The sequence below is a fragment of the Nocardiopsis sp. CNR-923 genome, assembly GCF_001942255.1.
GTDB lineage: Bacteria > Actinomycetota > Actinomycetes > Streptosporangiales > Streptosporangiaceae > Nocardiopsis.
The window spans coordinates 1-174,804 of record NZ_MKKC01000120.1 but is presented as its reverse complement, the minus strand read 5'-3'; the positions used below and the strand labels follow the sequence as shown (position 1 = coordinate 174,804).

Here is a 174,804-nt window from a genome sequence, read left to right as displayed (position 1 = left end):
CCGACCGCGGCTTCTCCTCCGAGGCCAACCGCCGCTACCTGCGCAGTGGCAACCACGCTTACATCATCGGCGAGAAGCTCCGCTCCGGCAGCCCCGAGGTGAAGGCCGCCCTGTCCCGGCAGGGCCGCTACACCGACGTCGGGCAGAACCTGCGGGTCAAGGAGGTGCGGATCAGCGACACCGACCGGTTCGTGATCTGCCACAACCCCGAAGCGGCCGAGCGCGACAAACACATGCGTGAACAGCTCGTCGCCCACCTGGAAGAGCTGATCGCCGGCACTGACTCCCTCAGCGACTTCACGCGGGGCGAGCTGCGCGGGAAGATCGCCGACAAGCCCGGCCTGAACCGCTACCTGCGCACCACCCCGGCGGGCAAGCTCCGCATCGATGCGGCCAAGGTCAAGACGGAGGCCAACCTGGACGGCAAGTACCTGCTGCGCTGCTCCGACCCCAAACTCAGCGCCGAGGACATCGCCCTGGGCTACAAGCAGCTGTTGGAGGTCGAGCGGGGCTGGCGCGACATGAAGCAGATCATCGACCTGCGGCCCGTCTACCACCGGCTCGAAGAACGCATCCGCTCCCACGTCGTGTTGTGCTGGCTCGCGCTGCTGCTCGTCCGCGTCATCCAGACCCAGGCGGATGTGACCTGGGCTCGGGCCCGCCGCGAACTCCAGCGCCTGCACGTGGGGACCTTCACCGGCCCCACGGGAACGTTCTTGCAGTTCACCGACCTGACCAAGCCCCAGATCGACCTGCTGGCCAGGCTCGGTATCCCCCGCCCCAAGCAGGTCCTCGACCTTCAGCCCGCGTCTCGCTGACCAGCGGAAACGCCACCGCCTAGAGAAACGCCCTCCAGGCGGTCACACCCATGTCTTCCCAGGCCAGAGCCCAGATTCCGCGCTCCAGGCCGCTGAATTACGCGGAACGCAGGTCAGGGGCGTCCGGCTCGCGAAGCGCCGTACGGCGCCCTTACTTTCCTCGGGTGGCCTGGGTGTCACTTCACGAACAAGAACAGCGAGGTCGCCTCGGTTGTTCAGTGCCAGAGGTCGGGCGACAGCAGTCTGGTCGTCTCGATCGGCGGCAGTCCGTCATCCAGTTCGCGCAACCGCCGGTAGAGCTGGCGCATGTCCGCCTTACCCGCGACGAACTGCTTCTGTGCCGCGCGTTCCAAGATGGTCAGCGTGCTGGCCAGGGTGATCGACCCCACCGGACGCCCGCTACGGCGGAGCCGTTCGAGGCGGTTGATCTCCGAGGTGGCGGTCCGTGCTCCTTGCCCGTCGTCGATGAGCACGGTCACCGTCCGCCCCGCTTCGGCGGCGACGACCGCGTGCGCGATGACCATGGTCTCACCCAAGTCTTTGGGGCGCTTGAGCCGTTCGGCCATGGGTTGATGGGTGATGCGCTGGACGACGGCCGCGAGTTCGGGGGCCTGGTCGTCGGACAGGATCTGCATCCAGTTCGGTGTCAACTTGCGCCAGATACGCGCGGCGGCACGGAAGCGCTCATCCTGTCGGGATTTGTTGAACACCTCGCTCTGTACGGTCTCAGGAGCACTGAGCTTTCCCAGGACACGGATGAGGAGACGTTCCTGATTGATGGAGAGAAAGTTCAGGCCGGGACCGGCGTCGATGATCGGCCTGTGGCTCATCCGTTCCCTCGCGTTGTCACGTCAGGAGAGTCCGTGTCGTGATCGGGCTCGTCGAGGGCCTCGTCCAAAGCCGCGAGGTCCACGTCCGGCTCCGGCAGCTCGGTCGAATCGGTCCACGCCACCGGTCGTTCGGCCGGCACCACACCCGCTTCCCGCAGTTCCGCTTCGGCCTCCTGGCGAGTGATGCCGCGCAGGGTGGCGATGGCCTGCACGGACAGCACGCCTTCGGCGTAGGCGCTGATGGCTCGGGCGAGGAGCCGTTGCGGTGCCCTGCGCTGATCGGATTCGTCCTGCAAGGCGCGGTACTGGTCGCTCCACCCGAACCGGGTGGCCAACCGCGGCGCGGTGAGTGCCATCCACTCCTGTTTGGTGGCGTCGATGTACCCCGCCTGGCCCAGCGCGATCGTGGCGATCGCCGGTGAGACCAGGAAGCGCTGCACGACGTCGGAGAGCACGGACTGGGTCAGCAGCCCTCGCTGCTCCCCGAGGAATGCACGCAGACCCTCGGCCGGGATGAGCAGGTGCCGGGCGAAGGCGTCAGCTCGGATCTCCTCAGGGGATCGGTCGCTCCAGGTGCCCGCCGCACCGCCTGTCACGTCACCGAACAGGACGTGGCCGAGTTCATGGGCGAGCGTGCTGCGCTGCCGCATCGGGTGGCGGGTGCGCGCGACGCCGATGAACACGGCGTCGCGTTGCGGGTCCCGCATCGTCAGACCGTGTTCGTCCCGGTCGGCGTCGAGCACGGCCACGTCGATCCCCGTGGCCTGCTCGATGATGGCCACGAGGTCACCCAGCGGCTGCACGCCCAGGTGCTGTTCCTCTCGGAACCGTTCGGCGGCGGCGCGGCCTTCGGCTTCAGCGCTCACAGTTCTCCAGCACCGTTTCAGATTGTGGCGGGGATGGCCTGGTCATCCAGGTAGGCGTCCAGTTCCAGGAAGTCCAGCAGCGTCTGGCGCATGCCGCCCATGTCCGCGCGGTTGGTGGCCCGGGCCGCGCACTGCACGCGCTCGGACACCGCACCGGTTCCGGTGAGTTGGACGAGTGTGTGCCCGGTCTCCCACGCGATCGCCACGAGCTCCGGCATCTTCGCCACCCGGTCTCCGGAGATGATCCGCGACAGGGTGGACTGCGAGATACCCGTGGCGTTAGCGAGGGAGCGCTGACTCAGACCCGCTGCCACGCGGGCGCGCTCGATCCGTGCGCCGACATCCGCCATTGCCATCGTCACCACCCCACCAGACTGAATCAGTGTCCGTCAATATGATTCAAGTGTAGCTGTACGCCCCGCACGACACCAGAGCCCGAAAGCCAGAACCTCCACGGCCCACCATCCCACGAACTCACATACACTGAGCACTCACTGAGCACTCACAAGCGAGGCATCGTGTCGGAGTCGGAGGACATCAGGGCAGCACGGGAAGCGCTGAACCTGAGCCAGGCCGCGGCGGCCCGCCGAGCCGGCATCTCCCTGCGACCTGGCGGCGAGGCGAGGCGGACATCTCCGCGGTGGGTGCAGCGACCAGGGAGAAGATCCGCAAGGTGATCGCTGCGGCCATGCAGCCGGTCCACTCGTGGGTACCGCTCTTCAACAAGAGATTCCGCGGTGACCCCTGACCCCTTCGGAAGCGCACCTGCTGGCCACGGAGCTCACGATGAACGGGGAGCGCTTCCACCTCGATGGGGGCAGCGTCTGGGACGACGACGTCTTGGGTGAACTTCCCGACGCGGTTCTGATGCAGGTGGCAGAACGCCCTCAGTGGCTCGGGCGGAAGATGTCAAGTCAAATGAGACGGTGGCCTGGTCAAACAGTCTGTGATGGGCTGTCCCGGCGACGGGCCGGGTCGTTGATCCACACCGTCTGCGGGATCTCGGGTGGGCGGGGCATGCGCGAGAACCGCTCCGGGCGGGCGGAATAGGCCTTGGCCAGCGTGACGGCCCGCTGCTCGCGCACCTGCGCGGCGGTGCCGAAGTGCACCGAGGCCGGGGTGTGATAGCCAATCCCTGAATGCCGGTGCTCGTGGTTGTAGTAGGCCATGAAACCGTCCAGCCACTCGCGCGCGTGGGCCAGCGAGACGAACTCCTCCGGGTAGTCCGACACGTACTTGACCGTCTTGACCTGGGCCTCGGAGTAAGGGTTGTCGTTGGAGTTCTTGGGCCGCGAGTGCGACCGCTCGATGCCCAGGTCCAACAGTAGCTGGGACACCTCCTTGGAGGTCATCGCCGCGCCCCGGTCGGCGTGCACCACACCGGGCGGCACGCCGTGGGCGACGGCCAGGTGCGCGATCAGCTCCGCCGCCCGCTGGCCCGACTCGGCCCGCTCCACGGTGAACGCGGCCACGTAGCGCGAGTAGATGTCGATGACGACGTAGGCGTGGAAGTACTCACCCCGTCTGGGCCCCTTGAGTCGGGTGATGTCCCAGGTGAACACCTGTCCGGGTCCGTCGGCCCGCAGCTCGGGCACCGTCTTGGGCGGGTGGGTGGCCGTGCGGCGGCGCTCCCCCACCTGGTCGCGGGAGCGCAGGATCCGGTACATCGTGGCCACCGAGCAGTGGTAGCGGCCCTGGTCCAGCTCCCGGGCAGATCTGGGCGGGTGGGAGTTCGGCGTAGTCGGGGCTGTTCATCAGCGCCAGGACGGCGGCGCGCTCGGTGTGGGACAGTGCCTGGCGGTGGCCTGCGCGGGGCCGGTTCCTTGGGCTCGGGCGGGTTGAGACGGCGATGGTGGGTGGCGCGGGAGCGTGCGGTCAGCCGGCAGGCTTGGACCACTCCCAGGTGGGGGCGTAGGTCCTGGACCGTCTGGTGCAGGACGGGCTCGACCTGCTTGTTCAGTCCGCGCTCTTGGAGAGTGCCTGCAAGAGCGCGGAGGCTTTTCCCATCACCTCCAGGGCGTGGTCGCGTTCGGCCAGCTCCTTCTCCAGTCGCTCGATCCTGGCGCGCAGCCGCTCGGCTTCCGCTTGGGCGGGATGCTTCTTGGTACGCGCGGCCGAGGTGCGGCGGTCGGTCAGCGCTTTGAGTGCTCCGGAGTCGCGGGCGGTGCGCCACTCGGCGATGTGGGAGTGGTAGAGGCGTTCGCGGCGCAGGAGGGCTCCGCGCTCGGTGCCGGTGGTGCAGGCGTCGTACTCGGCGACGGTGCGCAGCTTGTAGTCGGCGGGGAAGGTTCGGCGTTTGGGTCTGGCCGCCGGGTCGGTGCTTTTGCTGGTCATGTGGGTGATGCTCCTGGTGGTCTCTGCGTGTCTGACCAGACATGAGGGGATGTTTCATCCCAACCTGACAGAGAGGGAACTGGCCGCATTGCTCGGGGGTCCACACCATGACGGTGGCCGGTTTCCTTCCAGTCTCGCGCCAGTGGGTGACCCTGGGCTCGGTCCACACGAGTGCCGGCTCCTCGACCACCTTCGGCAGGCCGGCGTTCCAGGCCGGGTTGTGGGCTATCAGCCCGGTCTTGCATGCGTGTGTGAGTCCGGAGCTGATGATGGAATGCACTTTCCTGATGCGCTTCGCGCTCAGCGGGTACTTCCATGTCCCTTTGCGCTTTGGCGCATCGGGGCCCGTCTTCGACGGAGCCAGGCGCTCCGCCATGAGGGCGACCGAGGAGTTGGACTCGATGCCGTCCGCACCGAGTGCCGCGTACAGGCAGCGCAGGTGGTGGGTCGTCAGCCTGACGAGCTTCACCTGGCCCAACGTCGGTTGGACGATGTTGCGGATGACACGCTCGTAGTCAGCGAACGTCGACACGGCGAGCCGCGGACGCTGCCGGGCGAGCCAGTCGTTGAAGTGCTACTCCACCGTGATCTTGTGCGCGGAGGGGACGCCGCCGTAGCTGATGCGGGAGATTTCGTGGCGGAGGGTCTCCTGGGCTTCCGCGCGTGTGCGGAACGGTTCGATCCTCACCTGTCGTCGCTTTCCGTCTGCGGTGGGAACATCGAAGCGCGCGTACCATTTCGCATGCCCTGGCTTCTTGAGCTTGGGGCATGCCTTTTGGGGTACGGTCGCTTCGTCTCGGGGTTGCGGCACCAACACAACTGACTGATGTGGCCGTTGATGTCAACCTCCTGGGTGGGGATTGGGGGGGGACGTTTGCAGATGTTCCCCAAGATTCTCGTTCGGAATCCCCGGCTTCTAATTTATGTAACTATGTGATGAATTGGCGTTCTTGTCCGTATGGTCTGTGTTGTCGGTATTGGGTCGCCTCTTCTGCTCCGGCCTCAGGGGAATGCCTTTCCGGATGGGAGGCTGAAAGGAAGCGGTTTTGCTTTTCTGGTCATGGTGTCCTCGGGTTCGCTGTCTTTCGGGGATGTAAATCACATGGGATCTCTGCGGGGTGGCGGGGTCCTGGGCTGGGGTCGGTCCGCGTCGCACGCGCATGCTGGCCTGGGCCGAAGGCCACCTGTCGGTCGGCGCGAGCCCCGTGCGCAGGTGGTGCTGGCGGGGTCCACGCGTGGTTGAACCGGTTGCCTGTCTGGGGCTTCTGGAAGGATGGGTGGACCGATCAGAGCTGCTTCGGCGGAGTTCCTTCCGCCGCTTCCACGGGCGGCTCCCAAGTTGACGTCGAGGTGATGGCGGAGTGGCGAAATTCAAGCAACATCGTGTTCCGCTCGGTGATTGGCGCCATGGCGCTCCGAGTGTGGTGGTCAGGAGGGTGGATTTCTCTTTTGGTAAAATCCCCCTCCATGATCCGCGTGTGTCACCGTATCTCGATGTCGACCTGCCGTCCAAGGTGGATGGCGGTCGGGCGGATGTGATCCTGCACTGCGTGGATCACGATGTTTTCGCCGACGGTGTGACGTGGAATGGTAGCGCCTCGACCGCTGGGCGTCCTGAATCATGGTGCTCGGAATGTGAGCGTATGAAGGCCGAGCACGCTCCAGTAGAAGCGGAAAGGGTGGCGTCCGCCCAGGCGGAGAAAGACGCGCACGAGGCCCGGTATCCGGTCGCCAAACGCTGGGGCGAGAGCGAAGACGCGTACGCGGAGCGGCTCGCCCATGTGAAGTCGATGATCAGGAGGAACTACTCGCAGGACATCGAGGTGGCGGTTCGCGCCCTTGTTGAGCAGCCAGAGGCGACGGGTAGGGATGTCCTGGCCGCGATGATCGATGCTCGGTACGGCACGCAGGAACGCGAGACGATCGACGCGATCGTGGCTCGCCGTGAGCGCCTGGAGCGGAGAGGGCGGTCCGAATCGGGGTAACTCGACGCGGCGATAACTGACTACTCAGAGTCATCGACTCGGGTCTCGTCTGGCGGCTTGGTCACACCCGTCGGGGTGCGTAGGGGCTCTCGGAAGAGGGTGTCCTTCGCGGCGCCGAGGCTGAGGGGCCGGGTTCGGACCTGTGTCGACGGCGGCCGGGGTGCTGCCTGCACTCTGGCGGCGTAGCGCCTGCGACGGCGGCTCGGCAGGCACGGATTTGGTGCCTGCTGGCCCCGAGGCGACCCCTGAACATGAGAAGGCCTGGGGCTTCTCTCGCTTCCGCGATGCGAGAAGCCCCAGGCCGGAGCGCGGAGGATCGGGGATTTGAACCCCGGAAGGCGTTGCCACCTAACCGCATTAGCAGTGCGGCGCCATAGACCTGACTAGGCGAATCCTCCTGTGCTGTGACAAGGGTACAGACCCCATGGGGAGTTGCGCAAAACGAACCGGCTCCGGGCCGTCAGCCGATCGTGCGCTCGATGATCAGGTCGGCGTCGCGCCTCAGCTTCTCCACGGCCCGGGACAGTGTGCTCTTGACCGTGCCCAACGTCACGCCCATCCGCTCGGCGATCTGCGCCTCGGTGAGATCGTCGTAGTACCGGAGCACCACCGTCGTGCGTTGCCGGTCGGGCAGCTTCTCGATCGCCCGCTCCACGACGTCGGCGAGGTCACTGCGCCAGGTCGGGTCGTCGACGCGCTGCTCGGGGATGTCGTCGGTGGGGTAGACGTCCAGGTGGCTGCGGCGCCACTCGGAGATCTGCGTGTTGACCATCGCCCTGCGCACGTATCCGTCGCGGGCCCTCGGGTTGGCGATGCGGTCCCAGGCGAGGAAGGTCTTGACCAGTGCCGCCTGCAACAGGTCCTCGGCGTCGGCGTGGCTGTTGGTCAGTGACCGCGCCATTCGCAGCAGCGCCGGACCGCGCTCCTCCACGTAGCGGCTGAACTCGTTGTACCGGGGCGTCTGGGTCGTTCCCTCCACACCGACCACCGACTTTCAGGCGCGCTCGACGAGCTCAGTCACTTTTCTTCCTCTCACTCTCACACAGCGAATGCCAACATTCAGGAACTTACGTCCCACGCGCCTACAAACCGCGCGTATGGGGCGACTGGCGTTCCGGGCCGTCGCCGGGGCAATGTCCCGGACATGGCAGCGGCACGACCCGGTGCCCTCCGGCGTGTGAACGCCCGGACGGGACGGTGAGCAGGACAATGGGCACTGAGTGACGAGTCGGGTGACAAGGGGGCGCGGACGACATGTCAGTGATGACTGGAAGGGGGCGTGACCGCAGACGTTTCACCGCGGCGGTCCTGGGCCCCGACACCGTGCCCGAGCCGCTTGCGCTCGGCGACCGCGTGGCGCGGGGCGTGGTCGTCGACGCGACCTCGTACATGCTCTGCCTGGCCACGACCCGCGGCGAGGAGCGTTTCCTCTTCGAGCGCGTGACCACGTTCTGGAGGGGGGACGAGGCCGGGCCCGCTGACCTGAGCCCCGGCGACGACGCGGTCGTCGTGTGCTCCCACGACGGTCGCCTGGTCGCCGAACGGGTCTGGGCCCAGGCCGCCCGCGCGACCGGCGTCATCGTGGCGTGCGACGGCGACGAACTGGAGATCGATCCGGGCCACGGGCGCCCGCGCGTGCCGGTCGTCATCCCCTACCGCGCCTCCGGGCGGATCGGCGTCCGCCATCCCCGCACGGAGCCCGGCCACGTCTTCGACGCCGTCGGCGTGTGGCGCGACGGCGCGATCCGGGTGACGCGACCCGTCACGACGCAGCCGCCGTACCCGCTCCAGGCGACACCGCACCGTCCGCCCACGCGCGGGTACACCGACACCGTCGGCGGGATCGCCACCTGGTACGACCCTGTCCTCGGCCGTTCCACCCACCTGGACCCCCGCGCCCTGGCCAACGCCGCCGCCTATCCGGCGATCGACCCGGTGGGGCACCACGACGGGTGCGACCGGCGGACGCCCTGCACCCCCCTGCCGCTCCTGTCGACCGGCGCCACACTGCGGTTGCGCAACGACTGTACGCGCGACACCACGGTGGTGCCCGTGGTCGACTGCGCCGCCGCCGACAGCTGGTTCTGCGACATGTGCCCGACCTGCGGGGGGCAGAGCGCGGGCCGGATCGCGTCCCTCACCATGACCGCGTTCGTCGCCCTCGGCGGGCGACTTGAGGACGGCTGCTTCAACGCGACCATGACCGTCGCCCAGGGGGAGAGATGACCATGCTGCCCGAGATCGTCCAGGCGGTCCGCGAGGTCCAGTTGCCGTTGTTGGCGGTGCTGCTGGTGCTTGGGGCCGTCGCCAAGCTCACCAGCGGGGCCTCCGCGTCCGGTCTGGCCGTCCTGCTGTCCGACGCCTGCGCCGCCCCGTCACCCTGGCCTCGGGGCTGCTGGAGGCCGTGCTCGCAGTCGGACTCGTCGGGTTCGCGGGGGCACTGGGCACGGCCGCCCGCGCGGGGACGGCCGCGCTGTTCGCGGCATCGGTCGTCGTCCTCCTCCTGGCGCGTCGGCGCGACCCGGAGGCGGGCTGCGGATGTTTCGGCGGACTGAGCCGGGCTCCGATCGGTGGTCGCACTCTGACCCGAGCCGGGCTGCTCGCGGTCGCCGCTCTGGCCACACTCGGCCTCGCCCCGACGGGGTGGTCGGTCCTCACCGGGTTCACCGTCACGCACGTGGTCGTCCTGGGCGTGGAGTCAGCCCTGCTGGTGGTGCTCAGTCCGGAGTCGCGGGAGCTGGCCGCGCGCCTGACGAGCAAGGAGCCGTGCGAGTTGCGCCCGGCCTCGCAGCGCCGAACCATGGCGCGGCTGCGCTCCAGCGACGTGTGGCGGACCAACCAGACCGTCATGCTGGGGACCGATCCCCAGGACGTGTGGCGGCACGGCTGCTGGAGGTTCCTGCGTTACGACGGCATGCGGCACGGACGCCGGGTGGACGTGGTCTTCGCGGTCCGGATCGGTGGACGCGGTCGGACCGCCGTGCGCGCGGTACTGGTGGACCGGGAGAGCGGGATCGTCTCCGCGTCCTTCGGCGCCGTGACCAGGCGCGAACTGCTGGGGCCGCCCCGCAAGCTGCCCGGCCCCCGGGTGGCGGCCAAACGGGACGACGCGGTTCGGGACCCCGAGCGCGAGGCCAGGGCGTTGCGGGCGGCCCGGGCCGCGGGTGAGCCCGTCACTCCAGCATCTGCCCCTGGCGATCGATGGCGGCCTCGGTGAACCCCGCCAGCATGTCCTCGTACTCCGCCACGTCTGCGCCGCCGAGGACGGAGGTGGCGCCCAGGAGGTCGCCGTTGCGGTACAGGAGGCTGAGCATGCGGCTCGCCTCGTCCCCGGTGCGCACCTCGACGAGGAACGCGCGCGACTCGTCGCCCACCACGGGCATGTCGAGTTCGCGGACGCCGTACTCGGAGGACGTGCCGTCGGCGTAGGTGGCGCTGTACGCGGTGCAGGAGGGCGGCGGTTCGATCTCGATCGCCTCGGCCGCCTCCTCCTCGTCGAGTTCGACGAGCACGCTCGACACCGAGCTCCGGGCCACTCGTAGGCGGCCACCGACGCGGGTGCCGCCCGGACGCTGTCGAGGTCGCCCCACCGGTTGGCGGCGTCGACGCACTCGGGCTTGTCGATTTCGGTGCTCTCGCGGACCTGCTCGCTGTACTGGACCGTGGCGAGCTCGGCATAGGTGCCGCTCTCGCTGCCCTCGGGCAACAGCGTGGCGTCGCGGAAGGACGTCGGCTGGGCCTCGTGCAGCCGGGCGGCCGCCTCGGCGTTGGGGTCGGCCGCTGCCTGCTCCTGCTCCTGCCCGCCGGAACCGCACGCCGTGAACGTCAGGACCGTGGACAGGGCCATGGGAACGACCAGTGACCGGATGAATTCTTGGCCCTTGTGCATGTCAGGTCCCTGACCTGCCATGATTCGACCGGAGTCGGCGGGGCGATGACGCGAAAGCATGGTGCTATCTCCTCGTTTGTGCGATATTTCCGCTGGGAGCGGTGATCGATCCGGGGCGCGGTGTCGCTGATCGTGTCGCGGGGGTAACACAAAGTATTGAGGAAGGACAATGGTGTCGGAGCCGAAATCGCCATATCTGCGGTCGGTGCTGGAGAGCATCCCCGCCTACAAGCCCGGCAGGAAGGTCGTCGGGCCGGACGGGCGGTCCATCAAGCTGTCCTCCAACGAGAGCCCGCTCGGGCCGCTTCCGTCGGTGCGTGAGGCCGTCGCCCAGGCGTCCGCTGAGCTGAACCGCTACCCCGATCCCGGCGCGACGAGCTCGTGGGCGCCCTCGCCCGGTTCCTGGAGGTCCCCGAAGACCACGTGGCGCTGGGCGCCGGTTCGGTCGGCGTGCTCCAACAGCTGCTGGAGGCAGTCGGCGAACCGGGCGCGGAGGTCGTCTATGCCTGGCGCTCCTTCGAGGCCTACCCGCTCCTGGCCGAACTGGCGGGTGTGACCTCGGTGCGCGTCCCCCTGCGCGACGAGACCCACGACCTCGACGCGATCGCCGACGCCGTCACCGAGAACACGCGCATGGTGCTGGTGTGCAATCCGAACAACCCCACCGGCACGACCGTGCCGGAGGACGAGCTGACGGCCTTCCTCGACCGCGTCCCCGAGCACGTCCTGGTCATCCTCGACGAGGCCTACCACGAGTACGTGCGCGACCCGCGGGTGCCGGACGGCGTCCGCCTGTACCGCGACCGCCCCAACGTGGCCGTGCTGCGGACGTTCTCCAAGGCCTACGGCCTGGCGGCGGTGCGCCTCGGCTACCTCGTCGGCCACCCGCACGTGGTCGCCGCCGTGCGCAAGACGCTCGTGCCGTTCGCCGTCAACCACCTCGCCCAGGCGGCCGGGATCGCCTCCCTCGCCGCGCGCGACGAACTGATGGAGCGCGTGGCCGCCGCGGTCGAGGAGCGCGTCCGGGTGCGGGAGTCACTGACCGCCGCCGGATGGACGGTCCCGCCGACCGAGGCCAACTTCGTCTGGCTGCGCTTGGGGGAGGACACACTCGACTTCGCCGCCGAGTGCGCGAGGGCCGGGGTCTCGGTCCGGCCGTTCGACGGCGAGGGGGCCCGCGTCAGCCTCGGCACCCCCGGGGAGAACGACGTGTTCCTGTCCGTCGCCACCGCCTACGCCAAGCGCCGCTGACGCCGAGCGCGCCGTCCGGGACGCCCCTCGCCGGGGCGTCCTCCAGTAGACGGTCGCGGCTCGGGCGAGCGCTGCCCGGAGTCCGCCGCGCCGGACACTGACGGACTGGAGCTTCTGAACGAGGCGGATGGGCGCGACCGGCCGTAGAGCGGGTCGACGACCGGTTTCCGTTGGGCGGAGCGCGTTCCGAACGCGCGCGGGGGCGCCCTGGAGGACGCTCCCGCGAACGGGACGACGCGCGACGACGCGGCTACTTGCCCGCGGCGTCCTTGTCCAGTTTCTCCACGATCAGTCGGTACAGCTGGCGCGGGCGGCCGGGCTGGAGGGTGCGGTTGGGCGGCAGCGGCCACGCCAGCCCCTCCTCCACGAGCGTGCGCAGCAGCCGCCGGGCGGTCCGTGAGGTCACGCCCAGCATCCGCCCGGCGTTCTCCGCGTCGACGACCAGAGGCCCGTCCTCCTCGGCGATCTTCTCCGACAGCCGAATCAGCGTCTCCCTGCCCTTGGTGCGCAGCGGTTCGGAGGACTGCCGTGCGGGCGCGCGCTGGGCCGGGACCAGGGAACGACCCTCGCGGTCCACCGCGAAGCTCTGACGCGACGCCTGGGCGCGGTTCAGAGCCGCCCGGGCGTGCGCCTCGGCGTCCTGGGTGGTGCGCCCCATGCCGATGCCGACCTCGATCGCGATCCCCAACTCCGCCTTGATCCGCTCCACGAACGGCGGCTGCCGGAAACCCTCCGTCGCGGTGACCAGTGACCCGCGGGTCGCGGTCACCATGAACGAATGGTCGTCCAACCGGTGCGCCGTGGCGTTGATCCGGTGCGCCTCCTGGAGCAGGAGCCGGTGCAGCGACAGCCGCAGCTCCTCCCGCCAGTAGCGGGGGGTGGACCGGCGCGAGGAGTCCCGCAACGTGGGCACGTCCACCACGACGACACCCAGCTGCGCCTCCTCCAGCCGGTGGTGCGCTCCCAGCAGCCCCGCGGTCTGGAGGGCGCTGCGCACGCCCGCGTTGGTGGGCCGGAGCCGGACGACGGGGACGCCGATCGCCTCCAGGCGCTCGGCCACGCCGCGCACGCACGTGATCGCCATTCTGGTCGCCTTGCGCCGCCACAGCCCCTCGTGGAAGGAGGTCAGCTGCGCGGTGTTCGTCAGCTCCTCGTGCACGTGGATCCCGTCCACGGGCAGGTCGACCTCGGAGTAGGCCTCCACGACGTCGGCACGGCTGAGCACGTCCAGGCTGGCTCTGGTCGGGTCGAAGCGGTCGTCGAGGGTCGCTCGGAGCAGGGCCTCGTGCAGGCTCGCCCCGCCGAGCGGCACGAAGGTGGCGGGCATCGTCAGGACCCCGGCCTTGCGCGCGAACTCGTAGGGGACAGGGCTGGCGAACAGGTAGGCGTCGATCGCCGAACCCAACCTGACGACCTTGTCCGTCGCCTCTTGCTCATCTCGGTACGCGGCGGCGATGAGTCTGGCGTTGAGGGGCCCCGTGGACCCCGGTCCCATGAGCATGACCCGTTCGACCACCTCATGGGGCCCTATGACGCCGATCGTCAAATCGCCAGTACGCTGGGCACTCACCTCGGGCTGCTCCCCGCTACCATTCCACGCTCTTCACTATGTGCGCCCACTGGTTTCCCGACCCGATCTCTGTCACGGCATGATTGCCGAGATCGTACCCATTGTGCGGGGCCAAAGAAGATCGTTTTTCCATATCAACGCCGAAAGCCCGGGTGGGGGGCGACCCCCCACCCCGCTTGAACTGCGCCTTCGACTCCTACGAGGCGGTGACGCGCTCCACGTCGCCGCCGAGCGCGGCGAGCCGCGCCGCGAACTGGGAGTGACCGCGGTCCACCAGATAACCAGGCGCCACGATTGTCTCACCTTCGGCGACCAGTCCGGCGAGGACCAGTGCCGCGCCGGTACGGAGGTCGTGGGCGATGACCTCGGCCCCGCGCAGGTTGGTGGGCCCGTGCACGATGGCGCGGGTGCCTCCACCTCGATCTTCGAGCCCATCTTGTTGAGCTCTTCGGCCAGCGCGAAGCGGCCGTCGTAGATGGCCTCGTGGATGTAGCTCTCGCCCTCGGCCAGCGTCGCCAGGGCCATCAGCGGCGACTGGAGGTCGGTCGCGAAGCCGGGGAACGGCGAGGTGACCGCGTTGATCGGGCGGAGCGGAACGGAGGGGTCCCGCTGGACGTGCAGGACGGCGCCTTCCTGGGAGAAGCCGACACCCATCTGTTCGAGTTTCCAACGGGCCACGCCCAGGTGGTCCAGCTGGGCGCCGACGAGGCTGACCTCGCCACCGGTGGCGGCGACCGCCATGGCGAACACGCCGGCGTCGATGCGGTCGGACATGATCGTGTGCTCGACGGCGGAGAGCTCCTCGACGCCCTCGACGGTGATCAAACCGGTTCCGCCTCCGCTGATCCTCGCGCCCATGGCGGTCAGGAACGCGATGACGTCCAGGACCTCGGGCTCCAGCGCGGCGTGTTCGATCACCGTGGTCCCGGGGGCCAGCACTGCGGCCATGATGAGGTTCTCGGTGCCCGTGTGCGAGGGGGTGTCGAGATAGAGGCGGCCACCGCGGAGGTTGCTGGCCTCGACGTTGATGTGGTTGCGTTCGAGGTCCTCGCTGACCTCGGCGCCCAGGCGTGCGAAGCCCCGGTAGTGGAAGTCCAGGTTGCGGCTGCCGAGGTTGCACCCGCCGACGCCCTCGATGCGGGCGCGGCCGGTGCGGTGCATCAGCGCCGGGACGAAGAGCACCGAGCCGCGGAAACGGGCCGCGATCTCAGCGGGCAGGACGGCGCGCTCCGGGTCGTTCAGGGCGGAGGCGTCGATGACGACGGTCCGCTCGGCTTCATGGAACTCGACCTTGGCGCCCACGTGTTCGGCGAGCTCAAGTGCGCGGTAGACGTCCTCGATGACCGGGACATTGCGCAGCACCGTACGGCCCTTCGCCGCGAGGAGGGCAGCGCCGATCATCGGCAGGACGGCGTTCTTCGCGCCTTGGATGAACGCCGTTCCGCTGAGGGGGCGTCCGCCGCGGACGCGGTAACGAACCTCCTGGCCCATGCTCTTGTGCTCCTTTGTGAGGCAGATGTGAAAAAGGGTCACCCTCGACGGGCATCGCCTGTATGCGGTTTGGACGCGGGTCACCCCTGGAACGTTGCAACCATCTCGCGCGTGACCTGCGTGGCCAGTGAACCGGCGGTCGCGACGACTCTATAGCACCCACTCGCGTGTACCGGCCCAGAACGTGGTATACCCGCAGATCACGGATGGAGTCCCGGCAAACGTCCAAAGTGGCACAAGTCTGCCGAGAAAAGACCGGGATGGGGGTCGCGCGTCGGGCCACGCTCAGGAGCCCGACTCGACCCCACCACCATACGTGCTCCCGTGGCCGAAACGGGGGCTCGTGCGCCAATCACGCACGCGCCGCACGTCACAGCTCGGGCTTCGTACCGGTCAATCGCTCGAAGATCTCGACGTAGCGGCCCAGGGTCCGCTCCACGATCTCGGCGGGCAGTTCCGGTGGAGGGACGTCCGCCGCCCGGTCCCACCCGGAGGCGGGCGAGGTCAACCAGTCGCGCAGCACCTGCTTGTCGAAGGAGGGCTGCGGCCCGCCCGGTTCCCACGCGTCGGCCGGCCAGTACCGGGAGGAGTCCGGGGTGAACACCTCGTCGCCCAGGACCAGCCGACCGTCGTCGTCGCGGCCGAACTCGAACTTGGTGTCGGCGAGCAGGACGCCCCGCCCGCGCGCGATCTCCCGCCCCCTGCCGTACACGGCCAGGGTGAGGTCGCGCAGCTCGGCGGCGAGTCCCGCCCCGTGCCGCTCGGCGACGGTCTCGAAGGAGACGTTCTCGTCGTGGTCGCCGACCTCGGCCTTGGTGGCCGGGGTGAAGATCGGTTCCGGGAGTTCGGAGCCGTCGGTCAGCCCCTCCGGCAGGGCGACACCGCAGACAGTGCCGTCCGCGCGGTACTCGACCAGGCCGAGCCCGCCAGGTAGCCGCGCGCCACGCATTCGACCGGCACCATGTCCAGGCGCCGGCACACGAGCGTGCGCCCGGTCCAGGAGGAGGGAGCGTTCTCCGGGGGCAGGTCGGAGACGACGTGGTTCGGAACCAGGTCCGCGAGCTGGTCGAACCACCACAGGGACAGCTGGGTGAGCAGTCGTCCCTTGCCCGGGACGTCGGTGGGCAGGACCCAGTCGTAGGCCGAGACCCGGTCGCTGGCGACCATCACGAGTCGGCCGTCGGCGGTCGCGTACAGGTCGCGGACCTTGCCGGTGTGCAGGTGGGTCAGCCCCTCCACCTCGGTGTGCGGGGGCTGGACGACGAAGCCGCTCATCGCCAGCCCCTACAGCTGCGCCGCGGCGCGCTCGGCGATGTCGGTCCGGTGGAACGAACCGCGCAGCTCGATCCGGCTCACCGCCTCGTACGCCCGCTCACGGGCCTGTCGCAGGTCGGCGCCCGTCCCGACCACGTTGAGGACGCGCCCGCCGTTGGACTTGACGTCGCGCGCCCCGTCCCAGTCGGTGCCCGCGTGCAGGACGTAGGCGCCGTCGAGCGCGTCCGCGGCGTCCAGACCGCCGATGAGGTCGCCCTTGGCCGGATCGCCAGGATAGTTCTCGGCGGCCACGACCACGGTGACCGCGGCGCCCGCCTTCCACTGGAGGGAGCCGATGGAGCCCAGGCCCCCGGTGTCGGTCGCCTGGAGGACCGCGCCAATCGGCGTCGCCAGCCGGTCCAGGACCACCTGGGTCTCCGGGTCGCCGAAGCGCGCGTTGAACTCCACCACGCGCGGACCGCGCGAGGTGAGCGCGAGTCCCACGTACAGCAGGCCCTGGTAGCGCATGCCGCGCCGGTTCATCTCCATGAGGGTCGGCCGCACGACCGACTCCAGGACCTCGTCCACCAGACTGGTCGGGGCCCAGGGGAGCGGGGCGTAGGCGCCCATGCCGCCGGTGTTGGGGCCCTCGTCGCCGTCGTAGGCGCGTTTGAAGTCCTGGGCGGGCAGCAACGGGAGCGCGTGCGCGCCGTCGCTCAGCACGAACAGGGACACCTCGGGGCCGTCGAGGAACTCCTCGATGACCACGCGGCCGCACTCGCGCGCGTGTCTCTCGGCGGCGGCGCGGTCCTCGGTGACGACGACGCCCTTGCCCGCCGCCAGACCGTCGTTCTTCACGACGTAGGGGGCGCCGAACTCGTCGAGGGCCTCCGACACCTGGCTCGCGTTGCGGCACACGCGCGCCCGGGCCGTCGGCACGCCCGCCGCCTCCATGACCTCCTTGGCGAAGGCCTTGGAGCCCTCCAGGCGGGCCGCCGCCTGGTCTGGCCCGAAGACGGGGATGCCGCGGTCGCGCAGGGCGTCCGCCACCCCGGCGACCAGGGGCGCCTCCGGGCCGATGACGACCAGCTCCGCGCGGATCCGCGCCGCCAACTCCGTCACGGCCAGGCCGTCGGTCACGTTGATGACGTGGTTCTCCGCCAGGTCCGAGATACCGGGGTTGCCCGGCGCGCAGTGGATACTGGTGACACCCGGATCAAGGGACAGAGCGCGGACGAGTGCGTGCTCGCGGCCTCCGCCGCCGAGAACGAGGGCTTTCACTACAGGGGCCTCTTCGGGTTGAAGGCGGACTGACTGTGCGGCGCCGGATCAGACGAGGGAGCGCAGCTCCAACGTCTCGTCGCGGCCCGGGCCGACACCGATGGCGGAGACGGGCGCTCCGGCCATCTCCTCAAGGGTACGCACGTACCGCTGGGCGTTCTTGGGCAGATCCTCGAATCGCCGGGCGCGGTGATGTCCTCGTCCCAGCCGTCGAGGTACTCGTACACCGGGACGGCGTGGTGGAAGTCGGTCTGCGTCATCGGGATCTCGTCGTGGCGGACGCCCTCGACGTCGTAGGCGACGCAGACCGGGACGCGGTCGAGGCCGGTGAGCACGTCGAGCTTGGTGAGGAAGAAGTCGGTGATGCCGTTGACCCGAGTGGCGTAGCGCGCGATCGGGGCGTCGAACCAGCCGCACCGGCGGTCGCGGCCGGTGGTGACGCCGTACTCGCCGCCCTGGGTGCGCAGCCACTGGCCCTGCTCGTCGTGGAGCTCGGTGGGGAAGGGGCCGGAGCCGACGCGGGTGGTGTAGGCCTTGAGGATGCCGACCACCTTGGTGATGCGGGTGGGGCCGATGCCCGCGCCCGCCGCCGCGCCGCCCGCCGTGGGGGAGGACGAGGTCACGAACGGATAGGTGCCGTGGTCGATGTCGAGCAGGGTGCCCTGGGAGCCCTCCAGGTAGACGGTCCTGCCCTCGTCAAGCGCACGGTTGAGGATGAGCGAGGTGTCGGCGACGAAGGGGCGCAGGCGCTCGGCGTATCCCAGGTACTCCTCGACGATCGGCTCGGCCTCCAGGCCGCGCCGGTTGAACACCTTCGTGAGGAGCTGGTTCTTGTCGTTGAGGGACAGCTCGATCTTCTTGCGCAGGATCTTGGGGTCGAACATGTCCTGCACGCGGACGCCCTGCCGGGAGACCTTGTCGGCGTAGGTGGGGCCGATGCCGCGGCCCGTGGTGCCGATGCGGGCCTTGCCGAGGAAGCGCTCGCTGACCTTGTCGAGGGCCCGGTGGTACGGCATGATCAGGTGCGCGTTGGCGGAGATGAGCAGGCGGGACGTGTCCACGCCACGCTCGTTGAGACCCTCCAGCTCCTCCAGGAGGACGCCCGGGTCGATGACGACGCCGTTGGCGATGACCGGCACCACGTTCGGGGAGAGGATGCCGGACGGCAGCAGGTGGAGGGCGTACTTCTGGTCGCCGATGACCACCGTGTGCCCGGCGTTGTTGCCGCCCTGGTAGCGGACCACGTAGTCCACGCGGTCACCGACAAGGTCGGTCGCCTTGCCCTTGCCCTCGTCGCCCCACTGGGCCCCCACGAGCGTGATCGCCGGCATTGTCTCAACCTCTTCGCTCGACGCCTGACCGAGGCTTTCCCACCCCGGACATGGATGAACCCCTGGCGCAAGGCAGCGACAGGGGCCGTTGCGTATTGAGGGTACACGACCGGTGATTCGGCGCTCGGGGCGGCGATGTCCACAGGGTGTGGACAGGGTGGTGGGGCTGCGCCCACACCCTGGGGACACGCGGTTCAGGCGCTGAGCGCGTCGGCGGCCTCGGCGCTGGACTCGCGCAGGAAGGTCGAGCACCGCTCGGCCTCCTCGGCCTCACCGATCTCACCGGCGGCGACGCCCAGCGCGTGCAGAGCGCGCAGGAAGCCCCGGTTCGGCTCGTGGTCCCACGGGATCGGCCCGTGGCCCTTCCAGCCGGCCCGGCGCAGCTGGTCCAGTCCGCGGTGGTAGCCCGTGCGGGCGTAGGCGTAGGCGGCCACCGGCTGGCCCTGGGCGAGGGCGTTCTCAGCGAGGCGCGCCCAGGCGGAGGAGTAGGCGGGGAACCGGCCCGCGACCGGGGTGGGGTCCTCGGACGCGGCCAGCGCCTCACGGGCCTCGGGGTCGTCGGGCAGTCGGGTGGCGGGCGGTTCGCCCAACAGGTTCTGGTGCAGACTCATGGGCCCATCCTGCCACCGCGTCCGGCTCGCCCCGGGGCCTGGGAACCCGTGTCCCACCGGGCTGGGGGCTCCCCGGTCCCCTCGCCGGACGAGCGGAGGCGAGGAGCGAGGAACTCACTTGCCATAGTGGTACTTGCAGGCGGCGATGCAGATCTCGCCTTCGACCTGCGTGTACACGAGCTTGTGCTCCTCGGTGATCCGGCGCGACCAGTAGCCCTGGAAGCCGTGACGGAGCGGTTCCGGCTTCCCGAAGCCCTCGTTGCCGTTGCGGGCGATGTCCTTGATCAGGGTGTTGATGCGGTTGAGGATCTTCCGGTCCTGGTTCTGCCACCAGACGTAGTCCTCCCAGGCGCTCTCCGCCCAGACCAGCCTCACTCGGCCAATCCCCTCTCGATCCCGCGGCCGGACTCCAGCTCCTCGATCGCGGTCACGAGTCGACGGGCGTTCTCCGGGCTGCGGAGAAGGTGGGCGGTCTCCTTGAGTGTCTCGTACTCGGAGAGTGCGACCAGGACCACGGGCTCTCGCCCGGCTCTGGTGATGACGACCTCCTCACGGTCGTCGATCACGGAGTCGAGCGTGGCGGCGTAGTTGGCCCGAGACTCGGAGTAGGTCATGGTCTTCATGTCTTCAGCCCTTCACAGCTCACCCGAACCGAGCATAGTTGTACAAGAAATTGTACGTAGGACGTCTGATGATGGGGACAGGTCCCGCACTGGCTGAACCAGCGTGCTCACCCCGGTCGGGGGGCGGTCCTCATCCCTCGGCCTCCGTTCTCAGGTGCACGCGAGTGGTGGCGCCTCGGGTCGCCGCGTGGACGCCCACCGCAGCCAGTGCGGAAGCGACGGCCAGGGCGGGGACCGCGCCGGGCGGCAGCAGATCCGGAACGGCCCACCCGTGGCCGCCCGCGTACGCGTACGGGATCGCCCGGTGGAGCCCCGGAACGGCGTTGCAGGCCACGGCGCCCGCGAACACGCCGCCCAGGACGGTCGTCCCGGAGACGACCGGGCCGAGGACGGGAGCGAGCAGGTACACGCCGGAGGCCGAGAGGAGCACGTTGGTGACCATCAGCCACCGGTCCTGTGCGTGGTCGACGGCGGGGAGGACGGCCAGGACCGCCAGGACGGGCAGGGACACGCCCAGGGCCGCCACCGCCGCGGCCCGCAGCCGGGTGCGGACGCCGCCGAGCCGCTCCCAGATCCACAGCCTTGGCCGGTTCGACCACGCACCGGCCGAGGCTGCGCACACGAACAGCAGTTCCGCGACGGGGACGCGCCGCTCCTCATGAGGCCAGCCGACGAGGGAGACCGGCACCACGACACCCGCCGCTGCCAGACCGAGCAGCGCTGCGACCGCCGCGGCGACCAGGGCCCCCGTCATCGGCAGCAGGGAGGGCCGCGCGGTCACGTTCGCCATGGCAGGTCCTCCGGAGCCACCTCACACGCCGCGAGACGGTCCGCGTCGCGCCGGATCCAGGCCCGAACCTGGTCGGCGGAGACCCCGGTGAAGGGCCCGGCGTCCGACGGGCCGCCTCGGGCACGGGAGACCAGCCAGGTCCGGAGGCCCTCCAGGACCGCGGCCCGACGCGCCGACGGCTCCGCGTCCGGATCCAGGCTGGCCACACCTCCGGAGCCGCACCGGAACACGTCGGGCACGAGCCAGTCCGCCGCGGCCGCCGGCACCTCCTGGTGCGGGTCCCACCCCGGGTACACGCGCAGCCAGAGCACGCCGCGCTCGGCCCCGTTGAGCACTTCGTCGTCGTCCTTCGCCAGGCTGAGATCGCGCACCTGGGCGGGCGCGGCGCTCGGCAGGCCGTAGGCGTCGAACACCGGAGCGGCCAGACCGACGATCGTGGCCAGTTCGTCCCGGTGCCCCTCGTGGACGCACGCGCGGACGCCGTCCCGCTCGGCGCAGACCTCGGCGCCGGCCCCGGCGTAGGCCAGCAGCGGGAACGGGCGCAGATGGGGCAGGGCGACCGCGACCGCGACCGCAGCCACGGCGAACCCGTGCGCGGCCGAGACCCGTCGCGGCGTTCGCAGCAGCCACGGGACCGTCCAGGAGAGCGCGACGGTCAGGAGCATGAAGTACCCCAGCCGGTAGAGGCCGAGGGCCGTGCTCTCCTGCCTCCCCAGGGAGGGGGAGACGGGGAGCTGGAGGGCCAGCGCACTCCATGCGTCGGCCGCCAGGGGGAGGCTGGTCAGGAGGAACACCAGGCCGGTCGCCACGGGGACGGCGAGCGCACCGCGCAGCGCGACGCCGCACACGTACCCGAACACGGTCAGGGCCGCGAACCCCGCCAGGGCGCCCGCGACCGCGGACACGTCCGGGACCCCGGCGCCCCGCCCGGCGACGGCGAGGGTGAGCGGGACCAGCCCGGCGAGGTAGGCGGCCAGGCACCAGCCCGCGACCACCGCGCAGTGCCGCCACGGGACGTCCCGCTGCACGCGCGGCTGCCAGCGCTGGGCGAACACGAGGGTGGGACGGGTGAACCGGGCGGCCACCAGTGCGGCGGCGCCCGCCGCCACCACGACCGGGACGCGTGCCTGGGCTCCGACCTCGGAGGACAGGTGGACCCAGTCGAGGGCGCGCCAGGACAGGTGGCCCCACGTCGAAGTGAGTGTGAGGAGGAGGATGATCCCGGCCGGAACCAGGACGAACATCGGGGGGACCGGCCAGAACACCGGCGATGCGCGGGTCGCGGCGGGCTTCACGCGCGCTCCCCGATCCGTGCGATCAGCCGGTCGTAGGCCCGCTCGAACCCGGAGCCGTGGGGGCTCCCGCCGGAGCCGCCCGCGATCAACCGCTTCAGCTGGGCGAACGTGCCGTGGAACTCGATCCGTCCGCCCGCCAGGACGCCGACCCGGGAGCACACGTGGGCGACGTCCTCGATGAGGTGGGTGGCGACCAGCACCGTCCGGTCCCGCCCGAGCCGGGCCACCACCTCGCGCACGCGGAGCCGCTGCCCTGGGTCGAGACCCGCCGTGGGCTCGTCCAAAACCAGGAACCGGGGGTCGTGGGCGAGTGCGGCGGCGATGCCGACTCGCTGACGCTGGCCACCGGACAGCGTGCGGGTGCGGTGTCCGGAGAGGGAGGTGAGGTCGACCAGGTCCAGAGCCCGCCGCGCCGCCGTCCCGCACTCGCGCCGGCCCACCCCGTGCGCCCACGCCGCGTAGGCGACCGTGTCCGCCACGGTGAGCTCTCCGGCGAGGGAGAAGCGCTGGGGGACGAACCCCAGTGCCCTCCGTGCACCGGACCGCCCCCGATGCGTGGAGAGGTCGTGGTCGCCGACGAGCAGCCGTCCGTCTCCGACCGGCAGCAGCGTCACCAGCAGCGAGAGCAGGGTGGTCTTCCCTGATCCGTTGGGCCCGATCAGTCCGGTGACACCGGGCTCGACGGTCCAGGAGAGGCCGTCGAGGACCCTTCTCCCGCGCCGGTACCCGAATTCCAGGTCCTGTGCGGTGACGCGCATGGGCTCGTCCGTTTCCACTCGTTGAAGTCGCGTGGTGGTCATCGGGGGATTTCGGTCGGTTCCCTCAGCATCGAGTGACGCGCCCGGAGGCGAGTTTGTTGCCGGTCGAGCTGCGGGTCTCGGTGAAGTACGTGCCATTTCCCTCGCAGTCGCCGCGCGCCGTGAGATTTCCGGACGTGAAATCGGTCCTGGTGGTCTCGGCCACGGCCAGATCGGGCCACGCTGGCCGGTGCTTGCGGACCTGGACGGTGAGCGTCACCTTCCCGCCGCACTCGGTGCGTGATCCGGTTCCAGCCAGTGGCCGGTGGGAACGCGTCGGCGGGGACGCCCGCCCGATACCGCGCGGTATCGGGCCGAGTGACCGGAACCGGCCACGGGGGAGCGCCGCGGGTTCCTGTCCCGAGACGGCCGCCACGCCGCGTGCGCCCGGATCTGGGGGTGCTCCACCGCTCGACGGGGCGGCCGTCGTCCTCACCCAAGACCCGTTCCGTACTCTTGTGTGGTCGAGGGGGTCGGCGCGCGGCGTGCGCTGGCGGGGGTCAGGGGACCCCCCACCTGGACAGACCGCGCCGCACTCTGGCCCAGAACCCGGAGCTCTCGGGCCCCGGCAACGCGATCACCGCGGAGGAGGCCAGGCCCGCGGGAGCGTCCGCCAGGACCGCGAAGACGAACCCCTCGGACTGCCACACGCTCTGGTACTGACCGACGTCACCGCCGAAGATCCCGCCATGCCGTGTCGTGGCGCCACCTCCCCCCGCCCCGGTTCCGGTGTGTCCGTCACGATGTGTCGAGGGATGTTCCGTTCCCAGCTTCCCACGTTGGGCGAAGACGGACACCTGGGACAGACCATCCGAGTAGATGGCGTGCACGACACGGTGCTCCCCCAGGTAGGTGGACCGGGCGTCCACCAGCCGCAGGTTCCACGTGAGGTCCTCGGGCAGGCACCAGTCGCCGTCGCGGAGGGCGTCGCGTTCGTCCGGGGTCAGCACGTCGCCCCAGGGCTCACCGCCGTGGGCCTCCACGGGCCAGTCGCCCTCCCCCACGCGCACGTCGGTCAGGCGGGAACTCAGCGCGACCTCGCCCGACTCCTCGTAGACGGTGCGGCCGACGAGCAACCCCGTGTCGGCGTCCACCCAGAACCGGCCCGCGACCGAGCCGTCCGACCGGTCGGCCTCCACCAGGCGGACGGCGCGCCCGTCCAGCTCCGCGGGACCGGCGTCGGTGACGCGGTAGGTGTCCTCCAGCATCCGCAGCAGGCGCCCGTCGAGCGCGTCCAACTCCGAGGAGTCCCGCACGACGAAGGCGCCGTCGAACTCCCCACCGGCGTCCCCGCCGTCGACGCCCTCACCGAGACGGGCCAGGGCGATCCCCTGCCCCGGCCGGCTCACCACGCGCAGCCTGATCTCCCGGTCCGTGCGCCCGGCCGTTCCGGTTCCGCCCGCCGGTCCGGACACCGTGCGCACCGCCGTGTAGGACAGTTCGTCCTCGGTGAGGGAGGCCCTCCGCAGGACCTGCATCCCGTCGTCACGGCCCTCGGCGGGCACGTCGGAGGAGTCGGGATGGGACCCGGCCGTCAGGCACAGCAGGCACAGCGCGGCCAGGGCCACCAGGGCGAGGGACGGGCGGGAGGAGGAATCCTCCGCGCTCACCGGGTCGTTTCGGTCGGGTTCGGGGCTCCCACGGTCTGGGGCCGCCCTCCCTGGTCCCCGACGGACGCGGAGCCGCCCGACTCGGCGGCCGGGGTCTGCGAAGCGACGACCGGAACGTGCCGCGTGGTCATCGCGTGTTCGACGGCGTAGTCGGCGAGCCGGGGTTCGACGACCGGCGTCCCCTCGTCGTGCCCGCCCGCGACGAACGCCGAGCCGAGCAGTGCCGTGGCCACCGCCACGCCCGCGACCGCGTACCGCCCGCCCGGGAGCGGTGGGAACAGGTGGGCGAGGCGCTGGGCGCCACGGCGGCGCACCGGGCGGACGTCGGGGATGGACCGTGCGGCGACCACGGGCTCCGTCGCGGTGGCCACCGGGCCGGCGCCGGCCGCCTCGGCGACGAGCGGACCCGGCGGGCCGCCCAGCCCCCCGAGGGGACGCCCTCCGAGGGGGCGGGAGGAGCCCAGGGGAGGACGCATCCCGAACCCGGCGCCTCCGGGCGGCGGCCCCGGGCGGTCGCGGTCGTCCGACGTGGATCCGGGGTCGCGGGACAGGCTGGCCAGGCGCCCCAGGAAGTCGTTGTCCGGCTCGGGCTCGCCGAGACCGTTCAACCGCCGCTTGAGCCTGCGCGTCATGTCGGCCTCGAACCGGCACGACTCGCACTTGGCCAGGTGGATCAGGGCGCGTTCGTGCTCGGCCGGGCCGAGCTCGCCGTCGACGAGCGCGGAGAGCCGCTCTCCGAGGTGGTCCATGCTCATTCCGCCTCCCCGTTGGTCGCGTGAGCGCCGCCCGCGTCCTTCCCGACGGCCAGGGCCCGCCGGTGTTCCAGGGCGCGGCGCAGCTGGGCGCGGCCCCGGTGGATACGGCTGCGGACGGTTCCGAGCTTGACGTCGAGCGTCGCGGCGATCTCCTCGTAGGAGAGGCCCTCGATGTCGCACAGGACGACGGGGGCGCGGAACTCGGCGGGCAGGGCGTCGAGGGCGCTCTGCACGTCGGCGTCGAAGTGGCGGTCGTCGTAGCGCTGGGCGGGCGAGGGCTCCCGCCCCTCCAGGCGTTCGTCGGCGTTCTCGGCCAGCCCCTCGAAGCGGATGCGCGCCTTACGGCGGGCCATGTCGAGGAAGAGGTTGGTGGTGATGCGGTGCAGCCACCCCTCGAAGGTGCCGGGTGTGTAGTTGGCCAGGGAGCGGAACACACGGATGAAGACCTCCTGGGTGAGGTCCTCGGCGTCGTGCTTGTTGCCGGTGAGCCGGTAGGCGAGCCGGTACACCCGGGGTGAGTGGACCCGGACGACCTCTTCCCAGCTCGGGGGTTCCCAGGCCTCGAATTCCACGGCTGGGCCGGTCTCTGGCACCGTTGCTCCCTTCATCCCGTCGACGAGACGCACGCGGGTTGCTCGGGGGGAGGTACTTCATGGCGGTCGACGTGCGTTCCTCCCGATTTAACGCTGGGGAACGCCCGTTAAGTTCCCGCCGCCACGCTCGGAGTTCGCGCCCGTTCAGGCTAATCTTGCGCCAGGGACGTGACCCGATCGCGAACATCACACCACGATGTGTGACGTGTCGCTGGTCAGGAGGTCCGCCCACACCGTGACCACCGTAGCGGGAGGCCGTCATCACCAGCACGGATCAGAGCGCGGCCCGGATCACCTGGGTCCGGACCGAGCAGGACCGCTTCGCCCAGGACGCCGTGGGGGACGGCCCCCTGGTCGACGCCTACGACACGGCGCGCAAGTCGTCGGCACCGCCCGTGGACCCGGTGACGGGCGCGGCTCTGCGGTTCCTGGTCGCGGCGATCGGGGCCCGGTCGGTCGTGGAGGTCGGCACGGGGTGCGGTGTGTCCGGAGTGTGGCTGCTGCGGGGCATGGCCACCGACGCGATCCTCACCTCCGTGGACACCGACGCCGAGTACCAGGCCTACGCCCGCACGGTGTTCACCGGTGAGGGGTTCGGCGCGGGCCGGGCGAGACTGATTCGCGGGCGGGCGCTGGAGGTGCTCCCACGGCTCACCGACGGCGGATACGACCTGGTCTTCGTCGACGCCGACCGCGAGTCCTACTCCGAATACCTGGCCGAGGCGCAGCGGCTGCTGCGTCCGGGCGGCGTGGCGGTGTTCCACGGCGCGTTGGCCGCCTCCTCCGAACCGGACGGGCCGCTGCGCGCCCCCGATCCGGCGGAGACCGCCGTGCGCGAGGTGGTGCAGCGGGTGCGGGAGGACGGCGCGTTCGTGCCTTTGCTGATGCCCGTGGGGGAGGGACTACTGGCCGCCATCCGCCCCTGACGGCGGTTCCCCGACCGATCCGCCGTCGACCCCGCCCCTTCCGCCACACGGGAACCCCGCCCGTGTGCGGTCCGACCGCGGTGGCGTCGGCGGACCCACCGAGGCGGGGGTTCGTTCCGGACCCGCCGCGTGGGGTGCCCGGTGTGGACGGCACGCCGGTGGACGATCCGGTCACCGGCGTGCCGCGACCGTGGCCCCGGCCGCTGACGGCCTAGCGCGCGGCGAGCCAGCGCAGCAGCGTGCGCGTGGCGAAGGCGGTGCCGCCCTTGCTGAGGATTCCGTTCTCCTTCATCGACCGGCCGGGACCGGCGATGTCGAGGTGAGCCCAGGGCACACCGCCGGTGAACGCTCGGAGGAACAGCGCGGCCTCGGTCGCGCCCGCCGGACCGAAGTCCTTGCCGCGGGTGCCGATGTTGGCGAGGTCGGCGATCCGGGACTCGGTGGTCGGGGCGTACGCGTCGGTGAGCGGCATGCGCCAGAGCGGTTCGCCGGAGTCGCGGCCCGCGCGCTCCAGTTCGGCGGCGATCGTGTCGTCGTCGCTGAAGAGGGCGCCGGTTCCGGTGCCGAGCGCGATCTTGGCCGCGCCGGTCAGGGTCGCCACATCCACCAGGACGTCCGGGGAGAGCTCGGAGACCGCGTAACCGATGGCGTCGGCCAGCACCAGCCGCCCCTCGGCATCGGTGTTGAGCACCTCGACTGTGGTGCCCGAGTAGGTCGTGAGCACGTCGCCGACCCGGATGGCGCTTCCGGAGAAGGCGTTCTCCGCCAACGGAAGCAGACCGGTGACCCGGACGGACGCTCCGACCTCTGCCAGCGCGGAGAGCACCGCCAGGACGATCGCCGACCCGCTCATGTCGGTCTTCATCAGCATCATGTTGTCGTTCGGCTTGAGCGACAGCCCGCCGGTGTCGAACGTGATGCCCTTGCCGACGAGCACGACGTGCTCGGTCGGGTTCTCGGGCGTGTAGGAGAGCTGGACCATGCGCGGGGGCCGGGAGGAGCCCTGACCGACGCCCAGGATGGCGCCGAAGCCGCCGTCCACGAGGTCCTTCTCGTCCCAGACCCGAACCTGGAGCCCCTTGCCGGCCGCGACCTCGCGCGCTCGCGAGACCATCCACTCCGGGTCCTTCTCCAGGGAGGGCGTGTTGATGAGGTCGCGAGCCAGAGCGGTGGCCGCGGCCAGGTCCGCGCCTCGACGCAGGGCGTCCACGAGGTCCTCGGGCGCCTCGCCCAGCACGTCGATGGTCTCGGCGGGGCGTCTGTCCTCGGGGATCTGGCCCGATTTCATGCTGAACGTGTACGAGGCGAGCAGCGCGCCCTCGGCGAAGGCCGTCGCCGCCTCGGAGTGCGCACCGGGCCAGGCCAGGGCGGCGCTGCGCCGCCCCCTGGCCGCCCGGGACAGGGCCGCTCCGGCTTTCCGGAGGTCCTCGGGCGACGCCGAGCCCACTCCCAGAAGCGCCAGCCGCGCCAGGCCCTCGTCCCGGGACACCGGGAACTGGACGAACTCGCCGGACGTGCCGGTGAGCGAGTAGTGCGTGAACAGATCGGTGAGCGGGGCGGGAAGGGTCCCGGTCAGCCCGCTCTCAGCGACCCCTTCGACCGCCGTCGGTCCGCCGTCCCCCGCACGCACGGGCAGGACCAGCAGGTCCGCGGTGGAATCGACGAGGTTTCCCGGTCGGGACTGGATCTGCGTGGCGAAGGGCACTGGCCGCTCACAATCGTTCACTGAATCGGGAGGTGTACGACCGACGTGGTCGTCAGGGGACGCCGGCCCGGTGTGGGGACGGGCACGGGTCGTCGTCGCTAGCCGACGACCTTGTGCAGCTCGTCCCGGAGATCACCCGCCTCATCCGGCGTCAGTTCGACGACCAGGCGTCCGCCGCCCTCCAAGGGGACTCGCATGATGATGCCGCGACCCTCCTTGGTGACCTCCAACGGCCCGTCGCTGGTCCTCGGCTTCATCGCCGCCATGCCATTCCCCTTTCTCGATGTTCCTCGCGTGTGGCCGGGGCCGAACCACGGCGCCGGCACCGGTCCACCGCGTGCGGCCCGGCCCCGGCACTGTCGACCGGATCCGTGTGACTCGCGCCCGCGTGAGGTAAGGGACGTGAACCACTCTTCGCCCATTATCTCGGAGGTTGGCCCCGGATGTGCGCCGGGCGACCGCAGCGCGACCGCGCGAGCGTCCACCGGCGAGGAATCGTTGGTCAGTAAAGGTTATATCGGTCCTGACCGAATCCCGATGAGGGTGCGAGGAGCCGACCGGACTACTGCCCCGGCGCCGCCGGTCGAAACAGAGGGATTCGACCACCTCGACGTCCGGGGACCGCGACCTGGGGTTCGACGCGGTCAGCCGAGTTCCCCGGTGGAGATCATCCGCGTCCCCGCGTCGGTGACGGACGACCATTCCGACATGAGCGCCCGATCGTCGGCACCCGGCCACAGGGTCAGCTCCGCTTCGTCGACGCACCGGTTCTCGGGATCGGCGGTCTCGGTGTAGGAGTACACGACGCGTTCCTCGTCGCGCGCCGACAGCTCCAACGTCCCCGAGCAGGTGAACGTGGTCCACGCGGTGCTGCCGCGCTCGGCGCCCGCTTCGATGCGGACCTCGGCGTGCCAGTCGGCGACCGGATCGCCCTCGGTGTCGACCTGGTGCATGTCACCCGACCAGGAACCGACGAACCGCTGCATGTGCTCGGCGCTCTCCGCGACGTCGGCGCCCCCGTCGCCGACCAGGGTCCACGCGGCGGCGATACCGCCCGCGAGCACCAGGGCCCCGAGGCCCATGCCGGTCAGCACGGTCACCCGACGGCGGCGCCGTTGGGTGTACCGGGTCGAGCGGGGCGGTTGCCACAGGGACATCTGGCGAACGGGGGCGGCGTTGTCGCCGCGCGCGCTCTCGGGTCCCGGATCGAGATCGGCTGCTGAGTCCATCCTCGCCATCCTGAGCGATGCTCCGCCCGCTCCGGTGGAACGGGGGGTACGTGTGTACAGCGAACGAGAATAGGGCACCCGAACCCGACGTGGCCGCCGAAAGCGGGAGGTCAACTGTGACTCACGACATATCGACAAGGTCGGTCAGGGCGGGGTGAACCGACCCAGACCCGCAGAAGGCCGGCGTCAGCCCTGGCCAGGCGCGGTGTGGGCGCTCCGCGCGGACTCCTCGGGTCCGGACTCGCCGGAGACCGGGGGTTCCTCGCCGTCGTCCGGGGCATAGGCGTCGCCGGGCAGCCCCTGGGAGCCGTCGGGGCCGTGGCCCTCGGGGACGTAGGAGGCGTCGAGACGGGACAGCCGCCACTCCAGGTCCTCGATCCGTTCCTCGCGTTCGCGCAGCGTGGTGACCAGACGCGCGAGGAGTTCGTCCACGGCGCGCACGTGATAGCCCCACATCGACAGGGGCAGCAGGAGCCGACCGAGGTCGGCCGACCCGACCGCGCCGTCCGCGGGCAGGTCCAACGGGGGGTAGTCGGCCTCGAATCGGGCGAGCTGTCCGCCCTTGCCGAGCACGACGTAGACGACGCCCACGAGCACAGCCAAGGCTGCGGCACCGACCAGAATCATGATGAAGACAGGCACGGAACGATCGTGCCACGCCCGCCCGCCGATGGCCACCGCGCGCCGCCGCCCGTGGACGGCCGCCCGGCGCCGGGTCACCGGTCGTCAACCGACGCCCGGCGGCACCTCGCCGTTGCGCTGCGCGATGTCCAGGTGCGACTTGCGGATGATGTCGACCACCTCGTCGGGATCGTCGGTCAACTGGAGCAGCTCCGTGTCCGCCGAGCTGATCAGCCCGTTCTCCAGCAGCCGCGACTCGATCCACTCGTGCAGTCCGCCCCAGAACTCCCTGCCGACCAGCACCACGGGGAAGCGGGTCACCTTGTTGGTCTGAACGAGCGTGACCGCCTCGAACAGCTCGTCCAGCGTCCCGAAACCGCCGGGCAGCACCACGAAGGCCTGCGCGTACTTCACGAACATCGTCTTGCGGACGAAGAAGTACCGGAAGGTCATCCCGACGTCGATGTAGGGGTTGAGCGTCTGCTCGAACGGCAGCTCGATGCCCAACCCGACGGACATCCCGCCCGCCTCCTGGGCTCCCTTGTTCGCGGCCTCCATCATCCCCGGGCCACCGCCGGTGATCGTGGCGTACCCCGCCCGCGCCAGTCTCGCACCGACCGTGACACCCAGCGCGTAGTGTCGCTGTCCGGTTCGACCCGGGCCGACCCGAACACGCTCACCGCAGACGGCAACTCGGACAGCAGACCGAAGCCCTCGACGAACTCCGACTGGATGCGCAGCACCCGCCAGGGGTCGGTGTGGACCCAGTCCGTCGGCCCCCGCTGATCCAGCAGGCGCTGGTCGGTGGTGGTCTGCGGGATGGCCCGGCCCCGGTACGTCAGCGGGCCGGCGTGCCGAATGTGTTCCTCTTGCGTCATGCCGTGAGGCTATCCGAGCAGGAGCGGGCGCCGCCTGAACCGCGCGTGGACCCGCGGTGGCCGACAGCGGCCGGTTCGCCGACGAACGCCCTGGTCGGAACGGTTCCGAGCGACGGCCGGCCGAGCACCGGCCTCAGCGCGGGCCGGACAGCCAGGCGACCATCCGCTCCTCGGCCTCGCGGATCCTCGCGATCTCGGCGTACTCGTTCCGCGTGTGGGCCAAGGTCGGGTCGCCCGGACCGTAGTTGACAGCGGGCACACCCAGTTCGGAGAAGCGCGAGACGTCGGTCCACCCGAGCTTGGCCCGCGCCCGCCCCTCGCCCACGGCGGCCACGAAGGCCGCGGCGGACGGGTCGTCGAGCCCGGGGCGGGCCGGGGCGGCGGCGTCGGTGACCGACACCTCGAAGCCGTCGAACACCTCGCGCAGGTGGGCCTCGGCATCCTCCACCGACCGGTCGGGGGCGAAACGGTAGTTGACCGTCACGGCGCACTCGTCCGGGATGACGTTGCCGGCGACGCCGCCCTCGACGAACACCGCGTTCAGGCCCTCGTGGAAGCGCAGCCCCTCCACCTCGGGCTCCCGGGGGGTGTAGGCGCGCAGAACGTCGAGGATCGCCCCGGCGTCGTGGATGGCGTTCCTGCCCATCCAGGAGCGGGCGCTGTGCGCGCGCTCGCCCCGGGCGACGACGCGCACGCGCATCGTGCCCTGACAGCCGCCCTCGATGACGCCGTCCGTCGGCTCCATGAGAACGGCGAAGTCGCCCGCCAGCCACTCGGGATGGTTGCGGGCCAGGCGGCGCAGGCCGTTCCGTGCGGCGTCGACCTCCTCGTTGTCGTAGAAGACGTAGGTGACGTCGTGGACCGGCTCGGCGACCAGGGCGGCCAGCTTGAGCTGGACCGCGACCCCGGCCTTCATGTCGGAGGTCCCGCATCCGTACAGCCGTCCACCGTCCACGTGCGAGGGGACGTTGTCGACGATGGGAACGGTGTCGATGTGTCCGGCGACGACGACCCTGCGCGGGCGCCCCAGATCAGTCCGGGCGACGATCGCGTCCCCGTCCCGGGCGACCTTCAGGTGCGGCAGGTCAGACAGGGCCCGCCCGACGGCGTCGGCGAGGGTCCGCTCGTCGCCGCTCTCGGAGCGGATGTCCACGATGGCGGCGGTCAGGTCCGCCGCGTCCGAGGTCAGGTCCAGCATCGTCTCGCCCCGTTCGGGTCGTCGTCGGTCGTCGCGGACGCCGCGCCGTGTGCGGCGGAGGCGCCCGCCGTCCACCCTAGATCGTGTGCCGCGGACGCATACCCCGCTGCGCGACGGGCGGCGTCCACGGCACCCGCCCCGGACGAGCGCGGGGCGCCCCTCGCACCGAGCGGGGGACGCCCCGGGAGTTCCGGTCGCGTCAGGCGTTGACGCCGTGCTCGCGGAGCAGTTCGTTCAGGGCGAGCTTGTCGTGCTCCTGCCCCTCTTCCAGGCGCTTGAGCACCAGCAGGACCGGCATGCCGAAGTCCCCGCCGGGGAAGCTCCTGACGCGGTTGGCGGTCACGCACACCGACCAGGCCGGGGCCTCGCCGCGCGGCAGTTCCGCTCCGGTCTCGGCGTCGAAGACGCGCGTGGAGGAGGTGAGGACGGTCCCGGCGCCGAGCTTGGCTCCGGTGCGCACGCGGGCGCCCTCGACGACCATGCTGCGGGAGCCGAGGAAGGCGTCGTCCTCGATGACGACCGGGGAGCCTGCGGCGGCTCCAGGACGCCGCCGACGCCGACGCCGCCGGACAGGTGGACGTTCTCCCCGACCTGCGCGCAGGATCCCACGGTCGCCCAGGTGTCCACCATGGTGCCGGAGCCGACGTGGGCGCCGATGTTGGTGAAGGACGGCATGAGCACGACGCCCGGGGCGAGGTAGGAGCCCCAGCGGGCGATCGCGCCCGCGACGACGCGGACCCCGTCGAAGCGGGTCTTCAGCGGCATGCGGTCGTGGTGGTAGAAGTCGCCGACGTGCGACTCCCTCATGTCCAGGACCTTGAAGCCGAGCAGGATGGAGCGCTTGGCGCGCTCGTCCACCACGACCTCGTCGGTGCTGGGGTCGACGAAGGCGACCCGCGCCTTGCCCTCGTCGATCTGGTCGATCGCGCCGATAATGGTCTCGCGCGCGTCGGTGTGGCCGGGGGTGAGTTCGGAGCGCCGCTCCCAGAGTTCGTCGATCCGGTCTGGCAGCGGACTTGTGTACGAGCTGGTCATGTACACCCACGTTAGCGGTAGTGCGGCGGTGCGCCGTGAACGCCCCGGGACGCGGACCCGGGCCCGCGTCCCGTCACACCTGCGTCCGGGAACGCGCGGCCGACTACAATGCGCCCCAGGCGCGCCTCACCGCGCCCCAGCGCGACGCACGCAGGGCCGCTTCCGCCCCCGGCGACGCGCTCCACCCGTCATCGATCCGTTGGTTCGCCCGTGCCCAGTAAGCGTCGGAAAATCTCCGCCTTCGTCAAGATCCTCATGGCCCTGTTCCTCGTGTGCGGCGCGCTCGTCGCCGGGGGATACTACGTGCTGACCACGGTCGAGCCGCTGGAACGGGACTCCGAGGAGCCACCCGAGCCCGCCTGCCGCCTCGACCTGGCGCAGGGGTCCTACACCCTGGAGCCGCTCCAGGCGGTGAACGCCGCCACCGTCGGAGGCGTGGCGTTCAGCCGCGACCTCCCCGAGGAGGCGGTCACGGTGGCGTTCGCGACCGTGTGGCAGGAGTCGACGTTCTTCAACCTGGAGTACGGCGACCGGGACTCGCTGGGCCTGTTCCAGCAACGGCCGTCGCAGGAGTGGGGCGCGCCGGAGGAGATCCTCGACCCGGTCTACGCCAGCGCCGCGTTCTACGACGCGCTGGCGAAGGTCGACGGGTGGCAGGAGCTGCCGGTGTTCGAGGCGGCCCAGGCCGTGCAGCACAGTGCCGACGGTTACGCCTACGACCAGCACGAGACGCTGTCCGCGGACATGGCCGAGGCGATCACCGGCGCCTGGGGCCAGCGATGACCTGCTGGTACGACGCGGAGACCGTCGAGTCCCTGACCGCGGGGCAGCCCGACGTGGAGGGCGCCCAGGAGGAGATGGCCCGGGTGTTCGGGGTCGACCCGGCCGCGCTGACCGCGGCGGAGGGCACGAGCACGGGTGACCTGGGGTGGGCGATGGCGCTCTGGGCGGTCGCCCACGCGCAGGAGTACGGGTTGACCTCGGTGACCTACGGGAACCAGCAGTGGCGGATCTCCGACGGCGTGGACGGCGCGGCGGAGTGGGTCTCCCTCGGCGAGGTGACCGACACCGAGGGCCGCGTCGTCCTCGGCTGACCGCGGCGCGGCCGGACCCGGCGCCGTCGTGTCCGTGAGCGGGGCCGTACGCGGCCGTGGTCGGACGGCGGGCGCGCCTCGGTGCGACGCGCGGCCCGGGTCGACACCCGACCCGTCGGGGACTACGTCCGCAGGCGCTCGACCGCGGCGCCGACCCGCTCGTCGGTGGCGGTGAACGCGACCCGGACGTGCCGCGCGCCCGCCGGGCCGTAGAAGTCTCCGGGCGCCACCAGGATCCCACGGTCGGCGAGGGCGGCCACGGCTCCCCACGCGTCGTACTCGGGGTGGCCCGCCCACAGGTACAGTCCCGCGTCGGAGTGCTCGATCCGCCACCCCGCGCCCTCGAAGGCCGCGCGCAGGCGGCTCCGGCGCGCGCGGTAGCGCTCCTTCTGCTCGGCGGCGTGGTCGTCGTCGTCCAGCGCGGCGCGCATGGCGGCCTGCACCGGGGCGGGGACGATCATCCCCGCGTGCTTGCGGACCGCGAGCAGCTCCTCGACCAGGGCCGGGTCGCCGGCGACGAACGCGGCGCGGTAGCCCGCCAGGTTGGAGCGCTTGGACAGCGAGTGCACGGCCAGCAGGTTGTCGTGCGAGCCGTCGCACACGTCCGGGTGCAGGATCGACACCGGCTCCCGGTCCTCCCAACCCAGGTCGAGGTAGCACTCGTCGGAGGCGACGATCACGCCCCGTTCGCGCGCCCACGAGACCACCTTGCGCAGGTGCGGAACGTCCAGCACGCGACCGGTCGGGTTGCTCGGCGAGTTCACCCACACCAGGCCGACCGGGGCCGGACCGAGGGCGGTCAGCCCGTCGGAGGCCACCGGCGTGGCTCCGGCCATGCGGGCGCGACGTCGTAGGTCGGGTAGGCCAGTTCGGGGAGGACGACCCTGTCGCCCTCCCCCAGGCCGAGCAGGGTGGGCAACCAGGCCACGAGTTCCTTGGAGCCCACGGTGGGAAGGACGGCTCCGTCTGCGACCCGAACGCCGTGGCGGCGCGCCAGCCACCCCGCGATCGACGCGCGCAGTTCCGGGTTCCCCCAGGTCAGGGGGTAGCCGGGCGAGTCGGCGGCGTCGGTCAGGGCCTGGCGGAGGGTGACGGGAACCGGGTCGACGGGCGTGCCGACGGACAGGTCCACGATGCCGTCCGGGACCGCCGCGGCCGTACGCTTGTACGGCGCCAGCCGGTCCCAGGGGAAGGTCGGGAGGCGGTCCGTGACGCGTCGCCGTGCGGCCATCGGTGCGTTCTCCATCCGGATCGGGGTCGGGAGTGTCGGGTCGCGGATCGGGCCGCGAACAAGCATCGCGCCGACCCCCGTCCGGGGATCGGCGCGACACCCACGTTCGGCTGCCCGCCACTGGGCAGCACCCTCTGCGCCACAGGGTGCCCGCGACCGGCCCGCGTGGCGCGGTCGGTCGCTCGGGACCGCTCAGTCCGCCTGCTTGGGGAGCTTGGCGACGAGCGGGTGGTCGCGGTCGATCTTGCCCACCCTCGACGCGCCGCCCGGCGAGCCGATGTCGTCGAAGAAGTCGACGTTGGCCTTGTAGAAGTCCTGCCACTGGTCGGGCAGGTCGTCCTCGTAGTAGATGGCCTCGACCGGGCAGACCGGCTCGCACGCACCGCAGTCGACGCACTCGTCCGGGTGGATGTAGAGCATGCGCTCGCCCTCGTAGATGCAGTCCACAGGGCACTCGTCAATGCACGCCTTGTCCAGCACGTCGACACAGGGCTGCGCGATGACGTAGGTCACGTCGAACTCCTTGATCTCACCCCCGCGCTCCCGCGGGGAGGGCGGGGACTTCGGAGCCCCGGAGAGGGGCCGACGTGCGGTCGCCGACTCCCCCGGCACCCGGGCTCCGCAAGCTGCTGGCACAGATGTCGTACTCCTAGTATGGCGTCGGAGAATACTCAGCGCACAATCGGGGGTGGAGTTCGATGCACGTGGGGGGCCGTCTGGTGCACCGGATCGGCCACGCGGACGTGGGAAAGCGCGTTTCCGTGCGAATCCGCCTCCCTGACGGCGGGTTCACCGATATCGTCGGTGTGGTGGAGTCCTGGGCGAACGGCGTGTTGGCCGTGCGCCGTCGGGACGACTCGGTGGTCGAGGTCGCCGAATCGGGCATCGCCGCCAGCCGAGTCGTTCCCCCCGCGCCCCCGCGCCGACGCGGTGGGCGCCCCTCCCAGGCGCCCTGACGCGGGCCCCGGCTCAACGACGACCACTCGGAGCACGACCACCGCCCGCCGGACTTCGCCGGTCGGGCGTCAGAACACGCCTGGACACAGGCATTCTTCGCCCCGTCCGGGGTAGGAGACGGCAGAGTCCCGCCGCGAGCCGAGCCAGCTCGGCGCGGGACGCAGGACAGCGGCGCGCCCCGACGACTCCCCGCGTCGAGCGGGCGCGATGCACGGCGGGAGGTGGTGAGCGCCCATCATGCGCGAAGTAGTCGCGTCCGCCCTCGCGGAACTGGCCGGACGGGACGAGCGGGCGGCCGTGGCGGCGCGCGAGGCACTGGACACGCTGGCCCCCGACCACGACATCGAACGGCTCACTCAGTACTCCGTCCAACGGTACTGCTGGTTCGAGCTCCCCGTACGGTTCCAGGGGTCTTCGGACGACCGCGCGTTCGCCGCCCGCTCCCTCGGCAGCCTCCTCACCCTCCTGCACCTGCACCGCTACGCGCTGGTGTGCTCCGCACCGGAGACGGTCGCGCTGTCGTCGGCCTACGACGAGGACCACGACGCCGGTCTGGCGATGTACGAACGGCTCATGTGGGAGTCGGGAGTGGAGCCCCCGGACCTGCCCGAACTGACGTGGGGCGGCGCGGTCGGCGACGCCGAGATCCGTGCCCGCCTGGAGACCGCGGCGGCGCTGGAGCTGGCGGTCGCTGTCGGTGACGTACGCCCGGGCGAGCACGGGTGGCGGACGGCGCAGGCGCGGTTCACCCGCTCCTTCCTCACCCAGCCCGACCGCCGGGGTTTGAGCCACCTGGACCGGGTCCGCGAGGAGAGGGTGCGCGCCTGGATCGGATCGCCCGTGCATCCGCACAGGCAGGGGCTCTGGCCGCTGGTGGGGCGGATCATCGCCGGGGTGGACGTGCCGCGCGCGGCGGACACGGCCATGGCGCCGCTGCGGACGCTGTTGGACCTGGCGGCGGAGGGGATCGCGCTGACGCAGATCGGGTACATCGCGCCGGGCGTGGTCCGACTGCTGTGCGCCGACTTCGGGTGGCGGACCTCGCCCGACCCGCCGCGCAGCGAGACCGACGCGACCCAGCTCATCGCGCTGCACCAGATGCTGCGCGGGATGCGCGCGGTACGGCGGTCGGGGCGGCGGCTGGTGCTCACCCGGCGCGGGCGCCAGCTGAGGCAGGACCCCGAGGCGCTGTGGCTGGCCGCCGCGGAGACGCTGTGCCGTACCGGTGGGATCGAACAGGCGGCGGCCGAGACGTTGCTGGGTGTGCTGCTGACGCGGTCGCCGCAGGGCACGGGGGCACACACCCGGCGCGGGGTGCCGGACGTGGTGGCGGCGGAGCACGCGCTCACCGAGTCGGGGTGGGTGCCCGCGGAGGTCCCGATGTCGGCGGGGCGGCACGCCGCGGCGCACCGCAGGACCGCGGAGACCGCGTCGGACCAGGTGCGCGCGCTGGTGATGGCGGTCGGGTGGCTGCTGGAGGCGCTGGGCCTGCTCACCGGGGACGACGGCGGGGGCCGCAGGGAACTGACCGGGCCGGGGCGGGCGTTCGCCATCACGTGTCTGCACACGTCGGCGGTGGCGCCGCGCGCGGTGGTGTGAGGGCGGTGGCCCGCACCCCGCGAAGCGCCCCCGGGCGGTGGTGGGCGGCGGGTGGGAATACGCTGGACCGCGAACCAACCGCGAACAGCAGGAGCACCATGCCCACGCCCGAGACGCCGCCGAGCGCGGACACGACGCAGGACGCGCCCGGCGCCGACCCGTGGGAGAAGATGCCGCAGGACGCGCTCAACGTCCCCGGACTCGACGTGGACGGCCAGCGTGACGCGCCCGCCGCGGACGCCGAGCGCGCTGAGGACGCCGAGGCCGGGTCGGAGGGCCGGCCCTCCGCGTCCGGCGGATGGACGGACTTCCTGCCCAGCCCCGTGTTCGTGCTGCTGCTCGGCCTGGCCGGGTTCACCGGCTGGCTGTCATGGGAAGCGGTCGAACTGGACTGGGCCGCCGAGGACGCGGCGGTCACACCGCTGATCCCGCCCCTGCTCATCGTCCTCGGGTGGATCGTCTCCGCCACCGTCCACGAGTTCGGGCACGCACTCGCCGCCTACCTCGCCGGTGACCGGTCGCTGCGCGGAAGCGGGTACCTGCGGCTCAACCCGTTCGCGTTCCGCGAGTTCTTCGGCGGCGCGGTCCTGCCGCTCGCCTATCTGTGCCTCGGCGGACTGGGCCTGACCGGGCCCCCCGCCTACGTGAAGTGGGACCGGATCTCCGTCCCCGGACGCGTCCTGGTGGCGCTCGCCGGGCCGCTGGCCAGCCTCCTGCTGTCGGTGGCGCTGACCGTGACCGTGTCGATCCTGGTCCCGCCGGGCAACGACACCACCAACTGGGCGATCGCCGCCATGGCGTTCCTGTCGCTCGCCAACCTGACCGCGGCCGTGGTCAACCTGCTCCCGATCCCGGGTCTGGACGCGTTCGCGCCGCTCGCACCGGCCCTGCCGGCGAAGACGGCCTCGGCCCTGCGGACCAACGCGCTGTACTGCTCGATCGCGGTCTTCGCGCTGCTGTGGCTCCCGGTCGTCAACGAGCCCTTCCTCGGCGCCTTCTACTGGTTCTACGACGCGGTCCTGCCGAACCCGGTCTATCCGGGCATGGTGTTCCACGGGCAGCTGCTGCTGCAGTTCTGGGCCGGTTAGGGCACGTCTGGGCGAAGCAGTGCGGGAGAGGGCGCACGCCCTAGCCCCGACCGCCGCGCGCGGCGAACCGTCCGCCGCGTGCGTTCCGGAGCGAGCTGACCACCACGGCGGACGCCAGCGCCAGCATCGATCCGAGCTGGAACGCGTTGTGGACCATGTGGCCGGTGAGCACGACGTCGCCGCCGGGGTTGTAGCCGATCACCACGAAGAGGGCGACGACGAAACCGGTGGTGAAGGCCATCGCGGCGTCAGGCGTCCCGCTCCCCCACACCAGGAGTCGGCAGCCGGTGTACAGCAGGACGACGTAGACCAGGAGCGCGACCACCGCGATCGTCTGCGCGGGCTGGCCCGCCTCCCAGTACCGGGTCAGCCACCCCGCGCAGACGGACGAGACGAACCCGACCACCGCGCCCAACGGCGCCACGGCGGCGAGCGTCGCCAGGCGCACCGAAATCGAGGTGCCGGGCGCGCGTTCGTCCTCCGATTCGGGACGCGAGGTGCTCATGAGAGTGGAGAATACGCGGCCGGCACCGCCGGCACCGCCGGGACCGCTCACAGGCCCGCGAAGAGATCGGTCTCGAACTCACCGCCGGCGGTGCGCGGAGTCGGGCCCATGAGCAGCGTGTAGTGCTCCACTGCGTCGATCTCCTGGGCGATGCCGTTCGACAGCGCGAACCGGTCGCCCTCCACGGTGATCTGCGTGGCGTGCGCCCGCATCGCGAGCGTCTTGGCCGCCCAGTGGTCGGTGGCGTCGACCCGCGTGGTCACCGTCGAGTCCGGGGTGCCCAACGCGATGTCGGACACGCGCGAGGGCGGGGTGAAGGAACCGGAGTCCTCGGCGAGCCGGAGGATGGACGCCTCGATCCGGGACACGGGCTGGGCGATCGCGTAGAGCTTGCGGACCCGCCAGGGGGAGCCGGGCATGGTCCGCTCGCCCGCCTTGACGCAGGCGCGGCGGGTGACCCGGTGGGCCTGGACGTGGTCGGGGTGGCCGTAACCGCCGTTCTCGTCGTAGCTGACGACGACGTCCGGACGCGTCTCGCGGATCAGCTCGGCCAGGAGGGTCGCCGCCTCCTCGACGTCGGCGCCGCAGAAGGCGCGCGGGTGGTCGTTGGCGGCGGTGCCGAGCATCCCCGAGTCACGGTAACGGCCAGGGCCGCCGAGGAACCGGTGGTCGCGCACTCCCAGGGCGACGCAGGCCTTGTCGAGCTCGCCCGTCCGGTGCTCCCCGAGCGTGTCCCCGCGGTCTGCGGCCAGGTGCGCGAGGTCGTCGGGGATGACCTCGCCCTCCTCGCCCAGGGTGCAGGTCACCAGCGTGACCTGAGCTCCCTCGGCCGCGTACTTCGCCAGGGTCGCCCCCGTGACGATGCTCTCGTCGTCGGGATGCGCGTGCACCATCATCAGTCGCCTGTCCATCACCTAGCGAACGATACCGGGCGGGGCGCCGTTTTCCCGACGTACGCCCTCGGTCGGCCACGGCGCGTGGTCCGCGCACCGGGTTCGACGGTCGTGAACCGATGCGCGGAGGGGGCACGCCGCCATCGGCGCGACGGCCGGGCGCGGTGATGGGACACAATCGCCCTATGAGCTTTCCTCGCCAACTTGCCCGAACCCAGCGCTTCAGCATCGGCGTCCCGTACGCGTTCGAGATCTCCCCGGACGGACGGCGTGTCGCCTTCCTGAGGGGGCGGGACGGAGTGGACACCGCCACCTGCCTGTGGGTGCACGAGACCGAGCAGGGTACGGCGTGGGTGGCCGCCGACCCCCGGGCGCTCGGCGCCGACGACGAGAACCTCCCGCCGGAGGAGCGCGCCCGCCGCGAACGGCTGCGGGAGAGCGGCGGCGGCATCGTCTCCTACTCGGTCGACGACGCGTTCACCCGGGCCGTCTTCACCCTCTCGGGGCGGCTCTTCTACGTGGACCTGGTCGGAGACGACAACGAGCCCCGCGAACTGCCCGCCACCCGACCGGTCGTGGATCCCCGGATCAGCCCGCGCGGCGACCGCGTCGCCTACGTCAGCGGCGGCGCGTTGCGCGTCATCGACGTGAACGCGGCTGGGGAGGACCATGGGGACCGCGTCCTGGCCGAGCCCGACGGCGACCACGTGACCTGGGGCCTGGCCGACTTCGTCGCCGCCGAGGAGATGAGCCGGCACCGGGGCTTTTGGTGGGCACCCGACGGCGGATCGATCCTGGCCACGCGGGTCGACGAGGCCGACGTGACCCGGTGGCACGTGGACGACCCCGGGAACCCCGAGCAGCAGCCGACCGTCCTGCGCTACCCCGCGGCCGGGACGACCAACGCGGACGTGCGGATGGCCGTGCTGTCCGTCGGGACGGCGGGTCAGCACCGGGCGGGCGGCACGGGCGCGCCCGCCTGGATCGAGTGGGACCGCGGGGCCCTGCCGTACCTCGCGCGGGCGGGGTGGACCGCCGGCCCGGACGGCACCCCGACGGTGGTGTTCACCGCGCAGAGCCGCGACCAGCGCACGATGACATTGTTCAGCGCCGACCCGGTGACCGGTCTGGTCGCTGAGGTGCGCACCGACACCGACGACGTGTGGCTGGAGATCGTTTCGGGCGTGCCCGACCACACCGCCTCCGGCGACCTGGTGTGGGTGGCGCGCGACCCGGACCGCGGGGAGCGGCGGGTCTACGTGGGCGGCGACCCGGTCAGCCCGCCCGACGTGTACGTGCGGTCGGTGGTCGACGTGGACGGGGACCGGATCCTGTACTCGGGCTCCCCGGCCGGTCGTCCCTGGGACGTGTCCCTGTGGCTGGTGGACCTGCCGACGGGGCTGGCCGCGCCGGTGGAGGTGCCCGGACACGGGTGCAGCACCGCCTCGGACGCCGAGGCGCACAGCGGAGTGCGGTCGGGGCGGCTGCGCGGGGACACGCTCGTGGTGCAGCACCGGTCGATGGAGTTTCCCGGGGTGCACACACTGGTCTTCCGCAACGCCAGTTCGGAGACGCAGCGGGAGCGGTCCGACATCGAGAGCGTCGCGGAGAGCCCCGACCTGCCGGAGCAGTTGCGGGTGACGACCTGGCGGGCGGGTGAGCGGGAGATCCCGACGGCGCTCGTGCTGCCCTCGTGGTACCGGGAGGACCTGCGCCCGCTGCCGGTGCTCATGGCGCCGTACGGGGGTCCGCACGCGCAGCGGGTGCTCAACGCGCGAGGGGCCTACCTGACCGCGCAGTGGTACGCGGAGCAGGGGTTCGCGGTCCTGATCGCGGACGGGCGCGGCACGCCGGGGATCGGTGTCGAGTGGGAGCAGGAGATCCACCTGGACCTGGCCACGCCCGCTCTGGAGGACCAGGTCGCGGCGTTGCGGGACGCGGCCGAGCGGTACCCGTTCCTGGACACCTCGCGCGTGGGGATCCAGGGATGGTCGTTCGGCGGGTACCTGTCGGCTCTGGCGGTGCTGCGCAGGCCGGACGTGTTCCACGCGGCGATCGCGGGCGCCCCGGTGATCGACTGGAGGCTGTACGACACGCACTACACCGAGCGGTACCTGGGCACGCCGCAGGAGCGGCCGGAGGCGTACGAGGGCAGTTCGCTGTTGGCGGACGCCGCGAAGCTGGAGCGCCCGCTGATGATGATCCACGGGCTGGCGGACGACAACGTGGTGTTCGCGCACACGCAGCGGATGTCCTCGGCGCTGCTGGCGGCGGGGCGCAAGCACACGGTGCTGCCGCTGTCGGGGGTGACGCACATGCCGTCGGACCCGGTGGTGGCGGAGAACCTGATGCTGCTCCAGGTGGAGTTCCTGCGGGACAGCCTCACCCGGGAGTAGGCGGTGCGGCGGCGTCGGGGCGGTCCCGCCCCGACGCCGGGCCTTCGGGAGCCGCCGACCCTGCGTGCCCCCACCCGCCGGGCAGCCCACCGCCGGCGGCCGTAGCCTGGGGGTATGCGTTCCTTCACCGTGCCGCTCGCTCTGGCGGCCGACGTGGTCTGCGTGCTCGCCTTCGTCGTGATCGGCAAGGCCGACCACGAGACGGGGCTCGCCCCCGCCGCCGTGCTCTGGACCGCGTGGCCGTTCCTGGCGGCCCTCGCCCTCGGGTGGGTGGTCACCCTGGCGTGGCGCGCTCCTGTCCGGATCTGGCCGACCGGGGTGTTCGTGTGGGCGGTGACCGTCGCCGGGGGCATGGTGTCGCGCCTGGCCACGGGCGAGGGGGCCCCGATCGGATTCGTCGCGGTGACGTCCGCGTTCCTCGCCGTGACCCTCCTCGGCTGGCGCGCGGTGGCCCTGGTCACCGCCAACCGGCGACAGCGCTCGGTCTGACGGGGAAGACTGGGGAGTGACCGCACCCCTTCCGGAGGAGAGCCCCATGCCCGATCCCGCCACCCTCGCCCTCGCCGCGGCCGTCGCCACCGGCGCCGTGTCCAAGATCGCCGAGGTCGTCAGCCAGGCGACGATCGACGACTTCAAGTCCTTCCGCAAGACCCTCTTCCGGCACTTCCGCGGTGTCCCCGAGGCCCAGGAGGCGCTCGACGAGGCCCGTGTCGAGCCCGACGACGAGGACGCGATCGCCTCGGTGGCCGACCACATCGAACGCGCGGCCGCGGCCGATCCGGACATCCGGCGCCTCGTCGACGCACTGACCGCCCAGGCCTCCCAGGAGGGCGGCGGCGCGGTTCACAACTCGATCCGGGGCGACGTCAGCGGCGGCGCCAAGGTGATCCAGACCAGGGACATCCACGGGTCCGTCAACCTGTGACGGCTCCGTAAGCTGGAACGGATGAACGAACACGCCGCACCCGTGACCGCCCCGACGCCCCCTCCCGTTCCCGGCGAGGACGAGGCACGTGAGGTGGGCGTGGGCCCCTGGGTCGGCCCCTGGCCCGAGGACGAGCGGTACGACCCCGAACTCCTGGCGGGGGGCGACCGCCGCAACGTCGTGGACCGCTACCGCTACTGGCGGCGCGAGGCGATCGTCGCCGACCTCGACGCCGTGCGGCACCCGTTCCACGTCGCCGTGGAGAACTGGTCGCACGACTTCAACATCGGGTCGGTGGTGCGCACCGCCAACGCGTTCGGGTGCGCCGCCGTGCACATCGTGGGCCGCCGCAGATGGAATCGCCGGGGCGCCATGGTGACCGACCGCTATCAGCACGTCCACCACCACTCCGACACCGCGTCGCTCCTGGCGTGGGCGCGGGAACGGGGACTCCCGCTGGTCGGGATCGACAACCTGCCGGGCGCGGTCCCCCTGGAGACCCACCCGCTGCCGCGCGAGGTCGTGCTGGTGTTCGGCCAGGAGGGGCCGGGGCTGTCCGAGGAGGCGCGGAAGGTGTGCGAGGCGGTGCTGTCCATCGCCCAGTTCGGCTCGACGCGGTCGATCAACGCCGGTGCCGCCGCGGCCGTGGCCATGCACGCCTGGGTGCGGGCGCACGTGTTCGACCAGGCGGTGTGAGCCTGCCCACCACCGCCTCACCCCGGGCCGTCGTGACAGTCCCGCGATCTAGCATGTCGGGAACGCCCCTCCCCTAGCAGAGAGTCCCTGGGATGAGTCCGATCGTCACCGCCTCCGCCCGCCCCGCCACGATCGACGACGTGCCCGGTGTCGCACGTGTCCTGAGCAGGGCGCTGCACGACGACCCGCTCTTGCGGTGGCTGTTCCCCGACGACGATCAGCGCATGGCGCGCACCCGCAGGTTCTTCGCCATGACGGCGGGCTTCGGCTACGTCCCTTCCGGGGACACCCGCGTCGCCACCGTCGCCGAGGGGCCGGGGGAGGCGTCCGTCGTCCGGGCGGTCGCGCTGTGGGCGCCGCCGTCGACCAACCCCGAGGGCCCGTTGGTGTCGCTGCGCTCATGGCCGCACTGGGGGGCGCTGATCGGTCGGTCCAGGCTGAGCGCGTTCGTGCGCGTCTTCGCGGAGTGGAGGATGGCCGCGCCCCAGGAGCCCCACCTGTACCTGGCGGGGCTGGGCGTCGACCCCGCGGTCGCGGGCGCCGGTCTGGCGAGGGAGCTTCTGACCTCGGGGCTCGCCCAGGCCGACGCCGCCTACACGCCCGTCTTCACGCAGACGCTCGACCCCGAGAGCGTGGCGTTCTACGAACGGTTCGGCTTCACGGTGGTCCGCGAGGTCGAGCACCCCGGCATCGGGACCAGCCGTTTCCTCCTGCGCACCCCGTCCTGACGCGAACTCCGGCGGGGTTCGTGGAATACCTCACCCGTGATGTTTCCGTGATCTAGCATGAACGGTGACCGAGGCTCCGCCACACGGGAAGAGGGAGTGCGCATGACCACCACGGCCCCGTCGGACACCGGTGTCCGCGCCGCGACGATGGACGACGTTCCAGCCGTGGTGCGCGTTCTCAGCCGCGCGTTCCACACCGATCCGCTCTTTCGATGGTTCTTCCCGAACGAGGACGAGCGCCTGGCCGGCACCGCCCGCGCGTGCGCCCTGATCACCGGGTTCGGGCATGTTCCGGACGGGACCGCCAGCGTGCACGGGGCGCGCGAGACCGGCGACACGCCGCCGGTGATCCGCGGCGCGGCCCTGTGGACGCCCCCGGTCAAGCACGTGGAGCGGCGGTTGGCGGTGGTGCGGGCGCTGCCGCACTGGGCGCGGCTTCTGGGGCCCTCGCGGCTGCGCAGGGTCGCCCGGTTCATGGGAGAGTTGCGCGGCGCGTTCCGGAGGAGCCGCACTGGCGCCTGTCGATGCTGGGCACCGACCCGGTGGCGCGCGGGACCGGCGTCGGTGCGCGGCTGCTGTGCGAGGGGCTGGCCCGCGCGGACGCCGACGCCGTGCCGGTCTACCTGGAGACCACGAACCCGGCCAACATCGGCTACTACGAGCACCACGACTTCCGGGTGGTGCGCGCGGTCAACCAGCCGTCGGCGCCGCCGGCCTACTGCATGCTGCGCCCCGCGGCGGCCTGAGTTCCGGGCAGCCGCGCGCCGCCCGCTGGGCACGGACCCAGCCCGTCAGCCGGTCTGCTCACCGAGCGCGCCCGCCACCAGGTCCCGGACGGCACGGCCGTAGTCCGCGGCGGACAGGTCCGGATCCCAGGCGCGCTGGAGGATGTACCCCTGAAGGACTCCGATCAGCACCCGAGACATGGCGGCCGGGTCCACCCGCGCGGTGATCTCGCCCTCGGCCTGACCGAGTTCCACCCGCGCTCGGACCTGGTCGAGCACGTCGTGCATCGCTTCGCGCAGCGCGTCGCCCAGTGCCGGGGCACGCAGGGCCTCGGCCCACGCCTGCACGGCCAGGCGTGTGCGCGAGTCGGCCCGGTCCATCTCCTCGATGGCCGCGGGCAGGTCCTGGGCGAGCAGGGCGAGCGGTTTGCGGTCGGAGACGGACGCGCGGACGACGTCGCCCACGGCTCCGATCGTGTCGCGTGCGATCGCGACGATGATGTCGTCCTTGCCCCGGAAGTAGCGGTAGACCGCGCCCGGGGAGAGGCCGGCCTCCTCGATGACGTCCCGCATGGAGGCTCGGTGGAAGCCCTCGCGGGCGAAGCACACGGCGGCCGCGGACAGGATGTGCGCCCGCCGCTGGGCCAGGTAGGCGTCGGAGACTCGTGGCATGCCCACATCTTAGAACGAACGTTCGCTCTTGACAGCAACACGACCCCGGAGGATTCTCAAAAAGAACGATCATTCGTTTTTGGAGATGTCATGAGCGATGTCCTCATCGTGGGGGCCGGTCCGACCGGACTCGCCCTCGCCCTTCGCCTCCACGACCTGGGAGTCGGCGTCCGGATCATCGACAAGCACGAGAGCGTCCTGGGACTGACCAAGTCAGCCGCCCTGCACGCCCGCACCATGGAACACCTGCGCGACCTCGGTCTGGCCGACGCGGTCCTCGACGAGGGCCAGCGCGTCGAACACCTCACGCTGCGGACCGGTCACCGCGACCGGATCTCCGTGGACTTTCGCACCCTGCACGACACCGCCTACCCCTTCCTCCTCGACCACCCCCAGGACCGGACCGAGCACCTGCTCATCGAGGAGCTCGCCCGGCGCGGGGTGGCGGTCGAACGCGCCGCCGCCTGCGTCGGAATCGAACAGCACGGGGACGGAGTCCGCGCCACGGTCGCCGTCGGCGGGCGCACCCGCACCCTGGAGGCCCGCTGGCTGGTCGGCTGCGACGGCGTCCGGAGCACCGTGCGACGGCTCCTCGGCATCGAGCGGACCGGAGCCCCCTACCCCGACGACTGGGTCCTGTTCGACGCGGACATCGACTGGCCCCTGCCCAGGAACGAGCTGACCTTCTCCGCCGACGGGGAGGGGCTCTTCGGCGTCTTCCCCCTGCCCGGGGAGCGGCGCTACCGCGTTGCCTACACCCCGACGCCCGGTGTCGAACCGAGCATGGAGGACGCACAACGCAGCATGGCCCGCTCGGGCGTGGAGGGCACCATCCTGGCCGTCGACAACCTCCGCCCGTTCACCCTGGCCCACATGCAGGCCGTCCGCTACCGTCGCGGCCGGGTCTTCCTGGCGGGGGACGCGGCGCACGTCCACACGCCCTTCGCCGGGCAGGGCCTCAACCTCGGCATCGGCGACGCGATGAACCTGGCCTGGCGACTGGCCGCCGTCGCCCACGGCGCCGACGCACGTCTCCTCGACGCCTACCAGGCGGAGAGGCACCCCGTCGCCGCGAGCGTCATCGCCATGACCCACCGCACCGCCCAGGCGATGCTGCTGCGGGACGACCCCCGCCGCCACCTGCGCGACGCCGTCATGACCGTGCTCCAGGCCTCCGAACGCGCCCGGCGCGCGCTCGCCCGACGCCTCTCCCAACTCGACCACCACTACCGAGGCGCGCCGGGGGTCGCGGGCCGCGCCCACGGTCTGGCCGGGGGCGACCGGCTTCCCGACCTGGAGTTCTTCGACGGTCTCAGCCAACGGGCCGGCCGCCTGCACGAATTCCTGCCGTACGACCGGCACACGATGCTGCTCACCGACCCCGCGCAGACCGTCGGGCTCACCGTGCCGGACTCGTGCGCCGTCCGCCTGATCACCCCGGACTGGGCCCGGGCTCGCACCGCGCAGAACGTCCCGACCGCCCTCGACCGGGGAAGGTCCGCCGCCCGGTTGTACGGGTCGGCGTACCTGGTCCGGCCCGACCGGCACGTCGCTGGCATCGGCTCGCCCTCGGATCTGGCGGCGGCCGCCGCGCTCGACTCACACGAGGAGGTCGGGTGAGCGCGTCCGTCATCCCCCTCCCGCCGAGTTCGTCGGCCGCCCGCTCCGTCCGGGGAAGGCGCACCGTGCGACACCGGCCGCATCGGCCGCGGGGATCGCGTGCTCCGCCGTCTGGCCGCCGCGTCTGGTCAGTCGCCCTGGACACGCGACGGGGCCGCGCCCCCGGTCCGCACCGGAAGGGACGCGACCCCGTCGTACTCGGCCATGGCCCAAGGCGTGATACCGCCTTCCGATACCATTCCAGACATGAACATGCACCTGCGCCTGCCCGACGACGTCCACGCGAGGTTGAAGGCCGCGGCGGACGAGGACGGCAACAGCGTCAACTCGGAAGCGGTGACCGCGATCTCGGACTACCTGGCCCGAAGGCAGACCGCGAAGGTACGCGAGCTGGCCGCACGCATCGCCGAACGGGACGCGGAGCTCCTGGCGAGGCTCGCCGAGTGACGACCTACCTCACCAAGGAGGATCTGCTCGGGATCGTCGAACGCGTCCTACCCCCGAGCACACGGCTGCGGGACGCCGGACAGGTCCACGCTGCCGTGTTGCGGCCACAGGCCACGGCGTTCGGCGAGGACGCCTACCCGGAGGTGTGGGAGAAGGCGGCCGCTCTCATGCAGTCCGTGCTCATCGGCCACCCTCTCTCCGACGGCAACAAGAGGCTCGCCTGGCTCAGTGCCACTGTCTTCCTCGAACTCAACGGAGTGAGAACGCGCAAGGTCGAGACGGACACCGCGTACGCGTTCGTCATCGCCGTCACGACCGGCGACGTCGTCGATGTCCCGGAGATCGCGAAGCGTCTCCGGGGACTCGGACTGACGGCCGCGTAGATCGCCCTGGACACGCGACGGGGTCGCGCCCCCGAGGGCGCGACCCCGTGCCACGACGGACCGGGCGTCAGCCCACGCCCTTGCTGAGCGAGCCCAGCAGGTCCCGGTTGAGCTGGGAGATGGTGTCCAGCGGGATGCCCTTCGGACAGACCGCGGCGCACTCACCGATGTTGGTGCAGCCGCCGAAGTCCTCCTCGTCGTGCTGGTTGACCATCTTCACCACGCGCGTCGCACGCTCGGGCTGCCCCTGCGGGAGCATGCCCAGGTGGGTGACCTTCGCGGCGGTGAAGAGCATGCCGGAGGCGTTCGGGCAGGCCGCCACGCACGCGCCGCAGCCGATGCAGGTCGCGGCGTCGAACGCGCGGTCGGCGTCGGCCTTGGGCACCGGGGTGGCGTGGGCGTCCGGTGCGGTACCGGTCGGGGCGCTGATGTAGCCGCCCGCCTGGATGATCCGGTCGAACGCGCCCCGATCCACGACCAGGTCCTTGACCACAGGGAACGCCTTGGCGCGCCACGGCTCCACGGTGATGGTGTCGCCGTCCTCGAAGCTGCGCATGTGCAGCTGGCAGGTGGTGGTGACCTCCGGGCCGTGCGCCTCGCCGTCGATCACGACGCCGCAGGCGCCGCAGATGCCCTCACGGCAGTCGTGGTCGAAGGCGATCGGGTCCTCGTCCTGGAGCGTGAGCTTCTCGTTGAGGACGTCGAGCATCTCCAGGAAGGACATGTCCGGAGAGACGTCCGAGAGCTCGTAGTTGACCATCCGGCCCTCGTCGCCCGGGCCCTTCTGGCGCCATACGCGCAGGGTGATGTTCACTTGTAGCTCCGCTGCTTCATCTCGACGTACTCGTACTCCAGGGCTTCCTTGTGGAGTACGGGCTTCTCGTTCTCGCCACCGAACTCCCAGGCCGCGACGTAGGCGAACTCGTCGTCGTGACGCAGCGCCTCGCCGTCCTCGGTCTGGCTCTCGGAGCGGAAGTGGCCGCCGCAGGACTCGCGGCGGTGCAGGGCGTCGACGCACATGAGCTCGCCGAGCTCCAGGAAGTCGGCCACGCGGCCGGCCTTCTCCAGGGCCTGGTTGAGCTCGTCGTTGGTACCGAGCACCTTGACGTCGCGCCAGAACTCGGCGCGCAGCTCACGGATGCGCTCGATGGCCTTGGTCAGGCCCTCCTCGTTGCGCTCCATGCCGCAGTAGTCCCACATGATGTGGCCGAGCTCCTTGTGGAAGGAGTCGACGGTGCGGGAGCCGTTGACGGAGAGCAGCTTCTCGATCCGTGAGGTGACCTGCTCCTTGGCGGCGACCGCGTCGGGGTGGCTCTCGTCGATGCTCTCGAACGGACCGGCCGCCAGGTAGTCGTTGATGGTGTTCGGCAGGACGAAGTAGCCGTCCGCCAGACCCTGCATCAGCGCGCTGGCGCCCAGGCGGTTGGCGCCGTGGTCGGAGAAGTTGGCCTCACCGGTCACGAACAGGCCCGGAATGGTGCTCTGGAGGTCGTAGTCGACCCACAGGCCGCCCATGGTGTAGTGCACGGCCGGGTAGATGCGCATCGGAACCTCGTACGGGTTCTCGCCGGTGATGCGCTGGTACATGTCGAACAGGTTGCCGTACTTGGCCTCGACGGCGGCCCGTCCCATACGCGTGATCGCGTCCGCGAAGTCCAGGTAGACGCCCAGACCGCCGGGGCCGACGCCGCGTCCCTCGTCGCAGACGTTCTTGGCGGCGCGGGAGGCGATGTCGCGCGGCACCAGGTTGCCGAAGGACGGGTAGATGCGCTCCAGGTAGTAGTCGCGCTCCTCCTCGGGGATCTGGCGCGGGTCGCGGTCGTCGCCCGTCTTCTTGGGCACCCAGATGCGGCCGTCGTTGCGCAGCGACTCGCTCATCAGGGTCAGCTTGGACTGGTACTCGCCGCTGACCGGGATGCAGGTCGGGTGGATCTGCGTGTAGCACGGGTTGGCGAAGAGCGCGCCCTTGCGGTGCGCGCGCCATGCGGCCGTGACGTTGCAGCCCATGGCGTTGGTGGACAGGAAGAACACGTTGCCGTAACCGCCGGTGGCCAGGACCACGGCGTCGGCGAAGTGCGTCTCGATCTCGCCGGTGACCATGTCGCGGGCGATGATGCCGCGCGCCTTGCCGTCCACGACGATGACCTCAAGCATCTCGTGGCGCGTGTTCATCGTGACGGAGCCCGCCGCGACCTGGCGCTCCAGCGCCTGGTAGGCGCCGATCAGCAGCTGCTGACCCGTCTGGCCGCGCGCGTAGAAGGTGCGGGAGACCTGCACGCCGCCGAAGGAGCGGTTGTCGAGCAGACCGCCGTACTCGCGGGCGAAGGGCACGCCCTGGGCGACGCACTGGTCGATGATCTCGACCGACGTCTGCGCCAGACGGTAGACGTTCGACTCGCGGGAGCGGAAGTCGCCGCCCTTGACGGTGTCGTAGAACAGCCGGTGGATGCTGTCGCCGTCGTTGCGGTAGTTCTTGGCCGCGTTGATGCCGCCCTGGGCCGCGATGCTGTGCGCGCGGCGCGGACTGTCCTGGTAGCAGAAGGACGTGACGTTGTAGCCCGCCTCCCCCAGGGTCGCGGCGGCCGAGGCCCCGGCCAGACCGGTGCCGACGACGATGACCGAGAGCTTGCGCCGGTTGGCGGGGTTGACCAGCTTGGCCGAGAAGCGGCGCTTGTCCCAGCGCTCGTTGATCGGGCCCTCGGGCGCCTTCTCGTCCCGGATGGGGGCGCCCTCGATGTACAGGTCGTTGTCAGACATTGCTCACCAGTCCAAAGGTGACCGCCAGCGGCGGGAGAAGGAAGCCGACGGTCACGACCAGCGCGACGGCCAGGGCGACGGCGTTGATCTTGCCCTGCCGGTCGGCCCTGTTGAAGCCGAGCGTCGCCGCGCCACTCCAGATGCCGTGCCGCAGGTGGAAGCCGACCGCGATGACCGCCGCCACGTAGAACAGGGTCACGTACCAGTACTCGGGCTGGAAGCCGTTGACGAGCCGCACGTAGGGGCTGTCGGAGGCGCCGCCCGGCGCGATGACGTTCACCGTCAGGTGCAGGATGTGGAAGATCACGAAGAGCGCGATCAGGAGCCCGCCCCAGCGCATGGTGTAGGACGCGTACGTGCGCTGCACGCGCTTGGTCACCTGGTACCGGCTGGCGCCGCCGCGCGCGCGGTTGTCGCGCCGGGTGAGGACCACGGCGCAGTAGATGTGGATGAGGACGGCCGAGAGGAGGACGACCCGCGCGATCCACAGGAAGCCCTCGTGCGGCAGGAGCGGGTAGCCGAGGTCGCGGAGCTCCTCGGCGTAGCCGTCGAAGGCCTCCTGGCCCAGGAAGACTTTGAGGTTGCCGTACATGTGCGCGATCAAATACAGCACGAGGATCACGCCGGTGACCGCCATCGCTGCTTTGAGCGCCACCGTGGACCCGTAGGCCGTAGACCGCTTCTTGGTCAAGGTACTGTTCGCCACAGCCTGTCACTTTAAAATCGAGATAAGTCCGACGTCCAAGTCATCATGACCCTGGTGTCCATAGCTCTAGGCTATGGAGCATGCAGTTCCAACAGCTCGCGTACTTCGTCGCGGTAGCCCGTACACGCCATTTCACCCGCGCAGCCGAGCTTTCGCGCGTCGCGCAACCCAGCTTGAGCAAACAGATCCGCAGCCTTGAGCGGGAGTTGGGCGCACCGTTATTCAGTCGTGCCAGGGGAAACATCACACTCACACCGGCGGGTGAGGCGCTGCTGCCGCTGGCCCAGCGGATACTGACCGACCTGGAGACGGCCCGCCGCGAGGTGGCGGAACTGGCCGGGGTCCGCCGGGGGCGGGTGCGGCTGGGCGCGACCCCGTCGCTGTGCGCGGGGCTGCTGGCCGACGTGCTCGCCGACTTCCATACCCGCTTCCCCGGCATCGAACTCCAGGTGGAGGAGAGCGGTTCGCGCGACCTCGTCCGCGACCTCGGCCGCGGCGAACTGGACCTGGCGCTGATCATCCTCCCTCTCCAGAGCAGCGACCCGGACTTCGCCACCACTCCGATCCTCCGCGAGAACCTGGTGGTGGCCAGCCCGATGAGCCAGCCCTCGCCCAACGGCCGCGCCTCGATCCGCATCACCGAACTGCGGGGCCGCCCCCTCGTCATGTTCCGGCGCGGATACGACGTGCGCGAGGCGACGCTGCGGGCGTGCCGGGCCGCCGGGTTCGATCCCGAACTGGCCGTGGAGGGCGGGGAGATGGACGCCGTCCTCCGGTTCGTGGAGGCCGGGCTCGGCCTGGCGGTGGTGCCGAGCATGGTGCTGCGCAGCCGCCCCGGCCTGCGCGGCACCCCCCTCGCCCGTCCCCGACTGCTGCGGACAGTGGCGCTGGCGCACCGCAAGGACGTGGAGCCCTCGCACTCGGCGGACGCTTCCGCCGCCACCTGAACCGGTACCTGCTGGCCCTGGCCCCGGAGGAGCTGGGCCCGGACCTGGAGGTGCTCATCTCAGCCGCGGACGCGGGCGCGCCCGACGCGACGGCGGCCAGTGCGCGGGGCACCGGCGACCGGGGCGCGCAAGGAACGTAGGCGGGCCGTACCGGCCGCGCGGAGCGGCCGGAGCCGGCTGCGCGCCGAGGGGGTCCTGAACTGGACCTGTCAGAACAATTTTCCAGAAGGTAGCAGCTTCCCCACGATTCACTCGCTTTATCACAAAGGGTGAACTGCACGGAAAAGACATTCGGCTCAAATAACCACGAACTCTGACAAAACAAATCCCTAGAGTGGCGTATTTCACATGCGTTCACTCCAGGTTTCTCAGTCACTGGAACGTGACCGTGATCACAGCGCCCTAACGTTGCGTTGCAGCACGGCTTCGCCACTGCTTCTCCCCAGCCGTCCAGCACGCACGGAGAGCGGCCGCGGCCTCGGGGAGCGCGTCGTCCCACCCCCGAGCCGAGGGCCCCTCTCCCAGAGAGGTGGAGACCACGGTGACCTCGACACAAAGAGCACGTCCGGACAGCGGCCGGGTGCGCATCGCACAGCGCACACTGCGCACCGACCGATGGTGGCTCGGCCCGGCCCTCACGACCCTGGACTGGCCACCTTCGTCGTCTACGCCACGGTCCGCGTGTTCCAGCAGAACCACTACTGGGTCCAGGAACACCACTACCTGACCCCGTTCTACTCGCCGTGCCTGGCGCAGCAGTGCGCGCCGGACGCGGCCCTGTTCGGGCGGCTCCCCGTGGAGTTCCCGCCCCTCGTCCCCTACGCCCTGCTCAGCCTGCCGATCCTGCTGCTGTTCCGGGTGACCTGCTACTACTACCGCAAGGCCTACTACCGGTCGGTCTGGCAGGCGCCACCGCCTGCGCCGTGCGCGAGCCGCACCGCTCCTACACCGGCGAGACCCGGCCGCTCATGCTCACGCAGAACGGGCACCGCTACTTCTTCTACGCCGCCTTCGCCATCACGGCCGTCAACACGTGGGACATGGGGATCGCCTTCCTCCACGGCACCGACGGCGGGTTCGGGATCGGCGTAGGCAACCTGGTCATGCTCGTCAACGTGCTCATGCTCTGGGGGTACACGCTGAGCTGCCACTCCTGCCGCCACGTCTTCGGCGGGCGCCTGCGCAGCTCGGCACCCACCCCGTCCGGTACTGGATGTGGACGCGGCTGTCCGCGCTCAACAACCGGCACATGTACTTCGGCTGGTTCAGCATCGCCACCCTCATGATCACGGACGCCTACATCGCCCTGGTGGCGAGCGGCGCCATCACCGACCTGCGGATCCTCAACTGAGCCCCGGGGAAGGAAGAGCTTCGCACATGCCCTCCACAGCAGAATCCGGCATCACCCGGTACGCCTACGACGTCGTGGTGATCGGTGCGGGCGGAGCCGGACTCCGCGCGGCGATCGAAGCCCGCGAACAGGGAAAGCGCACGGCCGTCATCTCCAAGTCGCTGTTCGGCAAGGCGCACACGGTGATGGCCGAGGGCGGCGCCGCGGCCGCGCTCGGCAACGTCAATTCCGACGACGGATGGCGGGTGCACTTCCGCGACACCCTCCGCGGCGGCAAATTCCTCAACGACCCGCGCATGGCCGAACTCCACGCCCGCGAGGCGCCCGAGCGCATCCTCGAACTGGAGTACTGGGGCGCGCTGTTCGACCGCACCGAGGACGGGCGGATCAGCCAGCGCAACTTCGGCGGACACGAGTACCCCCGCCTCGCGCACGTGGGCGACCGCACCGGCCTGGAGCTGATCCGCACCCTCCAGCAGCGGGTGGTGGCGCTCCAACAGGCCGACGCCGCCGAGTTCGGCGACCCGCAGGCACGCCTGCGGGTGTTCGCCGAGACCGCCGTCACCCGGCTGCTCACCGAGGAGACCTCCGACTCCCGGCCCGGCCGGATCCTGGGCGCGTTCGGGTACCGGCGCGTGGACGGGGGATTCGTGCTCTTCGAGGCGCCCACGGTCATCCTGGCCACCGGCGGCATCGGCAAGGCGTTCCGGACCACGTCCAACTCCTGGGAGTACACCGGCGACGGCCACGCGCTCGCCCTGCGCGCGGGGGCCCGCCTCATCAACATGGAGTTCGTCCAGTTCCACCCCACCGGCATGGTCTGGCCGCCGTCGGTCAAGGGCATCCTCGTCACCGAGTCGGTGCGCGGCGACGGCGGGGTCCTGCGCAACTCCGAGGGCACGCGGTTCATGTTCAGCTACGTGCCCGACGTCTTCCGGTCCCAGTACGCCGAGACCGAGGAGGAGGCAGACGGCTGGTACTCCGACCCCTCCGGGCACCGCCGACCGCCCGAACTGCTGCCCCGCGACGAGGTGGCGCGCGCGATCAACAACGAGGTCAAGGAGGGGCGGGGGTCCCCGCACGGCGGGGTGTTCCTGGATGTGTCCACCCGTTTGTCCGCCGACGAGATCCGCACGCGGCTGCCGTCCATGCACCACCAGTTCAAGGAACTGGCGGACGTTGACATCACCGCCGAACCGATGGAGGTCGGCCCCACCTGCCACTACGTCATGGGCGGGGTGCGCGTGGACGCCGACACCGCCGCCTCCGACGTACCCGGGCTGTTCGCGGCGGGCGAGGTCGCGGGCGGGATGCACGGGTCCAACCGGCTGGGCGGCAACTCCCTGTCCGACCTGCTCGTCTTCGGGCGGCGGGCCGGGCTCGGGGCCAGCGCCTATGTGGACTCGCTCGACGGCTCCGAGCCGCCGCGGGCCGTCGTGGAGCGAGCAACCGAACAGGCGGTCGCCGAGGCGCTCTACCCGCTCAAGCAGGGCGACGGCGTCAACCCGTACGACGTGCACGGCGAACTCCAGGACACGATGAACGACCTGGTCGGCATCATCCGGCGCGGTCCCGAGATGGAGCGGGCCCTGGAGCGCCTGGACGGACTGGAGGAGCGCTCGCGTCTGCTCAGCGCGCCCGGCGACCGGGTGTACAACCCGGGCTGGCATCTTGCCCTCGCCCTGCCGAACATGATCCTGGTGTCACGGGCGATCACCGCCGCCGCGCTGGAGAGGACCGAGTCCCGCGGCGGGCACACGCGCGACGACCATCCGGAGATGTCGCCCGAGTGGCGGCGGGTCAACCTGGAGGTCAGAGCGGGTCGCGACGACGGCGTGGCACTGTCGCGGCGGCCGATCGCCGACGTCCCGCCCGCGTTGCTGGACCTGTTCGACCGCGACGAGCTGGCCAAGTACCTGACCAAGGAAGAGCTGCCCGAGGACCCCGAACCGGGCGGGGCGGCGCAGGACACGACGGTCGAGGAGGGCCGGTCATGAGCGAGCGCAGGTTCCGGGTGTGGCGCGGTTCCGGTGACGGGGGACGGCTGACCGAGTACACGGTGGAGGTCCACGAGGGCGAGGTCGTACTGGACGTACTGCACCGCCTGCAGGCCACGCAGGCGCCCGACCTCGCGGTGCGATGGAACTGCAAGGCGGGCAAGTGCGGGTCGTGTTCGGTGGAGATCAACGGCAGACCCCGGCTCTCGTGCATGACCCGGATGAGCGTGTTCGAGCCCGACGAGGTCGTCACCGTGACGCCGATGAGCACCTTCCCCGTGGTCCGGGACCTGGTGTGCGACGTGGGGTTCAACTACCGCAAGGCGATGGAGATCCCGTCCTTCACCCCCGATCCCGCCACCCGCCCCGGTGACTTCCGCATGGCTCAGGTGGACGTGGAGCGGTCGCAGGAGTTCCGCAAGTGCATCGAGTGCTTCCTGTGCAACAACGTGTGCCACGTGATCCGTGACCACGAGGAGAACAAGGAGCACTTCTCGGGACCGCGGTTCCTCATGCGCGTCGCCGAACTGGAGATGCACCCGGAGGACACCGCCGACCGGCGCAGGATCGCGCAGGACGACTTCGGGATGGGGTACTGCAACATCACCAAGTGCTGCACGGAGGTGTGCCCGGAGGGCATCCACATCACCGACAACGCGCTGATCCCGCTCAAGGAGCGCGTGGTGGACCGCAAGTACGACCCGCTCGTCTGGCTCGGATCGAAGATCGGCGTGCGCCCCAAGGACACCCCGATCGTGCCGAACACCCGGCGCCCCGCCGACGGGGACTGAGGCCCGGCGCCGTGCGGGGCGGGGGTCCGCCGCCCCGCACGGGTGGTCAGTCCGTGAAGACGAAGAGGCGCAGTCCGCGTTGCCCCTCGGCCCAGCCCCAGTCCGCCTCGCTCCGTTCAGTGGGGATGCGCGGGGTTCCACCTCCACCGCCCGAGTCGCTCAACGAGAGCCGCAACGTGCGCTCGTCCGGCATGGACAGGCCCCGGATGACCTCGCCGTACAGCCGGTCCGGGTCGGTGTACTTGGCGCAGTTGGCGTGCGGCTCGCTGGCACACAGTTGGAGGGCGTCGACCAGATCGGGGGCGAACCCGGTCAGGTCGCGGGCGAGGTCGTTGCGGACCCGGGCGAGTTCGGAGAGTTCGCCGGTGTAGACGCGGGACTCCCAGAACACGATCGGCCGTGGCTCCCTGACGAGTGGCGTGGTCATGCGACCACCTCGCCGCGCTGGGCGTGCCAGGTGCGCACGAGGGAGGCGAGTTCGTCGAACTCACCGGGCGCGCGCGGCGCCGGGGCCGCGAGCAGGTCGCTGTCCGGGGCCGGTCGCGGGACGGGGACCCGCGGGGCCGCGTGCCTGAGTGTGTAGGCGTTCGCGCGTTTGGTGGCGGGCGCGACGGCGACGGTCGGCCGGGTGGTGCGGGCGCGCAGGCGGCGGGCGGGGTGGGCCCGCGTGTAGGCGAGTTCGCGCTCGAAGGCGACGTAGTAGGGGCGCACGAGCGCGACCCTGTCGGCGCGCACGTGAACGCTGGGCGGGGCGGGGCGGGATCCGGGAACGGGCGGTTCCGGAAGCTCGGGCGGAGCGGTGGCCTGCTCGGGAGCCGGAAGCGGGGCGTAGCGGCGGACGCGGGTGGAGCGGCGACGGCGGGCCGAGTGGCGGCCGGACGCGGGGGCGAGGAGGGTCTTGAGGGTCTCCAGGGCAGACCTGAGGCCCGCACGGCTAGACTGAGCCATGTCGGCAATCCTGTTCTTGAAGGTACGTGCTTGCTGACCACGACCCCGGACGGTTTGCTACCGCCGCGGGGTCTTTCGACGTATGGAGTTGTGGGTTTGGAGAGAAGACTAGGGCACGCGGCGAGCGGAGGCTCACCTTTCTGCGAACTGGCCCCGAAGAACTTCACTCTTCCCCGCATCAGCCCAGTTCAGAGCACATACCAGAAATGGATGCGCTCATTTCTCCACCCCGCCGGAACTATCCCCTTCGCCCGAATTGAAAGGATTAATAACCCCGCAGAGACGACCACGGACCGGAAAACCACTGGAAGCCGGGCCCGTGCCCGTGCCGACCATCGCCTGGCTCTCCTGGCACATCGGCTGGTGGTGGGGTGTCACCCAGGACCACCTGGCCGGGCGCACCCCCAGGGAGCGGGACGAGGTCCGCTGGCCCGGCCCGGACAAGTCCGTGGCCTGGCTCCGCGACCTGCGCGAAGGGTGGTCGGAGGCGACGTCCCGATCCCTCGATCTCGACGCGGCCGCGCCCTTTCCCTGGCCGGAAGGCAGTGGAATGACCGTCGCGGACACCGACTCCGGCGATTCCTTCGCCTCGTACTCGGCCACCGCGCCGCCGAGGGAGACGCCCTCCCCGGCGCGGGCGAGGCGGAGGCGACGGTGGTCGTCGGCGCGATGCCTCACCCCTCCGACGTCACCGGGGTCCCTTCGCCTTCGGTGCGCCCTCCAGGCGCCGGAATCCCGACGCCTACACTTCGCACATGGCGAAAACCCTCTACCTGGTCGTCTCGGGCGCTCCCACCACCGACGCCGAAACCGTCCCGGATCTGGTTCGGCTGCTCATCGCCAATGACTGGGACGTCACCGTCGTGTCAACCCCGACCGGAGCCCGCTTCCACGACATCCAGGCGATCGAAGCGCTGACAGGGGAACCGGTTCGAGTCGATTTCCGACTTCCCGGAACCGGCGCGTCGCTGCCGCCCCCCGACGCGATGCTGGCGTGCCCGTGGTCGTTCAACAGCACCAATCGGACCGCGCTGGGGCTCGCCGACACCTTCGCGGTCGCATTGCTCTGCGAAATGATCGGCCGAGATGTACCCACCGTGATCGTGCCCAAGACCGGACAACCCCTCGCCCGGCACCCGGCGTTCGGTCGTAGCCTCCACGAACTGGAGGAAATCCCGTGCGTCAACATCCTGTACGACCCGGCGCGTCGGCTTGCCCAGTGGCACGAAGTCCTGGACGAGCTGGCGAAAACCACGCATAACCGGCACTCCGCCAAGTCCCCCGAACGACCGTACTCCTGACACGAGAAAGGCTCCGCCCTAACCTGGAATCAGCGACACGACAGGAAAGGGTGGGGCGCAATATGTCCCAGGACACTGAGACCACCGGACAACGAGTAGCGCGCCTCCGCAAACTGCGAGGACTCACCCAACACGGACTCGCCGGACGCGCTCACATGTCCCGAGGTCTCATCGCCAAAGTCGAAACAGGAGACCGTGTGGCCACCCCGGCATTCGTCGCCGCCGTCTCCACCGCCCTCAATGTCGACCCCACCGAGATCAGCGGGCAACCGTACCGGGGCGACTCCACCGCCACCGACCGGGTGCACGCCACCATCCCCGAAGTACGTCGCGCCCTTGACACCATCGACGTCCCCCCCGACCTCGGAATGGCGCCCCGACCCATCGCCGAACTCGCCCGGGAGATCGCACGGCTCCGGCTGGCCTCGAAAGATGCTCGACATCTCCAGGTCGGCGCGTCACTCCCGGCCGTCCTCACCGAACTCGCCTTCCACGCCCACACCACTGACGACCCCCGCGTCTGGCGTCATGTCAACGCCGCACAAGCCCTCGCCGTCACCCTCTCGCGCCGGTTGGGGTACACCGACCTCGCCAACTCCGCGATCAAGGACGCCTCCGCGTCAGCGGCACGCGGCGACGACCCCAACCTGCCCGCACTCGCCCAACTCAGCCGAGCGCTCATGATGATGCTCTACGGGTCCTGGGTCGCCGGGCTCAACCTGGTGCGCGCCGCCGCGACCCGAGTCGACCGGGACACTCCCCAGGCGTTGGCCGTCCACGGCGCTCTCCAGCTCCGTTCGGCTGTGCTGTCCGCACGGGGCACCCAAACCGGCGATACCACCGAGACCGAAGCGTGGGACCACCACGAGCGAGCCGTCGACGCCGCCCGTCAACTGCCCGAACGTTGCCAGGACTGGTACGCGCTCCAGTTCAACCCCGCCAACGTGATGATCCACGGGGCAGCCGTCGCCGTGGAGATGGGCGACTACGACGAAGCGCTCCGCCGCGACTCCCAGATCCCCGGGCAGACACTCGCCTCGCTCCCAGCCGAACGGCGCGCCCATCACAGCATCGACATGGCGCGCGCCCACGTGGAGCTGGAGCGAATGGAGAAAGCCCTGGAGAACCTGCTCAAGGCGGAGAAGGCCGCCCCGCAGATGACCCGCTACCACCCGTCAGCGCGAAGTGTCACCGCTCACCTCGTCGACCACCATCGGACAATCCCTGAGCCACTGCGCGGGTTGGCACTTCGAATGCAGATCAGCTGATCCACGTCAAGGAGGCTGGTGTCCCAAGTTGGGACACCAGCCTCCTGTGCGCTCCGTAGCGTAACCCTCACCCCGACATCGCGAGGTGAGGCCGATGACCTGTCCACGCGTGGACCCGCGCGACACGCCACGGATGGCTGACGAGCACGACCCCCGCATCGCCGCATTCCACCGGGACTTCCCGGGGTGGACGGCGTGGGAGGCCAACGGCTCCTGGCGAGCCCTGCGCGTCGACGGCCGCGACGGACTGGTCGGCCTGACCGCCACCTCTCTCACCGAACTCCGGATGAGGCTCGCCGAAGCGCTGCGGGTGGCGTCATGAGCGCGAAGACCGACCTCGCCTGCCTCCGGGCCGAGTACGGGAACCGGTACTGGATCCGGTGCACGGAGCACTCCTGGATCACCACCGACCGGGACCCGCACACGACCACCGAGCTGACGCTGATGGCGGACACCCTGGGCCAGCTCGCCACGAGGTCCACCGGCTCGCCCCGACCATCGACGCCGACAAGGAAACTGCCGACATCGCCCGCCTCGTCGACACCCTCCGCGTCACAACGTGACTCCGACCATCTCCGTGAATCAGAGGAAGGCACGCTCACCCTCAACAGAAAGGAAGCTGATGGACGACCGCACCGAAGGTGAAGAGATCATGCTCGGCGACGTCGCCGACCTGACCCTCGGCGAGGGCTCGGACGACAACGAGGACAAGCGCCAGTCTACTGCTAGCCGTCTGCTCACCGGGGCGTCCGCAGTGGCACGGCCGCCCCGGCCAGCAGTGCGACCGTGGTCGTCACCGCCGTGCGCCCGGAGATCCGCGGCGGCTGGTCGCTGTTGTCGTCGACGGTGCGCGGGGGCTCACCCATGGTCATTCCTTAGCTCGCGGCGGTCGGACGTCGGGCGCGGTTCGAGGCGCCCCGGAGGTCGACACGGACACGCCCCCGCCGGTGCGACCGTGACGGCCGCGCCGACGGGGGCGGTGTTCCTGGCGGGTTACGAGCCGACCGTGGTTCCGAGCGGCTCGGTGCTGTCCTCGTCCCGTCCGGAGGCCGGGGTGTGCACCCGCTCCAGGCGGGCCCCCTCCACGTCGACGTCCGGAAGGATCCGGTCCAGCCACCGCGGCAGCCACCAGGCCTTGTCGCCGGCCAGGTGCAGCAGCGCGGGGATCAGCGTCAACCGCACCGCGAACGCGTCCACCAGCACGCCGAACGCCAGGGCGAAGCCACGGGCCTGATCATGGCGCTGTGGGCGAAGATGAACCCCGCGAACACCGAGATCATGATGACCGCGGCCGCGGTGACCACCGCGCGCCCGGCGACCAACCCCTTGCGGACGGCCACGCGTGCCGAAGCCCCGTGGACGTACGCCTCGCGCATGCCTGAACCCAGGAACAGCATGTAGTCCATCGCCAGTCCGAACAGGATGCCGACCATGATCGTCGGCAGGAAGCTCAACACCGGGCCGGGGGACCCGACGCCGAACACGGCGCTGAGCCAGCCCCACTGGTAGATGGCCACCACACCGCCGAGCGCGGCGGCGAAGGACAGCACGAACCCGAGCGTGGCCACGACCGGCACCAGGAGCGAGCGGAACACCACGAGCAGGATGACCAGCGAGAACCCCACGACCACCGCCAGGTAGCCGGGCAGGGCGTCGCTGAGCTTGTCGGAGACGTCGATGTTGCCGCTGGCCGTTCCGGCCACGCCCAGCTCTGCGCCGTCGTCGAACGGGTCCAGCCCGCGCAGCTCGTGGACGAGCGCCTCGGTCGACTCACTGGACGGCCCCTCCTCCGGCACGACCTGGAACACGGCCACGCTGCGGTCGTCCGACAGGGCGATGGGCGCGACCGACTCCACCGCGTCCCGCTCGGCGATCGCCTCGGCGACCTCCAGCTGCTGCCCGGCGGCCTCCTCCTCCGAGTCCGACCCCGGCAGGTCCGCCACGACGACGAGCGGCCCGTTGGCCCCCGCCCCGAACGCCTCCTCCACGGCGGAGTAGGCGCGGTACTGGGTGGAGTCCTCCGCCTCGGACGACCCGTCCGGCAGCCCGATGCGCAGGTCGAGGGCGGGCACCGCGACGACCACCAGCACGGCGGTCACCAGCACGACCCGGGCGACGGCTCCCAGGGTCCCCATGGTGCGCACGGGGGCGTCGTCTTCCGCCTGGGCGGTGTCCGATCCCCGCCCGGCCCGCTCCCGGCGGGACAGGACGCGCTCACCCACCAGGGACAGCAGCGCGGGAGTGAGGGTCACCGCCACGAGCACCGCGACGGTGACGGCGACGGCGGCGACGTTCCCCATCATCCCCAGGAAGGCGATCCCGGTCAGGTTGAGTCCGAGCAGGGCCACGAGCACCGTGCGCCGGCGAACACCACGGCGTTGCCCGCCGTTCCGTTGGCCAGGGCGATCGACTCCCGCACGTCCAGGCCCCGCCGCAGCTGGCGTCGGTGCCGGTGGATGATGAACAGCGCGTAGTCGATCCCCACGGCCAGGCCCAGCATCATGCCCAGGATCGGCGTGACCGTCGACATGGCGACCAGGTCCGACAGCGACAGCGCGCCGAGCACCGCCACGAGCACTCCGACGAGGGCCTGCACGAGCGGCAGCCCGGCGCCGATCAGGGTGCCCAGCATGATGACGAGGACGACCGCCGCCATGGCGAGGCCGATGGCCTCACTCACACCGAAGGGCTCGGGCGGGGTCATGGCGATGTCAACGCCGAACTCGCTGTCGACACCGGGGATCTCCCCGAAGGCCGAGATGACCTCGTCCTTGCTCTCCTGGGCGATCTCGTTCTGGTCCTCGGTGAAGGCCACCGTGACCAGGGCGGTGGCTCCGTCCTCGGAGACGACGCGGATGCCCTCGGACAGCTCCAGGAGGCGGGCGCTCTCATCCAGGCTCTGCTCGCTCGCGTCCAGTTCGGCGAGGCGACCCTCCAGCTCCTCGATCTGCGGGTCGACCTCGGGGGCGACGAGTTCGAGCGTCCCCGCCTCCTCCGCCTGGTCGCGGGCGGTCTCCAGTTCGTCCAGTCCGGCCTCGACCTCCTCGCGGCCGCCCGCGACCTCGGCGCGGCCCTCCTCGATCTCCGCCTGTTGCGCCTCGCGTCCCGCCTCGGCCTCGAAGGGGTTCGCGGCGGACTCGACGCCGTCGACCGCCTCGGCGTCCTCGATGCGCTCGGCGATGTCGGCGCGTTGGCCGTCGGTGAAGGGTTCTCCGTCCTGGGTGGCCAGGACGATGGTGCCGCTGCCGCCGCCCATCGCGGAGAACTCGTCGGCGAGCCGGTCGCTGACCTGCGAGGTCGGGGTTCCGGGGAGGGAGAAGTTCTCCTCCAGTTCCCCGGCGAAGAGGGCGTAGGCTCCCGCGGCGGCCAGAAGGGCGGCCAGCCACAGGGCGATCACGGTGCGCGCGCGTCTGGCGGCGGCGCGGCCTAGTCGGTAGAGCAGTTCTGCCATGGTCAACTTCCGGTGTCGTGGTGGAGGGTGAGGATCAGGCGGATGCGGCGGGAATGCGGCCGAACCCGTCGCGCAGGGTGGCGAACAGGCGTTCCTGGAGGTCGTTCCAGACTTGCCGGGACTCGGAGGTGTCGACCGCACCCGTGGCCCTGTCCCAGTGGTGGAGCACGGCCATGAGACCGCCGATGTACGAGGCGACCAGAACGTGCACGTCGAAGGGGTCGACGTCGGCGTGGTGGCTGACCAGGGTCTCCACGAGGGAGACGCCGAACTCGTTCATCAGCCGGTCCACGAGGACCAGGTCCCGGCCCGAGCACTCCCGGTCGCGCGCGCCGAGGATGCCGGTCAGGTAGGTGACGGTGGAGATGAGGTCCGCCTCGCGCAGGGCCTCGGCGAAGTGGTCCGCCAGCGGCCCCGTGCCGCCCTCCGCCGTGGACTTCAGACAACGGCGGAAGGTGTCGGTGAGGTCGCCGACGGCCTCGCCGCACACCTCCATGACGACGTCGTCCAGGGAGGCGAAGTGGTTGAACACCGTCCGCCTGGCCACGTCCGCCCGTTCCGCCAGCTCGTCGACGCTGAAGGTCGGACCGTCGCGCTCGTAGATGAGTTCGGCGGCGGCGTTGATGATCGCGCGACGGTGCCGTGACTTGAGCGCTTCGCGACGGTCAGTGGGTCGGGTGATGGCCATGAGGTCACATTATGAGCTGATTGCACTCAAGTGCACCGATGCACCGAGTGCAGTGAGTCACGTCGGCCTCCACCGCGACGCCCGGTGCGCGCGGCGAGCCGCTCTCCCGCCGGACCGACCTGCCCGCCCCTCGGGCCCCGCACGGGATCGGACCAGACCCCCGCCCGACGCTCCGGGTCCGACGCGACCGAGCGGCGCCGGGGCGCCGTGACTTCTCGTGTTGACATTTATTGAACAACTGTTTAGCGTTATGAACATGCGTTCAAAAAGCGCCCACAGTAGCGATGGGCGGTCAACCGAGATCCGCATTCGCGATGCCGCGATCACCCTCTTCGCCGAGCACGGCGTCGCCGCGACGAGCGTCCGCGCCATCGCGGTGGCCGCGGGTGTCGCCCCGTCCCTGGTCATCCATCAGTACGGTTCCAAGGAAGCCCTGCGCACCGCCTGCGACACCTACGTCGCCGAAGTCCTGCGCGAGCGCAAGAGCGAGGGCATGCGTTCCGGTCCGGACCTGGACCCGGTCCCGACGCCGCCGGAGGCCCACGGCGGCCCGCCCGTCCGCCGCTACCTGGCAAGGACGCTCATCGACGGCTCACCGCAGGTGTCCGCGATGATCGACGAACTGGTCGACGACGCCGCCCGGTACATGGCCCAGGGGGTCGAGTCGGGCCTGCTCAAACCCAGCGACCACCCCTACGAGCGGGCCGCCGTCCTCGCGATCTGGTCCCTCGGCGCACTGGTCCTCCACCAACACCTCGAACGACTGACCGGGGCCGACCTCCTCGCGGACCGGGACGACCCCTCGGCGATCGCGGCCTACACCGAGCCCGCCACGGAGATGCTGACCCGGGGAATCGTCAACGAGCGCGCCGCCCACCAGGCGCGCACACCCGAAGAACAGAAAGGGAAACAAGCATGTTCGCCTCAGAAATGACGGCCCTCTTCCTCGGCAGGATCCTCTTCGCCTACCTCCTGGTGGCCGGGATCGGGGTCATCTTCTCGGTCCGGTTCTACGCGGACCTCGCCGGGAAGGCCGACAGGTCGGACCCGATGGCGGTGAACATCTCCGGGATGCTGCACTTCCTCATCGGCGCCGCGATCGTGTCGGCCCACTTCGCCTGGGACAGCCCGCTGGCGGTGATCGTCACCCTCTTCGGCATCCTCTTCATGCTCCGGGGCGCGGCCTACCTCGTCGTCCCCCACCTGGTGCTCAGGGCCTCCACGACATCCACGACGACGCTTCGCCTCTCCGGCGCCTTCTTCGTCGTCACCGCCGCCGTCCTCGGCTACCTGAGCTTCCTGGCCGTCTGAGCCCGCGCGTGCGGCCGGGCACGGTCGCGGCGGGCGGCCTGGCGTAGACGGCACGGTTCAAAAGCCCCGGGCGGCCCATTCCTCCACGTGCGCCGCGGCCTCGGCGACGGTGGTGGACTCTCCGTGCCCGGGGTGGACGACGGTCTCCGGCGGCAGGTCGACCAGGTGGTCGCGGATGCTGGCGATGATCGTCGGAAAGTCCGAGAACGGCTGCCCCGTGGCGCCCGGCCCGCCGGGGAAAAGCGTGTCCCCGCTGAACAGCGTGCCGATCTCCGGCGCGTACAGGCAGACCCCGCCGGGGGTGTGCCCCGGGGTGTGCAGGACCTTCAGCTCCACGCCCCCGGCGACCAGGGTCTCCCCATGCAGGAGTGGGGCGTCCGGCTCACGGTTCGGGTGGACGTGGTGCCAGAGCTGGGCGTCGTCGGGATGCAGCAGGATCGGAGTGTGGGTGAGGTCGGCCAGGGCGACGGCCGCGTTCACGTGGTCGCTGTGCGCGTGGGTGCACACGATCGCCATGAGTTCGCGGTCGCCCAGGCCCCGGGCGATGCGCTCGTGGTCGTGGGCGGCGTCGATGACCACGGCGGAGTCGGCGTCCCCGACGATCCACACGTTGTTCTCGACGTCGAACTCGCTGCCTTCGAGGCTGAAGACGCCCGAGGTGCGGAGTCTCTCCACGGGAGGAGGGGCACTCGACAAGGCTCACCACCTGTACGTGTCGCGGGCGGGTCCGGCGGTTCGAGCCTATCTCCCGCTTTCCCCGGCACACACGGCTTCGCGCCGCACGCGGGTCAGTGTCCGCCGGGTTCGAAGTCCCGCCGCAGGGTGTAGGGCTGGATGAGACCGAGGCCGTGGGCGTGGCGGGCCCGCACCTTCACCACCTGGAGCCCGTCCTCGCCCGCCAGGCTCTCGGCGAGGCCGTCGTCGATCAGGACGGTGCCGGGACGGGCGAAGGAGGTCAGGCGGCTGGAGCGGTTGACGGTCGTGCCGAACACGTCCCCGTGCAGGGTGAGGACGGGCCCGTAGGCGACGCCGACCCGCACGTCGGGGACCTCCACGTGGGTCTTGACGCCGGAGGCCAGGCGCAGCGCGATGTCGGCGGCCTCGCGCGGGGAGTCGGCGACGTAGAGCACCTCGTCTCCGAGGGTCTTGACCACCCGGCCGCCGCCGGAGGCGACGATGTCGGCCGCGGTGGCCTCGAAGCCCTCGACGACCTCGGCCAGCTCGACCTCGTCGAGCTCACGGCTGAGCGTGGTGAAGGAGACCAGGTCCGCGAAGCCCACGATGAGCGGGTAGTAGTTGGGGACGATGTCGCCGTTGTTGGACATCACAGCCAGGGTTCGTGCGGTGGACGCGGCCAGCTGGCGCCGCCAGATGTGCAGCAGGAGCCGCTCCACGTCGGGCAGGAGTTCCTTGACCCGGTTCATCAGCGGGCTGGCCGAGGCCTCGTCGCCGTCCTTGAAGACGAGCGTGCTGAGAATGCTCGTCTGCCAGTCGGCGAGGCGGGCCATGGTCTGCCCCATGGCGCGGGCGAAGCGGACGACGCCCTCCTCGTCCAGGACGCCCTCCTCCCTCAGGGAGTGGGCGATGCGCAGGGCCTCGACGTCGCTCTCGGCGAAGACCGGGTCGTCGTCACCCTGTGTGGGGAAGCCCAGGGCACGCCAGACACGGCCCGCGAGTTCGGCGTCGGCTCCGGAGAGCTCGACCGCCTGCTTCCTGCTGTAGACCGGTTCACCGCCGAGCAGGACGGACTCGATCGCTTTCGGGTCGGGACGCGACGGCATACGTTCTCTCTCAGACCATCCCCGCCTGGGCGGGGAACCAGCACTTCGTCACTGGGCCGACGGTGCGGTGCCGCGCGACGCGCGGCACCCGGGCTCATTCCGGCGGTTCCCCTCCAGCTTACGCCCGGGGTTCCATGCGGCCAGAGCCAAACCCTGACCTGCGGTGATGAACCAACACCGAGGGTGACCCCACGGTGAGGACCCTCGTCACCCCCTGGACCGCGCCCGGACGCGCGAAGGTGCGGCCCCCTCCGTTCGGACGCGGACGCAACCGACAACGATCCGCGGACCCGTCCCGTTCCCGAGACGGCCTCGCGCGCGGTCAGACGCCGGGGCGCACGTGCACGACGTCGCCCGCGCTGAGCGCCCGGGGCCCGCCCGGCGTCTCCACCACGAGCCGGGCGTGGTGGTCGACGGCGGTCGCGGTGCCCTCCAGCAGCGCGTCGCCGGGCAGGTTGACGCGTACCCGGCGCCCCACGGTCACGCAGACGCCCCGGTAGGCGTCGGCCAGCCCGCTGACCTCGGCGTCCCCGTCGGCCGCCGACCACGCGACGTACAGCTCCCCGAAACCGGCCAGGACGGCGCGAAGGAGCGCGGAGCGGTCCAGGTCGGTGGCGCCCTCCCCGCGCAGGGAGACCGCGGTGTCCACGGGAAGTTCCGCGCGTGTCTGGGAGACGTTCACGCCCATGCCGACCACGACCGCCGGAGCGCCGGGGTCGGAGAAGTCGGCCTCGGAGAGGATGCCCGCCAGCTTGCCGTCGCCGGTCGCGCCCCCGGCACGTGCCCCGGCGGGAACGATGACGTCGTTGGGCCACTTCAGCGCCGCCCCGACCCCGGTCACCCGGCGGATGGCGCCGACCGCGGCCACACCCATGAGCATCGACAGCCAGCCGAGCGTGTCCGCGGGAACGGTGACGCGCAGCAGGACGGAGAAGGTGAGCGCGGCGCGGTCGGGGGTGGTGAAGTCGCGCCCGAGACGGCCGCGCCCGGCGGTCTGGTGCTCGGTGGCCAGCACGCCGCCGTGCGGCGCCCCGGCCTTGGCGCGCGCGAGGAGTTCGCTGTTGGTGGAGCCCACGGCGGGGAGCACGTCGACGCCGCGCCACATTCCTCCGGGGCGCGCCAGAGCGGCGTTGAGCGCCACCGGGTCGAGCGGCGGTCGGAGGACGTCGTCGTCGGTCATACGCCCATTACAGCAGCGCCGGGATGCCCCGGGAAAACCATCTCGCGGGCGGAGGTCACCAGTCACCCCGAAACCAGCACATCGGTGATCACACGTTGCTACGTTCAGCCACCGGAGGCGGCTCGGCAGATGAGCGTCGCGGAGGCGGGGACGCTCGTGGACACTCCGTCCGCGTGGGGATTGACCTCGCGCGCCTGGGAAGAGTGGGACCTGCCCGATGGTGGGCGGGCCGAGATCATCGAAGCCCGTCTCCTTCTCGTGGCGCCCCCACGCGCGAGCATTCGCGCATCGTCGCCCCGCTGCGGAAACAGCCCTATCGCGAGATCTTCCGTGACGGCGGCGACCCCGCGGAGGCCGACGTGCACCAGACGCTCGACGTGCGGATCCCGTTCCGGTCGAGTCTGTTCATCCCCGACCTGGTCGTACTCCCTGACTCGGTTCTGGAGCACGTCCCGGCAGCATGGTGTCGGCTGCGTTGTCGACATGTCGAGGTGACGTCGAAGAGCACCGCGGACAAGGATCGCAACGCCAAGCTCTGGGGATACGCGCACGCCGGGGTCCCCCTCCACCTTCTGGTGGACCGCTGGGCCCCGGAGACGGGCAAGGGCGAGGTCACGCTCTTCATCCCAGCCAGGGGAAGGCCGTTGCACCAGTGCCGTCAAGGTCCCCTTCGGCAAGGCGATCCACCTTCCCGAACCGTTCGGCGTCACGCTGGACACCTCGGACTTCCCGGTCTGAGCGCCCGTCCCCACGCACGACCGCGCCCGCACCCTGACCCGGGCACGGGGGCGCGACGCGTCCGCCCGGGTCAGCCGGTGTTCTGGAGTCCGGCCGCCACGCCGTTGACCGACAGCAGCAGCAGGCGCTCCAGGTGCTGCTGGTCCTGCTCGGACAGGGAGTCGGCCTCCTCGCCCCGCAGCGCCTCCAGCGCCCGCAGTTGGAGGTGCGACAGCGCGTCCACGTACGGGTTGCGCAGGTCCACCGCGCGCGAGAGCACCGCGCGGTTCTCCAGCAGGCGGCCGTGCCCCGTCACCGTGAGCACCAACTCGCGTGTGCGGTCGTACTCGGCGAGCACCCGCTCGCTCAGCTCAGGCCGACCGCCCAGCGCCAGATAGCGCTCGGCGATCGTGCGGTCGGTCTTGGCCAGGCTCATCTCCGCGTTGTCCAGCAGCGACGCGAACATCGGCCACTCGCGGTAGGCGCGCTGGAGCACCGAGACGTCCTCGACGGCCGCCAGACCGGTGCCCAGGCCGTACCAGCCCGGCAGGTTCACGCGGGTCTGCGTCCACGCGAACACCCATGGGATCGCCCGCAGGTCACCCAGTCCCCTGGCCGCGCCGCGCCGCGCCGGGCGCGAGCCCAGGCGCAGCTCTCCCAGCTCCTCCAGTGGGCTGACCTGGGAGAACCATGCCGCGAAGCCCTCGGTGCCGATCAGCTCCAGGTACGTCTCCTGCGCCGCCGCCGCGATGGTGTCGGCGAACGGGCGGAACCGCTCGGCGGCCGAGCGCTCGCGCTCCTGCACGGCGTCGGTCGAGGCCATCAGGATCGCGTGGCCCACCTGCTCGACGTGGCGGCGGGCGATCGCGGGCTGACCGTAGCGGGCGAAGATGACCTCGCCCTGCTCGGTCACCTTGAACCGGCCGCCCACCGAGCCCGGCGCCTGCGCGAGCAGCGCGCGGCTGGCCGGGCCCCCGCCGCGGCCCAGGGACCCGCCCCGGCCGTGGAAGAGGGTCAGCCGCACGTCGTGCTCGCGCGCCCACGCGGCCAGTCGGGCCTGGGCGTCGTACAGCCGCAGCGTGGCGCTGACCGGTCCGACGTCCTTGGCCGAGTCGCTGTAGCCGAGCATGACCTCGATCCGGCGGCCGGACTGCTCCAGGCGGCGCTGGACCCCCGGCAGCTCCAGCATGCCGTCGAGGACCCCGGGAGAGGCGTCCAGGTCGGCGCCGGTCTCGAACAGCGGGATGACGTCCAGGACGGGCACCCGGTCGGCGGGCAGCGCGTGGCCCGCCAGCTCGTACACGGCCGCGATGTCCTCGGCCGAGCGCGTGAAGCTGACGATGTAGCGGCGGCAGGCCTCCACCCCGAAGCGCTCCTGGATCCAGGAGATCACCCGCAGGGTCGCCAGCACCTCCTCCGTGCGCTCGGACGGCCGCTCACCGGCGCGCAACTCGGCCAGGGCGGCCGCGTGCACTTCGCTGTGCTGGCGGATCTCCAGCTCGGCCAGGTGGAATCCGAAGGTCTGCGCCTGCCAGATCAGGTGCTGGAGCTCGCCGTAGGCCTGCCGGACCGCACCGGCCGCGACCAGCGAGTCCTGGACGACGCGCAGGTCGGCGAGGAAGTCGTCGGCGGTGGCGTAGGCCAGGTCCGCGTCGCGTTCGCGGGTCGCGCGCAGCCGAGTGGCGCACAGCAGTAGGAACTGGCGGTGCGGCTCGTTGGGCGAGCGCCCGGTGATCTCGGCCAGAAGGCCGGGCTGCCCCGCCTTGGCGGCCGAGACGGCGTCCAGGAGTGCGGGACTGGCCGGGGTGAGGCTGGAGTAGGCGGTGAGGGTGCGGGCGACCTGGTCGCACGCGTTCTCCAAACCGCGCAGCACGTGCTCGGACTGGATGCGCATGGCCTCGCGCGTCACTTCGTGCGTGACGAAGGGGTTGCCGTCGCGGTCTCCGCCGATCCAGCTGCCGTACCGGACGAACGGCGTCGCGCGGGGGGCGCGCACCCCCGTTCCCCCGGGGTCGACCGCCGCGTCCAGTGCCCGGTACACCTGCGGGATGACCTGGAAGATGGTCTTGTCGAACGCGGCGAGCGCGGTGCGCACCTCGTCGAGCGGGTCGAGCTTGGTGTAGCGCAGCTGGGAGGTGCGCCAGAGCAGGTCGATCTCCTCCAGCAGGCGCCGGTGCGCCTCGGCCGCGGCGCTGCTGCCCTCGTGGGCGGCGTGCCAGGCGTCCAGCTGGGCACTGATCCGCAGGATGGACGTCGACACGGCGCGCCGTCGGGCCTCGGTCGGGTGCGCGGTGAGCACGGGATGGAACTCCATGCCCGCGACGAGTTCGGTGAGGCGTTCCTCGCCCCCGTCGGTCTCCCGGATGGCGCGCACGGCGGCGGCCAGGGACTCGCGGGGCGGGTGGGCGGCGTCGTCGCGCTCGCGGAGGGCCCGCATCCGCTGGTGCTCCTCGGCCAGGTTGGCCAGGTGAAAGTAGACGGTGAAGGCGCGGGCCACCTGCTTGGCCCGCTCCAGCGGCCACTCGGACACGATCGCCGTGATCTCGTCCGTGGAGACCGACCCGTCGCGTGCGCCGATCACGGCGTGCCGGAGCTTCTCCACGTCGGCGAGAAGGTCCTCGCCGCCGCTCTCGGCCAATACCGTCCCGAGCATCTCGCCGAGCAGTTTCACGTCGTTTCGGAGCTGCTCGGGAACTTCCTGCCTGGCGCTGTCTCGTTCTGCGTTCACCGCTGTCATGGGGCCGAGACTACAGATGTCGGGACTGCGCGGACGCGTTCGGGGGTGGATTTCACCGGCTTTGCGAGCACGTTAACAATTGTGCGCGGCGGAGATGAATGCACATTCGGTCACGCGTGAATTCCGGGCTCCCACCTCTTTTCGGCGGCGCGCCGGACCCCGCTTCCCCGGTGCGCCCCGTCGCCCCTACTCGCGAGTAACCAGGGCCACCTCAGATTGTTGAACAACCCAGCGACTAGACTCGGTTGGCATGGCCACCCAAGCCCCAGAACCACCGTCCGCGGCTGAGATCGACATCCACACCACCGCTGGAAAGCTCGCCGACCTGCAACGACGCCGCTACGAAGCGGTGCACGCCGGTTCCGAGCGTGCCGTGGAGAAGCAGCACGCCAAGGGCAAGATGACCGCGCGCGAGCGGATCGACGCCCTCCTCGACCCGGGCTCGTTCGTGGAGTTCGACGCCCTGGCACGACACCGCTCGACCAGCTTCGGCCTGGAGCGCAACCGCCCCTACGGCGACGGCGTCGTCACCGGCCACGGGACGGTCGACGGGCGTCCCGTCGCCGTCTTCAGCCAGGACGTCACCGTCTTCGGCGGCTCGCTCGGCGAGGTCTACGGCGAGAAGATCACCAAGGTCCTCGACCACGCCCTCACCAACGGGTGCCCCGTCGTGGGCATCAACGAGGGCGGCGGCGCGCGCATCCAGGAGGGTGTGGTCTCGCTGGGCCTGTACGCGGAGATCTTCAAGCGCAACACCCACGCCTCCGGTGTCATCCCGCAGATCTCGCTCGTCATGGGCGCCGCGGCGGGCGGCCACGTGTACTCTCCCGCCCTGACGGACTTCGTCGTCATGGTCGACGAGACGTCCCAGATGTTCATCACCGGCCCCGACGTCATCAAGACGGTCACCGGCGAGGACGTGTCCATGGAGGAACTGGGCGGAGCCCGCACCCACAACACCAAGTCGGGCGTGGCCCACTACATGGGCGCCGACGAGCACGACGCGATCGACTACGTGCGCACCCTGCTCGGCTACCTGCCCGACAACAACCTCACGGAGGCGCCGGTCCTGCCGCCCGAGGACGACCCGGGCGACGAGCTCACCGACACCGACCTGGCGCTGGACACGTTCATCCCGGACTCGGCCAACCAGCCCTACGAGATGAAGCGGGTCGTCGAGGCGATCCTCGACGACGGCGACTTCCTGGAGGTGCACTCCCAGTTCGCCACCAACATCGTGGTGGGCTACGGGCGCGTCGACGGCCGCTCCGTCGGCGTGGTCGCCAACCAGCCCATGAGTTTCGCGGGCTGTCTGGACATCGACGCCTCCGAGAAGGCCGCGCGCTTCGTGCGCACCTGCGACGCCTTCAACATCCCCGTCCTGACCCTCGTCGACGTGCCCGGCTTCCTGCCCGGCACCGACCAGGAGTGGGACGGCATCATCCGGCGCGGAGCCAAACTGCTCTACGCCTACGCCGAGGCCACCGTCCCGCTGATCACCGTGATCACCCGCAAGGCGTTCGGCGGCGCCTACGACGTCATGGGCTCCAAGCATCTGGGCGCCGACGTCAACCTGGCCTGGCCCACCGCGCAGATCGCCGTCATGGGCGCCCAGGGCGCGGTCAACATCCTGCACCGCCGCACCCTGGCCGAGTCCGAGGACGTCGAGGCCGAGCGCGCGCGGCTGGTCGCGGAGTACGAGGACACCCTCCTCAACCCCTACTCGGCGGCCGAACGCGGCTACGTGGACGGGGTCATCATGCCGTCCGAGACGCGCGACCAGGTCACCAAGGCCCTCGCGGCCCTGCGGAACAAGCGCAAGCAGCTTCCGCCCAAGAAGCATGGAAACATCCCGCTTTGACTGCTCTCCTCCCCGAGGGGAAGGGGATCCTCATCACCCTTCCCGCCACGGGACCCGCGGGGATTCCTGGCTCAGGCCGCCGTGCGCCGACCCGCCCTCGCGCAGCCACCCCAAGGCCGCACGCCACCCGGTCAACAGTTCGTCCAACCTGGCCGGACCGCGCTCCTGTCCCGCCTGGTGCGCGGCGCGGGATTCGGCGACGCACCGGTTCCAGACCCACCGACACCGGTCCCACTCACCCGACAAGCCCAGGAGGGCGGTGGACGGCACACGCAACCGGAAGGCGAACCGGGCGTACCCGGCCTCCTGGCCTGTGTGTGGTGGCGGCGTCTCGATCGGCACGCCAGCCAGAACCCACGACGAAGAAGGGAGAACCCCCTACGTGTGTGAGCCAGATCACCACCACTGCGGGTGGATGACAACGGGGGCTCTGATTCCTCGCCGGCCTGAGGGCCGAGGCAACCTCGGAGAAAACTGGTGAACGAACCGACGACACCGCCGCACGTGGTCGTGGTCCGCGGCGCCCCCTCAGACGAGGAGCTCGCGGCCCTCGCCGCCGTGCTCAGCGCGCGCGCGGCCCGACGCGCCACCGACGCCGACACCGACGCGGCGACGGAACCGGCCTCCGGTTGGCGGGACCGCGCACGGAACCTGCGTGCGCACGTGCCGCCCCGGCCCGGCCCCGACGCCTGGCGCCTCAGCCTGAGGTGACCCCGTCGCCACGATTCGTAGAATTTCCGTTGAGCGGACGGCGCTCTCCAGCTCCGTGCCACAGCAGGAGGATTTCCCACCGTGCGTAAAGTTCTGATCGCCAACCGCGGCGAGATCGCCGTGCGCGTCGCCCGCGCGTGCCGCGACGCCGGTCTGGCCAGCGTCGCCGTGTACGCCGAGCCCGACCTGGACGCGCTGCACGTCAAGATCGCCGACGAAGCCCATTCCCTGGGCGGGTCGACCCCCGCCGACTCCTACCTGGACATCGCCAAACTCCTGGCCGTGGCCGCAGAGTCCGGCGCCGACGCCGTCCACCCCGGGTACGGGTTCCTCGCCGAGAACGCAGAGTTCGCCCAGGCGGTCATCGACGCGGGGCTGACCTGGATCGGCCCGCCGCCCTCGGCGATCACCGCCCTGGGCGACAAGGTCCAGGCCCGCCACATCGCGCAGAAGGTCGGCGCCCCGCTCGTGGCCGGCACCCCGGAACCGGTCTCCGGCGCCGAGGAGGTCGTGGCCTTCGCCGAGGAGCACGGCCTGCCCATCGCGATCAAGGCCGCTTTCGGCGGCGGCGGGCGCGGGCTGAAGGTCGCCCACACCCTGGACGCGGTGGCCGACGCCTACGAGTCCGCCGTGCGCGAGGCGGTCACCGCGTTCGGGCGCGGCGAGTGCTTCGTCGAGCGCTACCTGGACAAACCCCGCCACGTGGAGACCCAGTGCCTGGCCGACTCGCACGGCAACGTCGTGGTGGTCTCCACCCGTGACTGCTCGCTCCAGCGCCGCCACCAGAAGCTGGTGGAGGAGGCTCCGGCGCCGTTCCTGTCCCAGGACCAGATGGAGCGGCTGTACGGGGCGTCCAAGGCCATCCTCAAGGAGGCCGGGTACGTGGGCGCCGGGACGTGCGAGTTCCTGGTCGGCGTCGACGGGACCATCTCGTTCCTGGAGGTCAACACCCGGCTTCAGGTGGAGCACCCGGTGAGCGAGGAGGTCACCGGCATCGACCTGGTACGGGAGATGTTCCGGGTGGCCGACGGCGAGGAGCTGGGGTACGGCGACCCGGAGGTCCGCGGCCACTCGTTCGAGTTCCGGATCAACGCCGAGGACGCGGGTCGGGGCTTCATGCCCGCCCCGGGGACGATCACCGATCTGTCCCTGCCGGGCGGTCCCGGCGTGCGCGTGGACACCGGGTGCGAGGCCGGGTTCACGGTGCCGCAGGCGTTCGACTCGATGGTCGCCAAGCTGATCGTGACGGGGCGGACCCGGCAGGAGGCGCTGGCCCGCTCCAGGCGGGCGCTGGCGGAGTTCACGGTCGGCGGGATGCCGACGGTGATCCCGTTCCACCAGGCGGTGGTGGCCGACCCGGCGTTCGCTCCTGCCGACGCGGAACAGCCGTTCGGGGTGTACACGCGGTGGATCGAGACGGAGTTCGACAACCGGATCGAGCCGTGGGCGGGCGCGCCGGGCACGGCTGCGGCCGTCGAGCGCGAGACGGTGACCGTGGAGGTCGGCGGCAAGCGGATCGACGTGGTGCTGCCCGCCGGTCTGGGCGCGGCCCCGGCGGCGGGGCGGGGCACGGTCCCCGCGAGGAAGAAGCGGTCGGCGCGCGCCGGCGGCGGTTCGGCCGCGGTCGGCGGGGACGCGCTGGTGTCGCCGATGCAGGGCACGGTGGTCAAGCTGGTGGCCGAGGAGGGCCAGGCCGTCGCGGAGGGCGACCCGGTGGTGGTCATCGAGGCGATGAAGATGGAGCAGCCGCTGAACGCGCACAAGGCCGGGACGGTGACCGGGTTGACGCTCGCCGCGGGTGAGACCGTGGCCAACGGCGCGGTGGTCTGCGAGATCAAGGACGCGTAGGGCGCGCCGCCCGCACGGCAGGGGGAGGCACCGGATCGGTGCCTCCCCGTCTGTGTCGTGTCCCTACTTGTCGAAAGACAGTACGGTGCTTTCCTGGTTTGTCTCATCCGACCCTGACGCCCGGCGTGATCCTCGCCGCACTCCCCCGCTCTCCCCGCGACGGAGCCCCCTGGACTCGGGCGATCCAGACAGGACCACGCGGGATTCATCCCATGACATGTATGGAATAAGTAAGGCGTAGGGGATATTGTCCTTGACCGTGACGAACATCTGGGGACTGACGCGACGGTGGCACATCGACCTGTGCCGCCGCGGCTGTCAGGCGTGTAGCTAGTTCACGCGCGCCCGCCGAGGCGCGCGCCGCGCACCCCACCGTGTGTCACCCCCCTGCCGGTGACACCCCCTTGCCCCGTAGCCGAACTCGGCGGCGCCCACCGTGCCGCCGCACGTCCTCGGCTGTCATCGCCACCCTTCTGGAGTCACCTCCGTGTCCTCGCAGAGTGCCACCGCACGTTCGCGAAATCCGTTCGTACGCATCCCCTTCTCCGTCCAGGTCCTGGCCGGTCTGGTCCTCGGCCTCGCCCTCGGCGTCGTCGCCCTCCAGCTCGGCGCCACCGGCGACGGCGACCCGAACTGGCTCGCCACCACCCTGGACACCGTCGGCTCGATCTTCGTGACGCTGCTGCGCACGATCGTGCCGCCGCTGATCGTCCTGGCCGTCATCTCCTCGATCGCCAACCTGCGCAACGTCACCAACGCGGCCCGCCTCGCCGGGCAGACGCTGCTGTGGTTCGCGATCACCGCGCTGATCGCCGTCGCGATCGGCATCACGCTCGGACTGGTCTTCCGGCCGGGCCTGAACAGCGGCGTGGACGCGTCGACCGCCGCCGAGCCCACCACCCACGGCTCCTGGATCGCGTTCATCGAGAGCATCGTCCCGGCCAACTTCCTCGGTCTGGCCGCGAGCACCTCCCAGGCCGACGACGGCTCGCTGAGCACGTCGCTGTCGTTCAACGCCCTCCAGCTCATCGTGATCGCCGTGGTCCTCGGCATCGCGGCGGTGAAGGTCGGCAAGTCCGCCGAGCCGTTCATCAACTTCACCGCCTCCGCCCTGGACGTGGTGCTCAAGGCCCTGTGGTGGGTCATCCGACTCGCCCCGATCGGCACCGTCGGCCTCCTGGGCAACGCGGTCTACAGCTACGGCTGGACCACCATCGGCGCGCTCGGCAAGTTCACGGCGGCGATCTACGTCGGCCTGGCGCTGGTGGTGTTCGTCGTCTACCCGGTGCTGGCCCGCCTGCACGGCCTGTCGCCGGTCAAGTACTTCACGGGCGTGTGGCCCGCCGTGCAGCTCGGCTTCGTCTCCCGCTCGTCGATGGGCACCCTGCCCGTCACCCAGCGGGTCGCCGAGCAGAACCTCGGCGTTCCGCGCCACTACTCCGCGTTCGCCGTGCCGTTCGGCGCCACCACCAAGATGGACGGCTGCGCCGCGATCTACCCGGCGATCTCGGCGATCTTCGTCGCCCAGTTCTTCGGGATCGACCTGGGCGTCACCGACTACCTGCTCATCGTGTTCGTCTCGGTGATCGGCTCGGCCGCGACCGCGGGCACCACCGGCGCGACCGTGATGCTCACCCTGACCCTGTCCACGGTGGGTCTGCCCCTGGAGGGAGTCGGCCTGCTCCTCGCGGTCGACCCGATCCTGGACATGGGCCGCACCGCCACCAACGTGGCCGGTCAGGCGTTCGTCCCGGCGATCGTCGCCAAGCGCGAGGGCATCCTGGACGTGACGCGCTACCGCGCTCCGCGCGGCTCCAGCGGATTCGTTCCGCTGGACGAGGAGCCCGCCCAGCCCCTCGGGGCGCGGGGCGAGGACGGGGCCTCGGAGACGGCCGAACGGGACGCCGAGCCCGCCGCCAGGTCCTGACCCCCGCCCTAACCGACCGCGGCCCGCCGGAGACGATCCGGCGGGCCGCGCCGCGTTGTGGGGAGGGGGACACGGTGAGACCGTGGACGCGGCGGGAACTGAGCGGGCACCCCGTTCGTCCCAGCTAGTGACGGAGGCGAGAGGAACGACATGCTGCGCCGCTTGGCAACACCCACAGTCCTGACCGCCGGACTCGCGGCGGCGGTCGTGACCGCCTCGGCGATGCCCGCCGCGGCCGACACCGCACCCGAACTCCCCGACACCCAGGCCGTCGTCGACGAGTTGGAGGGCGACGGCGTCTACATCGACCCGAGCATCGACCAGATCCCGGCCGCCGACGAGGCCGCCCTGGAAACGGCCGCGGCCGGGTCCGACGTGCCCGTCTACTACGTGGTCCTCCCGACGGGGGCGGCCGGGTCCAACGCCGGCGTCGACGCCGTCATGGAGCCCGTGATGGCCGAGGTCGGCGACGGAGCCTACGGCGTCCTGGCCGGATCCGACGCCTTCCTGGTGACGTCCCCGAACATCGAGGACACCGAGGCGATCCGGGAGATCGCGCTCGCCGAGGGCGCGGGAAACCAGATCGACACGCTCACGGCCGTGCCCGACGCCGCCGAGAGCGTGGAGTCCGGCGCCGCGTCCGGCGGCGGAGGGGGTTCGGCCCTGGTCCTGCTCGCCCTCCTGGTGCTCGTCGTCGCCGCGGGCGGCTGGTTCGTCTACAACAGCCGCAGGAAGCGCGCGGCCAAGAAGGCCAAGCAGCTCGCCGAGATCCGGCAGATGGCCACAGAGGACGTCGTCCGGCTCGGTGAGGACGTGGCGGGCCTGGAGATCGACCTGACCGCGGTCGACGACGCCACCCGCGCCGACTACACGCGCGCGATCGACTCCTACGACCAGGCCAAGTCCCTGCTCGACACCATCTCCGAGCCCGACCAGGTGCGCATGGTCACCAGCGCCCTGGAGGACGGCCGCTACTACATGAGCGCGACCCGGGCGCGGATGAGCGGGGCGCCGGTGCCCGAGCGCCGCGGCCCCTGCTTCTTCAACCCGCAGCACGGCCCGTCCTCCGAGGACGTCATGTGGGCCCCGCCCGGCGGCTCGCCCCGGTCGGTCACCGCCTGCCCCGCGTGCGCGCAGGCCGTGCGGACCGGTGGGCAGCCGGACGTGCGCCTGGTCGAGGTCGACGGCGAACGCCGCCCGTACTACGACGCGGGCCCGGCCTACTCGCCCTACGCCGGCGGCTACTTCGGCATGGACATGATGATGGGCATGTTCACCGGCATGATGATGGGCTCCATGATGGGGTCGATGCTGGGCGGCGGCATGATGGGCGCCGGTGACGTCGGCGACGCCGGGGACCCGGTGGCGGGGACTTCGGCGGCGGCGACTTCGGAGGGGACTTCGGCGGCGGAGGCGACTTCGGCGGTTTCGACTTCTGAGGTTTCCACCGCGAACGCGGACGGTCCCGGGCACGCTGGCCCGGGACGTCCGCGTTCGCGGGGCGTGCGACCGGCGATGGGACGGCGTCAGGCCGCGGAGCGCGCGTGCAGCTCCTGGACCCACCGGCACACCGTGTCGGCTGTCTGTGCCGGTTCGGCCCCGGTGGTGTCGACGAGGGTCAGCGGCGGGTCGAGGCGGGGCCCCTCCCACGCCACCCACGCGGCGAAGTCGAGAGTCTCCTCGATCCGCTCCTCGTCCCACTCCCGCCAGGCGGGGCGGGCGCGCAACCGGTCGGCGAGCACGTCGGCGTCGCAGGTCAGCGCCAGGTAATGGATGGCGGAGAACAGCGCGCGCTCCGGGAGGGGCTCGAACTCCGGGGGCACCACGGTCCCGCAGAGCACGACCGGACGCCCGTTCTGCTGCACCATGGCCGCGGTGCGCAGCCAGGTAGAGCGGAACAGGCGATGGTGCTCGGTGGGGTCGCGTAGACCGCCCACCCACAGCAGGTCCTGTTCGAGCACGACGAAGCGGTCACTGAGCCGTTCGAGCAGCATCCCGGCGATGGTGGACTTCCCGGTGCCGCTCGGACCCGACACGCAGTACAGCGGCAGGCGCGCGAACGGCCGGGTCTGGCCGCAGGAGGCACAGCGCAGCACGGACGGTCCCGCGCCGGTGTCCGGGTTCTCGTCCAGTTCCCCGCACCGCGTGCAGATCAGCGGATGCACGTGCGGCTCAGTCGAACAGCTCTTCCAGGAAGCTCTTCCTACGGCCGCGGTAGGGCTTGGGAGAGTCCCGGTAGCCGCCGTACCCGCGCGGCGAGTCGCGGTAGCCGCCGTACCCGCGCGGGGAGTCGGCGTAGCCGCCCTGGTGGTACCCCGGGGGCGGAGCCTGCGGGTAGGAGCGCGGCGGGGCCTGCTGGTAACCGGGCTGGGGGGCGCTCGGATCCGGCGGAGGGGGCGCCGAGTAGTGGCGCTGCTCGGCCGCGATGATGCTCTCCAGCTCACCCCGGTCCAGGAAGATGCCCTGGCAGACGTCACACCGGTCGATGTGGACGCCCTGTCGGTCGTAGGTACGCATGGGGCTCTGGCACTTGGGACAGATCACCCCCCAGACACTACCCCCTCCACCGTGAGATCGGAGTAAACGGGGCGATCTCCCGGCCCGCGGCTCCCGGGGACCCGCCGTCGGCGTTCTCGGCCCGACGCCCGGCGCGCCCCTCCCGGCCCGGGACCCGCGGGTTCCTACTCCGGGGAGGCGAGCATCAGTGACCGCGCCGCCTCGGTGACGCTGCCCGACAGCGACGGGTACACCGCGAAGGTGTGCGCGAGGTCGTCGACGGTCAGGCGCTGCTGGACGGCGACCGACACCGCCAGGATGATTTCGCTGGCGCGCGGGCCGACGATGACGCCGCCGAGCACGATGCCCGTGTGCTGGCGGCAGATCAGCTTGACGAAGCCCTCCTTGACCTCGTTCATCTTGGCGCGCGGGTTGGTGTTGAGCGGGAGCGTCACCGCCCGGCCGTCGATGCGCCCGCTGCGCACGTCGTCCTCGCTGGCGCCGACCGCCGCCAACTCCGGGTGGGTGAAGACGGTGGAGGCGACCGTGGACAGCTTCAGCGGGGCGACGGCCTCGCCGAGCGCGTGCCACATGGCGATCCGCCCCTGCATGGCGGCGACGGAGGCCAGCATGTTGACGCCGGTGCAGTCGCCGGCGGCGTACACGCCCGGCACGGTGGTGCGGGAGACCCGGTCGACGTCGACGAACCCGCCCTGCCCCAGCCGGACGCCGGCCTCCTCCAGGCCGAGCCCCTCGGTGTTGGGGATCATGCCGACCGTCATCAGGCAGTGGCTGCCGTCGACCGTCCGGCCGTCGGTGAGGGTGACCCGGACGCCGTCCGCGGTGCGCACCACCGACTCGGCGCGGGTCTGGCTGAGGACGGTCATGCCGCGTCGCATGAACACGTCCTCCAGGACCTCGGCGGCATCGGCGTCCTGGGTGGGCATGACGTGCTCGCGGGAGGAGACGAGGGTGACGTCCGAACCGAGGGACTGGTAGGCGCTGGCGAACTCGGCGCCGGTGACGCCGGAGCGACGACGATGAGCTTCTCGGGGAGTTCGTCCAGGTCGTAAAGGTGCCGCCAGGTGAGGATGCGCTCGCCGTCGGGTTCGGCGCTGGGCAGCTCCCGGGGGTGCGCGCCGGTGGCGATGAGGATGACGTCCGCGCGGATCCGCTGGTCGCCGACGGCCACGATGTGCGGGTCGACCAGACGCGCCTCACCGAGCACGACCTGCACGCCCTCCTTGACCAGGCGAGCGCGGGTGTCGTCGGACTGGGCACGGGCGAGGGCCTTGATCCGGGGGTTGATGCGGGCGGGGTCGACCTCCACCTCCGCCTTGCCGTCGTGGATCTCGGGGACGTTGATGCCGAGGGCGTCCGCCTCGCGTACGTAGGTGGTCCGCGTGGAGGTGGCGATGAGGCTCTTGGAGGGCACGCAGTCGGTGAGGACGCAGGCGCCGCCGATGCCGTCGCGCTCCACCACCGTCACGTCCGCGCCGAGCTGTGCCGCGACCAGCGCCGCCTCATAGCCCCCGGGTCCGCCACCGATGATCACGACCTTCGTCACGCTGCTTCACTCCCTCTTCGGTTGGACCGCGGCGCCCGTTCCCGGTCCGGGCCGGAATTCGGGCATGGCGGGGCACCACCAGGTTCTTCGCTGGTTCCCATTGTCGTCCATGCCGGCCGGAGGAATCCGCAGACTCCGCCGGCCCCCGGATCCCGGCGGGCCCCGGGGGCCCGCCTCACAGCCCGTGCGCCGTCGCACAGGCCCGGGGAATGGGACGAACACCACTTCGCGCGTGCGAAACGGTCACCGCGAGAGGTGGCTCGGGGCGCTCCCGGCGTCACCGTCCGCCCCTGATTCCCCTTCTCCCCGAGGGCGTCCGCCCGCCCATTCCACACGGCGGACACACTGCGTTGCGTTCCGGAACAATCCGACTACACAGCGGTAGCATCCGACTTGTGAGTGAAACAGAGCAGGCGTCCCAGACAACGGACGGAGCCAAGGACCTCGCGGCCGAGGCGGCACGGGAGTTGTTGTCCCGCGCCGGCGCCGACAGCTTCGACGCCCTGGTGGTGCTCGGTTCCGGCTGGGCGGGTGCGGTCGACACGCTCGGCGCGTCCGACATCGAGTTCGACGTCACCGAACTGCCCGGTTTCGTCTCCCCCACGGCCAAGGGACACTCCAGCAAGGTCCGGAGCATGTGGGTCGGCGACAAGCGCGTGATCGTGTTCATGGGACGCGTCCACGAGTACGAGACGCACGACCCCATGCGCGCCACGCACGCCGTGCGCACCGGCCTGTCCGCGGGAGCGGGGCTCGCCGTCCTCACCGGGTCCGCCGGTTCACTGCGCGCCGACTTCGCACCGGGCCTGCCCGTGGTGGTGCGCGACCACATCAACCTCACCGCGCGCTCACCGCTGGCCGGTGCGCGGTTCGTCGACCTGTCGAACGCCTACAGCCAGCGGCTGCGGGAGATCATCCACGACGTCGACCCGTCGCTGGCGGAGGGTGTGTACGTCTCCACCGTCGGCCCCCAGCTCCAGACCCCCGCCGAACTGGCGCTGCTCCGCCAGGCGGGGGCGGACGTGGTGGGGCGGTCGATCGCCCTGGAGACCATCGCCGCCGTGGAGATGGGGGCGGAGGTGCTGGGCCTGGCGATCATCACCAACGACGCGGTGGGCTCGGTGCTGGAGCGCTTCGAGTCCGACCAGGCGCTGGAGATTGTCAGGCACCGGGCGCGGCGCTGGGGGAACTGCTGCACCGGGTCCTCGACCGGGCCTGACTCCGGGCGGTCCCGGACACGCGATCAGCCCTGCGCCCGTACGAGAGCGAGCCGAAGGCGTCCGCCAGAGGGAGACGCCGCGCCCCAAGGCCCGTCCCTTGAGGGGCGGTGGAGGGAGACGGGAGGGTGGATGGCCCCGGCGAGGCCACCAGACCGGCGGGGCGAGCCCGCGAGGTCGTGTGGCTGGGGCGCTCCGGCCGCACCGGGCGAGGCCGGTACCGGCGTGGCGAGCGTACACCCCGAGGCCCGGGGTGGACGGTACCGACCATGGCGCGGCCGGAGGCGGTGCTTCCCCGGCGCCCGTCCGCGCGGGATCCCCGCAGACCCCGTTGGACTCGCGAACCGGGCACCTTCCCATTATTCAGTTGGACCGCGCGCGACGCCCAGGGCGAGGAACCGAGCGGATGACCATCCGCGCGAAGCCCGTCCGCTCGGCGCACTCTCCCTTAGGCATGCCTTACCTAACCAGATGCGTGGGGCGGCGTCAACCCCCTGCGGCGAGAAAGGGACCCGGCCCCCGCACGACGCGGGGACCGGGTCCCACCAGGCGTTGCCCCGGGCGGCGACGCTCGGGGCCGAGGGCGCTCAGGCCAGCACCAGCACCCCCACGAAGTACACCGCCGTCACCGCGAGGACGACGATCACCTCGACCGGCACCATCGTCTGCGGCGCGTCCTCGGCGCCCAGCGCGGCCGGGCCCGCCTCGCCGACGTCCCGGATCGGCCCGCTCAGGGGGCGCGCCTTGTACCGTTCGGCGTCCCGGCGCAGTTGCCGCGCGACCACGTCGACCGGGCGCTGCCCGGCGGGGTCCTCGTCGGCGTCGGCGTCCGCCAGCCCGGATTCGCGGCGCAGGTTCTCACGGACACGGGCGCGCTTCGTCTCGCGCAACGGCCACGACCGCACGATCCCGCCCGGCGTGTGCACGCGCAGGACGTCGGTCACGTCCACCCAGACCACCGCGGGCCACGGCACGAAGGTCTCCCGCAGCGGGTTGATCATCCGCAGTCCGCGCTCGGTGGAGACCACGCGCGGACGCAGCCACACCAGGTGGACACCGGCCACACTCGCCACCAGCACCGCCGAGGCCACCCACGCCGAGCGGCCCTCGCCGCGCAGCAGCACGTCGAGCAGCAGCAGGACGGCGATGACGACCCACACCAGCGCCAGCACCCGCGAGGAGGTCGACGCGTGGGTGGTGGACCGGGGCCGGTCCATCAGACCGCCGCCCACTTCAACTGGGCGAACCCGGGCTTGATGACGCCGTTGATCAGGGCCAGGCGCTCGTCGAAGGGCAGGAACGCCGACTTCATGGCGTTGACCGTGAACCACTCCAGGTCGTCCCAGCCGTAGGAGAAGGCCTCGGACAGCTTGGCGAACTCCTCGGACAGCGTCACGCCACTCTGAAGCCGGTTGTCGGTGTTCACGGTGACCCGGAACCGCAGGTCGTGCAGGAGTCGGATGGGGTGCGCGGCGATGGACTCGGCGGCGCCGGTCTGGACGTTCGAACTCGGGCACATCTCCAACGGGACGCGCTTGTCCCGCACGTACTGGGAGAGGCGGCCCAGACGCGGCACGCCGTTCTCGTTCAGCGTGATGTCGTCGACGATGCGCACGCCGTGGCCCAGGCGGTCGCACCCGCACCACTGGAGCGCCTCCCAGATGGACGGCAGACCGAACGCCTCACCCGCGTGGATGGTGAAGTGGAAGTTCTCGCGGCGCAGGTACTCGAAAGCGTCCAGGTGCCGCGTGGGCGGGTTACCCGCCTCGGCGCCCGCGATGTCGAAGCCGGAGACCCCGGCGTCCCGGTAGCGCACGGCCAGTTCGGCGATCTCCGAGGAGCGCGCGGCGTGCCGCATGGCGGTGACCAGCTGCCCGGTGCGGATGACGCGCCCCTGGTCGGCGGCGCGCTTCTCACCCAGTTCCAGCCCTTCCTGGACGGCCTCGACGACCTCCTCCAGGGTGAGCCCAGCCGAGAGGTGCTGTTCGGGGGCGTAGCGCTGCTCGGCGTAGACCACGCCGTCGGCGGCCAGGTCCTCCGCCGCCTCGGCCGCCACCCGCACGAGCGCGTCGCGCGTCTGCATCACGGCGGTCGTGTGCGCGAAGGTCTCCAGGTAGCGCTCCAGGGACCCGGAGTCGGAGGCCTCGCGGAACCACACGCCCAGCTCGCCGGGATCGTAGGTGGGAAGACCGGTGTACCCGGCCTCCCGCGCCAGTTCGACGACGGTGGACGGGCGCAGGCCGCCGTCGAGGTGGTCATGCAGCAGGACCTTCGGCGCCCGCCGGATCTGCTCAACTGTGAGTGGGTGGTTCATACTCCTCAGAATGCCACCCGGGCGGCGCGCGACCGCCCACGCCGACGCCAAGTTTCCGAGAATCCGGCAGATCCGCCCGCGGAGTCCGCGGGGGTCCGGGCCTGTCCCTTGGAACGGTCACCCCCGGGGGCTCGCCGTTCGGGCCGAAGAGAAACGGAGGCCCACAGCGAACACCGCTCAGGCCAGGGCCTCGTCGTCGACGCGGTTCCCCGCGTGGGCGGTGTTCCACAGCGCGGTCAGCGCCGTGGTGACCATGAACCGGGTCCCCACGGCGATGGCGCGCTCGTCGACGTCGAAGGTCCCCCGGTGCAGGTCCAGCATGGGGCCGTCCCAGTCCGGGGAGTGGGTGCCCAGGCGGGCCAGCGCGCCGGGGACGTGCTCCAGGTACCAGGCGAAGTCCTCCCCGCCCAGGCTCTGGGGCGTGCTGGCGACCGCGTCCGGGCCGAGCGAGAGACCGACCGCCTCGCGCATCGTCTCCACGCTCCGCGCCTCATTGATCGTCGGCGGGACACCGCGGCGGTAGGTGACCTCGCCTCCGCCCCGTAGGCGGAGGCCACCGACTCGACCAGCCCCTTGACGATGTCCGGGGCGGAGTGCCAGCCTCGTCGTCCAGGCAGCGGACGGTCCCCTCGGCGACGGCGTCGTCGGGGATGACGTTGGGTGCCGCCCCCGCGCTGATCCGGCCCCAGACCAGGCTGAACCCGGCGCGCGGGTCGACCAGGCGGGACAGTGCGGCGGGCAGTTCGGTGACCACCTTGCCCATGGCGTAGACGAGGTCGGAGGTCAGGTGCGGCCGGGCGGTGTGTCCGCCCGGACCGGACAGGCGGACCATCAGCTGGTCGCAGGCGGCGGTGATGCCGCCGACGCGCAGTCCGACCTTGCCCACCATGAGGCGGGGGTCGCAGTGCAGGGCGAAGATCCGGTCCACACCCTTCATCGCCCCGTCGTTGACCACCTCGACCGCGCCGCCGGGCAGCTCCTCCGCCGGCTGGAAGATCAGCCGCACCCGGCCGGGCAGGGCGCCCACGCGGTCCTGCTGGGCGAGGAAGACCGCCGACGCCAGCAGGACGTGGTGTGCACGTCGTGCCCGCAGGCGTGCGCGCGCCCGGGACCGTCGAGCGGTAGGGAACCCCCGCCTTCTCGTCGGTGAGCGGGAGGGCGTCGATGTCGGCCCTGAGCGCGACCAGGGACCCGGCCCGGAGCCGATGTCGCACACCAGCCCGGTGCCCTGCGCGAGGACACGCGGGCGCAGGCCCACCTCGCGCAGCCGCTCGGCGATCCGCCCGGTCGTGCGGTGTTCGGCGAAGGCGAGTTCGGGGTGCATGTGCAGGTCCCGGCGGAATCCGGTGAACTCCCGCTCATGGCGCGCCAGAAAAGCGGTCAACTGTTCCGGCAGGTCACGTCCCTGCATTGCGAGGGTCCCCTCTTCATCGCGTGTCAGCGCACACCGGCCCCGTCGCTGACACTGACCTCTGCGCGGGTGAGGCCGCCCCGGAGCTCGGCGGCGAGCATGTCCACGACGTCGTCGAGCGAACCGCCCTCGGCGACGACCGCGCGCTGCCGTTCGTAGGAGGCACCCTTGTCCAGGGTCTCGGAGACCAGGTCCAGGTCCTCGGCGCAGCCCAGGCGGGCCGCGACCGGACGCAGCTCGCGAACCAACTCGTAGAGGTCGTCCCGGATCGGCACCGTGGTTCCGTGCACGTCCGTGATCACACGAGCGTCGAGTCCGTAGCGGGTGGCCCGCCACTTGTTGTCGCTCACCAGCCAGGACGGCGGGTTGGGCAGACCGTATCCCCGATCGAGCTGGTGATCGAACAGCTCGACCAGGCTCTGGCAGAGCGCGGCGGCCATTCCCACCTCGCGCAGGGTGGGAATCCCGTCGAACATCCGGATCTCGATGGTGCCGAAATCCGGGTGCGGCCGGATGTCCCACCACACTTCCTTGATAGAGGCGATGGTACCCGCCCGCAGAAGCGTTTCGAGGTATTCCTCGAAAGCAGTCCAACCCGACAGGTTCGGCGGCGGCCCCGACGTGGGAAGGGCGCCGAAGACGATCGACCTCGCGGATGCCAGGCCCGTGTCATGCCCACTCCAAAATGGGCTGGAAGCACTCAAAGCCAGAAAATGCGGGAGGAACTTCGCAAGTGCGTTCACCATGGGAATGGCCTTCTCCTGGCTGCGCACCCCCACGTGGACGTGGACCCCGCAGGTGAGGATGCGTCGGGCGAGCCACTGCATCTGCTCGACCAGCTCGCCGTAGCGCTCTCCCGGGCTGAGCGACTGGTCCCGCCAGTCGTCGATCGGGTGGGTTCCGGAGCAGGTCAAAGTGGTTCCGCGCGGTTCGAGCACGTCACGCATCCGCTGGATGTTGCGGGTGAGGTCCCGCTTGGCCTCGTCGACCGTCTCACAGATGCCGGTCACGACCTCGACCTGTGACTGCATCAGCTCGTGCCGAAGCGGGGGGACGTCCGCGCCCGCGCTGAGGTCGGGCAGCTCGGACAGCAGCTCCTGCGCCTCCTGCCGCAGGTGACGCGTGCTCCGATCGACGAGCTGGAGCTCCCACTCCACTCCGAGCGTCGCGCGTTCGGACGACTTGAATGCGATTCCCATCTGCCCTCCGAGGGGGGTGTCGCCAGCGGTCTCACGGCCAGCGGTCGGTGTGCCCGGATGAATCGGTCAACCGGGACACGGGAGGACTACCCTGTCGACACCCCGCGCATACGGGACGGGGACGCACAGTGAGGTAATTTCCTCGTGCGTGAACCGCGGTGTGCGTGAACCGCGGTCATTCCCGACCGGAATGGCGGCGGCGGATCACCCACGCGGCGGCCCCGGCCGCACCGGCGGCGCCGACCAGTGACAACGCCGCCGCCAACGCCCGTTGGGCGGCGCGGTGCTCCCGCCCGATCCTTGGCCGGGCACGCGGATCGTGGGCCGGCCGAGACCAGTTGAGCCCGTTCTGCTCCGGCAGCGGCAGGGTGCCCGTGTACGGCGGCGGCAGGGGCAGCCAGGTCGCCGTCCACGCCGCGCTGAACATGACCAGGCGCATCACCAGGTTGATCCACACCAGGAGCCCTACCAACACCGCGAAGGACGCGTACACCGGGTTGGCCAGGGTCCCGGCGAGCAGGATCGCCGCGGCCGCCTTGAGGATCTCGAAGCCCACCGCCCCGATCAGGGCGCCGCGCCACATCGCCCGGGTCGGCCGCCCGCTCCCGGACAGGAGTGCGAAGACGAGCAGGAAGATCAGTGAGTTGGCGCCCACGGCGATCGCCACGGCGAGGGCGCGCAGGGACAGGTTGGCGAGCACAGAGCCGTCCCACCCCACCCACGACAGCAGCCAGGTCGTGGCGGCCTGCGCGACGCTGGTGAACGCGACCGTGAGCAGCAGGGCCGCCCCGAGTCCGAGCATGACCGCCAGGTCGCCCGTTTTGCGCAGCAGGTAGTTGGGGCCGTCCTTGACGCTCTTGAGCCAGATCGAGTGCAGTGCCTGGCGCAACTCGGAGACCGAGTTCAGCCCCGCGTAGAGCAGGCCGAGCACGCCGATCACGCCCGCGCCCACGCGCGCGCCGGCCACCTGGTCCATCGGCAGCCGGTCGGACAGGCCGGGCAGGACCTCGTCCAACGCCTGTTCCAGGTAGGCGGTCAGCTCGGGCCCTCCCGCCGCGACGACGAAGCCCAGCGCCGCGAAGGCGAGCGCGATCAGCGGGAAGAAGGACAGGAAGGTGAAGTACGTCACGGCGCCCGCGAGCAGGCTCCCGTTCCGGTCGGCGTAGCGCTCGTAGGCACGGACCAGGTGGTCGACGCCCGGTCGGCGGCGCCGCAGCCCCCAGTAGGCGTCCATGGCCAGGTTCCGGTAGTGACGGGACGTGTCCTTGGCCCGGTCCAGGGCTGCGGGCATGGCTCCCCCTCCGCGCCGGTCGTGGACCGTCACCGTAACGAGCGGTGCGTGGAGGGGGAAGCCCGACGCGCGATCCCCGGGTGGGGGCAGACTTGGGGGCAGCGGTGAGACGGGGAGAAAGGTGGACCGGTGGAAGGCATGGGGGCTCGGTGGCGCGCCGTGTTGGGCCTGCGTCCGGCGGGACCGCGGGGAGACTGGCCGTCGTCGGCCCCGGACGCCGACGCGCTGGCTGAGTCCTTCACCCTGCGGTACGGCTCGGCCGCCGAGGGGGTCTGGCGCGCGCCGGCCGGGTGGCGCTCATGGGCGAGCACACGGCCACCAGCGGCGGCGCCGCCCTGTACGCGGCGTTGCCCTGGGGTGTGACCGCCGCTGCGGGACTCACCTCGGACGGCGGCGTGCACGCGGCCACGACCCACGGCCCCCTGAGACCTCGGGAGGCCGCCGCGCGCACGGTGGCCGAGGAGGTCGGCGAGGCGCGCCGGAGCGGCCTTCTCCGGGCCGACCAAGGACTCCGGGTACTCCTGGAGTCCGATCTGCCCGTGCACGCCTCCCTGGGCCGCACGGCGGCCGTCGGGGCCGCCGTCGCGCTCGCGCTCGCCGACCTCGCGGGCGGTCCGCCGCCGGAGGGCGCCGCGGCGGACCGGCGCGCGGTGCTCGCCGCGCGGCCGGGGCACGCGGTCCGGGTGAACCAGCGGACGCTGCGCACCCGGGTCCTGCCCTTCGACTTGGCCGCCGAGGGGCTGCGGCTGGTGGTCGTCGACACCGGGGCGCTCCCCCGCCGCGACCCCAGGCCCGCGCACACCGCCGCGGTCGAGGCCGCCCAGGAGGTCCTCGGCCCGCTCCGCTCCGTGGGCGACCTGCGTGCCGCCCTGGCGAGCCTGCCGGACCCGGGGCAGCGCGACCGGATCGAGTTCGAGGCGACGGAGGCACACCGGCTCAACGCGGCGGTCGGTCTGCTGCGCGCGGGGCGCGCCGGGGAGGTCGGCCCGATCCTGAGCGCCTCGCACCTGTCCCTGCGCGGGTTCGGCCTGCCCTCGCCCGACGTCGAACTCGCCGCGGAGACCGCCTCACGCGCCGGCGCGCGCGGTGTCCGGCTGTCCGGCTGGGCGGGGACGGTGGTGGCGCTCGCACCCGAGGAGCGGGTGGAGCGGATCGGCGCGGCGCTGAACAGGGCCTTCACCGACCGGGGACGGGTTCCTCCGCGCGTACGCGCCGCACTCGCGTCGGCGGGCGCCCACCGGCTGCGCTGACCCGTGCCCCACGGCCGCCGCCCGGGGGCGTCGAGGCGCCCGGCCGGATCCGGGTGAACCCCGCTACAGTTTCCGCGATCACACAGACGACAGACAGGCGCAGTCGACCTGCGGGCGCGGAGCGGATGGGGCGGTTCGATGGCAGACCCACGGAATCGGGACGGGTCCGGCCCGGCCGGTGAACACGACAGTCCGGGCGTGTTCCGACGCGCGGGCGACCCAGGCAAGCCGGACGAGTTCGAGCGGTTGTACCGCCAGCGGGAGTCGGAGCAGCGCTCGCTGGGCGGGGCCAGGCGGGTCCAGGCCGCCGAGGAGGCGCCGCCCCGGCACCGCGGGCCCGAGTCGCGGTCACGGCAGCGGAGCCGCACACACGGGACCGCGCGCGAGTACGACGGCACCGGAAGGGTCCGCCGGGCCAAGGAGCGGCGCGAGAACCGGGTCAGGAACGTCGCGCTGACGGTCGTGGCGGTGCTGCTCGCCGTCCTGATCGTGCCGCCGGCCGCCGTCTACATCTGGGCGGACGGACGGCTGACCCGAGTCGACGCCCTGGGCGACTACGACGGCAGGCCGGAGGGGCAACCCGGGACGACGTACATGATCGTCGGGTCCGACAGCCGGGACGGCCTGAGCGACGAGCAGATGGACGAGCTGGCCACCGGGTACGCCGAGGGCCGCCGGACCGACTCGATCATGGTGCTCTACATCCCCGACGACGGGGAGCCGACCATCGTCAGCGTCCCGCGCGACTCCTACGTGCCGATGGCCATCCCCGGCTACGCCGACAACAAGATCAACACGGCCTTCGCCGACGCTGTGTGCGGAACCGACGAGGCGGGTGCGGAGATATGCGGCGGCCCGGCCCCCTTGGTGGAGACTTTCGAGAGCGCCTCGGGCGTGCGGGTCGACCACTACGTCGAGATCGGCATGGGCGGGTTCGTCGACCTGGTGGACGCAGTCGGCGGCGTGGAGCTGTGCCCGGAGGAGGCGATGGAGGACCCGAAGGCGGGTCTGGACATCGAGGCGGGCTGCCAGCTGATGGACGGCGGGACGGCCCTGGGCTACGTGCGCACCCGCGCCACACCGCGCGCCGACCTGGACAGGATCCAGCGGCAACGGGAGTTCTTCTCGGTGCTGGTCGAGACGGCGAGCGCGCCGTCGACGATGTTCAACCCGTTCCGGGCGCTGCCGCTGGCGGCGGCGGGGACGGACACGTTCATGGTGGACGAGGACGTCCACCTGCGGCACCTGGTCACGATGCTGCTGGCGATGCGGGGCGGCACCCGGACCACTGCGGTCCCGGTGGGCCAGACCCCGACTCTGGAGGGTGTCGGCTCCGTGGTGATCTGGGACGAGGTCCGTTCGGAGGAGATGTTCGCGGCCATGCGGGCGGGCGAGCCGATCCCCGAGAGCGCCATGGAGGACTGAGCCCCGGCCGAGCCCGCGAGGGCGCACAAGCGCGAGGGGCACGCCAGGTTCTGCAAGACGAGACGAGCCGCGAGCGAGGAACGAGCGACAGGCGAAGCCGAGGATGAAGAACCCCTGGCCTTGTGGCGCCCCGAGCCCCGGCCGAGCCCGCGAGGGCGCATAAGCAAGGGCGAAGGGCCCGCCGCACGAGGCGACGGGCCCTTCTTCGTGACGTTCCGTACTGTGCGCGCCTACCCCCCAGCGGCGCACGGCCGGTACGTCGGTTCATGGTGGCTCAGAGGGGCTGACACCCTCTCTGGCCTGCCGGTTCTCACCGGCGCTCCCCCACAATAGGTCAAAGTTCGCGAAAGGTGTAAATCTTGCTCGCGTGGCCTATGTCGCACCCGACGGCCACCCACCCCGCGCGACCCCTCCATCGTCGCATCCGACGGCCCCGGATGTGCGCCGAACACGGAAAACGCCCCGGGAAAGTTCGCCCCGCGAGCGCCCGACCCCCCCGCCCACAGCCCGATCGGGGCGTTCGGGACACCCTGGTGTCCGCCCGGACACGACGACGCCCGGACGCCCCCGCGTGGGGACGCCCGGGCGTGGCCAAGGTCTCACCCGCGCCCGCCGCCTCGTTCCGGCTCTCCCGGGGGTCACCCGGACGAGGCCGGGACCGAGGCGGCACGGGCTCAGGCCAGGCGCTTGGCCAGGTTCTCGTCCAGGGCGGCGAGGAACTGCTCGGTGGTGAGCCACTCCTGGTCGCCGCCGACCAGCAGCGCGAGGTCCTTGGTCATCTGCCCGCCCTCGACGGTGTTGATGACGACGTCTTCGAGCGTGTTGGCGAACTCCGTCAGCTTCGGGGTGTTGTCCAGCTTGGCCCGGTGCTCCAGGCCGCGGGTCCACGCGAAGATCGAGGCGATCGGGTTGGTCGAGGTGGGCTTGCCCTGCTGGTGCTGGCGGTAGTGGCGGGTGACCGTGCCGTGCGCGGCCTCGGCCTCGACGGTGCGGCCGTCGGCGGTGCGCAGGACCGAGGTCATCAGGCCCAGCGAGCCGAAGCCCTGCGCGACGGTGTCGGACTGCACGTCACCGTCGTAGTTCTTGCACGCCCAGACGTAGCCGCCCTCCCACTTGAGCGCGGCGGCGACCATGTCGTCGATCAGGCGGTGCTCGTAGGTGAGGCCCGCGGCCTCGAACCTCTCCTTGAACTCCGTGTCGTAGATCTCCTGGAACACGTCCTTGAACATGCCGTCGTAGGCCTTGAGGATCGTGTTCTTGGTGGACATGTAGACCGGGTAGTCGCGGTCCAGGCCGTAGTTCAGGCTCGCGCGCGCGAAGTCCTCGATGGACCTGCGGAAGTTGTACATGCCCATGGCGACGCCGCCGCCCTCGGGGAAGTCGGCGACCTCGAACTCGACCGGCTCGCCGCCGTCGGCCGGGGTGTAGGTCATGGTCACCGAGCCGGGGCCGGGAACCTTGAAGTCGGTGGCCTTGTACTGGTCGCCGTGGGCGTGACGCCCGATGATGACCGGCTTGGTCCAACCGGGGACGAGCCGGGGGACGTTCTCGCAGATGATCGGCTCGCGGAAGACGACGCCGCCGAGGATGTTGCGGATGGTGCCGTTGGGCGACCGCCACATCTTCTTCAGGCCGAACTCCTCGACCCGGGCCTCGTCCGGGGTGATGGTCGCGCACTTGACGCCGACGCCGTACTTCTTGATGGCGTTGGCGGAGTCGACGGTGACCTGGTCGTCGGTGCGGTCGCGCTCCTCGATGCCCAGGTCGTAGTACTTCAGGTCGATGTCGAGGTAGGGAAGGATCAGACGGTCCTTGATGAAGGACCAGATGATCCGGGTCATCTCGTCGCCGTCGAGTTCGACTACGGGGTTCTCGACCTTGATCTTGGCCATGGCTGTGTGGCTGTCCCTTCAGTCTGTGCTACCGCCTCACGTGGCCGGCGCGGCGCCGGTTCGTGGCCGTGACCGCACCGCCCGCTCGGCAATCCCCAGATCCCGCCCGGTGTCCGTGCTGACCGGGGAGGCGGTGGCTTGTCGGTGTCGCGGTATCTCGACATCAAGCTTATTCCACGGTCAGGACGTTAGTTGCGGCGCCACCCATGCCAGCACGATGAGCAGGACCGCGAGGCCGACGCACGTGGCGAGGTCGATCCAGCGGCGCCGGACGGCCAGCAGTCCGATCCAGTCCCTGGGCAGGACCGCCCGGAAGGCCGCGGCCAGCAGCAACGCCCCGGCGATGATCGCGGGGCCGCGCTTGAAGTGGGCGGCGGCCACGACCACGATTCCGGCGACCAGGGCCGAGAGCACGAGCGCGTAGGGCACCTGGGCCAGCCAGAAGGGGACTTCCGGGTGGGGCCGGGCCTCCGGTTCGGGCTCGGGCGCCGCGTGCCCGTCGCCACGGCCGCCCTCGGACGGGCCCCGCGAGACGTGTTCCCCGTCGCCGGGGGTCTCATCCGCCCGTCCGCCCCGCTCCGCGTCCGCCAACTCCGCCCGCCCCGTCATGTCCACCGCGCATCCGACCCGTTCCGACATCCTCCGGCCGCCGCGCGGCTCGTCCACGTGCTCGACCCTGGCCCAGATCGGCCACACCGCGCCCGCCGACGTGTCCGAAACGGCGCACGCCGCCACGGGTCGCACCGGACCTGGTGACTGCGGGGGTCCGCCGGGGGACACCGCCGCCCGAACGGTCGAGACGCGGCCCATTGTATTGACTGCTCCCCCTCCTCGAAGGGAAGGGCGCTCCCGGAACGGGTTCCCTCCACCACGGGACACGCGGTGGCTCCTGGCCCAGGCCGCCGCTCGCTCCGACGGAGCACGCGGTCTCATGCCCTCGACACCGGCAGGGGCCGGACCGCGTCCGTCTGCGGCGGGCCGGGCGCGGCGGCGACGATCCAGCCGCGAGGACCGACGGGCGAGGAGAACCCCGTCAGCTGTGGGTCGACTCGCTCCGGTCCGGTCGGCCGTCACCGCGCCCCGAGGCGGGAGGCGCCGATTCCTCCCCGGCACGAGGACCGAGGCGCCCGCGGAGAGGACAGGTGACTCCCTTCGCCGAGACCCCAGAGCTCACGGAATCGGTCGATGCTCGCCCCGGAGCACCCGATGTCCGTTACCCGCTTCCGGTTCGGTCACACGGGCGTGTACCCGCGTCGTATCCACCTAACTCCGGAGTAAGCGCGTAGAACGCGTACCACCCGGGTAATGCAACCTGAGACGAGTGCAACGGTGAGCGAGGACAAGCCCCCCATGAAGCCCACTCAACGCGCAGACCGACCGATCCCTCGACAACCGCCGCTCTCCCGCCGTCACCCGTACCCCCACCGGCCACGCCACACCACCAGCCCGGGAGGAGTCACCGTGGACGGGCCCTACCTTCGGGTCGAAGAGACCGGGGACATTCGTCAGCTCACCTGTGAGGTCACCACCGTCGGACGCGGCGCGGGCGCCGACGTCCGGCTCGACGATCCGAGCGTTTCCCTGCTCCACGCCGAACTGGTCCGCCGCGGGCCCTACGTGTACGTCGTCGACCTGGGACTGTCCCGCAACGGCACCCGCGTCAACGGCCGCCCCATCGCCCGGCGGGTGCTGGAGGAGGACGACGTGGTGACCTTCGGCACCGCGCGCTGCCGCGTGGGCGGGCTCCCCCACGAGCAGATCAGCCCCGACATCGAACTCCGTCGCGGCGCCGCGCCCGAGCTGACCCGGCGTGAGCTCGACGTGCTCACCGCCCTGTGTCAGCCCGCGTTGTCGGAGGAAGCCTTCGTGGCCCCGGCCACGGCCCGCGACATCGCCGAGGCGCTGGTCGTGACCGAGGCCGCGGTCAAACAGCACCTGCTCCGGCTCTACCAGAAGTTCCGCATCCCCGAGGGCCAGAACCGGCGGACCCGCCTCGCCAACGAGGTCGTGGCGCTCGGGCTGGTGCGTCCGATGCCGACCACCGGTTCGTCCCGCCGGGCCAGCTGACCCCGGACCGGGCCGGTCCCGCGGCGCCCCGTGCGAACACGACGAGGCGGTGGAGTCGCCCACCACCGCCCCAGCGGCCGGTCCGTCGTCAGGCGAGTTCGCGCTCGGCCGCCTCCACGACGTTGACCAGCAGCATCGCCCGGGTCATCGGGCCCACGCCGCCCGGGTTCGGGGACAGGTACCCGGCGACCTCGGCGACCTCCGGCCGCACGTCGCCGACCAGGCCGTCCTCCGTGCGGGAGACGCCGACGTCCAGCACGGCCGCGCCAGGCCGGACCATGTCCTTGGTGATCAGCCCGGGCACGCCGGCGCCGGCGACGACGACGTCGGCGCGGCGGGTGTGCTCCGCCAGGTCACGGGTGCCCGTGTGGCACAGGGTGACGGTGGCGTTCTCCGAGCGGCGGGTCAGCAGCAGGCCGAGGGGACGCCCCACGGTGACGCCGCGGCCCACCACGACCACCTCCGCGCCCCGGAGCGGCACGTCGTAGCGGGTGAGCAGCTCCACGATGCCGCGCGGGGTGCACGGCAGCGGGGCCTCCTGCATCAGGACGAGCTTGCCCAGGTTGGAGGGCTGGAGGCCGTCTGCGTCCTTGGCCGGGTCGATGAGGCCCAGCACCCGGTTCTCGTCCAGGCCCCTCGGCAGCGGCAGCTGCACGATGTAGCCGGTGCAGTCCGGGTCCTCGTTCAGCTCGCGGACCGCCCGCTCCACGTCCTCCTGCGTGGCGTCGGCGGGCAGGTCGCGGCGGATGCTCGCGATGCCCACCTGGGCGCAGTCGCGGTGCTTGCCCCGCACGTAGGAGTGGCTTCCCGGGTCGTCGCCGACCAGGACCGTGCCCAGACCGGGGGTGACGCCCTTGGCCCTCAGCTTGGCCACCCGCTCGGCCAGGTCCCCGCGGATGGCCTTGGCGACGGCCTTGCCGTCGAGAATCGTCGCGCTCATGTCGGCTCCTCGCGTCAGTGGAAGAAGTGGCGGGTGCGGGTCGTGTACATGGTGGCCCCGGCCGCCTTCGCGGCGGCGACGACCTCCTCGTCGCGGACGGAGCCGCCCGGCTGGACGACGGCGCGCACCCCCGCCCCGGTGAGGATCTCCAGGCCGTCGGCGAACGGGAAGAAGGCGTCGCTGGCGGCGACGGAACCGGTCACGCGGTCACCCGCCCGGGTGACCGCCAGGCGCGCGGAGTCGACCCGGTTGACCTGGCCCATGCCCACGCCCACGGTGGCTCCGCCGGAGGCGAGCAGGATGGCGTTGGACTTGACCGCGCGCACGGCGCGCCACGCGAAGGCGAGGTCGGCCAGGGTGGCCTCGTCGGCGGGCTCGCCGGCGGCCAGCGTCCAGTTCGCGGGGTCGTCGCCCTCGGCGTCGACCGCGTCGCGCGACTGCACCAGCAGACCACCGCTGATCTGGCGGTTCTCCACTCCCGAACCGAAGCCGGGGGTGTCCGCCACGAGGAGGCGGATGTTCTTCTTCCTGGTCAGGATCGCCATCGCCTGCGCGTCGAAGCCGGGCGCGACGACGACCTCGGTGAAGACCTCGCGGATCTGCTCGGCCAGCTCCGCGCGGACCGGGCGGTTGGTGGCGATGACGCCGCCGAACGCCGACACCGGGTCGCAGGCGTGCGCCAGGCGGTGGGCCTCGGCGTTGTCCGCGCCGACCGCGATGCCGCAGGGGTTGGCGTGCTTGATGATGGCCACGCACGGCTGGTCGAAGTCGTGGGCGGCGCGCAGGGCGGCGTCGGCGTCGACGTAGTTGTTGTAGGACATGGCCTTGCCGTGCAGCTGCCGCGCGCCCGCCAGTCCGACCGCCGGGGCGCCGTCGACCGTGTACAGCGCCGCCTTCTGGTGCGGGTTCTCGCCGTAGCGCAGCACGTCCCGGCGGGTGTAGCCGATGCCCAGGTAGGCGGGCCAACCCGACTCGGCGGTCTCGTCGTCGGGGGCGTATGAGCCCGCGAACCAGGAGGCGACGGCCGCGTCGTAGGTGGCGGTGTGGCGGAAGGCGAGCCCGGCGAGCCGCTTGCGCTCCTCCAGGGTGAACCCGCCGTCGCGGACGGCCTGGAGGAGGGCGTCGTAGCCGGCGGGGTCGACCACGACGGCGACGCTGGCGTGGTTCTTGGCCGAGGCGCGCACCATGGCGGGGCCGCCGATGTCGATCTTCTCGACGCAGTCGGCCTCGGACGCGCCGGAGGCGACCGTGTCCTGGAAGGGGTAGAGGTTGACCACGACCAGGTCGAAGGGGGAGATGCCCAGGCTTTCGACGGTGGCGACGTGGTCGGGGTTGGTCTGGTCGGCGAGGAGGCCCGCGTGGACGTTCGGGTGCAGCGTCTTGACCCGGCCCTCCATGATCTCCGGGAAGCCGGTGACGTCCTCGACGGGGGTGACGGGGATGTCGGCGTCGCGCAGCCGCGCGGCGGTCGAGCCGGTGGAGACGATCTCCACCCCGGCCTCGACCAGGCCGACGCCCAGCTCCTCCAGACCGGTCTTGTCGTACACGCTGATCAACGCACGCCTGATGGCCTGCTGGGTCACCGCTGCTCCTTCGTGTGGGTCGCGTCCGTGACGCTGTGCTCGGTGCGGCCGAACCGCACGTGCCTGCCGTCGACCGTCCAGCCCTCGCGGGCGAGCCGGCCGACCGTGTCGACCAGCATCCGCCGCTCCACGGCCTTGATCCGCTCGTGGAGGCTGGACTCGTCGTCGCCGTCCTCGACGGGCACCGCCACCTGGTCGATGATCGGACCGGAGTCGACGCCCTCGTCGAGGAAGTGGATGGTGGTGCCGGTGACCCGGACACCGTGGGCGAGCGCGTCACGCACGGCGTGCGCGCCGGGAAAGGAGGGGAGCAGCGCCGGGTGGATGTTCACCGCGTCGTGCCGGCCGAGGACCGCGGGTCCCAGAAGTCGCATGAACCCGGCGGAGACCACGAGGTCGGGCGCGTACCCGCTGATCCGGTCGGCCATCGCCGTGTCCCACTCGGCACGGTCGGAGTAGTCTCGGAAGGGGACGACGAAGGTGGGCACTGCGGCCTGCTCGGCCAGCTCGATGCCCAGGGTTCCCCGTCGGTCCGAGCCGACGGCGACGACGTCGACGCCGTACGCGGGGTCCTCGGCCGCGTCGACCAGGGCGGCCATGTTGCTGCCCGTACCCGATATGAGGACGACCACTCGCGCGGACAATGCTTCTCCCAGTGTGTCGAAGGCGGTGCGGGAGCTGGCTCCCGTGCCCGGGGGCGCCGGGGGACGGCGCAGCATCCGGGACTTCGCGCGCCCGTGCGGCCTCGCGCCCGTTCCGGGCCGCGCCGAGGGGCGTCGCTGGAGAGTGGCCCGCCGGTCCCCCGCGGAACGGTGCCCGTGGGTCCACGACGATTGGCGGTCGAACCGTGGCGGCCCGTCCGTGGTCCCACCCTATCGGTCCGGGTAGCGTCGGACCCACGGGGCCCGGGCCCACCCTGCCCGCAACCGCGCCCCACCGGGTTCCGGACCCGCTCCGGAACCACTGACACCGAATTGCGGTCCGCGCGGGCGAGCGCGGACCGCGGCGCCCGACCTGGGCGCGTCGAAGGAGTGAACCTGTGACCGACAAGAGCCCGGAGCCCCAGACCGACGGGCGGCTGCCCAGGGTCGAGCGAGGCGGCCTGTGGGGCCTCTTCCTGGGGATGGCTGGCCTCCTGCTCCAGCCTTACGGCGTCGTGCTGTCCGTGTTCGGTGTCGTCCAGGGGTTCCGTGCGCGCCGGGCCGCCCGAGCGAACAGCACGCAGCGCCGGGCGCCCTGCTGAGCGTGGCCGTCGGAACGCTCGGCATCGTCATGTCGCTCGCGGTGACCTCGGTGTTCGTGGTCTACGACGAGCAGGTGCGGACCTACCGTGACTGCTCGGCCCGCGCGCACACGGTGTCCACGCAGGAGCAGTGCGACCAGACCTGGGAGTCCGAGACGGGGATGCCTCCGTCGCCGCTGTTCGCCAGCTGATCCCTCCCGGCCCGCTCCGTCCCCGGGCGCACGCCCGGGGGGACGCGGTCGCATCGGACGCCTCCTCTCCGAAACCGGCTGTTTCGGCAAGCGCCGCGCACGCCCAAAGGGACTACACTTAGTATGCAATCGTTTACTAAAAGTGCTGAGCACGCGTGTGTGAGAGGACCCGATGGACACCGACGCCCCTGGCCCGCCCGGACCGGAACTGAAGGAGTACACGGCCCTGCTGCGCCGCCGGTGGCGGATGGTCGGGGCCGGGGTCCTCGGGGGGCTGGTCCTCGCCACGGCAGCGGTGTTCACGCTGCCCTCCACCTACGAGTCCACCGCCGCCGTCCAGGTCCGACCGACCGGCATGGCCGAGTTCACGGGCGAGCGCTCCGGGCGGCTGGCCGGTGACGTCAACCTGGACACCGAGGCGCAGATCCTCACCTCCGACCGCGTCTCGGCCGCCGCGGCGCGGCGCCTCGCCGGGCCCGACACGGCCCCGCCGAGCACCGGCGACCTGCGTGAGCGCGTGTCACTGTCCGTGCCGCCCAACAGCGACGTGCTGGAGATCACGTACGCGGCCCGCACCCCGAGGCCGCACGCGACGGGGCCACCGCCTACGCCGAGGCCTACCTCGAACAGCGCGAGACCGAGGTCGGCGACCTCATCGCCGCCCGGCTGACGGCGTTGCGCGAGGAGCAGGAGGCCCGCTACCAGGAGTTGGCCGAGCTACCCGGCCCCTCCGACGCCCGGGCCGAGGCCCTGCGCGCGGAGATCGCCGACCTCGGCCGCGGCGTCAGCCCGCTCAGCGCCCTCCAGGAGACCGTCGACCCCGGCCGAATCATCACCCCCGCGCGCCTCCCCGAGGGCGCGACCAGCCCCGTGCTCCCCGTCTGGGTGGCCGGCGGCGGCGCCCTCGGGCTGCTCGCCGGACTCCTGCTCGCGCTCGCGCGCGACCGCCTCGACCCCGTTCTGCGCGACACCGGGGACACCGAGCGAGTCGGCCGCGTGCCCGTGCTGCTGGACCTGTCCGCTGCGGGCGAGGCCGCCTACGGCCCTCTCTCCGACGACGACCGCGCCGGTCAGCGCGTCAACGAGTGCGCCCACGCGGTGCGCGCCCGCGTCCCCTCCCCCGGTGTCCTGCTCGTGGCCGCCACCGCGCCCGGCCGCTCGGGCCCCGCGGCCGCCGTGCACCTGGCCATGTCACTCGCCCGCACCGGCTCAGACACCCTGCTCGTACGCGCCGATCCCGCGCCCGCCGCCCCGACCGACCCGGTGGACGTGCCGGAGGGCCCCGGCCTGGCCGAGGCGCTCCTGGACGGTGAGGACCCCACCGAACTGGAGGTACGCCCCCACGACGCGCCCCGGCTGCGCGTCCTGCGCTACGGCCGGCCAGGCGCCGTCGCACCCGTCCAGGGCACGGCGATGCCCGTGCTGCTCGACCTGCTGCGCGAGGAGGCCGAGTACGTGGTCATCGCCGTGTCGCCCGCCGCCGAGCGCGCCGACGCCCACGCCCTGGCTGCCTCGGCCGACCTCCTGCTCCCGGCCGTCGAACTGGGTCGCACCCGCCGCGCCGACCTCGCGTCGCTGGTCGCCATGGCCGCCCCGTTCGACCTGGCCGTCGCCGGCGTCGCCGCGCTGCCCCGCCAGCCCCGCGCCGAGGCCGCTCGGAACGGATCCGCCGACGAGAAGGCGGTGGCCGACGGAAACGGGGCCGTCGCGGGGTCGGCCGAGGAGAGGACCACTGCGGAGTCCGCCGCGGAGTCCGCCGCGGAGCCGACCCTGACGGAGCGGGACTCCGCACGGGAGACCGCCGCGGAGGGAGGCTCCGCGGGCGGAGCCGCCGTGGAGGCCGGTGCGAAGGAGGGCTCCGAGGGCGGGACCGCCGGGGAGACCGCGTCGGACGGAGCCGCCGACCGCCCGGACGCGGAGGACCCCGCCTCCGACACAGTCGGGCCCCGAACTGATGGCCGCTCCCGCCACCCCGCGCCCCCTCCCCGGGGCGGGGGTCCCGATCGCCCCCCGCCCGGTCACCGGACGACCAGTGGTCTGGCTCCTGGCCGGATACCCGCTCTGGTGGGCGCTGGGCATGGGCCAGTTCGCCTACTGGCTGTTCGCCGTGCCCATGGCGGCGGAGCTGGTCCGACGCCACCGGACGGTCGGCCTGCGGGTACCCCCGGGCTTTTGGATGTGGGCGCTGTTCCTGCTCTGGTGCGTGCTCGGCCTGGCCATGGTCCCCCTGGACGTTCCCGACACGGTTCCCGGCAGCGGCGGGCTCGCGGGCGCGGCGCTGCGCGTCGTCAACTACCTGGTGCTGACCGTCCTCATGCTCTACGTCGGCAACCTGTCCGAGCGCGAACTGCCCACGCGGACGGTCGTGTGGTCGCTGTCCGTCCTGTGCCTGGCCACGATCGCGGGGGGCTACCTGGGCATGTTCGCGCCACGGTTCGAGTTCACCGCTCCGCTGGAGTACCTGCTGCCCGGCGCGCTGGCCACCGACCCCTACCTCCAGACCCTCGTGCATCCCGCCTCCGCCCAGATCATGGACATCTTCGGGTACGAGTCGGCCCGGCCCAAGGCGCCCTGGGAGTACACCAACATCTGGGGCTACATGGTCTCCCTGCTCCTGGTGTGGCTCGTGGTCGGCTGGGTGCTGGAAGGGTCCGGACTCACCCGGTGGGCCGCCCTGGCCGCCGCGGCCGCGTCGGTGGCCCCCGTCGTCCACTCCCTCAACCGCGCACTGTGGGTCGGGCTGGCGCTGTCCTTGGTCTACGCCGGACTCCAAGCGCTGCGCCGCGGACGCGTCGTGCTCGTGGGCGCCTGCGCGGTCGCCTGCGCGACCGCCCTGCTCGTGCTGGCCGCCTCGCCGTTGGCCGACGTGGTCCGCAACCGTGCCGACAACCCCCACAGCGACGACGGCCGGGCGGCGAGCAACGCCGCGTCCGTGGCTGCGGCCGAACTGTCCCCCGTCGTCGGTTGGGGGACCACGCGGGAGATGGCGGGCAGTTCGGAGTCGATCGCCATCGGGCCGACCGCGGACTGCCCCGGCTGCGGCCAGCACGTCATCGGCAACGCCGGTCAGCTGTGGATCACGCTGATCGCCAACGGATGGGCGGGCACCGCGTTCCCACTCGCCTTCCTCGCCTGGACGGTGTGGCGCCACCGGGCCACGACGTCCCCTGCGGGACAGGGCGCGCTGCTGACCGTGCTGTTGCTGTTCTGGTACATGTTCTTCTACGTCGCGCTGATGTCCCCGCTGGCCGTCACCATGGTCGCCGTCGCCCTGCTCTGGCGGGGCGACGCGGGACCGACGCCCGGCCGGGACGCCGTGCGCGCGAGCGGGGGTCTTCGGTGAACAGCGAGACGACCTACCTGACGGATCTGGCGGCGGTCCTGTGGCCGTGCGGCGGTCTGCTCGGTCCCGGGGACGGGGGCGTCCGGCGCCTCGTCCGCCAGGAACGCGGAAACCAGTATCTGCCGGTCCCCAGCGCGCGCAGCCCGCGCGTGATCCTGCCCGCGCACGACCGTTCGGCGGCCCTCCGGGGCATCGCGTCCTTCTGCCGGGGACACTCGTTCGCCGAACGGGCTCGCGCGGCCCTGCTCACCGGCGCCTTCGCCACCGGGCTCGCCCCCCTGCTGCTGCGGGACCGCCTGTACGTGGGCGCGGGACCCGGCATCGAGCACGCGCTCACCTCCGCCCTGGACCGGAGACTGGCGATCGCCATCCACCTCGGTCCGCCCCGGGCCAACCGCAAGCCCGTCCTGCTCCTGCTCACTCCGGGCGGGCGGACGATCGGATACGCCAAGGTCGCCGTGAACGACCTGACGTCGCGCCTGGTGCGCGCTGAGACCCGCGCCCTGCGACACCTGACCGACGCCCGCCTGCGGGACGTGACGGTCCCGCGCCTGCTCTACGAGGGCGAGTGGAACGGCCACCCCCTGCTGGTCCAGGAGGCGCTGCCGGTCGGGGACCAGACCGACCGTCCGACCCGGCGCCAGCTGCTGCGCTGCGTCACCCAGATCGTCGAACTGACCAGTGTGCGCGAGCGGCGGCTGGCCGACAGCCCGTACCGGACCTCCCTGGAGGAGCGAATCGTGGCCCTCGGGTCCCGCCCCGAGGCGGCGCCGCTACGGGCCGCGCTACGCCGCCTGCCGGATGTGACCATCCCCTTCGGAGCCTGGCACGGAGACCTGACCAGGTGGAACATCGCCAGCACCGCCCGCCGGGCGTTCGTGTGGGACTGGGAGCGACTGGCCCTGGACGCGCCCGTCGGCTTCGACGCCCTGCACTACGACCTCAACGAGTGCGTCCAGGCGGGGGTCCATCCGGGCGTGCACCGGTGGCTGGACAGCGGATCACGGCTGCTGCGCGATCCGCTGATCGCCGAGACGGGGCTGCGCCCGCACGCGGTGTCCACGGTCATGGCCCTGTACCTGATCGACCTGGCCACCCGCTACCTGCACGACCGTCAGGACGAGAGCGGCGGCCACCTGGCGTCCGTCGACGACTGGCTGCTCCCCGCGCTGGAGGGCCTCCAGGAGAGAGCGACGCACGAGGCCGCGCACACGGGGTGACGCCGCCCACCGGACCTGCCCGACCTAGACGGGCCTCCCACCACGACCAGCGAAGGACACCGTGATGCCCGTGGACACGCCGCCCGCCGCCCTGCGCCGCCTCTCCGACCCGGTGCGCCGAGCACTCCTGCCCCTGGCGGACGGGCTGGGCGGAGTGACCAGCGCCGTGCGCGCCCTGCCCGACGTGCTCATCTGCGGCGCGCAACGGTCGGGCACCACGTCGCTGTTCAAGGCCCTGGCCCGACATCCGGCGGTCACCGGCCCCACACTGCGCAAGGGGGTGCACTACTTCGACGTCGGGTACGCGCGGGGCGTGGACTGGTACCGGGGGTGTTTCCCGCTGCGCGCCTCGTTGCGGGCCCGAAACGGACGCCCGCGCGTGCTCGCGATGGAGTCCAGCCCCTACTACCTCTTCCACCCGCTGTCAGCCGAGCGGATCGCCCGCACGCTCCCGGACGTGCTGGTCGTGGTGGTCCTGCGCGACCCCGTGGAACGCGCCTACTCGGCCCACGCCCACGAGAGCGCGCGCGGTTTCGAGACCGAGCCGTTCGAGCGGGCGATCGGTCTGGAGGAGAAGCGGCTGTCCGGGGAGGAGGAACGACTGCTGGCGGATCCCGGGTACTACTCGTTCGCCCACCAGCACCACGCCTACCTGGCCCGCGGAAGGTACGCCGACCAGCTCGCGCGGTTCGAGCGGCACCTGGGCCGGGAACGGATGCACGTCGTCGACTACGCGGACCTGTTCGACGGCACCGCGCGGGCGCTGACCGGGATCGAACGGTTCCTCGGCCTGCCACCCGGACCCGGTGCACCCCCCGGTCACCACAACGCCCGCCGACGCTCCTCGATGCCCGAACCGCTGCGCGCGGAACTGACCGCCCAGTTCATTGAGAGCGACACCCGACTGGCCGCCTGGTGGGGCCGTACCCCCTCGTGGCGCGCATGACCGCCACCGAGGACGCCGCGGGCGCCGGGCTCCGACGCGTCCTGCGCGGCGGCGTGCTCAACATGGCCGGCGCGTCGTGGGCGCGGGACTCAACCTGGCGCTCATCGTGGCGATCACGCGGGCGTTCACGCAGGAGACGGCGGGCCTGCTGTTCTCGGCGACGTCGGTGTTCCTCATCGCGGCGACCTTCGCGGGCGCGGGCGCGCCGGACGGTCTGGTGTACTTCATCGCCCGCCTGCGCGTCGTCGGCCGGACCGACGGCGTGGCCCGACTGCTCCGCGTGGCGATGGGCCCGGCCGTGGCCGTCGCGGGGCTGACGGGCGTGCTGATGGTGGTCTTCGCCGATCCGATGGCGCAGGCCATGGCGTCAGAGGACGCCGCGACCTACCTGCGGCTGCTGGCCGTGTTCGTGCCGTTCGCGGTCATGGTCGACACCGCGCTGGCGGCCACCCGCGCACACCACGACATGGCCACGACCGTCCTGGTGGACAAGGTGGGCCGGCCGCTGGCCCAGCTGGGGCTGGTGGGAGCGGTCGCGTTGTCCGGATCGGCCGGACTGCTGGCGCTGGCCTGGGCGGGACCCTACCTCCCGGCGGGCGTGCTGGCGTGGTTCTGGCTGGGTCGGATCCTGTCCCGTGCGGCGCCGCGGTCCGAGGACGGCGACGCGTCCCGTGCCGACTGCGACGTCCCCTCCAGGGAATTCTGGGCCTTCGCGCTGCCGCGCGCGGTGGCGGGGGTGGCGCAGATGGGCGTCCAGCGCGGCGGCGTCGTGCTCGTGGCACTGCTCAGCGGCTTGACGGGCGCGGCGGTGTACACGGCCGCCACGCGGATCATGGTGCTCGGCCAGTTCGGCAACCAGGCCGTGCTGTCAGCCGCGCAGCCGCAGTTCGCGGAGCAACTGGCGACGGACGACCGCGCGGGCGTGCGGTCGCTCTACCAGGCGGGAACGTCGTGGCTGGTGTGCCTGACCTGGCCGCTGTACCTGTCGGGGCTGGTGTTCGCGCCCCAGGTGATGGCCTTGTTCGGCGCCGGATACGCGGCGGGGACGGACGCGCTGGTCGTCGTGTGCGCGGGGCAGCTGATCGGGTCCGCGCTGGGGATGGGCGACCTGATCCTGGCCATGACCGGGCGCACTGCCCTCAATCTGGTGAACAACGTTTTGGCGCTGCTGGCCAACGTCGTGGTGTGCGTCTCGCTGGTGCCGGCACTGGGCGCGACGGGGGCCGCGGTGGCCCTGGTGGCCTCGGTCGCGGTGCGCAAGGTGCTCCCGCTGTGGCAGCTGCGGACGAACGTGGTCCTGCACCCGTTCGGCGCTCCGGTGATGGTCGCGGCGGGTAGCGCCGTGGTCTGGTTCGGGGCCGTCCCACTACTGGCGGTGGGCCTGCTCGGCCAGGGGACGGTGGCGCTGGCGGTGTCCGTGGCAGTCGGGGCCGCGGGCCACCTGGCCACCGTGTGGCGGCTGCGCGGCCACCTCGACCTCCGCCTGAGCAGATGAGGCGTGTGGGCTCGCCAGACCCCCCGACCCACTACTTTGAGTTATGCCATGATGACTCCATGTCTGCTCGACCGGTTCTCCTGGTCGCCTCCAACGGCGGCCACCTCGCCCAACTCCTGTCCCTACGGCCCTGGTGGCGGGACAGGACGCGACTGTGGGTGACCTTTCGCACACCCGACGCCGAGTCCGCCCTCGGCGGAGAGAACGTGCGCTGGGCCTTCCATCCCACCACCCGCCACATCGGAAACCTGCTGCGGAACACGTGCTGGCGATCCGGGTGCTTCGTGAGGGGCGACCCAGCGCGGTCGTGACGACCGGGGCCGGGGTGGCGCTGCCGTTCTTCGCCCTCGCCTGGTGCCTGCGGGTCCCGACGGTCTACATCGAGGTCTACGACCGGCTCGACACCCCCACCCTCACCGCCCGCCTCTGCCGCCCCTTCACCCGGCTGTACCTGGCCCAGTGGGAGGAGCAGCGATCGTTCATGCCCAGCGCCATCACGGTAGGGCCGCTCCTGTAACGGAATCCCGGTCCCGAGCGGTCGCGCCTGCGGCCCCGCGGGCTGAGGCCGACCTCACCAGACCGAGCCCATCACCCATGAGGAGGCGACCTTGGCTGCGGCGCTCCGTGCGGGCCGGGAGATGCGCCGGATCGTGCCACCGGCGGCCCGGTCCGCGCCGTGGTCCCCCGGGCGGGCGGGCCGGAACGCGGAGAGTCGCGGTCCGCTCCGGTGGGCGCCGCGCCGTGTCCTCCCCAGGTCCGACCAGGACCTCGATGAAGAACCCTCGGCTCCCGCGACGGGCCGAAGGTCAACGCCTACACCATGGAGAAGGAGGCAGGGGCGTCCTCCCCGGACCGAAGGCCCTGGGAGTGCGCCCCGAGAATCCTGTGACCGAACAGACCACCCGCACGACACCGCTCTACGACGACCGCCTCCATCCCGACGTGGTGGTCAGCCTCGGCACGGACCACCACCGGTTCGACCGGCTCGTCAGGTGGGCCGACGACTACGCCCGGCGCAACAGGGACCTGCGCGTCCTGGTCCAGTACGGGCACAGCTCTCCGCCCGAGCGCGCGGCGGGGACCGCGTTCCTCGCGGGTGAGGCTCTCGGCGAGCACATGCGCGCGGCACGGGCCGTGGTCACGCACGGCGGACCGGGGACCATCGTCCAGGCGCGCGCGAACGGCCACCTGCCGATCGTCGTGGCACGCGACCCCGAACTGGACGAACACGTCGACGACCACCAACTGCTGTTCGTCAACCGTCTGGAGGAAGCGGGCCGTGTCCGGGCCTGCTCGACCCCCCAGCAGCTCGCCGCGCTGATCGACCGCGCTCTGGCCTCCCCCGACGACTTCCGCGTCCGCCCCGGCGAGGACGGCGGGCCCGAGCGGGCCGCCCGGCGCGCCGGTGAGCTCATCGACCTGCTCACCGAGGCCCCGGAGGCGCCCCGCACCGAGACCGTGGCGGCGCCGGTCCGCGGCGACTGGCCCGAGGTGACCGTCGTCGTCCCCACCCGGGACCGTCCGGAACTGCTGCGCCGCACCCTGCGCGGGATCCGCGAGCAGGAGTACCCCGGGCGGATCACCACCATCGTCGTGTTCGACAACGACCAGCCCGACGCCTCGCTCGCCGAGGACGACGGCGACCGCCCGGTGCGCGTGGTCGCCAACACCCTCACACCCGGGCTGGCCGGGGCGCGCAACACCGGGGTACTGGCCGCCGACACCGATCTGGTGGCCTTCTGTGACGACGACGACACCTGGCTGCCCGACAAGCTTCGGTCCCAGGCACTGGTCATGATCACCGAACCGGAGACCGAGATGGTGTGCTGCGGCATCCGGGTGGTCTACGACCGGGTCGAGGCCGAACGCGTCCTGGACCGCACCTCGGTCACCTTCGGCGACCTGCTCGGCTCACGGCTGACCGAGCTGCACCCGTCCACGTTCCTCATCCGCCGCCGGGCGATGATCGACGGGTGCGGTGCGGTGAGTGAGGAGATCCCGGGCAGTTACGCCGAGGACTACGAACTACTGCTCCGTATGGCCCGCCGGGGACCCATCCGCAACCTGCCCGAGCCGGGCGTGCGCGTGCTGTGGCACCGCAAGTCGCACTTCGCGGGCCGGTGGCGGACCATCTCCACGGCGCTGCGCTGGCTGCTGGAGCGCTACCCCGAGTTCTCCCTCGTGCCACGCGGGTACGCGCGCGTGGCCGGCCAGATCGCCTTCGCGGAGGCCGCGTCCGGCCGACGAGTCGAGGCGCTGCGCTGGATCCGGACCACTCTGCGGCACCGGCCCACCGAGGGACGCGCCGTGGTCGCCCTGCTCGTGGTGTGCGGCGTACCCGCGGGATGGGTGCTGCGCGCGCTCCATCTGCGCGGCAAGGGGGTCTGACCGTCCGACCGCGGCGACCCGGGAAGCTGCGCCCTCGATTCCCGGGTCTCGACGCTCAGCTCCCGGATCCGGCCGGGAGCCGCTCAGGTCGCCTCGACGTCGACCGCGTCGGGCGGGTGCGCCGCACCTGTCGGACGGCTTCCGTTCCGGTCGGGCTCAGTTCCGGCTCGCGGCGTAGGCGGCCAGTCGGCGGACCCGGTCGGGCAGGTTGACGTAGGGGTCCCGGCCGGCCAGTTCGAAGCCGCGGCGGGCGTACTCGTTGGCGCCGATCCGGAAGTCGCATCCGGCGACCTCGCCGTCCCAGACCTTGACCGCGCGCACCCGCTCGTACCTGCGCAGGACGTCGGGGATGTCGGCGTACCAGCGCAGGGTGTCGCGCGGGCCGATGTCGGTGGTGCCCAGCTCGCCGATCATGATCGGCTTGGCGGGGTCGATGCCGTGCCCGGGCCCCTCGTTCTGGAACCACTCGTAGGCGGGCTGGAGTGCGTCCTCGAAGGTGTGCACATCGGTCCACTTCGGCATGAGCGGGCAGCCGGTCATGTTGTACGCCTCGAAGCTGATCCAGTCCACGTGGTCGTCCCCGGGCCACAGGCCGGGCAGGCGGTCGAGATTGCCGCGCCAGCCGGTCACGTTCCACACCCAAATGGCGTTGTCGGCGCCCTCCTGGCGGTAGAGGTCGACGATGTGCCGCCATGCGGACACGAACTCGTCGGGGCTGCCGCGCCGCTGGTAACGCTTCTTGGCGTCGGCCTCGTGGTCGAAGGTGACGAAGTAGGGCACCTGCAGGTCGGCGATCGCGCGCGCCTGGGCACGCAGCGAGGAGTCGAAGTCCCCGCCGATGATGTCCTCGTAGCGGACCGCGGGGTGCCCGGAGAGTTCGAAGCGGCGTGCCTCGATGTTGGTGTGCACGAACCGGCCCTCCGCGATCAGCCTCCGTTCACGGTCCCCCGGCACGTCCGCCTGGTCGACGCCGCGCCAGGTGTAGACGATGTCCATGCGGCGGTCGGCGGCGGACTCCAACGGCTCGACGCGGTCGTCGTGGGGGCTGGCCCCCCACCACACGCCGCACGAGGGTTCGAGGATGTCGGAGACCGTGCACGCGGACTCGACCAGGGTCGGCAGGCCCAGGAGAGCGGCGGTGTTCCTTCCGGGCGTGTCGACGGGGAGGTCGTCCACCGGTCGCACGCGGGCCTCGGCCGCGGCCCCCGGCCCGGCCAGTGTCAAGGCGGTGAGCACGGCCCCCGCCGCCGCCAGTCCTCGTGTCGGTCTCCTGTTCACGGTCAACGCCCCCAGACGCAGAACTACGTACAGTACTTGGAGAATGACTTTACGTTAGAATTCGGACACTCGGCAACCTTGCCGCCCATGTCGATTCCATACTCGCCCGGATCAGTAGCCATAGCGCCTCCGGGCGGGCGCCGTCACCGCGCTCACCAGCCCCCGCCGCCACGGCGCCAGGGACTCCCGCCAGCCGTGGTCGGGACGCACCCCCAGCGGTCCCCGCGCGAACCGCATCGGGTTGCCCGAGACCGCGTGCGTCCGCGACATCCGGACGCTTCCCTCCCCCACCTCAGGCGGCGGGCCCGCGTACCCGGCGAACGCGGCGATCCGGGCGAACTCGGCCGCCGGATCCGCGACGAAGTCCTCGTAGCGCACCAGCAGGGTGGGCGTGCCGCGACGGGCGAGCGCGTCCAGGGTCGCGTTCTGGGTCATCCACTGCACGGCCGCGCGGCCCGCCGAGTACCGTGCCATCTCCGGTTCGCTGCTGTCTGGGGTGGCGTCGGGGCGCGGCACGCGCTTGGCCCAGGAGTGGGCCACCGCCCGGGGGTCGCGGACGATGTGCAGAAGCCGCATGCGGGCCCCGTAGCGCAGCCGCAGGCAGGCCGCGAGCGAGGCGTGCTTGCTGGCGTCGACGACCACGTGCGCCCCGCTGACCAGAGCGATCGCCGAGTACAGGCGGTGGTAGAGGTCGGTGTACCGATCGCCCCGCGCGGCGAGGACGCCGCCTCCCGCCCCGTTGAGAAGCATCGGCAGGTACCGCGTCCGGTCGACGCCGGCCTTGAGGCGGAGCACCGCCTCGGTGTCCAGGCGGTCCCAGCCGCCGAACGCCTCCTTGCCGACGTCCGACCAGAAGCCGCAGTCGGCGAACGGATGCCCGCACCCGCAGCGCTCGTTCTCCAGGAGACCGCGCCGCCACAGGTGCACGACCTCTCCGACCGAACAGAACCCGGGCAGCTCACCGAGGAGCCGTTCGATCAGGGTCGAACCGGAGCGCCCCATGCCGCCGACGAACACCAGACGATAGCCATCCACGGGTCAAGCGTAGGCGTCGTGTCACCGTGCGTGGTGAAAACGTGACAGGTGTTCCAGTCGCGCGGGGCCGGGTGGCGGAGGAGGGTCGAGTGGCGGAAGGGGGTCGGGGTCATTCCGCCGCGGTGATCTCCGCCCAGGCGTGGGTCCCGTGGACCGGGTGCGGCCCCAGACCCCACCGGGCGGCCAGGTGGTCGACGATGACCAGCCCGCGGCCGCGCTCGGCCTCGTCGTCGGCGTGGCGGTCCACGGCGTGGAGGAGGATGCTCCCGTGGTCATGGACGTCCAGGCGCAGGGCGGGGGTGGCGTAGGTCGACCAGGCGAGGTCCAGGTGCACGGGCGGGCGGCCGTGGACGACGGCGTTCGCGACGAGTTCGCCGACGACGAGCGCGGCCGACTCGACCAGGTCGGGGCGGCCCAGGTCGCACAGGAAACGGTCGACCGCGCGCCGGGCCGTGCGCGCGCTGTCGAGGACCCCGGGTAGTCGGTGTGACTCGCCGGGATCGGTGGTGGTGGGGCCCGGTTCGGCCTTGGCTATGGAGGGCATCACGCCGTTCCTTCGAACAGGTACCGGTGTCGATCGCGGAGGTGGAGTGTGTCGCATGCCACCCGCTCCAGTGGTGCCGGTCTCACGTGCACTGATGGTCCGAGAATGACCTACGCGTTGCCCTCTCGTAAACATTGTGATCATTGTGAATATTTCTGTTCATAGTGTTCACAGCGTCGCGCGGTTGGTTCGGCGGTCCCCGGACACACGGGGGGACCGCCCGAAGGCGGTCCCCGGTCGAACCGTCCGTGCCGGAGGACTAGTCGGCTTTGACGACCATGCCCGCGCCGACGGTGGCGTTGGTGGCCTCGTCGATGAGGATGAACCCGCCCGTCTGGCGGTTCTTGGCGTACTCGTCCACGAACAGCGGCTGGGTGGAGCGCAACCGCACCCGGCCGATCTCGTTCAGCGCGAGGTGGTCGGCGTCCTCGTCCCGGTGCAGCGTGTTCACGTCGAGCCGGTAGCGCAGGTCCTTGACCATGACCTTCGCCGTGCGCGTCGTGTGCTTGACGATGAGCTTGGAGCGCGGCGTGAGCTTGCGCGCGTCCGTCATCCAGCACACCATCGCCTCGATGTCCTGCGACGCCTTCGGCGCGTTGTTGGGCCGGCAGATCATGTCGCCCCGGGAGATGTCGATCTCGTCCTCCAGCAGGAGGGTGACCGACATGGGCGAGTACGCCTCCGCCACCTCGCCGTCGGCGGTCATGATCCGCGAGATCCGCGAGTTCAGCCCGGAGGGCAGGTGGGTCACCTCGTCGCCCGGCTTGAGCACCCCGCCCGCGAGCTGGCCCGCGTAACCGCGGTAGTCGTGCAGCTCGGGGTCGTCCGACCTGTGCGGTCGGATGACGTACTGCACGGGGAAGCGCGCGTCGATGAGGTTACGGTCCGAGGCGATGTGCACGTTCTCCAGATGGTGCAGCAGGGAGGGCCCGCTGTACCACGGCATGTCCTCCGATCGGCTCACCACGTTGTCCCCGTGCAGGGCCGACAGCGGGACGAAGGCGAGGTCGCACACGTCGAGTTTGCTGGCGAAGTCGGCGAACTCCGACTTGATCTGCTCGAAGCGCTCCTGGGAGTAGTCCACCAGGTCCATCTTGTTGACCGCCAGCACCAGGTGCGGGACCTGGAGCAGGCAGGTGAGGAAGGCGTGGCGGCGGCTCTGCTCCTGGAGGCCCTTGCGCGCGTCGACGAGGATGATCGCCAGGTCGGCGGTGGAAGCGCCGGTGACCATGTTCCGCGTGTACTGGATGTGGCCGGGGGTGTCCGCGATGATGAAGGTGCGCTTGGGCGTGGCGAAGTAGCGGTAGGCCACGTCGATGGTGATGCCCTGCTCGCGCTCGGCGCGCAGGCCGTCGGTGAGCAGCGCCAGGTTGGTCTGCTCCTCGCCGCGCGCGGCGCTGGTGCGCTCGACCGCGTCGAGCTGGTCCTCGAAGATCGACTTGGAGTCATACAGCAGTCGGCCGATCAGGGTGCTCTTGCCGTCGTCGACGGAGCCCGCCGTGGCGAACCGCAGGATGTCTTTGCTCATGCTTACCTGGTCCAGGGTCGAAGTGGTGGGAGCTGGGGCCGGTGGCTGGGGCGTGTTCCGTGGATGCCGCCCGTCGCGCGGCGGGGCATGTGTTCGCGGCACACGCCCTAGAAGTAGCCCTCGCGCTTGCGGTCCTCCATGCCGCCTCGCTGGCCCGGTCGTCCGCCCGTGTCTGCCCTCGCTCGGTGAGCCGGGTCGCGGCGATCTCGGCGATGATGTCGTCCAGCTCCACCGCCGTGGACTTGACCGCTCCGGTGCAGGTCAGGTCGCCGACGGTGCGGTAGCGCACGGTCTCGGCGAAGACCGTCTCGGTCTCGTCGCGCTGGATGATGGGCGAGTCGGCCAGGAGGATGCCGTCACGCTCGAAGACCCGGCGCTCGTGCGCGAAGTAGATGGAGGGCAGCTCCAGACGCTCGCGCTCGATGTAGCTCCACACGTCCAACTCGGTCCAGTTGGAGATCGGGAACACGCGGATGTGCTCGCCGCGGTCGATGCGGGTGTTGAACACGCTCCACAGCTCGGGGCGCTGGTTCTTGGGGTCCCACTGCCCGAACTCGTCGCGGAAGGAGAAGACGCGCTCCTTGGCCCGGGCCTTCTCCTCGTCGCGGCGGGCGCCGCCGAAAGCCGCGTCGAAGCCGTGCTCCTCGATGGCCTCCAGCAGGGCGGCGGTCTGGAGCCGGTTGCGGCTGGCCCAGCGTCCGGTCGGTTCGGTGACCTTGCCCGCGTCGATCTGCTCCTGGACCGATGCGACGACCAGGCGGACGCCCGCCTCGGCGACACGGCGGTCACGGAACTCGATCACCTCGTCGAAGTTGTGGCCGGTGTCCACGTGCATCACGGGGAAGGGGACGGCGCCTGGCCAGAAGGCCTTCTCCGCGAGGCGGAGCATGACGATGGAGTCCTTGCCCCCGGAGAAGAGCAGAACGGGCCGCTCGAACTCCGCGGCCACCTCGCGCATGATGAAGATCGCCTCGGCTTCGAGCACGTCGAGCTGAGAGAGCTGGTAGCGCCCGGGCGCCTGCTGACTGGACTGACCCATGAATCCGCCTTTGTGATACCGACACGGCCGACGGCGGAGGGCCTCTTCGGTCAGCCCCCCGCGTGCGGCCCCGCGCTGTCCAGGTCCGCACCGTCGCGGATGCTTGCCAACAACATACCCGACAATTCCGATCGACATACAAGGATATCGGGGAGTAGCGGGTCGGCCACGTTGTAGCGCAGGGGCGACCCGTCGATGCGCGACGTGTGCAGACCGGCGGCGCGCGCGACCGCGACGGGCGCGGCGCTGTCCCACTCGTACTGGCCGCCCGCGTGGACGTAGATGTCGGCGATCCCGAGCATCACCGCGCAGATCTTCGCCCCCGCCGAGCCCATGGGGATGACCTCGGCGCCGAGCTGGTTGGCCATCCGCTGCACGAACGCGGGGGGCCGCGTCCGGCTCGCGGTGATGCGCAGACGCTGGTCGCCGGGGCGCTCGTCCGGCAGCCACGGCGGGTCGACCGTGGAGACGGTGGTGCCCTGCGCGGGGAGGGAGACCGCGCCGGCGACGAGGTCGCCGTTCTCCCACAGGGCCACGTGCACGGCCCAGTCGGTGCGGCCCGCCTCGGCGAACTCCCGGGTGCCGTCGAGGGGGTCGATGATCCACACGCGTCGCGCCCGCAGCCGCGAAAGATCGTCGGCTCCCTCCTCGGAGAGCACCGAGTCGCTGGGGCGCAGCCGGCCGAGGGCGGAGAAGAGGAACTCGTGGGAGGTCCTGTCCCCCAGGGTGCGCAGCACCTCGGGCTCGCCGAACCCGTGCCTGGCGCGCAGGCGCAGCAGGAGCTGACCCGCCTCGGTCGCCAGGTCCCTGGCCACCTCATGATCGTTTCTGATGCTCTTCACCGGCTAGTAAGCTCCCGCCCCACGGATCACCGCTGACCACGTCTTCCACAGGATCTGGATGTCCAACGTCAGCGACCAGTTTTCCACGTACCTCAGGTCCAGACGGACCGACTCCTCCCAGGAGAGGTCGGACCGACCGCTGACCTGCCACAGACCCGTCATACCCGGTTTGACCACGAGCCGGCGGCGGACGTCGTACCCGTACTGGGCGACTTCCTCCGGCAGAGGCGGCCTGGGGCCGACGAGCGACATCTCCCCACGGACCACGTTGACGAGCTGGGGTAGCTCGTCGAGCGAGTACCGGCGCAGCCATGCCCCCACGGACGTCACCCTGGGGTCGCGACGCATCTTGAACAGCACCCCGTCGTGCTCGTTGCGGGGCCTGAGCGCCTCCTTCAGCGTGTCGGCCCCGACCACCATGGTACGGAACTTGTAAACGGTGAACTCGGCCCCACCCCGTCCGACGCGAGTCTGGGTGAACAGAGCGGGCCCGCCGCCCTCGGAGCGGATGAGCACCGTCAGCACCAGGAACAACGGGGACAGCAGAGCCAGGGCCAGGGCCGCGGCGCACCGGTCGAAAACCCCCTTGAGCAGGCGCCGCCCACCCGCGAGTTCGGGGTGCTCCACGTGCAGCAGGGGCAGCCCCGCCACGGGACGGATGGAGGTGCGCGGACCGGCGACCTCCATGAGAGCGGAGGCGACGATGAGGTCGGTCCCGGTCTTCTCCAGCTCCCACGCCAGCCGCCGCAGCTCGACTCCGTCCATTTCGGGACAGGCGAGCACCGCCACGGTGTCGGCTCCGACGAGGGAGGCGGCCTGGGCCACCTCGGTGAAGTCGCCCAGCACCGGACAGCCTTCGACGGCGACCTCCCCGAGGCCGTCCGGGGCGCTCTCGCCAGGCGGCAGGCACACGCCGACGACCCGCATGCCGTGGTAGATCTCCCCCCGGAACCGGCGGATGAGGTCCCCGGCGGCGCAGCGGTAGCCGACCACGACGACGCCGCTCATGCACTGCCCGAAGCGGCGGCGCCGGTGCAGGGCCTTGCGCCGGGCGTAGTGCAGACCAAGGGTCGTGGCGACGATGAGCGGTGGAACGGCGAGCGCGTAGCCGCGGGAGAGGTCGAAGGCGACGGCGTAGGCCCCGATGGCGACCGAGGCGGCCAGGAAGACCCCCGCCACGGCCACTCGGCGGTACTCCTCGGTGCCGACCCCCAGGAACCGCCGCTCGTATCCGCCGCCCAGCCACACGAAGGCGACCCACACGACCGGCAGCAGCAGCGAGAGGTGCAGGTAAGGAGACGCCTCGGCGGCCCCGAGGGCGTCATGGAACCGGACGGCCGTTCCGCCGAACGCCGCGGCGGCGGCGGCCAGCAGGTCGAGGGAGACGAGCCCCGCCACATACGACCGCGTCCACGACCCGCCACGGGAATCGGTGACGAACTCCGCCGCGCCGACCGGCAGCACGCGTTGATTCTGAGCGGTCTCCACCCCGCTGGCTGTGGCCACACTTCCCCCCAAGGGTACGACGTGTTTCTGGATCCTCACAATGAGTAAGCACACCTGGCACCGCGGAGCCCGAAAGGGCAGGGCGGGGTGTGGTCGGGCATCAAGGACTGACGACCCGAACAGTAACTAAAAGTAGTGGAGAAGTCGCGTCTCGTGTCGGCCTGTTGGGGAAGCAGGATCAGGTCGTCCTGAGAACGTGTCTGTGTCGAGACCGAAACTTCTTCAGACACCCGTGACCTCGCGCTGACGACCCGCCCAGCGGGTGGCATCCCACGCCGCCTACCTGGCGGGCGCGCTGGTCGGGGTGATCGCGGAGGCGGTCGGCGAGCCCGGCCCCGACCGCGGCCCGGAGACGGTCGCCGCGGCCACGTGGCGGCTGTTGGCCGGGTGACCGGGGAGACGGGCCGGAGGCGTCCGCCGGGGCTGGCTAAACGGCGGTGTGGAAGATGTTCTGGGCCCGCTCCAGGCCGTCCTTGATGATCGTGCGGACGGCGTCGGCGGCGCGCTCGACGTTGAGGTCGAGTTCCCCGCGCTCGGTGGAGGAGAAGTCGCGCAGCACGTGGGCGGCGGCGTCCATCCGACCGGGCGGGCGGCCCACACCGAAGCGGACCCGGACGTAGTCGGGGGTGGACAGGGAGGCGGTGACCGACTTCAGGCCGTTGTGGCCGCCGGACCCGCCGCCGCGCTTGAGCTTGAGCGCGCAGAAGTCGATGTCCAGTTCGTCGTGGACCACGACGACGCGCTCGACCGGCACCTTGTAGAACTTCGCCAGTCCCGCGACGGGACCGCCGGACACGTTCATGAAGGACCGCGGCTTGGCCAGCACCACCGGGGCGCCCTCGATCCGGGTCTCCACGACCTCGGCGTGCGCCTTGTGCGCCTTCCAGCGCTCGCCGCCCGCGGACGCCAGCGCGTCCACCACCATGAATCCGGCGTTGTGCCGGTTCGCGGCGTACTTGGGGCCGGGGTTGCCCAGCCCGACGACCAGCCAGCGCTCAGCCTCAGCCATGTCCTCGTTCTTCCTGATTCCCAGCATGCGCCACAGGTCCACCATGGTGCACGACCCTATACGCACGCCGAACGCGCGGCCCCCAGGGGAACCGCGCGTTCGGTGCGATGACTGTGCGGGGGAACGCCCTACTCGGCGGCGGGCTCCTCGGCGCCTTCCTCGGCGGCCTCGGCGGCGGGCGCCTCCTCCTCGACCCGCGGAGCGGAGACGGTGAGCAGGATCGCCTCGGGGTCCGTGACCAGCGTGGTGCCCGCGGGCAGCTTCAGGTCGCCGGCGGTCGGCGTGGAGCCGATCTCCAGGCCCTCCACGTCGAAGGACACGCCCTCGGGGATGTGGGTGGCCTCGGCCTCGACGGTCACCTCGACGAGTTCCTGGTTGAGCACGCCCGGGGCCTTGACCTCACCGGTCAGCTCGACGTGGATGTCGACCTGGACCTTCTCGCCCTTGGAGACGACCAGCAGGTCGACGTGCTCCAGGAAGCCCTTGATGGCGTCGCGCTGGACGCTCTTGGGGAGGGCGAGGTTGTCCTTGTCGACGCCGTCGAGACGGATGAGGACGTTCGGGGTCTTCAGGGCGAGCATGAGCTCGTGGCCGGGCAGGTTGAGGTGGCGGGGCTCGGTGCCGTGGCCGTAGAGGACGGCCGGCACCTTACCCGCGCGGCGGGCGCGCCGAGCGGCGCCCTTGCCGAATTCCGTGCGGGGCTCGGCAGCGATTCGTACCTCGGACACGACAAAACTCCTCGGGTTCAACCCCGCAGCACGGGGAACACGACTCCAGTAGTACGACGATTCCCGCACTGGGCGGGGAAAGCGGCGGGGTCACCCACGTGGGGACACGGCCGCCGTGGTTCCAGGCGTGCCCGGCGAGACGCCACCGGACCCGCCCGGCCCGGGAACACTCGTCGCGCACCCCTGCCCGCGCGATCCTGCGCAGCCGAAGGGGCTCCGCTGGGCACGGGGACACTCGGTCAAGTCTACTGGCTTCACCGACGACTCCGTACACGTCCCGCTGGCGGCCACCCCCCGTTCACGGGGCGCCCGCCAGCGGCACGGCCGGGGTGCGCGAGTGGACCCGCGGCTACTCGAAGAGACTGGTCACCGAGCCGTCGGTGAACACCTCGCTGATCGCGCGGGCGACCAGCGGAGCGATCGACAGCTGCGTGAGCTTGTCGAAGGAGCGTTCCTCCGGCACCGGCAGCGAGTTGGTGATGATGACCTCGGAGATCCGGGAGTTCTGCAGGCGCTCGGCCGCCGGACCGGACAGCACGCCGTGCGTGGCCGCCACGATGACCTTCTCCGCGCCGTTCTCGAACAGGGCCTCGGAGGCCTTCACGATCGTGCCGCCGGTGTCGATCATGTCGTCGACCAGCACGCACGTGCGGCCCGCGACCTGGCCGACGACCTCGTGGACGCGCACCTGGTTGGCGACGTCCGGGTCGCGGCGCTTGTGGATGATCGCCAGAGGCGCGCCGAGGCGGTCGGCCCAGCGGTCGGCGGTGCGCACGCGGCCCGCGTCCGGGGAGACCACGGTGATCTCGGAGTGCTCGACCCGGTCGGCCACGTAGTCGGCCAGGATCGGCAGGGCGAACAGGTGGTCCACCGGGCCGTCGAAGAAGCCCTGGATCTGGTCCGTGTGCAGGTCGACCGCCATCATTCGGTTGGCGCCCGCCGTACGGAACAGGTCGGTCATCAGTCGTGCGGAGATGGGCTCGCGGCCCCGGTGCTTCTTGTCCTGCCGGGCGTATCCGAGGAACGGCGTCACCACGGTGATCCGCTTGGCGGACGCGCGCTTGAGCGCGTCCACCATGATCAGCTGCTCCATGATGGACTCGTTGACCGGAGCCGAGTGGCACTGCAGGACGAACGCGTCGCAGCCGCGGACGGACTCAAGGTAGCGGACGAAGATCTCACTGTTGGCGAAGGTGTCGAACCGGGTGGGGACCACGTCGATCCCCAACTCCTTCGCCACCTCCTGGGCCAGTTCGGGGTGGGTGCGCCCCGAGAAGAGCATCAACTGTTTCTGCCCGGTGGCCTTCATCCCGCTCACGTACTTCTCCCCCACGGTTACTGCTTGTCGGAATTATCTGTTCTGCGCCGGTCGGCCCGCTCCGCGGCCTCGGCGGAGGCGGTGCCCGGGCGTTTGCGCCGGGTCCACCCCTCGACGTTGCGCTGGCGGTGCCCCTCGGAGACCGCCAGGGCACCGGGCGGGACATCGTCCCGGACCACGGCCCCGGCCCCGGAGTAGGCCCCGTCGCCCACGGTCACGGGCGCGACGATGGTGTTGTCGCTGCCGATGCGCACGTGGTCGCCGATGGTGCTCCGGGACTTGCTGACCCCGTCGTAGTTGACGAACACCGTGGAGCAGCCGATGTTGCTGCCCTCGCCGATGTCCGCGTCCCCGACGTAGGTCAGGTGCGGGACCTTGGACCCGGCGCCGACGGTCGAGTTCTTGACCTCGACGAAGGCGCGACCTTGGTCCGCTCGGCCAGGCGGGTGCCCGGCCGGAGGTAGGTGTAGGGGCCGACGTTGGCCCCGGAGCCGATCTCGACCCGGTCAGCGGTGGTCTCGCGGACGTGCGCGCCCTCGCCGACGACCGTGTCCCGCAGCGTGGAACCGGGTCCGACGACGGCGTCCTCGCCGACCACGGTGGCGCCGAGCAGCCGGGTGTCCGGCTCCAGCACCGCGTCGCGGCCGATCCTGACCTGGACGTCGAGCCAGGTGGTGGCGGGGTCGACGACCGTCACGCCGGAGCGCATGTGCTCCTCGACCAGACGCCGGTTGAGGACGCGGCGTGCCTCGGAGAGCTGGACGCGGTCGTTGACGCCCTGGACCTCGTGCCAGTCCTCGGCGGTCCAGGCGCCGACCCGGTGCCCGTCCCCGCGCAGCAGGGCGACGGCGTCGGTGATGTACTCCTCGCCCTTGGCGTTGTCGGTCGACAGGCGCTGGACGACGGCGGACAGCAGGGCGCCGTCGAAGGCGTACATGCCGGAGTTGATCTCGTCGATCGCGCGCTGGTCGGGGGTGGCGTCGGCGTGCTCGACGATGCCGGTGAACGCCCCGTCCGCGTCGCGGACGATGCGCCCGTACCCCGCGGGGTCGGGGACGCGGGCGGAGAGGGCGGTGACGGCGTTGCCCTCCTTCTCGTGCGCGGCGACGAGCTCGGTCAGCGTCGACCCGCGCAGAAGCGGGGTGTCTCCGCAGGTGAGGACGACTGTCCCGGTGAGGGTGACGCCTCTGCCCGTGAGGTCCTCGACCGCCATCCGGACCGCGTGGCCGGTGCCGTTGCGCTCCTCCTGGACGGCGGTGGTCGCGTCCGGGGCGATCTGTCCCAGGTGTTCGGCGACCCGCTCACGGGCGTGGCCGACGACGACCACGGTGTGCTCGGGGGTGAGGTCGCCGGCGGCGGCGAGCACGTGTCCGAGCATGCTGCGGCCGTTGATCTCGTGCAGAACCTTGGGAAGTTTGGACTTCATTCGGGTGCCCTCGCCCGCCGCGAGGACGATGACGGCAGCCGGGCGGTTCACGCTCACTGAAGGAGACCCCTCGTGAATAGCTGGCGGTTGAACTGTCGGCTCACCCCTCGGCGGCCCGACCCGCGTGCCGCACGGGCGGCCGTCGGATGATCCAGCGGCCGACATGGGAAGGATACATGCGCGTCACCGCCGCTTCGCGGGGGTGCGGCATGGAGGACCACGCGATCGGCGCGGGCACGCCGTGGGCGGCGGGTGGCGGGCGCGAAGTGTGGGGAGCGTCGCGTCACGAGTTCGGGAACCATCCGGCGCACCCGCGGGGACGGGCGGGGGGCGACTGCTCCCGGACCAGGGCTCGAACCTGGACGATGGGGACCAAAACCCCACATGCTGCCGATTACATCATCCGGGAACGCACCGGGTGTGATCGCGGCACACCCAGGCGCTCGGCACCAACATAGCGCCATTCGCGGTGGGCTTGCCAAACCTACGGGGTCGTAGGTTACGGTTGCGTAGGAATAGGTTGGGCCGTCGACACGGGTGCCCCGCGCGCTGAGGACGCGTCCTGACCTCGACAACGCTCCCGTGACGAGGTGTCCAGACATGACCGCAGCCCCCGAGGCGCCCATCAGCGCGACCGCCAAACGCGAGGCGATCCCGGAGATCGAGCCGGAACCGCGCGGCAAGGCCGAGCGCTACACCGTGTTCGCCTTCGTGTTCATCCCACTGATCGCCCTGCTGGCGGCGGTGCCGTTCTTCTGGGGCTGGGGGCTGACCCTCGTCGACGTCGCCATCGCCGCGGTCTTCTACCTGATCAGCGGACTGGGTATCACGGTCGGCTTCCACCGCCACTTCACGCACGGCTCGTTCCGGGCCAACCGCCCCCTGCGGATCGCGCTGGCGGTGGCGGGCAGCATGGCGATCGAGGGCAGTGTCGTCAAGTGGGTGGCCGACCACCGCCGCCACCACAAGTACGCGGACGCCGAGGGCGACCCGCACTCCCCGTGGCGCTTCGGCGACGACTGGAAGTCCGTGGCCAAGGGGCTGTACTACGCGCACATGGCGTGGATGTACCTGGACGAGAAGAAGACCTCGCCGCGCCGCTTCGCCCCCGACCTGCTCAAGGACAAGGACGTGGTCCTCGTCGACCGGCTCTTCGTCCCGATCGTCCTCTTCTCGCTGGCCGCTCCGGCCGTCGTCGGCGGTCTGGTCACCATGTCCTGGTCGGGCGCGATCACCGCGTTCTTCTGGGCGAGCCTGGTGCGCGTGGCCCTGCTGCACCACATCACCTGGTCGATCAACTCCATCTGCCACACCATCGGCGAGGAGAACTTCGAGGTCCGCGACCGCTCCCGCAACGTGTGGTGGCTGGCCATCCCGTCCTTCGGCGAGTCCTGGCACAACCTGCACCACGCCGACCCCACCTGCGCCCGCCACGGCGTGCTCAAGGGCCAGATCGACATCTCCGCCCGGATCATCTGGATCTTCGAGCGGTTCGGCTGGGCGACCAAGGTGCGCTGGCCCAACGCGGAACGGCTCGCCGCCAAGCGGGTCGGCCTCTAGGATCGGTAGCCATCATGGGAGCAGCCGACAGCCAACAGGGGACCCGCGTGCGCCGCAAGCGCATGACGGGCAAGGAGCGTCGCAACAGCTTGTCGAGATCGGCCGGGAGCTGTTCGCCGAGCGGGGATTCGACGCGACCTCCGTCGAGGAGATCGCCGCGCGGGCCGGTGTGTCCAAGCCCGTGGTCTACGAGCACTTCGGCGGCAAGGAGGGCATCTACGCGGTCGTCGTCGACCGGGAGATGCGCACCCTCCTGGACATGATGGGCGAGGCCCTCACCGCCGACCACGCACACGACAAGATCGAGCGGGCGGCGCTGGCGCTGCTGCGTTACGTGGAGGAGAACACCGTGGGCTTCCGGGTGCTGACCCGTGACTCGCACGTGGCCTCCGGCACGGGCAGCTTCGCCAGCCTGATCAACGACATCGCGAGCCAGGTCGAGCACATCATGGCCGACGAGTTCGCCGAACGCGGGTACGACCCGGCGCTCGCGCCCATGTACGCGCAGGCGCTGGTGGGCATGTGGGCGCTGACCGGCCAGTGGTGGCTGGAGGTGCGCAGACCCAAGCGCGAGGTGGTCGCGGCGCACCTGGTCAACCTGGCCTGGAACGGGCTCGCCCGGCTGGAGGCCAAGCCCGGACTGAACACGCGCGGGCGCCGATCGGGCTGACCGACGACCACGAGCGGCAGGGGCGGGGAACCGCGCCGGAGGCGTCCGACCGAGGGTGCCCCGCCCGGCCGCGCGACGGCCCCTGGGCGGCGTCCTACCCTTACCCGCCTCACTATCTTGATGTCAAGAGATATGCTGGTCCCATGCGCGATGAGGTGGATGGGCTGATCGAGGCGTGGCGAGCCGAACGCCCGGACGTGGACGTGACGCCGCTGGAGGTGTTCAGCCGGGTCTCCCGGCTCGCACGCCACCTGGACCGTGCCCGGCGCACGGTCTTCACCGAACACTCCCTGGAGCCCTGGGAGTTCGACGTCCTCGCCGAGCTCCGCCGCTCCGGTCCGCCCTACGAGCTCAGTCCCGGCCGTCTGCTGCGCGCCACCCTCGTGACCTCGGGGACCATGACCAACCGGGTCGACCGGCTGGCCGCGGCGGGCCTGGTGCGCCGCAGGCCCGACCCCGCCGACAAGCGCGGTGTCCTGGTCCGGCTCACGGAGAAGGGCGCCCAGCGCATCGACGCGGCGCTCGCCTCCCTCGTCCGGTACGAGGAGTCGCTTCTGGCCCCGATGCCCGATCAGGACCGCGCCCGGCTCGCATCGTTACTGAGAAGCCTGCTCGTTCCCCTCGACAGGGAGCCCTCAGGTCCGCAAGGCTAGTTACCCTGCGGTATCCGTCTCTCATCGGGAAACCGCTGTCTGGGCGCGAACCACATTCCAGGCATGGGTTGGAGAGCAACAGTGAGATTCCGCTGGATCGCGGCCACGGCCGCCGCGGCCGTGGTCGCCACGGGCTGCGGCGGCGGGGACGAGGGTACGGACATCGAGCAGCGTTACTACCTGTCCTTGGGCGACTCCCTGACCGTGGGGGTGCAGCCCGACGAGAACGGTGTTCCCGGGGAGACCGCCGACGGCTACACCGACATGCTGTACCGGGGGCTGTACGACGCGGACTCGACACTCGTCCACGAGCGGTTGGGCTGCGGCGGCGAGGACACCACGACGTTCGTCGAGGGCGGCGTGCCCCGTTGCGACCAACGGTATGAGGGCCGGTCCCAACTGGAGGCCGCGGAGGAGTTCCTCGCCGAGCACCAGGGGCGCGTCGAGCTGGTCACCGTCACCATCGGGGGCAACAACTTCACCGGCTGCGTGAGCGGCCTGGAGAACCCGGACGGTCCCGCCATCGACACCGCGTGCGTGGACGACGGGCTGGAGCGGATCGGGACGGAGGTGCCCGAGATCGCCGACCGTCTGCGCACGGCGGCGGGACCGGACACCCCGATCATCGCGATGACCTACTACAACCCGTTCCTCGCCGCCCTGCTCCTGGAGGACGCAGGAGAGGATGACGCCGAGGAGTCGCCGTCGCCGGAGGAGGCGGGCGCCGGTGAGGGGGCGGGCGCCGACGGCGACGGAACCGCCGCCGCCCCGGACGACGGCCTGGTCGGGTACGCCACCGGCGTCCTGGAGCGGATGAACGCGTCCCTGCGCGACTCCTACGCCGACGCCGGCGTCGAGGTCGCCGACGTCGAGGGGGCCTTCGCCTCCGCGGACTTCAACGTCCCGGCCGACAGCACGACCGGCATGCCGACCAACGTGCAGCGGATCTGCGACCTGACCTGGATGTGCGACGTCGACCGCGGGCCGGACATCCACACCAACAGGGCGGGAGCCCAGGAGATCGCCACCGCCTTCGAGGAGCTGGTCGGGTGACCCCGGGGCGGGGCGCCGCCGCCCCGCCCCTCTGAGCGCCGGTCCGCGCGGTGCCGCACCGCGTGCGCGACCCCAGGAGTGTTCCGCGGACACATACCCCGCCGAGCGGCATCCGCGGCACACCCTAGCCCCCGACCAGTTCGGCCTGGGCCAGCCAGACCTCCTCCAGTTCGTCGCGCTCGGCCGCCAGGGCCTTGGCCTCGGCGTCCAGCTCGGCCAGCCGGGTGTAGTCCTCCGCGGCGGCGGCCATGAGCTCGTGCAGCTCGGCCTCGCGCCTGGCGACGCGGTCCATCCGCCGCTCGACCCGCTGCATCTCCTTCTGGGCGGCGCGCCGCTCGGCCGCGGACACCGCGGGCTCCTCCCTGGGGGCGGCGGCCCCGGCGGATCCGGCCGGGACCGAGGGCGGCTTCGCCGTGGCGGCGCGGCGCTCCAGGTACTCGTCGACGCCGCCGGGCAGGAAGGCCAGGGTGCCGTCGCCCATGAGGGCGAGCACGCGGTCGGTGATCCGCTCAAGGAAGTACCGGTCGTGGCTGACCAGCACCAGCGACCCGGGCCAGCCGTCGAGGAGGTCCTCCAGTTCGGTGAGGGTCTCGATGTCCAGGTCGTTGGTGGGCTCGTCCAGCAGGAGGACGTTGGGCTCGTCCATGAGCAGACGCAGCAGCTGGAGGCGGCGGCGCTCACCGCCGGACAGGTCGCCGATCGGCGTCCACTGGCGTTCGCCGCGGAACCCGAAGCGCTCCAGCATCTGGCTCGCGGTGTAGTCGCGCCTGCCGATGGTGACGTGTTCGCGCACGTCCATGACGGTCTGGAGCGGACGCGCGTCGGGGTCGAGTTCGGTGATGTTCTGCGACAGGTGGGCGAGCCGGACGGTCTTGCCGGTGCGCACCGAACCGGAGTCGGGAGCGCGCTCGCCGCCCAGGATGCGGAGCAGGGTGGACTTGCCCGCGCCGTTGACGCCGACCAGGCCGACCCGGTCGCCGGGGCCGAGCTGCCAGGTCAGGCGGTCCAGGAGGACGCGGTCGGGCACGGCGGCCGACACGTCCTTGAGGTCGACGACGGTCTTGCCCAGGCGCGAGCTGGCGAACCGGACGAGTTCGACCGTGTCCCGGACCGGTGGGACGTCGGCGATGAGCTGGTTGGCGGCCTCGATGCGGAACTTGGGCTTGGAGGTGCGCGCGGGCGCGCCCCGGCGCAGCCAGGCCAGCTCCTTGCGCATGAGGTTCTGGCGGCGCTCCTCGGCCACCGCGGCCATGCGCTCCCGTTCGGCCTTGGCCAGGACGTAGGCGGCGTACCCGCCCTCGTACCGCTCGACCGCGCCGCGCCCGACCTCCCACGTGCGGGTGGTGACGGCGTCGAGGAACCAGCGGTCGTGGGTGACGACCACGAGCGACTCGGGACGGCCGTTCAGGTGCTGGGCGAGCCAGGCGATGCCCTCGATGTCCAGGTGGTTGGTGGGTTCGTCGAGGACGATCAGGTCGTGGTCGCCCACGAGCAACCGCGCCAGGGCGGAGCGACGGCGCTCGCCGCCGGACAGCCCGGACATGTCGGCGTCCAGGTCCCAGCCGCCGAGGAGGCCGCGCAGGATGTCGCGGACGCGGGCGTCACCGGCCCACTCGTGCTCGGCCCGGTCGCCCAGCACGAAGGCGCCGACTGTGGTGTCGGGGAAGTCATCCCGCTGGTGGAGGAACCCGATTCGCAGGCCGCGGTTGTGCACGACCCGGCCTGAGTCGGGGTCGGTGCGTCCGGAGAGCACCGAGATGAGCGTGGACTTACCGCCGCCGTTGCGGCCGACGACGCCGATGCGCTCGCCCTCGTCCACGCCCAGCGACACCTTGTCGAGGAGTACGAGCGGCCCGTAGGCCAGGGACACGTCCTGAAGATTGACCAGATTCATCAACGGCCGCCCGCCCGTAGCACATTGGTGTTCACCTGGTCAAACTTCCTCTCTGTCCTGCGAAAACACTACCTGAGGGGGCAAGGGTTGAACCTCGTTCTCCACGGTTGGCTGGGGGTCATGTGCTGACACGGTGCTGACCTCTCCCCCGGTTCTCGGGGCACCCTTGCAACCACCCAAAGACCCACCATAGGCCCTGTCCCGAACCCCGGGGCGGGGCCTGTGCCATGCCTCACAAGACCCCCAACAGCACCCCTGGGCAAGGCCCCCTCACTGTCAGGCCCTCACTGTGACTCTCAGGACCTCTCAGGCGTGACAACAGGACGTGTTGCCAGCAAGGCCCCTCAGTAAGGCCCCTGTGCGTACAGCGCGCCCTGTGTGCGCTGCTCTGCTGTCCCTGTGCACTCGACACGTGCTCACGCTGTCCTGTCGCTGGTTCTCGCTGACTCCCGGATGATGGGGCTCACGATGGAAAACGTGACCCTCTCGGATGTGCTGTTTCAGGGATGCCAGTTCGACTATGCCACCCTGAACAGGCTTCGGGTGAAGGGAAGCGTTGCCTTCGTGAACTGTCGGTTCCGAGAAGCGATCTTCACGGGTGGAGATCTGGGTTCCACCGTGTTCGATGACTGCTCGCTCAGTGGCGTTGAGTTCGATTCCGTCAAGATGGCGGGAACGGACATCCGGGAATGTGAGGTCTCCGGAATCATCGGTGTCTCATCTCTCAAGGGGGCACACGTGGCCCCGAACCACTCCCGCAACTGTTCGACGCTTTCGCCAAGGATCTAGGACTCAAGGTGTCCGAGGTCTGAAAAGCCGGGGGAGAGGGAAACGGCGGCTCCCTGGCATCCGTCCTTGAGTCGGGGAGTCGCCTTCCCCTTGTCCCTGAACACGCGAGAGGGGTTCCGCTTCGCTAGAAGCCTTGTCCTGTAGTGTGTCCCTGCACATCACCTCCATGATGCCCTCCCGACGGGACCGCCGCGTTCGGTCGGAGGGGGAGCGGCACCGCCCGCGCTCGGTGCGCGGACCGCCGCCGGTCAGGTGAGGCGTTCGTCGTAGCGCCGCCGCAGTTCCTCGGTGCGGTCCCTCGGCCACGGTCGGCGCTCGTCGCCGTTGACCGCCGCGAAGAACAGCTCCAGGTGGGTCTGCCAGGCGGCCAGCATCACGGGCAGCAGTCCGGACAGGCCGTCCGGCACGGTCTGGGTCAGCTCGACGCGCGTGCCCAGCTCCGGTTCGTGCGCGAACTCCCACAGCACCGTGCCCGCCAGTTCCCCCTCGTACAGCCACGCGTACTCCAACGCGCGGGGCGGCGCGCAGCCGGTGACCAGGCCCGTGGGGACGTACCCGTTGGTGAGGCGGGTCGGCGGCGCCGCGCCGACACGGGGTTCGTCTCCCCCGGTGGCGACCTCCCAGACCGAGTCGAGCGACCGCCACAGGAGGTCGCGTGCGAACCGCACGGCGAGGCCCTCGTCGGCCGACTCGACCTCCCCCTCGCCGAGCCCGAACGCGTCCACGTAGCGCTCCACGGACCCCAGGTGGTCCTGGGGCTCCTCGAAGTGCCTGCGCGCCAGCCGGGCCTCCAGTGCCGCCAGGCACACGTCCCACCCGTGCGCGTCGCGGGCGGCGCCGAGGCGGCCCAATGCGCCGCCGCCCAAGCCCTGGGTGAACACGAGCAGGGACCCGGGGCCGTCGGGGCCCAGCTCGAACCTGAGCTCGTCCCCGCCCCAGCGGAAGCCGAACACGCGCGGCGGATCGTACTCGGTGACCTCGCCCTCGCCGCCCCCACCGGCGGCCTCGGGGGCGTCGAGGAAGGTGAAGCGGACGTACCCACCCACCCGGAGGTCGGCCTCCACCAAGACGGGGAACCAGTGTTCGAGCTCGATCGGGTCGGTGATCGACCGCCACACCTTCGGGACGGGGTGCGCGAGGCGCCGCTCGAACCGGAGCTCCGACTCGCCCGCCACGGTACGCAGTTCCGCCCTGGGAGCGTCCATCGCGGCCTCCCCGCTCACCCGCCGTCGTCCCGTGGGAGGCATCCCCCGGGCCGTGTGGCCGCCAAACGCCCGATCGGGCAAAGGGCGGGCCCCGGGGCGCACCACGCGGGCCCCGGGGCCCTGGCTCAGACGAGGAAGAACTCCCGCGCGGCCCCGGCGATCCCCCGCGCGTCGAGCCCGTGGGCTCGCGCGTGCTCCGCCGGGGTGCCGTAGGCGCGCACCTCCGTGTCCCGCGCGACGCCCAGCCCCAGCTGGCGGTGGCGGCGGTCGACGAGGGCCGCGGCGACCTCGTGGGCGGACGTGCCCCGTAGGTAGGGCTCGACCACCAGGACGTCGGCGTTGCCCGACGCAGCGACGAGGGTGCTCAGCCCCTGACGGTCGAAGGGGCGCACGGCGGCGGCGTAGGCGACCGTGACGTCGAGGTCGGCGGTGGCCTCAAGGACGCGGTCGAGCATCGGCCCCACCGCCACCACCACGCCCGCCGCACGGCCGGACCCCCTGCGCACGACCTCAAGCCGGTCCGACACCGGCCGCGCCGCCCGGTTGCCCGTCCCGGACAGCCGCACGTACACCCGGTGGTCCCCGGGGATGGCGGCGGCGAGCGCGTCGCGGACCTCGTCGGGGTGGCCCGGCACGTACACGGTCCACCCGGGCAGGGTGTCCAGGAGCGCGACGTCCCCGGGCGCTGGTGGGTGCGGCCCTCGACGGCCGCATCGTAGGACCCGCCGATGCTCACCAGGACGGCACCCGTGTCCTGGTGTCCGAAATCCAGCTTGATCTGCTCGAACGGCCGCTCGACGAGGAAGGGCGCGTAGCTGTGCACGATCGGGCGCATGCCGGTGAGGGCGAGCCCGCCCGCCACGCCGATCATGGCCTGTTCGCGGATGCCGACGTGATCACGCGGCCCGGATGCCGGGCTGCGGCCCGCCCGAAGTGCCTGGCGGAGATTTCGGCGAGGACCAGGGCCGTGCGCGGGTCGTCGTCGAGGGCGGCGTTGACGGTCGTGACGAGGGCCTCTCGCATGGCCGTGCTCCTAACGTTTTCCGGGGCGGACGCGGACGACGACGGCCAGGGGCCGGAACGGGTGGGGTGCGGTCAGCGCCGTGTGCAAGGCGTCGTGGTCGCGCCCGTCGACCTCGCGGGAGACCCATCCCTCGGCCTCGAACCTGGCGCCGATGCCGCCGGGCCACCCGTGGGTTGACGAGGCGTTGTCGACGACCACCGTGGTGAGCGACTCCAGGCGTGTCCGGCCGGCCACGGCGATCGCCTCGTGGTTGCTGCCCTCTTCGAGTTCTCCGTCGCCGACGAGCACCACCACCCGGGGCGGTCGGCCGTCGGCCCGCCGGACGTTGCGCGCGCGCAGCCCGAGCGCCGTGCCCAGCGCGAGCGGCAGCCCGTGGCCGAGCGAACCGCTGCCGATCTCCACACCGGGGACGAGCACGCGGTCGGGATGGTGGCCGAGCGGTGAGTCGAACGCCCGCCAGCCGCGCAGGGTGGGCACGTCGAGGAAGCCCTTGGCGGCGAGCACGGCGTAGTAGGCGACCGGTCCGTGTCCCTTGGACAGCAGGAAGCGGTCGCGGGCGGGATCCTCGGCGGTCTCGGGGGTGACGGTCAGGACCCGGTCGTAGAGGACCCACAGGACGTCGAGGGTGGAGTTGGCGGCGCCCTTGTGCTTCTCGTCGCCCTTCATGAGGCCGATGAGCGCGGGCAGGTCGGCGTAGCGCGAGAGCGTGGCTGTGGTCGTCATGCGACCCAGTGTTCAAGCTCAACGAAGGTTGAGGTCAAGGGCGGAGCGACACCCGGGGCGGCCGATCAGGCGGTGACGCGCGTCATACCACGGTCGCTCCGGGGACGTCCCCGGAGCCCGCGGACACGCACGAGTCCACGCCCGCGGCCTCCACCGCGCGCACGACCGCGGCCTCGACCCCCGGCGTGGCCGCGTCGTCCTCATCGCCCACCAGGAACGCGCAGGTCGGCCCGGATCCGGACACCAGGGCTCCGATCGCGCCAGCCTCCCGGCCCGCCGCCAGGACGCCCGCCACATCCGGGCGCAGCGACAGCGCCGCCCGCTCCAGGTCGTTGGTGAGCACCGCGCCCAGCGCGGCGGCGCCCCCGGCCGCCAGCGCCTCCCGCATCGCGGGCGAGGGCAGCGGCGCGGGCGCGTCCGGCCGCAGCCGGTCGTACTCGGCGAACACGCGGGCCGTCGACAGCCCGCGCGAGGAGAGCGCGAACACCCACCGGTACCGTCCGGGGGCCGCGAGGGGCTCCAGGATCTCGCCCCGGCCCGTCCCCACTGCGGTTCGGCCCAGCAAGGGGAAGGGGACGTCGCTGCCCAGTCGTGCGGCCAGGTCCGCAAGGTCGGTTTCGGGCAGTCCGCATCCCCACAACCGGTCGCAGGCCACGAGGGTCGCGGCCGCGTCGGCGCTGCCCCCCGCCATCCCCCCGGCCACCGGGATGCGCTTGTCCAGATGGATCTCGACGGGGGACCCCTTGCCGGTCTCCTCCGCGAGCAGGACGGCCGCGCGCGCGGCGAGATTCGTGGCGTCGAGCGGAACCCCGTCCAGGTCGACGCGCGTCCCACCGGACGCCGAGAGAGTCACGAATCCCGGCTCCTGACGCGGAGGGGCCTCCTTGACGGTAACCTCGTCGAACAGTGAGACGGCGTGGAACACGTTGACGAGCGCGTGGAACCCGTCCTCACGTCTGGGCCCCACCGCCAACTGGAGGTTCACCTTCGCGGGGACCCGCACGGTTACGGTGGTACTAACGGTCACGAGTCCCCAATCGTAAAGGAACCCCCTACCTTGCGTGAACACCTGCCCCACCGGGGGAACCGGTGTGTTTCGCGCCCGTCGCCGACGGGATCACACCCGTCGGCGCGAACCGGGGACCGCGAGCGGGGATCAGTCACCTCTGTCATGTCAACCACCGCCCCTCCCCCGAACGAGCCGAAACGCCGCGCGGGTGGGAATCAGGGCACAAACACCGCTACCTTGGGGCGAGGCGGAGTTTGGACACCGTCGGGGAGGGTCGCTTGCCGTCGGATGAGCTCCCGAAGAACCTGGAACCGCTCGCAGCCGGAGATCCGGCCACCATCGGTCCCTACGTGCTGTCCGGGAAGCTGGGCAGCGGCGGCATGGGCACCGTCTACCTCGGCAGTGCCCCGGACCGCAACCAACAGGTAGCGATCAAGGTCATCCGCCCCGAGCTCGCCTTCGACGAGCGACCCGGGCGCGGTTCCGCGACGAGATGGAGAACGCCCGCAAGGTCGCCTCCTTCTGCACCGCCAAGGTCCTCGACCACGGGACGTTCGAGAACCGCCCCTACATGGTGACCGAGTACATCGCCGGAACCGCGCTCGCCGAGCACATCGCCGAGAACGGGCCGCTGGACTCCTCGACCCTGCACGGCTTCGCCCTGGGCGTCGCCGCGGCGCTGGCGGCCATCCACCGCACCGGGCTCGTGCACCGCGACCTCAAGCCGGCGAACGTGCTGTTGTCGCTCTCCGGGCCCCGCGTGATCGACTTCGGCATCGCGCGCGCGATGAACACCGCGACCAACCACACCCAGACCGGCATCGTCATGGGCAGCCCCGGCTGGATGGCGCCCGAGCAGCTGCTGGAGGAACAGGTCACCACCGCGGCGGACATCTTCGCCTGGGGCTGTCTGGTGGCCTTCGCGGGCAACGGCGCCCACCCGTTCGGCAACGGCGACGCGATGACGCTGGGCAAGCGCGTGCTCTTCGCCGAGCCGCAGATCGGGAACCTGGACAGCCCGCTCGACCGGCTCGTCCTGCGCGCCCTGGCCAAGGAGCCGGGCCGCCGCCCCACCGCCCAGGACCTGCTCCTGGAGCTCACCGGCGGTGAGGACAGCACCAACCCGAACGACGTGGTCTCGCACGCCCTGCACCAGTCGTGGCGGCCGAACCTGCCCCCCGTGCCGCCCGGCGGCCCCCGACCGGGCATGGGCCGCGCACAGCAGACGATGACGGGCATGCGGCCCCCGCCGCCCGGCCACTACCAGTCCGCCCCCATGCCGCCCCAGGCCCACCAGACCGGCAACTTCCCCCGCCCGCAGGCTCCGCCGCTCGGGCGGCCCGCCGCGCATCCCTCGGGCCCGCCCCAGGGGAACGCGCCCCAGCCGGGCGGCCAGAGCGCGCCGCACCGCCCCGCCCCCGGCCCCGCGCAGCCGCACCCGGCGTCCACCGGGCCGATCCCCATGGTGCCGAGCGCCGACCAGCAGGGCCCGCGCCCCGGTCCGCAGCCCTACGTGCCGCCGGTTCCGCCGCCCCCGCACCAGCCGGCCGCGCCGGGCCGCCGCAGGGGGATCGTCGTGGGCCTGGCCGTGGGCGGAGCCGCGCTCCTCATCGTCATCGCGGCGCTCCTGGCCGTGGTGTCCACGCTCAACGGGACCGCGCCCTGGTCGAACGCCGGAGCCGACGCCGACCAGGGCCAGGACGCCCCGGACGAGCAGGCGCCCGCCGACGGCGAGAACCAGCCCGAGGACAAGGGGGACGAATCCGGGGCCGGGACGCCCGTGAGCGTGCCGGTCCCCTCCGCCGACGGCATGGTCGAGTACGAGGTCCTGGGCGTGGACTGCGACCGGGATCCCGCCGAATACCGCCCGCGTTCCGTTCCGGTGCAGGGAGGCGACTACTGCTTTGTCCGGATGGAGATGACCAACCGCAGCGACGAACGGCTGAGCTTCCTGTTCGACCAGCAGTTCATCCAGGTCACGGGCGGCGGCGACGGCCCCTACTCGGCGCAGCGGCCCACCCAGGAGGAGAGCGAGACGGTCAGTCTGTGGGACGAGGACGGCGTCCCTCCCGGAGCCACGGTCGGAGGCGAACTGGTGTTCATCGTCGCCGAGGAGGAGGAGCCGACCGCGGTCCAGTTGACGCACCGCACCGGCGAGGACCGCACGGTGATCTCCATCATGCACCTGATCGACTGACCCCGCGACGAACGACGACGGGCCCGGCACGGAACGCGTACCGGGCCCGTCGTGGCGCCGTGGGTCCCGCTTCGGCTCGGCCCGCCCGGGGGAGGCGCCGTTCCGCGGCGGGCACCACGGACGCTTCGGCGCGGTCTCGTCGTCAGGCGCCCCGGCCGCGCCCGAACGACACCCCTCGGGAACCGTTTCGGGCGACGGGATCCGGCCCTACTCCCACTCGATGGTGCCCGGGGGCTTGCTCGTCACGTCCAGGGTCACGCGGTTGATCTCGCGGACCTCGTTGGTGATGCGGTTGGAGATGCGGGCGAGCACGTCGTAGGGCACACGCGACCAGTCGGCGGTCATCGCGTCCTCACTGCTGACCGGACGCAGCACCACGGGGTGGCCGTAGGTGCGGCCGTCGCCCTGGACGCCGACCGAGCGGACGTCGGCCAGAAGAACGACCGGGCACTGCCAGATGTCGCGGTCCAGCCCGGCACGGGTGAGCTCCTCACGGGCGATCGCGTCGGCCTCGCGCAGGACCTCCAGCCGCTCGCGGGTCACCTCGCCGATGATCCGGATGCCGAGGCCGGGGCCGGGGAACGGCTGGCGCCACACCATCTCGGGGGGCAGGCCCAGCTCCTCGCCGACCTTGCGCACCTCGTCCTTGAACAGCTCGCGCAACGGCTCGACCAGGGTGAACTGGAGGTCGTCGGGGAGTCCGCCGACGTTGTGGTGCGACTTGATGTTCGCGGTGCCGGTGCCGCCGCCGGACTCGACGACGTCCGGGTAGAGCGTGCCCTGTACGAGGAACTCGACCTCGGCGCCGTGCTCGCCGGACTCGGCGACGACCTCACGCGCGGCCTGCTCGAAGACCCGGATGAACTCCCGGCCGATGATCTTGCGCTTCTCCTCGGGGTCGGTGACCCCGGACAGCGCCGCCAGGAAGCGGTCCTCGGCGTCGACCACCTTCAGGGTCGCGCCGGTGATCGCGACGAAGTCCTTCTCGACCTGCTCGGCCTCGCCCTTGCGGAGCAGTCCGTGGTCGACGAACACGCAGGTGAGCTGGTCGCCGACGGCACGCTGCACCAGGGCGCCCGCCACGGCGGAGTCCACGCCGCCGCTCAGGGCGCAGATGACGCGCTTGTCACCGATCTCCTCGCGGATCCGCTCCAGTTGCTCCTCGACGATGTTGAACATCGTCCACGTGGGGCGGCAGCCCGCGCCCTCGTACAGGAAACGGCGCAGAACGTCCTGGCCGTGCTCGGTGTGCATCACCTCGGGGTGGAACTGCACGCCGAACAGGCGTCGCTCGGTGTCCTCGAAGGCGGCGACCGGCGCTCCGGCGGTGCTCGCGGTGGTCCGGAAACCCTCGGGGGCGCGGACGACGGAGTCGCCGTGCGACATCCACACCAGGAGGTCCTCGGGCACGCCCTCGAAGAGCAGGGAGTCGGTGCTGGCCGACAATTCGGTGCGGCCGAACTCACTCAGGTCGGTGCGGTCGACCGTGCCGCCCAGGGCCCGCGTCATGGCCTGGAAGCCGTAGCAGATGCCGAAGGTGGGCACCCCGGTCTCGAAGAGCTCGGCGCCCACGTTGGGCGCGCCCTGCGCGTAGACCGACGACGGGCCACCGGACAGGATGATGGCCTTGGGGTTCTTCGCGAGCATCTCCTCGACCGGCATGGTCGAGGGCACGATCTCGCTGTGCACGTGGCATTCCCGCACACGCCGTGCGATCAGCTGCGCGTACTGCGCGCCGAAGTCCACGACGAGGACGGTGTCGAACGTGCTGTCAGCACCAACGGACACGACGGAGGACCTTCCGCAGAAGTACAGGGATATACGCCCAGTCTAGGGCGTCTCCCACGGACGACGCCCCGGCCGCCTTCCTGCCGACGGGCTCGGCGGGAGGCTTCGACCGGGTGCGCCGTCGCGCTCAGCGCCCGGCGCCGAACCCGCCTGGGTTGGCGGACTGCCAGCGCCAGGCGTCGGCGCACGCGTCCTCGACCGTGCGCACGGCCTTCCAGCCCAGGTCGTGCGCGGCGGCCGACGGATCGGCGTAACAGACGGCGATGTCGCCGGGGCGGCGGCCGACCACCTCGTGGGGGATGCGGACGCCGGTCGCGCGCTCGAAGGCGCGGATGCTCTCCAGGACCGACGTGCCGTGGCCGGTGCCCAGGTTGTACGTGCGCCACCCCGGGGCGTCGGCCAGGTGGGCGAGGGCGGCGAGGTGGCCGCGGGCCAGGTCCACGACGTGCAGGTAGTCGCGGACTCCGGTGCCGTCGGGGGTGTCGTAGTCGTCGCCGAACACCCGGAGGCGGTCGCGGCGCCCGGCGGCGACCTGCGCCAGGTACGGGAAGAGGTTGTTGGGCACGCCCTGCGGGTCCTCCCCGATCAGGCCGCTGGGATGGGCGCGATCGGGTTGAAGTACCGCAGCGCGATGACCCGCCACCGCGGGTCGGCGACGGCCAGGTCGCGCAGGACCTGTTCGGCGAAGAGCTTGGTGGCGCCGTAGGGGTTGGTGGCGCTGAGCGCCCCGTCCTCGGTGATCGGGCTTCGCTCGGGGTCGCCGTAGACCGTGGCCGAGGAGCTGAACACGAGGTCGCGGACGCCGTGCTCGTCCATCGCCTCGGCCAGGGTGAGCAGGGCGTCGAGGTTGTTGCGGTAGTAGCGCAGCGGCTGCTCGACGGACTCGCCGACGGCCTTGAGCCCGGCCAGGTGGATGACGGCGTCGACTCCGTGTTCGCCGAGGACGCGGCGCAGGACGGCCGGGTCGGTGCAGTCGCCCCGGTGGAACGTGAGGGCGCGGCCGGTGATCCGCTCGACGCGCCGCAGCGCCTCACCGTGGCTGTTCACCAGGGAGTCGAGGACCACGACGTCGTGTCCGGCGTCGAGCAGCTCGACGGCGGTGTGGGTGCCGATGTACCCGGCGCCGCCGGTGAGGAGTACGTTCATCTCTCGCTTCCCCAGGGTCGAGGTGTGCCCGCCGCGCCGCGGGCGCCACCCAGGATAGGTGCGCCCGCGTACACCGGCCCCGCTAGCGGCGACCGCACCTGAGGTCGAGCCACAGCACCTGCGGTCGTGGTCGCTGACCTGGTCGTGGAACTCGGAGTTGATCCGCACGACCTGGTAGTCCGTGCGGTCGGCCAGGGCGGCGTTGACCAGGATGTGGTCGAGCGCCTGGGAGTTGCCGTCGAAGACGTAGTTGTACCGCTCGTTCTCGGGCAGGTCCGTCATCGGGTTGGTGAGTGGTCCGTCGCCGGTGAGGATGTCGAGGGTCGGCGAGAACTGGAAGTCGTTCAGGTCGCCCATGACCACGACGTTGGCGTCGGGGTCCGCCGCGAACAGCTCGTCCGTGAACTCCCTGACCAGGCGGGCCTGCGCGTTGCGCTGGACCTCGCTCGGCCGCTCGGGCGGCTGGACGACCCCGTGCAGGGACTGGTCGCCGCCCTTGGAGTTGAAGTGGTTGGTGACCACGAACAGGTCGCGGCCGCGCACCCGGAACTGGCCGACGAGCGGCTTGCGGCTGGAGTCCCACGCCTCGTCCTGCGGGGCGATCCGACCCGGGGAGACGCTGAGCTGGGGGCCGCGCCGACCCTCCACGACCTCGACGGGGGTGGTGGCGTCGCCGCCGGGCGCGTCGACGAAGCGGACGTGGCGGGGGTTGAAGAGGAAGACGTTGCGGATGTTTCCGCCCGGCTGGCCTCCGTCCTGGCCGTCGACGGGGTCGATCTGGCGCCAGACGTAGCGGGGGCCGCCCTGCTCGTGGATGGCGCGCGTGAGCCGACGGAGCGTGAGGTCGGCGCCGACGGAGCCGTCGTCGACCGCGCCGTTGTCGTCCTGGATCTCCTCCAGTCCGATGATGTCCGGGGAGCCGAGGTACTCGACGACGCCCCGGGCGAGCTCGTCGAACTTCGCCTGCTCGTCCGCGCCGTCGAGGTTCTCGACGTTGTAGGTGGCGATGGTGGTCTCCTGCGGCGCGGCCTCGCGGACGGGTTCGCGCTCCAGGTCGCCCGCGGCGAGCTCGCCCAGGGCGGTCGCACGGATGACGAAGCCGCCGAACCGGCTGTAGTAGAGCGGCCCCTCGGTGACGCCCGTGAGCGTGTCGCCCACGTTGGCTGGGGGAAGGGGTGGACGTCGCTGTCGAGCAGCGACTCGATCTTGATCCGCCCGGAGTTGGGGTCGTCGTAGGAGCTGTAGAGGGCGCCGCCGTTGACGGTGGCGTCGTCGTCGGGATCCGTGGTCACCCACAGTGCCGAGTAGGGGTCGGTCGCGTCGATGACGGGGGCGTCCTCCACCCGGACGCGCATGTGCTCGTGGGCGGCCCAGAAGTCGAGGGCGTAGGTGTCGGGAGCCAGGTCGAGGTCGGTGATGTCGCCGCCGTGGTCGGGCGCGTACGTCTCCGGGACCACGCCGGAGTCCAGCTGGACCGCGTCGGGCACGGGGTTGCCGGACGACTCGACGGTCCACCGCGCTCCGGAGAGCTGGGTGATCGTGTGCGCGTCCGTCTGGGGCAGGTACTCGGCGACGCGGCCCCCGACCAGGACCTCGTCTCCGACGGCCACGTCGGGGGTGGTGGATCCGGTGAAGACGAAGAGCCCCTCGCTGGTGCGCGGGTCGCCGTCGCCCTCGGGGTCCTGGAACCAGAAGCCCTGGGCGGAGCCGAAGGCGTTGACCGCCGTGACGACGCCCGGCACGCCGCTGACGTCCCGCCCCACGAACGGGGAGGTGCGGGTGGTGCCCTGGACGTCGTGGACACGCAGGTCACCCGGCTCGCCGGGACCGTCCGGGTCGCCGGGGCCGTCGCCGACGGTCTCCCCGTCGGCGTTGACGGGGGTCGGGTCGCCGACGGTGAGATCGGCGGCGTTGTCGCCGGTGTCGGTGAAGGCGTCGTCGCGCGCGGCGGAGGCCGTGTTGCCCAGCCCGGCGATGGGCGCGCCCTCGTGGATGACGGCGTCTCCGTAGCCGACGATGTCGACGACGCCCTCCTCCCCGGCACACTCGGCGGCCGTCCGGCAGGCGACGGGGTCGGTGCCCTGGACGAGGAGGACCGCGCCCGACTGTGCGGACATGGCGGTGCCGCCGTCGGCGTCGGGGGCGGGAAGGTCGGTGTCGCCGCCCGAGCCCTGGCCCTGGCGGACGAGGTAGTGGCCCCCGGCGTCGACGGATCCTGTCAGCTCGGTGACCTGGGCTCGGGTGCCGGAACTCGGACGGGCGGGGAGGTACTGCACGCTCCAGCCGTCGAGGGCGACGGCGGCGTCGGCGGGGTTGCCGAGTTCGACGAAGTCGTGGCGCAGCTGGGCGCCGCTGTTGCCGCCGCCGCCGTAGACCTCGCTGATGACCGGCGTGGTGGACGCGGCGGCGGCGGGGACTGCCGTGCCGAGGGTGGTGGTTAGGAGGAGGGCCGCGGTGGCGGAGGCCGACACGAGCACACGTCTGGACGGCGACCTGGGGGAGGTGGGGATCACGCCTGCTCCGATTTCCGATATGTGAGGGGGATTGCGGGGTTGTCTGCTTTGCGGGCGTGCACATCATCGCCCCCGCGCAGGTCCGCGCGGAAGAGCAGGCAGGTAAAGAAGGTGACACACGAGGCGAATTGGTGGGATATGACGACAAAGCAGGAGGCAATTGGTTGTGTGATCCTCCGAAGCACAGGTGCCCCCCGACACACCACGGCCCCGCCCGACGCATCGGGCGGGGGTGCCCGACGTGGGCACGCGCTGCGCTTCGGCTCGCCCGTCACAGCCGCGGGTCGACCGGCTCCGACTCCAGGGCAAGCACGGCGAACACCGCCTCGTGCACCCGCCACAGCGGTTCGCCCCGGGCATGCCGCGCCAGCGCCTCCAACCCCAGTTTGTGCTCGCGCATCGCCAGCCCCGTCTTGCGTCCCGGCGAACGGCGCGCCTTCAGCGCCGCCAACCGCTCCGGCTCGGTGTAGTCGGGGCCGTAGACGATCCGCAGGTAGTCGGGCCCGCGCACCTTCAGTCCCGGCTGGGCCAGACCCTCGCACGCCCGTGCCCGCGCCCCCAGCACCGGCTTGACCACCATGCCCTCGCCGCCCACCGACACCAGCGCCCGCCACCACTCGACGGCCGCGTCGCATCCGGCCGGGTCGGTGGTGTCCACGACTCCGCCCTACCGGTCGTCGGCGCGCGCGGCGCCTGGGGCGTGAGCGGTCTCGCCGGCTCGCACCACGTGCGCTCCGCCGCCACGTCGACCAGTTCGCGCTCCGGGTAGCGCAGCGCGGTGAGCCGCCCGCCGAACACGCAGCCGGTGTCCAGGCAGATCGTGTTGTTGAGCCACTCCGCCTCGTGCGTGGGCACGTGCCCGTACACCACGGCGGCCCGGCCCCGGTAGTCGCGCGCCCACGGCAGGCGGACGGGAAGCCCGTACTCGTCGGTCTCGCCGGTCGTGTCGCCGTACAGGGCGAAGGACCGCACCCGGCCGGAGGCGCGGCCGTGGTACTCCTCCTTCAGACCGGCGTGCGCGACGACCAGCTTCCCGCCGTCCAGGACGAGGTGGCTGACCAGCCCGTCGCAGAACTCCAGCACGCGTGCGCGAAACTCCTCGCTCTCCCGCCCGAGCTGCTCCATGGTCTCGGCGAGGCCGTGCGTGTGCCGCGCCTTGGCGCCCTTGAGCACGCGCACGAGCTTGTTCTCATGGTTGCCCGGCACGCACAGCGCGTCCCCATCGGCGACCATGCCCATGACCAGCCGCAGCACACCGGGGCTGTCGGGCCCCCGGTCCACCAGGTCCCCCACGAACACGGCGGTGCGGCCCCCGGGGTGGCGCGCGCCGACCGGCCGTCCGTGGTCGTCGCGCGCGATCGCGTAGCCCAGGCCACCGAGCAGCTCCTCCAGCTCGGCACGGCAGCCGTGCACGTCGCCGACGATGTCGAACGGCCCGGTCAGCTCCGTGCGGTCTGGCCAGGCGCGCTCCAGTTCGACGCGGACGGCGTCGATCTCCTCCGGGCCGCGCAGCACGTGCACCTCGCGGAATCCCTCGCGGGTCAGCCGCTTGAGCCCCGACTTCAGGTCGCGGCGCTGCCGCCGGACGACGTGGTCGCCGAAGTCCCGGTCGGGGCGCTCGCGGTTGCGGCGGACCGCCGTCGACTCGGTGACGTCGAGCACGATCGCGGTGGACAGCACGTTGTTGTCCTTGGCGATGCGCACGAGCCGTTCGCGTGCGCCCGGCCGTACGTTGGTCGCGTCCACGACGGTCAACAGGCCCCGGCGCAGCCGGATGTCGACGATCGTGTGCAGCAGGGCGAAGGCGTCGCTGCTCGCGCCCTGGTCGTTGGGGTCGTCGCTGACCACGCCGCGGCAGTGGTCGGAGCTGACCACCTGTGTCGGGAGGAAGTGGCGGGCCGCGAAGGTCGACTTGCCCGAGCCCGACACCCCGACGAGCACGACGAGCCCCATCGCGGGGACGCCGAGCACGCGTGGCTCCGCGACCGCCGCGGTCTCGATCTCGCTCATCGGGTGAAGACTCCCATCTGGGTCGGGGCGCCGGTCTCGGGGTGTTCGGGGCCCACCGGCAGGAAGCGGACCCGGTAGCCGCGCCGCGACGCGACGCCCTCGGCCCACGCGGTGAACTCGGCGCGGGTCCATTCGAAGCGGTGGTCGGCGTGGCGGAAGGCTCCCTCGGGCAGACCCTCGTAGTGCCCGTTGTACTCGGCGTTGGGCGTGGTGACCACCACGACCCGGGGTTGGGCCGCCCCGAACACGCTCTCCTCCATCGCGGGCAGGCGCGACGGGTCGAGGTGCTCGACGACCTCCATGAGCACGGCGGCGTCGTGGCCCGCGAACCGCGCGTCCCGGTACACGACCGACCCGACCAGCAGCTCGGGCCGCGCGGGCCGACCCCCCTCCCGCGTCCCCCCGGCGGCGCCGGGCAGCGGCCGATGGCGACCGCGCCCGTCCGGGTGGCAGCCCTGGCACACCCTGCGGTGCGCGCGTTCGAGGCTGACGGTGCTCACGTCCACACCGGTGATCCGCTCCAGCGCGCGGTCCCGGACCAGGCGGTCCAGCAGCGCTCCTGACCCGCACCCCAGGTCGATGACGCTGGTGGCGTGCTCGGCCTCCAGCACCGCCAGGACGGCGCCCGCGCGCTGCTCGGCCAGGGCTGGTCCGCGCTCCTCGGACGCCGGGTCGTCGGCCTCCTCGTCTGCGGCGCGGTCGTCGGCCTCGGCCAGCCGCGTCAGGGCGGTGCGCACGTACCGGTCGCGCCGGTTGAGGTAGCGGCGGGTGATCCAGCCGCGTTCGGGGTGCGCGGCCAGCCAACCGGGACGGTCGTTGACGTACTGGGCGAGCGCGAAGTCGGGCGTGTTCACCGACGTGCGTGAGCGCAGCAGCGACCGCGGGTCCACCTCCAGCATGAGTGCCGCGGTGCACCGCTCCTCGCTCGCCTCGGGGTAGAAGACGTGCGCCGTGCCGAAGGACTGCTCGAAGCTCTGCGCCCTGTCGGGATGCTTGTGCAGCAGGAAGCCGAGGTCCGTCGCCGGCGTCGCCGTGGTCGTGATCGTCAGTAGCACCCCTGCATTGTGGACGGGGCAGCGCTGACCGGACCACCGCTTTTCCGGCGGGGCGGTCAGACCGGGCCGTGCTCCGGGGCGGTGCGCGGGTCCACTCCGACCAGCGCCATCGCGTGTGCGGCCCCGGCCCTGGGGTCGCCGAAGAACGACCACGGCAGGTCGCAGTAGAACCGGCCGACCGCGCCCAGGTGCCACCGCGCCGCCTCGGCGACGTCGGCCCGGTGGAAGGCCCAGCCGAACAGGTGGTGGGCCTGGACGTCGCGCTCGTGCGGGACGGCCGTCGTCACCCAGGCGCGGGCCGCGTCGAACAGTTCCCGAACCGGCTCGCCGTGCAGGCGGCCCAGGGACATGCGCGCGATGTAGTCGAAGGAGCCCTCGGCGGCCATCCGCTTGTGCTCGGCGCGCAGGTGCTCGGCGTGGGCGAGGGCCAGGACGGCGGGAAGCGGGCTGCCCTCGGGGGCGCCGTCGGCCGCGGCGCCCGCCACCGCGAACATCTCCTCGGTCGAGCCGCCCCGGGTCGGGGACACGGCGCGGACCCGGATCAGGTGCGCGGGGAACAGGTGCGGCGCCCGGTCGGTCACTTCGCCCCAGAGCCGGTCCTTCTCCTCCCGGTCCGCTCCCAGCCCCATGGCGGCGGTCTGGAGGGCGACCCAGGGAGCGGCGTCGTCGGGACGCAGGCGCGCGGCGGCCTCCAAGGGGGCGCGGGCCTCGACGAGCGCCGCCTCCAGGGCCTTGCGGTCCGCCCGGCCGGTGTCCGCTCCCCCGGCGGGCTGGGCCGCGGCCCGCGCCAGCAGGGTGTACCCGAGCCACAGCAGGACGTCGGCCTCGTCGGCGTCGCTCTCGGCCAGGGCGGCGACCTCCCCGATCCGGCCGACGGCGGCGCGCCCGAGCGCCTCGGCTCGGTGCACGCGGGCCTCGGGATCACCGCGGTCCTCACCGAGCAGGGTCAGCCCCGCCGCGACGCCGCCCTCGCGCACCGCCTCGCACCCGGACCTGAGGACGGGGTCGGTGCCGAACGCGGCCGACACCAGCGCCGCCTCGATGCCCGTGCCGGTCGGCACCCGTCCAGGAGTCCGTCGGAATCGCCACATGTGTGTTCATCCTAGGGGGCGCCGTGCATCTTCGCGCCTGCGCTTCGCCGCGCCCGCCCGCCGCCCACCACCCTCGACGGACGCCTTCGGCACGGTCTCAACCTCACACACCCTGGCGCGCCCGAACGGCGAACCCCCTGGGGAGCCGATTCCAGGAGACACGACCTAGTCGTCCCCCGACGCCCCGCCGTCCGGCCGGGCCCGGACCGCGTCCCGCGCGGCGGACCGCTCGTCCAGACCGCGGCGGCGGCCGAGGACCTGCGCCGCGACGAGCACCACGCCCAGCACCGATCCGGCCAACACGAACCATCCGGCCTCCACCGGCGTCCCGAGCACGCTCACGGCGAGCGCGCTCCACTCCGGCGCGATCATGACGAACGCCGCGGCCAGGGCGAGCCCGACCCGCTCCAGCAGCGTCGTGCGCCGCAGGAAGTGACCCTCGATGGCGATCGCCGACGCCGCGAGCGCCACGCACCCGCTCAGCACCGCGACCACCAGGTCCGTGAGGGGGCCGTCCACCCTGAGCAGCGCGGAGTAGGCCATCATGACCGGGATCAGATAGAGCCCCTTGGCGAACTTCCACGCCGCCGCGCCCGCCCGCATCGGCTTGGCACCCGCGATCCCCGCCGCCGCGAACGCGGCCAGCGCCACGGCGGCGTCACGTTGGAGTCCTGGCTGTACCAGTACACGATCATGTGCGCCACCAGCACGGCCAGCCCGAGCTCGCCCAGCGCGGGCACGGCCAGGACCGAGATCACCACGTAGGAGGCGGTCACCGGCAGGCCGAAGCCCATGATCAGGGACGCCACCGCGACCATCACCAGCGTCAGCAACAGGTTGCCGGCGAACACCGTCACCAGCACGTTCGAGAGCGTCAGGCCCAGTCCTGTCAGGCCGACCATCCCGACGATGATCCCCGCCACCGCGCACGCCACCGACACCGGGACGGTGTTGCGCGCCGCGGTGACGAACACGTCGAGGAAGTCGCTCGGCGACAGGCGGCTGCTCGCCCGCAGCATCGCCACGGCCAGCAGAGCGCCGCACGCGTACAGGCCCGCCTGCGTCGGCGGCACGTACTGGAGCAGTAGGACGATGAGCAGCAGCAGCGGCAGGAGGAAGTGCCAGCCCGCCGCCAGCACCAGGCGCAGTCTGGGCAGGTCCTCGCTCCTGGCGACCCCGATGCCGTGCTTGCGCGCCAGGATGTCCACGAACAGGAACATCACGCCGAAGTACATGAGCGCCGGGATGATCGCGACCTTGACGATGTCGGCGTAGGCGATCCCGGTGCGCTCGGCCATGATGAACGCGCCCGCACCCATGATGGGCGGCAGGATCTGCCCGCCGGTCGACGCCGCGGCCTCGACTCCGGCCGCGTCCTCCTTGCGGTAGCCGACCCTGCGCATCAACGGGATGGTGAACGGGCCGGAGGTGACGACGTTGGCGATCGCGCTCCCGGACACCGAACCCATCAGCGCGCTGGCCAGCACCGCGCCCTTGGCGGGTCCGCCGACCATCCGCCCGGTGACCACGTAGGCCAGCCCGACGAAGAAGTTGCCGCCGCCGGTCTTGCTGAGCAGCGCCCCGAAGAGGATGAACACGAACACGAAGGTCACGACCACCCCGAGGGTGAGTCCGTAGATCCCGTCGCCCAGGTAGGCGTGCGTGGAGATGCGCTGGATGGTCGCTCCGGTGTGCCCGAACTGGCCGGGGATGAGCGGCCCGATCCACGCGTAGTAGACGAACGCGACGACCAGCACCACCATGATCATCCCGACCGCCCTGCGCGTGGCCTCCAAGAGCACGATCATGAGGACCAGGCCCAGGATCCAGTCCAGTTCGGTGTAGGCGCCCGCGCGCGCGTTCAGCTCGTCCTGGTACACGATCGGGTAGACGCTGGCCACCACGGCCGCGGCGAGCAGCACCAGGTCGAGTACCCCGCCGATCCCCGCCAGCGTCCGCCGGGCGGCCCCGTCGCGCGGGTCCCGGTCCCCGCCCGCGGCGGCCCCGCGCCGGGGCACCAGTGCCCGGACGAGCCGGACCGCCGAGAACCGCGACGTCGCGTCCAGGTCGAAGGGCCGCATGAGCAGGAAGACCATCACCATGACGAACAGCAGGTGGACGATCCGCTGCTGGCGCGCGTCCAGCCCGGCAAAGAGCGCGACGTAGAGCTGGAAGAGAGTGAGGCCGATCGCGAGGAGGGCCACCACCGCGCCGACCGCGGTCGCCGCCCGGCCCTCGCCCCACCGTTCGGCGGCGACCGCGCGCCACACGGGGCCGTCGCCCCGGTCCCGGCCGTCCACGTCCGGGAGGACGTCGGCGGCCCTGCCGGTGCGTCCGGTCCGGGCGCCGAACCCGGCCCCTTCCCCTGTGTCGTGGGGCGCGCCCTCCGGACGCACCGCCGTCGGGGTCTCATCCATGGTCTTTCCTCGGGATTCTCAGCGGGGGGCTCGGGGCGTGTCAGCACTCGGGCCGCGGGGCGCGGCCGAGGAGTGACTGGAGGGTGGACACCCGCACGGGGGCGACGACCACGCGGTGCGCGGTCAGGCACGGGGAGAGCCGGACCTCGGCGTCGGACGTGCGCAGGCGGTGGTCGACCGCGGCCGAGCCCGGGCGCAGCACCATCTCGGCGCCGACGTCGCGGTCCATGGCGTCGACGACCCACCACTCGCCGTCGGCGCGGGCCTCCCCCTCCCCGGGGATCTGGCCCATGCCGGCGCCGTACTGGACGCTGCGGGTGGACTCGGCGACGAGGCGGCCGTCGCGCACGGTCAGGTCCTCCTCGATCGGCAGGCCGTCGATGGAGTGGACGTAGGCCACGGTGAGGGTCTCGCCCTCGGCGAGCGGGAGGTGGCCGATCACGGTCCCGTCGTCGATCACGCGGAGCGCGGGCACAGTGGCCACAGCAGGGCGGCGGCCCCGGCGACGACGGCGAGCGCGCCGCCCCACAGCACCGCGGCCCGCGGGCGCGGGTGTCTCCGGCGCCCGCGGATGGCCGGTCGGTCGGGTCGGATCGGACGGCCATGGGGGGTGTCCTAGCCCTGCGTGTCCGCGCCGGTGTCCGCCACCAGTCGTCGGGCAGCTCGACGCCCTGCTCCTCGTAGAAGCGGGCGGCGCCGGGATGCACCGGGACGGGGCTGTTCAGGATGGTCTCGGGGACGAGGTACTCCTCGGCCGGGGCGTAAGCGTCCAGGACCGCGTCGACGTGCGCGAACAGCGCGGCGGTGACGTCGTAGGCCTGGTCCTCGTTGAAGTCGCCGCTGACCACCAGCAAGTTCCACACGGCGATGGTCGCGACGTCCTCTTCGACGCCCTCGTAGGTGCCGCCGGGGATGGTGTGCTCGGTGTAGTTGCTGGACCCGGCGGTGATGGCGGAGCGCTCGTCGTCGCACATGTTGACGAGGGCGATGTCCTCGGTGGTGGCGAGCTCCGCGAGTCCGGCGTGGCCCTCACCGACGACCCAGGACCCCGCGTCGAGCTGGTCGTTGCGCAGCGCGGTGTCGGTCTCGGCGTACCCGAGCTGTTCGATCTCGATGTCGCCCATGGACATCTCCAGGGCCTCGAACACGGCGCTGGTGGTGGCCGCGTTGCCGCTGCCGGGGGCGCCCACCGAGTAGCGGGTGTCGAGCACGTCGCGGAAGCACTCCAGGCCCTTCTCCTCGGCGGTCGCCGCCAGGGTGACCGTGTGGAAGACGTTGGGGTAGAGCACGCCGAGCGCGTAGGACTCGACCTGGCTGTTCTCGAACTCCGCGAGTCCGGCGAACGCCTGACCGGCGGCGTCGCCCTGGACGATGGCCATGTCGGCCTCACCGTTGCCGAGGAGGCGCAGGTTCTCGACCGAGGCGCCGGTGGTCTCGGCCGAGGCGCTCTGGCCCTCGATCTCGTCGCCGATGATCGTGCTGAGCACACCCCCGATCTGGAAGTACACACCGGTGGTGCCGCCGGTGACGATGCTGAGCTGGTCCCGGACGGCGCCTTCGCCGATCGGCGTCTGCTCCTCGGCTGCTTGGTCGGCGGGCTGTGCGCAACCCGCCAGCAGGAGAACGCTGACGGGCAGGGCGGCCAGGGACGGCAGGGCGCGTCGCATGGTCGAGTCCTCTCGGAATCCTTGGGGGGTCGGTGCGGAGCGGGAAGGACGCCGGAGGATTCCCCCGGGGGGCTGGCCCGAGGATGGGGAACCGACTCCGGCGGGAACCGCCCCACGCAGCAACCTAGTGACAAGCCGTCGGCGCGGACAGTATCCGCGCCGGGTTTTGAGGTTCAGCTGAGGTTCCGTCCGTGTTGCTATCGTCTGACCATGGTGTGGGCGGGATGTCACGATTCGTGGTCGATGATGCGGGCCACCGTGACGGGTGTGCTCCTTGGCGCTCTCCTCACGGGTTCACTCCCGCCACATGAAAACCCACTGCAACTGTCGGTCGGCACCGGCGGCGAGGGCGGCGTCTACTTCGACTACGGCTTCGGTCTGGCGAGCGCCGTGCTCGCCCGCCCCGATGAGACGGAGATCGTCGCGATCCCCACCGCCGCCAGCGTGGAGAACAACCGGCTGGTCGCGACCGGGTCCGTGGACGCCGCTTTCACCCTCGCCGACGTCGCGGCGCTCGCGGTCGCCGGGGAGCCCCCGTTCGACGCGCCGCTGCCCGTCACGGCCATCGCACGCCTGTACGACAACCACACCCACCTGGTGGTCCGCGCCGACGCGCCCCACACGGAGATCGCCGACCTGGAGGGCGGCACCGTGTCACTGGGCGCGAGCGGCTCAGGCACCGAGATGATGGCCGAGCGGCTCCTCGCGCTGGCGGGTCTGGACGAGATCACCAAGGCGGAACGGACGGCCGGAGCCGCGGGGGTGGTCCCGATCCGCCTGCCGATCGGCGAGTCCGCGCGCGCCCTGGAGGAGGGGCGGGTGGACGCGTTCTTCTGGTCGGGCGGCCTGCCCACCCGGGCCGTGGCCGACCTCGCCGCGCGCACGCCGATCCGGCTGGTCGACCTGGCGGAGTTCGTCCCCCCGCTGGTCGCGGAGTACGGAGAGTTCTTCACGGAGATGCCCGTCCCCGCCGGAACGTACGAGGACGTCGCGGCCGTGCGCACGATCGGGGTGCCGAGCCTGCTGGTGGTCAACGGCAGCATGCCGGACGAGGTGGCCGGGGATCTGACGCGGCTGCTGTTCGAGTCGCGCTCGGACCTGGTGGGGGTCCATCCGGTGGCGTTGCACCTGAACCCGCGCTCGGCGATCGCCACGCTTCCGGTGCCGCTGCACCCGGGCGCGGCGGCCTACTACCGCTCGATGAAGTACGCCTACGACACCTCGGGCGCCTGACCCGCCGCCGCCGAGGTCCGCGTCGTGTCGGCCGCCCTCTCGCCCGCCCCGCCCGCCGTCGCGTCGACCGGGAGGCGCACCCGGGCGTCGATCCCGTGCGGGCCGCGCGGCCGAAGGGTGAGCCGGGCGCCCTGGAGCTCCAGCAGCGTGACGACGATCGACAGTCCCAGCCCGCTGCCGCCGACCCCGTCGTGCCCGTCCCTCCAGAACGGCCGGACGGCGTTGACGAGCTGTTCCTCGGTCAGCCCCGGCCCGTCGTCGACCACGTGCACGTCCACGTACCCAGGGCCCGAGCCGTCCGGGCCGGCGAACGGGCCCCGCACCCGCACCGTGATCCGCACGCCCTCCCCGCCGAACTTCAGGGCGTTGTCGATCAGCGCGTCCAGCGTCTGGTCGAGCGTCCCCTCCACGCACCTGACCCGCACGCCCCGCACCCCCTCGGCCGCCAACACGGCCCCGGCCCGTTCGGCGATCGGCGACCACGCCGCCACCCGGTCCTCGGCGACCTCGGCGACGTCCTCCCACACCGTGGAGTGGTCGGTGTCCTCGGTCCGGGCCAGCGTGAGCAGACCGTCGCAGACCCGCGCCAGGCGGTCCACCTCGTCCAGGGCCAACCGGTGACCCTGCCGACCCTCCGGCGGCAGGTGCCGGGCGAGGGAGTCCACCCGCAACCGCAGCGCCGCCAGCGGGTTGCGCACCTGGTGCCCGGCGTAGGCGACGAACATGCGCTGCCGTTCGATCATCGTCGTGATGGTGTCGGCCATCTGGTTGAACGACTCCGCCAGCCGACGCAGTTCGGGCGGCCCCGCGGCCGTGCGCACCCGGGTGTGCAGGCTGCCCCCGCTCACCGCCCTGGTCGCCCCGTCCAGGTCGTCGATGGGCCGCAGCACCCAACGGGTGAGCGGCCCGGCTGCGGTGATGCCCGCGACCATCAGCGCGGTGACCCCGGCCAGGGCCACACTCCACTGCGCGAGCGTCGCCCGCCGCAGCGCCGCCGTCGGCGAGGCGGTCACCGCGGCTCCGACGACCTCCCCCGCCCCGCCGACGGGCTCGGCAACGACCAGCGGGCCCTTCTGCCACGGCCAGACGACGGTGTCGGCGCCCATCCGGTTCCCGGCGAGCGCGGTGCGCACTCGGACGGGAGCGCGGCGTCGTCCTCGGCGGAGGAGTCGAGGTCGGCCAACGTGAGGCCCTCCCTGGACGCGGCGACCACGGTGCCGTCCCGGTCGACCACGAGCGCCCTGATCCCGTACAGCCGGTCGTAGGCGACCAGTTCACCGGTCAGGCTGCCGGCCGACCCCGTGACCACGGCCGGCTCGGCCAGCCCGGCGAAGCGCGCGGTGTCGTTGATCCGGTCCAGGAGCATGGCGGAGGTCCCGCGCGCGGCGATGCTCCCGCACAGCGGCAGGGCCAGTCCCAGGCATCCGGCGACCAACAGGGTGACGTACACGATCGCGACGCGTCGGCGCACCGTTCACGCTCCCGGCGGGCGAGTCCCGCGTGCACGCACCCGCTTGTCCCAGCACACCCGGTCCGCGCTACGCACCCGGCACACCGGCCGCTCCCGGCACGCCCCCGGCCCCCTCACGGCCCGAGGACGCGACACGGTCGGTCGCCACGGGCCGCGTCTCCGGAACCAGGCGGTACCCGACGCCGCGCACGGTCTCGATGAGCCCGGGCACGCCGAGCTTGGAGCGCAGGGTCCCCACGTGCACCTCCAGAGTGCGGCGGGTACCCTGCCAGGCGGTCTGCCACACCCGCAGCAGCAACTGCTCGCGCGGGACGACCGTCCCCGCCTCCCGGACGAGGACGGCGAGCAGGTCGAACTCCTTGCGGGTGAGGTCGACCGGGACGCCCGCGCACGTGGCGGTGCGCGCGGCCGGATCGACGGCGACCGCTCCCGCGCTGAGGATGGGTCCGCCCCGGCGCGCGGTGCGCCGCAGCACCGCCTCCATCCGCGCGCACAACTCCTCCAGCGCGAGGGGTTTGACCACGTAGTCGTCGGCGCCGGAGCGCAGACCGCGCACCCGTTCGCGTCGGTCGCCCCGGGCGGTGACCATGATGATGGCGGTGTCGCCGCCGTCGGGGCGTTCACGCATGCGGCGGCACAGGTCGATGCCGTCCATGTCGGGCAGCCCGAGGTCCAGCAGGACGATGTCGACGGGCGGGGCGGCGAGCGCGGCCTCGGCGGTGCGCACCTGTTCGACCGTGTACCCGTGGCCTTCCAGGGCGCCCGCGAGGGCGTCGGCGAGCCTGACGTCGTCCTCGACGAGAAGCACCGTGATCATGGGGGTCCTTCGCGGCGGGGTGAGAGGGTGTCGGTACCGCACCCTAGCGCCAACCGTGTGCCCCGGACCACACTGCCCGGCGCGACGGGCGCGGGCGCCCCGCCACCGGTCGGGGTCAGTCCCCGCCTGGCCGTCCGATCCCGGCCTCCGGGACGATCTCCGGCGCCCCGTGCTGGATGGCGTCGGCCTCCTGGTCGGTGTCCTGCTCCTGGGCCGCGCGCTCGGCCTCGATCCCCTTGCGGTAGAACTCGACCTCCCGCTTGACCTGTTCCTCGTCCCATTCGAGCGGCACCGCGAGCAGCTCGGCGGCCTCCTCGGCGACGGCGATGCCCCGGTCCCAGGTCTCGAAGGAGATCCGCGTGCGCCGGCTCAGCACGTCCTCCAGGTGGCGGGCGCCCTCCGCCAGGGCCGCGTAGACGACCTCGGCGCGCAGGTAGTCCTCGGCGGCCTCCAGCGGACGGCCCAGGTCGGGGCGCTCCCGGATCAGCGTCAACAGGTCGTGGACGGAGGACCCGTAGCGGCGCAACAGGTGGGAGACGCGCGAGACGTGCAGGCCGGAGCCGCGTGCGAGGGCCTGGCGCTGGTTGCGCAGAGCGGCGTACCCGTCCGCGCCGACCAGCGGCAGACGGTCGGTCACCGAGTCGGGGATGCCGCCGCCGAGGCCGTGCGCGACCGCGTCCACCGCGTCCTTGGCCATGACGCGGTAGGTGGTGTACTTGCCGCCCGCGATGAGGACCAGGCCGGGCACCGGGTGGGCGACCGTGTGCTCGCGGGACAGTTGGGAGCTCTCCTCGGACTCCCCGGACAGCAGCGGCCGCAGCCCCGCGAAGACCCCCTCGACGTCGTCCCTGCCCAGCGGGGTGCGCAGGACCTGGTTGACGTGGTCGAGGACGTAGTCGATGTCGGCGCGGCTCGCGGCCGGGTTCTCCTTGTCGAGGTCCCAGTCGGTGTCGGTGGTGCCGATGATCCAGTGCCGTCCCCAGGGGATGACGAACAGGACGCTCTTCTCGGTGCGCAGGATCATGCCGGAGGACGCCTGGATGCGGTCGCGCGGAACGACCAGGTGGACGCCCTTGGAGGCGCGCACGTGGATCTGGCCGCGACCGCCGACCATCTCCTGGATGTCGTCGGTCCACACTCCGGCGGCGTTGACCACCTGACGGGCGCGGACGTGGATCGGCGCCCCGGTCTCCAGATCGGCCGCGCGGGCGCCGACCACGTGCTCCCCCTCCCGCAGGAAACCGACCGCCTGGACGCGCGAGGCGATCCGCGCGCCGAGCCCGGCGGCGGTGCGCAGCACGGTGGTGACGAGGCGGGCGTCGTCGACCTGGGCGTCCCAGTACTGGACGCGCCGGCCAGGGCGTCCCGTTTGAGCGCGGGGAAGACCCGCAGCGCGCCGGATCTGGTCAGATGCCGGTGCGCGGGCAGGCCGCGGTTGTTGCGGGAGGTCAGGGCGAGGGCGTCGTAGAGGGTGACGCCGGCGCCGATGTAGAACCGCTCCCAGTGGTGGGAGAAGGGGAAGAGGAAGGGTACCGGGCGGACCAGGTGCGGGGCGATCGTGGTGAGCAGCAGCCCGCGTTCGGTCAGCGCCTCGCGGACCAGTTCGAAGTCCAACTGCTCCAGGTACCGGAGTCCGCCGTGGATGAGCTTGCTGGATCTGCTGGAGGTGCCCGAGGCGAAGTCGCGCGCCTCGATCAGCCCGGTGGACAGTCCGCGCGAGACCGCGTCCAACGCGACGCCCGCCCCGACGATGCCTCCGCCGACGACGAGGACGTCGAGTTCCTCGTCGGCCATCGACGCGAGCGCCTCGGTGCGCGCGTCCGGTCCCAACCACGTGGTCGCCATCCGTCGTCCTCCGTCTCGATGGTGCTCCTCCCAGGCAGATACCCTCCCGGAGCCCCTGTCCATCGGACCGCTCAGAGGGTCCCAGGCTAACCGGGGGACGGTGTCGGCACTGGTCGCCGCGGTACCGGCGGGCGTGTCACCCGTGCGCCGGCGCGGTCCGGGAACGCGCCCGGCCCCTCCCGGCGCCCGGCCCTGGGGGCACGGGGGCACGGGCTCCGCGCCGGTCAGGCCGCGGCGGCGTAGGCGAGCACGTCGTCGAGGTAGGCCCTGGACCGGTTGTACTCCAACATCGCGCTCTCCCAGTCCCCCGCCGCCGTCAGGTCCCGGACCACGGTCGCACACGGCCTCCGTCCGGTCACCGGGGGAACGGACGCGAAAGGGCGCCCAGCCCGATGGCGGAGCGCCCTCGAAGGAGCCGTCGCGTCCGGTCAGCGGTGGGGGTTCACCACGACCTCGACCCGCTGGAACTCCTTGAGATCGGTGTAACCGGCCGTGGCCATCGTTCGGCGCAGCGCCCCCATGAGGTTCATGGAGCCGTCGCTCGTGGAGGCCGGGCCGTGCAGGATCGACCTCAGGTCGCCGATCGTGCCGACCTTCAGCCGCTCGCCGCGCGGCAGCTCACCGTGGTGCGCCTCGCTGCCCCAGTGGTAGCCGCCGCCGGGCGCCTCGGCCGCGCGCGCCAGCGGGGAGCCGACCATGACCGCGTCCGCGCCGCAGGCCAGGGCCTTGGCGATGTCACCGCTGCCGGTCATGCCGCCATCCGCGATGACGTGCACGTAGCGGCCGCCGGACTCGTCGAGGTAGTCGCGGCGGGCTGCGGCCACGTCGCCGACGGCGCTGGCCATCGGGACCGCCACACCCAGCACGGAGCGGGTGGTGTGCCCGGAGCCGCCGCCGAACCCGACCAGGACGCCGGCCGCGCCGGTCCGCATCAGGTGCAGCGCGGCCGTGTAGGTGGCGCAGCCCCCGACCACGACCGGCACGTCGAGGTCGTAGATGAATTGCTTGAGGTTGAGCGGCTCGGCCCGGCCGGACACGTGTTCGGCGGAGACCGTGGTGCCGCGGATGACGAAGAGGTCCACCCCGGCGTCCACGACCGCCTTGTGGTACTGGGCGGTGCGCTGCGGCGACAGCCGTGCGGCCGTGACGACGCCCGCGTCGCGGATCTCCTGGATCCGACGGCCGATCAGCTCCTCCTGGATCGGCGCGGCGTAGATCTCCTGGAGCCGCTGGGTGGCGGCCACGTCGCCGAGTTCACGGATCTCCGCGAGGAGCGGTTCCGGGTCCTCGTAGCGGGTCCACAGCCCCTCCAGGTCGAGGACGCCGAGCCCGCCCAGCTGGCCGATGGCCACGACGGTCCTGGGGGAGGCGACGCTGTCCATGGGGCTGACCATCAGCGGCGTCTCGAACCGGTAGGCGTCGATCTGCCACGCGATGGACACCTCCTCGGGGTCGCGCGTGCGTCGGGCGGGCACGATGCCGATCTCGTCGAGCTCGTAGGCTCGGCGCCCGTTCTTCCCCAGCCCGATCTCCACCTGAGCCAACGCCTGATCCCCCTCAAGAGTGCTGCGCCGGACGCTCGACCGGCGCGTTTCCTGCCGCGGAGAGTCTACTCGCCCCCGGGCCGCCCTCCCGCTCCCGCCTTCCCCGGACACCCTTCACGAACGGGCCCCACGCCTACCTCGGTGACACTAGGTTGTTGTACGACTACTCAAGGTCTCAGACTTGGGTCGATGAGAAGGAGTTTCATGCGAGGCAAGCGAAGCGTGGTCCGCGCGGCCGCCGTGATCGGCACCGCGGTCATGGTGCAGTGGGGGCTGGGCGGAGCCGGAGCGCACGCCGAGGCGCCCGCCGGCGATGGGGCCGCCGATCGCACCGCCACGAGCGCCCCGGCCAATGTCTACCAGCTCGTCAACGCCCACAGCGGCCTGTGCGCGGGGGTGGGCGGTTCCAGCCAGGCCGAGGGCGCCTCGGTCATCCAGTGGGACTGCATGGCGATCGCCGACCAGCAGTGGGAGTTCGTCCACGGCGGCGCGGGCTACTACAACCTGGAGAACCGCCACAGCGGCAAGTGCCTGGCCGTCTCCGAGCCCGACAAGGACGGCGCCTACATCGTCCAGTCGGCGTGCCGGATCCACCCCACCCAGGGGTGGCGCCTGGACAAGGCGGAGGACGGGACGACGGAACTGGTCAACTACGGGAGCCAGATGAACCTCGCCGTCGTCGGGTCCTCGACGGACAGGGGCTACCGGCTGGTCCAGCGCACCGCCGACACGGGCCCGGGCGAGGACTGGACACTCAAGAACGTCGACTGACGGCCGCGACGCCGGTGTGCTCCCTCACGGGGGCGCACCGGCGTCCTGACCCGCGGCCCTCCTACCCCGGCGCCCCCTCCGGGCCGGCCCGCGGGTCCCCGACAGCCGGGCCGGTCAGCGCACGTTGTAGTTCGGCGCCTCGACGGTCATCGTGATGTCGTGCGGGTGGCTCTCCCGCAGTCCGGCGCTGGTGATGCGCATCAGCCGGCCGCGTTCGCGCAGCTCCTCGACAGTGCGGGTGCCCGCGTACCACATCGACTGGTGCAGCCCGCCGACGAGCTGGTGGGCGACCGCCTGGAGCGGGCCGCGGAACGGGACCTGGCCCTCGATGCCCTCGGGGATGAGCTTGTCCTCGGCGGCGACCTCGGCCTGCGCGTAGCGGTCCTTGGAGAAGGAGCGGCCGCGCATGGCGCCCAGCGAGCCCATGCCCCTGTAGGCCTTGAACTGCTTGCCGTTGATGAAGATCAGTTCGCCCGGGCTCTCCTCGACACCGGCGAGGAGACTGCCCAGCATGACCGTGCTGGCCCCGGCCACGATCGCCTTGGCGATCTCGCCGGAGTACTGGAGCCCGCCGTCCGCGATGAGCGGCACGTTGGCCGGACCGCACGCCTTGGCGGCCTCCAGGACGGCGGTGAGCTGCGGCGCGCCCACGCCGGCCACCACGCGGGTCGTGCAGATGGAGCCGGGGCCGACTCCGACCTTGACCGCGTCGCGCCGCGTCCACGAGCAGTTGGGCCCCGGCGCGGGTGGCGACGTTGCCCGCCACGATGTCGGCGCGGGAGTTGGCCTTGAGCTTGGCGACCATGTCGGCCAGGCCCGCGGAGTGGCCGTGCGCGGTGTCGACGACGATGAAGTCGACCCCGGCCTCCACCAGCAGCCTGGCGCGTTCCTCCGCCTCCGTGCCGACGCCGACTGCGCCGCCGACGACGAGACGGCCGTCGGCGTCCTTGGTGGCGTGGGGAAACTGCTCGCTCTTGATGAAGTCCTTGACGGTGATCAGGCCGCGCAGCCGGTTCTGGCCGTCGACGATCGGCAGCTTCTCCACCTTGTGCCTGCGGAGCAGTTCGAAGGACTTCTCGCGCGAGACCCCCACGGGAGCGGTGACCAGCTCGCCGGTGGTCATGACGTCGCGGACCAGGCGGGCGCGGTCGGTCTCGAAGCGCATGTCCCGGTTGGTGACGATGCCGACGAGGGAGCCGTCCGGGTCGGTGACCGGGACACCGGAGATGCGGTAGCGGGCGCACAGACGCTCGACCTCGGCGAGGGTGTCGTCCGGGCGACACGTGACCGGGTCGGTGACCATGCCCGCCTCGGACCGCTTGACCAGGTCGACCTGGCTGGCCTGGTCCTCGGCGGAGAGGTTGCGGTGCAGGCGCCCGCGCCGCCCTGGCGGGCCATGGCCACCGCCATGCGCGCCTCGGTGACCGTGTCCATCGCCGCCGACAGCAGCGGAATGCTCAGCGCGATGTTGCGCGAGAGCCGGGTGGTGGTGTCCACGTCGCCGGGCTGGAGGTCGGAGTAGGCCGGGACGAGGAGCACGTCGTCGTAGGTGAGCCCCGGGGGCAGCAGTTTGTCCCCGTAGTCGCTGTACTCGTCACTCATGACACAACCTCCGCTGTCCCGGCACACCTGCGCGGATTCGCCCCCGCGTGTCACCTCATCCTAGGCCGTGGCCTCGGCCGCCTCACGAGGAATGGAGCGTTTGCCCCGCCGTCGAGGGCCGAAAGTGATCAGTCTCACCGTTTGAGACAGTCGGGGGAATACCGCGGGTCCGGAGCCCGGGACCGTCCGGCGCCCACGCGCCTCGCGCCAGGCGTCCGGGCCCGTTCAGTGCTGGCGGCGACGCCGCCGGGGGACGGAGTGGAGGCAGTACGCGTGCGGCGGTCTCGGACGGTGCGGGCAGACCGGACGTGAGCGCGGTCGGCGGCCGTGCTCAGGGGAGGAGTCTGTTCGCCAGGGCCACCTGCCGAAGCCGAGCAATAGCTCGGTGCTGGGCAACCCGTACCGCTCCCGCCGACATCCCAAGTACATGTCCCGTCTCATCCGCCGTCAGGCCGGCGATCACCCTCATGACCAGCAAGTTCCGTTGTCTCTCCGGGAGCTCGTCCAGCAGCTCCCGCGCCCGCTGGGCCTCGATCACGCGGACCGCGGCCTCCTCGGGTCCCGGCCCGTCGTCGGCCGGTTCCGGGACGGTGTCGGTGGGAACCAACTCCACCCGCCCCGCGCCCCGCAGGGTGTCGGCGACCTTGTGCGCCGCGATGCCGAACACGAAGGACGCGAAGGGCCGTCCCCGGTCCTGGTAGCGCGGGATCGCCGTGAGCAGGGCGATGCACACCTCCTGCGCCACGTCGTCGGAGTAGTGGGCCAGCCCGGAGACCCGCGCCAGGCGGGCACGACAGTACCGGACCACCATGGGCCGCACCTCGCGCAGCAGCGAATCCAAGGCCCCGTCGTCCCCCTGGACCGCGAGTGACCCCAGATGGTTCCAACCCGTGTCGCGCGTCGCCGGGTCCGCGTCCAGGTGCGTTCCGTCCCGGTGCGTTCCCGGCCGCCGCGCGGTCACGCCCCCCCGGCGCCTGCATCCGTCACGTAACGAATGATGCCCGCAACGCGGGGCCCAACCGCTCCAATCGACAACTACAGAATGGTTACGTTTTAGGAAAAACGCCCGAAAACGCCACACAATTCGACAAGGGAATCGGGAATACCGTGGTAGTGCACGAGGGCGGAGCGACAGCGCGCCCCGCCCCCGAAGGAGCTCCGTACCGGCCCTCGGGACCGGCCGGCTGCTAGTGGCCGTGCCCGTGGCCGTGGCCGTTCGCGTCCTCGTCCTCCTCGGGCTTGTCCACGACCAGCGCCTCGGTGGTCAGGAGCATGCCCGCGATGGAGGCGGCGTTCTGGACGGCGGAGCGGGTGACCTTGACCGGGTCGATGATGCCCTCGGCGGCCAGATCGCCGTAGGCGCCGGTCGCGGCGTTGAAGCCGTGGCCGACCCGCATCTCCGAGACGCGGTGGGTCACCACGTAGCCCTCGGCGCCCGCGTTCTCCGCGATCCACCGGGCGGGCTCGACCAGTGCGCGGCGGACGATCGCCACGCCGGTGGCCTCGTCACCGCCCAGACCGAGGTCGTCCAGGGCCGTGGAGGCGTGCACCAGGGAGGCGCCGCCACCGGCGACGATGCCTTCCTCGATAGCCGCACGGGTCGCCGAGATGGCGTCCTCCAGGCGGTGCTTCTTCTCCTTGAGCTCGACCTCGGTGGCCGCGCCGACGCGCAGGACGGACACGCCGCCCGCGAGCTTGGCCAGGCGCTCCTGGAGCTTCTCGCGGTCCCAGTCGGAGTCGCTCGCCTCGATCTCCTTGCGGATCTGGCGGACGCGGTCCTCGACCTCGCTCTGCTCGCCCGCGCCGTCCACGAGGGTGGTGGCGTCCTTGGTGACGGTGACGCGGCGGACGGAGCCCAGAACGTCCAGGTCGGCGTTGTCCAGGGTCAGGCCGACCTCCTCGGCGATGACCTGGCCGCCGGTCAGGACGGCGATGTCCTGGAGCATGGCCTTGCGGCGCTCGCCGAAGCCGGGCGCTTGACGGCGGCGACGTTGAGCATGCCGCGCATCTTGTTGAGCACCAAGCGCCCAGCGCGTCGCCCTCGATGTCCTCGGCGATGATGAGCAGCGGCTTCTTGTCCTGGACGATCTTCTCCAGCAGGGGCAGCAGCTCGTTGAGGTTGCTGATCTTGCCCTGGTGGATGAGGATCCGCGCGTCCTCCAGGACCGCCTCCTGGCGGTCGACGTCGGTGACGAAGTAGGGCGAGACGTAGCCCTTGTCGAACTGGAGGCCCTCGGTGAAGTCGAGGTCCAGGCCGAAGGTCGGGGCCTCCTCCACCGTGATGACGCCGTCCTTGCCGACCTTGTCGAACGCCTCGGCGATGAGGTCGCCGATCTGCGCGCCTGGGCGGAGTTGGTGGCGACGTAGGCGATGTCGGCCCGCTCCTCGACCGGGCGGGCGCGGTCGAGCAGGATCTCCGACACCTTCGCGGCGGCGGCGTCGATGCCCTTCTTCAGGGACATCGGGGAGGAGCCGGCGGCCACGGTGCGCAGGCCCTCGCGGACCAGCGCCTGGGCCAGGACCGTGGCGGTCGTGGTGCCGTCGCCGGCGGCGTCGTTGGTCTTGGTGGCGACCTCCTTGACGAGCTGGGCGCCCAGGTTCTCGTAGGGGTCGTCCAGTTCGACCTCACGGGCGACGGTGACACCGTCGTTGGTGATGGTGGGGGCGCCGAACTTCTTGTCGATGACGACGTTGCGGCCGCGCGGGCCCAGCGTCACCTTGACGGCGTTGGCGAGGCGGTCGACGCCCCGTTCGAGGGCGCGGCGGGCGTCGTCCTCGAATTCCAGGATCTTCGGCATGCTGAGTGCTTCCTCTTGTGGTCACAAACGAACATCCCGCCCGCCCGGCGAAGCGCCGACCGGTGCGGGATGCGGAGAACTGCCTGGCCGGGGGCCCTGAACGGGCCCCCAGGTCGAGACCTACTTCTCGACGACCGCGAGGAGGTCGCGGGCGGAGAGGACCAGGTACTCGTCACCGTCGTACTTGACCTCGGTGCCGCCGTACTTGCTGTAGAGAACGACGTCGCCGACCTTCACGTCCAGCGGGACGCGCTTGCCGTTGTCGTCGAGACGGCCCGGGCCCACGGCCAGGATCTCGCCCTCCTGGGGCTTCTCCTTGGCGGTGTCCGGGATGACCAGGCCGGAGGCGGTGGTCTGCTCGGCCTCCAGGGTCTTGACCACGACGCGGTCCTCAAGCGGCTTCAGCACGGTCTTGGTGGCGGTCGACACGGTGTGACCTCCCCTTCAAGGTTTCGGTGTCCTGTACTTCGGCCCGTGCGCGAGCACGGACCGGCTACGAAAAAGGGGCGACCGCGGCGGCCTGTCGTCGCGGGTGCCAGACCGGCCTCGTCGCGGTTAGCACTCTACCCGCGCGAGTGCCAGAATGGAAATGCGGCGAAGGCCACTGGTCGGGGCCGCCACCTGCCCGGGGCGGGCCCATGGGGGCGCCGGGAGCGTACCCGGATCCGCGCCGCCCACACCGTCGAACGTTGGAGGACCCATGCGCGTGCCCGCCTTCGCGGCTCTGCTCACCGACGCGGGCCAGGAGGTGCTCGCCGGCGTGGACCCGAGGGCGGACCGGCTGTCCGTCGCCTCCCACCTGCGCGACGACCCCCGTGTCACGGCGCTCGCCCCCGATCTTCCCGTGTCGGACCTGGTCAACGCGATTCTCACCCAGGTGGATCTGCGCGAGCGCGGCAGGGCCAAGTTCGGCGGCCGGTCCCAGGAGATGTACTTCACGCCCGACGGCCTGGAGCAGTCCACCCGGCGCGTGGTGGCCGGCTACCGCGCCGACCGCACCGCCGCCGTCGCCGACGGGCGCCCCGCGGGCGACCTGTGCTGCGGAATCGGCGCGGACCTGCTCGCCCTGGCCGAACGGGGGGTGTCGGTCGAGGGCGTGGACGCGACCCGCTGACCGTGGCCGTGGCGCGCGCCAACATCGACGCCCTCGGTCTGGCGGACCGGGCCCGGGTGCGCGAGGGGGACGTGACCGGGGTCCCCTCCGGCACGTACCCGCTGCTGTTCTGCGACCCGGCGCGGCGCGGCGGTCGGGGCCGGGTGTTCGACCCGGCGGCCTACTCGCCGCCGTGGGACGTGGCGACCGGTCTCGCCCGCGGTTCCTCCGCCGCCTGCCTCAAGGCCGCGCCCGGCATCCCGCACGAGGTGCTGCCCGGCGACGCCGCCGCCGAGTGGATCTCGGTGGACGGCGAGCTCAAGGAGACCGCGCTGTGGTTCGGCGAGCTCGCCGAGGGGCCCGACGCCGGGCGACGGTGCTGCACGAGCGGCCGGGACTGCTCGCCACCGAGGGCGCGATCGCGCACCTGGACGAGGTCCCCGGCCTGGGCCCCGCGCCCGTCGCCCCCGCGCGCCGCTACCTGTACGACCCGGACGCCGCCGTGGTGCGCTCCCACCTCGTGGCCGAGGCGGCCGCGGGGGTGGACGGCGCCCTGCTCGACGAACGCATCGCCTACTTCACCTCCGAGCGGTCCGAGCCCTCTCCGCTCTGGCGGGTCCTGGAGATCACGGACGTGATGCCGTTCTCTCTCAAACGGCTCCGTTCCGCGCTGCGCGCACGGGACGCGGGAACGGTAACGATCAAGAAACGCGGTTCGGCGGTGGACACCGAGAAGCTGCGCAGGGACCTGCGCGCCTCCGGTTCCGAGGCGGTCACCGTCGTCCTGACCAGGATCGGGGACCGCCCGTACAGCCTCCTGTGCCGGGAGATCCCTGAGCCTGTCTGAGCCGCCCCCCGTGGTACCGCATCACCCTCCGGCCACGGAGCGCGGGCCGGATCGTTACCTGCCGGGCGCGGATCTTCGCCCGGCCCCTGGGGCTACGGGGTTCGGGTCGTTAGACTGACGACCGCTGAATGCTTTTCCTTCTCATGGACACCCCCGGAAGGCCTCGGTTGACTGATCCGCGCGCGGTTCGAGCAGAGCCGACGGCATGCCTCGTGCGTATACGCCCAGTCACACTTGCGTCACGTTAAGGAGTTTTCGCCGCGAGGCGCGTTGACCACGGGGACCATCGAGAACCCGACCGCCCGGAACCGCCGTCCCTTCCCCGGGCCCGGACGGGAGCGCCAGAACCCAAAGGAGCACCTCGGTGGAACAGACCAATCACAACTTCCTCCACGGGGGAGGTCAGGCCGGGATCTCCGACCGAATGCGCGACCTGCTCTCCCAGGCCGCCCAGGAGCACGTCTCCGAACAGAAGTCCCAGGGAGCGGTGAACGAGGAGATGCGCCAGCGCCTGGAGGGCATGGAGTGGCTGCTGCGCGAGCTGCGCGAGCAGGAGCTCACCGCCCTCGCCGAGTCGGTCACCGCGGTCAACGGTCGAATCGACGGCTTCCTGGAGCGCCCGCCGGAGTGGGCCGAGACCCTCGCCGAGCACATCGAGCTGGTCGGCCAGCAGGTCAAGCCGCTGGCGGACATGCCGTCGCTGCGCGCCGACACCCAGCGCATCGCCGGGCACCTGGACACCGCGCTCACCCGCCTCCAGCGCATGGGCGAGACGGGCAACCGCACAGCGGAGAGGGTCGAGGCCCTCGGCGAGGCGCTCACCAGCCTCACCGAGAGGTTCGAGGCCCGGCTCGACGCCCTGGACGGCGCCCTGGCCTCGCTCACGGAGAGGACCGAGGCCGTCGCGGCCTCCCTGTCCGAGCGGGACGAGGCACTGGAGTCGAAGCTCGCGGAGCGGCACGAGGCGCTGGAGTCGACGCTCGCCGAGAGCCGCGCCGAGATCACCGAGACCGTGACCGTCGGCCGCACGGAGCTGGCCGACGCCGTGTCGGCCAGCCGCGAGGCGATCTCCACGGCCCTCGCGGAGGCCCGCGAGGCCCTGGCCGAGACCGTCACGGGCCAGGTGGCGGAGTCCGCCGGGGAACTGCGCTCCTTCGTCGAGTCGACTACCGGCGAGCAGCACGAGGCCCTCCTGTCGAGGCTCCAGGAGAACACCGGCGAGCTGGGCGAGCGCACCTCCGCTCTGGCCGACGACCTGAGCTCCCTCGCGACCGCCGCCCGGGAGCGGCACGACGCGCTGACCGCCAAGTTCTCCGAGAGCGTGGGCTACCTGAGCACGCAGGCCGAGGAGAACCACGCCGAGGCCAACGCCGCCGTCGCCGACGTCACCGGGGCGGTCGCCGCGCTGCGGGAGAACCACGAGTCCTCCCTCGCCGACCTGCGTGCGCACCTGCGCCAGCGCCTGACCGAACTCAGCGAGCAGATCGACCTCGGCCGCACCGAGGACCGCGAGCGGGACGAGTCCGCCGCCGAGCGGCTGCGCGAGTCGGTCAACGAGCGCACGGACGCCCTCAGGGCCCAGGTGGCCGAGGACGCCGAGAAGGTCGCCGCGGACCTGGCCGAGCTGCGGACGTTCGTCGAGGAGACGACCGCACGCACGGCCGCCGAGAACGTCGAGCGCCACCGGACGCTCTCCGACGACCTCACCGAACGAACCCGCGAGCACCGCGCCGCGCTCGACGAGCGGTTGGAGCGCCAGCACGAGATCCTCACGGGCAAGGTGGACAACCACCTGTCGCAGATCACGGGCAAGGTCGACCACGAGCTCGGCCGCCTCACCGACCGGTTCGACACCTTCGAGGGGCACTTCGAGGGGAGCTTCGAGGGCATCGAGGGCAAGATCGACGGCATCGACGGCCGGATCGACGGCCTGAACGGCCGGATGAACGGCGTCGAGGGCCAGTTCGAAGGCGTGAGCGGGCACTTCGAGGGTGTCGACGGCCGGATGGAGGCCATCGACGACCGGCTGGAGGCGCTCAACCAGCGGCTCAACCAGCTGCCGCAGTCCATGGAGGTCAGCGAGCTGCACCGCCGCCTGACCGAGCTCGTGGACCGGCCGCAGCTGGACCACACGGGCAGGCTCGACGAGATCGACGAGCACGTCACCTCCGCCGTCGAGCCGGTCCTGCGGGAGCTGAAGCAGCGCCCGGACCGGCACGAGTTCGAGGAGACCGTCACCGAGGCGGTCGAGAACTCGCACGACGACATGACCAAGCGCCTCGCCTCCCTGGAGGAGACGATGCTCGCCCTGGCCGAGGCGCTGCTGCGCCCGGGCCGCGACGGCAAGAAGAGGCGCCGCCGCGACGACGAGGACGACGAGTAGGGCGCGTCGGGACCCACGGGAGGGCGCCGGACCGGAGACGGTCCGGCGCCCTTCGGCGTCTCGGGGGTCCTACCGCACGACGTCACCGGAGCGCAGAAGCGGCGGGTACAGCTCCGTGGCGCCGCCGAAGCGGTAGAGGGCGGCGGGCCGCCCCGCCTCGGCCGCGCGGCGTTCCCCCGTGGGCTCGACGAACCCCGCCGTCCGCAGGACCTTGCGCCGGAAGTTGCTCGGGTCCAGGGCGGTACCCCAGATCACCTCGTACACCCGGCGCAGATCGCTGACGGTGAAGGGCTCGCGGCAAAAATCCGCGGCCACCGTCGTGTACTCCAGTCGGGAGCGCGCCTCCTCGACGGCGTCGGACAGGATTCGGCCGTGGTCGAAGGACAGGCCGAACCCCGGTGACAGCGCCCGTTCGACCGGCACCCACACGGCGTCGGCCGCGTCGGTGCCGGCGACGGGGTCCGGCAGGTCCGGTCCCAACGCCAGGTAGGCCACCGTGATGACCCGGCCCCGCGGATCCCGGCCGGGGTCGCCGTAGGCCCGCAACTGCGCCAGGCGCAGTTCGCGACCGTCGACCCCGGTCTCCTCGGACAGCTCGCGCAGGGCCGCCGCGTCCAGGTTCTCGTCGGGACGCACGTACCCGCCCGGCAGCGCGCTCCGGCCCAGGAACGGCTCCTTGCCCCGGCGCACGAGCAGCACGTGGAGGGCCTCGTCCCGCACGGTGAAGATGACGAGGTCGACGGTCACGGAGACCGCCATCCGGGGAGCATCGGGCACGACTGCGGAGTTCATCCCCTCAACCTACTAAAGGTCCCCTTGACCAAAACCATCCGCGGGCTTAGAGTCAGAGTGACCAAAAATCGCCCTGTGGACCGCCGGTCGAGCGAGGGGAGCGCACGTTGACGGAGTTCGTCCTCGGCGTCACCAGTTCGCTCGCCGCGACCGCCGCCACCGTCGCGCTCGGCTCGCTCCTGTCCCGGCGGACCCGATGGTGGCTCCTGGCCGTGGTCTCCCGGCTCAGCGGGCTGGGGGTGCTGAGGGTGCACAGGCGGCAGGACGACGCGAAGGAGGCCCTCGCCGAGGAGATCGGCCGGGCGCGCTGGCTTCGCGTCATGGTCGGGCGCGGCAACGAGCTCACCCGAGACGGTTTCACACCGTTGTGGACCGGCGGGGGACGGCCGCCGGGACCCGTCCGGGTGCTCCTGCCCGACCCGGGCTCCCCCGCGACCAGCGGTTCTTCCGGCTCACGGGAGAACTGGCTGGCGCGGCGGGAGCGCGAGCTCCGTGAGGTCGACCCGGGCTTCGGCCCCGGCCTGCTCGCCGAGCAGGTGTGGGCCAACTTCCACTACCTGGCCGAGGCGACACGGGACAGCGACACCCAGATCCGGTTCTACGACCTTCCGAACCTCTACCGGGTCGTCGCCACCGACAGAATCGCCTTCATCACGCTCTATCAGAACGGCGAACACGGACGTCACTCGCCCTGTATCGTCGCGCACCGATCGGGCCGACTGTACGACTTCGCCTTACGCGTCTTCGATACCGCCTGGGACTCCGCGCGGGTTCCGGACGGCGCGCCTTCCCTGGACTCCTGACGGCCCCGGGGCCGCAGCCCGCGACCGGGAGGGACACGCGGCGCGGACACCTCGTCCGCCCTCCCCCTTCGTTTCCAGCCACGCGGCACCGGCCGCCGGCACTCGGCCGACCGGTGTTCGAAGGAGCATCACAGTGAACCCTCACGACCCCCGACAGAACGGACGCGTCAGCGTCCAGGCGGTGCCCCCGTCGTTCGTGGAGGCGGCGGCGGGCAACCCCGAGTACGACTCCACCGCCCGGCTGTGCGCCGCGGCCTGGACCAACCCCGACTTCAGAGACGACGTCCTGGAGGAGTGCGCCGACCGGCCGCACCGGACCCCGGCCCGCGAACCCGGGCTGGACGCCGGACGGGTCGTCCAGGAGTGCCGCCGTGCACGCGACGTCCGTGCGGCGCGGGCGCCTGCTTCCTCGGCTTCGCCTCGTGCTCAGCCTGTTCAACATCGCCTCCGTGCTGACCGTCCTCGTCCTGGCTGCGGCCCTGGCGCTCTGGGCGCGGTACCGGCGCAAACGCGACCTCAAGCGCATGGTGACGGCCCTGGGAGGCAAGGATCCGAACGACACCGACCGCCCGAACTACCTGCCCTGGGTCATCGGCGTGGGCGTCTTCTTCCTGCTGCCGGGGCTGTTGGGCCAGCTGTTGGTGGACACGGCCGCACAGGACCCGGACTCGTTCGACGGGGCCGCATGGGCGGACCGGCGCGGAGTTGGCTCCCTGATCCCCTACGGGCTGGGGCTGCTCCTGCTGTTCTTCGCCGCCGTCCTGACCGGCTACGCGGTGCGCTACGCCACGAACTCCAAACTCCGATCCATCCGGGAGGACACGCGCGCCCCCTGGCGGAGCAGCGGTGTGGGCACCGTCCCGGTGGCCTTCTACAACGGCGCCATGCCCTTCGTGGGCGCCGGACTGCGCTGCGACTCCTGGCCGTTCCTGCTCAAACTCCTGCCCGCCCAGGACGACCGGCCCGGCATCCGACCCGGCGACCACGCGGGACGGCTCGTCGCCGCGGGGGAGGAGACCGGTGACGGCCGCGCGCGGAGGGAGCCGACCCTGGGCGGGGCGGCCCTCGTGGAACGCCTCTACGCCGAGTTGCGCGAGCAGCTGCCGCAACTCAGCGGCACCGAGGGGGAACACAGCAGCACCCGGCGCGAGGTCGAGCTGGCCGACTGCGTGTTCCTCCCGGGCGTGCGCCAGGACAAGGTCGAGGACCTCATCCCCAACATGATCGTCGGGGAAGGGCAGCGGTCGACCCTGCGGCGGGAGTGGGTCAGCGGTTTCGTCAGCGCCTTCCACGAGCGCGCCCGGCACTTCCTGGAGATCGGGATCAGCACCTGGGAGAGCCAGGTGGTGGTGACGGTCTTCGTGCGGCTGTCCACCCAGGGCGGCCTGCTGCGCATCGAGGGCGAGACGATGGTCATGCCGCCCATCGCCGACGAACACCGGATGCCCCCCGGACAGCTGCCCACCGGCGGCGAGCCCGGGGGCGTGATCATGCTGGCGGTCAGGTCGGTCCTGGGCGTCCTGCCGCAGCTGAGGAGCAACCTGACCGAGGTCTGGTCCTGGTCCAGGTCCCGGATCGTCGCCTGGGCCAGCGACCAGGAGCACGCCTGGGCGAGGAGGAACGACGAGTTCTTCGACTACGCACCGAGCTTCGGGATCCGCCAACTGGCGGCCACGAGCGACGTCGAGCAGCTGTTCCAGGAGCACGACCTGTACCGCATCAGGCGGGCGATCCCGGAGAAGGTGCTGATCTGTGTCCGCGACGTGCTCCACGAGGCCGGATACGACACCGAGCAGGTCGCCAGGATCATCCAGAACATCAGCAACAACTACGGCAACCAGTTCAACGGGCAGACGACGTTCAACGGCGACGCCGTCATCCAGGCGGGGGAGGGCAACTCGAACTCCTCCTCGGGGGACTCCGGCGAGGAGAAGGCCGGATAGCGCGGTCATCGGCCGACGGCAACTGCACGGAACAGGACTTCGAAGGATCACCATGAACGGCGACAACCAGGGCAACCAGTTCAGCGGGAACGTGACGTTCAACGGCGACGCCGTCATCCAGGCGGGCCGGAACAACCTCAACCTGCGCTCACCGGCCCCGACACCGGCGCGGGCCGTGCGGGCCCCGGCACCGGTGCCCGCCGAGGGCCACCGGGCGGATGCGGTGGTGATCACCGCGATCAGCAGCGAGTACACGGCCGTGGCCCGACACCTGTCCGGCCCCGTGGGTGAGGTCAACGCACGCGGAACCCTGTTCCGCACCGGCACGCTGGACGGAGCGAACCGGCCCCTGAGAGTCGCACTGGCCGAGATCGGCCCGGGCGGCGTCGGCACCGCGGCCCACGTGGAGCGGGCACTGACGGTCTTCGAGCCCGGGGTGCTCCTGTTCGTCGGTGTCGCGGGCGGACTCAAGGCGGACGTGCGCCTCGGCGACGTCGTGGTGGCCGACGCCATCTACGACTACGAGGCCGGCAAGGACGGGGCGGACGACTTCCGCCCCCGGGCCAAGACCGCCGCGCCCTCCTACGACGCCGTGCAGCGGGCCAGGGACGTGGCCGCCCGCGGGGAGTGGCAGCGGCGCGCGCTGTCCAGCCCCCTGCCGGACCCGCCCCGGGCGTTCGTCAAGCCCATCGCCGCGGGCAGCGCGGTGGTCGCGCACGAACGCTCGCGCACCGCCGAGCGGTTGCGGCGCTACTGCGGCGACGCCCTGGCGGTGGAGATGGAGGGGTACGGGTTCCTGCACGGCGCCTACCTGACCTTCGGCACGCACGCCCTCGTGATCCGCGGCATCTCGGACATGCTCAGCGACAAGAGGCCCGGATCCGACGCCCTGTGGCAGCCCATCGCCGCCGCCCACGCCGCGGCCTTCGCCTGCGCGTTCCTGAGCCTGTTCGACCCGGGGAGGTAGGGGCCGGGGCGGCGGCCCCGTGCCGCCGCCCCGGAAACACCGGGCTCCGGCGCGCTGCCCCAGGAGCCGTCTCGGGAGGGCCCCAAGGGCGTTCGACGGTTCGCCCCGTCTCGCCAGACCCGTGACCGGGTCCCACTGGTACCGCCCGTCGTCGGCAGTGCCCGCACGGGAGGAACCGTGGCAGCGGGCTTCGGCTGGCTCTGCAGGGACTACCTCAAGCCGATGACGCCGGATCGACCGTCTTCATCGGTGTACGAGAGGACTACAGCTCCCGGTACCGCAATCGCCTGGTCGATCTGCACGGTTGAACCTGCGTCCCACTCGATATCGAACGACTCGTCAAAACCCTCGAAGCGGGCTACACGTACGGGATCGTCACCAGACCGAACATCTCCCTCCGCCAGGACCACGCCGCCCTCAAGTCCGACCGACCCGCCATCGTCCGCCAGCGAATCCGTTCGAGCCTCGCCAAGGGCCACCGGCCCAGTCTCGGCCTCGCCGGACCGATCCTGAATCCGGTAGGAGTCGGTCAGAGCATCCCAGACTCCCAGCCTGGAACCGTCCGAGTTCGCCCACAGGAGCTCTGCCGCGCCGAGATCCGTTTCTTCGCCCGTATTCGCATCCACCACGAGGAGACCTTCGCCATTCGGGTAGCTCACGGAAACAATCCCACCTACGCGAGCAGCCAGAATTCTCTGGCGGGAGACGTCCGGAAAACTTCCTATGTTCTGCTCCGTCCGCCAGACCTGTTCCCCAGTTGCGGAATCCACACCGACCAACCCGGAAGTGAACTCCCAACCCTCGGTCATCGCTACAGACTCACTGTCCTGCGGCTGCTCAAAGCACGTGAAAGCCGCGACCACAACGTTCCCATGCACCGCCAGATCATCGACAGATCCAGCACTACTGCACTCCGCCAGACCAGGTGCGGCCCAAGCCGGTTCTGCCGATGAAATATCGTAAGCGATCACCGAATCACCCTCACGCACAAACCACTCGCCTTCGCCTATCCAACGAAGAGCTTCCCGGAATTGCGCATGCTCATTGGCACGTTGATCGAAATCGATTCCTGACAAGTCACTAGTGTCCTGAGTCATTAGTCCGGTCGCGGTTGTAGGGTGGGGCAATACCTGGATCGCAACCGTTGCCGCTGGAGCTGTCCGATCACGAACGCCAGGTCCTGCGGGGCTGGCTGCGCAAGCAGACCGCATCGCAGGCGCTGGTGCTGCGGTCCAGAATCGTTCTGGCTTGCGCGGAAGGCCGACCGAACGCGCAGATCGCCGATGACCTGAGGATCTCCCGGGAGACCGTGCGCAAGTGGCGGTCCAGGTTCGCCGCGGACCGGCTGGAGGGCCTGGCGGACCGGCCACGGTCAGGGGCGCCGCGCAAGATCACCGATGAGCGGGTCGAAGCCCTGGTCGCCAGAACCCTCGCCCAAGCGCCGCCCACGGGTGACTCGCACTGGTCGACGCGTTCGATGGCCCAGGGCATGTCGCAGTCGGCCGTCTCGCGTATCTGGCGGGCCTTCGGGCTCAAACCCCACATCGCGCAGACCTGGAAGCTGTCCACCGACCCGCAGTTCGTGACCAAGGTCCGCGACGTCGTGGGCCTGTACCTGTCCCCGCCGCAGAACGCCCTGGTCCTTGCGGTGGACGAGAAGTCGCAGATCCAGGCCCTGGACCGGACCCAACCGGTCCTGCCGATGGCATTGACGCCGCGCGCCCGCCCATCTGGACCTGCACCTGGTCCTGGACAACTACGCCACCCACAAGACCGAGCCGGTCAAGAAGTGGCTGCTCCGGCACCCCGGTTCCACTTGCACTTCACCCCCACCTCGGCGTCCTGGCTCAACCTCGTGGAACGCTGGTTCGCCGAGCTCATCCACCCCAAGCTCCCGCCGCTCGGCCCACCGCGGCGTCGTCGAACTCGAGCGCGACACCGCGGCTGGATCAACGAGTGGAACAACAATCCCAAGCCGTTCGTCTGGACGAAGACCGCCGACGACATCCTGGACACTCTCGCCGCATACTGCACACGAATTAACGACTCAGCACACTAGAAAATTCACCAAGCAAAACTCCACTGCAAACGACGGTGAGCGCACGACCCGGTGAGCTCAGGAAAAGTGCGTCCGCAACGCCTCTTCCAGACCCGACACGTAGGCGGAAGACGACGTCGTCCACTGTCGAGGGTTCTCCACGAACTCGCCATCAATAAGAAGTGATTCGTCGATGTCCTCTCTAGTGAAAGGCACATTGTCGTCTTCAGCAAGTGAGATCGTCGCACTGAGGACGAGTCGGTCATTCAGGTCAGCGGGGGAGACACCGAGAAAGACAATCTCAGCCGGCGGCGTGTCCAGATCCAGCAGCGGTCGAGCTCGGTGATCGGAGACTCCTGGAGCACTACGCCAAGGCTCAACGTCGATCGGAGCGATCCCGTCCGCCATGAATCGGGTGTCCATGAACAGGAATTGCCCACTTCTGGCTTCATCGAACATGTAATCGATCGGATCCTCAGGCTCACCGGGCACCGTGTGCTCAGTGAGCAAGTGAATCCGAGGAACAGCCGGGTTCTCCCACGAGGCCTCCCAGAATTGATCACCCGAAAGGGCCTCGAACCCCATTACCGCTACAAGTCCACTGTCGATGCACTCCCGGACCACAAACACCTGTGCTACATTCGCCACCATGTCAATATTGTCGATTCCTCCACCCATGCAGGACTCCGACAAATCGTTCTCCCAAACGAGTTCCCCGTCCGAGATTCGCCGAGAAACAAGACGTGTTCCTTCTACCACCACGCGTGCTTCTCCACGCTCCACGAGCTGACCGACACTCCCGGCGGGCACGCCCCACTCGTTGTTGCTCTCGACGATCCGCCCATCTCGTGCGTCCAAGACGGCCATGCCGTACCTATCCCACGGGCCGAAACCCATGACGTACTGCACCAGGATAGTCTCACCGTCCGAAGACACAGAAACATCCGAAATCTCGCCGTTTGACCGAAAACGCCACGCTTCCTCGCTCGACTCCGCCCCGAACGACACCACTTGCTCATCGAACAAGGCGACCAACCCCGCTCCTGTGGGAAGCAATCCTCTCACTTCCTCAGCCAATCCCTCCTGCGCCAGAAACTCCTCCATCTCCGTGATCTCTGTCGAAATAAGTGGTCCCCGAGCTGAATTAATCACCCCAGGATCACTTGAGGTTTCCATAGCCGGAGAACAACTTGTCGCCATCAATGCGATCGCCAGGGGAACCCCCACACCCCTCCTCGACCATTTTCCCGTGAACATTATTTGCCCTGCCCCACTATTCATCAACTCGCCCCTCATAGAGATTCGGACTGTAATTCTCGATAAAAGTCGTCACAAAAGCCTCTACTCGCTCCTTATCTTCCAGCTCAGATTCACTAATAAGTCTCTCGATGGCGGACATGTGCCCGCTCGCCCCAGATTCCCACTCGGCAGTAGTTGTCGGAAGCCGAAGATTGCCATTCGCATCCTCAATTAGCACCCCTTCCTCTTGCAGCTCTTCGGCGCTGACCAAGTCCATTCCAAGCAGCACATCAATAATCTGGAGATTAGCATGGTCTCTGAGCTCTCCATGAGACTGCATGAATCCCTGATCAAGGTCCTCGATGTACTCGAACTCAATATTCTCATCGACCAGATCGGAAACATAATCCTTCAGTGGTTGCTCCATAATTTTGGTAATGGCTTCAGTAGCCATTCCCGCAGGAAGTGCCGCTGCCCCGGTCCCCTGAACTGAAATAGCTGTGAAGATGTTGTAACCAGTAGCCCACTGAGGTGATCCCAGCGACTTTGAAACGGGATGAAAGCCGTCAACCGGACCATGCGGGAGATATGACCGTTCAGCAGACATAGACGTGGAGCCC

The 174,804-nt window shown here is 71.3% G+C and carries 124 protein-coding genes, 1 tRNA gene and 40 pseudogenes; 63 read left to right on the top strand and 102 right to left on the bottom strand.

Annotated features, from left to right (window positions below; all coding sequences use genetic code 11):
* A pseudogene (locus tag BJF83_RS22015) lies at nucleotides 1-818 on the top strand (transposase); the annotation flags it as partial.
* A gap of 215 nt (nucleotides 819-1,033) precedes the next feature.
* Here BJF83_RS22015 and BJF83_RS22010 read toward each other — a convergent pair.
* The 6 genes and pseudogenes from BJF83_RS22010 to BJF83_RS31305 all read right to left on the bottom strand — a co-directional run.
* On the bottom strand, nucleotides 1,034-1,648 hold the full coding sequence (locus tag BJF83_RS22010; RefSeq protein ID WP_075927796.1) for a hypothetical protein: 615 nt from the start codon (nucleotides 1,646-1,648) through the stop codon (nucleotides 1,034-1,036).
* Complete coding sequence (locus BJF83_RS22005) at nucleotides 1,645-2,514, bottom strand: ImmA/IrrE family metallo-endopeptidase (RefSeq protein WP_075927795.1); 870 nt, start codon at nucleotides 2,512-2,514, stop codon at nucleotides 1,645-1,647. The genes BJF83_RS22010 and BJF83_RS22005 overlap by 4 nt, the downstream gene beginning before the upstream one ends.
* 17 nt (nucleotides 2,515-2,531) lie before the next feature.
* A complete protein-coding gene (locus BJF83_RS22000) occupies nucleotides 2,532-2,870 on the bottom strand; it encodes a helix-turn-helix domain-containing protein (RefSeq protein ID WP_075927813.1) in 339 nt (112 codons plus the stop codon).
* A gap of 579 nt (nucleotides 2,871-3,449) precedes the next feature.
* Nucleotides 3,450-4,181, bottom strand: coding sequence for a DDE-type integrase/transposase/recombinase (locus BJF83_RS21995; RefSeq protein WP_262391756.1), 732 nt, complete (start codon nucleotides 4,179-4,181; stop codon nucleotides 3,450-3,452).
* 289 nt (nucleotides 4,182-4,470) lie between these two features.
* Entirely contained in the window at nucleotides 4,471-4,848 is a 378-nt protein-coding gene (locus BJF83_RS21990) for a transposase (RefSeq protein ID WP_075927794.1), read from the bottom strand.
* Nucleotides 4,849-5,284: 436 nt separating this feature from the next.
* A pseudogene (locus tag BJF83_RS31305) lies at nucleotides 5,285-5,407 on the bottom strand (hypothetical protein); the annotation flags it as partial.
* 802 nt (nucleotides 5,408-6,209) lie between these two features.
* Between BJF83_RS31305 and BJF83_RS27105 the strand changes: the two are divergent.
* The gene (locus BJF83_RS27105; RefSeq protein ID WP_143832027.1) at nucleotides 6,210-6,833 is read left to right on the top strand and encodes a hypothetical protein; all 624 of its coding nucleotides are present in this window, start codon (nucleotides 6,210-6,212) and stop codon (nucleotides 6,831-6,833) included.
* A 309-nt stretch (nucleotides 6,834-7,142) separates the two neighbouring features.
* Here BJF83_RS27105 and BJF83_RS21970 read toward each other — a convergent pair.
* Nucleotides 7,143-7,231: transfer RNA gene (locus BJF83_RS21970), tRNA-Ser, on the bottom strand.
* Between the two features lie 62 nt (nucleotides 7,232-7,293).
* Nucleotides 7,294-7,821, bottom strand: coding sequence for a SigE family RNA polymerase sigma factor (locus BJF83_RS21965; RefSeq protein ID WP_075927790.1), 528 nt, complete (start codon nucleotides 7,819-7,821; stop codon nucleotides 7,294-7,296).
* Nucleotides 7,822-8,087: 266 nt separating this feature from the next.
* On the opposite strand from BJF83_RS21965, the gene BJF83_RS21960 reads away from it, so the two are divergent.
* Both BJF83_RS21960 and BJF83_RS21955 read left to right on the top strand, forming a co-directional pair.
* Nucleotides 8,088-9,059: a hypothetical protein gene (locus BJF83_RS21960; protein ID WP_075927789.1), complete on the top strand. Its 972-nt coding sequence runs from the start codon at nucleotides 8,088-8,090 to the stop codon at nucleotides 9,057-9,059.
* Nucleotides 9,060-9,061: 2 nt separating this feature from the next.
* A pseudogene (locus BJF83_RS21955) lies at nucleotides 9,062-10,050 on the top strand (MauE/DoxX family redox-associated membrane protein).
* Here the strand turns inward: BJF83_RS21955 and BJF83_RS21950 are convergent.
* A pseudogene (locus tag BJF83_RS21950) lies at nucleotides 10,007-10,680 on the bottom strand (hypothetical protein). The pseudogenes BJF83_RS21955 and BJF83_RS21950 sit on opposite strands and share 44 nt — an antisense overlap.
* Before the next feature lie 211 nt (nucleotides 10,681-10,891).
* Between BJF83_RS21950 and hisC the strand changes: the two are divergent.
* Nucleotides 10,892-11,973 (top strand): annotated as a pseudogene (hisC, locus tag BJF83_RS21945) (histidinol-phosphate transaminase).
* Between the two features lie 250 nt (nucleotides 11,974-12,223).
* Here the strand turns inward: hisC and BJF83_RS21940 are convergent.
* The 15 genes and pseudogenes from BJF83_RS21940 to sigE all read right to left on the bottom strand — a co-directional run bounded on the left by BJF83_RS21940 (nucleotide 12,224) and on the right by sigE (nucleotide 25,989).
* The gene (locus tag BJF83_RS21940; RefSeq protein WP_262391751.1) at nucleotides 12,224-13,474 is read right to left on the bottom strand and encodes a transcriptional regulator; all 1,251 of its coding nucleotides are present in this window, start codon (nucleotides 13,472-13,474) and stop codon (nucleotides 12,224-12,226) included.
* 265 nt (nucleotides 13,475-13,739) lie between these two features.
* Nucleotides 13,740-15,034, bottom strand: a pseudogene (murA, locus tag BJF83_RS21935) (UDP-N-acetylglucosamine 1-carboxyvinyltransferase).
* 370 nt (nucleotides 15,035-15,404) lie between these two features.
* Nucleotides 15,405-16,309: pseudogene (locus BJF83_RS21930) on the bottom strand (phosphoribosylaminoimidazolesuccinocarboxamide synthase).
* A gap of 9 nt (nucleotides 16,310-16,318) precedes the next feature.
* Entirely contained in the window at nucleotides 16,319-17,569 is a 1,251-nt protein-coding gene (gene purD / locus BJF83_RS21925; RefSeq protein ID WP_075927786.1) for a phosphoribosylamine--glycine ligase, read from the bottom strand.
* Nucleotides 17,570-17,617: 48 nt separating this feature from the next.
* Nucleotides 17,618-18,900, bottom strand: a pseudogene (locus BJF83_RS21920) (adenylosuccinate synthase).
* 194 nt (nucleotides 18,901-19,094) lie between these two features.
* Nucleotides 19,095-19,511 (bottom strand): DUF3151 domain-containing protein, encoded by a 417-nt coding sequence (locus tag BJF83_RS21915; protein WP_075927785.1) that lies wholly within the window; start codon nucleotides 19,509-19,511, stop codon nucleotides 19,095-19,097.
* A 114-nt stretch (nucleotides 19,512-19,625) separates the two neighbouring features.
* Nucleotides 19,626-19,886 (bottom strand): Txe/YoeB family addiction module toxin, encoded by a 261-nt coding sequence (locus tag BJF83_RS21910; RefSeq protein ID WP_075927784.1) that lies wholly within the window; start codon nucleotides 19,884-19,886, stop codon nucleotides 19,626-19,628.
* Nucleotides 19,883-20,134, bottom strand: a complete 252-nt coding sequence (locus BJF83_RS21905) for a type II toxin-antitoxin system Phd/YefM family antitoxin (RefSeq protein ID WP_075927783.1) — start codon at nucleotides 20,132-20,134, stop codon at nucleotides 19,883-19,885. Before BJF83_RS21905 ends, BJF83_RS21910 begins: the two co-directional genes overlap by 4 nt.
* Before the next feature lie 130 nt (nucleotides 20,135-20,264).
* A complete protein-coding gene (locus BJF83_RS21900; RefSeq protein ID WP_075927782.1) occupies nucleotides 20,265-20,924 on the bottom strand; it encodes a hypothetical protein in 660 nt (219 codons plus the stop codon).
* Complete coding sequence (locus tag BJF83_RS21895) at nucleotides 20,912-22,219, bottom strand: hypothetical protein (RefSeq protein WP_075927781.1); 1,308 nt, start codon at nucleotides 22,217-22,219, stop codon at nucleotides 20,912-20,914. The genes BJF83_RS21900 and BJF83_RS21895 overlap by 13 nt, the downstream gene beginning before the upstream one ends.
* Nucleotides 22,216-22,977, bottom strand: coding sequence for an ABC transporter ATP-binding protein (locus tag BJF83_RS21890; RefSeq protein WP_075927780.1), 762 nt, complete (start codon nucleotides 22,975-22,977; stop codon nucleotides 22,216-22,218). The genes BJF83_RS21895 and BJF83_RS21890 overlap by 4 nt, the downstream gene beginning before the upstream one ends.
* Before the next feature lie 64 nt (nucleotides 22,978-23,041).
* Complete coding sequence (locus tag BJF83_RS27100; protein WP_143832026.1) at nucleotides 23,042-23,236, bottom strand: hypothetical protein; 195 nt, start codon at nucleotides 23,234-23,236, stop codon at nucleotides 23,042-23,044.
* A 280-nt stretch (nucleotides 23,237-23,516) separates the two neighbouring features.
* A complete protein-coding gene (locus BJF83_RS21880; protein WP_075927778.1) occupies nucleotides 23,517-24,626 on the bottom strand; it encodes a transcriptional regulator in 1,110 nt (369 codons plus the stop codon).
* Complete coding sequence (locus tag BJF83_RS21875; protein WP_075927777.1) at nucleotides 24,623-25,381, bottom strand: anti-sigma factor; 759 nt, start codon at nucleotides 25,379-25,381, stop codon at nucleotides 24,623-24,625. The genes BJF83_RS21880 and BJF83_RS21875 overlap by 4 nt, the downstream gene beginning before the upstream one ends.
* Complete coding sequence (gene sigE, locus BJF83_RS21870; protein ID WP_187347200.1) at nucleotides 25,378-25,989, bottom strand: RNA polymerase sigma factor SigE; 612 nt, start codon at nucleotides 25,987-25,989, stop codon at nucleotides 25,378-25,380. The genes BJF83_RS21875 and sigE overlap by 4 nt, the downstream gene beginning before the upstream one ends.
* A gap of 320 nt (nucleotides 25,990-26,309) precedes the next feature.
* Here sigE and BJF83_RS21865 point away from each other — a divergent pair, with 320 nt between their 5' ends.
* Nucleotides 26,310-26,900 carry an O-methyltransferase gene (locus BJF83_RS21865; RefSeq protein ID WP_075927775.1) on the top strand — a complete coding sequence of 197 codons (591 nt, stop codon included), beginning with the start codon at nucleotides 26,310-26,312 and terminating at the stop codon, nucleotides 26,898-26,900.
* Nucleotides 26,901-27,111: 211 nt separating this feature from the next.
* On the opposite strand, the gene BJF83_RS21860 is transcribed toward BJF83_RS21865, so the two are convergent.
* The 7 genes and pseudogenes from BJF83_RS21860 to BJF83_RS21830 all read right to left on the bottom strand — a co-directional run bounded on the left by BJF83_RS21860 (nucleotide 27,112) and on the right by BJF83_RS21830 (nucleotide 33,566).
* Nucleotides 27,112-28,605 (bottom strand): leucyl aminopeptidase, encoded by a 1,494-nt coding sequence (locus BJF83_RS21860; protein ID WP_075927774.1) that lies wholly within the window; start codon nucleotides 28,603-28,605, stop codon nucleotides 27,112-27,114.
* Between the two features lie 98 nt (nucleotides 28,606-28,703).
* Complete coding sequence (locus tag BJF83_RS21855; RefSeq protein ID WP_083678650.1) at nucleotides 28,704-28,871, bottom strand: DUF3117 domain-containing protein; 168 nt, start codon at nucleotides 28,869-28,871, stop codon at nucleotides 28,704-28,706.
* A gap of 378 nt (nucleotides 28,872-29,249) precedes the next feature.
* Nucleotides 29,250-29,834 (bottom strand): hypothetical protein, encoded by a 585-nt coding sequence (locus BJF83_RS21850; protein ID WP_075927812.1) that lies wholly within the window; start codon nucleotides 29,832-29,834, stop codon nucleotides 29,250-29,252.
* Between the two features lie 186 nt (nucleotides 29,835-30,020).
* Nucleotides 30,021-30,476, bottom strand: a complete 456-nt coding sequence (locus tag BJF83_RS21845) for a hypothetical protein (protein ID WP_075927811.1) — start codon at nucleotides 30,474-30,476, stop codon at nucleotides 30,021-30,023.
* A gap of 84 nt (nucleotides 30,477-30,560) precedes the next feature.
* Nucleotides 30,561-31,333: pseudogene (locus BJF83_RS21840) on the bottom strand (TIGR00730 family Rossman fold protein).
* Between the two features lie 133 nt (nucleotides 31,334-31,466).
* Nucleotides 31,467-32,531 carry a succinyl-diaminopimelate desuccinylase gene (dapE, locus tag BJF83_RS21835; protein ID WP_075927772.1) on the bottom strand — a complete coding sequence of 355 codons (1,065 nt, stop codon included), beginning with the start codon at nucleotides 32,529-32,531 and terminating at the stop codon, nucleotides 31,467-31,469.
* A gap of 199 nt (nucleotides 32,532-32,730) precedes the next feature.
* A pseudogene (locus BJF83_RS21830) lies at nucleotides 32,731-33,566 on the bottom strand (2,3,4,5-tetrahydropyridine-2,6-dicarboxylate N-succinyltransferase).
* Nucleotides 33,567-33,776: 210 nt separating this feature from the next.
* On the opposite strand from BJF83_RS21830, the pseudogene BJF83_RS21825 reads away from it, so the two are divergent.
* A pseudogene (locus BJF83_RS21825) lies at nucleotides 33,777-34,660 on the top strand (hypothetical protein).
* A 122-nt stretch (nucleotides 34,661-34,782) separates the two neighbouring features.
* On the opposite strand, the pseudogene dapC reads toward BJF83_RS21825, so the two are convergent.
* Together dapC and fdxA are read right to left on the bottom strand one after the other, a co-directional pair.
* Nucleotides 34,783-35,891, bottom strand: a pseudogene (gene dapC / locus BJF83_RS21820) (succinyldiaminopimelate transaminase).
* Between the two features lie 192 nt (nucleotides 35,892-36,083).
* Entirely contained in the window at nucleotides 36,084-36,404 is a 321-nt protein-coding gene (gene fdxA, locus BJF83_RS21815; protein ID WP_075927810.1) for a ferredoxin, read from the bottom strand.
* Nucleotides 36,405-36,589: 185 nt separating this feature from the next.
* Between fdxA and BJF83_RS21810 the strand changes: the two genes are divergently transcribed.
* The 3 genes from BJF83_RS21810 to BJF83_RS21800 all read left to right on the top strand — a co-directional run bounded on the left by BJF83_RS21810 (nucleotide 36,590) and on the right by BJF83_RS21800 (nucleotide 39,535).
* Nucleotides 36,590-36,847, top strand: a complete 258-nt coding sequence (locus BJF83_RS21810; protein WP_075927771.1) for a hypothetical protein — start codon at nucleotides 36,590-36,592, stop codon at nucleotides 36,845-36,847.
* 238 nt (nucleotides 36,848-37,085) lie between these two features.
* On the top strand, nucleotides 37,086-38,447 hold the full coding sequence (locus BJF83_RS21805; RefSeq protein WP_075927770.1) for a hypothetical protein: 1,362 nt from the start codon (nucleotides 37,086-37,088) through the stop codon (nucleotides 38,445-38,447).
* Between the two features lie 98 nt (nucleotides 38,448-38,545).
* Nucleotides 38,546-39,535, top strand: coding sequence for a site-2 protease family protein (locus tag BJF83_RS21800; protein WP_075927769.1), 990 nt, complete (start codon nucleotides 38,546-38,548; stop codon nucleotides 39,533-39,535).
* Nucleotides 39,536-39,575: 40 nt separating this feature from the next.
* Here BJF83_RS21800 and BJF83_RS21795 read toward each other — a convergent pair whose 3' ends face one another.
* The gene (locus tag BJF83_RS21795; RefSeq protein WP_075927809.1) at nucleotides 39,576-40,040 is read right to left on the bottom strand and encodes a hypothetical protein; all 465 of its coding nucleotides are present in this window, start codon (nucleotides 40,038-40,040) and stop codon (nucleotides 39,576-39,578) included.
* Nucleotides 40,041-40,087: 47 nt separating this feature from the next.
* The gene (mshB, locus tag BJF83_RS21790; RefSeq protein ID WP_187347199.1) at nucleotides 40,088-40,954 is read right to left on the bottom strand and encodes an N-acetyl-1-D-myo-inositol-2-amino-2-deoxy-alpha-D-glucopyranoside deacetylase; all 867 of its coding nucleotides are present in this window, start codon (nucleotides 40,952-40,954) and stop codon (nucleotides 40,088-40,090) included.
* A gap of 164 nt (nucleotides 40,955-41,118) precedes the next feature.
* Here mshB and BJF83_RS21785 point away from each other — a divergent pair, with 164 nt between their 5' ends.
* The 6 genes from BJF83_RS21785 (at nucleotide 41,119) to BJF83_RS30685 (ending at nucleotide 46,424) form a co-directional block, all read left to right on the top strand.
* Nucleotides 41,119-43,329, top strand: a complete 2,211-nt coding sequence (locus BJF83_RS21785; protein ID WP_075927768.1) for a S9 family peptidase — start codon at nucleotides 41,119-41,121, stop codon at nucleotides 43,327-43,329.
* Between the two features lie 114 nt (nucleotides 43,330-43,443).
* Nucleotides 43,444-43,818 carry a DUF3054 domain-containing protein gene (locus BJF83_RS21780; RefSeq protein ID WP_075927767.1) on the top strand — a complete coding sequence of 125 codons (375 nt, stop codon included), beginning with the start codon at nucleotides 43,444-43,446 and terminating at the stop codon, nucleotides 43,816-43,818.
* A gap of 46 nt (nucleotides 43,819-43,864) precedes the next feature.
* Nucleotides 43,865-44,254: a hypothetical protein gene (locus BJF83_RS21775; protein ID WP_075927766.1), complete on the top strand. Its 390-nt coding sequence runs from the start codon at nucleotides 43,865-43,867 to the stop codon at nucleotides 44,252-44,254.
* A 21-nt stretch (nucleotides 44,255-44,275) separates the two neighbouring features.
* Nucleotides 44,276-44,950, top strand: a complete 675-nt coding sequence (locus BJF83_RS21770) for an RNA methyltransferase (protein ID WP_075927765.1) — start codon at nucleotides 44,276-44,278, stop codon at nucleotides 44,948-44,950.
* A 92-nt stretch (nucleotides 44,951-45,042) separates the two neighbouring features.
* Complete coding sequence (locus tag BJF83_RS21765) at nucleotides 45,043-45,678, top strand: GNAT family N-acetyltransferase (protein ID WP_075927764.1); 636 nt, start codon at nucleotides 45,043-45,045, stop codon at nucleotides 45,676-45,678.
* Nucleotides 45,679-46,202: 524 nt separating this feature from the next.
* Nucleotides 46,203-46,424, top strand: coding sequence for a hypothetical protein (locus BJF83_RS30685; RefSeq protein ID WP_316042335.1), 222 nt, complete (start codon nucleotides 46,203-46,205; stop codon nucleotides 46,422-46,424).
* 45 nt (nucleotides 46,425-46,469) lie between these two features.
* On the opposite strand, the gene BJF83_RS21755 is transcribed toward BJF83_RS30685, so the two are convergent.
* Entirely contained in the window at nucleotides 46,470-47,075 is a 606-nt protein-coding gene (locus tag BJF83_RS21755) for a TetR/AcrR family transcriptional regulator (RefSeq protein ID WP_075927763.1), read from the bottom strand.
* A 90-nt stretch (nucleotides 47,076-47,165) separates the two neighbouring features.
* Between BJF83_RS21755 and BJF83_RS21750 the strand changes: the two genes are divergently transcribed.
* From BJF83_RS21750 to BJF83_RS21740, 3 genes are all read left to right on the top strand, one after another.
* On the top strand, nucleotides 47,166-48,695 hold the full coding sequence (locus BJF83_RS21750; protein WP_075927762.1) for an FAD-dependent monooxygenase: 1,530 nt from the start codon (nucleotides 47,166-47,168) through the stop codon (nucleotides 48,693-48,695).
* Between the two features lie 246 nt (nucleotides 48,696-48,941).
* Nucleotides 48,942-49,142, top strand: a complete 201-nt coding sequence (locus BJF83_RS21745; protein ID WP_075927761.1) for an Arc family DNA-binding protein — start codon at nucleotides 48,942-48,944, stop codon at nucleotides 49,140-49,142.
* Nucleotides 49,139-49,525, top strand: coding sequence for a type II toxin-antitoxin system death-on-curing family toxin (locus tag BJF83_RS21740; protein ID WP_075927760.1), 387 nt, complete (start codon nucleotides 49,139-49,141; stop codon nucleotides 49,523-49,525). The genes BJF83_RS21745 and BJF83_RS21740 overlap by 4 nt, the downstream gene beginning before the upstream one ends.
* A 67-nt stretch (nucleotides 49,526-49,592) precedes the next feature.
* Here the strand turns inward: BJF83_RS21740 and BJF83_RS21735 are convergent, their stop codons facing one another.
* Genes BJF83_RS21735 through BJF83_RS21725 form a run of 3 tightly spaced genes read right to left on the bottom strand, consistent with a single transcriptional unit; the run spans nucleotide 49,593 to nucleotide 52,937 of the window.
* Nucleotides 49,593-50,339, bottom strand: coding sequence for a succinate dehydrogenase/fumarate reductase iron-sulfur subunit (locus tag BJF83_RS21735; RefSeq protein ID WP_075927759.1), 747 nt, complete (start codon nucleotides 50,337-50,339; stop codon nucleotides 49,593-49,595).
* Nucleotides 50,336-52,282: a fumarate reductase/succinate dehydrogenase flavoprotein subunit gene (locus tag BJF83_RS21730; protein ID WP_075927758.1), complete on the bottom strand. Its 1,947-nt coding sequence runs from the start codon at nucleotides 52,280-52,282 to the stop codon at nucleotides 50,336-50,338. The genes BJF83_RS21735 and BJF83_RS21730 overlap by 4 nt, the downstream gene beginning before the upstream one ends.
* A complete protein-coding gene (locus BJF83_RS21725) occupies nucleotides 52,275-52,937 on the bottom strand; it encodes a succinate dehydrogenase cytochrome b subunit (protein ID WP_075927807.1) in 663 nt (220 codons plus the stop codon). Before BJF83_RS21725 ends, BJF83_RS21730 begins: the two co-directional genes overlap by 8 nt.
* A gap of 131 nt (nucleotides 52,938-53,068) precedes the next feature.
* On the opposite strand from BJF83_RS21725, the pseudogene BJF83_RS21720 reads away from it, so the two are divergent.
* The 4 genes and pseudogenes from BJF83_RS21720 to BJF83_RS21705 all read left to right on the top strand — a co-directional run bounded on the left by BJF83_RS21720 (nucleotide 53,069) and on the right by BJF83_RS21705 (nucleotide 58,074).
* A pseudogene (locus BJF83_RS21720) lies at nucleotides 53,069-54,075 on the top strand (LysR family transcriptional regulator).
* A gap of 401 nt (nucleotides 54,076-54,476) precedes the next feature.
* Nucleotides 54,477-55,286: pseudogene (locus BJF83_RS21715) on the top strand (hypothetical protein).
* A gap of 26 nt (nucleotides 55,287-55,312) precedes the next feature.
* Entirely contained in the window at nucleotides 55,313-57,283 is a 1,971-nt protein-coding gene (locus BJF83_RS21710) for a fumarate reductase/succinate dehydrogenase flavoprotein subunit (RefSeq protein WP_075927757.1), read from the top strand.
* Nucleotides 57,280-58,074 (top strand): succinate dehydrogenase/fumarate reductase iron-sulfur subunit, encoded by a 795-nt coding sequence (locus BJF83_RS21705; RefSeq protein WP_075927756.1) that lies wholly within the window; start codon nucleotides 57,280-57,282, stop codon nucleotides 58,072-58,074. The genes BJF83_RS21710 and BJF83_RS21705 overlap by 4 nt, the downstream gene beginning before the upstream one ends.
* 46 nt (nucleotides 58,075-58,120) lie before the next feature.
* Here BJF83_RS21705 and BJF83_RS21700 read toward each other — a convergent pair whose 3' ends face one another.
* Together BJF83_RS21700 and BJF83_RS21695 are read right to left on the bottom strand one after the other, a co-directional pair.
* Nucleotides 58,121-58,501, bottom strand: a complete 381-nt coding sequence (locus BJF83_RS21700; protein WP_187347198.1) for an ATP-binding protein — start codon at nucleotides 58,499-58,501, stop codon at nucleotides 58,121-58,123.
* Nucleotides 58,498-59,022: a hypothetical protein gene (locus tag BJF83_RS21695; RefSeq protein WP_075927755.1), complete on the bottom strand. Its 525-nt coding sequence runs from the start codon at nucleotides 59,020-59,022 to the stop codon at nucleotides 58,498-58,500. Before BJF83_RS21695 ends, BJF83_RS21700 begins: the two co-directional genes overlap by 4 nt.
* A 319-nt stretch (nucleotides 59,023-59,341) precedes the next feature.
* On the opposite strand from BJF83_RS21695, the gene BJF83_RS29865 reads away from it, so the two are divergent.
* The 5 genes from BJF83_RS29865 to BJF83_RS21670 all read left to right on the top strand — a co-directional run bounded on the left by BJF83_RS29865 (nucleotide 59,342) and on the right by BJF83_RS21670 (nucleotide 62,236).
* Nucleotides 59,342-59,869, top strand: coding sequence for a DinB family protein (locus BJF83_RS29865; RefSeq protein WP_075927754.1), 528 nt, complete (start codon nucleotides 59,342-59,344; stop codon nucleotides 59,867-59,869).
* A complete protein-coding gene (locus tag BJF83_RS21685) occupies nucleotides 59,778-60,323 on the top strand; it encodes a flavoprotein (protein ID WP_075927753.1) in 546 nt (181 codons plus the stop codon). The genes BJF83_RS29865 and BJF83_RS21685 overlap by 92 nt, the downstream gene beginning before the upstream one ends.
* Nucleotides 60,324-60,385: 62 nt before the next feature.
* Entirely contained in the window at nucleotides 60,386-61,591 is a 1,206-nt protein-coding gene (locus BJF83_RS21680) for a helix-turn-helix domain-containing protein (RefSeq protein WP_075927752.1), read from the top strand.
* 133 nt (nucleotides 61,592-61,724) lie between these two features.
* Nucleotides 61,725-61,913 carry a hypothetical protein gene (locus BJF83_RS21675; protein WP_075927806.1) on the top strand — a complete coding sequence of 63 codons (189 nt, stop codon included), beginning with the start codon at nucleotides 61,725-61,727 and terminating at the stop codon, nucleotides 61,911-61,913.
* Nucleotides 61,910-62,236 carry a hypothetical protein gene (locus BJF83_RS21670; RefSeq protein ID WP_075927751.1) on the top strand — a complete coding sequence of 109 codons (327 nt, stop codon included), beginning with the start codon at nucleotides 61,910-61,912 and terminating at the stop codon, nucleotides 62,234-62,236. The genes BJF83_RS21675 and BJF83_RS21670 overlap by 4 nt, the downstream gene beginning before the upstream one ends.
* A 92-nt stretch (nucleotides 62,237-62,328) precedes the next feature.
* On the opposite strand, the gene BJF83_RS29860 is transcribed toward BJF83_RS21670, so the two are convergent.
* The 3 genes and pseudogenes from BJF83_RS29860 to BJF83_RS21660 form a co-directional block, all read right to left on the bottom strand.
* Entirely contained in the window at nucleotides 62,329-62,457 is a 129-nt protein-coding gene (locus BJF83_RS29860) for a hypothetical protein (protein WP_262391750.1), read from the bottom strand.
* 127 nt (nucleotides 62,458-62,584) lie between these two features.
* A pseudogene (locus BJF83_RS21665) lies at nucleotides 62,585-65,042 on the bottom strand (MMPL family transporter).
* A 34-nt stretch (nucleotides 65,043-65,076) separates the two neighbouring features.
* Nucleotides 65,077-65,730, bottom strand: a complete 654-nt coding sequence (locus BJF83_RS21660; protein WP_075927750.1) for a TetR/AcrR family transcriptional regulator — start codon at nucleotides 65,728-65,730, stop codon at nucleotides 65,077-65,079.
* A 256-nt stretch (nucleotides 65,731-65,986) separates the two neighbouring features.
* Here BJF83_RS21660 and BJF83_RS21655 point away from each other — a divergent pair, with 256 nt between their 5' ends.
* Together BJF83_RS21655 and BJF83_RS21650 are read left to right on the top strand one after the other, a co-directional pair.
* Nucleotides 65,987-66,664: a TetR family transcriptional regulator gene (locus BJF83_RS21655; RefSeq protein ID WP_083678655.1), complete on the top strand. Its 678-nt coding sequence runs from the start codon at nucleotides 65,987-65,989 to the stop codon at nucleotides 66,662-66,664.
* Nucleotides 66,646-67,041, top strand: coding sequence for a hypothetical protein (locus BJF83_RS21650; protein ID WP_075927748.1), 396 nt, complete (start codon nucleotides 66,646-66,648; stop codon nucleotides 67,039-67,041). Before BJF83_RS21655 ends, BJF83_RS21650 begins: the two co-directional genes overlap by 19 nt.
* Nucleotides 67,042-67,098: 57 nt before the next feature.
* On the opposite strand, the gene BJF83_RS21645 is transcribed toward BJF83_RS21650, so the two are convergent.
* From BJF83_RS21645 to BJF83_RS21635, 3 genes are all read right to left on the bottom strand, one after another.
* A complete protein-coding gene (locus tag BJF83_RS21645; RefSeq protein WP_262391749.1) occupies nucleotides 67,099-67,716 on the bottom strand; it encodes an MBL fold metallo-hydrolase in 618 nt (205 codons plus the stop codon).
* A 113-nt stretch (nucleotides 67,717-67,829) separates the two neighbouring features.
* The gene (locus BJF83_RS21640) at nucleotides 67,830-68,822 is read right to left on the bottom strand and encodes an adenylate/guanylate cyclase domain-containing protein (protein WP_075927746.1); all 993 of its coding nucleotides are present in this window, start codon (nucleotides 68,820-68,822) and stop codon (nucleotides 67,830-67,832) included.
* A gap of 322 nt (nucleotides 68,823-69,144) precedes the next feature.
* Nucleotides 69,145-70,002, bottom strand: coding sequence for a biotin--[acetyl-CoA-carboxylase] ligase (locus BJF83_RS21635; RefSeq protein WP_075927745.1), 858 nt, complete (start codon nucleotides 70,000-70,002; stop codon nucleotides 69,145-69,147).
* Nucleotides 70,003-70,025: 23 nt separating this feature from the next.
* Here BJF83_RS21635 and BJF83_RS21630 point away from each other — a divergent pair.
* Nucleotides 70,026-70,535, top strand: a pseudogene (locus tag BJF83_RS21630) (hypothetical protein); the annotation flags it as partial.
* A gap of 275 nt (nucleotides 70,536-70,810) precedes the next feature.
* On the opposite strand, the gene BJF83_RS21625 reads toward BJF83_RS21630, so the two are convergent.
* Nucleotides 70,811-73,372 carry a phosphoenolpyruvate carboxylase gene (locus tag BJF83_RS21625; protein WP_075927805.1) on the bottom strand — a complete coding sequence of 854 codons (2,562 nt, stop codon included), beginning with the start codon at nucleotides 73,370-73,372 and terminating at the stop codon, nucleotides 70,811-70,813.
* A gap of 334 nt (nucleotides 73,373-73,706) precedes the next feature.
* Here BJF83_RS21625 and BJF83_RS21620 point away from each other — a divergent pair, with 334 nt between their 5' ends.
* Entirely contained in the window at nucleotides 73,707-75,317 is a 1,611-nt protein-coding gene (locus tag BJF83_RS21620; RefSeq protein ID WP_075927744.1) for an acyl-CoA carboxylase subunit beta, read from the top strand.
* Between the two features lie 33 nt (nucleotides 75,318-75,350).
* Here BJF83_RS21620 and BJF83_RS27665 read toward each other — a convergent pair whose 3' ends face one another.
* A complete protein-coding gene (locus BJF83_RS27665) occupies nucleotides 75,351-75,659 on the bottom strand; it encodes a hypothetical protein (protein WP_075927743.1) in 309 nt (102 codons plus the stop codon).
* Nucleotides 75,660-75,794: 135 nt separating this feature from the next.
* Between BJF83_RS27665 and BJF83_RS21610 the strand changes: the two genes are divergently transcribed.
* The 4 genes and pseudogenes from BJF83_RS21610 (at nucleotide 75,795) to BJF83_RS21595 (ending at nucleotide 81,242) form a co-directional block, all read left to right on the top strand.
* Entirely contained in the window at nucleotides 75,795-76,028 is a 234-nt protein-coding gene (locus BJF83_RS21610; RefSeq protein WP_075927742.1) for an acyl-CoA carboxylase epsilon subunit, read from the top strand.
* Nucleotides 76,029-76,109: 81 nt separating this feature from the next.
* On the top strand, nucleotides 76,110-77,876 hold the full coding sequence (locus BJF83_RS21605; RefSeq protein WP_075927741.1) for a biotin carboxylase N-terminal domain-containing protein: 1,767 nt from the start codon (nucleotides 76,110-76,112) through the stop codon (nucleotides 77,874-77,876).
* A gap of 487 nt (nucleotides 77,877-78,363) precedes the next feature.
* On the top strand, nucleotides 78,364-79,803 hold the full coding sequence (locus tag BJF83_RS21600; RefSeq protein ID WP_075927740.1) for a dicarboxylate/amino acid:cation symporter: 1,440 nt from the start codon (nucleotides 78,364-78,366) through the stop codon (nucleotides 79,801-79,803).
* Between the two features lie 150 nt (nucleotides 79,804-79,953).
* Nucleotides 79,954-81,242 (top strand): annotated as a pseudogene (locus BJF83_RS21595) (chemotaxis protein CheA).
* A gap of 87 nt (nucleotides 81,243-81,329) precedes the next feature.
* Here BJF83_RS21595 and BJF83_RS21590 read toward each other — a convergent pair.
* The 3 genes and pseudogenes from BJF83_RS21590 to BJF83_RS21580 form a co-directional block, all read right to left on the bottom strand.
* A complete protein-coding gene (locus BJF83_RS21590; protein ID WP_075927739.1) occupies nucleotides 81,330-81,968 on the bottom strand; it encodes an AAA family ATPase in 639 nt (212 codons plus the stop codon).
* 7 nt (nucleotides 81,969-81,975) lie between these two features.
* The gene (locus tag BJF83_RS21585; protein ID WP_075927738.1) at nucleotides 81,976-82,347 is read right to left on the bottom strand and encodes a zf-TFIIB domain-containing protein; all 372 of its coding nucleotides are present in this window, start codon (nucleotides 82,345-82,347) and stop codon (nucleotides 81,976-81,978) included.
* Nucleotides 82,348-82,484: 137 nt separating this feature from the next.
* A pseudogene (locus BJF83_RS21580) lies at nucleotides 82,485-83,866 on the bottom strand (NAD(P)H-quinone dehydrogenase).
* Nucleotides 83,867-84,261: 395 nt separating this feature from the next.
* Between BJF83_RS21580 and BJF83_RS21575 the strand changes: the two are divergent.
* Nucleotides 84,262-85,085, top strand: a pseudogene (locus BJF83_RS21575) (purine-nucleoside phosphorylase).
* Nucleotides 85,086-85,670: 585 nt separating this feature from the next.
* On the opposite strand, the gene BJF83_RS21570 reads toward BJF83_RS21575, so the two are convergent.
* The 5 genes and pseudogenes from BJF83_RS21570 to BJF83_RS21550 all read right to left on the bottom strand — a co-directional run bounded on the left by BJF83_RS21570 (nucleotide 85,671) and on the right by BJF83_RS21550 (nucleotide 91,298).
* Nucleotides 85,671-86,300, bottom strand: a complete 630-nt coding sequence (locus tag BJF83_RS21570) for a PH domain-containing protein (protein ID WP_075927804.1) — start codon at nucleotides 86,298-86,300, stop codon at nucleotides 85,671-85,673.
* Entirely contained in the window at nucleotides 86,300-87,397 is a 1,098-nt protein-coding gene (locus BJF83_RS21565; protein WP_075927737.1) for an adenosine deaminase, read from the bottom strand. The genes BJF83_RS21570 and BJF83_RS21565 overlap by 1 nt, the downstream gene beginning before the upstream one ends.
* 177 nt (nucleotides 87,398-87,574) lie before the next feature.
* Nucleotides 87,575-88,808: pseudogene (locus BJF83_RS21560) on the bottom strand (amidohydrolase).
* 26 nt (nucleotides 88,809-88,834) lie between these two features.
* Entirely contained in the window at nucleotides 88,835-90,007 is a 1,173-nt protein-coding gene (locus tag BJF83_RS21555; protein ID WP_075927736.1) for a glutamate--cysteine ligase, read from the bottom strand.
* Between the two features lie 175 nt (nucleotides 90,008-90,182).
* Nucleotides 90,183-91,298, bottom strand: coding sequence for a YihY/virulence factor BrkB family protein (locus BJF83_RS21550; protein ID WP_075927735.1), 1,116 nt, complete (start codon nucleotides 91,296-91,298; stop codon nucleotides 90,183-90,185).
* 299 nt (nucleotides 91,299-91,597) lie between these two features.
* Between BJF83_RS21550 and BJF83_RS21545 the strand changes: the two genes are divergently transcribed.
* Nucleotides 91,598-92,548 (top strand): GHMP kinase, encoded by a 951-nt coding sequence (locus BJF83_RS21545; RefSeq protein WP_262391747.1) that lies wholly within the window; start codon nucleotides 91,598-91,600, stop codon nucleotides 92,546-92,548.
* A 138-nt stretch (nucleotides 92,549-92,686) separates the two neighbouring features.
* Nucleotides 92,687-93,973 (top strand): LCP family protein, encoded by a 1,287-nt coding sequence (locus BJF83_RS21540; RefSeq protein ID WP_075927734.1) that lies wholly within the window; start codon nucleotides 92,687-92,689, stop codon nucleotides 93,971-93,973.
* Between the two features lie 674 nt (nucleotides 93,974-94,647).
* On the opposite strand, the gene BJF83_RS21535 is transcribed toward BJF83_RS21540, so the two are convergent.
* Entirely contained in the window at nucleotides 94,648-95,865 is a 1,218-nt protein-coding gene (locus BJF83_RS21535; protein ID WP_075927733.1) for an NADP-dependent isocitrate dehydrogenase, read from the bottom strand.
* Nucleotides 95,866-96,045: 180 nt separating this feature from the next.
* Nucleotides 96,046-96,480 (bottom strand): DUF3017 domain-containing protein, encoded by a 435-nt coding sequence (locus BJF83_RS21530; RefSeq protein ID WP_075927803.1) that lies wholly within the window; start codon nucleotides 96,478-96,480, stop codon nucleotides 96,046-96,048.
* Nucleotides 96,481-97,326: 846 nt separating this feature from the next.
* On the opposite strand from BJF83_RS21530, the gene BJF83_RS21525 reads away from it, so the two are divergent.
* Nucleotides 97,327-97,932 carry an FHA domain-containing protein gene (locus BJF83_RS21525; RefSeq protein ID WP_075927732.1) on the top strand — a complete coding sequence of 202 codons (606 nt, stop codon included), beginning with the start codon at nucleotides 97,327-97,329 and terminating at the stop codon, nucleotides 97,930-97,932.
* Nucleotides 97,933-98,020: 88 nt separating this feature from the next.
* Here the strand turns inward: BJF83_RS21525 and BJF83_RS21520 are convergent, their stop codons facing one another.
* The 3 genes from BJF83_RS21520 to purN are packed head-to-tail and all read right to left on the bottom strand — an operon-like array spanning nucleotide 98,021 to nucleotide 101,087.
* Complete coding sequence (locus BJF83_RS21520) at nucleotides 98,021-98,872, bottom strand: bifunctional methylenetetrahydrofolate dehydrogenase/methenyltetrahydrofolate cyclohydrolase (RefSeq protein WP_075927731.1); 852 nt, start codon at nucleotides 98,870-98,872, stop codon at nucleotides 98,021-98,023.
* Between the two features lie 14 nt (nucleotides 98,873-98,886).
* Entirely contained in the window at nucleotides 98,887-100,455 is a 1,569-nt protein-coding gene (purH, locus tag BJF83_RS21515; RefSeq protein ID WP_075927730.1) for a bifunctional phosphoribosylaminoimidazolecarboxamide formyltransferase/IMP cyclohydrolase, read from the bottom strand.
* Nucleotides 100,452-101,087 (bottom strand): phosphoribosylglycinamide formyltransferase, encoded by a 636-nt coding sequence (purN, locus tag BJF83_RS21510; RefSeq protein ID WP_075927729.1) that lies wholly within the window; start codon nucleotides 101,085-101,087, stop codon nucleotides 100,452-100,454. The genes purH and purN overlap by 4 nt, the downstream gene beginning before the upstream one ends.
* Before the next feature lie 407 nt (nucleotides 101,088-101,494).
* Here purN and BJF83_RS21505 point away from each other — a divergent pair.
* Nucleotides 101,495-101,889 (top strand): annotated as a pseudogene (locus BJF83_RS21505) (DUF4190 domain-containing protein).
* Between the two features lie 172 nt (nucleotides 101,890-102,061).
* Complete coding sequence (locus tag BJF83_RS29855; RefSeq protein WP_075927728.1) at nucleotides 102,062-102,559, top strand: Wzz/FepE/Etk N-terminal domain-containing protein; 498 nt, start codon at nucleotides 102,062-102,064, stop codon at nucleotides 102,557-102,559.
* Nucleotides 102,560-102,606: 47 nt separating this feature from the next.
* On the opposite strand, the gene BJF83_RS29850 is transcribed toward BJF83_RS29855, so the two are convergent.
* Nucleotides 102,607-103,071 carry a hypothetical protein gene (locus tag BJF83_RS29850; RefSeq protein ID WP_075927727.1) on the bottom strand — a complete coding sequence of 155 codons (465 nt, stop codon included), beginning with the start codon at nucleotides 103,069-103,071 and terminating at the stop codon, nucleotides 102,607-102,609.
* Nucleotides 103,072-103,098: 27 nt separating this feature from the next.
* Nucleotides 103,099-103,860, bottom strand: a complete 762-nt coding sequence (locus BJF83_RS29845) for a hypothetical protein (protein WP_262391746.1) — start codon at nucleotides 103,858-103,860, stop codon at nucleotides 103,099-103,101.
* Here BJF83_RS29845 and BJF83_RS21485 point away from each other — a divergent pair.
* From BJF83_RS21485 to BJF83_RS21460, 6 genes and pseudogenes are all read left to right on the top strand, one after another.
* Entirely contained in the window at nucleotides 103,844-105,232 is a 1,389-nt protein-coding gene (locus BJF83_RS21485; RefSeq protein WP_075927725.1) for a ligase, read from the top strand. The genes BJF83_RS29845 and BJF83_RS21485 overlap by 17 nt on opposite strands.
* Entirely contained in the window at nucleotides 105,229-106,452 is a 1,224-nt protein-coding gene (locus tag BJF83_RS21480) for a phosphotransferase (RefSeq protein ID WP_075927724.1), read from the top strand. The genes BJF83_RS21485 and BJF83_RS21480 overlap by 4 nt, the downstream gene beginning before the upstream one ends.
* A gap of 64 nt (nucleotides 106,453-106,516) precedes the next feature.
* The gene (locus BJF83_RS21475) at nucleotides 106,517-107,398 is read left to right on the top strand and encodes a sulfotransferase (protein ID WP_075927723.1); all 882 of its coding nucleotides are present in this window, start codon (nucleotides 106,517-106,519) and stop codon (nucleotides 107,396-107,398) included.
* Nucleotides 107,368-108,893, top strand: a pseudogene (locus tag BJF83_RS21470) (polysaccharide biosynthesis C-terminal domain-containing protein). Before BJF83_RS21475 ends, BJF83_RS21470 begins: the two are co-directional and overlap by 31 nt.
* 59 nt (nucleotides 108,894-108,952) lie before the next feature.
* Nucleotides 108,953-109,410, top strand: a pseudogene (locus BJF83_RS21465) (UDP-N-acetylglucosamine--LPS N-acetylglucosamine transferase).
* A 368-nt stretch (nucleotides 109,411-109,778) separates the two neighbouring features.
* Nucleotides 109,779-111,281, top strand: a complete 1,503-nt coding sequence (locus BJF83_RS21460; RefSeq protein WP_075927722.1) for a glycosyltransferase — start codon at nucleotides 109,779-109,781, stop codon at nucleotides 111,279-111,281.
* A 156-nt stretch (nucleotides 111,282-111,437) separates the two neighbouring features.
* On the opposite strand, the gene BJF83_RS21455 is transcribed toward BJF83_RS21460, so the two are convergent.
* The 7 genes and pseudogenes from BJF83_RS21455 to BJF83_RS21425 all read right to left on the bottom strand — a co-directional run bounded on the left by BJF83_RS21455 (nucleotide 111,438) and on the right by BJF83_RS21425 (nucleotide 119,011).
* The gene (locus tag BJF83_RS21455; protein WP_394329372.1) at nucleotides 111,438-112,565 is read right to left on the bottom strand and encodes a glycoside hydrolase family 26 protein; all 1,128 of its coding nucleotides are present in this window, start codon (nucleotides 112,563-112,565) and stop codon (nucleotides 111,438-111,440) included.
* A 105-nt stretch (nucleotides 112,566-112,670) separates the two neighbouring features.
* Complete coding sequence (locus BJF83_RS21450; RefSeq protein WP_075927801.1) at nucleotides 112,671-113,561, bottom strand: sulfotransferase; 891 nt, start codon at nucleotides 113,559-113,561, stop codon at nucleotides 112,671-112,673.
* Nucleotides 113,562-113,703: 142 nt separating this feature from the next.
* The gene (locus BJF83_RS21445; RefSeq protein WP_075927721.1) at nucleotides 113,704-114,138 is read right to left on the bottom strand and encodes an ATP-binding protein; all 435 of its coding nucleotides are present in this window, start codon (nucleotides 114,136-114,138) and stop codon (nucleotides 113,704-113,706) included.
* A 259-nt stretch (nucleotides 114,139-114,397) separates the two neighbouring features.
* Nucleotides 114,398-115,666 (bottom strand): sulfate adenylyltransferase subunit CysN, encoded by a 1,269-nt coding sequence (gene cysN / locus BJF83_RS21440; RefSeq protein WP_075927720.1) that lies wholly within the window; start codon nucleotides 115,664-115,666, stop codon nucleotides 114,398-114,400.
* A 107-nt stretch (nucleotides 115,667-115,773) separates the two neighbouring features.
* A pseudogene (gene cysD / locus BJF83_RS21435) lies at nucleotides 115,774-116,705 on the bottom strand (sulfate adenylyltransferase subunit CysD).
* A gap of 50 nt (nucleotides 116,706-116,755) precedes the next feature.
* On the bottom strand, nucleotides 116,756-117,547 hold the full coding sequence (locus BJF83_RS21430) for a 3'(2'),5'-bisphosphate nucleotidase CysQ (protein ID WP_075927719.1): 792 nt from the start codon (nucleotides 117,545-117,547) through the stop codon (nucleotides 116,756-116,758).
* 3 nt (nucleotides 117,548-117,550) lie between these two features.
* On the bottom strand, nucleotides 117,551-119,011 hold the full coding sequence (locus BJF83_RS21425) for a sugar transferase (RefSeq protein WP_083678647.1): 1,461 nt from the start codon (nucleotides 119,009-119,011) through the stop codon (nucleotides 117,551-117,553).
* Nucleotides 119,012-119,315: 304 nt separating this feature from the next.
* On the opposite strand from BJF83_RS21425, the gene BJF83_RS29840 reads away from it, so the two are divergent.
* On the top strand, nucleotides 119,316-119,444 hold the full coding sequence (locus BJF83_RS29840) for a hypothetical protein (protein ID WP_262391745.1): 129 nt from the start codon (nucleotides 119,316-119,318) through the stop codon (nucleotides 119,442-119,444).
* Between the two features lie 36 nt (nucleotides 119,445-119,480).
* Here BJF83_RS29840 and pth read toward each other — a convergent pair whose 3' ends face one another.
* The 4 genes and pseudogenes from pth to glmU all read right to left on the bottom strand — a co-directional run bounded on the left by pth (nucleotide 119,481) and on the right by glmU (nucleotide 123,591).
* Nucleotides 119,481-120,089 carry an aminoacyl-tRNA hydrolase gene (gene pth, locus BJF83_RS21420; RefSeq protein WP_262391744.1) on the bottom strand — a complete coding sequence of 203 codons (609 nt, stop codon included), beginning with the start codon at nucleotides 120,087-120,089 and terminating at the stop codon, nucleotides 119,481-119,483.
* 101 nt (nucleotides 120,090-120,190) lie between these two features.
* Entirely contained in the window at nucleotides 120,191-120,790 is a 600-nt protein-coding gene (locus tag BJF83_RS21415) for a 50S ribosomal protein L25/general stress protein Ctc (RefSeq protein WP_075927717.1), read from the bottom strand.
* A 349-nt stretch (nucleotides 120,791-121,139) separates the two neighbouring features.
* The gene (locus tag BJF83_RS21410) at nucleotides 121,140-122,108 is read right to left on the bottom strand and encodes a ribose-phosphate diphosphokinase (protein ID WP_075927800.1); all 969 of its coding nucleotides are present in this window, start codon (nucleotides 122,106-122,108) and stop codon (nucleotides 121,140-121,142) included.
* A 17-nt stretch (nucleotides 122,109-122,125) separates the two neighbouring features.
* Nucleotides 122,126-123,591 (bottom strand): annotated as a pseudogene (glmU, locus tag BJF83_RS21405) (bifunctional UDP-N-acetylglucosamine diphosphorylase/glucosamine-1-phosphate N-acetyltransferase GlmU).
* A 543-nt stretch (nucleotides 123,592-124,134) separates the two neighbouring features.
* Between glmU and BJF83_RS21400 the strand changes: the two are divergent.
* The 4 genes and pseudogenes from BJF83_RS21400 (at nucleotide 124,135) to BJF83_RS21385 (ending at nucleotide 127,470) form a co-directional block, all read left to right on the top strand.
* The gene (locus tag BJF83_RS21400) at nucleotides 124,135-125,094 is read left to right on the top strand and encodes a fatty acid desaturase (protein ID WP_075927716.1); all 960 of its coding nucleotides are present in this window, start codon (nucleotides 124,135-124,137) and stop codon (nucleotides 125,092-125,094) included.
* A gap of 14 nt (nucleotides 125,095-125,108) precedes the next feature.
* A pseudogene (locus tag BJF83_RS21395) lies at nucleotides 125,109-125,764 on the top strand (TetR family transcriptional regulator).
* Between the two features lie 143 nt (nucleotides 125,765-125,907).
* Nucleotides 125,908-126,417, top strand: coding sequence for a MarR family winged helix-turn-helix transcriptional regulator (locus tag BJF83_RS21390; RefSeq protein ID WP_075927715.1), 510 nt, complete (start codon nucleotides 125,908-125,910; stop codon nucleotides 126,415-126,417).
* Nucleotides 126,418-126,498: 81 nt separating this feature from the next.
* Nucleotides 126,499-127,470 carry a GDSL-type esterase/lipase family protein gene (locus tag BJF83_RS21385; protein ID WP_262391743.1) on the top strand — a complete coding sequence of 324 codons (972 nt, stop codon included), beginning with the start codon at nucleotides 126,499-126,501 and terminating at the stop codon, nucleotides 127,468-127,470.
* A 124-nt stretch (nucleotides 127,471-127,594) separates the two neighbouring features.
* Here the strand turns inward: BJF83_RS21385 and BJF83_RS21380 are convergent, their stop codons facing one another.
* Entirely contained in the window at nucleotides 127,595-129,364 is a 1,770-nt protein-coding gene (locus BJF83_RS21380) for an ABC-F family ATP-binding cassette domain-containing protein (RefSeq protein WP_075927713.1), read from the bottom strand.
* 468 nt (nucleotides 129,365-129,832) lie between these two features.
* On the opposite strand from BJF83_RS21380, the gene BJF83_RS21375 reads away from it, so the two are divergent.
* Nucleotides 129,833-130,153 carry a pentapeptide repeat-containing protein gene (locus BJF83_RS21375; RefSeq protein ID WP_262391742.1) on the top strand — a complete coding sequence of 107 codons (321 nt, stop codon included), beginning with the start codon at nucleotides 129,833-129,835 and terminating at the stop codon, nucleotides 130,151-130,153.
* 248 nt (nucleotides 130,154-130,401) lie between these two features.
* Here BJF83_RS21375 and BJF83_RS21370 read toward each other — a convergent pair whose 3' ends face one another.
* The 4 genes and pseudogenes from BJF83_RS21370 to BJF83_RS21355 all read right to left on the bottom strand — a co-directional run bounded on the left by BJF83_RS21370 (nucleotide 130,402) and on the right by BJF83_RS21355 (nucleotide 134,132).
* The gene (locus BJF83_RS21370) at nucleotides 130,402-131,358 is read right to left on the bottom strand and encodes an SRPBCC domain-containing protein (protein ID WP_075927798.1); all 957 of its coding nucleotides are present in this window, start codon (nucleotides 131,356-131,358) and stop codon (nucleotides 130,402-130,404) included.
* A 125-nt stretch (nucleotides 131,359-131,483) separates the two neighbouring features.
* A pseudogene (locus tag BJF83_RS21365) lies at nucleotides 131,484-132,381 on the bottom strand (transketolase family protein).
* Between the two features lie 10 nt (nucleotides 132,382-132,391).
* Nucleotides 132,392-133,105, bottom strand: a complete 714-nt coding sequence (locus tag BJF83_RS21360) for a thiamine pyrophosphate-dependent enzyme (protein ID WP_075927711.1) — start codon at nucleotides 133,103-133,105, stop codon at nucleotides 132,392-132,394.
* An 82-nt stretch (nucleotides 133,106-133,187) separates the two neighbouring features.
* Nucleotides 133,188-134,132, bottom strand: coding sequence for a 4-(cytidine 5'-diphospho)-2-C-methyl-D-erythritol kinase (locus BJF83_RS21355; RefSeq protein ID WP_075927710.1), 945 nt, complete (start codon nucleotides 134,130-134,132; stop codon nucleotides 133,188-133,190).
* 260 nt (nucleotides 134,133-134,392) lie between these two features.
* On the opposite strand from BJF83_RS21355, the pseudogene BJF83_RS21350 reads away from it, so the two are divergent.
* Nucleotides 134,393-136,311, top strand: a pseudogene (locus tag BJF83_RS21350) (protein kinase).
* Between the two features lie 207 nt (nucleotides 136,312-136,518).
* Here the strand turns inward: BJF83_RS21350 and guaA are convergent.
* The 10 genes and pseudogenes from guaA to BJF83_RS21305 form a co-directional block, all read right to left on the bottom strand.
* Entirely contained in the window at nucleotides 136,519-138,099 is a 1,581-nt protein-coding gene (gene guaA, locus BJF83_RS21345; protein ID WP_075927709.1) for a glutamine-hydrolyzing GMP synthase, read from the bottom strand.
* A gap of 127 nt (nucleotides 138,100-138,226) precedes the next feature.
* Nucleotides 138,227-139,245: pseudogene (gene galE / locus BJF83_RS21340) on the bottom strand (UDP-glucose 4-epimerase GalE).
* A 186-nt stretch (nucleotides 139,246-139,431) separates the two neighbouring features.
* A pseudogene (locus tag BJF83_RS29835) lies at nucleotides 139,432-140,403 on the bottom strand (endonuclease/exonuclease/phosphatase family protein); the annotation flags it as partial.
* 908 nt (nucleotides 140,404-141,311) lie between these two features.
* Nucleotides 141,312-141,716, bottom strand: a pseudogene (locus BJF83_RS29830) (lamin tail domain-containing protein); the annotation flags it as partial.
* Between the two features lie 313 nt (nucleotides 141,717-142,029).
* Nucleotides 142,030-143,768: pseudogene (locus BJF83_RS21330) on the bottom strand (AAA family ATPase).
* On the bottom strand, nucleotides 143,765-144,823 hold the full coding sequence (locus BJF83_RS21325) for a methyltransferase domain-containing protein (RefSeq protein ID WP_075927708.1): 1,059 nt from the start codon (nucleotides 144,821-144,823) through the stop codon (nucleotides 143,765-143,767). The pseudogene BJF83_RS21330 and the gene BJF83_RS21325 overlap by 4 nt, the downstream one beginning before the upstream one ends.
* Nucleotides 144,824-144,879: 56 nt before the next feature.
* Nucleotides 144,880-145,914: a hypothetical protein gene (locus tag BJF83_RS21320; protein WP_075927707.1), complete on the bottom strand. Its 1,035-nt coding sequence runs from the start codon at nucleotides 145,912-145,914 to the stop codon at nucleotides 144,880-144,882.
* A gap of 165 nt (nucleotides 145,915-146,079) precedes the next feature.
* A pseudogene (locus BJF83_RS21315) lies at nucleotides 146,080-148,331 on the bottom strand (TRAP transporter permease).
* 40 nt (nucleotides 148,332-148,371) lie between these two features.
* Nucleotides 148,372-148,815 (bottom strand): DUF1850 domain-containing protein, encoded by a 444-nt coding sequence (locus tag BJF83_RS21310; protein ID WP_316042334.1) that lies wholly within the window; start codon nucleotides 148,813-148,815, stop codon nucleotides 148,372-148,374.
* A gap of 166 nt (nucleotides 148,816-148,981) precedes the next feature.
* Nucleotides 148,982-149,998 (bottom strand): annotated as a pseudogene (locus BJF83_RS21305) (TAXI family TRAP transporter solute-binding subunit); the annotation flags it as partial.
* A 267-nt stretch (nucleotides 149,999-150,265) separates the two neighbouring features.
* Here BJF83_RS21305 and BJF83_RS21300 point away from each other — a divergent pair.
* The gene (locus BJF83_RS21300) at nucleotides 150,266-151,231 is read left to right on the top strand and encodes a TAXI family TRAP transporter solute-binding subunit (protein WP_394329371.1); all 966 of its coding nucleotides are present in this window, start codon (nucleotides 150,266-150,268) and stop codon (nucleotides 151,229-151,231) included.
* Here BJF83_RS21300 and BJF83_RS21295 read toward each other — a convergent pair.
* The 4 genes and pseudogenes from BJF83_RS21295 to BJF83_RS21280 all read right to left on the bottom strand — a co-directional run bounded on the left by BJF83_RS21295 (nucleotide 151,210) and on the right by BJF83_RS21280 (nucleotide 156,899).
* Nucleotides 151,210-152,702, bottom strand: a pseudogene (locus tag BJF83_RS21295) (ATP-binding protein). The gene BJF83_RS21300 and the pseudogene BJF83_RS21295 sit on opposite strands and share 22 nt — an antisense overlap.
* Nucleotides 152,703-152,769: 67 nt before the next feature.
* Nucleotides 152,770-153,519, bottom strand: a complete 750-nt coding sequence (locus BJF83_RS21290; protein ID WP_075927705.1) for a response regulator transcription factor — start codon at nucleotides 153,517-153,519, stop codon at nucleotides 152,770-152,772.
* Nucleotides 153,520-153,634: 115 nt separating this feature from the next.
* Nucleotides 153,635-155,364: pseudogene (locus BJF83_RS31300) on the bottom strand (glycerol-3-phosphate dehydrogenase/oxidase).
* A 428-nt stretch (nucleotides 155,365-155,792) separates the two neighbouring features.
* Entirely contained in the window at nucleotides 155,793-156,899 is a 1,107-nt protein-coding gene (locus BJF83_RS21280) for a GuaB3 family IMP dehydrogenase-related protein (RefSeq protein ID WP_075927704.1), read from the bottom strand.
* A gap of 213 nt (nucleotides 156,900-157,112) precedes the next feature.
* Here BJF83_RS21280 and BJF83_RS21275 point away from each other — a divergent pair, with 213 nt between their 5' ends.
* Nucleotides 157,113-157,679, top strand: coding sequence for an RICIN domain-containing protein (locus tag BJF83_RS21275; RefSeq protein ID WP_075927703.1), 567 nt, complete (start codon nucleotides 157,113-157,115; stop codon nucleotides 157,677-157,679).
* Nucleotides 157,680-157,793: 114 nt separating this feature from the next.
* Here BJF83_RS21275 and guaB read toward each other — a convergent pair.
* From guaB to groES, 4 genes and pseudogenes are all read right to left on the bottom strand, one after another.
* Nucleotides 157,794-159,281, bottom strand: a pseudogene (gene guaB / locus BJF83_RS21270) (IMP dehydrogenase).
* A 331-nt stretch (nucleotides 159,282-159,612) separates the two neighbouring features.
* On the bottom strand, nucleotides 159,613-160,200 hold the full coding sequence (locus BJF83_RS21265; protein ID WP_075927797.1) for a sigma-70 family RNA polymerase sigma factor: 588 nt from the start codon (nucleotides 160,198-160,200) through the stop codon (nucleotides 159,613-159,615).
* Nucleotides 160,201-160,468: 268 nt separating this feature from the next.
* Nucleotides 160,469-162,079 (bottom strand): annotated as a pseudogene (groL, locus tag BJF83_RS21260) (chaperonin GroEL).
* 120 nt (nucleotides 162,080-162,199) lie between these two features.
* Complete coding sequence (gene groES / locus BJF83_RS21255; RefSeq protein ID WP_075927702.1) at nucleotides 162,200-162,508, bottom strand: co-chaperone GroES; 309 nt, start codon at nucleotides 162,506-162,508, stop codon at nucleotides 162,200-162,202.
* Between the two features lie 271 nt (nucleotides 162,509-162,779).
* Between groES and BJF83_RS21250 the strand changes: the two are divergent.
* A pseudogene (locus BJF83_RS21250) lies at nucleotides 162,780-164,019 on the top strand (methyltransferase domain-containing protein).
* Nucleotides 164,020-164,383: 364 nt separating this feature from the next.
* Nucleotides 164,384-166,402, top strand: coding sequence for a hypothetical protein (locus BJF83_RS21245; protein ID WP_075927701.1), 2,019 nt, complete (start codon nucleotides 164,384-164,386; stop codon nucleotides 166,400-166,402).
* Nucleotides 166,403-166,471: 69 nt separating this feature from the next.
* On the opposite strand, the gene BJF83_RS21240 is transcribed toward BJF83_RS21245, so the two are convergent.
* Entirely contained in the window at nucleotides 166,472-167,194 is a 723-nt protein-coding gene (locus tag BJF83_RS21240; RefSeq protein ID WP_262391740.1) for an NUDIX hydrolase, read from the bottom strand.
* Between the two features lie 107 nt (nucleotides 167,195-167,301).
* Between BJF83_RS21240 and BJF83_RS21235 the strand changes: the two genes are divergently transcribed.
* The 3 genes from BJF83_RS21235 to BJF83_RS21225 all read left to right on the top strand — a co-directional run bounded on the left by BJF83_RS21235 (nucleotide 167,302) and on the right by BJF83_RS21225 (nucleotide 170,907).
* Nucleotides 167,302-167,997 (top strand): hypothetical protein, encoded by a 696-nt coding sequence (locus BJF83_RS21235; RefSeq protein WP_075927699.1) that lies wholly within the window; start codon nucleotides 167,302-167,304, stop codon nucleotides 167,995-167,997.
* Nucleotides 167,998-168,368: 371 nt separating this feature from the next.
* A complete protein-coding gene (locus tag BJF83_RS21230; RefSeq protein ID WP_075927698.1) occupies nucleotides 168,369-169,940 on the top strand; it encodes a hypothetical protein in 1,572 nt (523 codons plus the stop codon).
* A 52-nt stretch (nucleotides 169,941-169,992) separates the two neighbouring features.
* Nucleotides 169,993-170,907, top strand: a complete 915-nt coding sequence (locus tag BJF83_RS21225; protein WP_075927697.1) for a 5'-methylthioadenosine/S-adenosylhomocysteine nucleosidase — start codon at nucleotides 169,993-169,995, stop codon at nucleotides 170,905-170,907.
* Between the two features lie 209 nt (nucleotides 170,908-171,116).
* Here the strand turns inward: BJF83_RS21225 and BJF83_RS21220 are convergent, their stop codons facing one another.
* A complete protein-coding gene (locus BJF83_RS21220; protein WP_158070430.1) occupies nucleotides 171,117-171,983 on the bottom strand; it encodes a PQQ-binding-like beta-propeller repeat protein in 867 nt (288 codons plus the stop codon).
* A 50-nt stretch (nucleotides 171,984-172,033) separates the two neighbouring features.
* On the opposite strand from BJF83_RS21220, the pseudogene BJF83_RS21215 reads away from it, so the two are divergent.
* Nucleotides 172,034-172,966, top strand: a pseudogene (locus BJF83_RS21215) (IS630 family transposase).
* Nucleotides 172,967-173,023: 57 nt separating this feature from the next.
* Here BJF83_RS21215 and BJF83_RS21210 read toward each other — a convergent pair.
* Entirely contained in the window at nucleotides 173,024-174,049 is a 1,026-nt protein-coding gene (locus tag BJF83_RS21210) for a PQQ-binding-like beta-propeller repeat protein (protein ID WP_075927695.1), read from the bottom strand.
* Between the two features lie 169 nt (nucleotides 174,050-174,218).
* Nucleotides 174,219-174,804 (bottom strand): hypothetical protein (locus BJF83_RS27660; RefSeq protein WP_262391739.1); only part of this gene is annotated, 586 nt, incomplete at its 5' end.

What these genes read in the sequence shown, in the direction of transcription:
- BJF83_RS21360 (WP_075927711.1), bottom strand. Translation starts at nt 133,105, where the DNA reads ATGACGACCACAGCCACGCTCTCGCGCTACGCCGACCTGCCCGCGCTC.
- BJF83_RS21795 (WP_075927809.1), bottom strand. Translation starts at nt 40,040, where the DNA reads ATGAGCACCTCGCGTCCCGAATCGGAGGACGAACGCGCGCCCGGCACC.
- BJF83_RS29855 (WP_075927728.1), top strand. Translation starts at nt 102,062, where the DNA reads ATGGACACCGACGCCCCTGGCCCGCCCGGACCGGAACTGAAGGAGTAC.
- BJF83_RS21650 (WP_075927748.1), top strand. Translation starts at nt 66,646, where the DNA reads ATGTTCGCCTCAGAAATGACGGCCCTCTTCCTCGGCAGGATCCTCTTC.
- BJF83_RS21875 (WP_075927777.1), bottom strand. Translation starts at nt 25,381, where the DNA reads ATGAGCATGGACCACCTCGGAGAGCGGCTCTCCGCGCTCGTCGACGGC.
- BJF83_RS21565 (WP_075927737.1), bottom strand. Translation starts at nt 87,397, where the DNA reads ATGAACCACCCACTCACAGTTGAGCAGATCCGGCGGGCGCCGAAGGTC.
- BJF83_RS21660 (WP_075927750.1), bottom strand. Translation starts at nt 65,730, where the DNA reads ATGGCCATCACCCGACCCACTGACCGTCGCGAAGCGCTCAAGTCACGG.
- BJF83_RS21780 (WP_075927767.1), top strand. Translation starts at nt 43,444, where the DNA reads ATGCGTTCCTTCACCGTGCCGCTCGCTCTGGCGGCCGACGTGGTCTGC.
- BJF83_RS21850 (WP_075927812.1), bottom strand. Translation starts at nt 29,834, where the DNA reads ATGGACTCAGCAGCCGATCTCGATCCGGGACCCGAGAGCGCGCGCGGC.
- BJF83_RS21855 (WP_083678650.1), bottom strand. Translation starts at nt 28,871, where the DNA reads ATGGCGGCGATGAAGCCGAGGACCAGCGACGGGCCGTTGGAGGTCACC.
- BJF83_RS21730 (WP_075927758.1), bottom strand. Translation starts at nt 52,282, where the DNA reads ATGTCTGACAACGACCTGTACATCGAGGGCGCCCCCATCCGGGACGAG.
- BJF83_RS21670 (WP_075927751.1), top strand. Translation starts at nt 61,910, where the DNA reads ATGAGCGCGAAGACCGACCTCGCCTGCCTCCGGGCCGAGTACGGGAAC.
- BJF83_RS22010 (WP_075927796.1), bottom strand. Translation starts at nt 1,648, where the DNA reads ATGAGCCACAGGCCGATCATCGACGCCGGTCCCGGCCTGAACTTTCTC.
- BJF83_RS21225 (WP_075927697.1), top strand. Translation starts at nt 169,993, where the DNA reads ATGAACGGCGACAACCAGGGCAACCAGTTCAGCGGGAACGTGACGTTC.
- BJF83_RS21960 (WP_075927789.1), top strand. Translation starts at nt 8,088, where the DNA reads ATGTCAGTGATGACTGGAAGGGGGCGTGACCGCAGACGTTTCACCGCG.
- BJF83_RS21320 (WP_075927707.1), bottom strand. Translation starts at nt 145,914, where the DNA reads ATGTGGCGATTCCGACGGACTCCTGGACGGGTGCCGACCGGCACGGGC.
- BJF83_RS21940 (WP_262391751.1), bottom strand. Translation starts at nt 13,474, where the DNA reads ATGCTCATGGGACCGGGGTCCACGGGGCCCCTCAACGCCAGACTCATC.
- BJF83_RS21275 (WP_075927703.1), top strand. Translation starts at nt 157,113, where the DNA reads ATGCGAGGCAAGCGAAGCGTGGTCCGCGCGGCCGCCGTGATCGGCACC.
- BJF83_RS21520 (WP_075927731.1), bottom strand. Translation starts at nt 98,872, where the DNA reads ATGAGCGCGACGATTCTCGACGGCAAGGCCGTCGCCAAGGCCATCCGC.
- BJF83_RS21545 (WP_262391747.1), top strand. Translation starts at nt 91,598, where the DNA reads ATGGGCGAGCACACGGCCACCAGCGGCGGCGCCGCCCTGTACGCGGCG.
- BJF83_RS21640 (WP_075927746.1), bottom strand. Translation starts at nt 68,822, where the DNA reads ATGCCGTCGCGTCCCGACCCGAAAGCGATCGAGTCCGTCCTGCTCGGC.
- BJF83_RS21990 (WP_075927794.1), bottom strand. Translation starts at nt 4,848, where the DNA reads ATGACCAGCAAAAGCACCGACCCGGCGGCCAGACCCAAACGCCGAACC.
- BJF83_RS21540 (WP_075927734.1), top strand. Translation starts at nt 92,687, where the DNA reads ATGGCAGACCCACGGAATCGGGACGGGTCCGGCCCGGCCGGTGAACAC.
- BJF83_RS21655 (WP_083678655.1), top strand. Translation starts at nt 65,987, where the DNA reads ATGCGTTCAAAAAGCGCCCACAGTAGCGATGGGCGGTCAACCGAGATC.
- BJF83_RS21535 (WP_075927733.1), bottom strand. Translation starts at nt 95,865, where the DNA reads ATGGCCAAGATCAAGGTCGAGAACCCCGTAGTCGAACTCGACGGCGAC.
- BJF83_RS21900 (WP_075927782.1), bottom strand. Translation starts at nt 20,924, where the DNA reads ATGGCGAACGTGACCGCGCGGCCCTCCCTGCTGCCGATGACGGGGGCC.
- BJF83_RS21570 (WP_075927804.1), bottom strand. Translation starts at nt 86,300, where the DNA reads ATGGACCGGCCCCGGTCCACCACCCACGCGTCGACCTCCTCGCGGGTG.
- BJF83_RS21370 (WP_075927798.1), bottom strand. Translation starts at nt 131,358, where the DNA reads ATGGACGCTCCCAGGGCGGAACTGCGTACCGTGGCGGGCGAGTCGGAG.
- BJF83_RS21400 (WP_075927716.1), top strand. Translation starts at nt 124,135, where the DNA reads ATGACCGCAGCCCCCGAGGCGCCCATCAGCGCGACCGCCAAACGCGAG.
- BJF83_RS21625 (WP_075927805.1), bottom strand. Translation starts at nt 73,372, where the DNA reads ATGCTCGGGACGGTATTGGCCGAGAGCGGCGGCGAGGACCTTCTCGCC.
- BJF83_RS21905 (WP_075927783.1), bottom strand. Translation starts at nt 20,134, where the DNA reads ATGAAGACCATGACCTACTCCGAGTCTCGGGCCAACTACGCCGCCACG.
- BJF83_RS21620 (WP_075927744.1), top strand. Translation starts at nt 73,707, where the DNA reads ATGGCCACCCAAGCCCCAGAACCACCGTCCGCGGCTGAGATCGACATC.
- BJF83_RS21890 (WP_075927780.1), bottom strand. Translation starts at nt 22,977, where the DNA reads ATGCGCGTCACCGCACAGGACCTGGAATTCGGGTACCGGCGCGGGAGA.
- sigE (WP_187347200.1), bottom strand. Translation starts at nt 25,989, where the DNA reads ATGAAGGGAGCAACGGTGCCAGAGACCGGCCCAGCCGTGGAATTCGAG.
- BJF83_RS21705 (WP_075927756.1), top strand. Translation starts at nt 57,280, where the DNA reads ATGAGCGAGCGCAGGTTCCGGGTGTGGCGCGGTTCCGGTGACGGGGGA.
- BJF83_RS21785 (WP_075927768.1), top strand. Translation starts at nt 41,119, where the DNA reads ATGAGCTTTCCTCGCCAACTTGCCCGAACCCAGCGCTTCAGCATCGGC.
- BJF83_RS21695 (WP_075927755.1), bottom strand. Translation starts at nt 59,022, where the DNA reads ATGGCTCAGTCTAGCCGTGCGGGCCTCAGGTCTGCCCTGGAGACCCTC.
- BJF83_RS21800 (WP_075927769.1), top strand. Translation starts at nt 38,546, where the DNA reads ATGCCCACGCCCGAGACGCCGCCGAGCGCGGACACGACGCAGGACGCG.
- BJF83_RS21675 (WP_075927806.1), top strand. Translation starts at nt 61,725, where the DNA reads ATGGCTGACGAGCACGACCCCCGCATCGCCGCATTCCACCGGGACTTC.
- BJF83_RS21680 (WP_075927752.1), top strand. Translation starts at nt 60,386, where the DNA reads ATGTCCCAGGACACTGAGACCACCGGACAACGAGTAGCGCGCCTCCGC.
- BJF83_RS21710 (WP_075927757.1), top strand. Translation starts at nt 55,313, where the DNA reads ATGCCCTCCACAGCAGAATCCGGCATCACCCGGTACGCCTACGACGTC.
- BJF83_RS21450 (WP_075927801.1), bottom strand. Translation starts at nt 113,561, where the DNA reads ATGGGGCGCTCCGGTTCGACCCTGATCGAACGGCTCCTCGGTGAGCTG.
- BJF83_RS21685 (WP_075927753.1), top strand. Translation starts at nt 59,778, where the DNA reads ATGGCGAAAACCCTCTACCTGGTCGTCTCGGGCGCTCCCACCACCGAC.
- BJF83_RS21485 (WP_075927725.1), top strand. Translation starts at nt 103,844, where the DNA reads ATGGCCGCTCCCGCCACCCCGCGCCCCCTCCCCGGGGCGGGGGTCCCG.
- BJF83_RS21380 (WP_075927713.1), bottom strand. Translation starts at nt 129,364, where the DNA reads ATGAATCTGGTCAATCTTCAGGACGTGTCCCTGGCCTACGGGCCGCTC.
- BJF83_RS21765 (WP_075927764.1), top strand. Translation starts at nt 45,043, where the DNA reads ATGAGTCCGATCGTCACCGCCTCCGCCCGCCCCGCCACGATCGACGAC.
- BJF83_RS21240 (WP_262391740.1), bottom strand. Translation starts at nt 167,194, where the DNA reads ATGAACTCCGCAGTCGTGCCCGATGCTCCCCGGATGGCGGTCTCCGTG.
- BJF83_RS21700 (WP_187347198.1), bottom strand. Translation starts at nt 58,501, where the DNA reads ATGACCACGCCACTCGTCAGGGAGCCACGGCCGATCGTGTTCTGGGAG.
- BJF83_RS21770 (WP_075927765.1), top strand. Translation starts at nt 44,276, where the DNA reads ATGAACGAACACGCCGCACCCGTGACCGCCCCGACGCCCCCTCCCGTT.
- BJF83_RS21635 (WP_075927745.1), bottom strand. Translation starts at nt 70,002, where the DNA reads ATGACCGACGACGACGTCCTCCGACCGCCGCTCGACCCGGTGGCGCTC.
- BJF83_RS21805 (WP_075927770.1), top strand. Translation starts at nt 37,086, where the DNA reads ATGCGCGAAGTAGTCGCGTCCGCCCTCGCGGAACTGGCCGGACGGGAC.
- BJF83_RS21445 (WP_075927721.1), bottom strand. Translation starts at nt 114,138, where the DNA reads ATGCCCTCCATAGCCAAGGCCGAACCGGGCCCCACCACCACCGATCCC.
- dapE (WP_075927772.1), bottom strand. Translation starts at nt 32,531, where the DNA reads ATGCTGGACCTGACCTCGGACGCGGCGGACCTGACCGCCGCCATCGTG.
- BJF83_RS21775 (WP_075927766.1), top strand. Translation starts at nt 43,865, where the DNA reads ATGCCCGATCCCGCCACCCTCGCCCTCGCCGCGGCCGTCGCCACCGGC.
- BJF83_RS21475 (WP_075927723.1), top strand. Translation starts at nt 106,517, where the DNA reads ATGCCCGTGGACACGCCGCCCGCCGCCCTGCGCCGCCTCTCCGACCCG.
- BJF83_RS29860 (WP_262391750.1), bottom strand. Translation starts at nt 62,457, where the DNA reads ATGGGTGAGCCCCCGCGCACCGTCGACGACAACAGCGACCAGCCGCCG.
- BJF83_RS22000 (WP_075927813.1), bottom strand. Translation starts at nt 2,870, where the DNA reads ATGGCAATGGCGGATGTCGGCGCACGGATCGAGCGCGCCCGCGTGGCA.
- BJF83_RS21745 (WP_075927761.1), top strand. Translation starts at nt 48,942, where the DNA reads ATGAACATGCACCTGCGCCTGCCCGACGACGTCCACGCGAGGTTGAAG.
- BJF83_RS21750 (WP_075927762.1), top strand. Translation starts at nt 47,166, where the DNA reads ATGAGCGATGTCCTCATCGTGGGGGCCGGTCCGACCGGACTCGCCCTC.
- BJF83_RS21755 (WP_075927763.1), bottom strand. Translation starts at nt 47,075, where the DNA reads ATGCCACGAGTCTCCGACGCCTACCTGGCCCAGCGGCGGGCGCACATC.
- BJF83_RS21995 (WP_262391756.1), bottom strand. Translation starts at nt 4,181, where the DNA reads ATGTACCGGATCCTGCGCTCCCGCGACCAGGTGGGGGAGCGCCGCCGC.
- BJF83_RS21210 (WP_075927695.1), bottom strand. Translation starts at nt 174,049, where the DNA reads ATGGAGGAGTTTCTGGCGCAGGAGGGATTGGCTGAGGAAGTGAGAGGA.
- BJF83_RS21375 (WP_262391742.1), top strand. Translation starts at nt 129,833, where the DNA reads ATGGAAAACGTGACCCTCTCGGATGTGCTGTTTCAGGGATGCCAGTTC.
- pth (WP_262391744.1), bottom strand. Translation starts at nt 120,089, where the DNA reads ATGCTGGGAATCAGGAAGAACGAGGACATGGCTGAGGCTGAGCGCTGG.
- BJF83_RS21555 (WP_075927736.1), bottom strand. Translation starts at nt 90,007, where the DNA reads ATGGGAATCGCATTCAAGTCGTCCGAACGCGCGACGCTCGGAGTGGAG.
- BJF83_RS21550 (WP_075927735.1), bottom strand. Translation starts at nt 91,298, where the DNA reads ATGCCCGCAGCCCTGGACCGGGCCAAGGACACGTCCCGTCACTACCGG.
- BJF83_RS30685 (WP_316042335.1), top strand. Translation starts at nt 46,203, where the DNA reads ATGCTGGGCACCGACCCGGTGGCGCGCGGGACCGGCGTCGGTGCGCGG.
- BJF83_RS21915 (WP_075927785.1), bottom strand. Translation starts at nt 19,511, where the DNA reads ATGAGTCTGCACCAGAACCTGTTGGGCGAACCGCCCGCCACCCGACTG.
- cysN (WP_075927720.1), bottom strand. Translation starts at nt 115,666, where the DNA reads ATGAGCAAAGACATCCTGCGGTTCGCCACGGCGGGCTCCGTCGACGAC.
- BJF83_RS21810 (WP_075927771.1), top strand. Translation starts at nt 36,590, where the DNA reads ATGCACGTGGGGGGCCGTCTGGTGCACCGGATCGGCCACGCGGACGTG.
- BJF83_RS21290 (WP_075927705.1), bottom strand. Translation starts at nt 153,519, where the DNA reads ATGATCACGGTGCTTCTCGTCGAGGACGACGTCAGGCTCGCCGACGCC.
- BJF83_RS21390 (WP_075927715.1), top strand. Translation starts at nt 125,908, where the DNA reads ATGCGCGATGAGGTGGATGGGCTGATCGAGGCGTGGCGAGCCGAACGC.